The organism is Nocardia amikacinitolerans (genome assembly GCF_900215415.1).
Classification (GTDB): domain Bacteria; phylum Actinomycetota; class Actinomycetes; order Mycobacteriales; family Mycobacteriaceae; genus Nocardia; species Nocardia amikacinitolerans.
The window spans coordinates 288358-519043 of sequence record NZ_OBEG01000002.1 but is presented as its reverse complement, the minus strand read 5'-3'; the positions used below and the strand labels follow the sequence as shown (position 1 = coordinate 519043).

Annotated in this window: 216 protein-coding genes and 1 riboswitch (1 of these 217 cut by a window edge); of the genes, 113 read left to right on the top strand and 103 right to left on the bottom strand. The window is 69.3% G+C overall.

Annotated elements, in window-relative coordinates; translation table 11 throughout:
• Positions 1-379 precede the first annotated feature (379 nt).
• Positions 380-988: a hypothetical protein gene (locus CRP45_RS10695; protein WP_067788370.1), complete on the top strand. Its 609-nt coding sequence runs from the start codon at positions 380-382 to the stop codon at positions 986-988.
• A 55-nt stretch (positions 989-1043) separates the two neighbouring features.
• On the opposite strand, the gene CRP45_RS10690 is transcribed toward CRP45_RS10695, so the two are convergent.
• The 3 genes from CRP45_RS10690 to acpM form a co-directional block, all read right to left on the bottom strand.
• Positions 1044-1274, bottom strand: a complete 231-nt coding sequence (locus CRP45_RS10690; RefSeq protein ID WP_372507935.1) for a DUF6400 family protein — start codon at positions 1272-1274, stop codon at positions 1044-1046.
• Positions 1275-1450: 176 nt separating this feature from the next.
• The gene (locus CRP45_RS10685; RefSeq protein ID WP_245910059.1) at positions 1451-1867 is read right to left on the bottom strand and encodes an SRPBCC family protein; all 417 of its coding nucleotides are present in this window, start codon (positions 1865-1867) and stop codon (positions 1451-1453) included.
• A 65-nt stretch (positions 1868-1932) separates the two neighbouring features.
• A complete protein-coding gene (acpM, locus tag CRP45_RS10680; RefSeq protein ID WP_097244953.1) occupies positions 1933-2238 on the bottom strand; it encodes a meromycolate extension acyl carrier protein AcpM in 306 nt (101 codons plus the stop codon).
• Between the two features lie 135 nt (positions 2239-2373).
• Between acpM and CRP45_RS10675 the strand changes: the two genes are divergently transcribed.
• The 7 genes from CRP45_RS10675 to CRP45_RS10645 all read left to right on the top strand — a co-directional run bounded on the left by CRP45_RS10675 (position 2374) and on the right by CRP45_RS10645 (position 6454).
• On the top strand, positions 2374-3342 hold the full coding sequence (locus CRP45_RS10675) for a MerR family transcriptional regulator (RefSeq protein WP_218841129.1): 969 nt from the start codon (positions 2374-2376) through the stop codon (positions 3340-3342).
• 65 nt (positions 3343-3407) lie between these two features.
• Positions 3408-3623, top strand: a complete 216-nt coding sequence (locus CRP45_RS33285; RefSeq protein WP_143861402.1) for a hypothetical protein — start codon at positions 3408-3410, stop codon at positions 3621-3623.
• 646 nt (positions 3624-4269) lie between these two features.
• Entirely contained in the window at positions 4270-4527 is a 258-nt protein-coding gene (locus CRP45_RS10665; RefSeq protein WP_067788379.1) for a type II toxin-antitoxin system Phd/YefM family antitoxin, read from the top strand.
• A complete protein-coding gene (locus tag CRP45_RS10660) occupies positions 4520-4789 on the top strand; it encodes a Txe/YoeB family addiction module toxin (RefSeq protein ID WP_067788381.1) in 270 nt (89 codons plus the stop codon). The genes CRP45_RS10665 and CRP45_RS10660 overlap by 8 nt, the downstream gene beginning before the upstream one ends.
• Positions 4790-5022: 233 nt before the next feature.
• Entirely contained in the window at positions 5023-5427 is a 405-nt protein-coding gene (locus tag CRP45_RS10655) for a hypothetical protein (RefSeq protein ID WP_097244951.1), read from the top strand.
• Between the two features lie 108 nt (positions 5428-5535).
• On the top strand, positions 5536-5742 hold the full coding sequence (locus tag CRP45_RS10650; protein WP_097244950.1) for a hypothetical protein: 207 nt from the start codon (positions 5536-5538) through the stop codon (positions 5740-5742).
• A gap of 136 nt (positions 5743-5878) precedes the next feature.
• A complete protein-coding gene (locus CRP45_RS10645; RefSeq protein WP_097244949.1) occupies positions 5879-6454 on the top strand; it encodes a dihydrofolate reductase family protein in 576 nt (191 codons plus the stop codon).
• 114 nt (positions 6455-6568) lie between these two features.
• Here CRP45_RS10645 and CRP45_RS10640 read toward each other — a convergent pair whose 3' ends face one another.
• The 3 genes from CRP45_RS10640 to CRP45_RS10630 form a co-directional block, all read right to left on the bottom strand.
• Positions 6569-6751, bottom strand: a complete 183-nt coding sequence (locus CRP45_RS10640) for a DUF6011 domain-containing protein (protein ID WP_097244948.1) — start codon at positions 6749-6751, stop codon at positions 6569-6571.
• Positions 6752-7078: 327 nt separating this feature from the next.
• Entirely contained in the window at positions 7079-7393 is a 315-nt protein-coding gene (locus CRP45_RS10635; protein ID WP_067788388.1) for a hypothetical protein, read from the bottom strand.
• Positions 7394-7629: 236 nt separating this feature from the next.
• On the bottom strand, positions 7630-8604 hold the full coding sequence (locus tag CRP45_RS10630) for a helix-turn-helix transcriptional regulator (RefSeq protein ID WP_097244947.1): 975 nt from the start codon (positions 8602-8604) through the stop codon (positions 7630-7632).
• A 134-nt stretch (positions 8605-8738) separates the two neighbouring features.
• Here CRP45_RS10630 and CRP45_RS10625 point away from each other — a divergent pair, with 134 nt between their 5' ends.
• The 6 genes from CRP45_RS10625 to CRP45_RS10600 all read left to right on the top strand — a co-directional run bounded on the left by CRP45_RS10625 (position 8739) and on the right by CRP45_RS10600 (position 12629).
• The gene (locus CRP45_RS10625; RefSeq protein ID WP_097245441.1) at positions 8739-9134 is read left to right on the top strand and encodes a RidA family protein; all 396 of its coding nucleotides are present in this window, start codon (positions 8739-8741) and stop codon (positions 9132-9134) included.
• A gap of 78 nt (positions 9135-9212) precedes the next feature.
• Positions 9213-9689 carry a DUF488 domain-containing protein gene (locus CRP45_RS10620; protein ID WP_245910057.1) on the top strand — a complete coding sequence of 159 codons (477 nt, stop codon included), beginning with the start codon at positions 9213-9215 and terminating at the stop codon, positions 9687-9689.
• A gap of 713 nt (positions 9690-10402) precedes the next feature.
• Positions 10403-10795, top strand: a complete 393-nt coding sequence (locus CRP45_RS10615; RefSeq protein WP_097244945.1) for a hypothetical protein — start codon at positions 10403-10405, stop codon at positions 10793-10795.
• Positions 10785-11774, top strand: coding sequence for a hypothetical protein (locus CRP45_RS10610; RefSeq protein ID WP_097244944.1), 990 nt, complete (start codon positions 10785-10787; stop codon positions 11772-11774). The genes CRP45_RS10615 and CRP45_RS10610 overlap by 11 nt, the downstream gene beginning before the upstream one ends.
• Positions 11771-12256: a roadblock/LC7 domain-containing protein gene (locus CRP45_RS10605; protein ID WP_245910056.1), complete on the top strand. Its 486-nt coding sequence runs from the start codon at positions 11771-11773 to the stop codon at positions 12254-12256. Before CRP45_RS10610 ends, CRP45_RS10605 begins: the two co-directional genes overlap by 4 nt.
• A 1-nt stretch (position 12257) precedes the next feature.
• On the top strand, positions 12258-12629 hold the full coding sequence (locus CRP45_RS10600) for a hypothetical protein (RefSeq protein WP_097244943.1): 372 nt from the start codon (positions 12258-12260) through the stop codon (positions 12627-12629).
• A gap of 104 nt (positions 12630-12733) precedes the next feature.
• Here the strand turns inward: CRP45_RS10600 and CRP45_RS10595 are convergent, their stop codons facing one another.
• Both CRP45_RS10595 and CRP45_RS10590 read right to left on the bottom strand, forming a co-directional pair.
• Entirely contained in the window at positions 12734-13345 is a 612-nt protein-coding gene (locus tag CRP45_RS10595) for a class I SAM-dependent methyltransferase (RefSeq protein ID WP_097245440.1), read from the bottom strand.
• A 17-nt stretch (positions 13346-13362) separates the two neighbouring features.
• Positions 13363-14409 (bottom strand): NAD(P)/FAD-dependent oxidoreductase, encoded by a 1047-nt coding sequence (locus tag CRP45_RS10590; protein ID WP_097244942.1) that lies wholly within the window; start codon positions 14407-14409, stop codon positions 13363-13365.
• A gap of 79 nt (positions 14410-14488) precedes the next feature.
• On the opposite strand from CRP45_RS10590, the gene CRP45_RS10585 reads away from it, so the two are divergent.
• Together CRP45_RS10585 and CRP45_RS10580 are read left to right on the top strand one after the other, a co-directional pair.
• Positions 14489-15082: a helix-turn-helix domain-containing protein gene (locus CRP45_RS10585; protein WP_097244941.1), complete on the top strand. Its 594-nt coding sequence runs from the start codon at positions 14489-14491 to the stop codon at positions 15080-15082.
• A gap of 177 nt (positions 15083-15259) precedes the next feature.
• A complete protein-coding gene (locus CRP45_RS10580) occupies positions 15260-16348 on the top strand; it encodes a hypothetical protein (protein WP_097244940.1) in 1089 nt (362 codons plus the stop codon).
• A gap of 15 nt (positions 16349-16363) precedes the next feature.
• On the opposite strand, the gene CRP45_RS10575 is transcribed toward CRP45_RS10580, so the two are convergent.
• The 4 genes from CRP45_RS10575 to CRP45_RS10560 form a co-directional block, all read right to left on the bottom strand.
• Positions 16364-17191 (bottom strand): hypothetical protein, encoded by an 828-nt coding sequence (locus tag CRP45_RS10575; RefSeq protein WP_097244939.1) that lies wholly within the window; start codon positions 17189-17191, stop codon positions 16364-16366.
• On the bottom strand, positions 17188-17745 hold the full coding sequence (locus CRP45_RS10570) for a hypothetical protein (RefSeq protein ID WP_245910055.1): 558 nt from the start codon (positions 17743-17745) through the stop codon (positions 17188-17190). The genes CRP45_RS10575 and CRP45_RS10570 overlap by 4 nt, the downstream gene beginning before the upstream one ends.
• 124 nt (positions 17746-17869) lie before the next feature.
• A complete protein-coding gene (locus CRP45_RS10565; RefSeq protein ID WP_218841127.1) occupies positions 17870-18571 on the bottom strand; it encodes an alpha/beta fold hydrolase in 702 nt (233 codons plus the stop codon).
• Between the two features lie 45 nt (positions 18572-18616).
• Complete coding sequence (locus CRP45_RS10560; protein ID WP_097244936.1) at positions 18617-19597, bottom strand: DMT family transporter; 981 nt, start codon at positions 19595-19597, stop codon at positions 18617-18619.
• A 62-nt stretch (positions 19598-19659) separates the two neighbouring features.
• Between CRP45_RS10560 and CRP45_RS10555 the strand changes: the two genes are divergently transcribed.
• The gene (locus CRP45_RS10555; RefSeq protein ID WP_245910054.1) at positions 19660-20475 is read left to right on the top strand and encodes an AraC family transcriptional regulator; all 816 of its coding nucleotides are present in this window, start codon (positions 19660-19662) and stop codon (positions 20473-20475) included.
• A 43-nt stretch (positions 20476-20518) separates the two neighbouring features.
• Here CRP45_RS10555 and CRP45_RS10550 read toward each other — a convergent pair whose 3' ends face one another.
• A complete protein-coding gene (locus tag CRP45_RS10550; RefSeq protein WP_143861401.1) occupies positions 20519-20851 on the bottom strand; it encodes a hypothetical protein in 333 nt (110 codons plus the stop codon).
• Between the two features lie 55 nt (positions 20852-20906).
• Complete coding sequence (locus CRP45_RS10545) at positions 20907-21389, bottom strand: MarR family winged helix-turn-helix transcriptional regulator (RefSeq protein ID WP_097244935.1); 483 nt, start codon at positions 21387-21389, stop codon at positions 20907-20909.
• A gap of 75 nt (positions 21390-21464) precedes the next feature.
• On the opposite strand from CRP45_RS10545, the gene CRP45_RS10540 reads away from it, so the two are divergent.
• The 4 genes from CRP45_RS10540 to CRP45_RS10525 all read left to right on the top strand — a co-directional run bounded on the left by CRP45_RS10540 (position 21465) and on the right by CRP45_RS10525 (position 25809).
• Positions 21465-22889 (top strand): MFS transporter, encoded by a 1425-nt coding sequence (locus tag CRP45_RS10540; RefSeq protein WP_097244934.1) that lies wholly within the window; start codon positions 21465-21467, stop codon positions 22887-22889.
• A 78-nt stretch (positions 22890-22967) separates the two neighbouring features.
• A complete protein-coding gene (locus CRP45_RS10535; RefSeq protein ID WP_097244933.1) occupies positions 22968-23567 on the top strand; it encodes a CHAP domain-containing protein in 600 nt (199 codons plus the stop codon).
• Positions 23568-23794: 227 nt separating this feature from the next.
• On the top strand, positions 23795-24931 hold the full coding sequence (locus CRP45_RS10530) for a hypothetical protein (protein ID WP_097244932.1): 1137 nt from the start codon (positions 23795-23797) through the stop codon (positions 24929-24931).
• 164 nt (positions 24932-25095) lie between these two features.
• On the top strand, positions 25096-25809 hold the full coding sequence (locus CRP45_RS10525) for a DUF1906 domain-containing protein (RefSeq protein WP_097244931.1): 714 nt from the start codon (positions 25096-25098) through the stop codon (positions 25807-25809).
• A gap of 10 nt (positions 25810-25819) precedes the next feature.
• Here the strand turns inward: CRP45_RS10525 and CRP45_RS10520 are convergent, their stop codons facing one another.
• Both CRP45_RS10520 and CRP45_RS10515 read right to left on the bottom strand, forming a co-directional pair.
• A complete protein-coding gene (locus CRP45_RS10520) occupies positions 25820-26176 on the bottom strand; it encodes a hypothetical protein (RefSeq protein ID WP_067788423.1) in 357 nt (118 codons plus the stop codon).
• 117 nt (positions 26177-26293) lie between these two features.
• Positions 26294-27076, bottom strand: coding sequence for an Rv1157c family protein (locus CRP45_RS10515; protein ID WP_067788425.1), 783 nt, complete (start codon positions 27074-27076; stop codon positions 26294-26296).
• Between the two features lie 321 nt (positions 27077-27397).
• Between CRP45_RS10515 and CRP45_RS10510 the strand changes: the two genes are divergently transcribed.
• Positions 27398-28660 carry a mannosyltransferase gene (locus CRP45_RS10510; RefSeq protein WP_097244930.1) on the top strand — a complete coding sequence of 421 codons (1263 nt, stop codon included), beginning with the start codon at positions 27398-27400 and terminating at the stop codon, positions 28658-28660.
• A gap of 40 nt (positions 28661-28700) precedes the next feature.
• On the opposite strand, the gene CRP45_RS10505 is transcribed toward CRP45_RS10510, so the two are convergent.
• Both CRP45_RS10505 and CRP45_RS33770 read right to left on the bottom strand, forming a co-directional pair.
• Positions 28701-28997, bottom strand: a complete 297-nt coding sequence (locus CRP45_RS10505; RefSeq protein WP_067788429.1) for a 4a-hydroxytetrahydrobiopterin dehydratase — start codon at positions 28995-28997, stop codon at positions 28701-28703.
• 49 nt (positions 28998-29046) lie between these two features.
• A complete protein-coding gene (locus CRP45_RS33770; RefSeq protein WP_097244929.1) occupies positions 29047-29223 on the bottom strand; it encodes a hypothetical protein in 177 nt (58 codons plus the stop codon).
• Positions 29224-29376: 153 nt separating this feature from the next.
• Between CRP45_RS33770 and typA the strand changes: the two genes are divergently transcribed.
• From typA to CRP45_RS10475, 5 genes are read left to right on the top strand one after another with little or no spacing between them, the layout of a single operon-like run.
• Entirely contained in the window at positions 29377-31275 is a 1899-nt protein-coding gene (typA, locus tag CRP45_RS10495) for a translational GTPase TypA (RefSeq protein ID WP_067788431.1), read from the top strand.
• Between the two features lie 37 nt (positions 31276-31312).
• A complete protein-coding gene (locus CRP45_RS10490) occupies positions 31313-33058 on the top strand; it encodes an ABC transporter family substrate-binding protein (protein WP_097244928.1) in 1746 nt (581 codons plus the stop codon).
• Positions 33055-33945 (top strand): N-acetyl-1-D-myo-inositol-2-amino-2-deoxy-alpha-D-glucopyranoside deacetylase, encoded by an 891-nt coding sequence (gene mshB / locus CRP45_RS10485; RefSeq protein ID WP_097245438.1) that lies wholly within the window; start codon positions 33055-33057, stop codon positions 33943-33945. The genes CRP45_RS10490 and mshB overlap by 4 nt, the downstream gene beginning before the upstream one ends.
• 45 nt (positions 33946-33990) lie before the next feature.
• Positions 33991-34149 carry a hypothetical protein gene (locus tag CRP45_RS10480; protein ID WP_097245437.1) on the top strand — a complete coding sequence of 53 codons (159 nt, stop codon included), beginning with the start codon at positions 33991-33993 and terminating at the stop codon, positions 34147-34149.
• Positions 34146-34628, top strand: coding sequence for a hypothetical protein (locus CRP45_RS10475; protein WP_097244927.1), 483 nt, complete (start codon positions 34146-34148; stop codon positions 34626-34628). The genes CRP45_RS10480 and CRP45_RS10475 overlap by 4 nt, the downstream gene beginning before the upstream one ends.
• 334 nt (positions 34629-34962) lie before the next feature.
• On the opposite strand, the gene CRP45_RS10470 is transcribed toward CRP45_RS10475, so the two are convergent.
• Together CRP45_RS10470 and CRP45_RS10465 are read right to left on the bottom strand one after the other, a co-directional pair.
• Complete coding sequence (locus CRP45_RS10470) at positions 34963-36486, bottom strand: PH domain-containing protein (RefSeq protein ID WP_308209462.1); 1524 nt, start codon at positions 36484-36486, stop codon at positions 34963-34965.
• Positions 36483-36980: a PH domain-containing protein gene (locus CRP45_RS10465; RefSeq protein WP_097244926.1), complete on the bottom strand. Its 498-nt coding sequence runs from the start codon at positions 36978-36980 to the stop codon at positions 36483-36485. The genes CRP45_RS10470 and CRP45_RS10465 overlap by 4 nt, the downstream gene beginning before the upstream one ends.
• Before the next feature lie 172 nt (positions 36981-37152).
• Between CRP45_RS10465 and CRP45_RS10460 the strand changes: the two genes are divergently transcribed.
• From CRP45_RS10460 to CRP45_RS10435, 6 genes are all read left to right on the top strand, one after another.
• Complete coding sequence (locus CRP45_RS10460; RefSeq protein ID WP_097244925.1) at positions 37153-39747, top strand: bifunctional FO biosynthesis protein CofGH; 2595 nt, start codon at positions 37153-37155, stop codon at positions 39745-39747.
• A 213-nt stretch (positions 39748-39960) separates the two neighbouring features.
• Entirely contained in the window at positions 39961-40281 is a 321-nt protein-coding gene (gene fdxA, locus CRP45_RS10455) for a ferredoxin (protein WP_011211287.1), read from the top strand.
• A gap of 8 nt (positions 40282-40289) precedes the next feature.
• A complete protein-coding gene (dapC, locus tag CRP45_RS10450; protein ID WP_097244924.1) occupies positions 40290-41399 on the top strand; it encodes a succinyldiaminopimelate transaminase in 1110 nt (369 codons plus the stop codon).
• A 125-nt stretch (positions 41400-41524) separates the two neighbouring features.
• On the top strand, positions 41525-43042 hold the full coding sequence (locus CRP45_RS34930) for a serine/threonine-protein kinase (protein WP_097244923.1): 1518 nt from the start codon (positions 41525-41527) through the stop codon (positions 43040-43042).
• 68 nt (positions 43043-43110) lie between these two features.
• Positions 43111-44745, top strand: a complete 1635-nt coding sequence (gene pruA / locus CRP45_RS10440) for an L-glutamate gamma-semialdehyde dehydrogenase (RefSeq protein WP_097244922.1) — start codon at positions 43111-43113, stop codon at positions 44743-44745.
• A gap of 64 nt (positions 44746-44809) precedes the next feature.
• Complete coding sequence (locus CRP45_RS10435) at positions 44810-45778, top strand: proline dehydrogenase family protein (RefSeq protein WP_097244921.1); 969 nt, start codon at positions 44810-44812, stop codon at positions 45776-45778.
• Between the two features lie 79 nt (positions 45779-45857).
• On the opposite strand, the gene CRP45_RS10430 is transcribed toward CRP45_RS10435, so the two are convergent.
• Positions 45858-46727, bottom strand: coding sequence for an oxygenase MpaB family protein (locus tag CRP45_RS10430; protein WP_097244920.1), 870 nt, complete (start codon positions 46725-46727; stop codon positions 45858-45860).
• A gap of 220 nt (positions 46728-46947) precedes the next feature.
• Between CRP45_RS10430 and CRP45_RS10425 the strand changes: the two genes are divergently transcribed.
• Positions 46948-47580 (top strand): TetR/AcrR family transcriptional regulator, encoded by a 633-nt coding sequence (locus CRP45_RS10425; RefSeq protein ID WP_067788450.1) that lies wholly within the window; start codon positions 46948-46950, stop codon positions 47578-47580.
• Positions 47581-47599: 19 nt separating this feature from the next.
• Here CRP45_RS10425 and CRP45_RS10420 read toward each other — a convergent pair whose 3' ends face one another.
• Positions 47600-48343, bottom strand: coding sequence for a hypothetical protein (locus CRP45_RS10420; RefSeq protein WP_245910053.1), 744 nt, complete (start codon positions 48341-48343; stop codon positions 47600-47602).
• 122 nt (positions 48344-48465) lie between these two features.
• Complete coding sequence (locus CRP45_RS10415) at positions 48466-49317, bottom strand: oxygenase MpaB family protein (RefSeq protein WP_097244919.1); 852 nt, start codon at positions 49315-49317, stop codon at positions 48466-48468.
• Positions 49318-49457: 140 nt separating this feature from the next.
• Between CRP45_RS10415 and CRP45_RS10410 the strand changes: the two genes are divergently transcribed.
• The gene (locus CRP45_RS10410; RefSeq protein WP_097244918.1) at positions 49458-50885 is read left to right on the top strand and encodes an acyl-CoA synthetase; all 1428 of its coding nucleotides are present in this window, start codon (positions 49458-49460) and stop codon (positions 50883-50885) included.
• Between the two features lie 45 nt (positions 50886-50930).
• Entirely contained in the window at positions 50931-51323 is a 393-nt protein-coding gene (locus CRP45_RS10405; RefSeq protein WP_097244917.1) for a PPOX class F420-dependent oxidoreductase, read from the top strand.
• A gap of 185 nt (positions 51324-51508) precedes the next feature.
• Here CRP45_RS10405 and dapD read toward each other — a convergent pair whose 3' ends face one another.
• Complete coding sequence (gene dapD, locus CRP45_RS10400; protein ID WP_097244916.1) at positions 51509-52453, bottom strand: 2,3,4,5-tetrahydropyridine-2,6-dicarboxylate N-succinyltransferase; 945 nt, start codon at positions 52451-52453, stop codon at positions 51509-51511.
• A 322-nt stretch (positions 52454-52775) separates the two neighbouring features.
• Between dapD and dapE the strand changes: the two genes are divergently transcribed.
• The 5 genes from dapE to CRP45_RS10375 all read left to right on the top strand — a co-directional run bounded on the left by dapE (position 52776) and on the right by CRP45_RS10375 (position 57403).
• Positions 52776-53876: a succinyl-diaminopimelate desuccinylase gene (dapE, locus tag CRP45_RS10395; protein WP_097244915.1), complete on the top strand. Its 1101-nt coding sequence runs from the start codon at positions 52776-52778 to the stop codon at positions 53874-53876.
• A gap of 56 nt (positions 53877-53932) precedes the next feature.
• On the top strand, positions 53933-54742 hold the full coding sequence (locus tag CRP45_RS10390; RefSeq protein ID WP_067788465.1) for an LOG family protein: 810 nt from the start codon (positions 53933-53935) through the stop codon (positions 54740-54742).
• Positions 54739-55317, top strand: coding sequence for an LOG family protein (locus CRP45_RS10385; RefSeq protein ID WP_372507931.1), 579 nt, complete (start codon positions 54739-54741; stop codon positions 55315-55317). The genes CRP45_RS10390 and CRP45_RS10385 overlap by 4 nt, the downstream gene beginning before the upstream one ends.
• A 266-nt stretch (positions 55318-55583) precedes the next feature.
• Entirely contained in the window at positions 55584-56468 is an 885-nt protein-coding gene (gene folP, locus CRP45_RS10380; RefSeq protein WP_097244914.1) for a dihydropteroate synthase, read from the top strand.
• Positions 56465-57403 carry a glucosyl-3-phosphoglycerate synthase gene (locus CRP45_RS10375; protein ID WP_097244913.1) on the top strand — a complete coding sequence of 313 codons (939 nt, stop codon included), beginning with the start codon at positions 56465-56467 and terminating at the stop codon, positions 57401-57403. Before folP ends, CRP45_RS10375 begins: the two co-directional genes overlap by 4 nt.
• Positions 57404-57499: 96 nt before the next feature.
• Here CRP45_RS10375 and CRP45_RS10370 read toward each other — a convergent pair whose 3' ends face one another.
• From CRP45_RS10370 to sigE, 6 genes are all read right to left on the bottom strand, one after another.
• Entirely contained in the window at positions 57500-57739 is a 240-nt protein-coding gene (locus CRP45_RS10370; RefSeq protein ID WP_097244912.1) for a hypothetical protein, read from the bottom strand.
• A 255-nt stretch (positions 57740-57994) separates the two neighbouring features.
• The gene (locus CRP45_RS10365; RefSeq protein WP_097244911.1) at positions 57995-58852 is read right to left on the bottom strand and encodes a hypothetical protein; all 858 of its coding nucleotides are present in this window, start codon (positions 58850-58852) and stop codon (positions 57995-57997) included.
• A 125-nt stretch (positions 58853-58977) separates the two neighbouring features.
• A complete protein-coding gene (gene tatB, locus CRP45_RS10360; protein WP_067788474.1) occupies positions 58978-59394 on the bottom strand; it encodes a Sec-independent protein translocase protein TatB in 417 nt (138 codons plus the stop codon).
• Between the two features lie 33 nt (positions 59395-59427).
• Entirely contained in the window at positions 59428-60990 is a 1563-nt protein-coding gene (locus CRP45_RS10355; protein ID WP_097244910.1) for a trypsin-like peptidase domain-containing protein, read from the bottom strand.
• Positions 60991-61000: 10 nt separating this feature from the next.
• Positions 61001-61420: a hypothetical protein gene (locus CRP45_RS33765; RefSeq protein ID WP_067788478.1), complete on the bottom strand. Its 420-nt coding sequence runs from the start codon at positions 61418-61420 to the stop codon at positions 61001-61003.
• 58 nt (positions 61421-61478) lie between these two features.
• Positions 61479-62096 carry an RNA polymerase sigma factor SigE gene (gene sigE, locus CRP45_RS10345; RefSeq protein WP_067788615.1) on the bottom strand — a complete coding sequence of 206 codons (618 nt, stop codon included), beginning with the start codon at positions 62094-62096 and terminating at the stop codon, positions 61479-61481.
• A 326-nt stretch (positions 62097-62422) separates the two neighbouring features.
• On the opposite strand from sigE, the gene CRP45_RS10340 reads away from it, so the two are divergent.
• Positions 62423-63070 carry an O-methyltransferase gene (locus CRP45_RS10340; protein WP_372507957.1) on the top strand — a complete coding sequence of 216 codons (648 nt, stop codon included), beginning with the start codon at positions 62423-62425 and terminating at the stop codon, positions 63068-63070.
• Positions 63071-63389: 319 nt separating this feature from the next.
• Positions 63390-63635 (top strand): hypothetical protein, encoded by a 246-nt coding sequence (locus tag CRP45_RS10335; protein ID WP_143861400.1) that lies wholly within the window; start codon positions 63390-63392, stop codon positions 63633-63635.
• Between the two features lie 326 nt (positions 63636-63961).
• On the opposite strand, the gene glgC is transcribed toward CRP45_RS10335, so the two are convergent.
• Positions 63962-65176: a glucose-1-phosphate adenylyltransferase gene (gene glgC, locus CRP45_RS10325; RefSeq protein WP_067788483.1), complete on the bottom strand. Its 1215-nt coding sequence runs from the start codon at positions 65174-65176 to the stop codon at positions 63962-63964.
• Positions 65177-65313: 137 nt separating this feature from the next.
• On the opposite strand from glgC, the gene glgA reads away from it, so the two are divergent.
• Positions 65314-66483, top strand: a complete 1170-nt coding sequence (gene glgA / locus CRP45_RS10320) for a glycogen synthase (RefSeq protein WP_097245435.1) — start codon at positions 65314-65316, stop codon at positions 66481-66483.
• A gap of 86 nt (positions 66484-66569) precedes the next feature.
• On the opposite strand, the gene CRP45_RS10315 is transcribed toward glgA, so the two are convergent.
• The 9 genes from CRP45_RS10315 to CRP45_RS10275 all read right to left on the bottom strand — a co-directional run bounded on the left by CRP45_RS10315 (position 66570) and on the right by CRP45_RS10275 (position 74441).
• Entirely contained in the window at positions 66570-67427 is an 858-nt protein-coding gene (locus tag CRP45_RS10315) for a putative RNA methyltransferase (RefSeq protein ID WP_245910052.1), read from the bottom strand.
• On the bottom strand, positions 67414-67581 hold the full coding sequence (locus CRP45_RS10310; RefSeq protein ID WP_011211259.1) for a DUF3117 domain-containing protein: 168 nt from the start codon (positions 67579-67581) through the stop codon (positions 67414-67416). Before CRP45_RS10310 ends, CRP45_RS10315 begins: the two co-directional genes overlap by 14 nt.
• Positions 67582-67683: 102 nt before the next feature.
• Positions 67684-68349 (bottom strand): DNA-3-methyladenine glycosylase I, encoded by a 666-nt coding sequence (locus CRP45_RS10305; protein ID WP_281256182.1) that lies wholly within the window; start codon positions 68347-68349, stop codon positions 67684-67686.
• Positions 68316-68762 (bottom strand): DivIVA domain-containing protein, encoded by a 447-nt coding sequence (locus tag CRP45_RS10300; protein ID WP_097244905.1) that lies wholly within the window; start codon positions 68760-68762, stop codon positions 68316-68318. Before CRP45_RS10300 ends, CRP45_RS10305 begins: the two co-directional genes overlap by 34 nt.
• 75 nt (positions 68763-68837) lie before the next feature.
• Complete coding sequence (locus tag CRP45_RS10295) at positions 68838-69974, bottom strand: Mrp/NBP35 family ATP-binding protein (protein WP_097244904.1); 1137 nt, start codon at positions 69972-69974, stop codon at positions 68838-68840.
• 18 nt (positions 69975-69992) lie between these two features.
• The gene (locus CRP45_RS10290) at positions 69993-70832 is read right to left on the bottom strand and encodes a lytic transglycosylase domain-containing protein (protein ID WP_067788488.1); all 840 of its coding nucleotides are present in this window, start codon (positions 70830-70832) and stop codon (positions 69993-69995) included.
• 121 nt (positions 70833-70953) lie between these two features.
• Positions 70954-72180 (bottom strand): lytic transglycosylase domain-containing protein, encoded by a 1227-nt coding sequence (locus CRP45_RS10285; RefSeq protein ID WP_245910051.1) that lies wholly within the window; start codon positions 72178-72180, stop codon positions 70954-70956.
• 358 nt (positions 72181-72538) lie between these two features.
• On the bottom strand, positions 72539-73165 hold the full coding sequence (locus tag CRP45_RS10280; RefSeq protein ID WP_097244902.1) for a DUF1003 domain-containing protein: 627 nt from the start codon (positions 73163-73165) through the stop codon (positions 72539-72541).
• The gene (locus tag CRP45_RS10275) at positions 73158-74441 is read right to left on the bottom strand and encodes a magnesium transporter MgtE N-terminal domain-containing protein (RefSeq protein ID WP_097244901.1); all 1284 of its coding nucleotides are present in this window, start codon (positions 74439-74441) and stop codon (positions 73158-73160) included. The genes CRP45_RS10280 and CRP45_RS10275 overlap by 8 nt, the downstream gene beginning before the upstream one ends.
• Before the next feature lie 26 nt (positions 74442-74467).
• Here CRP45_RS10275 and CRP45_RS10270 point away from each other — a divergent pair, with 26 nt between their 5' ends.
• From CRP45_RS10270 to CRP45_RS10260, 3 genes are read left to right on the top strand one after another with little or no spacing between them, the layout of a single operon-like run.
• Entirely contained in the window at positions 74468-75424 is a 957-nt protein-coding gene (locus tag CRP45_RS10270) for an HpcH/HpaI aldolase/citrate lyase family protein (RefSeq protein ID WP_097244900.1), read from the top strand.
• A 12-nt stretch (positions 75425-75436) separates the two neighbouring features.
• The gene (locus CRP45_RS10265; RefSeq protein WP_097244899.1) at positions 75437-75928 is read left to right on the top strand and encodes a YflT domain-containing protein; all 492 of its coding nucleotides are present in this window, start codon (positions 75437-75439) and stop codon (positions 75926-75928) included.
• A 4-nt stretch (positions 75929-75932) separates the two neighbouring features.
• Positions 75933-76511 carry a suppressor of fused domain protein gene (locus CRP45_RS10260; protein ID WP_097244898.1) on the top strand — a complete coding sequence of 193 codons (579 nt, stop codon included), beginning with the start codon at positions 75933-75935 and terminating at the stop codon, positions 76509-76511.
• 1 nt (position 76512) lies between these two features.
• Here the strand turns inward: CRP45_RS10260 and CRP45_RS10255 are convergent, their stop codons facing one another.
• Positions 76513-77589, bottom strand: a complete 1077-nt coding sequence (locus CRP45_RS10255; RefSeq protein ID WP_372507930.1) for a magnesium and cobalt transport protein CorA — start codon at positions 77587-77589, stop codon at positions 76513-76515.
• Between the two features lie 83 nt (positions 77590-77672).
• Between CRP45_RS10255 and CRP45_RS10250 the strand changes: the two genes are divergently transcribed.
• The 4 genes from CRP45_RS10250 (at position 77673) to CRP45_RS10235 (ending at position 82114) form a co-directional block, all read left to right on the top strand.
• Complete coding sequence (locus tag CRP45_RS10250; protein ID WP_097244896.1) at positions 77673-78527, top strand: PHP domain-containing protein; 855 nt, start codon at positions 77673-77675, stop codon at positions 78525-78527.
• Entirely contained in the window at positions 78524-78790 is a 267-nt protein-coding gene (locus tag CRP45_RS10245; RefSeq protein ID WP_097244895.1) for a hypothetical protein, read from the top strand. The genes CRP45_RS10250 and CRP45_RS10245 overlap by 4 nt, the downstream gene beginning before the upstream one ends.
• A gap of 49 nt (positions 78791-78839) precedes the next feature.
• On the top strand, positions 78840-80480 hold the full coding sequence (locus CRP45_RS10240; RefSeq protein WP_097244894.1) for an FAD-dependent oxidoreductase: 1641 nt from the start codon (positions 78840-78842) through the stop codon (positions 80478-80480).
• Between the two features lie 437 nt (positions 80481-80917).
• Positions 80918-82114, top strand: a complete 1197-nt coding sequence (locus tag CRP45_RS10235; protein ID WP_097244893.1) for an NAD(P)-dependent malic enzyme — start codon at positions 80918-80920, stop codon at positions 82112-82114.
• Positions 82115-82242: 128 nt separating this feature from the next.
• Here CRP45_RS10235 and CRP45_RS10230 read toward each other — a convergent pair whose 3' ends face one another.
• From CRP45_RS10230 to CRP45_RS10210, 5 genes are all read right to left on the bottom strand, one after another.
• The gene (locus CRP45_RS10230) at positions 82243-82668 is read right to left on the bottom strand and encodes a CBS domain-containing protein (protein ID WP_174554848.1); all 426 of its coding nucleotides are present in this window, start codon (positions 82666-82668) and stop codon (positions 82243-82245) included.
• Between the two features lie 219 nt (positions 82669-82887).
• Positions 82888-83592 carry an ABC transporter permease gene (locus CRP45_RS10225; RefSeq protein ID WP_245910050.1) on the bottom strand — a complete coding sequence of 235 codons (705 nt, stop codon included), beginning with the start codon at positions 83590-83592 and terminating at the stop codon, positions 82888-82890.
• The gene (locus CRP45_RS10220; RefSeq protein WP_097244892.1) at positions 83589-84251 is read right to left on the bottom strand and encodes an ABC transporter permease; all 663 of its coding nucleotides are present in this window, start codon (positions 84249-84251) and stop codon (positions 83589-83591) included. The genes CRP45_RS10225 and CRP45_RS10220 overlap by 4 nt, the downstream gene beginning before the upstream one ends.
• 46 nt (positions 84252-84297) lie before the next feature.
• Complete coding sequence (locus CRP45_RS10215) at positions 84298-85467, bottom strand: ABC transporter ATP-binding protein (RefSeq protein WP_097244891.1); 1170 nt, start codon at positions 85465-85467, stop codon at positions 84298-84300.
• A 26-nt stretch (positions 85468-85493) separates the two neighbouring features.
• Positions 85494-86426: an ABC transporter substrate-binding protein gene (locus tag CRP45_RS10210; RefSeq protein ID WP_097245433.1), complete on the bottom strand. Its 933-nt coding sequence runs from the start codon at positions 86424-86426 to the stop codon at positions 85494-85496.
• Positions 86427-86603: 177 nt separating this feature from the next.
• Between CRP45_RS10210 and CRP45_RS10205 the strand changes: the two genes are divergently transcribed.
• The 3 genes from CRP45_RS10205 to CRP45_RS10195 all read left to right on the top strand — a co-directional run bounded on the left by CRP45_RS10205 (position 86604) and on the right by CRP45_RS10195 (position 89916).
• Positions 86604-87500, top strand: coding sequence for a glycine betaine ABC transporter substrate-binding protein (locus CRP45_RS10205; protein WP_245910049.1), 897 nt, complete (start codon positions 86604-86606; stop codon positions 87498-87500).
• A gap of 215 nt (positions 87501-87715) precedes the next feature.
• A complete protein-coding gene (locus tag CRP45_RS10200; RefSeq protein ID WP_097244890.1) occupies positions 87716-88393 on the top strand; it encodes a PadR family transcriptional regulator in 678 nt (225 codons plus the stop codon).
• A gap of 50 nt (positions 88394-88443) precedes the next feature.
• Positions 88444-89916, top strand: coding sequence for an MFS transporter (locus CRP45_RS10195; RefSeq protein WP_097244889.1), 1473 nt, complete (start codon positions 88444-88446; stop codon positions 89914-89916).
• Positions 89917-90281: 365 nt separating this feature from the next.
• On the opposite strand, the gene CRP45_RS10185 is transcribed toward CRP45_RS10195, so the two are convergent.
• Both CRP45_RS10185 and CRP45_RS10180 read right to left on the bottom strand, forming a co-directional pair.
• Positions 90282-92057 carry a molybdopterin-dependent oxidoreductase gene (locus CRP45_RS10185; RefSeq protein ID WP_097244887.1) on the bottom strand — a complete coding sequence of 592 codons (1776 nt, stop codon included), beginning with the start codon at positions 92055-92057 and terminating at the stop codon, positions 90282-90284.
• A 41-nt stretch (positions 92058-92098) separates the two neighbouring features.
• Positions 92099-92650 (bottom strand): CGNR zinc finger domain-containing protein, encoded by a 552-nt coding sequence (locus CRP45_RS10180; protein ID WP_218841126.1) that lies wholly within the window; start codon positions 92648-92650, stop codon positions 92099-92101.
• Positions 92651-92735: 85 nt separating this feature from the next.
• On the opposite strand from CRP45_RS10180, the gene CRP45_RS10175 reads away from it, so the two are divergent.
• The gene (locus CRP45_RS10175) at positions 92736-93599 is read left to right on the top strand and encodes an alpha/beta fold hydrolase (protein WP_097244886.1); all 864 of its coding nucleotides are present in this window, start codon (positions 92736-92738) and stop codon (positions 93597-93599) included.
• A gap of 61 nt (positions 93600-93660) precedes the next feature.
• Here the strand turns inward: CRP45_RS10175 and CRP45_RS10170 are convergent, their stop codons facing one another.
• The 4 genes from CRP45_RS10170 to CRP45_RS10155 form a co-directional block, all read right to left on the bottom strand.
• Complete coding sequence (locus tag CRP45_RS10170; RefSeq protein ID WP_097244885.1) at positions 93661-95454, bottom strand: AMP-dependent synthetase/ligase; 1794 nt, start codon at positions 95452-95454, stop codon at positions 93661-93663.
• Between the two features lie 126 nt (positions 95455-95580).
• Positions 95581-96498, bottom strand: a complete 918-nt coding sequence (locus tag CRP45_RS10165; RefSeq protein WP_097244884.1) for an alpha/beta hydrolase — start codon at positions 96496-96498, stop codon at positions 95581-95583.
• Positions 96499-96503: 5 nt separating this feature from the next.
• Positions 96504-97334, bottom strand: coding sequence for an SDR family NAD(P)-dependent oxidoreductase (locus CRP45_RS10160; protein WP_067788522.1), 831 nt, complete (start codon positions 97332-97334; stop codon positions 96504-96506).
• Positions 97335-97338: 4 nt separating this feature from the next.
• The gene (locus CRP45_RS10155; RefSeq protein ID WP_097244883.1) at positions 97339-98862 is read right to left on the bottom strand and encodes a flavin-containing monooxygenase; all 1524 of its coding nucleotides are present in this window, start codon (positions 98860-98862) and stop codon (positions 97339-97341) included.
• A 61-nt stretch (positions 98863-98923) separates the two neighbouring features.
• Here CRP45_RS10155 and CRP45_RS10150 point away from each other — a divergent pair, with 61 nt between their 5' ends.
• Positions 98924-99568 (top strand): TetR/AcrR family transcriptional regulator, encoded by a 645-nt coding sequence (locus CRP45_RS10150; RefSeq protein ID WP_067788526.1) that lies wholly within the window; start codon positions 98924-98926, stop codon positions 99566-99568.
• Here CRP45_RS10150 and CRP45_RS10145 read toward each other — a convergent pair.
• The 4 genes from CRP45_RS10145 to CRP45_RS10130 form a co-directional block, all read right to left on the bottom strand.
• A complete protein-coding gene (locus CRP45_RS10145) occupies positions 99557-100462 on the bottom strand; it encodes an NAD-dependent epimerase/dehydratase family protein (RefSeq protein WP_179830836.1) in 906 nt (301 codons plus the stop codon). The genes CRP45_RS10150 and CRP45_RS10145 overlap by 12 nt on opposite strands.
• A 5-nt stretch (positions 100463-100467) precedes the next feature.
• Complete coding sequence (locus tag CRP45_RS10140; protein WP_245910047.1) at positions 100468-101010, bottom strand: TerD family protein; 543 nt, start codon at positions 101008-101010, stop codon at positions 100468-100470.
• A 351-nt stretch (positions 101011-101361) separates the two neighbouring features.
• On the bottom strand, positions 101362-105183 hold the full coding sequence (locus CRP45_RS10135; protein WP_425436936.1) for a multifunctional oxoglutarate decarboxylase/oxoglutarate dehydrogenase thiamine pyrophosphate-binding subunit/dihydrolipoyllysine-residue succinyltransferase subunit: 3822 nt from the start codon (positions 105181-105183) through the stop codon (positions 101362-101364).
• Between the two features lie 175 nt (positions 105184-105358).
• Positions 105359-109114, bottom strand: coding sequence for an ABC transporter ATP-binding protein (locus tag CRP45_RS10130; protein ID WP_097244879.1), 3756 nt, complete (start codon positions 109112-109114; stop codon positions 105359-105361).
• 226 nt (positions 109115-109340) lie between these two features.
• On the opposite strand from CRP45_RS10130, the gene CRP45_RS33280 reads away from it, so the two are divergent.
• Entirely contained in the window at positions 109341-109802 is a 462-nt protein-coding gene (locus CRP45_RS33280; protein WP_143861399.1) for a hypothetical protein, read from the top strand.
• Here the strand turns inward: CRP45_RS33280 and CRP45_RS10120 are convergent.
• The 4 genes from CRP45_RS10120 to CRP45_RS10105 form a co-directional block, all read right to left on the bottom strand.
• Positions 109743-110522, bottom strand: coding sequence for an ABC transporter permease (locus CRP45_RS10120; protein WP_097244877.1), 780 nt, complete (start codon positions 110520-110522; stop codon positions 109743-109745). The genes CRP45_RS33280 and CRP45_RS10120 overlap by 60 nt on opposite strands.
• Positions 110519-111469, bottom strand: a complete 951-nt coding sequence (locus CRP45_RS10115; RefSeq protein WP_097244876.1) for an ABC transporter ATP-binding protein — start codon at positions 111467-111469, stop codon at positions 110519-110521. Before CRP45_RS10115 ends, CRP45_RS10120 begins: the two co-directional genes overlap by 4 nt.
• On the bottom strand, positions 111466-112197 hold the full coding sequence (locus CRP45_RS10110; protein WP_097245430.1) for a hypothetical protein: 732 nt from the start codon (positions 112195-112197) through the stop codon (positions 111466-111468). The genes CRP45_RS10115 and CRP45_RS10110 overlap by 4 nt, the downstream gene beginning before the upstream one ends.
• A gap of 179 nt (positions 112198-112376) precedes the next feature.
• On the bottom strand, positions 112377-113402 hold the full coding sequence (locus CRP45_RS10105; RefSeq protein WP_097244875.1) for a glutathione S-transferase family protein: 1026 nt from the start codon (positions 113400-113402) through the stop codon (positions 112377-112379).
• A gap of 115 nt (positions 113403-113517) precedes the next feature.
• Between CRP45_RS10105 and CRP45_RS10100 the strand changes: the two genes are divergently transcribed.
• A complete protein-coding gene (locus tag CRP45_RS10100) occupies positions 113518-114312 on the top strand; it encodes an enoyl-CoA hydratase/isomerase family protein (RefSeq protein ID WP_067788542.1) in 795 nt (264 codons plus the stop codon).
• Positions 114313-114409: 97 nt separating this feature from the next.
• Positions 114410-115633, top strand: coding sequence for a class I adenylate-forming enzyme family protein (locus CRP45_RS10095; protein ID WP_097244874.1), 1224 nt, complete (start codon positions 114410-114412; stop codon positions 115631-115633).
• Positions 115634-115662: 29 nt separating this feature from the next.
• Here the strand turns inward: CRP45_RS10095 and CRP45_RS10090 are convergent, their stop codons facing one another.
• Positions 115663-116409, bottom strand: coding sequence for a tyrosine-protein phosphatase (locus CRP45_RS10090; protein ID WP_097244873.1), 747 nt, complete (start codon positions 116407-116409; stop codon positions 115663-115665).
• Between the two features lie 410 nt (positions 116410-116819).
• On the opposite strand from CRP45_RS10090, the gene CRP45_RS10085 reads away from it, so the two are divergent.
• Both CRP45_RS10085 and CRP45_RS10080 read left to right on the top strand, forming a co-directional pair.
• The gene (locus CRP45_RS10085; protein ID WP_245910046.1) at positions 116820-117299 is read left to right on the top strand and encodes a TetR family transcriptional regulator; all 480 of its coding nucleotides are present in this window, start codon (positions 116820-116822) and stop codon (positions 117297-117299) included.
• Positions 117300-117347: 48 nt separating this feature from the next.
• Positions 117348-118526 carry an amino acid deaminase/aldolase gene (locus CRP45_RS10080; protein WP_097244872.1) on the top strand — a complete coding sequence of 393 codons (1179 nt, stop codon included), beginning with the start codon at positions 117348-117350 and terminating at the stop codon, positions 118524-118526.
• Positions 118527-118539: 13 nt separating this feature from the next.
• Here the strand turns inward: CRP45_RS10080 and CRP45_RS10075 are convergent, their stop codons facing one another.
• Positions 118540-121866, bottom strand: coding sequence for an AAA domain-containing protein (locus CRP45_RS10075; protein ID WP_245910045.1), 3327 nt, complete (start codon positions 121864-121866; stop codon positions 118540-118542).
• 116 nt (positions 121867-121982) lie between these two features.
• Positions 121983-123791 (bottom strand): DEAD/DEAH box helicase, encoded by a 1809-nt coding sequence (locus CRP45_RS10070; RefSeq protein WP_179830834.1) that lies wholly within the window; start codon positions 123789-123791, stop codon positions 121983-121985.
• 62 nt (positions 123792-123853) lie between these two features.
• On the opposite strand from CRP45_RS10070, the gene CRP45_RS10065 reads away from it, so the two are divergent.
• Positions 123854-124708, top strand: a complete 855-nt coding sequence (locus CRP45_RS10065) for a carbon-nitrogen hydrolase family protein (RefSeq protein ID WP_097244869.1) — start codon at positions 123854-123856, stop codon at positions 124706-124708.
• A gap of 11 nt (positions 124709-124719) precedes the next feature.
• Positions 124720-125346, top strand: a complete 627-nt coding sequence (locus CRP45_RS10060; protein WP_067788554.1) for a phosphoribosyltransferase — start codon at positions 124720-124722, stop codon at positions 125344-125346.
• 151 nt (positions 125347-125497) lie between these two features.
• Here CRP45_RS10060 and CRP45_RS10055 read toward each other — a convergent pair whose 3' ends face one another.
• From CRP45_RS10055 to CRP45_RS10030, 5 genes are read right to left on the bottom strand one after another with little or no spacing between them, the layout of a single operon-like run.
• Entirely contained in the window at positions 125498-126025 is a 528-nt protein-coding gene (locus tag CRP45_RS10055; RefSeq protein WP_097244868.1) for a gamma carbonic anhydrase family protein, read from the bottom strand.
• A 27-nt stretch (positions 126026-126052) separates the two neighbouring features.
• Positions 126053-127204: an ESX secretion-associated protein EspG gene (locus CRP45_RS34530; protein WP_245910044.1), complete on the bottom strand. Its 1152-nt coding sequence runs from the start codon at positions 127202-127204 to the stop codon at positions 126053-126055.
• Positions 127186-128475 carry a WXG100 family type VII secretion target gene (locus CRP45_RS10040; protein WP_097244867.1) on the bottom strand — a complete coding sequence of 430 codons (1290 nt, stop codon included), beginning with the start codon at positions 128473-128475 and terminating at the stop codon, positions 127186-127188. Before CRP45_RS10040 ends, CRP45_RS34530 begins: the two co-directional genes overlap by 19 nt.
• Positions 128468-128866, bottom strand: coding sequence for a hypothetical protein (locus CRP45_RS10035; RefSeq protein WP_067788559.1), 399 nt, complete (start codon positions 128864-128866; stop codon positions 128468-128470). The genes CRP45_RS10040 and CRP45_RS10035 overlap by 8 nt, the downstream gene beginning before the upstream one ends.
• 53 nt (positions 128867-128919) lie before the next feature.
• On the bottom strand, positions 128920-129642 hold the full coding sequence (locus tag CRP45_RS10030) for an alpha/beta hydrolase (RefSeq protein ID WP_097245426.1): 723 nt from the start codon (positions 129640-129642) through the stop codon (positions 128920-128922).
• A gap of 102 nt (positions 129643-129744) precedes the next feature.
• On the opposite strand from CRP45_RS10030, the gene CRP45_RS10025 reads away from it, so the two are divergent.
• The 4 genes from CRP45_RS10025 to CRP45_RS10010 all read left to right on the top strand — a co-directional run bounded on the left by CRP45_RS10025 (position 129745) and on the right by CRP45_RS10010 (position 136170).
• A complete protein-coding gene (locus CRP45_RS10025; RefSeq protein ID WP_097244866.1) occupies positions 129745-130659 on the top strand; it encodes an SMP-30/gluconolactonase/LRE family protein in 915 nt (304 codons plus the stop codon).
• Between the two features lie 169 nt (positions 130660-130828).
• A riboswitch (cobalamin riboswitch) is annotated at positions 130829-131003 on the top strand.
• Positions 131004-131021: 18 nt separating this feature from the next.
• Positions 131022-132614: an ABC transporter substrate-binding protein gene (locus tag CRP45_RS10020; RefSeq protein ID WP_097244865.1), complete on the top strand. Its 1593-nt coding sequence runs from the start codon at positions 131022-131024 to the stop codon at positions 132612-132614.
• 9 nt (positions 132615-132623) lie between these two features.
• Positions 132624-133598: an ABC transporter permease gene (locus CRP45_RS10015; RefSeq protein ID WP_245910043.1), complete on the top strand. Its 975-nt coding sequence runs from the start codon at positions 132624-132626 to the stop codon at positions 133596-133598.
• A 127-nt stretch (positions 133599-133725) separates the two neighbouring features.
• Positions 133726-136170, top strand: coding sequence for an ABC transporter ATP-binding protein/permease (locus CRP45_RS10010; RefSeq protein ID WP_143861398.1), 2445 nt, complete (start codon positions 133726-133728; stop codon positions 136168-136170).
• Between the two features lie 110 nt (positions 136171-136280).
• Here the strand turns inward: CRP45_RS10010 and CRP45_RS10005 are convergent, their stop codons facing one another.
• Positions 136281-137237, bottom strand: coding sequence for a helix-turn-helix transcriptional regulator (locus CRP45_RS10005; RefSeq protein WP_097244863.1), 957 nt, complete (start codon positions 137235-137237; stop codon positions 136281-136283).
• 63 nt (positions 137238-137300) lie between these two features.
• Here CRP45_RS10005 and CRP45_RS10000 point away from each other — a divergent pair, with 63 nt between their 5' ends.
• Complete coding sequence (locus tag CRP45_RS10000; RefSeq protein ID WP_097244862.1) at positions 137301-138431, top strand: epoxide hydrolase family protein; 1131 nt, start codon at positions 137301-137303, stop codon at positions 138429-138431.
• 405 nt (positions 138432-138836) lie between these two features.
• On the opposite strand, the gene CRP45_RS09995 is transcribed toward CRP45_RS10000, so the two are convergent.
• The gene (locus CRP45_RS09995) at positions 138837-139562 is read right to left on the bottom strand and encodes a hypothetical protein (RefSeq protein WP_097244861.1); all 726 of its coding nucleotides are present in this window, start codon (positions 139560-139562) and stop codon (positions 138837-138839) included.
• 232 nt (positions 139563-139794) lie between these two features.
• Between CRP45_RS09995 and CRP45_RS09990 the strand changes: the two genes are divergently transcribed.
• A complete protein-coding gene (locus CRP45_RS09990) occupies positions 139795-140967 on the top strand; it encodes an acyl-CoA dehydrogenase family protein (RefSeq protein WP_097244860.1) in 1173 nt (390 codons plus the stop codon).
• A 9-nt stretch (positions 140968-140976) separates the two neighbouring features.
• Positions 140977-142104: an acyl-CoA dehydrogenase family protein gene (locus CRP45_RS09985; RefSeq protein ID WP_097244859.1), complete on the top strand. Its 1128-nt coding sequence runs from the start codon at positions 140977-140979 to the stop codon at positions 142102-142104.
• Positions 142105-142155: 51 nt separating this feature from the next.
• On the opposite strand, the gene CRP45_RS09980 is transcribed toward CRP45_RS09985, so the two are convergent.
• Positions 142156-142647: a hypothetical protein gene (locus tag CRP45_RS09980; RefSeq protein WP_097244858.1), complete on the bottom strand. Its 492-nt coding sequence runs from the start codon at positions 142645-142647 to the stop codon at positions 142156-142158.
• A gap of 227 nt (positions 142648-142874) precedes the next feature.
• On the opposite strand from CRP45_RS09980, the gene CRP45_RS09975 reads away from it, so the two are divergent.
• Positions 142875-143225 carry a hypothetical protein gene (locus CRP45_RS09975; RefSeq protein ID WP_084483208.1) on the top strand — a complete coding sequence of 117 codons (351 nt, stop codon included), beginning with the start codon at positions 142875-142877 and terminating at the stop codon, positions 143223-143225.
• An 18-nt stretch (positions 143226-143243) separates the two neighbouring features.
• Positions 143244-144080 carry a GNAT family N-acetyltransferase gene (locus tag CRP45_RS09970; RefSeq protein WP_097244857.1) on the top strand — a complete coding sequence of 279 codons (837 nt, stop codon included), beginning with the start codon at positions 143244-143246 and terminating at the stop codon, positions 144078-144080.
• Here CRP45_RS09970 and CRP45_RS09965 read toward each other — a convergent pair.
• The 5 genes from CRP45_RS09965 to CRP45_RS09950 all read right to left on the bottom strand — a co-directional run bounded on the left by CRP45_RS09965 (position 144065) and on the right by CRP45_RS09950 (position 148224).
• Complete coding sequence (locus tag CRP45_RS09965; RefSeq protein ID WP_097244856.1) at positions 144065-144994, bottom strand: beta/alpha barrel domain-containing protein; 930 nt, start codon at positions 144992-144994, stop codon at positions 144065-144067. The genes CRP45_RS09970 and CRP45_RS09965 overlap by 16 nt on opposite strands.
• Positions 144991-145158 carry a hypothetical protein gene (locus tag CRP45_RS33760; protein WP_157107863.1) on the bottom strand — a complete coding sequence of 56 codons (168 nt, stop codon included), beginning with the start codon at positions 145156-145158 and terminating at the stop codon, positions 144991-144993. The genes CRP45_RS09965 and CRP45_RS33760 overlap by 4 nt, the downstream gene beginning before the upstream one ends.
• Entirely contained in the window at positions 145155-146384 is a 1230-nt protein-coding gene (locus CRP45_RS09960; protein WP_097244855.1) for a CaiB/BaiF CoA transferase family protein, read from the bottom strand. Before CRP45_RS09960 ends, CRP45_RS33760 begins: the two co-directional genes overlap by 4 nt.
• 105 nt (positions 146385-146489) lie before the next feature.
• Entirely contained in the window at positions 146490-147413 is a 924-nt protein-coding gene (locus tag CRP45_RS09955) for a TauD/TfdA dioxygenase family protein (protein WP_097244854.1), read from the bottom strand.
• A 178-nt stretch (positions 147414-147591) separates the two neighbouring features.
• Positions 147592-148224: a TetR/AcrR family transcriptional regulator gene (locus tag CRP45_RS09950; protein WP_097244853.1), complete on the bottom strand. Its 633-nt coding sequence runs from the start codon at positions 148222-148224 to the stop codon at positions 147592-147594.
• A gap of 94 nt (positions 148225-148318) precedes the next feature.
• Between CRP45_RS09950 and CRP45_RS09945 the strand changes: the two genes are divergently transcribed.
• Entirely contained in the window at positions 148319-149149 is an 831-nt protein-coding gene (locus tag CRP45_RS09945) for an alpha/beta fold hydrolase (protein ID WP_097244852.1), read from the top strand.
• A 935-nt stretch (positions 149150-150084) separates the two neighbouring features.
• Here CRP45_RS09945 and CRP45_RS09940 read toward each other — a convergent pair.
• Positions 150085-150855 carry a deoxyribonuclease IV gene (locus CRP45_RS09940; protein WP_097244851.1) on the bottom strand — a complete coding sequence of 257 codons (771 nt, stop codon included), beginning with the start codon at positions 150853-150855 and terminating at the stop codon, positions 150085-150087.
• A gap of 215 nt (positions 150856-151070) precedes the next feature.
• Between CRP45_RS09940 and CRP45_RS35090 the strand changes: the two genes are divergently transcribed.
• From CRP45_RS35090 to CRP45_RS09925, 3 genes are all read left to right on the top strand, one after another.
• Entirely contained in the window at positions 151071-154079 is a 3009-nt protein-coding gene (locus CRP45_RS35090) for a serine/threonine protein kinase (RefSeq protein ID WP_342747018.1), read from the top strand.
• 173 nt (positions 154080-154252) lie between these two features.
• Positions 154253-156025 carry a serine/threonine-protein kinase gene (locus tag CRP45_RS09930; RefSeq protein WP_097244849.1) on the top strand — a complete coding sequence of 591 codons (1773 nt, stop codon included), beginning with the start codon at positions 154253-154255 and terminating at the stop codon, positions 156023-156025.
• A gap of 3 nt (positions 156026-156028) precedes the next feature.
• Positions 156029-157981 carry a serine/threonine-protein kinase gene (locus CRP45_RS09925; RefSeq protein WP_097244848.1) on the top strand — a complete coding sequence of 651 codons (1953 nt, stop codon included), beginning with the start codon at positions 156029-156031 and terminating at the stop codon, positions 157979-157981.
• Positions 157982-158099: 118 nt separating this feature from the next.
• Here CRP45_RS09925 and CRP45_RS09920 read toward each other — a convergent pair whose 3' ends face one another.
• The 4 genes from CRP45_RS09920 to CRP45_RS09905 form a co-directional block, all read right to left on the bottom strand.
• Positions 158100-158603: a glutathione peroxidase gene (locus tag CRP45_RS09920; RefSeq protein ID WP_174554882.1), complete on the bottom strand. Its 504-nt coding sequence runs from the start codon at positions 158601-158603 to the stop codon at positions 158100-158102.
• A gap of 78 nt (positions 158604-158681) precedes the next feature.
• Positions 158682-160286 (bottom strand): succinic semialdehyde dehydrogenase, encoded by a 1605-nt coding sequence (locus CRP45_RS09915; RefSeq protein ID WP_097244847.1) that lies wholly within the window; start codon positions 160284-160286, stop codon positions 158682-158684.
• Positions 160287-160514: 228 nt separating this feature from the next.
• Complete coding sequence (locus CRP45_RS09910) at positions 160515-161288, bottom strand: SDR family oxidoreductase (protein WP_067791590.1); 774 nt, start codon at positions 161286-161288, stop codon at positions 160515-160517.
• Entirely contained in the window at positions 161289-162491 is a 1203-nt protein-coding gene (locus CRP45_RS09905; protein WP_097244846.1) for a cytochrome P450, read from the bottom strand. It lies immediately after the preceding gene.
• A 242-nt stretch (positions 162492-162733) separates the two neighbouring features.
• Here CRP45_RS09905 and CRP45_RS09900 point away from each other — a divergent pair, with 242 nt between their 5' ends.
• The 10 genes from CRP45_RS09900 to CRP45_RS09855 all read left to right on the top strand — a co-directional run bounded on the left by CRP45_RS09900 (position 162734) and on the right by CRP45_RS09855 (position 176880).
• A complete protein-coding gene (locus CRP45_RS09900) occupies positions 162734-164200 on the top strand; it encodes an aldehyde dehydrogenase (RefSeq protein ID WP_097244845.1) in 1467 nt (488 codons plus the stop codon).
• 48 nt (positions 164201-164248) lie between these two features.
• Positions 164249-165001 (top strand): SDR family oxidoreductase, encoded by a 753-nt coding sequence (locus CRP45_RS09895; protein WP_067791604.1) that lies wholly within the window; start codon positions 164249-164251, stop codon positions 164999-165001.
• Complete coding sequence (locus CRP45_RS09890; protein WP_097244844.1) at positions 164998-165861, top strand: NAD(P)-dependent oxidoreductase; 864 nt, start codon at positions 164998-165000, stop codon at positions 165859-165861. Before CRP45_RS09895 ends, CRP45_RS09890 begins: the two co-directional genes overlap by 4 nt.
• Positions 165858-166271 carry a carboxymuconolactone decarboxylase family protein gene (locus CRP45_RS09885; protein WP_067791582.1) on the top strand — a complete coding sequence of 138 codons (414 nt, stop codon included), beginning with the start codon at positions 165858-165860 and terminating at the stop codon, positions 166269-166271. The genes CRP45_RS09890 and CRP45_RS09885 overlap by 4 nt, the downstream gene beginning before the upstream one ends.
• Before the next feature lie 28 nt (positions 166272-166299).
• Entirely contained in the window at positions 166300-167769 is a 1470-nt protein-coding gene (locus CRP45_RS09880) for an FAD-dependent oxidoreductase (protein ID WP_097244843.1), read from the top strand.
• Between the two features lie 24 nt (positions 167770-167793).
• Positions 167794-168372 carry a TetR/AcrR family transcriptional regulator gene (locus tag CRP45_RS09875; protein ID WP_067791578.1) on the top strand — a complete coding sequence of 193 codons (579 nt, stop codon included), beginning with the start codon at positions 167794-167796 and terminating at the stop codon, positions 168370-168372.
• Positions 168373-168587: 215 nt separating this feature from the next.
• The gene (locus tag CRP45_RS09870) at positions 168588-168995 is read left to right on the top strand and encodes a MotA/TolQ/ExbB proton channel family protein (RefSeq protein WP_097244842.1); all 408 of its coding nucleotides are present in this window, start codon (positions 168588-168590) and stop codon (positions 168993-168995) included.
• A gap of 139 nt (positions 168996-169134) precedes the next feature.
• Positions 169135-169911: an ABC transporter ATP-binding protein gene (locus CRP45_RS09865; RefSeq protein ID WP_067791571.1), complete on the top strand. Its 777-nt coding sequence runs from the start codon at positions 169135-169137 to the stop codon at positions 169909-169911.
• A gap of 46 nt (positions 169912-169957) precedes the next feature.
• Positions 169958-172507, top strand: a complete 2550-nt coding sequence (locus tag CRP45_RS09860) for an ABC transporter permease (RefSeq protein ID WP_179830833.1) — start codon at positions 169958-169960, stop codon at positions 172505-172507.
• Positions 172508-172695: 188 nt separating this feature from the next.
• A complete protein-coding gene (locus CRP45_RS09855; RefSeq protein WP_097244841.1) occupies positions 172696-176880 on the top strand; it encodes an nSTAND1 domain-containing NTPase in 4185 nt (1394 codons plus the stop codon).
• Positions 176881-176891: 11 nt separating this feature from the next.
• Here the strand turns inward: CRP45_RS09855 and CRP45_RS09850 are convergent, their stop codons facing one another.
• The 4 genes from CRP45_RS09850 to CRP45_RS34520 all read right to left on the bottom strand — a co-directional run bounded on the left by CRP45_RS09850 (position 176892) and on the right by CRP45_RS34520 (position 185209).
• Positions 176892-178055: a VWA domain-containing protein gene (locus CRP45_RS09850; protein ID WP_097244840.1), complete on the bottom strand. Its 1164-nt coding sequence runs from the start codon at positions 178053-178055 to the stop codon at positions 176892-176894.
• A 358-nt stretch (positions 178056-178413) separates the two neighbouring features.
• The gene (locus CRP45_RS09845) at positions 178414-181044 is read right to left on the bottom strand and encodes a DUF5682 family protein (protein WP_245910042.1); all 2631 of its coding nucleotides are present in this window, start codon (positions 181042-181044) and stop codon (positions 178414-178416) included.
• Between the two features lie 8 nt (positions 181045-181052).
• On the bottom strand, positions 181053-182150 hold the full coding sequence (locus CRP45_RS09840) for an ATP-binding protein (RefSeq protein WP_067791567.1): 1098 nt from the start codon (positions 182148-182150) through the stop codon (positions 181053-181055).
• Positions 182147-185209: a DUF5691 domain-containing protein gene (locus CRP45_RS34520; protein ID WP_245910041.1), complete on the bottom strand. Its 3063-nt coding sequence runs from the start codon at positions 185207-185209 to the stop codon at positions 182147-182149. The genes CRP45_RS09840 and CRP45_RS34520 overlap by 4 nt, the downstream gene beginning before the upstream one ends.
• Positions 185210-185400: 191 nt before the next feature.
• Here CRP45_RS34520 and CRP45_RS09830 point away from each other — a divergent pair, with 191 nt between their 5' ends.
• Positions 185401-186594 (top strand): MFS transporter, encoded by a 1194-nt coding sequence (locus tag CRP45_RS09830; RefSeq protein WP_097244839.1) that lies wholly within the window; start codon positions 185401-185403, stop codon positions 186592-186594.
• A 5-nt stretch (positions 186595-186599) separates the two neighbouring features.
• Here CRP45_RS09830 and CRP45_RS09825 read toward each other — a convergent pair whose 3' ends face one another.
• Complete coding sequence (locus tag CRP45_RS09825; protein WP_097244838.1) at positions 186600-187445, bottom strand: helix-turn-helix domain-containing protein; 846 nt, start codon at positions 187443-187445, stop codon at positions 186600-186602.
• A gap of 416 nt (positions 187446-187861) precedes the next feature.
• Here CRP45_RS09825 and CRP45_RS09820 point away from each other — a divergent pair, with 416 nt between their 5' ends.
• A complete protein-coding gene (locus tag CRP45_RS09820) occupies positions 187862-190294 on the top strand; it encodes an AAA family ATPase (RefSeq protein WP_245910040.1) in 2433 nt (810 codons plus the stop codon).
• Between the two features lie 52 nt (positions 190295-190346).
• Positions 190347-190823 carry a hypothetical protein gene (locus CRP45_RS09815; protein WP_245910039.1) on the top strand — a complete coding sequence of 159 codons (477 nt, stop codon included), beginning with the start codon at positions 190347-190349 and terminating at the stop codon, positions 190821-190823.
• Positions 190824-190918: 95 nt separating this feature from the next.
• Here CRP45_RS09815 and CRP45_RS09810 read toward each other — a convergent pair whose 3' ends face one another.
• Both CRP45_RS09810 and CRP45_RS09805 read right to left on the bottom strand, forming a co-directional pair.
• Entirely contained in the window at positions 190919-191386 is a 468-nt protein-coding gene (locus tag CRP45_RS09810; RefSeq protein ID WP_097244836.1) for an NUDIX hydrolase, read from the bottom strand.
• A complete protein-coding gene (locus tag CRP45_RS09805; RefSeq protein WP_097244835.1) occupies positions 191373-192134 on the bottom strand; it encodes a DUF5919 domain-containing protein in 762 nt (253 codons plus the stop codon). The genes CRP45_RS09810 and CRP45_RS09805 overlap by 14 nt, the downstream gene beginning before the upstream one ends.
• A 303-nt stretch (positions 192135-192437) precedes the next feature.
• On the opposite strand from CRP45_RS09805, the gene CRP45_RS09800 reads away from it, so the two are divergent.
• The 4 genes from CRP45_RS09800 to CRP45_RS09785 all read left to right on the top strand — a co-directional run bounded on the left by CRP45_RS09800 (position 192438) and on the right by CRP45_RS09785 (position 194261).
• Positions 192438-192983, top strand: a complete 546-nt coding sequence (locus CRP45_RS09800; RefSeq protein ID WP_245910038.1) for a DNA-directed RNA polymerase subunit beta — start codon at positions 192438-192440, stop codon at positions 192981-192983.
• Between the two features lie 94 nt (positions 192984-193077).
• Entirely contained in the window at positions 193078-193254 is a 177-nt protein-coding gene (locus tag CRP45_RS33755; protein ID WP_179830832.1) for a hypothetical protein, read from the top strand.
• 186 nt (positions 193255-193440) lie between these two features.
• The gene (locus CRP45_RS09790; protein WP_097244833.1) at positions 193441-193830 is read left to right on the top strand and encodes a YchJ family protein; all 390 of its coding nucleotides are present in this window, start codon (positions 193441-193443) and stop codon (positions 193828-193830) included.
• A 140-nt stretch (positions 193831-193970) separates the two neighbouring features.
• Entirely contained in the window at positions 193971-194261 is a 291-nt protein-coding gene (locus CRP45_RS09785; RefSeq protein WP_097244832.1) for an Rdx family protein, read from the top strand.
• An 8-nt stretch (positions 194262-194269) separates the two neighbouring features.
• On the opposite strand, the gene CRP45_RS09780 is transcribed toward CRP45_RS09785, so the two are convergent.
• Positions 194270-194494 (bottom strand): FmdB family zinc ribbon protein, encoded by a 225-nt coding sequence (locus tag CRP45_RS09780; protein WP_084483419.1) that lies wholly within the window; start codon positions 194492-194494, stop codon positions 194270-194272.
• Positions 194495-194646: 152 nt separating this feature from the next.
• Between CRP45_RS09780 and CRP45_RS09775 the strand changes: the two genes are divergently transcribed.
• Positions 194647-196218, top strand: coding sequence for a carboxylesterase/lipase family protein (locus tag CRP45_RS09775; RefSeq protein ID WP_097244831.1), 1572 nt, complete (start codon positions 194647-194649; stop codon positions 196216-196218).
• Between the two features lie 3 nt (positions 196219-196221).
• Here CRP45_RS09775 and CRP45_RS09770 read toward each other — a convergent pair whose 3' ends face one another.
• From CRP45_RS09770 to CRP45_RS09760, 3 genes are all read right to left on the bottom strand, one after another.
• The gene (locus tag CRP45_RS09770; protein ID WP_097244830.1) at positions 196222-197535 is read right to left on the bottom strand and encodes a cytochrome P450; all 1314 of its coding nucleotides are present in this window, start codon (positions 197533-197535) and stop codon (positions 196222-196224) included.
• Positions 197536-197690: 155 nt separating this feature from the next.
• Positions 197691-198413: a TIGR03089 family protein gene (locus CRP45_RS09765; RefSeq protein WP_067791539.1), complete on the bottom strand. Its 723-nt coding sequence runs from the start codon at positions 198411-198413 to the stop codon at positions 197691-197693.
• 15 nt (positions 198414-198428) lie between these two features.
• Positions 198429-199901 carry an LCP family protein gene (locus CRP45_RS09760; protein WP_097244829.1) on the bottom strand — a complete coding sequence of 491 codons (1473 nt, stop codon included), beginning with the start codon at positions 199899-199901 and terminating at the stop codon, positions 198429-198431.
• Positions 199902-200086: 185 nt separating this feature from the next.
• On the opposite strand from CRP45_RS09760, the gene rfbD reads away from it, so the two are divergent.
• The 3 genes from rfbD (at position 200087) to manB (ending at position 203089) form a co-directional block, all read left to right on the top strand.
• Positions 200087-200947: a dTDP-4-dehydrorhamnose reductase gene (gene rfbD, locus CRP45_RS09755; protein ID WP_097244828.1), complete on the top strand. Its 861-nt coding sequence runs from the start codon at positions 200087-200089 to the stop codon at positions 200945-200947.
• A gap of 127 nt (positions 200948-201074) precedes the next feature.
• Positions 201075-201980, top strand: a complete 906-nt coding sequence (locus CRP45_RS09750) for a glycosyltransferase family 2 protein (protein ID WP_067791534.1) — start codon at positions 201075-201077, stop codon at positions 201978-201980.
• A gap of 29 nt (positions 201981-202009) precedes the next feature.
• On the top strand, positions 202010-203089 hold the full coding sequence (gene manB, locus CRP45_RS09745; RefSeq protein WP_097244827.1) for a mannose-1-phosphate guanylyltransferase: 1080 nt from the start codon (positions 202010-202012) through the stop codon (positions 203087-203089).
• 112 nt (positions 203090-203201) lie between these two features.
• Here the strand turns inward: manB and CRP45_RS09740 are convergent, their stop codons facing one another.
• Entirely contained in the window at positions 203202-203900 is a 699-nt protein-coding gene (locus tag CRP45_RS09740; protein ID WP_067791530.1) for a response regulator, read from the bottom strand.
• Positions 203897-205390, bottom strand: coding sequence for a sensor histidine kinase (locus CRP45_RS09735; protein ID WP_245910122.1), 1494 nt, complete (start codon positions 205388-205390; stop codon positions 203897-203899). Before CRP45_RS09735 ends, CRP45_RS09740 begins: the two co-directional genes overlap by 4 nt.
• 327 nt (positions 205391-205717) lie before the next feature.
• On the opposite strand from CRP45_RS09735, the gene CRP45_RS09730 reads away from it, so the two are divergent.
• A complete protein-coding gene (locus tag CRP45_RS09730; RefSeq protein WP_067791528.1) occupies positions 205718-207073 on the top strand; it encodes a cation:dicarboxylate symporter family transporter in 1356 nt (451 codons plus the stop codon).
• A 146-nt stretch (positions 207074-207219) separates the two neighbouring features.
• Here the strand turns inward: CRP45_RS09730 and CRP45_RS09725 are convergent, their stop codons facing one another.
• Both CRP45_RS09725 and CRP45_RS09720 read right to left on the bottom strand, forming a co-directional pair.
• Positions 207220-207438, bottom strand: coding sequence for a DUF4287 domain-containing protein (locus CRP45_RS09725; RefSeq protein ID WP_067791526.1), 219 nt, complete (start codon positions 207436-207438; stop codon positions 207220-207222).
• Between the two features lie 87 nt (positions 207439-207525).
• Positions 207526-207945, bottom strand: coding sequence for a DUF4267 domain-containing protein (locus tag CRP45_RS09720; RefSeq protein ID WP_097244826.1), 420 nt, complete (start codon positions 207943-207945; stop codon positions 207526-207528).
• 100 nt (positions 207946-208045) lie between these two features.
• Here CRP45_RS09720 and CRP45_RS09715 point away from each other — a divergent pair, with 100 nt between their 5' ends.
• Positions 208046-208633 (top strand): TetR/AcrR family transcriptional regulator, encoded by a 588-nt coding sequence (locus tag CRP45_RS09715; RefSeq protein WP_067791523.1) that lies wholly within the window; start codon positions 208046-208048, stop codon positions 208631-208633.
• Between the two features lie 28 nt (positions 208634-208661).
• Entirely contained in the window at positions 208662-210131 is a 1470-nt protein-coding gene (locus CRP45_RS09710; RefSeq protein ID WP_097244825.1) for a phytoene desaturase family protein, read from the top strand.
• Positions 210132-210531: 400 nt separating this feature from the next.
• Here CRP45_RS09710 and CRP45_RS09705 read toward each other — a convergent pair whose 3' ends face one another.
• From CRP45_RS09705 to CRP45_RS33750, 7 genes are all read right to left on the bottom strand, one after another.
• Complete coding sequence (locus CRP45_RS09705; protein ID WP_097244824.1) at positions 210532-211452, bottom strand: cation diffusion facilitator family transporter; 921 nt, start codon at positions 211450-211452, stop codon at positions 210532-210534.
• 84 nt (positions 211453-211536) lie between these two features.
• Positions 211537-212757 carry a mannose-6-phosphate isomerase, class I gene (gene manA, locus CRP45_RS09700; protein WP_067791517.1) on the bottom strand — a complete coding sequence of 407 codons (1221 nt, stop codon included), beginning with the start codon at positions 212755-212757 and terminating at the stop codon, positions 211537-211539.
• Entirely contained in the window at positions 212757-213980 is a 1224-nt protein-coding gene (locus tag CRP45_RS09695) for a tobH protein (RefSeq protein ID WP_067791515.1), read from the bottom strand. The genes manA and CRP45_RS09695 overlap by 1 nt, the downstream gene beginning before the upstream one ends.
• Before the next feature lie 199 nt (positions 213981-214179).
• Positions 214180-215556: a phosphomannomutase/phosphoglucomutase gene (locus tag CRP45_RS09690; RefSeq protein WP_097244823.1), complete on the bottom strand. Its 1377-nt coding sequence runs from the start codon at positions 215554-215556 to the stop codon at positions 214180-214182.
• A gap of 362 nt (positions 215557-215918) precedes the next feature.
• On the bottom strand, positions 215919-216308 hold the full coding sequence (locus CRP45_RS09685; protein WP_218018478.1) for a DUF3499 domain-containing protein: 390 nt from the start codon (positions 216306-216308) through the stop codon (positions 215919-215921).
• Between the two features lie 90 nt (positions 216309-216398).
• Entirely contained in the window at positions 216399-216881 is a 483-nt protein-coding gene (locus CRP45_RS09680) for a metallopeptidase family protein (protein WP_169810921.1), read from the bottom strand.
• Positions 216882-216943: 62 nt separating this feature from the next.
• Complete coding sequence (locus CRP45_RS33750) at positions 216944-217177, bottom strand: WhiB family transcriptional regulator (protein WP_029901515.1); 234 nt, start codon at positions 217175-217177, stop codon at positions 216944-216946.
• A gap of 348 nt (positions 217178-217525) precedes the next feature.
• On the opposite strand from CRP45_RS33750, the gene cofD reads away from it, so the two are divergent.
• From cofD to lpqB, 13 genes are all read left to right on the top strand, one after another.
• Complete coding sequence (gene cofD, locus CRP45_RS09670) at positions 217526-218665, top strand: 2-phospho-L-lactate transferase (protein ID WP_245910037.1); 1140 nt, start codon at positions 217526-217528, stop codon at positions 218663-218665.
• Entirely contained in the window at positions 218662-220005 is a 1344-nt protein-coding gene (locus CRP45_RS09665; RefSeq protein ID WP_097244822.1) for a coenzyme F420-0:L-glutamate ligase, read from the top strand. Before cofD ends, CRP45_RS09665 begins: the two co-directional genes overlap by 4 nt.
• Positions 220006-220042: 37 nt before the next feature.
• A complete protein-coding gene (locus CRP45_RS09660) occupies positions 220043-220561 on the top strand; it encodes an NUDIX hydrolase (RefSeq protein WP_097244821.1) in 519 nt (172 codons plus the stop codon).
• Positions 220562-220733: 172 nt separating this feature from the next.
• Positions 220734-221969: an alkane 1-monooxygenase gene (locus tag CRP45_RS09655; RefSeq protein WP_097244820.1), complete on the top strand. Its 1236-nt coding sequence runs from the start codon at positions 220734-220736 to the stop codon at positions 221967-221969.
• Positions 221970-222042: 73 nt separating this feature from the next.
• Complete coding sequence (locus CRP45_RS09650) at positions 222043-222216, top strand: rubredoxin (protein ID WP_097244819.1); 174 nt, start codon at positions 222043-222045, stop codon at positions 222214-222216.
• On the top strand, positions 222213-222395 hold the full coding sequence (locus CRP45_RS09645; protein WP_068061951.1) for a rubredoxin: 183 nt from the start codon (positions 222213-222215) through the stop codon (positions 222393-222395). Before CRP45_RS09650 ends, CRP45_RS09645 begins: the two co-directional genes overlap by 4 nt.
• Positions 222396-222435: 40 nt before the next feature.
• On the top strand, positions 222436-223083 hold the full coding sequence (locus CRP45_RS09640) for a TetR/AcrR family transcriptional regulator (RefSeq protein ID WP_067791498.1): 648 nt from the start codon (positions 222436-222438) through the stop codon (positions 223081-223083).
• Positions 223084-223423: 340 nt separating this feature from the next.
• A complete protein-coding gene (locus tag CRP45_RS09635; RefSeq protein WP_245910036.1) occupies positions 223424-224479 on the top strand; it encodes an alkane 1-monooxygenase in 1056 nt (351 codons plus the stop codon).
• 95 nt (positions 224480-224574) lie between these two features.
• The gene (gene ahcY / locus CRP45_RS09630) at positions 224575-226059 is read left to right on the top strand and encodes an adenosylhomocysteinase (protein ID WP_097245417.1); all 1485 of its coding nucleotides are present in this window, start codon (positions 224575-224577) and stop codon (positions 226057-226059) included.
• A gap of 230 nt (positions 226060-226289) precedes the next feature.
• On the top strand, positions 226290-226937 hold the full coding sequence (locus CRP45_RS09625; protein WP_067789288.1) for a dTMP kinase: 648 nt from the start codon (positions 226290-226292) through the stop codon (positions 226935-226937).
• Positions 226938-227015: 78 nt separating this feature from the next.
• The gene (gene mtrA, locus CRP45_RS09620; protein ID WP_040781845.1) at positions 227016-227693 is read left to right on the top strand and encodes an MtrAB system response regulator MtrA; all 678 of its coding nucleotides are present in this window, start codon (positions 227016-227018) and stop codon (positions 227691-227693) included.
• A 74-nt stretch (positions 227694-227767) separates the two neighbouring features.
• A complete protein-coding gene (gene mtrB, locus CRP45_RS09615) occupies positions 227768-229696 on the top strand; it encodes an MtrAB system histidine kinase MtrB (protein ID WP_425436935.1) in 1929 nt (642 codons plus the stop codon).
• A gap of 2 nt (positions 229697-229698) precedes the next feature.
• Positions 229699-230686 carry the 5' portion of an MtrAB system accessory lipoprotein LpqB gene (lpqB, locus tag CRP45_RS09610; protein WP_245910035.1) on the top strand. The gene runs 812 nt beyond the window's last position, so 988 of the gene's 1800 nt are visible here — the first part of the coding sequence; it begins with the start codon at positions 229699-229701; its stop codon lies beyond the right edge, outside the window.

Here is a 230686-nt window from a genome sequence, read left to right as displayed (position 1 = left end):
TCTCATCGACCAGACCCTCCTGGCGAACACCCAACGAACGCACTGAACTCGGCATGAGCGAGCGTTCGGAGGCCGTACCGTCGGAACTCGTGAGTGGCGGTCCGCTAGTTCCCGGGCTACCTGCCATCAGAATTGGTCAGCCGGTGCTATCGGGTTTCATGAGCGAAGCCAACCATCGGCTTCGGCCCGGACTTCGGTCGAGTTAGTCCGGAGAAGGTGGTTCGCCGTAGGGGATACTTGCGCCGGTTTGGTGGGCGGTGAACGATTGATCTGGCGACGGCGGCGTTCGCGGGCCGCGCGGTGTGCATGCGCTCGGTGGACCGCGACGCTCCGGCCTCGCGACATTCACGGAGCGATCGCTCCGCCACGAGGAGGACAGATGTTCATCCAAGTGATTCAAGGCAAGGTATCCGACGTCGACCGGTTGCGTCGGTGCATGGATCGGTGGACGACGGAACTGGAACCCGGGGCCGTCGGCTATCTCGGCACGACGTACGGACTTTCCGATGACGGTACGTTCATCGCGCTGGCCCGTTTCGAGTCCGAAGAGGCGGCGCGACGCAACAGTGCGCGCCCGGAGCAGGGCGCCTGGTGGGCCGAAACCGAACGGTGCTTCGAGGGGCCGGTCACCTTCATGGACTGCCCCGAGGTGACGCAGTGGATGGGCGGCGGCTCCGACGAAGCAGGCTTCGTGCAGATCATGGAGGGTCATACGTCCGATGCACGCCGGATGCGCGAGCTGCTGGCGCAGACCGGTGACCGTGTGCACGAACTGCGCCCGGAGATCCTCGGCGGCACCTTGTCGACCTATGGCGCCGACGGGTACGTCGAGGCGGTGTACTTCCGATCCGAAGCGGAGGCCCGCGAACACGAGAAGATCGAGATTCCCGATGATCTGCGCCCTCTGTTCGAGGAGGAGCGCAGGCTCATGGGTGATGTCACCTACTTCGACCTGCACGAGCCGATGCTGCTGTCGGCGCGGAAGTAGGGGCCGCGTTCGCCGCTTCGGTTCATGCCGTCAGGCGCAGTCCGTGGTGGTGAGATCAGTCGGCAACTCGGCGCGGCGCCCGATCCGGGAGAACCCCGGCCTGGACGAGTTCCTCGTAGATCCGCTGTTGCTCGTCGTCGAGATTGGAGTACAGCATGTCGTACGCCAGCTCTTCCTCGGCGAGCACCGCGATCGGATCCCAGTTGTCGCCGAGCGCCGCGACCACGGCGCTGCGCCGTCGGACCTCGTCCAGCGTGAGGTCGTAAGCAAAATGATGGTCGGCCATTCGGGGCATCTCCAACCAGGTTCTTTCCAAAACGAAGTGCCGACGATGCCCAACGCCGCCCTGTCGGGCAATGATCTGCATCACGTTCCCCGGCTGGAATTCATCACATTCGATTCCCGTATGCGGCCGGGCCGAGGAGTAAAACTGTCCACGTAATCGCCGACCACTCGACCGGGCTAGTGGTGGATCACCTCACCGAGCCGCGGCAAGACGCGACGTTTCCAGCTTCGCTCCGTGGCGTTGCGAATCATTTTCTGTCGACGGTCTTCGATATCGAAGCCCGTCTGCGTCAACAGCAGTCGTGTGCCACGACCCTGCGGACGCAAGGTCCAGTCGACAATCCACCGGTCGGCCTGCCGATACATCCAGCTGTAGGTCAACTGTTCACACGGCCGGGCCGCCAGCACCTCGCAGACGATCTCATCGATCGACGAATCCGGGATGGTGAACCGGAAGCGGGTCCCGACCGAGGCGGCGAACTCGCTCGGTCGGAGCAGCCACCGCTCCAGTAGATCCGGCTCCGTCAACGCGCGCCACACAGCCTCCGGCGGCTGCGGAAAGAAGCTGCCCAGCTCGACGGCAGCGGGATTCAATTGTGGGTCAGCAATCACCGAAGCACCAGCTCGACCGGGGCGAGGACTGCTCGCGGATCCTCGGGTCAATTCTCATGGCCTTCCTTGAATTTCGCTTCCAGCTCCGCAGCGAGTTGCGGCTTTTCGGCCTCCATCTTCTGGACGTAGGCGACCGCGTCGCCGACGGTTCTCAGGCTCGCCAGGTCCTCGTCCGGCACCTTCACGGAGTACTTGTCCTCCAGTTGCACGGCGATCTCCACCAGTGACAGCGAGTCGATGTCCAGATCGTCGACGAAGGACTTCTCGATCACCACCTCCGCGGCATCGATGCCGGTCACCTCCTCGACGATCTCCGCAATGCCTGCGACGATTTCTTCTCGTGTGGTAGCCACGAATCACCCTCCTCGGTGTAATCACTATCCGTAGAACGCCTTTCGCCTGCCAGCACGGCACCGGTTCCTGCGTGTGGGGTCGAACGGCGGTATCAGTACGCTAAAAGCTCCATTGGGGTGGAGGTTCAACAAGTTGTGACGGACAACACACAAAACGGCGTGCTGGTGAGCATTGGGGAGTTGGCGCGGAGCACCGGGCTCGCGGTGCGAACAATCCGTTTCTACTGCGACGAGGGCATTCTGGAAGCCCGCCGGAGCGCGGGCGGGCATCGGATGTTCGACGCCGAGAGCGCCACTGAACGACTGCTGTTGGTGCGGCGGTTGCGTGCGCTCGGTCTCGGGCTTGGCTCGATCACCGATGTACTGCACGGGAAGAGTTCGATTGGCGAGGTTATTTCCGCCGAAAGTGCGCGGCTCGATATCGAATTCAGGTCGCTGGCATGGCGGCGGGCGTCACTGCGGGCAGTCGAGGCGACCGCCCCGGCGCAGCGGGCTGGGCGGCTCGCGTTGCTGGCCGCCGTACAGGACGGTAGCGCGGCGCACGATTGCCTCGTGCGGTTCTGGCGGCGCATCCTCGCACCGATACCGTCGAGCGACGTCGACGGGTGGGTGTGCTGGAATGTCCCGGAGCCGCCTGCCGATCCGTCCGTCGACGAGGTTGTCGCGTATGCGGAGTTGGCCGCTCTCGTCGCCGATTCCGAAATGAACCGCATTGTGCGACAACAATACTGGCGGAATCGGCCGGAATTGATTCGCGACCCTCGGGGACTGTACGTCGATGTGGGGGCCGTAATGGCGGACGTGGTGCCACTGGTAGCGGAAGGCGTGCGGCCGCGCGCGGGTGGCGAACTCGATCGATTCGTCAATGCCCATGCCAGTGCGCGGGGCGAACGCGATTCCCCGCGTTATCGCGAACAATTACTGATCGGCGCAACCGATACCGACCAACGGATTCATCGTTACTGGGCTCTGACAGGGCGCTTTCTTGGAACTCGTATCACCGTGGGGCGCGCGCACAACTGGGTGTACGCCGCATTGGCCCACTCCACCGGGCTTTCCGATGCACCGGCAGCGCAGCGGCCGGGCAACGAGCCATCACGCTGAAGTCAGTGAGGTCGAGTAGGTCCGTCCGGCTCTGGAGGATTGCGGTCGTCGCTGCGGCCGCTGTCGTGAGCATCGTCGGCCTTGGTTTCGATTCTGCGCGGTCTGGCCACGCGCCGAATGCCGGCGGCGGGGGCGCCCTCACCGGCTCGTTTCCGCCGCATCGCGTCGAGATCGATGACACTCCCGTGCTGCTCGGCTCCGCCCGGATCGTTCTCCGGAGCGCGGTGCCGCCCGGCGCCGGGGTCGACGGGCAACCATCCTGTCTCGGCCTGAAGTTCTGAGCGCATCACGGGCCTGGTCGGTGCCGGGTCGTTGACGGAGCCGCCTTCCGAACGCCACGGTTGGCGGGAATCCTCGCCGGCTTCCGAGACTCGGCGCGGTCGGCGGGGCAGCCGGGTGACTTTCGACGTGCCGTCTCCCGACTCGTTGGAACCGGTCTCGGCAGACCTCAGACCTTCCAGCCTTCTGCGCAACCGTTCCACAGCATCGAACCTCGACCCGCCCGGCTCCGGCGCGGATCCCCGGCCCGGCACTTCCCGGTCCGACATGGAGCTAGCAGCCGACGAGTGCCGTCGCACCCGTCGTAGCCACGATCGCCGGCACCCCGGACCGATCTCTGAACTTCTTCCCGATTGCGTCGACCACGTCCGAATTCTCCCTCAACCGCGACACTCGTTTCCCGCTCGGTCACACTGAGCGCCGGAGCCAGGCCTGCGCGCCGTCGCCCACGTGATGAATCAACGATAACCGGCTCTATCGCTCCGGTTCATCAGCCACTTTGCTGCGCCGCGTCATCGAGACTCCGCTGAGCCCCTGAGTCTCACAGTTGGATCTTCGCAACGCCATGCGCTGGTTCGTCCCGGAGTAAGTAACACCGTCGATCCTTCCTGTACGATATGTTGTACGTATCGAGCGAGGGGCTTTCTGATGACCGCACTACCTATCTCTACGGCACGGCAGAACCTGTTCAAGCTGGTGCAGCAGGTCAATGACGACCATGACACCGTCACGGTCGTCACCAAGAGCGGGCAGAACGCGGTGCTGGTCGCCGAATCGGATTGGAACTCGATCCAGGAGACGCTGTACGTGCTGGCTACGCACGGTGGTGTCCGGCTGCTCGAATCGGCGCAGGCGGCGCGGCGCGGCGAGGCCGAGGCTCGCGAGCTGATCGACCCAGATGTCTGATCGCAAACTGGTCTTCACCGCTTATGGGTGGGAGACCTACACCTCATGGTTGGCCCGCGACCGCACGATCTTGAAGGCGGCGAACAAGCTCATCAACGCTGCGCTTGCGGATCCCTTCGTCGGCATCGGCAAGCCCGAACCGCTCAAGCATCAGTTGGCCGGGCACTGGTCACGGCGAATCACCCGCGAACATCGGCTGATCTACTACGTCACGGACAGTGAGCTGGTCGTGATCGGAGTCGGTGGGCACTACGACGACTGACCCTCGGCGGTGTGCGACGACGTCTGGCTGAGGATCGTCGCATTAGCGAAGCCGACGCGCTTCGAGGGCGAACCGTTTCGTGCTCGTCGATCGCTGATCGCGGTGTCAGCGGAGGCGTCAGTGCGGTGTCAGGTTGGTGTCAGTCGGGTTGGCGACAGTGTGTCCATCGAACAGAGCGGGCCGGTCGAGACGGCCGGGTCGCTTGTCCAACCGATGAGAAGGAGTACACGATCATGTCTGTCACCACCGCCAACACCCTGACCGACCAGGACAAGGCCACCGTGCGTATCGCCGCGTACGGTGCGGTGTCGTTGATGGCCGCGGCCGGCGCGCCGCACAAGGGCATCGCGCAGGGTTCCATCGCCCTGACTTCGGCGACCGGCGTGGTCGGGCACGTGCTCGCCGCGAAGTCCAGGGACATCCGCCTGACGGGCAAGTCTGTCGCCGAGCTCGCCGACCAGGTGTTCCCCGCGCTGACCGCGGCCATGAGTTTGCTCGCCGAGCAGCATCCGGGTGAGGCCGACAACTTCCGCAGCACCATCCTGGTCGCCGTCGAGGCTGCTGCCCAGTCCGGCAAGGGGGGGCCGGCGGTGGCCGTCATGGCACGCAAGATCACCGAGGCGCTCGACGCCGCCTGAAATCTTCGGGGCGAGCCGATGAGTTTCCCGTGTAGGCCTCGTCTCTATGGGCGTACCAGCGAGGAACAGCGGCCTCGCCTCCCCGTCGAGAACCGAGAAGAGACCGCCGTGAAGAAGACCGTCTTCACCCTCCTGAGTGCGCCGACCGCCGCTGCCCTTGTGGCCTGTGGCGACGACAGCACGACCGCAACCACCGAACCGGCGACGCCAGCCGGCAAGTATGCGGACGTGAACGGCGTGCGCCTGTCCTACGAGGTGCACGGCGAGGCCAACGGGCCGGTGTTGCCGCACGAGGCGCGGAAGCCGCAGGCGTAATGCCCTGCGCAAGAGCCGGATCGCGTGGTATCGAGGTGCCGCGACGGGTGTCGGTTCTGTCCAAGACGGCAGTCGTTGTCCGCCCTCAGGCCAGCGACCGACGACTGGCTCCACTTCGAATTTCAGGAGGAAAACTGTGACACGTGAATTGGTCTACACGGGCTTCATGTCGCTGGACGGCGTGGTGGACTCGCCGGGCGGCAAGGTGGAGGGCCACCGCAGCGGCGGCTGGGTGATGGAAACGGAGTTCGTCCCCGAGGCGTTCTCGCTCAAAGGCGAAGAACTCGCCGACACGACCGCCCTGATGTTCGGCCGACGCAGCTACGAGGCGTTCGCCCCGATCTGGCGCGATTCCGAGGATCACGCCGCGTACAAGGACTTTCCCAAGTACGTGGTCTCGACAAGTCTGAAAGACGACGACCTCATCGAGGGTTGGGGTCCGATCACGATCCTGCGGTCGATCGACGACATCGCCGAGCTGAAGCGGAGCGATGGTGGCGCCATCTTCATTCACGGCAGTGCCGAGCTGGCGCGGCGCCTGTCGGATGCCGATCTGATCGACCGGTACAACCTGCTGGTGTTCCCGGTGCTGCTCGGGGCAGGCAAGAGCCTGTTCAGCAGGGCGGATCGGGACAAGCAGCAACTGCGTCTGAAGGAGTCCGCGACCTACTCCAACGGAGTGACCAAGCTGATCTACGAAGTCGTACGCTGAGATCGGCCGACTCACCGAGTAGCCGAAACGCCGAACGGGCAAGCGGCGCAAGCCTTGTCCCGTCACCCGAGGCGGGCGCCATCCTGAACCCGATGCGCCTCCTCGGTGTGATCCTCAGGCCACGATGTCGAAGAGGGTCAGCTCGCGGGCCGCGGCGGCGCGCTGTTCCGCCCGCTCGCGGAGCGCGCACGTCGGCCCGATGCCCTGTGCGACCGATTCCGTCGACACCAGCCACCCGTGACAGCGGCGGCAATGCGCCACCAGTCTGATCTCGGGACGATCGTCGGTCTCGGCCATTTCGCTCTCCTTCGGCCGCTGCTGGTTCCCGCCTCGAGAGTGACATGGGGGACCGACACCTTTGGGCGATCGCGCCTACCGGATAGCGGGGAAGGGGACTCGGAAGGTTCTACGGAACCTGTTCTGCCACCGATGATTCGAGGGATTGGACTACTGTCTCCGCATAGTCGGCGACAGCGTCGGATCCGAACTCGGCCGTGGTTGCCGGGGAACTCCGGGAAGCGCGGGATCGCATCGCGCGAATTCGTGTCCGACGTCCGGATACACCCGGACGTCGGCCGTCGGAAGTGTGCGGCGTCGGTGCATGTTCGCCGCGGATCTCTGCGGTCAGAGACGGAAGATTCGAGAACCCAGGGCCCAACCGGCGCTGGACCAGTTCGGGCCGAAGCAGGCGACTGTGCCCGGCTGGCCGACGGGCAAGTCGGCGCGGGTGGTGTACTGGCCGAGGATCGGCGGGAAGGTGGTGAAGTTGTATCCGACGCAATCGATTTCGAGTCGGTAGGTGCCCTCGCCGCCTTGGCAGACGCCGTTGTATCCCCACGGGCCGTTCATCGATCCCTGGCAGCCGGACGAGTCGGCGGAGGCGGTTCCGGCGATCGCCGCTGTCGCGGTGAGGGCCAGAAGAGGGGCGGTCAGACACATCGCTACTGCTCGTGGCGAGATCCTCACAAGGTCTCCAATCGTGTAGGCGAAGCTTTCGTGGGATGTATCTGCCGTTGTGTCGCGGTACGTTACATGCGGTTTGCCGACCGCGATCCCGATGCTGATTGGCGGACAGGCGAATTCGGGCCGCGGCGGCGCGCTCCGGTTTCGGGATCGTTGGCTACCGTCTCGGCGCCGAAGAGGATCGGTAGCGGCGCGGTGATGGCGACCAGCTGTCAGGCCGAGCCTTCGTAGCGGGCGGCGACGGCGGCCGCGCGGTCGCGCAGGGAGGTGCGCAACCACTGCGGGGCAAGGGCTTCCGCGTCGGCGGCGAGCTGCCACAGCGCCCATTCGGCGTGCCTCGAATCTTGGAAGGTCACCTCCAGTCGCAGCCGACCGTCCGCGTCGGCTTCTTCGGCGAGCACGGCCAGCGCGGTGCCCACCAGGTCCGCCCGCCGTGCCGGGTCCAGCAGTACCAGCACGGTGACTTGGTCGCCGCCGGTCCGAAACCGCGTGCTGCGTTCCTGCCAGGCCAGGTCCAGGTCGACCCGGTCCGGTCGCTCCGCGGGTTCGGGGAGTTCCTCGGCGGCCAATATTCGGGACAGCCGGTAGGTGCGGTCCGCGCCGGATCTCGTGGCAAGCAAGTAGCCCAGGCCGTGTGCGGTGACCAGGCCGATCGGGTCCACGGTCCGCCACTTCGGCGGTTGATCCACGGCCGCGTAGTGGATGCGCAGCTTGTGCCCGGCGAACACCGCGCGCCGGACCTCGGTCACGACGGCGTGGGGCGCCTCCTCGGCGACCAGTCGGCGCGCGAGGAGGTCTGTCTCGGGGTCGATGAGCAATCGCTTGGCCGCACCCGCCGCGGTGGCCCGATAGCTTTCGGGTAGTGCGTCGACCACCTTGCGCATGCCCGAAGCGAGCGCCGAGCCGAGGCCGAATGCCTGTGCGCCGCGCCGTGATCCGGCGACCAGCAGGGCGAGCGCCTCGTCGTGGTTCAGTCCGGTGAGCTCGGTCTGGAAACCGGGCAACAACGCGAAACCGCCGTGCCGACCGCGTTCGGCGTAGACCGGAACGCCCGCCGCGGACAGCGCCTCGATGTCGCGCAGCACGGTGCGGGTGGACACCTCCAGCTCGTCGGCCAGCTCGTTCGCGGTCAGCCGACCGCGCTGGCGCAGCAACAGCACCAGCGAGACCAAGCGGTCGGCGCGCATACGAAAATTATGTCAGCAATACACGACACAAGATGTCGTGTATTGCTGAGAGGCTGACCGGCATGACAAAGAAGATGGCTACCGAGCCGATGGACGTACGGACTCTCGACGAGGCGACCGGAGCCGATGGGGCGATGCGGCGGACGGCGATCAACCCGTGGGCGTGGTCGGTGGAGATGGGGTACAACCAGGGTGAGATCGTCTCGGGGCACACCCGGACTCTGTACTGCGCCGGGCAGACCGCGATGAGCGGCGACGGCGAGCCCCAACATCCCGGTGACATGGCGGCGCAGTTGGCTTTGAGCCTCGACAACCTGGAGGCCGTTCTCGGTGCGGCAGGCATGTCCCTCGCGAACCTTGTCCGGCTCAATGTCTACACCACCGACGTCGATCTGCTCTTCCAGCACTACGGTGTGCTGGCGTCGCGGCTGGGCGCCGCCGAGGTGGCGCCGGCCACCACGATGCTCGGGGTGACCCGGCTGGCGATCCCCGTCCTGATGGTGGAGCTCGAGGGAACCGCCGTCGCCTGAGGCGACGCCGCCGCCTCGGCAGGGCATCCGGCGGAACCGCACGAATAGCAGGCAGGTGGGTGATCTCCGGTGCTCAGAATGGTGACGATAGGCGTCTACGGCTTTACCGCCGAAACCTTCGTCGCGAAACTCACCGGCGCGGGCGTGGGGTTGCTGCTCGACCTCCGCCAGCGTCGCGGTGTTCGGGGCCCGGAGTACTCCTGGGCGAACTCGGCGCGGCTGCAGAGCGCGCTCGCCGCGGCGAACATCCGCTACCGGCACGTGAAGGAGTTGGCGCCGACGACCGAGCTGCGGCAACTCCAATACCGCGAGGACGACCGCCAGGGTGTTGGCAAGCGCAACCGCCTCGCGCTCGCGCCTGAGTACACCGAGCGCTACACCCGTGAGATTCTCGACCCGTTCGACCTCGGCGCGCTCGTCGCGGAGCTCCCGAACGACTCGACGACCGCCCTGTTGTGCGTCGAGCGCGATCCGGAGGCGTGTCACCGCTCGCTCGTCGCCGAGCGCCTGCGCGCCGAGCACGGCCTGCCGGTTACGGATCTTCGCCCGGGCTGAAACCCCGCCTGCCATCGGCGTTCTCATCCCATTCGACGGCGTCGAAACGCGCAGCCGAGCATGCGATGCGCATTGCACTGCGAGGCAATGCGATTGGTCCCGCTCCACACCGTCGACGCCACTGGAGCGTCGGTTGCGGCCCTCGGATATGGATTCGAGTTGGTCCATATCCGAGGGCCGAGGGGAGCGGCGCACCTGCGTGCTTGGTGAGATTCCTATCGGTCGAGTGCGTTTCGCGGCACCCGCCGAATTCGACCGTGCGGAAACTCGACGGGCGTGGTCGTGAAGGGCGCATTCGCACTTCTGTTCGGCGGCGCGTCCCGCGCGGTCCGCACCACCTTCGTTCGTGCGGGCGCAATTGTGCCATCGTCACGGCGAGGCCGCGTCCTTCGCGCAATGTCGGCACCAAAGACACTGGGCCGCAACGAGGTTTGCGAGGGCGAGCGCGCGGGGATAGCTGTGTAGAGCCTACCGGTACGAAATGAATCTCGCAGCGCGAGCCTTCCGCATTGTGGGCAACCTAATTTCGCAAAGCGAGATGACCAAAGTCCCTTAACTACCGGTAGGTTTCAAATACCGGAGGGTATTCTTTTCTCGTTTCCGGGGGAAATGCGTTGTGTGCTGAGAAATTTCCCGGCGATAGCTGTACATCGGTCGCCGGGCGTGTGTAGCGTCGGGACTCGCTAAATCCCTCACAGACAAGCGGTGGCACGGTGATCGGTATCGAGGGCTGCCTGAAACGCATCATGGACATTCCGGGTGCGCGCAGCGTGACGATGGTGGACGGCGCGAGCGGCCTTGCGATCGCCGCGGCCGGGGAGCACGACCTGGTGGACGAGCACGAAGATGCCGCTGCCACAACGGATGTGGTGCGCGCCGTGCTCGGCTGTTCGGCGCTGGCCAGCGGACGCGAAGGCGACGATCTCACCGAGATCATCGTGTGCGGTACCCGCGGATTTCACCTGCTGAATCTGGTGGACGGCGATTTCGACGGGCGGCTTTTCGTGCACGTCCTGTGCGACGACGACACCGGGAATCTGGCCATGGCGCGATTTCAGCTGCGAGCGATTCTGGCGGAATTCGCCGAGGACGGTCATGGGCGTTGAACTCGCGGTCGAGCTGCGGCGGCTGGAAAAGGAAGGGAGTACAGGTGTGTTGCGCGCGGGCGATGGCGCGTTTCATCTCACCGGCGGCGTGATCGCCTCCGCCGATTGCCGCAGGACGACCGGGTTGGACCGGCTCGTGGTGGAGGCGGGCGTGGCGACCGCGGAGGATTGGCGGCGGGCGGGTTCCGGCGACCCGGGGCAGGTACTGAACCGGCCGCGCCTGGAAACCCTTGCGCTGCTTTCGGTTTTCGACGCGGCGTACTTTCTGCTCGCGTCGTCCGCCGTCCCCGAGTTCCGGCCCGCTCCGCCGCACTGGCTCGCCCCGGTCTGTCACATCACGCCGCGCGCACTGGTGCAGGAATGCGCGCGGCGCGGTGATCCGGAGTCCGGGCCGTGGCCCGCGGAGCTGGTCGACCGGGCGCCGGTCGTGCCGGTGCGGCGCGTCCGGCGACGGCACGTGGTGCTCACGGCGGGCCAGGCCGAGGTGCTCGCGGCGGCCGATACCCAGCGCAGCATCACCGGTATCGCCCGCGACCTCGGCCGCACCACGTACGGGTGTCTGGAGGCGGTGCGGGAATTGACCGCGGCAGGCTTGATCAAGCCGCCGAGCCCGGTCGCCGATCCTGGTAGGCACACGGCCCACTGGGGTGCGGGATTCGCGCCGTACAGCGGGCCACAGGGCGTCCGCATCGATACGCGAAATGGCAAGCACGCCAAGATGACCGGACCTGACGTCGCCGAATTGTCCACGCACACCGGGGTGTCGGGCGCAGGGCGCGTCATCGATATCGAGGCGCCGACCGGAGAGTCCGGCGGTGCGCGAGAAGACGAGCCGCCGACACCGCTGATCAGCGATCCCACCGCCCCACCCCTACGCCGCCGGGTGCGGTCGACCCCGCTGCCGACCGCGGAACAGTGGGAGCCCGTGGACCGCGATGTGCTGGTTCGCCTGCGGGCGGCGTTGGAGGAGCTTGCGTGACCGCGCGAAAGAAACTGTTCGGCGAATGGATGGGAAGGTTTACCAAGGTGGCGATGTCCGGACCGGAACCGAACGCGGCGGTGCTTGCGGAACTGAAGATGCTGCGGGATCGGGTGCCGCAGTCGACCGGCGCGCTCGTCGCGTCCGGCGACGGATTGCTGATCGCCCACGACCTGCCCGCGCACATCGAACCCGACGGAATGGCAGCGCTGTCGGCTTCGCATCTCGCGCTGTCCTACCGGCTGAGCGCCACCGCGAACGGCGGCGGCTTCCACGAGGTCGTGGTGCGCGGCACCGAGGGGCACGTGGTGATCTACGCGGCGGGCTGGGCCTCGCTGACCGTACTGGCCGGACCCGAAGTGAACGTCGGCCGGCTCCACCTGGAGTCGCGTCCGGTGGCCCGCGCGATCGTCGATCATCTGGCGGCGCTGGCGACCAAGCCCGGAAAGGACCGGGCAGTGCACACCCATCGAAAGGAATGAAATGACGAATCTCGATCTGGCGCTCAAAGACATGATGGTGATCGACGGTGCGGTCGGCGCCGCCGTCGTCGACTACAACAGCGGCATGGCGCTCGGAATGCTCGGCAGCTCGAAGAATTTGGACCTGCAGATCGCGGCCGCGGGCAACACCGAGGTGGTGCGCGCCAAGCTGCGGACCATGGAGCAGCTCGGCCTCAAAGAGGAGATCGAGGACATCCTCATCACCCTCTCCGGCCAGTACCACATCATCCGCCCGATGACCGGCCGCAAATCCAAAGGCCTCTTCCTCTACCTCGCACTGGACCGCGGCCGGGCCAACCTCGCGCTCGCCAGGCACCACCTGCGGGGCATCGAAGAAGACCTGGAGGTCTGACCCGTCCGCGGCGACCGTGAGGAAGTGGACGAAGCATGTCGTCCAGGTCGTTCCGCCATAGCCGGTCACGCGCAGGGCGCACCAGCTAGCCCGAAGCGACCGTGTCAGCGAATCTTCCGTGCCACAAGCACGGCATCGCGAAGCTCGACCTGGTGACTGCCGTGCGTCACCGTTCGAGAACTGTTCTCCGCCATCATTATTTCCCAGCGGACGGGATCCAGCTCCGCCGCCAGGTCTTCCGCCGTGACATGCACTCCGGAGGCGTGCGCCGCCGAATGCGCGTCCGACGGATGGTGTCCGACGATGAGCAGCGTGCCGCCGGGCGCGACCGCGGGAGCCAGTCGGTGCAGCAATGTCTCGGCTCCGATGACGGGGTGGGCGTAGTGGGAGCAGACCAAGTCGAAACCGTTCTCCGGCGGCACCCATTCGGTCAGATCCGCTGCGAGCCAATCGATTCGACCGGCCACCTCCGGTCCGCGGATGTCGGCGCGCTCGCGGGCGCGCTCGAGAGCCGCGGTGGCGAAATCGACGGCCGTCACCCGCCAGCCGTGCGCGGCGAGCCAAACCGCTTCCGCGCCTTCGCCGCAGCCCGCGTCCAGGGCACGACCCGGCGGTAGTTTCGCCGCCTCGACCGTCAGGTGTGGGTTCGGTTCCACGTGCGGAGTCGACGTGCGGTAGCGGTTCTCCCAAAAGGCGTGGTCGAGTTGTTCGGACACGGTGATCCTTTCGTCGGTCAGAGGCCGTGGCGGCTGTCGCCGGAGCTCGTCTCGCACAGGCGCGCTTCGGTGTCGGTCGAGAACGGATGCCTTCGCTCCGGCCGTGCGCGGTCTCCGTTCGCGCTCGGGTAGGCCGCGACCGCGTGTCGGGTGTCCTCGGCGACCAGGTCGGCGTTGATCTGTGCGCCCGCCGTGGCACCCGCGGCGGCCGCTGTTCCGACTTGGGCGGCCAGGTCGGTGACGTTGCCCGCCGCCCACACGCCGGGCACGTCGGTGCGTCCGGTCGGGTCGGCCGCGATGAACTCGCCCATCGGGTGCTCGCTGGTGCGCAGTCCGAGCGTGGCGAGGAACTCGGCCCGCGCCACCATGCGCGACCCGACCGCGACGACCTCGCGTTCGATCACCGTGCCGTCGGTGAGCCGCACGCCGGTGATGCGGTCGTCGGCGATCACCAGGTTCGCGACTTCGCCCTCGACCAACCGGACACCGCGGGCGGTCAGCTGCACCGTCTCGTCCTGTGTCGGTGCGGTGGTCCCGATGAAGAATGTCACGTCGGCGCTCAGCTGCCGGAACAGCAGCGCCTGGTGGACCGACATCGGACCCGTGGATAGCACGCCGATCGCCCGGTCGCGCACCTCCCAGCCGTGGCAGTACGGGCAGTGCACCACGTCGCGCCCCCAGCGTTCGCGCAGGCCGGGGATGTCGGGCAGCTCGTCGACCAAGCCGGTGGCGACCAGCAATCTGCGGGCGCGGACGGTTCGGTCGTCGGCCGTCGTCACCACGAATCCGTCGCCGTCGCGGCTCGCGTCGCGTACCTCGCCGGAGACGAGCTGAACGCCGAACTGGCGGACCTCCGCGCGGCCGCGTTCCAGCAGCTCCGCGGGCGGCATGCCCTCCCGCGCGAGCAGGCCGTGCACGCCGTCGGCCGGTGCGTTGCGCGGCGCGCCCGCGTCGATCACCAGCACCGAGCGGCGCGATCGGCCGAGCATGAGCGCACCGCTCAAGCCCGCGGCGCCGCCGCCGAGTACCACCACGTCATAGCTGTCCCTCAGTTGATCGGTCACGTGACCACCTCCTGCGACGACTATGCGAGCCGCACCGCCGTACCGGCAACATTGTTTGCCACTCTGGCAAACTGGTCTCATGGACGACGACCTCGACCGAGCACTCGACGCGGTCGGTCCCCGACTGCGTGCCCTGCGGCGAGAGCGTGAAACCACGCTGGCCGATCTTTCGGCGACCACCGGGATATCCGTGAGCACCCTCTCCCGGCTGGAGTCCGGCGCGCGGCGGCCCACCCTCGAACTGTTGCTGCCCCTCGCCAAGGCGCACGGCGTCACGCTGGACGAGCTCGTCGACGCGCCGGCCACCGGTGATCCGCGCATCCACCTGCGGCCGGTCACCCACCACGGCATGACCATGGTTCCGCTGACCCGTCGGGCGGGCGGCATCCAGGCGTACAAGATCGTCCTGCCGCCCGCCGACCCCCGCGTCGAACCTCGGCCCAAGACCCACGAAGGGTACGAATGGGTCTACGTCCTGAACGGACGCCTCCGCGTCATCCTCGGCGAGCACGATCTGGTGCTGGTCCCCGGCGAAGCGGCCGAATTCGACACCCACATACCCCACTGGTTCGGCGCCGCCGCCGCCGAACCAGTCGAATTCCTCAGCCTCTTCGGCAAACAGGGCGAACGCGCCCACCTCCGCGCCCGCCCGAAGTCGAAACGCGAAGAGTGAGACGCACGGCACCGCGTCGCGCGTGACGATGCATTGTCTTCAAGGAAGCGCCGTATGAAGTCCGCTGGGCGGCAAAGGCTCTCGGCCTCGAGTGGGTGAAAGAATTGAAGAGCCCCAGGCGCGTGAATTGCTTCAGAGGCGACACTGGGGCGTTCCGCTACAGGCTACCATGCTGCGGTGGTGACCGACTACAGCGCGACACCCGTCTGGGATCTGCTCTCCAAGCCACGGCTGCTTCCGTATCTGGACGCGGCCGATCAGGACAAAGAGGTCGCCCTACGCCTGTACGCGTGGACCAGCCGCACCGCCGCGGCTTCGTTCGAGATCGTCGGTCACCTCGAAGTGCTACTCCGCAACTCGTTGGACAGGCGGCTGCGCGAGCACTATCGGGAAGCCTCCGTCGGCATTCCGTGGTTTCTGATGCCGACGCCCGGCGGAGAAAGCCTGTCGGAGGCTGTCGAAACTGTGCGGGCTCGGCTCCGGCCGATGAACCAGGAGTCCAGGGATCAGATCGTCGCCGGGCTTAGTTTTGGCTTCTGGTCCGGTCTTGTCGGCAGGAAGTACGAGCAACTATGGCGCGATTGCCTGCACCGCGCGTTTCCGAACTCGTCTGGTCAACGAAAGCAGGTCTCGTCGGCTATCGAGGGTGTTCGAAAGTTCCGCAACCGATTGGCGCACCATGATTGTTTGCTGAATGTGGACGTCCCCTTCGAGATTCGGCGGGTTCTCGAGGTCGCCAGGTACATCGACGTGGATGCCGAAGGGTGGCTCGCGAAACTGAGTAGCGCGATGGACGTCTACGCTGAGCGGCCGGTTTCGACCGACGACACGGTGGTGGTGGCGGCTCGCAACGCTTGGTCACTCTACGAGCAAACCTTCGCGTACGTGTGCCAGCCGGGCCGGTTCTTTCGCCCGGTCGACCGCATGGCCTTCTATGTGCACTCGCAGATCCAAAAGGAAGTCCCGCGAATCCGCCATCGACGCGACAATGTCGAGTGGACTTCGAGTTCGGCCGACCGGCTGCGTGGTTCGGCGGATTCGAACGACCGGAAGATCGCGGCTGTCATCGACCACTCGCGAACTGTCGGCTGGGTCGAGGGGGCGTACCAGGTCTTCCTACTGACGCGTCCCGGAGATCCGACTCACAGATCGCTGGAGATGGCCCTTCCGCACAACGGTGCCGGGCGCGGAACGGCATTCACCCAAAAGCAACGCTATGTTTCGCTCCACGCCCTCGAGACCGCGAAGACGACGGCAGACCTCTGACGAAACCCCGTACGCCTACGTAATGAGTTGGTTGAAGAAGGTGCGGTAGGCGCGGAGGGTGTTGCGGAGGTCTTCGGTGTCGGGGTCCTCGGACCAGCGGGTGGTGAGGCCGCGGCGGTGTTCGGAGTAGGTCGCGGTGAGGTGGTCGATGGTGTTGGCGACGAGGTTGTCGGCGCGGGAGACCGCTTCGCGGGGGTTGTCGATGAAAGAGCCTTGGACGCTGCGCCATTCGGTGCGGAGGCGCTCGATTTCGGCTTCGGTGAAGAGTGCGATGGGTTCGTCGTGCGGTGCGGTTGGTTTCCCGTTCGGCGTCGCGGCGTCGGGGGAGGAGGTTTCCTCGGCGGGTGCTGTCGAGGGGCTCGTCTCGGTGAGCGAATTGGTGGCGGTATCGGGCGTTTCGTCCCGCGAGCTGGTCGGCGCGGCCACCTCGGCGCCGTGCGGAATCGCAGCTGTGGTGTTGTCGCGGGCTGCGCCGTCGCCGTGCACGGCCTGCGTGGTGCGAGCATCACGTGTGGCGGTCGGGTCTACCTGGACGCTGGTCGGACTGTCGCCCGACGTGTGCACGGGCCCGTCGGCGGGCGTCGAGTCGGTGGCGTCGCGCGCCCCACGGTCCGTGCTAGCGGTCGAGTCGGCGATGCCGGGCGCATCGATGTTGTTCGGCGCGGAGTTGGCGCTGCGTGCCTCGAGGTTGTCGTCCGGCGAAGAGTTGGCGCCGCGTGCTTCGAGGTTGGCGCTGTGCTCGGTTGTGGCGCTGCGTGCTTCGAGATCGGCGCCAGGTGTTCGGTCGCTCGGGACGGTGGGTTCGGTTGTGGCGCGGCGGGTTTCGGTGCGATCGGTGTTCATGAGAGGGCGTCCTTGGTCTGGCGGGTTCGGCCGTTGAGGAGGTCGTGGAAGAGTTCGCGGTAGTGCACGATTGCCGTGCGCATATCCTCGGTGGTGGTGTCGCCGTTGGTGCGGGTTGCGATGGCGTGGGCGCTGCGGTAGTGGCCGAGGGCGGGGGCGTGCTCGACGGAAAGGTCGGCCAGCTGCTGGTCGTAGCTCTCCGCGGGGTAACCGCGATCGGACATGACGCTGGTGACCAGGCGATCGGCCTCGGAGAGCGCGGCGGCGGGATCGTCTACGAAGCGTTCCTGCACGTCGGCCCACCGAGCCGTGTACTGCTTGCGCTGGTCCTCGGAGAGGTCGCGCAGCTCGAGCCCGGCGTGGCGGAGTTCGCGTTCGCGTAGTTCGCGTTCGGCGGCGCGGCGGCCGTCCCACTGCTCGACGGCCTGGTCGTATTCGGGCCCGAATCGTTTGCGCAAGCGACGAGTTCGCAGCGCGGGCCAGGACAAAAGCAGTACGGCCGTGAGCGCGACGAGCACCGCCACGATCGCCACGGCCACCATTGCGGATGACACGGGTTTCTCCTTCGACGAGTCTGTCGAAGCGGTAGTGCCTCGTTCCGCCGCATCCAAACCTCCGACCTTCGAACCGACCGGTCTCGAATGCTCTTCGAGTGTGGCGATTCTCAGGAATCTGCCGCTACGGCGCTTCGCTCGCGATCGCGTCCGCGGCCACGATCAGCTTGTCGGCAACGGTGTCCGGCGCGGTCAGTCCCGCCAGGTGATGACCGGAGCACTCGATGACGGGTTGGTCGGCGGCCCGGGCGGTTTCGGCATGGTCGCGATAGGTCTCGCTCATCAGGACGTAGGCGGCGGCCCCTGCCCAGACCACGTCCGGCGCGGCTTCGGTGAAGAACGCGTAGGGCAGCCGGGGGACCTCGGCGACGAACTCCGCACGCACCCGCGGATCGGGGAGGATCTCGAGCAGGGTTCCGGAAGGCAGCCATTCGTGCCATGGCGGCAGCAGGCCGTCGCGAACCATCGCGCGCAGCTGCTCATCGAATTCCCTTGGCAGAACGTTCAACTCGGGCGCTCCGGGATGAGGCAGCCCGGCGTCCGCGTAGACGAGTCCACGGACGCGGCCGGGCAGTCCGGCCGCGATCGCGGGTAGCAGCGGGCCGGCGCCGCTGTGCCCGACGAGGATCAGATCGCCTTGCTCGGGCACATCGCGGGCTACCGCATCGGCGATGTCGCGGTGGTACGGACCTGGTCCGGTCACGGCGGCGCGAAGGTCCGGTACGACCGCGGGCCTGCCCGTCCTCTCCAGTGCGGCGGCGACGAGACGCCAGGTGATCGGCCCGACGAGCGGGCTGTGCACGAGGACGAGCACACGATGATCCACGCGGTCACCACCTTGCACCCGGCCGGTTCGGTCCATGCGACGAATCTAGCTCGCCCGCAGGGAATCGGCCTCCGGCGAAACGGAGTCGGCCGTGGGCCTGGTCGAAGCCGTCTCGGAATCAACTGTCGCACCGCCTTCTTCGGCGTCGCGCGGTGTCGGCGAGATCGAATCACTCACCGCAGGACGGGTATTCAACCACGCTCCGACGAACATCAATCCCGCCCCGATTCCCTGCAACGGAGCGATGGATTCCCCGAGCAGCACCCACGCGCACGTCAAACCGAAAGCCGGGACGAGGAATATCGCGGAGGCCGCGGTGGTCGGCCCCACCTGACCGACCGCACGGTAGTACAGCACGTACGCGAGCGCCGTCGGCAGTGCGCCGAGATACGCCTGGTTGAGCCAGAATTCGGGGCCCAACTCCGACCAACGCACGTCACCGAAAGCGGGTACCGCGAGCAGTCCGAGGGCGACGGTGCCCGCGGCGGTCGCGTAGAGGGTGACCGTGGCCGCGGGCAACCGGCTCAACAGCGGCGCGCCGAGCAGCGTGTACGCCGACCAACAGGCTGCGGCGCCGAGAAACGCCAGGTCGCCGAGCAATCGGGTGTTTCCGGTATCCGGAATGCCGAGGAAGAACACGATCCCGCCGACCACCGCGAGAACCAATCCGAGCAACTGCACCACGGACAATCGCACGCGCCCGAGCACGATGCCCACCATGACGGTGCAGACCGGCGCGGCCATCGGCACGATCACACTCCCGTCGGCCGCGGGCGCCAAGGAGAGACCGAGGAAGAACAGCGCGTTGTAGCCGAACACGCCGACCATGCCGACGCCCGCGGCGCGCGGCACTTCGACCGCGGGCAGCCGAGGCGCGCGCAGGACCGCGAGCAACACGAGGGTGCCGCCGAGGAACCGCAGGAACCCCGCCACCTCGTGCGGGACTTCGGCGACGGCGGCCTTGGACGACGCGAAAGCGCTGCCCCACAGGGCCATGACCAGGATCAACAGCAGACGGATACGCACGCCTCGATACTCGGCGCCGACCGCCCCCGCGTATTGAACGCTGGTGCGGGGACAATGGGGCGGTGAGCGAATGGGTCGAATATCGGCGGATGCCGGACCGGCCGGTGGAGGTGATGCGCGCCCACTTCGAGCGACACGTCTACCACCCGCACGCGCACGAGACCTACTCGTTCGGTCTCACCGACTTCGGCGCGCAGAGTTTCGACTGCCGCGGCGCCGCCTGGGTCAGCGCGACGGGCATGGTGATGGCGTTCAACCCGGACGAAGCGCACAACGGGCACAGCGCCACCGAGGCGGGCTTCACCTATCGCATCGTGCACATCGGCACCGAGCTGATCACCGACTTGCTGTCCGACCGTGCCGGTCGCCCCACGGGCCTTCCGCTGTTCGCGGAACCGGTCCTGCACGATCCGCTGCTCGTGGGCGCGCTCGGCAGGCTGTACGCGAGCTTGACCTCGCCCGCCACCGAATTGGCAAGGGACGAGGCGCTTTCCGCTTCGGTGGCGGCGCTGGTGCAGCGCGGAGCACGGACTCCCCGCACCAGAACGGTGGTCGGCGGCGGCAACGGTGCGATCGCGCGCCGGGTGCGCCAGGTCCTGGACGAGCGCTATCTGGAGACGCTGTCGATGGACGATCTCGTCACCGCGACGGGCGCCAGCCGCTTCGCCCTCTACCGCGCCTTCCGCGCGAATTACGGTCTCGCGCCGAGCGATTACCAGCGCATCCTGCGGCTGCGAGCGGCGCGACGGTTGATCGCGACGGGCCACCCCGTCGCCGAGGCGGCCGTGGCCGCGGGCTTCGCCGATCAAGCGCACCTGACCCGCTGGTTCCGTCGCTGCTACGGCATCACGCCGGGAGTGTATTCGCGCGCGGGATAAACAGGCGGGCCGTGCTCGTGCCGGCGTTGTCCGCGCCGGCTGATCAGGCCGTAGCCCGCGCCCAGCGCCGTTTCGCCCAGCGGCGCACGGTCGGGCTGACCAGCAGCGCGGGTAGGAGCACGATCGAGCCGAGCAGCATGCCGACCAGCATCAGCCCCGCGAGTAGCTCCCCGATCGCCTGCACCGCGGCGGGCGCGGCGAACAGCGCGGCGAACGCGGCGACCGCGACGGCGGGCGGGTAGTGCCCCGCCTGGGCGAGGATCGCGGCGGCCGTGCCGAAAGCGACGGCGAAGGCGAGGCCGACGACGCCGATCAGGTAGTTGTCCCAGGCGAACCAGCTCGGGCCGTGCCGCCGGAAATGCCGAAGTTCTCCCATCGTCGGGAGCATAGTGCGCTGTTGCTGCGCCGTAACGGATTCGGCGAAGTCGGGCTCAGCGCGCCGCGGGCGGCCGCGGCCACGGGTTGTGCTCGAGGTTTTCGATGGACTCGTTGAAACGCGCGACCAGCGCGCTGAGCTGATGGATATCGGACTCCGACCACTCGGCGACCACGGCGCCGATGCCGTCGCGACTCTGGGCGCGGTCGGCGGCGAGCAGTTCCATGCCCTTGTCGCTGGCCCGGATCTTGCGCGCGATGCCACCTTCGGGATCCGGAACCCGTTCCACCAGACCGTGTTTGAGCATGGCGCCGACCTGCCGGTTGATGGTGGAGATGTCGAGGCGGAAGGCGTCGGCGAGTTCGCGAAGGGTGAGCGGGTTGTCGATCTCCAACCTGGTCAGGATGAGAAAGGCCGAGCGGTCCAGCTGAAAGCCAGGACGGCGCAGCACCGAGGCCGGGAAATGCCGGGAGAGCAGGGCGAGCTCGAAGGCGAGGCGCGTCAGCGCCGCGGGGTCGGTGGGTTCCCGGTCTGGCATGGCACTCACTATGTCGCCTGGATCACTTCGATGACAAATTGTGCAGCATACACACGATGTGTACCGTACACATTCATGTCCATTGCCGCGTCCTCGCCTGCCACGGAGGCCGATACCCGGCGCCGACCGGCCCCCGGCCTGCTCATCGCCACGCTCGGAGCGGTCGGCGTGGTCGTCTCGCTGATGCAGACGCTGGTCATCCCGATCATTCCCGCGCTGCCGACGCTGCTCGGCACCTCCGCCTCGAACGCGTCCTGGGTGATCACCTCGACGCTGCTGGCCGGCGCGGTGTTCACGCCGATCGCGGGCCGCCTCGGCGACATGTTCGGCAAGCGCCGCGTGCTGTTCGCGAATCTGCTCGCCATGATCGCCGGTTCGGTGGTCTGCGCGAGTTTCTCGTCGCTGCTGCCGGAGATCATCGGCCGCTCGCTGCAAGGCGCGGCCGTCGGCGCGATTCCGTTGGGCATCAGCATCATGCGCGACGAACTGCCGATCGAGCGGGTCGGTTCGGCGATGGCGATCATGAGCGCGACGCTCGGCGTCGGCGGTGCGGTCGGCCTGCCGGTGGCCGCGGCGATCGCGCAGAACGCGGACTGGCACATGCTGTTCTGGAGCTCCGCGGCGCTCGGCGTGCTGTGCCTGGTGCTGGTCTTCCTCTTCGTGCCGGAATCGCCGGTGCGTACCCCGGCTCGCTTCGATTTCGGTGGGGCCGTTGGACTTTCGGTGGCGCTGTTGGCGCTGCTCGTCGCGATCACCAAGGGCGCGGACTGGGGTTGGTCCAGCGCCTCGATCCTGACGCTGTTCGCGGTGTCGGTGGTGGTCTTCCTCGGCTGGGGCTTCTACGAACTCCGGCAGGCCGCGCCGCTGGTCGACCTGCGTGTCTCGGCGCGGCCCCGGGTGCTGTTCACCAACCTGGCCTCGATCGCGGTCGGCTTCTCGCTGTACGGCATGTCGCTGACCTTCCCGCAGCTGCTGATGGCGCCGGAGGAGACCGGCTACGGCTTCGGGCTTTCCATGGTGAGCGCCGGATTGGCCCTGGCCCCAACCGGTTTGGTGATGATGGCGCTCTCGCCGGTGTCGGCGCGATTGTCGGCGGCGCGCGGACCCAAGGTGACCCTGATCCTCGGTTCGGCCGTGATCGGTGTCGGCTACCTGTGCGCGGTGCTGTTGATGAACAACGTCTGGGAGATCATGCTCGCCGCCGTGATCGTCGCGGGCGGTGTGGGTCTGGCCTACGCTGCGATGCCCGCGTTGATCATGGGCGCGGTGCCGATCACCGAGACCGCCGCCGCCAACGGGCTCAACTCGCTGATGCGCTCGATCGGCACCTCCACCTCCTCCGCGGTGATGAGCGTGGTGCTCGCGCACATGACGATGTCGCTCGGCGCGCACTTGCTGCCCTCCCGCGAGGGTTTCCACACCACCTTCTTCATCGCCATGGCGGCCGCCGTGGTGGCCATCGCGCTGACGGCCTGCATCCCGATGGGCGAGAAGGACTGAGCGGCGCGATCCGGGGAACCGTACGCCGCGTCCGTTCGTCCTAAAGATGAATGGTCGTCGAGAGCGAGTGGGGGGCGAATGTCCGCACCGGAGAGAACCCGGGGCCGGTTGGGGCTGTTGCTGGCCCTTGGGTTGGCCGTCGTCGCGGCCGTCGCGGCGGGCACGGTCTGGTGGTGGACCAGCTCGGATCGCCCCGCCGTCGTCGGCGAGAGTCCAGCGGCCTTCCCGACCATCGATCGTTCGGCGCTCGATCCGGCGCAGATCCGGCTGGTCGAGGTGTTGGAGCGCGAGTACGCCGAGCCGGGCGGGGGCCCGAAGTATGCCGAGGGGGTCATCGAGCCCTGGTGCGCCGACTTCGTGAGCTGGGCGATGCGGGAGGCCGGGCGTCCGCTGTCGAATCCGAACTCCGGATCGTGGCGGATTCCCGGCGTCTACACCCTCCAGGAGTACTACGAGAGCACGGACCGGTTGGCGCCCATCGGCAGCGGCTACCGCCCGCGCACCGGCGACGTACTGCTCTACGGCCCGGCGAGCCAGTTCACCCAGCACACCAACATCGTGCTCACGGCGGCGAACGACGAGGTGACAACCATCGGCGGCAACGAGTTCGGCGAGGTGCGCATCCACCGATTCCGGGTGGCCGACGTGAACGACGTCGTCGGATATGGGCGATTCTGAAAATCACTGCCGCTCAGGGCGTCCCGTTCGGCGAGCGCGATGCTCGGCGCGTCCCTTCCCGAGCCTTAGTATGGAGTCGGCAGCGCCCGGCAGCGCTGCCGCCGCGGACCCTGTCCTGCTACCCCCTCATCAGCAGGACAGGGTTCCCCTAACGTTCTGATCTCCGGAAACTTTCGTCGCGTACCGTGTCGGTTGTCCGTTGAAAGGTGAGGGTTTCGGAATCTCTGATGCAGCCGACCGAAGAAACGACGAACGACCCGTCCTGGATCGACTACGCCGACTTCGGCGAACGCTTCGTCACCCACGCGGTGACCGAACAACGCATCGTGGCCGCGGTTTCCTCCATGGCGGGGCGCGGCATGGCCATCGGACCCTTCAACATCGGTCCTCCCGGACTCGCCGGATTCATCGCCGAGGGCAAGGTCGGCGACCCCAAGGTTCTCCGTCACGATCCGCACGTCGTCTTCCAGGTGACGGTGCCGCTCACCCTGGCGGTCAAGGTTCGCCTCGGCGGTAGGAAGCTGCGGCTGGAGGCGGTCGTCGAAATCGACCTCACCCTGCACGCCCGCACCGCCGACCCGCTGCTGATCGTCATCGACATTCCGCCCATCACCACCCGCGACGTGAGCTTCGTGCTGCGCGCCCAGACGGTCGATTCGGCCTGGGAGTGGCTGCTCGACCCGATCGCCGGTCTGGTGCAACGCGAGGTCGCCAACCGGGTCAACAGCATGCTGGCCGAACCGCAGGCCAGGAGCGGGCGGGTCTTCGATGTGGAGGCCATGGTCGCGGGCACGCCGTCGCGGCATCGCGCGCAGGAGGAGTTCGACTGGATCGATTACGGCGAGTTCGGCCACCGATTCTTCGCCCGCATCGTGACACGGGATCGGGTCTTCGAGGTGGTGGAGAAGATGGCGGGGCGGCCGATCGAGGTCGGGCCGCTGAAGACCGGGCCGAAGGACCGCGCGACCGTCACCGTGCGTGGCGCGATCCGGCAGCCGCGCCTTGTCGATCGGCCCGAGAGGCCGGACGATCTCGTCTCGTTCGACCTGACGCTGCCGGTCGGCCTCGACATCACCGTGCGGGTCTTCAAGGAGAACCAGTACCGCGCCGATGTCGAGATTCCACTGGTGCTGATCGCGAGAGCGGCCGATCCGTTGCTGATCGTCATCGACGTGCCGCCGCCCGCGACCGAGGACATCCGGATGGACTTCAAGGCGAAGGGCGTGCGCGCGGCGACTCTCGGGGCGGTGGCCGGAATCAAGAAGCAGGTCATCGCGCAGGTGGCCGGTGTGGTGCGCGAGCAACTCGGCGACAGTTCCGGCCGCACCATCGATGTCGCGGCTCGAATCGACGGTCTCACGTAACCCGTGTGACAAGTGGGAAAGCTGGGTCGAATGGGTCTAGCGGTTCGAATGTGAAATGTGGTGAAATGAGTTCACGTTCGAGGCTCCCGGCGCGCGTGTGAGCCTTGGGGAAGGTGCGCCGGGCACGCTGCCAGCCAATGGGGGTTGCGCGAAGGAGTCCTGCGATGCGTTCTCTCGATCTGTCCCGGCGCAAGCTTTTCGCCTACACCGCAGCGGCCGCCGCGCTGGGTGTCACCGGCACCGCGACGTCGGCCTCCGCGGCGGGATCTCTCGGGACCCTGATCGACTATTCCGGTGGCGTGCCCTCGGCCGACGCGATTCTGGAAGCCGGACATGTCGGCGTCATCCGATACGTCTCGGATCGGCGACCCGGCGCGGAATGGATGATGGGCAAGCCGCTGCTCGCGCGCGAGGCCGAGGCACTCACCGAGGCCGGACTGAAGATCGTGTCCTGCTACCAGTTCGGCAAGGGGCCGACCGCCGACTGGCGCGGCGGACTCGAGGCGGGCAAGAAGCACGCCGAGCGCGGGCTGGAGCTGCACCTGGCCGCCGGCGGTCCCGAGGGCAGACCCATCTACGCCTCGATCGACGACAACCCGACCCCGGTCGACTTCGCGACCATGATCGCGCCGTACCTGCTCGGCTGGGAAGCGGTGCTCGGCAAGCAGAACGTCGGCGTCTACGCCAACTCGCCGACCATCGATCTCGCGCGGGCGGCGGGCCTCGGTTCCTGGTACTGGCAGCACAATTGGGGCACCCCGAAGGGGTATGTGCACCCGGCCGCGCACCTGCACCAGTTCGAGATCGACAAGCGCGCCATCGACGGCGTCGGCATCGATCTCAACAACATCTTGAAGCCCGAATACGGGCAGTGGTGAGCGCGGCCCGTCAGGTCTGACAGTGGCAGACCGGGGCGACGCGCAGATCCGGTTCGTCGTCGGGCACCACGCGCAGATTCGGCCGCGTCTCCGGCGCCTCGTGATCACCCATCCAGGACAGCAGCGACCAGCGCGACAGTCCGGACAGCGCCGAGCCGAGGCTGGCGAAGGAGCCGGACGAGATCACCGACGCGAACGACCCGACCGATCCGATCGAGAGCACCGAACCGACGCTGCCGATGGAGAGGATCGAATAGGCCGACCCGATAGACAGGATCGAGCCTTCGGACCGGATGGACAGGATCGACCGGCGCGAGCGCCTGCTCCTGATCGAGCGGGGTCGTACCGTTCCTTCGACAGTCGACATGCCTTCGGTCTACCACAACGCGGACCGGGCCGGGGACGATCGCCGCGATTGCCGCGGTGTGTCGGCCGGACACGCCGAAGCCCGGCGGTCGCGAACGACCGGCCGGGCTTCGAAACATCAAGCGACGGTGAAGAAACCGAGCGTCGGCAGGAACGAGCAGGTGCGCGGCGCCGCGTCGGGCGCCTGGGTGGTGAGCGAGCCGCCGACGACCGCGACGATCCGGCCGCGGCCGGTGTTCACGATGGCGGACAGGGTCGCGGGACCTTCCGGGTTGATCTTCGCCTCGTCGGTCAGCGCCTGCACGCCGGACTGACGGGTGTCGAGGTTCAGCCACTGCACCGTCATCGGCGGGTTCTGCTGCGCGGTCGGCGCCTTGGTGCCGAGCGCGGTGAACACGAAGCCGGTCTGACCCGCCTCCGGTCCGGGCGGGGGCAGCGTGGCCGGGCCGGGCACCGCGAGGGCCGTACCGACCGAGTCGGCGGTCGGGCTGATGCAGCCCTTGCCGATGGTCGGGTAGAGGAACTGCGCGATGACGGGGCCGTCCTCCGGCAGCTCGGGACCGCCGCCGCCGCTGCCGTCGAGGAACGTGATGATCCGCTCCAGGGTCGACTTGATCTGCGGCGGCAGATTCAGGGTGTTGAGCAGGATGCGCGCCTGATCGAGGATCGCGGACTGCGGCCCGTTGGCGATATCGGCCGGGCCTGCGATGGCGCCGACGATGGCGGGGGTGAGCGCGGCGATCGCGTCCACCGGGACGCCCTCGGGCACCATCGGAACGCTGTTCGGAACCGCGGCGGGGGCGGGCGCCGGCGCCGCTACTGCGACCGGCGCGGCGAGCGAAGCGCTCGCCGCCAGGGCGAGTGCGGTCAATGCGATCCGCGATCCTCGGGTGCGAAGCACTGGTCTAGCCGTCCTTACCTCGGGTACATCTGGGCCAACGGGTGAAAACCCATTGTTTCGGGGGTCACTCTAAGGACACGACCACCGAGTTGTACAGCCGTGGTCGTTATCACGTTGTGCTCTGGACGATCAGTGTTATCAGAAGGTAACCCGGCGGGTTGTTACACATGTGAAAGGTGATGCAAATGTTATCCCTGTTGCATGCCCGCACGGGGAAGATCAGCGCTCCGGTTAATCTAGTCGCAGCCTTCGGCATTTGTCGCCGACACACCGGACATCGGTCGCGTTTCGCGCCCGCCCCCCGACCCGAAAGCCCGCGATTTGAACCGAGACAGCGCTCGGTCGGACCAGCGTCCGGCCGCTGCCCACCTGCGACTGGCGGTGTTGCTGCTCGGTCTTTCCGTTCTGGCCAGGCTGCTGTGGATGTTGGTGTCGCCCAACGGGATGAACCTGGTCGACCTGCACGTCTACGTGGACGGTTCGGCGGCGCTGCTCACCGACCGGCTCTACGACTTCACGTATGCGGAGAAGACGCCGGATTTCCCGCTGCCGTTCACCTATCCGCCGTTCGCCGCGCTGGTCTTCTTCCCGTTGCATTTCCTGCCGTTCAAGGTGATCGCGGTGGGCTGGCTGCTGGCAACGGTGGCGGCGCTGTACGGCGTCGTGTGGATCGCGCTGGAATTGATCGTCGGCGCGCGGCGGCTGCGCGAACCCGGTTGGCGCGCGGCGGCGATCGGCTGGACGACGGTCGGCGTGTGGCTCGAGCCCGTCCGTACCACGATCGACTACGGACAGGTCAACGTCTTCCTGGTGCTCGGCGCGATGCTCGCGGTGCGCAGTTCGCGCTGGTGGGTCTCTGGCGGGTTGGTCGGCATCATCGCGGGCATCAAGCTGACGCCGGCGATCACCGGCCTCTACTTCGTCGCGCGGCGGCGCTGGGGGACCGCGCTGTGGTCCGCGGTGGTGTTCGGCGCGACGGTCGGCATCAGCTATCTCATCAACAACCACGAGGCGACCCGCTACTTCGGCACGCTGCTCGGTGACGCGGACCGGATCGGCCCGGTCGGCTCGGTGTGGAATCAGTCGCTGCGCGGGACACTGAGCCGCATCCTCGGTCACGACGTGGAGTCCGGGCCGGTCTGGATCGCGGCGGTGTTGGCCGTCGCGGTGCTGGCCTTCTTCGCCTGGCGAGCGCTGGAACCGGACGATCGGATGGGCACGCTGCTGATGGTGCAGCTGTTCGGGTTGCTGATCTCGCCGATCTCGTGGTCGCACCACTGGGTCTGGCTGCTGCCGACCGTGCTGTGGTTGGTCTACGGTCCGCTGCGGCGCTCGCCGGGCGCGCGAATCCTGGCGGGTTATTGGCTGGTGACGATGCTGATCGGCGTGCCGTGGGTGCTGTCGTTCGCCCAGCCGACGATCTGGGAGATCTCCCGGCCGGGTGTGTTGTCCTGGTTGGGTGCGGTGGACGTGCTCGGCGTGCTCGTGCTGTTCGCGTGGATCATCTGGTCCGGCGCGCGGCGCCAGCGGTCGGGTGCGACCGCGGCGAACGAGATCGTGACGGAGGACTCCGCGCGGGCGTAGTCCGGCCGCCACCCCGCGCTCGGCGGTGATCCGGGCGCGGCTACTCGGACTGCGACGCGAGCAGATCGATCTCGCGGGCCAAGCCCAGATCCAGGGCGGTCAGTCCGCCCGCGGAATGGGTGGACAGCGTGAAGGTCACATTTCGCCACCGGATATCGATGTCGGGGTGATGGTTCGCGGCCTCGGCCGCGTCGGCGACCCGGCGCACCAGATCGATGCCAGCGGGAAACGAGGCGGCCTTGATGGTGCGGGTGATGCTCTTGTCGGACCGGCTCCAATTCGGCAGTCCGGCCAGCGCGTCGGCGATCTCGGCTTCGGATAGCAGTGGAGTGCTCATATGCCGGTTGTACCCCCGTTTGCCGGAGGTGCACCGGGATCGGTGAAACTCAGGCCGCGCGAGCCTGTTTCAGCGCCTTCTTCAGATCCTTGCCGGTCAGGCCCGCGGCCTCGGCCTTCTTCATCCGCATGATGACAACGGGGCATTTGAAGCAGCGCGTCTTCTTACGACAGCACTTCTTCTTCGGTTTCAGACTCGAAACCTTCTTAGCTTTTACCTTGCCCACGACGGTTAGCATACCCTTAGTCGAGCGCCTGAATCGGAGGGGTCGCCCGGTAGCCGGTACTGTGTAGCTGGCCGCGATGCCCGGTGAGTTTTCATTCTCCACCTGTTTGCAGGGGTCGGCCGGCACCAACACCAACAGCAGGAGGATTCAGGCGTGTCGTCTGCACGCGATTTTCGCAACGTCGCCATCGTGGCCCACGTCGACCACGGCAAGACGACGCTGGTCGACGCCATGCTGCGCCAGTCCGGCGCCTTCGCCGAGCGGGCCGAACCGGTCGACCGGGTGATGGACTCCGGCGACCTGGAACGCGAGAAGGGCATCACCATTCTCGCCAAGAACACCGCGGTGCACCGGCACCACCCGGACGGTTCGGTCACCGTCATCAACGTCATCGACACCCCCGGCCACGCCGACTTCGGCGGTGAGGTCGAGCGCGGTCTGTCCATGGTGGACGGCGTGGTGCTGCTGGTGGACGCCTCCGAGGGGCCGCTGCCGCAGACCCGGTTCGTGCTGCGCAAGGCGCTGGCCGCGTCGCTGCCGGTGATCCTGGTCGTGAACAAGACCGACCGCCCAGACGCCCGCATCGAAGAGGTCGTCGAGGAGAGCCACGACCTGCTGCTCGATCTGGCCTCCGACCTGGACGACGCCGCCGCCGAGGCCGCAGAGCTGGCACTCGACCTGCCGGTGCTCTACGCCTCCGGCCGCGAGGGCAAGGCCTCCAAGGAGCGCCCCGAGAACGGCAGCGCCCCCGACGCGGAGAACCTCGACGCGCTGTTCGACGTGCTGATGGAGTGCATCCCCGCCCCCAAGGGCGATGCCGCGGCTCCGCTGCAAGCGCACGTCACCAACCTCGACGCCTCGGCCTTCCTCGGCCGCCTCGCGCTGGTGCGCGTGCACAACGGTGAGCTGCGCAAGGGCCAGAACGTGGCCTGGATGCACGCCGACGGCGTCAAGCAGGTCAAGATCACCGAGCTGCTCCAGACCATCGGCGTCGAGCGTCAGCCCGGTGAGGTGGCCGTCGCGGGCGACATCGTCGCCATCGCGGGCATCCCGGAGATCATGATCGGCGACACACTCGCCGACATCGACAACCCGGTCGCGCTGCCCCGCATCACCGTCGACGAGCCCGCGATCTCGGTCACCATCGGCACCAACACCTCGCCGCTGGTCGGCCGGGTGCAGGGCCACAAGCTGACCGCCCGCATGGTGAAGTCGCGCCTGGACCAAGAGCTGGTCGGCAACGTCTCGCTGCGGGTGCTCGACATCGGCCGCCCGGACGCCTGGGAGGTGCAGGGCCGCGGTGAGCTGGCGCTTGCCATCCTGGTCGAGACCATGCGCCGCGAGGGCTTCGAGCTGACCGTCGGCAAGCCGCAGGTGGTCACCAAGCAGGTCGACGGCAAGGTGCACGAGCCCTACGAAGAGCTGACCATCGACTGCCCCGAGGAGTACCTCGGCGCGATCACCCAGCTGCTCGCCGCCCGCAAGGGCAAGATGGTCCAGATGAACAACCACGCCGCGGGTTGGGTGCGGATGGAGTTCATCGTCCCCTCGCGCGGCCTGATCGGCTTCCGCACCGACTTCCTCACCGAGACCCGCGGCACCGGCATCGCCAACGCCGTCTCGCACGGCTACGCGCCGTGGGCGGGCGAGATCCGGGCGCGCCACACCGGTTCGCTGGTCTCCGACCGCGCGGGCACGGTGACCCCGTTCGCGATGATCCAGCTCGCCGACCGCGGCCAGTTCTTCGTCGAGCCGGGTGCGGACACCTACGAGGGCCACGTCGTCGGCATCAACCCGCGCGCGGAGGATCTCGACATCAACGTCACCCGCGAGAAGAAGCTGACCAACATGCGCAGCTCCACCGCGGACGTGATCGAGACCCTGGCCAAGCCGTTGCAGCTGGACCTGGAAGGCGCGATGGAGTTCTGCGCCGCCGACGAGTGCGTCGAGGTCACCCCTGAGGTGGTCCGGGTGCGCAAGGTCATCCTGGGCCAGAACGAGCGGGCCCGCGAGCTGTCCAGGCGGAAGGCGCGGGACCGGGCCGCGCTGTAGAGTGCCGAACGTGAGCTCGGGGGCAAAACGACGCGCGATGCTGCGCGCACTGATGGTTCTGCTGGCGGCCTCCGCGACGGTGCTCGCCGGATGCACCGCGAACCCGCCCCCGCCCATCGAGAGCACGGACAGCCCGAAGACGACGCCCGCCAAGCCGGGCAAGAACACCGTCGTGGTGGCGATCGACGACATCGGTATCGGGTTCAACCCGCACCTGCGTTCCGACCAGTCGCCCGCCACCTCGGCGGTGAGCTCGATGGTGTTGCCGAGCCCGTTCCGTCCGGTGCCGAGTCCGTCGGTGCCCGGCGCGACGGACTGGGTGCCGGACACCGCGCTGGTGACCTCGGCCGAGGTCACCAGCCAGGAGCCGTTCACCATCACCTACACGCTGCGCAACCAGGCCAACTGGTCGGACGGAGCGCCCATCGCGGCCGAGGACTTCCGTTTCCTGTGGCAGCAGATGCTGACGCAGCCCGGCGTCGCGGATTCCGCCGCGTACCGGTTGATCTCGGATGTGAACTCCTCCGGCGGCGGCAAGACGGTCACCGTCGTGCTGACCCAGCCGTACCCCGCATGGCGCGAGCTGTTCGCGAATCTGCTTCCCTCGCATCTGATCAAGGATCAGCCGGGCGGTTTCGCCAACGGGCTCGCGGAGGGAATCCCGGTGTCCGGCGGCAACTTCGCGATCAAGTCGGTGGACCCCGGCCGCGACGAGATCCTGCTGGAACGCAACGACCGCTACTGGGGCACCCCGGCCGCGCCGGATCAAATTCTGTTGCGCCGCGGCGGAACTCCCGCGCAGCTGGCCGAGTCGCTGCGCACCGGTGACGCGCAGATGGCGCTCGTGCACGGCGGCGTCGCGACCCAGGCGCAGCTTGCCGCGATCCCCTCGGTGCGCACCGTGATCATGCCGCAGTCGCGCGAACTGCAATTCGTCTTGAACGGGCGCACAACCGAACTCGCCGATCCGCGGGTCCGGCGCGGGCTGCTCGCGCTGCTCGACCCCGCGCTGCTCGCCACCGTCGGCGCGCAGACCGGCGGATGGGTCGAACCGGTGCGCGCGCAGATACTGACGCCATCGGATCCCGGTTACGCGCCGACCGCACCGCCTCGGCCCACCGCGGACGAGGCGTTCGCGCTGCTCGCCGAGGCCGGTTTCGCGCGCGCGCCCGAGCCGCCGCCGGTGATCTCGCCCACCTCGCCCGCGCCGCAGCCGCGCCCGATAGCGAAGAACGGCAAGACCCTCGCGGTGCGGATCGGCGCGGTGACCGGTGACGCGACCGCGCTCGCGGTGGCCAACACCGCCGCCGACCAACTGCGCAGCGCCGGAATCGATGCCAGCGTCCGCAGCCTCGCGGCCGACGAGCTGTACGGCAAGGAACTCGTCGAGGGCGGCGTGGACGCGATCGTCGGCTGGGAGGTCGCCGGCGCCGATCCGGCCACCGTGCTGGCGTCCCGCTACAGCTGCCCGCCGCAGGCGCCCGGCCTCGACGACGGTGAGGCGCAGGCCGCGGTCGAGGCGGCGCGACGCGCACCGAGCAACCTGTCCGGGGTGTGCGATCCCGTGCTGCAACCCGCGATCGACGCCGCGCTGCGCGGTATCGACGTCCCCAAGGTGCTCGCCGACGCCGAGCCCGCGCTGTGGGGACTGGCCACCGTGCTGCCGATCGTGCAGGACAACGTGGTCGCCGCCGCTGGTCCCCGGGTGGACGGCGCGTCGCTGAGCGGCGCCATCCAGGTGGGCATCTTCGGTGACGCCTCGATGTGGCGCAGGATCCCGTGACCAAGCCGGACGGGCCTGGCGGCATCGTGCTGGTGCACGCGCACCCGGACGACGAGTCCATCACCACCGGCGGCACCATCGCGCACTACCGCCGCCGCGGGGTACCGGTCACCGTGGTGACCTGCACCCTCGGCGAGGAGGGCGAGGTGATCGGCGAACAGTGGGCGCAGCTGACCGCGGATCACGCCGATCAGCTCGGCGGCTACCGCGTCCTCGAATTGACAAGGGCGCTGGCCGCTTTGGACGCCGCGCCGCCGCGCTTCCTGGGCGGCGCCGGCCGCTGGCGGGATTCCGGCATGGCGGGCACGCCGTCGGCCGAGCACCCCAGGGCGTTCGTGCGTTCCGGTTCGGAGGCGGTGGACGCGCTCGTCGAGATCCTGCTCGAGCTACGGCCGCGGGTGGTGATCGGCTACGACCCGCGCGGCGGCTACGGCCACCCCGATCACATCAGGGCCCACGAAGTCGCGACCGACGCGGTGCGCGCGGCGGCGGAGCGCGGCTGGGACGTGCCCAAGTTCTATTGGACGGTGACCGACGCCGACATGCTGCGGCTGCACACCGAGGCGCTGGCCCGCCGCACCGTCGAGGGTCTGCCCGGCGCGCTGCCGCGCGGGTGGCGGCTGCCGGGGGCGGGGGAGTTGGCGAGCGTGCCGAGTCACACCGTCACCACCACCGTCGAGGTGTCGGACGTGCTGACCGCCAAGCGGGCGGCGTTGCGCGCGCACGCGACCCAGGTGACGGTCGCGCCCTCCGGGCGGGAGTTCGCGCTGTCCAACAACATCGCCCAGCCGGTGTTGCCCGAGGAGCACTACGTGCTGGTCCGTGGGACGCGGGGGCCGGTCGGGCCGGACGGGCGCGAGCACGACCTGTTCGCCGGGATCGTCTGAACGTGCGTGATCCGGGCCGAGTCGGTGGGGCATAGACTCCTGGACGTGTACAACTGGGACCTCCAGAACGCCATCTCGGCCTTCGTGGACAGCCTGCGCCCCGGCGCGGAGCATCAGCACGAGCTGTACATGTCGGTGCTGTACGCCTTCGTCGACATGCAGAGCCACCTGCTGACCCTCCTCGGCTACCCGCCGGTGCCGTGACGGCGCTCGACAAGCGCGCGGACGCGCCACGTACCGATGATCGAGGGTGGATCGCCGAACCCCTGCGGCTGGCGCTGATGGCCGTGCTCACCATGAGCGGGTTGTTCACCCTCGCCTTCGAGGTCCTCTATCTGCCGGTGTACCTGGGCACCTCGCACCTGCCGCCCGCCGAGGACACCACCCTGGTTGCCGCGCCGCTGGCCGCGGTCGCCGCGTCGGGCGCGTTCGCCCTACCGGTGACGGCTCTGCTCGCGGCCGGTCTGAACGTCTTGTTCATCGCGGCCATGCGCACCCTGACCGACAGCACCCGGGTGGCGTTGCTTCCGGTCATCGTCTGGACCTTCGGCTTCTTGGCGTGCACCTTCGCGGGCCCCGGCGGCGACCTCATGCTCCTCAGCGACTGGCCAACCCTGCTCCTGCTCCTCTGCGGGCTTATCCCACCGCTGGTCTACGTCTACCTCCGCCCGGCGCCGCACTGACTTCGCAGACCCGTCGTACGCCTCGCAGAGGCTGCATCCTTTGCGAGGCGTGCGGTGTCTCTATGAGGGCAAGGTGGTGTCCCGGTGGCGGCCACTGCGAAGTGGAGCGGTGGACCGGTCAGTCGACGCGGACCGGGAGGGTCGCGATGACGGCGTCAACGCGGCCGCGGCGAGCTGAGCGAGCACCGTCACTCCGCCGCGCGGCACCACGTGGTGCAGCACCCGCCCCCGAACGACACATCCCCGTGTGTCGGACGTGCTCCCACACACTTTTCGCACGGTTCACATAGGCGGTGGCTGTGTGAGGCGTATGCGGCTTGTGTGGCAGCCGAGGTCAGCGGGAGCCGAGGGCGCCGGGGGTGACGGATTCGATGAGGGGCCAAGCCTGGTCGAGGGGGACGTCGATGACGAGGTAGCGCTTCTTGCCCGCCGCGGTGGCCGCGATGACGGTGGCCAGACCGGCGCGGCGCTGCCAAAAGGATTGGCGGACGGTCCAGCCGATGACGCCGGGCGCTTCGAGGCAGTCGCGGTCGCGGTCGAGGCATCCGGAGCGGGTGATGAGCCAGGCGGGGGAGGTAGCGGTGCGGGGGAGGACGGTGTGGCCGAGGCCTCGGTAGCGATCCTCGGCCAAGGCGATGGCGACAATCGCGGTCACGCCCGGCAACAGCCACCACCATGGCGGGATCGGGCCCTCGAGGGCGAAGGCGAGCACTACGAAAGCTAGCAGGACGACGGGCGAGAGCGCCCGGAAGTAGCGGCGACGGCGGGCGGCGGGACCGTGGCGGGTCAGCCGCGCGGACAGCGGCGCCAGGGGTTCGCCCGCGGTCGCACCCGGAGCCAGCAGTTCCCCCAACGTCCGTTCGATCGCTGCCCGCGGGGCTTGGGGCAGGATCTTCTGGCGCGGATTCTCCCCGACCATGATTGCCTCGAGTTCGGCGGCGCCCGAAAGGCGAAGCAGCAGTGGCTCGTTCACCGTGGCCCCACGAAAACGTGCCAGGTCGAGGGTGATCTGTCTGGTGGTGAACAGGCCGTGGCGCAGGTGCAGGGTGCGGCCGTTGTGCAGGACGCGGAGGCCGAAATACGTTGTCAGGTACCGCGTGCAGGCCGCCAGGCTGACTACGAGCACGATCGCGGCGAACAGGCCGAGCACGACGAGCACGATGGCGGCGACGGTGCCTTCGCCGAGGTCCTGCGCGGCATCGGATTCGAACACCACCTCGCCCAAGCCGTACTGGAACGCCGCGCCAACGATCGGCGCGATGACGGCGAACCCGGTGAGCGAGAGCGGCGCGTACCGCACCCACTCCGGCCGCCAGTGTCCGATCTCCCGCGCGGCGGGAAGAGCTTGTGCCGCTTCGTCTTCCGATACACCTACGGCGGGAGTGGCCGGTGCGGGTCGCGCGGTGTGCGCGAGCAATTCCGTGCGCAAAGTGGGCACCGCCCGCGCGTCGAGCGAGTCCAGCTTGAACTTCTCACCGCTGTCGGCCTGCTGCCCGGTGCCGATGACCACCACGGAAAGTCCGAGCGCCCGGTGCAGCAGATCGGATTCGATGTCGACGGATCTGATCCGGCTTCGCGGCACCGAAAGCTCCCTGCGCTGCACCAATCCGGTGCGCAACTCGACGTGGGTCGGTCCGACCCGATAGGTCGTGGTGAACCAGCGGGTCAGCGCGAACCCGACGATCAGCACCAGCGGAACGATGCTCCACGCGGGGTTGCCACTGCTGGTGCCGAGGATGACCGAACCGATCAGCACCGGGATGAACTTGACCACCTCGGTGACCGGATGCACCAACAGCATTCGCTTGTCCAGGCGCGCCCACGGCGGTCCGGTGCCGACGGGCGGCTGCTCGGTCACGTCGCGTCCCCGCGATGACGCGCGGCGATCTCGGTCAGCCGCGTGACGGTCTGTTCGGCGACCGGCAGATCCAACGCCGAGATCTGCACCGCGCCCGCCGACGAGGCGGTGGTGACCGTCACCGTCGCCAGGCCGAGCAGCCGCTCCAGCGGACCGCGTTCGGTGTCTACCGTCTGCACCCGCGAGATCGGCGCGACCCGGCTCTCCTGGGTCAGCCAGCCGACCCTGGTGTACACGGCCTCGTCGGTGACCTCCCACCGGTGCACGGCGTAGCGCCACCACGGCACGACGGCGATGCTGAACACCGCGAAGACCAGGCCGATCACCAGGGCGGCCGACTGCCAGCCGCGGTGGGTCGAGTCCACTGCGGCCCACACGAGCAGCGCGAGGAACGGCAGCGCCCACGAAAGCCCCGCCTGCACCGTCCACAGCAGTTTCGCCTTGGGGCTTGGACGCCAGGCCGGGTCGGCCATGATCGTGCGCGGCTGCGACATGGTTGTCATGGTTGCACGAACATTCGCCGCCCCGCGCCACGCCGGTGGAATAACGGTGAGGCGTGCTGAGGTTGTGAACGCTCACGACGGGCCTCGCGGAACTCGCCGTCGCGGTGAGCTGGCTACGCTCACAGACAAGCACTGGAGGGAGACAGTCCAGGATGGGTAGCGCATGATCGAGGGCGTGACCGAGCTAGCGACACCGAGCGTCCCGCCAGCCCCGCCCAGCCCGTCGGCCATGCGCCGCGCGCTGCGCAGGGCCCGAGACGGCGTGACACTGAACGTGGACGAGGCCGCGGTGCTGCTGCACGCGCGCGGCGAGGATCTGGTCGAGTTGTGTCGCAGTGCGGCGCGGGTGCGCGACGCCGGTCTGGAATCGGCGGGCAGGTCGAAGACCATCACCTACTCGCGCAACGTGTTCATTCCGCTGACCCGCTTGTGTCGGGACAAGTGTCACTACTGCACGTTCGTCACCGTGCCCGGCAAGTTGCGGGCCGAGGGCAAGGGCATGTTCCTGGAACCCGACGAGGTGCTCGACATCGCCCGCCGCGGCGCCGCGCTCGGCTGCAAGGAGGCGCTGTTCACCCTCGGCGACCGGCCCGAGGCGCGCTGGCCGGAAGCGGCCAAGTGGCTGGACGAGCGCGGCTACGACTCCACGCTGGACTACCTGCGCGCCGTCTCGATCATGGTGCTGGAGGAGACCGGTCTGCTGCCGCACCTGAACCCCGGCGTCATGAGCTGGGAAGAGATCGCGCGGCTCAAGCCGGTGGCGCAGTCCATGGGCATGATGCTGGAGACCACCTCGACACGGCTGTTCACCGAAAAGGGCGAATGCCACTACGGCAGCCCCGACAAGGACCCCGCGGTGCGGCTGCGCGCCATCACCGACGCCGGTCGGCTCTCGGTGCCCTACACCACCGGCATCCTGGTCGGCATCGGCGAGACGCTGACCGAGCGCGCCGAGTCGATCATGGCGATTCGCAAGCAGCACAAGGCTTTCGGGCACATCCAGGAAGTGATCATCCAGAACTTCCGTGCCAAGGACGACACCGCCATGCGCGACGCGCCCGACGCCGGTCTCGAGGAGTTCCGCGCGACCATCGCGGTGACTCGCCTGCTGCTCGGCCCGGACGTGCCGGTGCAGGCCCCGCCGAATCTGGTGTCGCTGGAGGAATGCCTCGCGCTGATCGATGCGGGCATCGATGACTGGGGCGGCGTCTCGCCGGTGACCCCGGATCACGTGAATCCCGAACGGCCGTGGCCGAATCTGGACACGTTGCGCGAGATCACCGAGGCGGCGGGCTACCAGCTCGTCGAAAGGACTTCGGCGCACCCGAAATACGTGCGGGCGGGCAATCCGTGGGTGGATCCGCGGATCGGCGCGCACGTGGCCGCGCTGACCGATCCGGCGACCGGACTGGCGAATCCGGACGCGGTGCCGGTCGGTCTGCCGTGGCAGGAGCCGGACGAATCGTGGGACTCGGCGGGCCGGATCGACCTGAACACCGCGATCGACACCGAGGGCCGCAACACCGAGAGCCGCAGCGACTCCGCACTGGGTCAGGACGTGGTCGGCGCCTTCGGCGACTGGGACACCGTGCGCGAGCAGGCGCGCGACCTGGCCGCCCCCGAGCGGCTCGACGGTGACGTGCTCGCCGCGCTGCGCGCCGCCGAACGCGATCCCGCGGCGCTCTCCGACGCCGACTACCTGGCGCTGGCCACGGCCGAGGGCGTCGATCTGGAGGCCGTCACGAAGCTGGCCGACCAGCTGCGCCGCGACACCGTCGGCGACGACGTCACCTACGTGGTGAACCGGAACATCAACTTCACCAACATCTGCTACACCGGCTGCCGGTTCTGCGCGTTCGCGCAGCGCAAGGGCGACGCCGACGCGTTCACGCTGAGCACGGACGAGGTCGCCGACCGGGCGTGGGAGGCGCACGTCGACGGCGCCACCGAGGTCTGCATGCAGGGCGGCATCGATCCGGATCTGCCGGTCACCGGCTACGCCGACCTGGTGCGCGCGGTGAAGCGGCGGGTGCCGTCCATGCACGTGCACGCTTTCAGCCCGATGGAGATCGTCAACGGGGCTTCCCGCGGCGGGCAGAGCATCCGCGACTGGCTGGTCGCACTGAAGGAGGCCGGTCTCGACACCATTCCCGGCACCGCCGCCGAGATCCTGGACGACGAGGTGCGCTGGGTGCTCACCAAGGGCAAGCTGCCCACCTCCGCGTGGATCGAGGTGATCACCACGGCGCATCAGGTCGGGCTGCGCTCCAGCTCGACGATGATGTACGGGCACGTCGACAACCCGAAGCACTGGGTCGGCCACCTGCGGGTGATTCGCGGAATCCAGGACGAGACAGGCGGTTTCACCGAATTCGTGCTGCTGCCGTTCGTGCACCAGAGCGCGCCGCTCTACCTGGCGGGCGCGGCACGTCCGGGTCCGACGATCCGCGACAACCGCGCCGCACACGCGCTGGCCAGGATCATGCTGCACGGCCGGATCGACAACATCCAGACCAGCTGGGTCAAGCTCGGCACGGCGGGCACCAGGATGATGCTCAACGGCGGCGCCAACGACCTCGGCGGCACGCTGATGGAGGAAACCATCTCCCGGATGGCGGGCTCCCAGCACGGCTCCGCGAAGACGGTCGCCGAGCTCACCGAGATCGCCACCGGCATCGGCCGCCCGACCAGGGAACGCACGACCACCTACGGGCGGGTCGATCGCAAGCCGCACGCCCTTTCGTTGTCGCTCGGGTAGACGGAATCGGCGTGCGGCCCCAGAAGCCGTGCTCGAGGACTAAGCTCGTGCTGCTGTACGTCGGAGCGCACGAGGGCAACGGCATACCGGTCGCGAGCGGGGGCGGAGCCGGTGAAGTTAGGGCAGGCTGACCAGTAGTAACGTGGGGTGGTCGGGATAGGGTTTCGTGTGGCGGACCATCCCCGCAGGTGAGGACAGACTAGGAGAGCGGCAGTGCCGTACATCATCGCTGAACCGTGCGTTGACGTGAAGGACAAGGCATGCATCGAGGAATGCCCCGTGGACTGCATCTACGAGGGTGGTCGCATGCTGTACATCCATCCGGACGAGTGCGTGGACTGTGGTGCATGTGAGCCGGTGTGCCCGGTGGAGGCGATCTTCTACGAAGACGACACGCCGGACCAGTGGAGCGGGTACGTGAACGCCAACGTCGACTTCTTCGACGAGCTGGGTTCGCCGGGCGGCGCGACCAAGGTCGGCAAGGTGGACTACGACCCGCCGTTCATCAAAGAACTTCCCCCGATGGGCGAGTGAGAACGTAAGTGAGTTCGCGTGGCCGGGTCAGCGCTCTGCTGCCCGATTTTCCCTGGGACACCATCGCGTCGGTGAAGGCGAGAGCCGCGGCGCATCCCGACGGGATCGTCGATCTCTCGGTCGGCACCCCGGTGGACCCCGTCGCCCCGCTGATCAGGGCGGCGTTGAACTCGGTCGCGGAGGTGCCCGGCTACCCGACCACGCACGGCACGCCCGAACTGCGCGCCGCCGCGGTCGACGCGCTCAAGCGCCGGTACGGAATCACCGGTCTCGATCCGGCAGCGGTGCTGCCCGTGATCGGCACCAAGGAGCTGATCGCGGGTCTGCCGCGGCTGCTCGGCCTCGGCTCCGGCGATCTTGTGGTCATTCCCGAGATCGCCTACCCGACCTACGAGGTCGGCGCGCTGCTCGCGGGCGCCCAGGTGCTGCGGGCCGACGGGCTCACCCGGCTCGGTCCGCAGTCGCCCGCACTGATCTACCTCAATTCCCCGTCCAACCCGACCGGGCGGGTACTCGGGCTCGAACACCTCCGCAAGGTCGTGGCCTTCGCGCGGGAGCGCGGCGCGATCGTCGCTTCCGACGAGTGCTACCTGGGCCTGTCCTGGGACAGCCGCCCCTTCTCGATCCTCGATCCCGAGGTGTGCGACGGCGACCACACCGGTCTGCTCGCGGTGCACTCGCTCTCGAAGACCTCGAACCTGGCCAGCTACCGCGCCGGTTTCGTGGCGGGCGATCCCGAACTGGTCGCCGAACTGCTCGAGGTGCGCAAGCACTCGGGCATGATGGTGCCCTACCCGATCCAGGCCGCGATGACGGCCGCGCTCGGTGACGACGCGCACGAGGGCCAGCAGCGCGAACGCTACCGCGCCCGGCGCGAGCAGCTGCGAAACGCCTTGCAGAGCGCGGGTTTCCGCATCGATCACTCCGAGGCGGGGCTGTACCTGTGGTCGACGCGCGGCGAGAACTGCCGGACCACCCTGGACTGGCTGGCCGAGCGCGGCATCCTGGCCGCGCCCGGCGACTTCTACGGACCGACGGCCAGTGAGCACGTACGGATCGCACTGACCGCGTCCGACGAACGCGTCGCCGCCGCCGCGGAACGCTTGCGCGCGAACTGATTCCGCACGGTCGAACCGGATCCGATGCACTCGCCGCGGCGGTGCAGCGCACCCGGCGGTTCGCCTGCGCGGGCCGCGCTTCGTACACTCGAGGCGCTCGATCGGCTCGGCGAAAGGTTGCTGCGATGCAGGGGGTGGGGCTCGCCGTCGGCGAGGTGTTCGCTGGATACCGGATCGAGCGTGTGCTCGGTCGCGGCGGGATGGGCACCGTCTACCTGGCCGGTCATCCCCGGCTGCCGCGCCTGATCGCGCTGAAACTGCTCGACCGCGAGCTCTACGCCGACGAGGAGGCGCGGCGGCGGTTCGAACGCGAAGCGGATGTGGTTGCGCGGCTGGATCATCCGAACATCGTGTCGGTGCTGGATCGCGGCGCCGACGACGGTGTGCTGTGGATTTCCATGCAGTACGTCGACGGTGGCGACGCCTCGGCGTTTCGCGGCAGGCCGCTGGACCCGGCGCGGGCCGCGGGGATCGTCGCCCAGACCGCGGCCGCACTGGATTACGCGCACGACCGCGGCGTGCTGCACCGCGACGTCAAACCCGCCAACATCCTGTTGAGTGCCGCGCACGGCGGCGGTGACCGGGTACTGCTCAGCGATTTCGGCATCGCGCGGATGCGCGAGGACACCTACCAGCTGACCAAAACCGGCGAACTGCTCGCCACATTGGCTTACGCTGCGCCGGAACAGCTTTCGGACGAGACTGTCGACCAGCGCGCCGATCAGTACGCGCTCGGCTGCACCCTGTTCGCCTTGCTGACTGGGCGAGCGCCGTTCACCGCGACCAACCCGGGCGCGATCATCGCGGCGCACCTCACTCAGCCGGTGCCGAAAGCCAGTGCGCTCGTGCCGGGACTGCCGCCCGCGGTGGACGAGGTGATCGCCAGGGCGATGGACAAAGACCCGGCGCGCCGCTTCGACAGCTGTGGTGATTTCGCCGACGCGGCGGCGCGGGCGTTGGCCGCGCCTGTCGTCCAGCCGCCCCGGACTCCCCGTCCTGCCGAAGCGCTCGTCGCTCGCCGACCGGCAGCCGCGGACAACTGGGTGAGCAATCCGGCACTGCCCGCCCGTCGAACGGGGCGGCAGGTCTCCTCCGGCTGGCGGACATTCTCCGTGCTGCTGCTCGTGTCCGCGCTGGTGGTGGGGTTGGGCGGGGTCGCGGCCGTCGGCGTGTACTGGAAGTTCATCCGCCCGAACCGGCCGCAGCCGCTGCCGTGGGGCGCGCACCACTCCATCGCTGTCAAGTTTCCCGAGCTCATCCCGGCGAGCCCGGATGGGACGGGCTGGCGCGGCGCGCGCTGTCACGCGGCCGCGACGGTGGTGACTCAGCCCGGGGATCCGCTGCCGCTGCGCCAGATCGTCTGCACCGATCCGGACGGTGTCACGGCCTGGTACACCGAGTACGGGGGATTCCGCGATGTCCAGGCCTACCTGTCGGCGCACGCCACGCTGACGGGTGAACGCGAGTTCAGCAGGCCGGGCGGGCTCCAGGTGTTCCGGCCGACCGATCCCGCCGCGCCGTTCGCGCTGGCCACGCACGGCTGGGTAGCCCCGATGGTTTCGTCGATCCTCGTGGAGGCCGCCTGGCCCGGACACACCTACGAGGAGGTCCGCGACCTGTGGTGGGCACAGGCCCCGTTCTGATCGCGCTCCGACACGCTGGTGCGTGAAGAGGCTGGCGTTCGGACGTGGATTTGGGGCTAGCCTGAGATATGGACGCTGTCACGGTTGTCCCTACGCCAGGCAACGAGCCGGTGCACACGTACGCGCCGGGAAGCCGCGAGCGCGAGTCGCTGGTGGCCGAGCTGGCCGAGATCTCCGCCGAATCCGTCGACGTCCCGCTGGTCATCGGCGGCAAGCACCGGCCGGGCATCGGCGAGCGGCACGAGATCGTCGCACCGCATCGGCATCGACACGTACTGGGGACATACACCGATACCACTCATTCCGAAGCACACGGCGCCATCGAGGCCGCCATCGCCGCCGCCCCCGGGTGGCGCACCATGCCGTTCGACGATCGTGCCGCGATCTTCCTGCGCGCGGCCGATCTGCTGGCCGGGCCGTGGCGGGAGAAGCTGGCCGCCGCGACGATGCTCGGCCAGTCGAAGTCGATCGCGCAGGCCGAGATCGACGCGCCGTGCGAGCTCGTCGATTTCTGGCGGTTCAACGTGGCGTTCGCGCGCGACATCCTGGCCCAGCAGCCGCAGTCGAGTCCTGGCGTGTGGAACCGGATGGACTATCGGCCGCTGGAGGGGTTCGTCTACGCGATCACGCCGTTCAATTTCACCGCCATCGCGGGCAACCTGCCGACCGCGCCTGCGCTGATGGGCAACACGGTGGTGTGGAAGCCTTCGCCGACGCAGACGCTCGCGGCGTTCTACACCATGCGGCTGCTCGAGGCGGCGGGCCTGCCGCCCGGGGTGATCAACATGGTCACCGGCGACGGGATCCGGCTCTCGGAGGTGGCGCTGGCCGACCCGCGCCTGGCGGGCATCCACTTCACCGGTTCCACCCGCACCTTCCAGTCGCTGTGGCAGCAGGTCGGCGCGAATATCGGCCGCTACCACGGCTATCCGCGGTTGGTCGGGGAGACGGGCGGCAAGGACTTCATCGTCGCGCACCCGTCGGCCGATCCGGACGCCTTGCGCACCGCGCTGATTCGCGGCGCCTACGAGTATCAGGGCCAGAAGTGCTCGGCCGCCTCGCGCGCCTACATCGCGCGTTCGGTATGGCGGGCCATCGGTGACGACTTCCTCACCGCGACCGACGAGCTGAGCTACGGAGACGTGGCCGACCTGTCGAATTTCGGTGGGGCGCTGATCGATCGGCGCGCCTACGACAAGAACGTCGCGGCCATCGAACGGGCAAGGGACGCGGGCGTCACCATCCCGGTCGGCGCCACCTACGACGACAGCGAAGGCTGGTTCGTCCGCCCCACGGTGCTGCTCTCCGACGACCCGCGCGACGAGTCGTTCACCACCGAGTACTTCGGCCCGATCCTCTCGGTGCACGTCTACGACGACGCCGAACCGGGTTCGTACGCCGCGATTCTCGCCGAGGTGGAGTCGGCCGCGCCCTACGCGCTGACCGGCGCGATCTTCGCCGACGATCGCAAGGCCGCCGAACAAGCCAGTGCCGCATTACGTTTCGCGGCGGGCAATTTCTACATCAACGACAAGCCCACCGGCGCCGTCGTCGGTCAGCAGCCGTTCGGCGGCGCGCGCGCCTCCGGCACCGACGACAAGGCGGGGTCGCCGCTGAATCTGCTGCGCTGGACGGCGCCGCGCACCATCAAGGAGACATTCGTGCCGCCGGTGCAGCACCGGTATCCGCACATGGACTCGTGAGACCGGCGGCGCCGACACGTCGGCCGGAAGAGGGAGGCGTGATGCGTGACATTCTCGAGGACCGATGAACCCGCTGCGCCCGGCCATTCTCGCGGCGGCCGCCTCGCCGCGGATGAAGCGCGTGCTCACCGGGACCAAGGTCACCGCCGACATCGTGCGCCGGTTCGTGCCCGGTGAGTCACGGGCGGAGCTGGAGCCGGTGGTGCGTGCGCTGCTCGGCAGCGGCAGGCTGATCAGCGTCGACTATCTCGGCGAGAACACCACCGATCGGTCGCGCGCCGAAGCGACGGTCGCGGAATACCTTTCGCTGATCAACGAGCTCGCCGCCGCCGACCGGCCGGTCGGGTCCGACGGCGCTGCCGTGCCCGCGGAGGTGTCGGTCAAGCTGTCCGCGCTCGGGCAGGCATTGCCGGGTGACGGTCCCGCCATCGCCACCGACAACCTGCGCACCGTGTGCACCAAGGCCGCCGAGGCGGGCGTGTGGGTCACCGTCGACGCGGAAGACCACACGACCACCGATGCCACGCTGGCCACCGTGCGCGAGTTGCGGCCGGAATTCCCTTGGCTCGGTGCGGTTCTCCAGGCCTACCTGCACCGCACCCGGGACGACTGCGCCGAATTCGCGGGTCACGGTTCGCGAATTCGGCTGTGCAAGGGCGCGTACCGCGAGCCCGCGGAGGTTGCCTATCAGCGGAACGTCGAGGTGAGCGATTCGTACCTGCGCTGCCTGGAGATCCTCATGCGCGGTGCGGGTTACCCGATGGTGGCCACCCACGACCCGGAACTCGTGCTGGCCGCCGAGCGGATGGCCGCCGAAACGGGCCGGAGCGCAGGCACATTCGAGCACCAGATGCTGTACGGCGTGCGCGACGCCGAGCAGCTGCGGCTGGCGGCGGCCGGGCACACCGTGCGGGTGTACGTCCCGTACGGCGACGACTGGTACGGCTACCTGACTCGCAGGTTGGCCGAGCGGCCCGCCAACCTGCGGTTCTTCCTGCGTGCGTTGACGGCGGGTCGGGCGGACACGGCCTGAGGGCGTCGTCCTCAGACCCGCGCGCCGGCGGCGCTGCCAGACCGTCCTCGATTCGCCCACGGCCGAGCGAAGGTGCGCCTCAGACCAGCGGCTTGCCCAACCTGCGCCGTCTGCGCAGATCCCACAGGTAGTAGTTCATCGGAAAGAGCCTGAGCCGCTGGGGAAGTCGGCGGTGCACCGTGCCGATCGCGCGCAGCAGCAGAGTCAGCGCGCGATCCTGGCGCGGCGTCCACCGCATGCCCATCTCGGCGCGCAGGTGCGGCGGAAGCAGGCCCGCGACGACGAACCGCTGCACCGGTGCGAACACGCGCAGCGGCGGCGCGACCATCTTCAGGTCGACGAGACCGTTGAAGTAGTCGCGGGTGCGGGCGTCGATGGTCTTGGTGGCCAGGTTCGTCGTCCAGTACTCGTCGAACGCGGCGCGGTCGGCGGGCCACATCTCCCTGCGCATCTGCAGTGAGGTGCCGAGCCGGGCGGCGTACTGGTAGAACGCGTCCGCGCTCGCCGGGTCGAGCGGGCCGTGCAGCCGTTCCTCCAGGTCCACGATGCCCCAGTACAGGCAGGCGGCCACCCACAGCTGGAGCTTGGGATCGAAGGCGTTGTACTTCACCGGGCTGTTCGCCCCGGACCGGATGCTGCGGTGCGAAGTGTTGACCGCCTCGCGGTACGCGGCGCGCTCGTCCTCAGTGCCCATCAGGGCGACGGCGAGATAGGTGAGCGTGGTGCGCAGCCGCTTCAACGGGTGCAGGGTCACTTTGCCGGAGTCCACGTTGCTCTCCAGCACGCCGTAGGCGACCGGAGTCAGGCTCAGCTGCATGATCACGTTCGCGGTGCCGCCGAGGAAGGCGGCGACGCCGCTCCAGTACTTCTCGATGTCGAAGTCCTCGGCGGTGCCGTAGCGGCTGCCTGGCACCGGCTCGGGCGTCGTTGCACGAAGGGGCGCGGTCATCGTCGTCCTCGTCTTTCCGTTCACCGAAGGTGAAGCGATGAGAAGGTCAGGCGGTCACCTTCTCATCTGAGGGCGGGTGCTGTCAAAGGGTCCGCCGCCGCATCCGCTCCGGCCATGCGCGATCTGAGGGCGGACTGCCCGGCCAGGGCTCCAGGTGGAGTCGGTGAAGGTATGCGATGCTGACGTTGTCATCGTTTCGCCGGACGATAGGGTGGGAGACATGGCGAGCTTCACCAAACTGCTGCCGCTGGTGCGCAACTCCGGGCCGGAAGACCGCAACCAGGCGCGGGTGCTGGACGCCGCGCTGGTGGCCTTCCTGGATTTCGGCATCAAGCGCACGAGCATGGTGGAAGTGGCCCGGCGGTGCGGCCTCTCACTGGCCACGCTGTACCGGCGCTTCGCCAGCAAATCCGATCTGATCGAGGCCGTCGCGCTACGCCAGACCCGCGAGTTCATCGACGAGGTGGACGGCGTGCTCCAGCGGCAGGTTGACCGGGACGCCAGCGCCGAGGATCAGATCGTCGCGCTGTTCGTCGCGTTCGTGAACGGCCTGCGCGGCAACCAGCTGGTGCACCGGCTGCTCGCCACCGAACCCGAGCTGGTGCTGCCGTTCCTCACCGTGAAGGGCGCGCCGATCATCGAACTCGGGCGCGACTACGTCGCCGAGTTCGTCACGCGTCTCCAGCAGGAGGGCAAACTTCCCGCGTACGATCCGGCGCCGCTGGCCGAGATGATCGCGCGCACCGCGGTGTCGCTGGCGTTGACGCCGCAGACCGTCATCCCGTTCGGCGACGACGCCGCCCTGCGCGAGTTCGCCCGCGACCACGTGGTGGTCTCGTTCCGGGTGCGCTGAAGGGCAGGCGCACGCCGACTCAGCGCGGAACGAGCCAGACGGGCACGCCGAGCACATCGGCCACCACGCTCGGCAGCGCGCCGAGCACATCGGCGGTCTGATCGGCGGACGTGCCCCAGGTGAGCGCCGCCACGGTGAACCCGGTTCCGTAGGAGGCCGAAGCCACCTCGGGCGCACCGAGATCCGACCATCCCCACTTGGTGCCGAGCACGCCTGGGATCCGCGCGGTGCCCCAGTCCTGCACGGTGCCGTCGGCGGCCGTGTCGCCCGCCGTGGCCATCCATCCGAAGATCGGCGAGCCGGGGTCCTGGAGTTGCTTGGCGTGCAGGAAGTCCGCGACATCGGCGCTCGTCGTTGTCGCCGTGCTCCAGTCGCCTGCGCCGGACCGGGTGTTGGTGAGGCCGTACTCGGCGGCGATGGCATCGATGGCCTGCGGGTACTTGCCTTCCATGGCGCCTGCCGCTCCGTCGTCGGAGAAGCGGATCATGCGCTCGCCCCATTCGCGGTCGATGGCGGAGCCGTCGCCGTGGCGCAGGGCGTAGTCGACGAGGAAGAGCTTGGACAGGGAAAGGGCGCCGCGAATCTCGTGCTGGTTCGCGGTCCCCCACGACGCGCCGACGCTCGATCGCACGGCGATCGAGGTGCGCGACGGTGTTTCCTCTCCGTTTGGCTGAGCGTTTGCGGGCGGTGCGCCCAACGCTGTGGCGCCCAGGGCGTACACCACTCCTGCGGCGAGGAACGCGACGATCATCCGACGGATCACGATTGCCTCCCGGCGTTCGACCTCCGATGTCGTGCCTTCATTCAGGAGGCAAAGCGTACGCGGGCGCTCGGTTCCGGCGTGGCGTATTGGGGATGCTGTGTATTAACTGATATAAGCGCGCGTCAAACGAGCGGAAGCCCGAGGCGGCGGCGCAGCCGCATGTCCCAGAGGAAGGCGTTGACGGGGAAAGCCTTGACGGCTTTGGGCATCCGGCCCTCCACCGCGCCGATGGCGGTGAGCAGCATGGCGAGGAGTCGGTCGTCGCGCTCGGTCCAGGTCATGCCCATCTGGTGGCGCAGATGCTCCGGCAGCAGGCCCGCGGTGACCCAGCGGTGCAGGCCGCCGAAGGCGAGCTGAACCGGGCGCGGGAACATCCGCAGGTTCACCAGGTCCCAGAAGTACTCGCGGAGGGGCGGATCGATGACGGTCGCCGCCAGGTGCTCGTCCCAATACCGATCGAAGGCGGCGCGGTCGGCAGGCCATTGGCCGGGGCGCATCTGCAACGTGGTGCCGAGACGTGCGGCGTTGCGGTAGAACGCGTCCGCCGTGGCGTCGTCCATCGGTCCGTGCATGCGCTCGTGCAGATCGCGTGCGCCCCAGTACAGGCAGGCCGCCACCCAGAGCTGCAATCGGGAATCGAAGGCGTTGTACTTCACCGGACTGGTCGGGCCGGACCGGACGGTCTGGTGCGAGCGATCGACGGCCGCCCGGTAGGCCGCGCGTTCGTCGTCGGTGCCGAGCATCGCCACGGCGAGGTAGGTCAGCGTGGTGCGGGTGCGCTTCACCGGGTGCAGTGTGATCTTGCCGCTGTCGACCGTGCTCTCCAGCACGCCGTAGCCGACGGGCCGGGTGCTGAGCTGCATGATGACGTTCGCGGCGGCGCCGAAGAAGGCGGCGGAGCCGTCGAGGTGGCCGCGGATGTCGAAGTCGTCGTCGGACTTCGTGAGCGCGGGTGCGCGAAGCGGACTGGTCACGATCGACCCCCGTTCTCCTCGTTGAGAAGGATGTTCTATGACCTTCTCACCGCCTCTTCGGTGTGTCAACGGTCACGGCGCGTCGACGCCGAGCTGTGACGCGCTGACGGTCCGCGGCGCACACGCAGTAGGTTGGGCGAATGTCGTTCGGTCCCTCCCTGCTGCTTCGTTCCCTGAATCCGGCCGCGGTCGCTGCGGGCGCGGACATTCCGAACGCGGTCACCATCGACGGCGTGACGCTCTCGCGCAGCGATCTGCTCGGCGCGGCGACTTCGGTGGCCGAGCGCGTCGCGCGCGCCGATCGGGTCGCGGTGCTGGCTCGGCCGACCGCGCGCACTGTCCTCGCGGTGGTCGGCTGCCTCATCGCGGGCGTCACGGTGGTGCCGGTCCCGCCGGATTCCGGCGCCGCCGAACTCGCGCACATTCTGGCCGATTCCGGCGCGCAGGCATGGTTGGGTGACGCGCCCGAGGGCACCGATCTGCCGGTGGTCCCGGTCCGTATGCACGCCAGGTCATGGCACACCTATCCCGAACCCGACCCGGCGACAACGGCTTTCGTGCTCTACACGTCCGGGACGACCGGTGCGCCGAAGGGTGTCGCGCTGACTCGCGGCGCGATCGCCGCCGGACTGGACGCGCTCGCCGAAGCCTGGGACTGGACCGCGAAAGACGTTCTGGTGCACGGCCTTCCGCTGTTCCATGTGCACGGGCTCATCCTCGGCGTGCTCGGCGCGCTGCGCGTCGGCAGCCCGCTGATCCACACTGGCAAGCCGACGCCGCAGGCCTACGCCGAGGCGAACGGCACGCTGTACTTCGGGGTGCCGACAGTGTGGTCGCGCGTCGTCGAAAACCCCGATGCCGCACGCAAATTGGCCGGCGCTCGGCTGCTCGTCTCGGGAAGCGCGCCGCTGCCGGTGCCGGTGTTCGAGCGGCTGCGCGAGCTCACCGGTCACGCGCCGATCGAGCGCTACGGCATGAGCGAGACCATGATCACGCTGTCCACCCGCGCCGGCGGCGAACGTCGCCCTGGGTGGGTCGGCACGCCGGTGCGCGGGGTGGAGACGAGGCTGCGCGACGAGACCGGAGCGCCGGTGCCGCACGACGGCGAGAGCATCGGCGGGTTGCAGGTGCGCGGTCCGATGCTGTTCGCCGGCTACCTGAACCGGCCCGATGCCACGGCCGAGAGCTGGACCGAGGACGGGTGGTTCAAGACAGGAGATGTGGCCGCCATCGACGGCGACGGCTTCCACCGCATCGTCGGCCGGGAATCCGTCGACCTGATCAAGTCCGGCGGCTACCGGATCGGCGCGGGCGAGATCGAGACCGCGCTGCTCGGACATCCGGCGGTCGCCGAGGCGGCGGTGGTCGGCCTCCCCGACGACGATCTCGGGCAGCGGGTGGTCGCCTTCGTCGTGTTGCGGGGCGAGGCGGACGCGTCGATCGAGAAGGAACTGATCGATCACGTGGCCGAGCAGCTTTCGGTGCACAAGCGGCCGCGCGAGGTGCGCGTCGTCACGGCGCTGCCGCGCAACGCCATGGGGAAGGTGCAGAAGAAGCAGCTCGGCTGAGTGGGGCTTGACCTCGAGTTGGCTCGAGGTTCTACCGTCGCTGACATGACCGCAACGCTGACCTCGGACCAGATCGCCTACCTGCGCAGCCAGCGGCTCGGCCGTCTCGCCACCGTGCGGCCGGACGGGTCGCCGCAGAACAACCCGGTCGGCTTCCGCTACAACGCCGAACTCGGCACCATCGACATCGCCGGCTGGAACATGGGCTCCTCCCGAAAGTTCCGCAACCTGGCCACCAACGACCGCGTGGCTTTCGTCGTCGACGACATCGCCTCGGTGCAGCCGTGGCGCGTGCGCTGCCTGGAGATCCGGGGCACCGCCGAAGCGCTGACCGACGTCGACACCTACATGTCGGGCGCCTCCGGAGAGCTGATCCGCATCCACCCGGAGCGGATCATCGCCTTCGGCATCCTCCCCGAGGCCGCCCGCACGGCCTGAATCTCCGGAGACGGTGGGCCGCACGGTCTACCCCTGCGCGAATCGATCTGTACGGGACAACTGATTTCGCGCCGCCAGGGGTAACTCGCCGGGTACGCCCGAAGAGCGACCCGCGCGCACGACCGCCGGCCCGGCTCGAACAGCGCACCGCACCTGAGGACCGGCGAGAGGCGCGGAGAGGCGGGCTAGTTGGCGTGGAGGTCGGCGTTGAGTTCGATGCCGGTGCCCTTGCGGTGGACGACCTCGACGGCGCCGGTCTGGGAGTTGCGGCGGAACAGCAGGTTGTTCTGGCCGCTCAGCTGGGCGGCCTTCACGATGGTGCCGTCGGAGGTGGCGACCTTGGTGCCCGCGGTCAGGTAGAGACCGGCCTCGAGCACGCAGTCGTCGCCCAGCGGGATGCCGAGGCCCGAGTTGGCGCCGAGCAGGGAGCGCTGTCCGATGGAGATGACGGTGGTGCCGCCGCCCGAGAGGGTGCCCATGGTGGACGCGCCGCCGCCGATGTCGGAACCGTCGCCGACCACGACGCCCGCGGAGATCCGGCCCTCGACCATGGAGGCGCCAAGGGTGCCCGCGTTGAAGTTGACGAAGCCCTCGTGCATCACGGTGGTGCCGGAGGCCAGGTGCGCGCCGAGGCGGACCCGGTCGGCGTCGCCGATGCGGACGCCGGAGGGCACCACGTAGTCGACCATGCGCGGGAACTTGTCGATGCTGTAGACGGTCACCGGGCCGCGGGCGCGCAACTTGGCGCGGGTCGCCTCGAAGCCCTCGACGGCGGCCGGGCCGTGGTTGGTCCACACCACATTGCTGAGCAGGCCGAACTGACCGTCCAGGCTGACCTCGTGCGGCTTGACCAGCCGGTGCGAGAGCAGGTGCAGGCGCAGGTAGACGTCGTGCGCGTCGACCGGGGCGGCGGACAGGTCGGCGACGACGGTGCGCACCGCCACCACGTCGACACCGCGCGCCTCGTCGAAGCCGAGCAGCGCGGCGTATTCGGCGGGCGCCTCGTCCAGGCGCTTGGTCCCGGTGTCGCCGAACTCGCCGAGCTCCGGGTTCGGGTACCAGGTGTCCAGGACGGTTCCGTCCGCGGTCACGTTGGCGATACCGATTGCTGCTGCTCCCTGAATGCTCACGTCATGAGAGGTTACCGACCGATCGCTGCCAACGGTGCGCCACCTCCTGGCCGGGATGCCGCGACATCAAGAACCCGGACAGTCCGGTGGGCCGCCCGGCTCGACCGGTCGCCGGGACACAGTCGAGTCGCACGCCGTGGTGTGCCTGTCCGGCCTCGGTGACCGGGGACGATCGAACGCGTAGTGTGCCGCGGCTCGACCGGCTGCCGGACCTAGGCGAATCGCGGCGCGCCGCACCCAGACGGGTCGACCGTCGAGCCCGGGCGCCCGCGGACCGGAGCGGTGTCCCCGACGTCCCTACCCCGCTCGTAGGCTGAGGGGCGTGACCATCGACCTGTCTGCCGATCCCATCGCCCTCACCGCCGCGCTCGTCGACATCCCGAGCGTGTCCATGGACGAGAAGGCGATCACCGACGTCGTCGAGCGGGCGTTGCGCGAGCAGACGAAGGGCTTCGAGGTCGTGCGGCACGGGAACGTGGTGCTGGCAAGGACCCATCGGGGTCTGCCGACGCGGGTGATCCTGGCCGGGCACCTGGACACCGTGCCGATCGCGGACAACGTGCCGAGCCGGTTCGACAAGGACGAGAACGGCGAGGAGCTGCTCTACGGTTGCGGCACCGTCGACATGAAGTCCGGCGACGCGGTGTTCCTGCATCTGGCCGCGACGATCGCCGAGCCGGTGCACGACCTGACGCTGATCTTCTACGACGGCGAGGAGATCGCCGCCGAACACAACGGCCTCGGCCACATCGAGCGCGACCTGCCCGAATGGCTCGACGGCGACCTGGCGATCCTGGGCGAGCCGTCGGGCGGCTGGGTGGAGGCGGGTTGCCAGGGCACCTTGCGCGCCCGGCTGGCGACCACGGGCGTGCGCGCGCATTCGGCGCGTTCGTGGATGGGCGACAACGCGATTCACCGTTTGGCCCCCGTGCTGCAACGGCTGGCCGCCTACCAGCCGCGGCAGGTCGACATCGATGGCTGCCTCTACCGCGAGGGCCTTTCGGCGACCAGCATGTCCGCGGGCGTCGCGGGCAACGTCATCCCGGACGCCGCCGAGATGGAACTGAACTTCCGCTTCGCGCCCGACCGCGATATCGACCAGGCCATCGGCCACGTGCGCGAGGTATTCGACGGCATCGACGCCACGATCGATCTCGTCGACGCGGCGCCAGGCGCGCTCCCCGGTCTCACCGCGCCCGCGGCCGCCGACCTGATCGCCTCGGTGAACGGCCACGGCGGCGGCGGGGTTCGGGCGAAGTACGGGTGGACCGACGTGTCCCGCTTCGCCGCCCGCGGCATCCCCGCCGTCAACTTCGGCCCCGGCGATCCCAACCTCGCGCACAAGCGCGACGAGCATCTGCCGACCGCCCAGATCACCGCGGTCGCCACCATGCTGCGCAACTACCTCACGGGCAAAGCCTGAGTCGCGCCCCCGACTCGCACCGCCCGCGCCGCGAACGGCCCGGTAGCGTGGAGCGCATGTCCACCGACGCCGCCGATCACGAGGTCGCAAGTAAGCCGAAGTCGACAGCGAAATTCCGCGGACCGATAATGTTCCGCCGCGATCGCAAACCCGGCGCCGGTACCGCCGACCGCAACCTCCTCGATCAGCGCGGGGACAGCGACTGGGTGCACACCGACCCGTGGCGGGTGCTGCGCATCCAGGCCGAGTTCGTCGAGGGTTTCGGCGCGCTGGCCGAGGTGCCGCGCGCGGTCACGGTCTTCGGTTCCGCGCGTACGCCCGTCGACCACCCGGAGTACCAGGCGGGCATGGCCATCGGCGGCGCGCTCGCAAGGGCCGGTTTCGCGGTGATCACCGGCGGCGGCCCCGGCGCGATGGAGGCCGCCAACCGCGGCGCGTGCGAGGCGGGCGGCTACTCGATCGGCCTCGGCATCGAGCTGCCGTTCGAGCAGAGCCTCAACGAGTGGGTCGATCTCGGCATCAACTTCCGCTACTTCTTCGTCCGCAAGACGATGTTCGTGAAGTATTCCGAGGCGTTCATCTGCCTGCCGGGCGGTTTCGGCACCCTCGACGAGTTGTTCGAAGCGCTCACGCTGGTGCAGACCCGCAAGATCACCCGCTTCCCGATCATCCTGTTCGGCACCAAATACTGGGCGGGACTGGTGGATTGGCTGCGCGGCTCGCTCGAAGGCTCGGGCAAGATCTCGCCGAGCGATCTCGACCTGATCCACGTCACCGATCACGTGGACGAGGTCGTCGAGATCATCACGCGGGCGGCCGCCGAACGCGCCGACATCGACACCCTCGGCACGGAGGACAAGTGGTGACCGAGACTCCGCTCGAGGTCACCGTCCCCTACGCCGTCTGCGTCTACTGCTCGGCGAGCACCGCCGATTCCGGCGCGCTGGCGCTCGCCGCCCGGGTCGGCACCGAGATCGCCCGGCGGGGTTGGCAACTGGTGTCCGGCGGCGGCCACGTCTCGATGATGGGCGCGGTCGCCACCGCGGCGCGGGCGGGTGGCGCGAACACCATCGGCGTGATCCCGAAACACTTGGTGCACAAGGAAGTCGCGGACGTGGACGCCGACGAATTGGTGGTCACCGACACCATGCGCCAGCGCAAACAGGTCATGGAGGACCGCGCGGACGCCTTCCTCACGCTGCCCGGCGGAATCGGCACGCTCGAGGAATTCTTCGAGACCTGGACCGGCGGCTATCTCGGCCAGCACACCAAGCCGGTGGTCGTGCTCGATCCGAACGGCTTCTACGACGGCCTCTTCCGGTGGATCGACGAACTCTACGAGCGAAAGTTCGTCTCCCGCTTCGCCATGGAGCGGATCACCGTGGCCACCGATCTGACCGCCGCGTTCGCGGCGCTGAAACCGGAACCGGGTCCGAGCTAGGAGAACGCGTTCGGGGGTGGACGCACCGCCGAGTTCGGGCCGCTGCCGGCGAAGGTGAGCATCCGTCGGCCCTTCGAGCGGGCACATCGGCGAAGACGCCGCAGAACTCGAGCCGAGCCGCGTGATGTGCGGTTCGACACCGGCGACTCGGCGCGCGCCCGGGCTGGTGGCACATCGCGCTCGTGACTGGTTCGAACGCCGTCCGGGCGTACGACGACTGCGCCGCGGGCCGCGTGCCGAACAGCCGAGCCGCTACAGTCGAGGGCATGTTCAGCCCGACCGCCGTACCGCCTCCGACGCTGTGCGGCAAACCGGTGGCGACGGATCGGGCGCTGGTCATGGCGATCGTGAACCGCACCCCCGACTCGTTCTACGACCGGGGAGCGACCTTCACCGACGCGGCGGCGATGGACGCGGTCGCCCGCGCCGTCGACGAAGGCGCCGATCTCGTCGACATCGGGGGAGTGAAGGCGGGGCCGGGCACCGTGGTCGACGCCGCCGAGGAGACGCGCCGGGTGGTGCCGTTCGTCGCCGCGATCCGCGCCGCCTATCCCGAGCTGCTGATCAGCGTCGACACCTGGCGATCGGAGGTGGCGCGGGCCGCGGTGGCCGAAGGCGCCGACCTGATCAACGACACCTGGGCGGGCGCCGACCCGGATCTGGTCGCGGTGGCGGCCGACCTCGGCGTCGGCATCGTGTGCAGTCACACCGGCGGCTCGGTGCCGCGCACCCGCCCGCATCGGGTCCGCTACACCGATGTGGTGAGCGAAGTCACCGACACCGTGGTCCGAGCCGCCGAGGACGCGCTCGCCGCGGGGGTGCGCAAGGATTCGATCCTGATCGATCCGACCCATGATTTCGGCAAGAACACCTATCACGGGCTCGAACTGTTGCGAGGAGTAGACGTTCTCGTAAATACCGGATGGCCGGTCTTGATGGCGCTGAGCAACAAGGATTTCATCGGGGAGACTCTTGGTGTCGGTCTCTCCGAACGGCTGGAGGGCACCTTGGCGGCGACAGCGTGGTCCGCCGCCGTCGGCGCCCGAGTCTTCCGCGTCCACGAGGTCGCCGAAACCCGGCGCGTCGTGGACATGATCGCCGCGATCCAGGGCATCCGGCCCCCCGCACGAACCCTGCGAGGTCTGGTATGAAAATCCAACACCGCGAGTCCGCCTGGGCAAGCACGAATACCTGGGACACCCCCGAGTGGACGGTCGACGAGCTGGTCGACGCCAAGGACGGGCGCACCGTGTCGGTGGTGCTGCCCGCGTTGAACGAGGAGCGCACGGTCGCCGAGGTGGTGGCCAGCATCCGGCCGCTGCTCGGCACGCTGGTCGACGAGCTGGTCGTGCTCGACTCCGGCTCCACCGACGCCACCGCCGAACGAGCCCGCGCCGCGGGCGCCGAGGTCATCACCCGCGAGCAGGCGGTGCCCGAACTGGAGCCGCTGCCCGGCAAGGGCGAGGTGCTGTGGCGCTCGCTGGCGGTCACCGGCGGCGACCTGATCGCGTTCGTCGACTCCGATCTCATCGACCCCGACCCGGCCTTCGTGCCGAAGCTGCTCGGCCCGCTGCTGCTGAACGACGACATGCACCTGGTCAAGGCCTACTACCGCCGCCCGCTGCGGCAGGGCGGCGCGGTGGACGCGCACGGCGGCGGCCGCGTCACCGAACTTGTCGCGCGCCCGCTGCTCGCCGCACTGCGCCCGGAACTCTGCGCGGTGCTGCAACCGCTCAGCGGCGAATACGCGGGCACCCGCGAACTGCTCACCTCGGTGCCCTTCGCCCCCGGCTACGGCGTCGAGATCGGCCTGCTGCTCGACACCTACGATCGCGTCGGCATGTCGGCCATCGGCCAGGTCAACCTGGGCGTGCGCACCCACCGCAACCGCCCCCTCGGCGACCTCGGCGTGATGAGCCGCCAAATCCTCGGCACGGTTCTCGGCCGCAGCGGAGTCGCCGATTCGGGTGCCGCCCTCACCCAGTTCCCCCTCATCGGCGACGCGTTCACGGCCCACACCACCGAAGTCTCCCTGACCGACCGCCCCCCGATGAACACCCTGCGCCCCTCTCGAGTCGCGGCGTAGGTCTTCGCAGACCTTCCGCACGCTTCGCAGAAGCTGCAGCTCCTGTGAAGCGTGCGCCGCCTTCGCGAAGTCGGCTTGGGGCCGATGGTCGCTGTTCTAGGGCTGCGTGGGCTCGCTGCGGGGCTGCCCGCTGGTGGCCTCTGCTGCCGCCAGGTCCTCCTCGGTGCGCGAATCGGCTGTTTCCACGCAGTTCCCGCCCTTCTCGTCAGCCAGGCGGGCCTGGATCGCGGCGACGGTCAGTTGCCCCGAAGAATTCGGACGGCGCAGCACGGCGACGAGCACGCAGACGGTGACGGCGGCGAAGACGGCGAGACCGACGATCACGATGGTGTTCATCGCGTCCTCCCGGAACGAGCGCCCGTATTCGCCTCGCGCGCAATCGATCCCCGAGACGCGCGGCTTTCGACCTTGGAAGACATGGGGCACTCACCTACTCGAACAAATAGTTATCTACTAGCTATCTAAACATCGAGTGGGTATCTGTTACCCGCAGGGTCGCGTGACATGTGACACACTGCGGAAATAGCCGGGCATTCCGCGCAAACCCGGCACGTGACAAGGAAAGCGGCGGTCTTCAGCTATCGATCCGCATCACCGTCGCGGGCGGGCGCCGATGGGGCGGGGGTCGGCGTCGTGCCGGTAGACGGGCGTGAGCAGATCGACGTCGACGGGCTCGCCGGTGGTTCGGTCGTAGCGCACCGCGATGAGCACCGAGAACAGGTGGTTGGCCGCCCGCTCGTGCAGCGTGGCCAGCCGGGTGGCGAGCAGCCGTACCGCGCCGAGCGATCCGGGCGGATGCAGCCCGTCGATGATCAGACAGGTCCCACGCCCGTCGGGCCGGGGCAGGCGCGCCAGGTACGCGATGTCGTGCGGATCCGGGCCGCCGGGGCGGTACACGCGCCGGGCGGCCCTGTCCTCGATGCCGCGGCGCGCGTCGCCCGCCCTGGCCACCGCGCGGCGCAGCCGGGGATCGGCGGCGATGAGTTGTCGCACGCTGGGGGACAATTCGGGTCCGCCGACGACGATCAGCCCGTCCCGGTTCAGGTCCACCGGCCTGCCCGGCAGGAACCGTTCGATCGACGCGGCGAACCCCAGCTCGTGCAGCAGCTCGACAAGCCGCTGTGCCGCACCGGGATCCGGCGCGCCGAGTACCCGGCCCGCGCGCACCTCCGGGACGAGCACCGTGAGCGTCCCGTGTCCGAAGAACAGTCCTTCCGGTGCCGGGCCCTGGGTACTCACCTGATGGATGCGGGCGCGGGAAAGACCCGCCGCCGCACCGATTCTGGCGAAGGTCCACCCCTCGGCGTGAAGTTCCCGGATGACCGCCCTGCGGATCCTGGTGAGTTCGTTGATCGTCTGTTGCGCCGCCGCCACCCCGTCGGTGGCCGCCTTGAGTCTCTCGACCTTGTCCTCGATTGCGAAGACTCGCGCCACGTCATCGGCCGACATGTGCGAAGTCTAGACAGCTCGACAGCCTCGCGGGTCTAGTCTCGTTGACATCGAGTACTACCAGACAGCCCAGTCTGTTTCGGCGCCACGGCGTTTCGCGCGGACTCGCCGGGCGAAACGCCCGATCAGGTGGCGTCGGAGTCGATCGGCGGACGTTCGTTGCGCTCCAACGGTTTTTCCAGCTTGGGCATCGGATAGTCCGGCATGCCACTGCTCGTGCCGTACAGATCGTCCTTGGTCGGCACGGCCTTCTCCAGGTTGCGAAGCACCGAATCGTCGCCGTTCAGCAGGTGCTTGGTGACCATCGAGCGCGGCGTCATCCCGCGCAGCTCGTTCAGGTCGGCCAGCGGCTTGCGCAGATCCTCGAAATCGGGGCCGAGCTCGTCCTTGAGCTGCGCCGTCGCTCCGCTGGCGTAGTCGCGGACCTTGCGGAGGGAATCGATTGTCCAGCGCACGGCGCCGGGCAGACGCTCCGGGCCGAGGATGACGAGGGCGGCGACGAGCAGAATCATCATCTCGGGCCAGCCGATGTTGCTGAACACGAATCCAGGCTACCTGTGCATCGGACCAGCGGTTCAGTCGGATTCCAACGTCACAGGCACGTCCACCTGCCTGCCATCGCGGATCAACTGCACGTTCACCGTCTCACCGATCTCGCGGGACTGCACCGCGACGGTCAGCTCCTCCGGTCCGGTGACCTCCCGATCGCCGACCCGCACGATCACGTCGCCCTCGACGATCCCCGCCTTCGCCGCGGGACCGTTCGGCGCGACGTCGGCCACCGCGGCGCCGCTCATCACCTCGTTGGCGACGGTCTTGGTGCGCGCCGAGATGCCGATCACGGGGTGGTTCATCTTGCCGGTCTGGATCAGGCTCTGCGCGACCTCGGTCATGGTGTCGACCGGGATGGCGAAGCCGAGGCCGACCGAGCCGCCCGTCTCGCTGCGGATGGCGGTGTTGATGCCGACGACCTGGCCGCTCATGTCGACAAGCGCGCCGCCGGAGTTGCCGGGGTTGATCGAGGCGTCGGTCTGCACGGCGTCGATCACGGCGTTGGTGTCGCTGCCCTCGCCGGACAGCTTCACCGGCCGGTGCAGCGCGCTGACGATGCCGGAGGTGACGGTCTTGCTCAGACCGAGCGGTGAACCGACGGCCAGCACGTCGTCGCCGACCTGAACGTCTTCGGACTTGCCGAGCTTGGCGACCGTGAGGTTCTTGACGTCGACCTTGAGCACGGCGAGATCGGTCTTGGGATCGCGGCCGACGATGTTCGCGGGCACCCGGCTGCCGTCGGAAAAGGTCACCTGGATCGCGGCCCGGTCGCTCTTGTCCTGGGCGGCCATCGAGATGACGTGGTTGTTGGTCACCACATAGCCCGCGCCGTCGATGACGACGCCCGAGCCGGTGGCGCCGTTGTCGCCGACGGTGACCCGGATGGAGACCACCGAGGGCAGCACCGCGTTGGCGACCTGGGCGATCTGACCGTGCGGACGCTCGATGTCGTCGCTCTGCTCCAGGGTGACCTTGCGCGAGGTCAGATTGGTGGTCTGCTCGGCGGTGAGCCTGCCGACCAGACCGCCGAGCACGCCGATGCCGAGCGCGATCGCGGCGAGCAGGGCCAGCGCCTTCGGCGCGACCCGAGACCCGAACAGCACCTCGCGCGCGCTCAGCTTGCGGGACCGAGGCAGCGGCTCCGGCTCCGGCGTCGGCACGGCGGGCGCGCCGAGGCGGGCGCCCGCGGTCGGATCACGCCATGGGTCGGCGGGGCCTGCGGCCGCCGGAGTGTGCTCGACGGCGTCGGGATCGCGCTGGAGCAGCTCGTCGGAGCCCTCCGGCCTGCCGAACGCCTCGGCCAGCACCGCGTCGGGCGGGCGGTTCTGCAACTCGGGGCCGAGCGCGGGCGCGCCGGAATCCGCACGCGGCGGGGTGTACTCGGCGAAGGAACCGGACGTGCCCGCAGGGCGCCGGAAGGCCCGGGCGGTGTGCGTGTCGACATGGGGCCGGACGACCGGCCGCGGACCGAGCACGGGCGCGTCCGACGGCCTCAGGTTCCCCCTGTTGGCCGCCGAATCGGAGGTGTCACTGGCGGTGGGCCGCGAGTCCGACACAGATCCGGTGTTCGTCGATTCGGTGGTCACGCGCCAAACTCTACTTGCGCCACCACGTGGTCCACCGGGTCGCGGTGAACGAATCCGGCAGAAAACCGAAAACTGCCTCGTTGCGGGCGTTCCCGGACGGACGGCCAGGATTGTTCGACGCGCCGCCTGGCAACTCGGCGAGCGGAATACGGGTCAGGCTGTCGTGCAACCCGGTGGGGACCGAGATGGGTCCGGACTGGCGCAGCGCGATCCGCGCCTGCTGCTGTGCGTCCACCTCGGCGGCGCACTCCGGGCAGACCGAAAGATGCTGGGCGGCGCGCAGATAGGCGTTCATGCGCAGCTCGCCGTCGACGTAGGCGACGATCGCCTCGCTGGCCAGATGTTCGGTGGGCGCGAAGCGCGGTGACCTGCCTGGCGTTCGTCGGTCCCCCCGCGCGGGACGACCGGACGTGCTGGACTCGCCACTCATGCGGTGCTCACCCTTCCAACGACATCCTCTGGCCCGGGCATCGCCGGGGCCCGGCGAATCACCCGATGTTCGCGTCAGCGGCCAACCGCTGCTGAGATCCATTATGCGCAAGGTGCTCGCGCAGTGCCTGACGGCCGCGGTGGATCCGGCTGCGCACGGTGCCCAGCTTCACGCCGAGCGTAGCGCCGATCTCCTCGTACGACAGACCCTCGATGTCACACAGCACGACGGCGGCGCGGAACTCCGGCGCCAGCGCGTCCAGCGCGGATTGCAGGTCGGGATCCAGGCGCGCGTCGTGATAGGCCTGCTCGGGGCCGGGACCCTCGGCGGGCACCCGGTCGTAGTCCTCGGGCAGCGCCTCCATGCGGATGCGGTTACGACGGCGCACCATGTCAAGGAACAGGTTGGTAGTGATGCGGTGCAGCCAGCCCTCGAAGGTGCCGGGCTGATAGTTCGACAGCGAGCGGAACACGCGGATGAAGGTCTCCTGGGTGAGATCCTCGGCGTCCTGCGCGTCGCCGGAAAGACGGTAGGCCAGCCGGTAGACCCGGTCGGCGTGTTCGCGGACCAGTTCGTCCCAGGACGGCATCACCGAGCGATCGCCCGTCGCGTCGAACGCGGCGGTGCCGGTCAGTTCGACATCGAAGTCCTCGGCCTGGTCGGCCTCGAACGGCATGATGTGGTCGGGGAGGGTGGCGTACTCGGAGTGCCCATGCGGAGCCGCAAACGAACCTTTGACCATGTGGATGGGGCTACCTCCTGCTCGGGACCGTAAACTCGGGACTCCCGTTCGGTCCGGATCTCGGACCGTCGCGTACGGAATACAACCGACTACCCGTATGTCGTTGTTCCCGCGTCCCGCGTATCGCGGTCGGCTGGTCTTGCGTGCCCTTACTCTTTCCTGTCCCGATATGGCGGGGATATGGAGATCCTGAGGGACTCCTGAGAAAACCGATCCGCCGAGAAAGCGTGTTGTCGGAACGCCGAGACAACGCGCGCCGCATTAGCCTCTTAGGCGTGGCATCGAACCTGGAGCGAAATCTCTCCTACGTGGAAGAATCCGTCGTGGAGGACGAGATCCTCGTCAGCGCGCGCGAGCGGGCCACCGAGCTGGGCGCGGCACCGGTGCCGCCGTCCGTCGGTGCGCTGCTGAGCATGTACGCCCAGCTGCTCGGTGCGCGCGCGGTCGTCGAGGTCGGGACCGGCGCGGGCATCAGCGGGCTGTGGCTGCTCGACGGCATGCGCGAGGACGGCACGCTGACCACGATCGATTCCGAGCCGGAGCATCAGCGCGCGGCCAAGGAGGCGTTCCGCACCGCTGACATCCCGCCCGCCCGCACCAGGCTGATCAACGGGCGCGCGCTCGACGTGCTGCCCCGCCTCGCCGACGGCGCCTACGATCTGGTCTTCATCGATGCCGCTCCACTGGAGCACCCGCAGTACGTCGCCCAGGCGGTGCGGCTACTGCGCGACGGCGGCGCCATCATCCTGCACAACGCGCTGCTCGGCGGCCGCGTCCCCGACCCGAGTCAGCGCGATCCCGCCACCCAGGCGGTGCGCGCCGCGACCCGCGCGATCGCCGAGGACCCCGAACTCACCTGCGTGCTGATCCCCGTCGGCGACGGATTGCTCTGCGCCTCACGGGGTTAGGCGTACCTCCGCGTTCGCTCCGGCCGTGCGCGTCTTGCGTACCTCCGCGTTCGCTCCGGCCGTGCGCGTCTTGCGTACCTCCGCGTTCGCTCCGGCCGTGCGCGTCTTGCGTACCTCCGCATTCGGATTGTCGCCGTGTCCGATACGGCCGCTGACCGGATCGGAAAGCGCCTCGGCGGTAGGACGGTTGACATTCGCTGATTCGCCGCGCCGACTCCGGGTAACCGACGACCAGCCGGGGTGCGGGCGACCCCGTTCGACAGTCGTGCGAATCGTGCCGTAAAAACCCCGGCGCCGCAAGCGAATTCGGAGGTGTGCGGTGACTTGGGAACGGGCGGAGGATATCGTCCATTACGGCCATGTCGGACATGTGGTCAAGGAAAAGGGTTCACTGAATTGGGTGGTCGCCGGGTTGGGCTTTTTCGCCGCGGCGATTCTGCTCGTCGTGCTCGTGCTGCTCGTGGTGAGCAATGCCGATTTCGACACCGGGCCTGCGAAGGTGGTGCCGACCACCGGGCCGTGCGAACCGTTCTGCACCGGAACGCCGCCACCGCCCGTGCCCTGACGCCGGGCGCGCAATTCCGGTAGGGCAGCACACTATTGGCGGTTTCGGTAACCGTGGGATCCGTGGTGTGCTTGGGTGGGCCGGGGCCGTGCGGAGGACGAGCCGATGTTCTGGAACGACGATGACCGATCGAGGAACCGCGCACAAGACTGGGCGGGTGCGACGGTCGTGTTCGGAGTCCTGCTCGTGCTGGCGATAATGCTCGCGATTCTGGTCAGCACCGCCGATTTCGGCGAGGGCTCACGGTCGACGGTTCCGCGCACGCCGGGTTCCTGCCAGCCGTTCTGCACCGCCCCGCCGAGCGGGCGTTAGTCAGCGGACGCGCATCACACCCAAACGCCCTTGCCGACGGTCACCACGCCGCCGTTGCTCACCGCGAACCGGTCGCGGTCGCGTTCCAGGTCGACGCCGATGATCTCGCCCTCGCCGACCACCACGTTCTTGTCCAGAATGGCGTGGCGCACCACCGCGCCCCTGCCGATGCGCACGCCGGGCATCAGCACGCTGCCCTCGACGGTGGCGCCGTCGTCGACCATCACGTTCGAGCTCAGCACGGAATTGCGCACGGTCGCGGCGGACAGGATGCTGCCCGCGCCGACGATGCACTCCTGGGCAAGCCCGCCCTGGGCGAACTTGGCGGGCGGCAGGTTCTCGGCGGCGCCGCGGATCGGCCAGTGCTTGTTGTAGAGGTTGAACACCGGGTGCACCGAGACCAGATCCATGTGCGCGTCGTAGAAGGCGTCGATGGTCCCGACGTCGCGCCAGTAGCCGCGGTCGCGCTCGGTCGCGCCGGGCACCTCGTTGTCGGCGAAGTCGTATACCGCGGCCTGACCCGACGCGACCAGCGCGGGGATGATGTCGCCGCCCATGTCGTGGTCGGAATCGGAGTTGTCCGCGTCGGCTCGGATCGAGTCGACCAGCACCTTGGTGGTGAAGACGTAGTTGCCCATCGACGCGAAGGTCACGTTCGGGTCGTCCGGCGTGCCAGGCGGATGGGCGGGCTTCTCCAGGAACTGGGTGATGCGGCCCGACTCGTCGGAATCGATGCAGCCGAACGCGCTTGCCTCGCTGCGCGGCACCCGGATGCCCGCCACGGTGACGCCCGCGCCGGAATCGATGTGGTGGGAGACCATCTGCTCCGGGTCCATCCGGTACACGTGGTCGGCGCCGAACACCACGATGTAGTCGGGGTCCTCGTCGTAGATCAGGTTCAGCGACTGCATGATGGCGTCGGCGCTGCCGGTGTACCAGCGCGGGCCGAGACGCTGCTGGGCGGGCACCGGCGTGATGTACTCGCCCGCGAAACCCGACAGCCGCCAGGTCTGCGAGATGTGCCGGTCCAGCGAATGCGACTTGTACTGGGTGAGCACGCACAGGCGAAGGAAGCCCGCGTTCACCAGATTGCTGAGCACGAAGTCGATGAGGCGGTACGCGCCGCCGAAGGGAACCGCCGGCTTGGCGCGGTCGGCGGTGAGTGGAAACAGGCGCTTGCCCTCGCCACCGGCGAGCACGATCCCGAGTACGTGCGGCTGGCTCCTCACAGTGCCCAAACTACCGTGTCGGCAGGCCGCGGGTGGCCCCTGCCGAGCCGAGCGTCTAGTTTGGATCGGTGAGTTTCGGCACGGACGGCGGGCGCTCGGCGACGGGATCCGGCGAGCCGGGGGGCTTCCAGGACCGGTTGCGCGTCGCGATGTTGACCCGCGAATACCCACCCGAGGTGTACGGCGGTGCGGGCGTACACGTGACCCAACTGACCGCCGAATTGCGGCGGCTCTGCGAGGTGACCGTGCACTGCATGGGCGCCGAGCGCACCGATGCCGTGGTGCACCAATCGGATCCGTCGCTCTACGCCGCCAACGCCGCGCTGCAGATGATGTCGGCGCAGCTGCGGATGGCCGACGCGGCGGGCGAGGTGGACGTGGTGCACTCGCACACCTGGTACACCGGTCTGGCCGGGCACCTGGCCGCCACCCTCTACGGCATCCCGCACATCCTCACCGCGCACTCCCTCGAGCCGCGGCGGCCGTGGAAGGCCGAGCAGCTCGGCGGCGGCTACCGCATCTCCTCGTGGTCGGAGCGCAACGCCATGGAGCACGCCGACGCCGTCATCGCGGTGAGCGAGGGCATGCGCCACGACGTGCTCGACGCCTACCCGGCGATCGATCCGAGCCGGGTCCACGTGGTGCACAACGGCATCGACGCGACGCTGTGGCGGCCCGGCCCGCCGGTCGACGGCGAGCGGCAGATCCTGGACGAGCTCGGCGTGCGGACCGACCGCCCGATCGTCGCCTTCGTCGGCCGCATCACGCGGCAGAAGGGCGTCGGCCACCTGCTCGCCGCCGCGCGCGAGTTCGAGCCGGAGATCCAGCTTGTGCTGTGCGCGGGCGCGCCCGACACCAGGGAGCTGGAGGACGAGACGGCCGCGGCGGTCGCCGAGTTGCGGCGGCGGCGCGGGAACGTGCACTGGGTGCGGGAAATGCTGCCCACCGAGCAGATTCGGCAGATTCTGGCGGCGGCGACCGTGTTCGTCTGCCCGTCGGTGTACGAACCGCTCGGCATCGTGAATTTGGAGGCCATGGCCTGCGCGACCGCCGTGGTCGCCTCCGACGTCGGCGGCATCCCCGAGGTGGTCGCCGACGGCGGCAACGGCAGGCTCGTGCACTACGACGCGGGCGCGGCCGAGGAGTACGAGCGGGGCCTCGCGGCGGCGGTCAACGAGGTCGCGGGCGATCCGGTCCTCGCTGCCGAGTTCGGCGCGGCGGGACGCGCGCGGGCGATCGCGGAATTCGACTGGTCGCGAATCGCGGAGCGGACCGTCGAGGTGTACGAGCAAGTCCGCAAACCCTGAACGCCCGCGCGTTGTGAGCGAGGCGATCTGTGCGAGCGCGTGTGCAAACCATGAGCGCCCCGTGCGCCGGGAGCGACGCTTCGCGGTCAGCGTCGGGGACGATACGTCGCGACCGTGACCGACGCGGTGACATCCATCAGATCCGGCAGCGCCGAGAGGCGTGGATCGCGCGCGTGCTCGGCGTGGTGCGCGGACGGACCCATGCCGACCACCTGCGCCACCGCCGCGCGGTCGAGCTTCATCGAATACTCCACGGCGACCCGCTCGACCTGCTCGAACAGTCCGGACATCGCCTCGGTGATGCGGCGGTCCTTGTCGGGGTCGACGGTCACCATGCCGAGCGGATCGATCAGCTCGCCGAGATGACGCGCGGTCGGCGCGGCGACGACGAAGCGGCCGTCCGCGCCGAGCACCCTGGCCACCTCGGTGGGATTGCGGGGCGCGAACACCGAGAGCACTCCCGCGAGCACGCCGTCGCGGACCGGTAGACCGCGCCAGGCGTCGGCGAGTACCGCGGCGGCGCGAGGATGGGCGCGTGCGCAGCGGCGCGCGGCGGGTTTGGCCACGTCGATGGCGACGCCGCGGGCGTCCGGTGCGGCGTCGAGCGCCGCGGCCAGGTAGTAGCCGGTGCCCGCGCCGATTTCCAGCAGGCTCGCGGACCGGTCGTCGACCGGGCCGACGGCGGTAGCGACCGCGTCGGCGATGGGCGCGAAATGTCCTTCACCCTGGAAAGCGGCGCGGGCGTCCAGCATGGCCGCGGTGTCGCCGGTCATCTTGGTCGACGCACCGGTCAGCAAGCTGACGTAGCCCTGTTTGGCGATGTCGAAATTGTGGCCGCGGTCGCAACGCAGCGCCCGATCCACCGCCTCGAGCCCGAGGCGGCATTCCGGGCAGGCCAGCAGACCCGCCACATCAGCGAGTGCCGAAGGACTAGCTGGTGACACTCTTCAATTCGTCACCGAGCGCCGCTGCCTCATCCGGCGTGAGTTCGACGACCAGACGCCCGCCACCCTCGAGTGGAACCCGCATAACGATTCCACGCCCTTCCTTGGTTGCCTCGAGGGGACCGTCCCCGGTGCGGGGCTTCATGGCCGCCATCCTCTGCTCCCTCCAGATCTGCGCGGTTTTCTGCGCACTTTCTTGGAACTACAGTTGTCACCAACCAGGTAGCTCACCGGCATTTGGCGAGCTACACCGGTCCTATTCTTCCCTATCGCCGATGTGGACGGATACCTGAGTTCGAAATGTGATCGCTCGGGCGGTGTTGTGCGGGTCACTTCCGACCCAGCAATCGGCCAGGTGATCGTCCACCATTCCCGTTGCTTGCATCAGTGCGTAGGCGGTGGTGGGTCCGACGAAACGGAACCCGCGCCGCTTCAATTCTTTTGCCAGAGCGATGGATTCGGGACTCGTCGCGGGAACGTCGGCGATGGCCTTCGGGCGTGGCCGTGGCGGCGGCGCGAACGACCAGATCAACTCGTCGAGGCCGCGGTCGAGCGCGCCAGCGGCCCGCGCGTTGGCGATGGCGGCTTCGATCTTGGCGCGGTTGCGGACGATGCCGGGATCGGCGAGCAGGCGGGCCACATCGGCGTCGCCGAACGCGGCGACCTTCTCGATGGCGAAGTCGGCGAACGCGGCGCGGAAGGCCGGGCGCTTGCGCAGGATCGTGATCCAGGACAGACCCGACTGGAACGCCTCGAGGCAGACCCGCTCGAACATCGCGTCGGGGCCGCGCAGCGGCTCGCCCCATTCGAAGTCGTGGTAGTCCCGGTAGAGCTGAGAGGACTCCGCCCACGGGCAGCGGACCCTGCCGTCGGCGGCGAGCGGGGCGCTCACGGCTTTTCGGGGGTGCTCGGCGCGGGCCACGACGTCGCCTCGGCGTCGTCGGGGTGCGCTGCGGAACTGTCGTACCGCGATGGCGTGGTGTCGGTGTGCGGCGCGCTCTCGTACCGCGAGACCGCCGTATCCGCACCGGCTTTGCTCAGCTGCGGCGTCTCGCCGCGCGCGTGGGCCAGTTGTAGCTGGAGTTCATCGATGCGCGCGGCGAGCCTCGCCAACGCCCAGTCGACCTCGCCCGCCTTGTAGCCGCGCACCACTTGCTGGAACCGCAGCGCGCGCACGTCCGCACCGGTGATGCCCTCGGCGGGCAACACGGTGGCCGTCGTGCCCTCGGGCAGCGGGCCCAGTTCCTCCCCGCGTCCGAAGACCGCACTCGCGAGCAGGAACAGCACCGCGGCCACCAGGCCGACGATCAGCACGTACAACAGCAGCGTGAGCATGACACGAGCTTATTCCGCCGCTCCGACATGCTCGTTCACGACCGAGCAGTTGCCGAGGCGGCGCGGTTGGGGGGGTTACAGATGCCGCGTGGTGTCGATGCCGAGCGACATGCCGGCCAGTCCGCGACGGCGCACGGCGAGCTTGTCGGCGACCTCGATCAGCGCCTTGGCCGACGCGCTGTCCGGATCGCGCAGCACGATCGGCGTGCCCTCGTCGCCGGCCTCGCGCAGCTCCTGCTCGATCGGGATCTGACCGAGCAGCGGGACGCTCGCGCCGACCGCTCGGGTGAGGCTGTCGGCCACCCGCTGGCCGCCGCCGGAACCGTAGAGCTCCATCCTGCTGCCGTCGGGCAGGTCGAGCCAGGACATGTTCTCCACGACGCCCGCGATCCGCTGCCGGGTCTGCAACGCGATCGAGCCCGCCCGCTCGGCCACCTCGGCGGCCGCGAGCTGCGGGGTGGTGACGACCAGGATCTCCGCGTTCGGGATCAGCTGGGCGATGGAGATGGCCACGTCACCGGTGCCAGGCGGCAGGTCCAGCAGCAGGATGTCCAGATCGCCCCAGAACACGTCGGCGAGGAACTGCTGCAGCGCACGGTGCAGCATCGGGCCGCGCCACACCACGGGCGTGTTGCCCTGGGTGAACATGGCGATCGAGATGACCTTCACGTCGTGCGCGACCGGCGGCATGATCATCCGCTCGACCTGGGTCGGGCGGGCGTCGGTGCCGAGCATGCGTGGCACCGAGTGTCCGTAGATGTCGGCGTCGAGCACGCCGACGGACAGGCCGCGCGCGGCCATGGCGGCCGCGAGGTTGACCGTCACCGACGACTTTCCGACGCCGCCCTTGCCGGACGCGACCGCGTACACGCGAGTCAGCGAGCCCGGCTGGGCGAACGGGATCACCGGATCGGCGGAGTCGCCGCGCAGCTGCTTACGCAGGGCGGTGCGCTGCTCGTCGTTCATCACATCGAGGTCGACGGAGATGGCGCCGACGCCGGGGACGTCGGCCACCGCCTTGGTGACCCGCTGGGTGATCTCCGTGCGCAGCGGGCAGCCCGCCGTCGTGAGGTAGACCTCGACATGGACATTGCTTTCGGCGTCGATGACGACGCTTTTCACCATGCCCAGTTCGGTGATCGGTTTGCGGATCTCCGGGTCGTCGACCTTCGCGAGCGCGCCCCGCACATCCGTTTCCGTTACCACTGGCATACGGAAATTTTAGGCGTGTCAGATCCGCGGCAACTGCGCGGGCTTCGGTGCGACCCCCGTACCGTACGAATTCGCCCACGCCATGACGTTGGCGACATAGGCCATCGAGTTGTTGTAGCGCAGGATGGCGCGCGACTGCTGGGCCAGGTCGCTCATGTTCAAGCCGCCGTCGCAGAGGTACTTGCCCGCGGTCAGCGCGGCGTCGTACAGGTTCTGCGGGTCGGCGATGCCGTCGCCGTTGCCGTCGGCGGCGTAACGCTTCCAGGTCTCGGGCAGGAACTGCATCGGGCCGACCGCGCGGTCGTAGCCACCGAGTCCGTCGAGGGCGCCGTCGTCGCTGTCGTGGATGACGTTGTTGCCCGCGAGCGAGCCGTCGAGCACCGGGCCGTAGACCGGGCTGAGCGGATTGCCGTCGACGTCGGCCTTGCCGCCGAACGCGTGGGTGGACTCGACACGCCCGATCCCAGCGAGCAGGTTCCACGGCATGTTGCACGTCGGGTTCTCCGCGTCCAGCGTGCGCTCGGCGTTCTGGTAGGCGGCGATCGCGACGCCGGGCACGCCCAGCGCTCCGGCGGGCAGGTCGGCCTTTTCCCGATCGGCCGACAGCGCAACGGTTTTCACGATCGGCGGGGCGACTGAACGCTGCTCGGCCATGGCGTGCGCGACGAACTCGACCGAGTCGGCGGGTTTGGCGGCCAGCGCGTCCTGGTCGTCGGGGATCTGCTGAACGGCGGCCTGATCGGAGTCCAGATCGGATGCGGCGGCGCAGGCCACGAATCCGGCGGGAACCAATCCGGTCAGTGCGATTACGGAGCCGCGCCTGACGGTGGCAGGCGATTGCTTGCGGTGACGCCCCACGGTGTGGTGACCCTCCTCGGTTACACAAAGGCTCGCTGACGAGCCCTTCGTGGACGAAGGAGAGGCTACCGCATTCGAGATCTTTTTGTTACTGCTTCGTGATCTGAATCGAGGTTTGGTCTCAGCCCTGCGGCGGAGCGGGCGGCAACGGGATCACGATGCCGAACGGCAGTGTGATGCCGGGCTGTTCGGTAGGGGCGGGCGCGGCGGGCACCGGCTCGGGGGTCGTGGCGACCTCCGGCTCGGGATTCGGCTGTTCGGGGGCGTTCGGCTTGGCGGGTGGCGCCGGCTGCGCCGGGTTGGGCGCGGGAGCCGGAGCGCCCTGCTCGGGCGCGGCAGGCAGGCCCTGCAATTGCGGCACACACGCCGGATTCGGCTGCGGTTCCCGGGCATCGGTCAGAGCGGGATCCTCGGCGCGCGCTGGGTCGTTCGGATCGACCGGCTCGGCACCGAATTGCTGGCGCGGCCCGAACGGCCGTCCCGACTCGCCGGGGCGCGGCATCGGCGCGGGCACCGCGGCCTGCGCGCACGGGTTGGCGGGCGGCGGCGGTGGCGGGCAGAAGATTCCGCACGGGATCGGCGGCAGGCCGGGGATCGTGATCATCACCTGGGTCGGCGCGGGCGCCGCTGGCGCCGTCGACGGCGGCTGGTCCGCGGGCGAGGTGGTGGTCGGCAATGTCGACTGGGCCGCGCTCATATCCGGATTCGAGGCGATGATCGGCACCGAGCCGGGTGGGACCAGCTCCGGCGAGATGGTGACCTGACTCGGCTTGCCGCCCGTGCGGTAGGCCGTCGACCAACTCAAGACGTTGGCCGCGTAGGACATCGAGTTGTTGTAGCGCAGCACCGCACGTAGCTCTTGCGCGGGATCGCGTAGGTCCATCCCGCCCGAGCACAGGTATTTGCCCGCGGCGAGCGAGGCGTCGAAGACGTTGTGCGGGTCGGCGACTCCGTCACCGTTGCCGTCGGCGGCGTACAGGCTCCACGTGCCAGGCAGGAACTGCATGGGGCCGATCGCACGCACGTATCCGCCGTCCGCGGCCCTGATCACCTCGTTGCCCGGCAGGGTGCCGTCGAGCGCTGGTCCGAAGATCGGGGTCACCGTCGTGCCCGCCGCGTCCGTGCGACCGCTTCCCGCGTGGCCGGACTCGATCCGCCCGATCCCGGCGAGCAGATTCCACGACAACCCGCATCCGGGCATCGAGGACTGCATCGCCAGCTCCGCGTTCCGGTACGCGGCGAGCACGATCTCCGGAATGCCCAGTGCCCCACCGTGCGCGGGCAGCGTGACCTCGTGCAGCGGGACGGTGCCACCGAAAAACGGCAGTCCGTCCTTGGACGGAGTCATAGCTCGAAGTTTGCGGGGACTCTCCGGCTGGACCGGCAATAGACCTACTGTCCGAGACAGGGTGCCTTCCTGGTCGGTGTCCGTGCCGTTGCCTGCGCCGTCACGATCGCTGGACGCGGCGAGCAGCGCCTCGGGGGCCTGCGGCGGTGTGCTCGCGGTCGTGTTGTGTGCCGCCGAACCGGAAGCGACCAGACCAGCGACAACCAGGGCCGACATTGTTATCGGAGCGGAAACTCGCATTCGGCCACACCAATCCTCTACGTCATGGGGGCGGTGTCCGGGACATCCCACACCCGGCCCGCTCAGGACAACGTTGTCCAGGTTACCCAGGGGTCAGGATGTTGTTGAGCATTTCCGGTCAATCATCAGCAACAGGCGGCGAAACCTGAACGTGGGACTGCTTTCCACCGGAGGTTTTCTTGCGATTCGCCTTGCCGGACTTGACCTCACGCGGCGTGTTGCCTTCCGCGACCGCCGCGGCCTCGATGCGGTCGAGAACCTCACGCATCTCCTCCAATTCGCGGCGCAGATAGTCACGAGTCGCCACATCGCCCACCGCGATACGGAGCGCTGCGAGTTCGCGGGCGAGGAATTCGGTGTCCGCCTTGGTCTGTGCGGCGCGCATCCGGTCCTCTTCCAGCGCCACCCGGTCGCGGTTGTCCTGACGGTTCTGCGCCAACAGGATCAGCGGCGCCGCGTAGGCGGCCTGCGTGGAGAACGCGAGATTCAACAGGATGAACGGGTACGGATCCCAGCGCAGCGTGACGAAGAAGATGTTGAGAATGATCCAGATGATCACCACGATCGTCTGCAGCGCGAGATAGCGTCCGGTACCGAGGAATCGGGCGACCCGCTCGGAGCTGCGCGCCAATGCCTCGGCGTCCCAATCGAATCGGAAGCGCGACTCGACCGGCGTCTCCAGGCGCTGGCGCGCCGAGCTCGGGCCGACCCTGCCGACGCCCGTCCCCGGATTCTTCTCACTCATGTGCCGTGACTCCCTCGTGCTCCTCTTCCTCGCGCCAGTCCTCCGGCAGCAGATGATCGAGCACGTCGTCGACGCTGACGGCGCCGAGCAGATGGTTCTCGTCGTCCACCACCGGACCGCAGACCAGGTTGTAGGTGGCGAAGTAGCGGGTCACCGCCGACAGCGGCACCTCGGCGCGCAGCGGCGCCAGATCGGAATCGATGATGCCGCCGACCAGGTGCGCCGGCGGTTCGCGCAACAGTTGCTGGATGTGCACGCAGCCGAGGTAGGGCCCGGTGGGGGTGGCGGTCGGCGGGCGAACCACGAACACCATCGAGGCGAGCGCGGGCGTCAGGTCCGGATTGCGCACCCTGGCCAGCGCCTCCGCGACCGTGGTCGAGGGCGTCAGCACCACGGGCTTGGTCGTCATCAGACCGCCCGCGGTGTCGGGGGAGTGCGCGAGCAGCCTGCGCACCGGTTCGGATTCCTCGGGATCCATCATCGCGAGCAGCGATTCGCGTTCCCCCGTCGGCAGTTCGCCGAGCAGGTCGGCCGCGTCGTCCGGGTCCATCGCCTCGAGTACGTCGGCGGCGCGGCGCACCTCGAGGTGGCCGAGCAGGTCGACCTGATCGTCGTCGGGCAGCTCCTGCACCACGTCGGCCAGTCGCTCGTCGTCCAGCGCCTCGGCCACCTCGATGCGGCGCTTCTCCGGCAGCTCGCGCAGCATGTGCGCGACGTCGGCGGGCCGTAAGCCCTCGAACTGTTCGAGCAACTGGGTGACGTCCTGGCCTGGCCTGCCGATCTCGTACGGGGTCAGGCCGGTCACCAACGTCCAGTCCACGACGTGCACCGTGCGCCGCCGCCCGATTCGCCGGTGCCCGCGCACCGCGACGCGGGAGACCCGCCAATCCCTCGTCCTGGTCAGTTCGATGCCGAGATCGACAACGAAGACGTCGACGCCGGCGAGGTCGGGCAGGGCCGGATCGTCCACCCGCACCTTGGAATCCACGATCTGCGCCAGCGCCAGCATCTCACCGGGTCGTTGCTGGAAACGGCGCAGGCTGACGGTGCCGGTGTTGAGCGTGACATTGCCGGGTTCGATCGAGGTCACCCGCAACATCGGCACGAAAATCCGGCGCCTGCTCGGCAATTCGACGACCAGCCCGTGCACGCGCGGTACCTGACGGTCGTACCGGATCGCCACGACCGCGTCGCGGACCCGGCCGATAGACTCCCCGTCCGGTCCCAGCACCGCCAGGCCGGCGAGCCTGGCGACGTACACCCTGGTAGCTGCCATGCTTGCCAGACTAGACAGGAGGCTCCATGAAGCCGCGCCGATCGGTGCTCGCCGTGCCGGGCAGCAACCCCAAGATGATCGAGAAGGCCAAGGGCTTGCCGGTCGACGAAGTCTTCCTCGATCTGGAGGACGCGGTGGCGCCGGTCGCCAAGGCCGCCGCGCGCGCCAATATCGTGGCCGCGCTGAATCAGCCGGGCTGGGGCGCGCAGCTGCGCGTGGTGCGGGTCAACGACTGGACGACCGAATGGACCTACGCCGACGTGATCACCGTGGTCGAGGGCGCGGGCCGGGTGATCGACGCGATCCTGCTGCCGAAGGTCACCGACGCGGGCCAGGTGCGGGCGCTCGATCTGCTGCTCACCCAGCTGGAGAAGGCCAACGGGTTGGAGGTCGGGCGGATCGGCATCGAGCCGCAGCTGGAAAACGCGATGGGCCTGCGCAATATCGATGAGATCGCGACCGCGAGCCCGCGCGTGCAGGCGTTGGTCTTCGGCCCGGCCGACTTCATGGCGAGCATCAACATGCGCACGCTGGTGGTCGGCGAACAGCCGGAGGGATACGACACCGGCGACGCCTACCACCACATCCTGATGACCATCCTGCTCGCCGCGCGCGCCCACGGCCTCCAGGCGATCGACGGTCCCTACTTGCAGATTCGCGACGTCGACGGTTTCCGCAGGGCCGCCGCGCGCACCGCCGCGCTCGGCTTCGACGGCAAATGGGTGCTGCACCCAGGCCAGGTCGACGCGGCCAACGAGATCTTCAGTCCGCGCCAGGCCGACTACGACCGGGCCGAGGAAATCCTGGACGCCTACGCCTTCCACACCTCCGCCGAGGGTGGCGCGCGCGGCGCCGTCATGCTCGGCGACGAGATGATCGACGAGGCGAGCGCCAAGATGGCGCAGGTGATCGCCGAGAAGGGACGCGCCGCCGGGATGACGCGCACCACGCGTTTCACACCACCGAACGGCCGCTCGGAATAGCAGAATGGTGTCATGACGAATCCCTTGGGGAACACGAACCGCGCCCGCCAGGGGTTGCCGACCCCGCCGTCGGGCTGGCCGGTGGGCTCCTATCCGACCTACGCCGAGGCGCAGCGCGCGGTCGACTATCTGGCCGACAACCAGTTCCCGGTGCAGGACGTGACGATCGTCGGCGTCGACCTGATGCAGGTCGAACGGGTGCTCTACCGCCTGAACTGGGGCAAGGTGATCGGCGGCGGTGTGGTCTCCGGCGCGTGGCTCGGCCTCTTCCTCGGCCTGCTGCTGAGTCTGTTCACCACCAGCGGCGCGTTCGGTCCGCTGGTGGTCGGCCTGGTCGGCGGCATCATCTTCGGCGTCATCTCGACCTCGATTCCGTATGCCGCCACCAAGGGGCAGCGCGACTTCGCCTCGACCATGCAGCTGGTGGCGGGCCGTTACGACGTGCTGTGCGACCCGAAGTCGGCCGAGCAGGCGCGGGACATGCTCGCGCGGTTGGCGATCTGAACGCATGGATGTGATGGACAAGGTCCGCACCGGGGTGCTCGACCACTACGGGGTGCCCGCGAGCGGCGTGGATTCGGCCTCGGTGACGTTCCTGGGACTGGAGCCGATCGAGATCCTGCGGATCGTCGACGGCGATGTCGTGCACTACGCGACGCTGGGCGGCTCGCGCCACCCGATGGGCGATCCCGGTGACCTGCACGCCGATCCGGTGCGCGGCCCGCGCGCGGAGCTGGTGCTGACCCTGCGCTCCGGCACCGCGATGCCGGGGCTGCCCAAGGCGCTCGGCATCCTGGTCGCCACGCCCTCCGTGGAAGGCGTTGTGCTGCAAGCCGATGCGCTGCTGGATCTGGGCGAGCCGTTGTGGCAGGGCGCGGCGTTCACCGCGGCGCTGCTCGGCGACAGCGAGATTCCGCAGATTCCGCTGCCCGAACCCGCCGAGCCGGTCAGGTACCTGACGGTGACGCCGGTGACCGCCACCGAGGCGGCCTGGGTGCGGGTGCGCGGCGCGCAGGCGCTGCGCGACGCGTGGGCCGAGGCGGGCATCGACGTGCGCGACCCGGGTCGCGGCGCGGCGACGCTGTAGGTCAGAGCCAGTTGTTGCGGCGGAACGTGACGAACAGTCCGGTGCACACCGTCGCGATCAGCAGCAGCACCATGCCGTAGCCGTAGGTCCACTTCAGTTCCGGCATGTGATCGAAGTTCATGCCGTAGATGCCCGCGATCATGGTCGGTACCGCCGCGATGGCCACCCACGCCGAGATCTTCCGCATGTCGGAGTTCTGCTGCAGGCTGATCTTGGCGAGGGCCGCGCTGACCAGTTCGCTGAGCGACTCGTCGAAATCGGATATCCGCTCGGCGACGGTGACGTGGTGGTCGGCGACATCGCGCATATAGCGCCGAATCTCCTTGGGCACCGGCAGATCCGGCTTGTGGGCCAGCAGTTGCAGCGGCGCGGCGAGCGGGTTGACCGCGCGGCGCAGCTCGACCACCTCGCGCTTGAGCTGGTAGATCGACTCGATGGTGACGTGGTTGCGCGGGGTGAAAACCGCCTCTTCCATCTCGTCGATGTCGTTCTCCACCAGCGTCGCCACCTGGAGGTAGGAGTCGACGACGTGGTCGGCCACCGCGTGCAGCACCGCGCACGGGCCGTGGCTCAACTGGTCGGAGCGCTCCTCGAGGTCGCGCCGCACCCCCGCCAAGCCGGTGTGCTCGCCGTGCCGGACGGTCACCGCGAAATCGGGTCCGGTGAACACCATGATGTCGCCGGTCTCGACGATCTCGCTGACGCTGTCCATTTCGTGCGGCACATAGGACACCGTGCGCAGCACCAGGAACAGGGTGTCGTCGTAGCGTTCCAGCTTGGGCCGCTGGTGGGCCTTGACCGCGTCCTCGACGGCGAGCGGATGCAGGTCGAAGGTCGAGGCGATGTCGGCCATCTGCGTCTCGTCCGGGTCGTGCAGCCCGATCCACACGAAGCCCGTCCCGCGTGAGCGCACCTCGGCAAGCGCCTCGGTGTGGGTGAATCGGCCGGGCAGCCGGTTCCCGTCGACGTAGACGGCGCAGTCGACGACGGCGCGGGCGGTGGGAACCGGAATGCGTGGGCGCGGCATCGCCGCGCGGCCCTGCCCGCGGAAAGACGGCATGGGCGGTATGGACGGCACGACGACGATGGTAGAGGCCGCGGCCGGTCGAAGCCGTCGGCTGCCGTGCCGGTCGGCGGCCGCGCACTGTAAGACTGGAGGACGTGCGCATCGACCTGCATACCCATTCGACCGCGTCCGACGGCACGGACACCCCCGCCGAACTGGTGCGGAACGCGGCAGCCTCCGGTTTGGACGTGGTCGCGATCACCGATCACGACACCACGGCGGGATGGGCGGAGGCGGTCGACGCGCTACCGAAGGGACTGACTCTGGTGCGCGGGATGGAGATGTCGTGCGTCGGGCTCGGCGAGGACGGCTGGCCGGTGCCGGTGCATCTGCTCGCCTACCTCTTCGACCCGACCGACCGCGGTTTCGCCGAGGAGCGCGAGCGGCTGCGCGCCGAGCGGGTGGACCGGCTGCGCGCGATGGCCGAGCGGATGGCCGCCGACGGATTGCCCATCGATCCAGACGCGGTGCTCGCCTCCGCGGGCCCCTCGGCCGGGCGGCCGCACCTGGCGCGCGCCTTGGTCGAGGCGGGCGTGGTGCCGAGCGTGGACGCCGCCTTCACCGAACTGCTCGCGCCGCGCGGTCCGTACTACGCGGAGAAGGCCGACACACCGCTGCACCGCGCCGTCGAGATGATCGCGGGCGCGGGCGGGGTCAGCGTGCTCGCCCACACCAGGGCACGCAAGCGCGGGCGGCTGCTCGCCATCGACGACATCCGCGAACTCGCCAACCTCGGGCTTGGCGGGCTGGAGGTCGACCACCCCGACCATTCCGCGTCCGATCGCGCGGTGCTCACCGGCCTGGCCGACGAACTCGGCCTGCTCACCACTGGCTCGTCGGACTACCACGGCGCGAACAAGACCATCCGGCTCGGCGAATTCACCACCGACCCTGCGCAATTCGAGGAGCTCGCGGGCAAGGCGACGGGCGTGCCCGTGATCACGTCGTGAGATATCTGCGTGCGATCAGCGGTGTGGTCGCCGCGGGCACGGTGTTGCTGACGCTGGTCGTGGTCGGCGCCGCGTTCATCGGTGGGCGGCGCGGTTTCCCCGGCCCGGGCACGGAGTCGGTAGTCTGGCACCTGATCGCGTCGGCGACGGTGCTTGCCGCCCAGACATTTTCGGATAGGTATCGGGGTTTTCTCGCCTTTTCCGGATCCGCGGTCGTTTTCTTGGTCACCGGTGTATTGCTTTGGACACAGTGGTGGGGCTGATAGTCCGGTACTGGTTGCGGCAGGGTGAATTGTGGCCGAACATTTTGTTGTGAGCGAGATCGAGACGGATGTGCTGGTTCTCGGCGGCGGCCCCGCCGGAACCTGGGCGGCCGTCTCGGCTGCCGCCGGAGGGGCGAGGGTGGTGCTCGTCGACAAGGCCCGTTGCGGAAGCAGCGGGCCTTCTGCGTTCGGGAGCACCACGGTGTGGAACATCCCGCCCGGCGCCGCCAGGGACGAGGCGGTGCGCCGATCGCACGCGGACGGCGGCCATCTCGGCGATCCGGAGTTGATCCACCGCGTCTTCGACGAGACGCACCGGCGGATCGAACAGCTGGTGGGCTGGGGCTACCGGTTTCCCGACGACCCGCGCGGCGGCTCGCCGCGAGTCCGCATGGACGGCGCGGGATACCTGCGCCGGATGCGCCGCACCGTGATCGAGGCGGGAGTGCGCGTCCTCGATCACCATCCCGCCTTGCAACTGCTGCGTGACGGCGACGGCGTGATCGCGGGTGCGGCGGGCGTGCGGCAGAACGACGGCTTCCGTTCCTGGACGGTCCGCGCGGGCGCGGTGGTGGTGGCCACCGGCGGATGCGCGTTTCTCTCCGGTGGCGCGGGGACCGACGTGGCCACCGGCGACGGACTGCTGCTCGCCGCCGAGGCGGGCGCGCGACTGTCTGGCATGGAGTTCTCCAGCGCCTATTCCCTTGGCCCAGCGCTGAATTCGCCGACTCCGGCCATGCATCCGAGTTTCGCGTCGGGACTCGCGCTGCGTTTCGCGACGCTCTACGACGAGAACGGCGATGTCGTCGCGGGCGGTCGGCACGCGGCGTTCGCGGCGATCGCCGACGGAAGGCGGGTGTTCGCCGCGCTCGACGAGGTGCCGGAGACGGTGCGCCACTGGCTCACCAGGCAGGGCGCGGTCGACCGATTCCAGCGGGTGCCGCTGCGCGCGGTGCTCGAGGGCACGGTGGGCGGAACGGGCGGCCTCGCGCTCACCGGCCCCGACTGCGCGACCACGGTGGCCGGGCTGTACGGCGCGGGTGACGCGGTGAGTCGCGAGGTGATCACCGGCGCGGTGAGCGGAACCGGCGGTCACAGCGGGGCGTGGGCCATCGCGTCCGGCGTGTGGGCGGGATCGGGCGCCGCCCGCTTCGCTCGGAAACGGGGCCCGATCGGCTCGGTGCGTCCGGTGTCCGGCGCGGGCCTCGCCGCCCGGTCGCGCATCGATCCGCGCGCGATCGTCGGACTGGTCCAGGAGCACACCCTGCCGCTGCGCCGCAGCTATTGGCGCAGCGCGGGCAGCCTGCGCGACAGCATCGCCGAACTCGACGGCATCTGGCCGGGCGCTGCGTTCGCCCTCGGCGGCGTCGGCGCGGATCGGGTGCGCGCCAGGCAGGCCGCGGCCCTGCTCGCGGTGGCCAGATGGACCGAGCACAGCGCGCTGGCGCGCACCGAGACCCGCGGCATGCACCGGCGCACCGACCATCCCGACGGGGGAGCCGAGTGGCGGGTCCGCCTGATGTCGGGCGGGCTGGACAGCGTCTGGGTGAGCGCCGAGCGATTGCGGCGGGTACCGTCGGAGCCCGCGTCCCTCGTGGGCGGGCCGTCCGTCGTGCGCGGTCGGGTGCCGGTCGGGCTGGAGCCCGCGCCGGGTCCGGACCTCACACCTCCCGACCGCTTGGCGATGTGACAACTCACCGCCGCCCGGTGCGCGGGTGCGAGTTTCCCCTAACTTCGGGGTAATTCCAGCCGCCTACCCTCGGAATATGACGCGCAACCGGGATCCGACACACCGGTTTGGCAAGTCATCGGACCGGCTGGCAGAATGTTGCGGATTCCCCTCCTACGCCACCGCCGGGTTCGGGAATCACGGTGTTCCGAGCCGCGCAACGTACCGTCGCGCCCCGAGGATCGCCCCGCATGTTCCGTCCGGACCCACCCGTCCGGCCCCCGCTCTGCGGATCAGTGCAGCGCCACGTCTCGAGCTGATCATCGGTTCTTCGCCACACGAATTCCGACTCGAAACGTCCCGGTCAGCGCACTCGATGAGCGGTACGAATCACCTATTACGAAATACCCGGCGGTAACCGTCCCCCGGTTCAGCCCGACCCGAGCAGGAGTGAAATCGTGTCACCTGTGACTGACGCACCGAATGCGACCGCGAGTTTGTCCGAAATCACCAACGACGAAATCTTCGCTGGACACCTCGGCGGCAAGCTCTCGGTCGAGCTCTCTGCTCCGCTGGAGACGCAGCGCGACCTCTCCATCGCGTACACCCCCGGCGTCGCTCAGGTCAGCCGCGCGATCGCTCAGGACGAGACGCTCGCCAAGCGATACACCTGGACCGACCGACTGGTGGTCGTGGTCAGCGACGGCACCGCCGTCCTCGGCCTCGGCGACATCGGCCCGCGCGCGTCGCTGCCGGTGATGGAGGGCAAGGCCGCACTGTTCAAGAAGTTCGCCGGACTCGACTCCATCCCGATCGTGCTGGACACCAAGGACGTCGACGAGATCGTCGAGACCCTGATCCGGCTGCGCCCCAGCTTCGGCGCGGTCAACCTGGAGGACATCTCCGCGCCGCGCTGCTTCGAGATCGAGAAGCGCGTCATCGAGGCGCTCGACTGCCCCGTCATGCACGACGACCAGCACGGCACCGCGATCGTGGTGCTCGCGGCCCTGAACGGTGCGGCGCGCGTGCAGGGACGTGACATCAGCGGTCTGAAGGTCGTGGTGTCGGGCGCGGGCGCGGCGGGTGTCGCGTGCACCAACATCCTGCTCGCCGCCGGCGTGCGCGACGTCACCGTGCTCGACTCGAAGGGCATCGTCAGCCGCGATCGCGCCGACCTGAACGACGTGAAGTCCGACCTGGCCCAGCGCACCAACCCGCGCGGACTCAACGGCGGCGCCGCCGAGGCGCTCGCGGGCGCGGACGTGTTCCTCGGTCTCTCGGCGGGCCTGATCGCCGAGGAGCTCATCGCCTCGATGGCGCCGGAGGCGATCGTGTTCGCCATGTCCAACCCGGACCCGGAGATCCAGCCCGACGTGGCGCGCAAGTACGCCGCCATCGTCGCGACCGGTCGTAGCGACTTCCCGAACCAGATCAACAACGTGCTCGCCTTCCCCGGCGTGTTCAAGGGCGCGCTGGACGCGGGCGCCCGTCGCATCACCGAGGGCATGAAGATCGCCGCCGCCGACGCCATCCTGAGCGTGGTCGCCGACGAGCTCGGCCCCGACAAGATCGTCCCCAGCCCGCTCGACCCGCGGGTCGCCCCGGCCGTCGCCGAGGCCGTCGCCGCCGCCGCGCGTGCGGAGGGCGTTGCGTAACAACTGATTACGCAAGCACAGGGCGCCCCGTTCAACGGCGAACGAGGCGCCCTGCGTCGTTTGTGCGGAGCGGGGTCGTTGTGCGCACGCGGCGTCGTCTTCCCGCGCGCGTGCGCGGCGGGAGGCGGTCAGTGCGGCACATAGACGGCCGAGATGAATTCGGCCAGCTTGCTGTCGGAGATGTTCTTCGCCAGATCGGCCTCGGAGATCATGCCGATCAGGCGCTTGTTCTCCATCACCGGCAGCCGCTTGATCTGGTTCTGCTCCATGATGTCCAGCACCTGCTGCAGCTCGGCATCGGCGTCGACCCAGCGTGGGGTGCCCTTGGCGAGATCGCCCGCGCGGACGCGGCTGGGATCGTGGCCCTCGGCGATGCACCGCACGACGATGTCACGATCGGTCACCATGCCGACCAGACGGTCGTTCTCGCAGATCGGCAGGGCGCCCACGTCCATGTTGCGCATCATCTGGGCGGCGCGGTCGAGCGTCTCGTCCGCGGGGATGCACTCCGCCTCGGCGTGCATGATGTCCCGTGCCTTCATCGGTGCGTTCATGCTCACGGCAATCCTCCTGTCTCGGGTTGGGTTCCCGTAGGACTCGAGGTTGCGCAGGTCTCGACACGGTTTGCCACAGTTGCGTCGAGCGCGTGCACGGCTGACGACTCCTACGGCCACTGTCATGGTGACCTAGATCACACTTCGGGTCAATAGCCGCGGACTGCGCGGACCGTCGACGACTCGCGCCAGGTCGCGTGGAACACGGCGGGTCGGTGGTCACCGCGCGACTTGCCGCACCTCGACCGGAGTCGGCGTCATGCGCAGGCGCCCGGTTCCCGGGGTCGTCGCCCAGACGACGAGTGCCAGCAGTCCGTCCAGCAGCATCGCCAGCGCGGCCACCAGCAGCGCGCCAACCAGCACCCGGTCGTAGCGGTGCAGGCCGAGCCCGTCGAAGATGTAGCGGCCGAGCCCGCCGAGGTTCACGTACGCCGCGATCGTCGCGGTGGCCACCACCTGCAAGGTGGCGCCGCGCAGGCCGTTCACCAGGATCGGCATGGCGTTGGGAACTTCCACCCGGAACAGGATCTGCCGCTCGGTCATACCCATCGCCCTTGACGCGTCGACCACGTCGGCGGGCACATTGGCCACGCCCGCGTACGCACCGGCGAGCAGTGGCGGGATGCCGACGGTGAGCAGCGCGAGCAGCGGCGGAATCAGGCCGAGGCCGAGCAGCAGCACCAAGAAGGTGAGCAGACCGAGGGTGGGCAGCGCGCGCATCGCGTTCGCGAAGCCGACGAGCACCGCGGCGCCGCGCCGTCGATGGCCGATGACGAGTCCGAGCGGCACCGCGATCAGCGCGGATCCGGCGACCGCCAGCAGCGTGTACCAAAGATGTTGCGCCAGGCGGAATTCGATGCCGGTGGGTCCGCCCCAGTTGGCGCCGTCGGTGAAGTAGTGCCAGGCGTCGACGAACAGGTTCACGTGCTCGCCCCTCGCCTCGTTCGCCCGTCGGCCCTGGTCCATGGCGTCGCCCAGCGCCCGAGCAGGTACACCAGCCGGTCGAAGACGAGCGCGAGCGCCAGCGTCACGATGATGCCCGCCACGATCTCGTCCGGGTAGTCGCGTTGATAGCCCTGGGTGAACAGTTTGCCGAGGCCGCCGACGCCGATCAGCGCGCCGACCGAGACCATCGCGATATTGGTGACAACCACCACGCGCAGGTTCGACACGAAAACCGGGATGGCCAAGGGCATGTCGACGGTGAGTGTGCGACGAAGCGGACCGAATCCGACGGCGTCGGCGGCGTCGACAACGGCGGCGGGCACCGAGTCCAGCGCCACCGGCACCGCGATGATCAGGAGCGCGGTCGAGTAGATGGTCAGGGCGATGACGACGTTCCACGGGTCGATCGCCGAAAGGCCCACCAGCGGAGGGATTATCACGAACAGCGCGAGCGAGGGCACGGTGTAGGCCAGGCTCGCCACCGTCACGGTGATCCGCCGCAGCCACGGGATCCGCCGGATCATCGCGCCCGCGGGGATGGCGATCACCAGGCCGAACAGCAAGGGCAGCAAGGCGAGATACAGGTGCGTCTTGGTGATCTCGAGAATCTCGGAGAAGTTGTCGATCAGATATCGCACGCGGTCTCCCGCCTGTCGACCGGACCGGTGACGCAGTGTGCGCGGTTCACGAATCGGTCCCGTGGTTGCTGGAGAGCCCCTGTTCGCGGGCCAGCCGATCGCGTTCGAGATCCTCTGCTTCGCGCTGGACGGCGAGCTGGGCGATCACCTCGGTGGCCAGCACGCCGCCGCGGACGAGACCCGATTCGTCCACGGCCACACCGATTCCGGACGGCGAGGAGATCGCGGCGTCCAGCGCCTGTCGCAGGTCGCCGGTGGGGGTGAACAGCGAACCGCCCGCCGACATGCATTCCGCGAGCGGCGTGCCCGCGCGCCGTGCTTCGACGGCGGTCGCGTCGACCCAGCCGAGCGGCTTGACCGCCTCGTCCACCACGAGCACCCAGTCGCCACGCTCCAGACGCAGCGCGCCGACCGCGCCCGCTGTCGCGGTCGGAATATCGTGCAGCGGAACGTCATCGGCCGAGCGGAAGGAGAGGCCGCGATAGCCGCGATCGCGACCGACGAACTCGGCGACGAAATCCGTTGCGGGCGCGGCGAGTACGCGCTGCGGCGGATCGTACTGCTGGAGCACGCCGGAGCGGCCGAAGACCGCGAGCCGATCGCCGAGGGTGATGGCCTCGTCGATGTCGTGGGTGACGAACACGATGGTCTTGTGCAATTCCGCTTGCAGCCGCCGCATTTCGCTTTGCAACTCGGCGCGCACCACCGGGTCGACGGCGCTGAACGGCTCGTCCATCAGCAGGATCGGCGGGTCGGCGGCCAGCGCCCGTGCCACCCCGACCCGCTGCTGCTGACCGCCGGAGAGCTGCGCGGGGTAGCGCTGGGCGAGCCCGCGGTCCAAGCCCACCCGGTCCAGGACCTCGAGCGCGGCCCTGCGCGCCGCCCGTCGCGAATCGCCGCGCAGCACCGGCACTGTCGCGACATTGTCGAGCACCGTGCGGTGCGGCAGCAGGCCGCCGCTCTGGATCACGTAGCCGATGCCGAGGCGGAGCCGAACCGGGTCCAATGCCGAGATATCTTGTCCGCCAACGGTGATGGTGCCCGTGGTGGGCTGGACCATCCGGTTGATCATCCGCATCGAGGTGGTCTTCCCGCAGCCGGACGGTCCGACGAACACGGTGAACGAGCCCGATTCGATGTGCAGATCGAGGTCGGTGACGGCGTGCGTGCCGTCCGGATAGGTCTTGCCGACGCCGCGGAATACGATGTCCGACACTGCTGTCTTCCCTTCCCCCGCGGTACTCACCCGACCGGTGTGTTCAACCCCTGCGCCGCTACCCACGCCTTGGCGGCCACCGCCGGTTCGGTCTTGCTGCTGCCCGACACGGCCTCGTTCAGTTCGATCAGCTCCTCGGTGGTGAGCTTGGCCGAGACCGCGTTGAGCGCGGCGACCGCCTTGTCGGACTTCTTGGCGGAGTTGAACAGCGGAATCACGTTCTGCGCCGGGAAGTTGTGCTTCGGGTCCTCGAGCACCACGAGGTCGTTCTCGGCGATCGCGGGCGAGGTGGTGAAGATATTGGCCGCGGTCACCTGGCCCTCGAGCAGCGCGCGCACGGTGGCCGGACCGCCGCCGTCGGCGATCGGGACGAAATTGTTCGCGGCGATGTCGAGTCCGTAGTTTTCCTTCAAGCCGGGCAGACCGCCCTTCCGTTCCTGGAATTCCGCGGGCGCGCCGAACTTCACCTCGGCCGAATGCGCCGCGAGATCGGCGATGGTGCGCAGGTTCCAGCGTTCGGCGGTGGCCTTGGTGACGACCACCGCGTCGGAGTCCTCGCCGGGCGCCGGTGCGGCGGTGGCCAGCTGGTCGCCGAGCGCGCCCGCTAGCGCGGCCTCGACGTCGGCGGCGCTGGTCGCGGTGGCGTCCTTGTCCAAGTACTGCAACAGGTTGCCGGTGTACTCGGGGATCACCGAGATCGCGCACTGGCGCAGCGCCGGGATATAGGCCTCGCGGCTGCCGATATTGAGCCGGGTCTCCACCTGGAAGCCGTTGACCCGCAGCACCTCCGCGTACACGTGGGCGACGGTCTCGGACTCCGGGAAGTTCGCCGAGCCGACGATCAGGCCCTCGCCCGCACAGTCGCCGTCGGCGGCGAGCGGATCGGACTCGCCGCATGCCGAGAGGATCATGCCGACGGCGAGGAGCGTGGCGGCGGCGAAAATCTGGGAGGCGCGCAGCGCGAGCCGCAGCGCCGATCGCCCGGCAAGGGGGGTGATCGTGGTCTTCACGGGAGTCCTTCCGGCAGATGCGGACGGTGCGTGCGGCCGAGGCCGGACGGGCACCGGTACATTCTGGTTGTCCATACTGCCCGCAACTGGGTGTTTCTGTCGGCTGTAGTCGTCTTCGGAGAGTTGGTGTCGCCGGTGGTTCTGGCCGCGTCGAGGCGGATGCTTGCCCGGGTGCTGGTCGCCGCGGCCGCGGCGGCGGTCGTATCCTGCGGAAACGACGAAGCCGGGCCGCCCTTCATCGTGGGTGCGGGGGACGCGGTGGAATCGCGGGTGCTCGCGGAGATCTACGCGGGCGCGCTGGCCAGGACCGGGTTGCCGGTCGCCGTGCTGCCGGAGCTCGGTGAGCGGGCCGACTATCTGGCCGCCTTGGACGCTGGCCGGGTCGCGTTGGTCGGCGAACACACCGGCGAACTGCTGGCCCACTACGACAGCGGGTCCGCGGCGCGCACACCGTCCGATGTGGTCGAGGATCTGAATCGTTCGCTGCCGGAGGGATTGGTCGTCTCGGATCCGGCCGACGGGACCGATCTGCGACCGCGCGTCCTCGTCACGGCGGAGGCCGCGCGTCGCGACGACGTGGATTCGGTCGCCGAGCTCGCGCCGCGGTGCGCGGAGCTGCGGGCCGGGCTGGCTCCCGCGCCGGATGTGTTGCGCGTTCCCGCTGTGCCGCAGGTCGCGGGGTGCGACTTCGCGGGCGAGACGCCGTTCGCCGATGCGATGGCTCTGCGAAACGCGTTGTTGGACAGTTCTGTTCAAGCCGGTGTGGTCGGCGGACCGTCCGCGCTGACGGCGGCGGTCACCGAGGGGCTGACGGTGTTGACCGATGCCGACTACGCGCTGCGCGCCGAGAACGTGGTGCCGGTGTTCCGCAAAGGTCTGCTCGATGATCAGCGCGTTCGGAAGTTGAACTATGTGGCGGGGGAGCTCACGACCGACGAGTTGGTCGAGATGATTCGACGAGTTCGGGACGGGGCCGCTGCCGCGGAAGTCGCGCGGGCCTGGTTGGACGCGCACGGGTTGTAAATCCAGTCGTGCTGTCGAGCCGCTGGCCGCGGCGGTGTCGCTGATCACAGGTTCACCGGTGTTTCACACCCTTGTCGAGTCAATGCTCCGGGCCGTATATTCCATGTGGAGTATTTGGTGTGGAGTATGTCGGAGCCCGCGACTACCGTTCGCGTTCAGCTCGGCGGCTCGTCTCCCGCGGCGCGGCGGGATGGATTCCAGCGGAAGGTGATCACATGGGCCAGGTGCGTCCGGCACTGACCGCGTTGGCGGTCGCCGTGCTCGCGCTGCTCGAGGAGCGGCCCATGCATCCGTACGAGATGTATCAGCTGCTGCTCCGGCGGGGCGAGGACCTGCTGGTCAAGCTGCGGCCCGGCTCGCTCTATCACATCGTCGCCCGGCTGGCCGATCAGGAACTGGTGCGCGCCGAGTGCGTCGACCGCGCGGGCAACCGGCCCGAGCGCACCACCTATCGGATCACCGCGTCGGGCCGGGAAGCGTTGCGCGCCAGGCTCACCGAGATCCTGCGGTATCCCGCGCCGGAGTATCCGCTGTTCCCGGTGGCGCTGGCCGAAGCGCACAACCTCCCCAAGGACGACGTGCTCACGCTGGTCCGGGAACGGGTCGCGCACCTGCGGAACGATCTCGCCGATCTGGACACCATGGCCGACTGGGCCCGCACCCACGAGGTGGAGCGGCGCTACTGGATCGTGCTGCCCTACCTGCGCGCCACGCTCTCCGCGGAGCTCACGTGGCTGACCGGTTTCCTCGACGAATTGGCTTGCGGCGCACTGGAGTGGGAGAAGTTCGACGCGCGCACCGGTGCGCGGCTGGCCGGACCCGAACACCCCTGGGCCGACGATCCCCCGGAGCGACCGCCCGTGCCGCGGCGCTCGGCGGGGGCCACGCCGTGACGGCGCCGAACGATCAGACTCATCGACCCTCCCGGAGAGGAACGAAATCCGTGTCCACAGAACGCAACCCGTGGCCCGCTCTGTTGGCGCTCGTCGTCGGCTTCTTCATGATCCTGCTGGACATGACCATCGTCGCGGTCGCCAATCCGGCGATCATGCAGGATCTGCAAGCCGACATCTCCCAGGTCATCTGGGTGACCAGCGCCTACCTGCTGACCTACGCGGTGCCGCTGCTGGTGACCGGCAGGCTCGGTGATCGCTACGGCCCCAAGAACATCTACCTGATCGGGCTCGCGGTGTTCACCGCCGCGTCGCTGTGGTGCGGGCTGTCGCAGACGGTCGGCATGCTGATCGCCGCGCGCGCCGCGCAGGGTCTCGGCGCCGCGCTCATGACGCCGCAGACCATGGCGGTGATCACCCGCACCTTCGCGCCGGACAAGCGCGGCGCGGCCATGGGTCTGTGGGGCGGCGTGGCCGGCCTGGCCACCCTGGTCGGCCCGATTCTGGGCGGGGTGCTGGTCGACGGGTTGAGCTGGGAGTGGATCTTCATCGTCAACGTGCCGGTGGGCATCGTGGCCTTCGTGCTGGCGGTGTGGCTGGTGCCCGCGCTGCCGACGAGCCAGCACAAGTTCGATATTCCCGGCGTGTTGCTCAGCGGCGTCGGCATGTTCCTGCTGGTGTTCGGCATCCAGGAGGGCAACAGTTACGACTGGTCGCCGCGCATCTGGCTGACGATCGGCGCGGGGCTGGTGGTGCTCGGGATCTTCGTGGTGAACCAGGCGCGCAACACCGGCGAGCCGCTGGTGCCGCTCGCGCTGTTCCGTGACCGCAACTTCGCGCTGTCGAACGTGGCCATCGCCGCGATGGGCGCGACGGTGGTCTCGGTGATGGTGCCCGCGTACTTCTATCTGCAAGCGGTGCGGGAATTGTCGCCGACCAGGTCGGCGCTGGTCTTCGCGCCCATGGCCATCGTGACCGGCGTCTTCGCGCCGTTCGTCGGCAAGTTCGCCGACCGGCTGCACCCGCGGATCGTGCCAACCCTCGGCTTCGCGCTGTTCGCGGTGTCGATCTTCTGGTGGTCGGCGATCATGACGCCGGACTCGAACCTCGCGTGGTTCCTGGTGGCGTCGGCGCTGGCCGGCTTCGCCAACGCCTGCATCTGGGCGCCGCTGGCCGCCACCGCCACCCACAACCTGCCCGTTCAGCAGGCCGGCGCGGGTGCGGGCATCTACAACACCACCCGCCAGGTCGGTTCGGTCCTCGGCAGCGCCGCCATCGGCGCCCTGATCGCGGCCCGCATGTCCGCCAACGGACTCTCCGGCGGCGCGCCGACCGCGGAAGGCGTCGGCCACGGCGCCATCCCCCCGCAGATCCTTGGCGAATTCAGCTCCGCCCTCAGCGAATCCATCCTTCTCCCCGCCGCCATCCTGCTGATCGGCGTCCTGACCTCGGCCCTCTTCATCCGCCACGGCGCCGCAACCCCCACCGACGAACCCGCCAAGGTCGACACCGTCAAGGCCTGACCCTGTGCCCGGCCGTCGCATCCCCCGCGCCGCGTGGGGATGCGACGGTCAGCGGACGAGCCCGGAAAGACGTTCCCAGTCCACCTTCAAACGCACCGGCATATCGATGACCTCGGCCCCGCCCGGCTCCAGCACGAGGTGCGGCCGGTGCTGCGTCAGCGCATGGTCCAGTACGAAGACCTCGATCGAGTCGACCCGGTTGTCCGCGATCCAGACGTCGCGGACCTGTGCGCTCCTTGGGATAGGCCTACTACCTGGACAGACCCTATCCGCAGGTCTCCTGCGAACTCTATTGCTTTCAGTGAACACAATTGATTTCAGTGAAGAATATTGCGTCCGATGCGGGATGGGGGCGCCGGTTCGGGTCAGCCGATGGTGAGGGTGAGGGTGGGGTGGCCGGTGGCGCCGTCGGGGATGACGTCGCGGCGGTCGGCGGTTTGGGTTTCGCCGGTGCCGTCGGTGGCGCGGGCGCGGAGGGTGTGGGTGCCGGGGGTGGCGTCCCAGTCGTAGACCCATTGGCGCCAGGTGTCGATGGACTGTTCGGTGGACAGGCGGGCGGGGCGCCAGTCGCCGTCGTCGATCTGCACCTCGACGGCGGTGATGCCGCGGTGCTGGGCCCAGGCCACGCCGGCGACGGGGATGCGGCCTGGTGGTCTGCGGACGCGCCCGCGCGGCGTGTCGATGCGGGTGCCGGTCTTGATCGGGCCGTGGGCCGACCAGCCGCGGCGGGTCCAGTAGGCGGTGGCGCGGTCGAATCGGGTGACCTCGAGTTCGGTCACCCATTTGGTGGCCGAGACGTAGCCGTAGAGGCCGGGCACCACCAGCCGGGCCGGGTAGCCGTGCGAGACCGGCAGCGGTTCGCCGTTCATGCCGACCGCGAGCAGGGCGTCACGGCCGTCGGTGAGCACGGCCAACGGGCTGCCCGCCGTCCAGCCGTCCTTGCTGCGGGAGAGCACCATGTCGGCGTCGGGATGCGGACCGGCCTCGGCGAGCAACTCGTCGACGCGGTAGCCGCGCCACAGCGCGTTGCCGATCAGGTCGCCGTTCACCGGATTCGACACACAGGCCAGCGTGATCAGCCGCTCCACGACCGGCCGCTCTGCGAGATCCGCCCAGCCGATGCGGATTTCGCGGTCCACCATGCCGTGGATGCGCAGCGACCAGTCCTCGATCGACACCTGCGGCAGGAACAGCGCGGTGTCGATCCGATAGAAGTCGTCGTTGGCGGTGATGTAGGGCGTCAGCCCCGGCACCCGCAGATCGGCGTCGGGCAGCAACGAGATCCCCGGCTCGGTCGGTCGCGGCAGGACAACCGCCGCCCGCTCCCCGGAAACGTCTCCGCGCCGCACCCCGAACAACCGGCCACCCACCCCGGCCGCCACCGCCAGACCCCCGGTAATCGCCAGGCCCCGCAACAGATCCCGCCGCTGCGGTTCCGCCGCGGTCCGCGCGGCCGCAGCAGGACCGGTTCCAGCATCCGCGTCGGCCTGCGAATCCGCCGAACGGGATATGGCCTCGGCGTGGGCGGTGGGCGCAGCAGGTCCTGCGGTCCCACCGATGGCAGCACCGTCCGAGTGCGGCTGCGCGCCAGTGGTTTCCGGCGGAGCGGCGAGGGACTCGGCGGGGCCTTGGTGAACCTGCGGGGACGGCGGTGGCGCGGGGGTGCGGCCGGATTGTGCCGTGTCCGGCGCAGATGGTTCGGTCGTCGCGCCCTGGAACGCATCCGCGATCTGCTCGGTCAGCACGCGGAGCGCGTAAATGCCTGCGGCAACGCCGATTACGGTCGGTAGCGCGGCGAGGAAGCCGTACCGCTCGGCGGCGAGGAAGGCGGCGATCAAGCCGAAGAAGACCAGCAGCGTGGAGCCGGTCGCCCGGTCGACGCGTTCGAGTGCGCCGGCGAGCCCCGCGACGAGAATCGCGACAATCCCCATGCAAACGAACAGCACCGTCTTGTCCGCGGTGCCGAACGTGCTGATCGCCCATTCGCGCAGGCCATCGGGGGTCCGGTCGACAACGGTCGAGCCGAGCACATACATCGGCGCGCTCTCGGACCGAATGAACGCCGCGACCAGCTCCGCCACACCCAGAGCCAGCCCGGCGGACAGTATCCCGGCAGCCACCCGCCACCGCAGTACGGCCATGCCGCGAGCCTACTGCGCCCACCCCGCCCGCGCTCGGCCGTCTATTCCTTGTGCTTGCGGTAGTAGCGCGCCACGCGGACGCGGTTTCCGCAGCGGTCGGGGGAGCACCAGCGGCGTTTGGGGTGGGCGGGGAGGAAGAGGAGAACGCAGTCGTCCGCTTCGCAGCGCTTGAGTTTGGTGAGGGCGGGGTCGGTGAGCAGGTCGGCCGCGGCTTCGGCGAGAACCGCCGACAGGCGGGCGGCGGAGGGGGCTTCCCGGTGCGGGGCAGCGACGATCGCGGCGCCGTCCCAGTCAAGGCGGCGGACGGCGGGCGCGGCGGACTGGGCTGCGGTGAGGGCGCGCAGTGCGTCCGCGGGCGGGCGGACGCCGTGCAGGAGCGCGTCGAGAGCGGCCGAAATGTGGTCGCGCACCTCGTGCACCGCCGCCAAGTCGGCGGCGGTGGGACGGTCGAGCGCCAGTTCGGGGTGGCGCTCGGACTGCCGGGCGAGCCAGTCGGCCAGCTGTTCCGTGGTGGCGAGGAGGTCGGCGCCGTGCGGCCGGGTGTTGACCAGGTCCAGCGCCAAGGGTTCGCCGATCAACGGGGTCGTATCCACACGGCTAATGGTACATCGACGTATTGACACATTAGAACGAGGTCGGCTAGAACTAATGCATCATCACCGAGATAAGGCATGTGAAATGTTCGAGCTGCCCCGCATCCAGCACCGCACCGTTCAGATCGGCGACGTCGAGGTCTTCTACCGCGAATCGATTCCGGAGCGAGCCGACGCCCCGATCCTCTTGCTGCTACACGGTTTTCCCTCGGGATCGCACCAATTCCGCGCGCTGCTCCAAGCTCTCGGCGCGAACTACCGCCTGATCGCCCCGGACTACCCCGGCTTCGGGCACACCAGCGCCCCAATGGATTTCGAGTACACCTTCGACAACCTCGCCGACGTGGTCGAGCGCTTCGTCCAAGCCCTCGACCTGCGCCGGTTCGCGATGTACGTCTTCGATTTCGGCGCGCCGGTCGGCTTCCGGCTGGCGCAGCGCCACCCCGAGTGGATCGCCGGTCTGGTGGTCCAGAACGGCAACGCCTACGAGGCCGGACTATCCGACGGGGCAAGGGAATTCGTCGCACTGCGCCCGGACCAGGAGGGTGCGGAGGACACTATCCGCGGGCTGCTCACTCTCGAAGGCACGCGCGGCCAGTACGAACACGGCGTGCCTGACACCTCCTTGCTCGCGCCCGAGAGCTGGTTGCTCGACCAGCACTTCCTCGACCTGCCCGGCCGCAAGGAGGCGCAGGTCGCGCTGGCCTTCGACTACCGGTCGAACGTCGATGCCTACCCGAGCTGGCAGCAGTGGCTGCGCGAGCACACCCCACCCACCCTCATCGTGTGGGGCGCCGCTGACCCGTTCTTCCCCGCCCCGGGCGCGCACGCCTATCTGGCCGACCTTCCCGACGCCGAGCTGCACCTCTTCGACACCGGCCACTTCGCCATGGAAACCCACCTGCCCGAGATCGCGCCGCTCATCGCGAAGTTCCTCGACCGTCTGTGAAACGCGAAAGGCGCTGTTCGCGAGACGAACTCGCGAACAGCGCCCTTCGGCGATCAGCCGATCAGCTGTAGATCTTCTCCACCTCGGTGGCGTACTGCTTCATCACGACGGCGCGCTTGAGCGACATCTTCGGGGTGAGCTCGCCGCCCTCCTGAGTCCAGTCGACCGCGAGGATGCGGGTCTTCTTGATCTGCTCGGCGTGCGAGACCTTCTTGTTGGTCTCGGCGATCGCGGCGTCGATCTCGGCGACCAGCTCGGCGTTCTCGATCAGCTTCTCGATCGGGGTGTCGGCGGGCAGGCCGTGCCGTTCCTTCCAGCCGGGCAGCGCCTCCGGGTCGAGGGTGATCAGCGCGCCGATGAACGGCTGGCCGTCGCCGACCACCATCACCTGGCTGATCAGCGGGTGCGCCCGCAGCGAGTCCTCGAGCAGCGCGGGGGAGACGTTCTTGCCGCCCGCGGTGACGATGATTTCCTTCTTGCGGCCGGTGATGGTGACGAAGCCGTCGGCGTCGATGGCGCCGAGGTCGCCGGTCTTGAACCAGCCGTCCTCGAAGGCGTCCTCGGTGGCCTCGGCGTTGCCCCAGTAGCCGCCGAACACCACGGAGCCGCGCAGCAGCAGCTCGCCGTCCTCGGCGATCTTGGCGGCGTGGCCCTCGATCGGACGGCCGACGGAGCCGACCCGGATCTGCTCGGGGGTGTTCACGGTGATGGCGGCCGTGGTCTCGGTGAGGCCGTAGCCCTCGTAGATGGTCACGCCGACGCCGCGGAAGAAGTGGCCGAGGCGCGCGCCGAGCGGGCCGCCGCCGGAGACGGCCGCCTCGCACCGACCGCCGAGCGCCGCCCGCAGCTTGCTGTAGACCAGCTTGTCGAAGACGGTGTGCTTAAGCTTGAGCACCAGGCCGGGCCCGCCGTTGTCCAGCGCCTCGCTGTAGGCGATGGCGGTGTCGGCGGCGGCGTCGAAGATCTTGCCCTTGCCGCCGTCGTGCGCCTTCTGCTTGGAGGCGTTGAACTCTTTCTCGAACACGCGCGGCACCGAGAGGATGAAGTGCGGCCGGTAGCTGCCGAACTGGTCGACAAGGGTGGACCAGTCGGAGGTGTGCGCGACGATCACCTTGGCGTCGAAGGCCGTCAGCGCCACCGCGCGCGCGAACACGTGCGCGAGCGGCAGGAACATCAGGGTCTTCTTGCCCTCGGTGATGTACTTCTTCAGCGCGATCCGGTCGGACTTGGACTCCGCGTAGAGGTTCGCGTGGGTGAGCATGACGCCCTTGGGGCGGCCCGTGGTGCCCGAGGTGTAGATCAGGGTGGCGGGCGAGGCGGCGCCGACCTGCGCGCGGCGGTCGTGCACGGCCTGGTCGTCCAGCTCGGCGCCGCGGGCGATCAGCTCGTCGACGGCGCCCTTGTCGATCTGCAGGGTTTCCCGCAGCTCGGGCAGCGAGCCGGCCTCGATCTCGTCGATGGTGGCGCGGTGCTTGTCGTTGTCGACGACGAGCAGCTTGGTCGCCGAGTCCTGCAGGATCCACTTGGCCTGCTCGGCGGCGGAGCTGTCGTAGATGGCGACGGTGCAGCCACCCGCCGCCCAGATGGCGAAGTCGAGCACGGCCCACTCGTACCGCGTGGGGGCCATGATGGCGACCCGGTCGCCGAGTTCGATGCCGGAGGCGATGATGCCCTTGGCCACGCCGGTGACGGTTGTGGCGAACTCCGCCGCCGTGACGTCGCGCCACCCGCCGCTGCCGTTCGGCACATTGAACAGCACCGCGTTCGGCGTCTGCTCGGCGTGGCGGAAGACGTTGTCGGAATTGTTCGCGTCATCCGGAATGGTGTAGGAAGCCGGGACTTCGAACTCTCGCATCAGTGCCCTTCCACGTGGGTTTACTCGCCAGTAATCTACGACACCTTGTGCCGGGCTGTGTCATCGACCACCGAAAATCTCGCTGCTCGGTAATCGGTCGACACTTCCAGGACTCCTTTTGTCGTCTTATCCTAGGTCGCTCGCCGACACCGGCTGGACGGCAGCGCGCAGGAAATCGGATAGTTCGCGCAGGGCGACGGCGGCGGGACGGAACAGTCCGGCCTGCAGTTGCGCGACGTGCCATAGCCCGCGGCTCTCGGTGAACCGCACGTGCACGCCCGCGCCGCGCAGCGCCGCGACCAGCGCGACGCACTGCGCGTGCAGCAGCTCGCTGACGTCGACCTGGACGTAGGTCGGCGGCAGCCCGTGCAGCACCCCGCGTAGCGGCGCGTAGCGGGGATCGTTCCCGTCGCCGTCGCCGAGGTAGGCGGCGGCGCAGGCGCGCGACCACGCCTTGTTGATCACCGTGTCGCCGTCGCGATCGGGGATCTCGTTGGGATCGGTCCACGGCGCGATCAGCCCGAGCGCGGCCGGTGTCATCCCGTGCTCGGCGATCAGCCGCTGCGCGGTGGCCATGCTCAGGCCGCCGCCCGCCGAATCGCCCGCGACGGCGATCTGGTCGGGGCGAAAACCCTTCTCCGACACCAGTTCCAGGAACGCGGCGACCGCGTCCTCCAGTCCCGTCGGGAACGGGTGTTCCGGCGCCATCCGGTAGTCGATGACGTACACCGCGCTGCCGGTGTCGCGGGCCAGCCGCGCCGCCAGCGACCGATGGGTGGCCATCGAGCCGACCGCGTAACCACCGCCGTGCAGGTAGAGCACGGCGGTGGTCGGGTCGGTCGAGTCCGCGATGTGCAGTTCGGCAGGACGAGCGCCGAGCCGCGTCTTGCGCACCGTGACGCCGGAGGGCATCAATTGCAGCGGCGCACCGAGATCCATCAGCTTGCGCTGCACCGTGAACGGCAGTCGAGCGTTCAGCATCAACCGGAAAACCGGCTTCAGCAGCACGCGGCCGACGGGCAGCGGAATGTCGAACTCGCGCATGGTCGTCAGGGCAGGAAGGGCCGGTTCACCGCGGCGGCGATGCGCTGGTAGCCCGAGGCCGTGACGCGCACGAACATGTCGAGCAGCTTGGCCTCCCAGCCGATCAGCACCCGGCCGTGGCCCTTGCGGACGCCCTCGGTGATGGTCTGCGCGGCCATCTCGGGGGTGTGGATGGCCAGCTTCTTGTCGAACATGGACGCGGCGGACTTGCCGTCGATGCCTTCGGCGTAGGTGGCGTTGCGGGCCACCGCGGTCTTGATGCCGCCCGGGTGCACGCAGGTGACCTTGACCGGGTGCTTGCCGACCAGCATCTCCTGGCGCAGCGACTCGGTGAAGCCCCGCACCGCGAATTTGGCCGAGTTGTAAGCGCTTTGGCCAGGCACGGCGATCAGGCCGAACAGGCTGGACACGTTGACCACGTGCCCGTCCCCGGACTCGATGAGCATCGGCAGGAACGCCTTGGTGCCGTTGACGACACCCCAGAAGTCGACGTCCATGATCCGCTCGATGTCCTTGAACTCCGAGCGGAGGACCTCGCCGTGGAAGGCGATGCCCGCGTTGTTGTAGACCTGGTGCACCACGCCGAAGTGCGCCTTCACGGCGTCGGCGTAGAGCAGCACCGCCTCGCGCTCTGCCACGTTCAGCCGATCGGACTTGACCTTCGCGCCCAGCTGTTCGCAGCGGCGCACCGTCTCGGCGAGGCCCTCGGTGTCGATGTCGGAGAGCGCGAGCTTGGCGCCGCGCTTGGCCAGGTTCTCGGCCAGCGCGCGGCCGATGCCGGAGCCTGCTCCGGTGATGACACAGACCTTGTTCTGGAAGTAAGCGTCGTTGCTCACTGGTTCACACTGCTTTCGGTTCGGCGGGCGCGGTTGTCGTCGCGTAGGCGGAGACATCGAATTTCTTTGTCAGCCTACGGAATTGGAAGGTGAAGTCGGGCCACAGCGTCGTATTGTTGCCGTGCTTGTCCAGGTACCAGCTCGCGCAGCCGCCGGTGTTCCACACCGTCTTGCTCAGCTTCGCCTGCAGGTCCCTGTTGTAACTGTCCTGCACCTCGCGGCGCACCTCGACGGTGCGCAGACCAAGGCGGTCGACGGTGGCGAGCGCGTCGGCGATGTAGTTGATCTGGGATTCGATCATGTACACCATCGACGTGTGGCCGAGGCCGACGTTCGGGCCGAGCAGGAAGAACATGTTGGGGAAGTTGGCGATCGCCGAACCCTTGTAGCCCTGCTGGCCGATCTCGTCGAAGACCTCGCTCAGCGTGCGGCCGTCCTTGCCGGTGATGGTCTCGTAGGTCGGCGAGTCGGTGACGTGGAAACCGGTCGCCACGATCAGCGCGTCGATCTCGCGCTCGGTGCCGTCCTTGGTGACGATCGAGCCCGCGCGGATCTCGCGGATGCCGTCGGTGACCACGTCCACGTTGTCGCGGCTCAGCGCCGGGTAGTACTCGTTCGAGATGAGCATGCGCTTGCAGCCGATGCGGAAGTCCGGCGTGACCTTCTTGCGCAGCTCGGGGTCGCGCACCTCGTACTGCAGCTTCGCCTTGGCGAGCAGCTGGAAGCCCTGCATCAGCGCGGGGAACTTGGCGAGACCGACGACCTGGGTCTCGCGGGCGGCGTAGATGGCCGCGCGGGAGAGTCGCTGCACGCCGGGCACGTACTTGAACGCCAGTCGCTCGGCCTTCAGGTACGGCCGGTCCATGCGGGGCAGCAGCCACGGCGCGGTCCGCTGGTAGACGTCCAGCGAGGCGACCTGCGGTGCGATCGAGGGGACGATCTGGATCGCCGAGGCGCCGGTGCCGATGATCGCGACCCGCTTGCCGGTCAGGTCGGCGTCGTGGTTCCAGCGGGCCGAGTGGAAGATCTCGCCCTCGAAGGTGTTGATGCCCTTGATGTCGGGCAGGTTCGGCTCGCAGAGCGCACCGACCGCGGAGACGACGGTGTCGGCGGTGAAATCGCCCTTGCTCGAGGTGATTTCCCACCGCGCGGTGTCGTTGTTCCAGCGCGCACCCGTCACGTCGCAGTCGAAGATGTGCTTGTCGAGCACGTTGTACCTCTTCGCGACGCCCTGGATGTAGGACTGGATCTCGCCCTGCCGGGAGAACGAGCGCGACCAATTCGGGTTGAGCGCAAAGGAATACGAGTACAGGTGCGAGGGGACGTCGCACGCGGCGCCGGGGTAGGTGTTGTCGCGCCAGGTACCGCCCACATCGCTGCCGCGCTCTAGGACCAGGTAATCGTTGCGGCCCTGCTGGCTCAGCCGGATGGCGAGACCCAGACCGGCGAAACCGCTGCCGATGACGATCGTCTTGACGTGGCGAACGGGCCGGTCGCCGACAGCTTTGTCTGTAACCTTGCGACTCATGTAAGCGAGACTACGAGCTTATTGAGCGCGAGTCAACAGCTATTGAGTTTCGTTCAGTAACATGAGTCCCGTGAACAGCAAAAGCACCGGTGAGAACGGCAAGCGGACCCGGCTCAGCCCGGACGAACGCCGTCAGCAGCTGCTCGCGCTGGGCGCCAAGATGCTCGGGGAGCGCACCATCGAGGAACTCTCGGTCAGCGAGATCGCGGCCCAGGCGGGGATCTCGCGGGGTCTGCTGTTCCACTACTTCCCGACCAAGCAGGACTTCCAGCGCGAGGTGGTCCGGCACGCCAACGCCGAGCTGCTCGAGCGGGTGGCGCCGGACCGGTCGCTGAGCATCTTCGACATGCTGCGCGATTCGATCGAGCGCTACGTCGACTACGTCAGCGAGAACCGCACGTCCTACCTCGCGCTGCTGCGCGGCCCGACCAGCGTCAGCCCCGACCTGGTTCCGCTGGTCGACCAGACCCGCGACGCCATCATCGGCATCATCCTCGCCGAGGCCCCGACCCCCATCGACCCCGCCGACCACCCCCGGCTGATGCTCGGCATGCGCGGCTGGATCGCGTTCGTCGAGGAAACCACCCTCACCTGGCTGCGCACCGAACCCATCAGCCGCGAGGAACTCGTCGAACTCCTGGTGGAATCCCTGCTCACCCTGGCGCTGGCGTTGAGCCCCGAGCTGGCCGCCGCACTACAGGGGTGATCCGGAGGTCCACATCTCGCGCAGGATCGATTCGATGTCCCAGGTCGGGTGCCAGTCGAGTTCCCTTGCGGCGCGGGAGTTGTCGCAGATGAGGGTTGGGGGTTCCTGGGCGGCGGGGTGGTGGTCGACCGGGATGGGATGGCCGGTGAGGTGGGCGGTGCGGTCGATCAGGTCGTTGATGCTGGTGCCGGTTCCGCTGCCGATGTTGTAGCGGCGGCAGGCGCCAGGGGCGGGGAGATGGGTGAGGGCGGCGGTGAACGCGCGGGCGGCGTCCTCGATGTGGAGGTAGTCGCGGGTCGCGGTGCCATCGCCGTTGATCGGGAGGCGGGGGCTGGTCCCGGCCGCGACGGCTCGTAGGCGGGGGAGGAGGCGGGTCGGGTCGGTGTCGGCGCCGCCGACGATGTTGGACATGCGCAGGACGATCGCCGCGAGGCGGCCGGTCGCGACCTGGGCGGCGATGGCGGATTCGGCCGCTTGCTTGCTCGCGGCGTACGGGTGGGGCGGTGCGTCGGGGAGGTCCTCGGTCATCGGCTGGACGTCGGTGGCGTAGATCGCGACGGTCGACGCGAAGACCATGTTCTCGACCCCCGCACGTGCCATCGCCTCGAGCAGCGCCACGGTGCCGCCGACGTTGACGTGGAAGTACGGCAGCGGGTCGGCGACCGATTCCCTGGCGCGGGTGAGTCCGGCAAGGTGGCAGACGGCGTCGACATCGCGGACGGCCGCGGTAAGCGATTCCGGCGCACGAAGATCGGCGAACCGGAGCGGCAGTTCGGCTGGGAGACAGGCGCTTTCGCGACGCACCAGCCCGACGACCTCGTGCCCGTCGCGCTGGAGGCGCTCGGCGACCGCGCTGCCGAGATAGCCGCCGGCGCCCGTGACCAGGACTCGCAACGACTTCAGACCAGGAACGGCGCCAGTTGCGGCACCGCCTCGACCGGATGCTCGGCCTGGATCTCCTCGTCGATCGAGCGGTACTCCCAACCCTCTTGGGTGCGAACGAGTTTGCCCGCGAGGAAGCCGGTGTGCGCGTGGATCTTGCTCAGGTTGTAGCGGGCGATCTCGGTCTCGGTCATGCCGTCGATCACCCGGCAGAAGGCGTTGTCGATCTGCTCGAAGGTTTGTCCGGTGTAGCAGGTCACCAGGAGGATCACGGTGGTGACCTGCGGGGCGATCCTGGTCAGGTCCATGGTGATCAGCTCGTCGTCGCCGTCGTCCTCGCCGGTCGTGCTGTCGCCGAGGTGGCGGACCGCCCCGTCCTGCGACATCAGCTGCTCGTGGTACACCACGTCGAGGATCGCGTCGTTCGCGAACAGCAGCGCCGCCGCGTTCAGATCGATGTCCGCCGCCTTCCCAGGCAACCACCGCCGCTTGGCCGCCGGATCCCATCCGACGCCCATCGTCACGAGGGCCAGCGAACCCCCACCCGCATTGGGAACCACGCTCCACCAATCCCTTCCGTCGCGCGACGCGCCCATCACGCCACGTCCCCACCCTATGAGCCGCCGCGCCATCCCGCCGGTAGATCCACCCGCGCCACGCCCGTTCTGCTCGCGGACGGTGCACACCACCGCAAACCGGACATCACCGCAACCATCACCTACGCATCGACCACCATTCGACTACCGAACTCTGCCCGGCCGCCGCGCGTCGGCCGGGAGCGCACGTGTCAGCTCGGGACACAGCAGCGCAGGCCAACGCGCACCAGCTACGGACCGGGAAACGGCGAACGCCGGGGCGAAACCGACTGATGGGCCAGTGGTTTCGCGCCCGGCGCTCGGGACAGCTAGAAATTAGCTGGTGGGGGCGAACGCCTCCGCGACGATCTCCGCCTGCTCGACGGCGTGCACCTTCGACGAACCCGAGGACGGGGCCGACATGGCGCGGCGGGAGATGCGGCGGAGTTTGCCGAGGCGCTCGGGGAGCAGCTCGGGGAGGTTGAGGCCGAAGAAGGGCCAGGCGCCCTGGTTGGCCGGTTCCTCCTGCACCCACGCGATGTCGGTCGCGTTCGGGTACCCCTCGAGGGCTTCGTTCAGGCGGAACTTGGGCAGCGGGTAGAGCTGCTCGATCCGCACGATGGCGATGTCCTCGCGCTTCTGCTTGGTCTTCTCGGCGACCAGCTCGTAGTAGAGCTTGCCGCTGGTCATCAGCACGCGCTTCACCTTGCCGCGGTCGCCGATGCCCTGCTCGTAGGTGGGCTCGTCGAACACGGAGTGGAACTTGGACTCGGTGAAGTCCTTGAGGTCCGACACCACGGCCTTGTTGCGCAGCATCGACTTCGGGGTGAAGACGATCAGCGGACGACGGATGCCGTCGTGCGCGTGGCGGCGCAGCAGGTGGAAGTAGTTCGCCGGGGTGGACGGCACCGCGACGGTCATCGAGCCCTCGGCGCACAGCTGCAGGAAGCGCTCGATGCGGCCGGAGGTGTGGTCCGGACCCTGACCCTCGTGGCCGTGCGGCAGCAGCAGCACGACGTCGGAGAGCTGGCCCCACTTGGCCTCACCGGAGGAGATGAACTCGTCGATGATGGACTGCGCGCCGTTGACGAAGTCGCCGAACTGCGCCTCCCACAGCACCAGCGCGTTCGGGTTGCCCAGCGAGTAGCCGTATTCGAAGCCGACGGCGGCGAATTCGCTCAGCGCCGAGTCGTGCACCGCGAACCAACCAGGGTTCTCGCTGCCGATGTTGTGCAGCGGGGTGTACTCGTCGGCGGTCTTGCGGTCGATGATCACCGCGTGCCGCTGGGTGAAGGTGCCGCGGCGGGAGTCCTGACCGGTCAGGCGCACCGCGCGGCCCTCGTCGATCAGCGTGCCGAAGGCCATCAGCTCGGCGAAGGCCCAGTCGACCTTGCCCTCGTAGGCCATCTCGCGGCGCTTCTCCAGCACCGGCTTGACGCGCGGGTGCACGTTGAAGCCGTCGGGAACGTTGAGGAAGGCGTCGCCGATGCGCTGCAGCACGGCCTTGTCGACCGCGGTCTGCACGGTCGCGGGCACCTTCTGGTCGTCCTCGACCGACTCGCTCGGACCCGGCGGGAACTTCTCCAGTTCGCGGACCTCGTTGAACACGCGCTCCAGCTGGCCTTGGTAGTCGCGCAGCGCGTCCTCGGCCTCTTTCATGGAGATGTCGCCACGGCCGATCAGGCTCTCGGTGTAGCTCTTGCGGACCGAGCGCTTGGTGTCGATGACGTCGTACATGTACGGCTGGGTCATCGACGGGTCGTCGCCCTCGTTGTGGCCGCGACGGCGGTAGCAGATCAGGTCGATGACCACGTCCTTGCGGAACTTCTGGCGGAAGTCGACAGCCAGACGCGCCACCCAGTCGCACGCCTCCGGGTCGTCGCCGTTCACGTGGAAGATCGGCGCGCCGATGAACTTGGCGATGTCGGTGGAGTACTCGGTGGAGCGGCTGTTCTCCGGCGCGGTGGTGAAGCCGATCTGGTTGTTCACCACGATGTGGATGGTGCCGCCGACCCGGTAGCCGCGCAGACCCGAGAGGTTCAGCGTCTCGGCGACAACGCCCTGGCCCGCGAACGCGGCGTCACCGTGCAGCATCAGCGGCATGACGGAGAAGCCCTCGGGGCCGTCGCCCTTGTCGAGCAGGTCCTGCTTGGCGCGGACCAGACCCTCGAGCACGGGGTCGACCGCCTCCAGGTGCGAGGGGTTGGCGGTCAGCGAGACCTCGATCTCGTTGTCGCCGAACATCTGCAGGTAGGTGCCGCGCGCGCCGAGGTGGTACTTCACGTCGCCGGAGCCGTGCGTGGCCGCCGGGTTCATGTTGCCCTCGAACTCGGTGAAGATCTTCGAGTACGGTTTTCCGACGATGTTGGCCAGCACGTTGAGGCGGCCGCGGTGCGGCATGCCGATGACGACCTCGTCGAGCGAGTGCTCGGCGCACTGGTCGATGACCGCGTCCATCATCGGGATGACCGCTTCGGCGCCCTCCAGCGAGAAGCGCTTCTGACCGACGTACTTGGTCTGCAGGAAGGTCTCGAAGGCCTCGGCCGCGTTCAGCCGGTTCAGGATGTACTTCTGCTGCGCGACGGTCGGCTTGACGTGCTTCTGCTCGACGCGCTCCTGGATCCACTGCAACTGGTCGGTTTCCAGGATGTGCATGTACTCGACGCCGATGTGGCGGCAGTACGCGTCGCGCAGCACCGAGAGCACGTCGCGCAGCTTCATCCGCTCCTGGCCGTGGAAGCCCGCGACGTTGAACTCGCGGTCCAGGTCCCACAGGGTGAGGCCGTGCTGGGTGACGTCCAGGTCCGGGTGGCTGCGGAACTTGTCCTTGATCAGGCGCAACGGGTCGGTGTCGGCCATCAGGTGGCCGCGGTTGCGGTAGGCGGCGATCAGCTCGAGCACGCGCGAGCTCTTGTCGACGCCGCGCTCCTTGACGTCCTTGCGCCAGCGCACCGGCTCGTACGGCACGCCGAGGCCGTGGAAGATCTCGTCGTAGAACTCGTCGGAGATCAGCAGCTGGTGGATGGTGCGCAGGAAGTCACCGGACTCCGCGCCCTGGATGATGCGGTGGTCGTAGGTGGAGGTCAGCGTCATCAGCTTGCCGACGCCCAGGTCGGCGACGCGCTCGTCGCTCATGCCCTGGAACTCGGCCGGGTACTCCATGGCGCCTGCGCCGATGATCGCGCCCTGACCGTTCATCAGGCGGGGCACCGAGTGCACGGTGCCGATGGTGCCCGGGTTGGTCAGCGAGATGGTGACGCCGGAGAAGTCCTCGGCGGTCAGCTTGCCGTCGCGGGCGCGCCGGACGATGTCCTCGTAGGCGGTGTGGAACTGCCCGAAGGTCATCTCCTCGGTGCCCTTGATGGCCGCGACGACCAGCGAGCGGTTGCCGTCCTTGCCGGGAAGGTCGATGGCGAGGCCGAGGTTGGTGTGCGCGGGGGTGACCGCGTTCGGCTTGCCGTCGATCTCGGCGTAGTGCCGGTTCATGTTCGGGAACGCCTTCACCGCCTGCACGATGGCGTAGCCGAGCAGGTGGGTGAAGGAGATCTTGCCGCCGCGCGTGCGGGCGAGGTGGTTGTTGATGACCAGACGGTTGTCGATCATCAGCTTGGCCGGAATGGCGCGGACCGAGGTCGCGGTCGGGATGGCCAGCGACGCCGACATGTTCTTCGCGACGGCCGCCGCGGCGCCGCGTAGCACCCTCGCCTCGTCCGCGGCCTCGGTCGGCTTGGGGCCGCCGGAGGTCGGCGCGGCGTTTGAGGTCGGCGCCGGGGTGGTCTGGGGTGCGCGCGCGGCGGTGGCCTTCGCCGCGGTCGCGGGCTTGGCGGCGGGCGCGGGAGCCGGAGCGGGCTTGGCGGCGGCCGGGGCGGGCTTGGCGGCGGGCGCGGGAGCCGGAGCGGGCTTGGCGGCGGCCGGGGCGGGCTTCGCGGCTGGGGCGGGCGCGGAGTTCTTGGTCGGCGCGGCGGTCCGAGTCGGCGCAGTCTGGGTCGGCGCGGCGTTCTGGGTCGGCGCAGTGGTCTGAGTCGGCGCAGTGGTCTGAGTCGGCGCAGTGGGCTGCGAGTTGGTGGCGTCGCCGCTCGCTTCGGGGGTGTAGTCGGCGAGGAACTCGTGCCAACTCTCATCGACGGATGATGGATCCTGTTTGTACTTCTGATACATCTCGTCGACTAGCCACTGGTTCTGTCCGAACTGGGAAGTTGAGCTGCTCACAGCAGGTGTTCGCCTCATTTCGTTCTTCGCGCTGCGACGTTTGTGACGTGCCCGGCATGGGGATCAGCGGATGCGCGCCGATGGACCCTCTGTCGAGGATATGCCCAGCGGCAAATCGACGAAGCTACCCACCACCGGACAGACCCAAACTCTTCTGTGCAGACTCGTCCGGGTCCGAGAATATTCCTCCCGTTTCGCGGGCCGCCGCCCAGAGGCGGGTATAGGTTCCGCCCGCCGCGACCAGGTCGGCGTGCGTCCCGAATTCCGTGATCCGTCCCCGCTCGACGACCGCGATCCGATCGGCGCGCGCGGCCGTGCCGAGCCGGTGCGCGACGACGACCGTGGTGCGGCCACGGGCCAGCGATCTGCTCGCTACCAGCACCGACGACTCGGTTTCCGGGTCGAGCGTCGCGGTGGCCTCGTCAAGCAGCAACAGGTCTGGACGGACCAGTTCGGCACGGGCGAGGGCGATCAACTGACGTTGGCCTGCCGACAGTCCGCGGCCGCGTTCGCCGACCGGTTGCCGCAGTCCGAGGGGTAGCGCGGCGATCATGTCGGCCGCACCGACCGCCGCCGCCGCGTCGCGGATCTGTTCCGGTGTTGCGGATGGTTGTCCGAATGCAATGTTGCTGGCGACGTCGCCGGTGAAGAGGTGAGCTTCTTGGGGGACGATGCCGAGCCGGGAACGGTAGTCGGCGAGGCGGTAATCGCGGAGGTCTACACCGTCGACGACGATCGCTCCGGTGTAGACCTCGCCCGCGCCGGACTTCGCGCGGACCGGCTCGGCGTCGCTCGGCTCGGCGTCCGCGCCGTCGGCGGGCGAGTCGGCGTCGAGTGGTGCGCGCGGTAGGTCGTAGAGGCGGGCGAGCAGCTTGACGATCGTCGACTTGCCCGCGCCCGTCGGCCCGACCAGCGCCAGCGTCGACCCGGCCGGAATGCGCAGCTCGACGTCGTCCAGTGCCGGAGTCTCGGTTCCCGGATAGCGGAAGCGCACATGATCGAGCACGACCTCGCCGCGCAGGCCGTCGGGGATCGCCACCGCGTCCGGCGGATCAGCGGCGATCGAGGACGGCGTGCGCAGCAGCTCGCCGATGCGGCGCAGCCCTACCCTTGCCTGCTGGTAGCCGTCGAAGACCTGCGACAACTGCATGATCGGACCGAACAGCAGCTCGAGATACAGCACGAAGGCGACAAGCGTGCCCGCGCTGGTCGCGCCGACGGCGACCTCCCGCGCGCCGACGAACACCACCGCGGCCAGCGCAAGGTCGGCCCAGGCGATGACGAAGGCGAAGTACAGCGCGATCGCCCGCTGCGCCCGCATCCTGGAGTTGCGGTAGCGCTCGGAGTATTCGGCGAACCGCCGCGCCGCGCGGGGTTCGTGGCGGTTGGCCTGCACCGCGCGCAGGCCCGTGACGTTCTCCTGGAAGTCGGCGTTCACCGTGGACACGCGTTCCCGCGAGACCGTGTAGGCCGTCGAGGAGAAGCGCCGGAAGATCACCGTCGCCACGACCAGCGGCGGCAGGGCGAGCAGCGCGACCACCGCGAGGGAGAGGTCGATGACCAGCAGCGCCACCGCGATGCCGAGCAAGGTGAGCGCGCCGATGAGGGTGGTCGCCACGCCGGTCTGCAGGAAGCTGGACAGCGCGTCCACGTCGGTGGTCATCCTGGTCATGATCCGGCCGGACAGTTCCCGCTCGTAGTAGTCGAGGCCGAGCCGTTGCAGATGCGCGTAACTGCGCACGCGAAGGCCGTAGAGGACGCGTTCGCCGGTGCGCGCGGTGAGCACGATGGTCGCCGCGCCGACCGCGAAGCCCGCCACGAGCAGCGCGACGCCGAGCGCAGCGGCCCGCAGGAGCGCGTCGGACTGTCCGGCGGTGACGCCCGAATCGATGGCGTAGCGCACCAGCGCGGGGAAGGCCACGCCGACGAGCGCGTCCAGCGCGAGCAGGCTCACCACCGTCAGCACCAGCCACCGCACCGGGCGCATCAGTCGCGTCAGCCGGAAGCCGGGGTCGGGTTCGCGCAGCGCACGGTCGTCGAGGCCCGGTTCCTCGGTGGCGGGCGGGAGTTCCTCGATGGTCCGGCGCAGCTCGGGTGTTTCGGCCAGGTCCGCGGCCGCCGCACCGAAGCCGCCTGCCCGACCGGTGGCGCGCGGCGCTCTGGTCGGCTCCTCGGGTTCGATCGTCGCGGACACCGGCCGGTGGGCGGGCGCGGGCAGTCGGACGACCCGGTCGGCGTGGGCCAGCGTCGACTCGCGGTGCGCCAGGATGATCGTCGTCCGGCCGCCGCGGTCGGGCAAGGTGTCGAAGATGGCGGCCTCGGTGACCGCGTCCACCGCGGAGGTGGCATCGTCCAGCACCAGGATGCGCGGACGGGCCAGCAGCACCCTGGCCAGCGCGATGCGCTGCCGCTGACCACCGGAGAGGGTGAGCCCGCGCTCGCCGACGACGGTGTCGTATCCATCGGGCAGTTCGCCGATGAAGTCGTCGGCGGCGGCCAGCTTGGCGGCCTGCCTGATCTCCGCGTCGGTGGCGTCCGGGCTGCCGAGGGCGATGTTGGCGGCGATGGTGTCGGAGAACAGGAACGGATCGTCGAACACCACGCCGACGGCGGCGCGCAGGTCGGCGGCGGCCACGTCGGCGATGTCGACCGGTTTCCCGGCGTCGGGTCCGTCGCCGAAGAGCCGGATGCGCCCGGAGTCGGGCGCGTAGAAGCGCGGCAGCAGCAGCGAGAGCGTCGTCTTGCCCGACCCTGCGGGTCCGATGATCGCGACCGTCTCGCCGGGGCGCACAGTGAGGTCGAGATCGCGCAGGATCGGCAGGTCCGGATCGAAACCGAAAGTGAGCGAATCGATCTCGACACCGAGCGGGCCGTCCGGCAGCGCGGCGGGCACCGGCGGATCGGCGATCACCGGCGCGGCGTCGATGACCTGGAAGACGCGCTCGGCGGCGGCGCGGGTCAGCTGCGCGAGGATGACCACCGACGACATGGCGCGGGTCGCCGATGTCATGGTCGCGACGTAGGCGGCGAAGGCGAGGAAGGTGCCGAGCCCGATGGAGCCACGCAGCGCCAGCCAGCCGCCGAACGCGATCACGCCGACCAGCCCGGCCTGCGGTATCGCCGCGACCACCGGCGCGAAGCGGGAGTCCACCCTGGCCGCGCGCATGCGTTCGGCGAAGAGCCTGCGGGCGTGCCCTTCCAGCACGTCGACCATCCGGGCCTCCTGCCCGAAGCCCTTGACCACCCGCACCCCGGTGACCGTCTCCTCGACGTGCTGGGCCAGGTCGGCGGCCCGCTGCTGCGCCGACCAGGTCGCCGCGAACAGTCGCGGCCGCATTCGATAGACCACGGCGGCGATGCCGGGCACCACGAGCAGCGCGACCACCGCCAGCGGCGGCGAGAGCCACAGCATCACCCCGGCCGCGAGCAGGAACTGCAACAGCGCCATACCGGAGAGCGGCACCATCGCCAGCAGACCCTGCACCAGCTGCAGGTCCGTGATCGAGCGGGAGACCACCTGACCGGTGCGCAGCGCGTCCTGACCAGCGCCGTCCAGTCGCTGCAGCGAACCGAGCAACCGCACCCGCAGGCCGTGCTGGACATCGAGCGAGAGACGGCCCGCGAGCAGCCGCCTGCCGAACGCGGCGGCGAACCGCCCGGCGGCGAGCAAGGCGAGCAGCGCGGCGATCACGCCGATCACCTCGGTGTCGCCGACACCGGCCGCGTCGACGGCGCGCTTGGTCAGCAGCGGCGCTGCCACCTCCACCAGCGCACCCGCCAGCACCGCCGCCGCGACGCCCGCGATGGTGCCGGGATGCGACCGGCTCTCGGCCCACAGCCGCCGTATCCAGCCCCGCCCCGTCGTGCTCTGCTCAGTCAATTGCGCTGTTCACCGTCCGTTCCTCATCTCCCCGAAAATCTGCGCGTGGCCCGGAGGCACGTGTGGTGGGCGCTCCCGGGCGAACTCCGTCCTCTGCCCGCGCATGGCCGGAGCGAAGGCGGAGGTACGCCTTCGAAGGTAACGACGCGCGGCGACACACCGCTTGTTCCCGGAGTCTGCCCACCGGCCTTGGCGTGTCCTCGAGCGCGGATCTAATCTCGCCGCCATGACAACGCAGGGGGATTTCTCACGACGCTTTCACCAACTCCGGCACGACGTCGACGATGTCTACGAACAGGTCGGCGAACTGCAACGCCAGGTGCACCACGGATTCCGCAAGGTCGACAAGCGATTCGGCAAGATCGAGACCCGGCTCGACGGGATCGATACGCGGCTGGACGGAATGGATTCGCGGTTCGACGGAATGGATTCGCGGTTCGACGGGATCGATGCGCGGCTGGACGGAATGGATTCGCGGTTCGACGGGATCGATGCGCGGCTGGACGGGATGGATTCGCGGTTCGACGGGATGGATTCGCGACTGCACCAGATCGAGCACGGCGTCGGGGAGATTCTCCGGATGCTGCGCGGCGGGCGCGGGGTCGCGCCCTCGGGTGACGGCCGGGTCTCACATATCCCGGCTGCGCAGCTGCCACCAGCCCGCGCCGGCGATTCCGATCGTCCATAGCAGTAGGACGACGAAGGCGGCCGGGGTCGGGGCCAGGATGTCGCTGTCGGGGAAGGAGCCGACGGCCACGGTGGCGATGGTCGCCGACCCCGGCAGCAGGGTGACCACGCCACCGAGCCCGATCCCGTTGGCCACCAACCAGATCAGCGGTTCGACGACGAGCAGCCAGCCGAGGATCAGCGCGACCGCGCCGGTGGATTGGCGCAGCAGCAGCCCGAGTCCGGCGCCGAGCAGCGACCAGCAGACCGCGGCGAGCAGACCGGTGCCCAAGACCGCGAGCAATCGGGTGCCGAATTCGAACTTGCCCCGGCCGAACGCCACCAGGCAGGCGAACGCGCAGACCTCGACCAGCACCGCGACCGCCAGCGTGGACGCGCCGGTGACCAGCAGCTTGGCCGCCGCGAGCCGATCGCGGTCCGCGGTGAACAGCGAGGTCACCGGCATGCTCCGATAGCGGAACTCGCCGCCCGCCCCCGCGGCGCCGAACACGGCGGCGGCCAGGATCGTCGCGGCCAACGCGAGATACAGCCCGATGGTCGCGGCCCCGGTGGCCAGCGCGGATTTCGGGTCCGCGGGCCCGGCCATCAGCGCGGTCACCGTCGCGGCGACCAGCGCGACGGCGGGCAGCGTCACCCCGAGCGCCAGGCACCAGCGCAGCGTGTAGACCTTGCGGACCTCGGAGTTGACCGGCGGCACCAGGTCCGGTGGCAGAGTGATCATCGCGGAATCCCGTAGGGCGTCGGCTGCGGATGGGGTGCGTGCGCCGCGGGCGGCGGGAACATCGGCGCCGCGGTCTTGCTCGGTTTCGTCAGAGAGGCGAGGACCCGGTCGGGGTGGATCGGATCGGGTGTGACGTTGTCCAGCCGCACACCGGCGGCCTTGGCCGCGTCGGCGATCTCGGCCTCGCTCGCCTCGGCCACCGCGAGCCGCCCGTCCGGGCGGATGACCGCGTCGGTGTAGCCGCGCGCGGCGAGCATCGTGGCCAGCGCCACCGGGGTGGACGCGGCGACCACCAGCCGGTCGGGGTGATTGCGGCGCAGTTTCGCGGGCGTGCCCTGGTAGACCACCGAACCCTCGCTCACCACGATCAGCTGATCGGCCATCGCCACCACGGAGGCGAGGCTCGCGCTGGACAGCAGCACCGTGCCGCCGCGGCGGGTGTGCCTGCGCAGGAAGTCGTGCAGCCAGCCGCGTTCGGCGGGATCGAGTCCCTCGGTCGGCTCGTCCAGGATCAGCACCGCCGGATCGGTGAGCAACGCGGTCGCCAGCGCCAGCCTGGTCTGCTGACCGATCGAGAGCGCGCCCGCCTTGACGCGCGCCGCCTCCTTCATGCCGACCGCCTCGAGCACCGCGTCGACCCGCGCGTCCGGAACTCCGGCCGCGGCCGCGTACACCAGCAGGTGGTCGCGGGCGGCGCGCCCCGGATGCAGTCCGCGCGGCGCGAGCATCCCGCCCACCGGCGACGCGGTGATCTCCGCGCTACCCGAGGACGGTTCGAGCAGACCGAGCAGGATCCGCAGAATGGTGGTCTTGCCCGAGCCCGCCGGACCGACCAGTGCCGCGGTGCTCCCTGCGAAAACGCTGAAGCCGACGTTCTCGACGGCCGAACCGAGCTCGTACCGCTTGCTCAGGCCGCGAACGACCAAAGACGTTGTGGCTTGGGTCATTTCGGGTCGGCGGGGAAGCGTGGCGGGGTGGCGTCGAGCGCGGGCAGCGGATCGGCCTCGACGACGAGCTGCCGGTTGATCGGCCAGAAGGCCGGCGCGGGCCCGAAGGCCTTCTGCGCGTTGTGCACCGTGGTCTTGCCGAGGGCCCTGTTGCCGACGCCGCCGATCACCGCGCCGATGCCCATCGGGATCACCTTGCCCGCCATCAGCGCCATCCGCTTGGTGAGGAACCGCACGATGAACCGCTTCATCAGCGTGTCGTTCATGCCGGACAGGCCGGGCACGCGGTTGGCGAGCAGGGTGCCCCAGTTCTTGGCCGACCGCCCGACCGAGCGCTCCACGATCTCCATGCCGGAATCGCCGAGTACCACGGCCAGCACCAGTGCCCTGCGCTGCTCTTTGGCCTCCGGCGCGACGCCGTGCACCGCGGCGATCGCCAGCGTGTACAGCGCCGAGGCTTCCAGGAAGAACGCCGTCTCCGCGGTGATGGTGGCCAGCGAGGCGACCGTGCCGACGCCGGGCATGGCCGCGGTCGCGCCCGCCGCGGTGCCGCTGCCGGTCACCGCGAGCAGGTACTGGCGCTCGATCCTGGCGAGGATCTGCGCCGGGGTCTCGTCGGGGTGCGCGCGCCTGATCCGATCGATGTACTTCTCGACCGCGGGCGCCTGCAGCTTCGACCCGTTCTCGAGCAAGGCGACCACGGTCTTCTCGAACCCGCTGTGCCGCATCGGCAACACCCCTTAAGTCTCAGCCTTCGCTGCCAGAACTCTATGGCACCGAACCATCGTCGGCCCAACACGACAACGAACCGGCTCGTGTTCCGGGTTCCCGTGGCGCGCCACCCGAAACGACGGCCTCGGCGTCCGCCCTCGCTCCGGCCACGTGCGGGTTCCGGGACAGGCTCGGCCTAGGCCGGGCCGCGCAGGGCGGGCACCCGCTCCGACAGCGGCGGCGGTGGCGGCGGGGTGCCCTCGCCGAACGGCCTCCCTCCCAGCTCGTCGCGGCCGTGCGGGGTCAGCCAATTGATCGGGTCGGGCCCCTTCGGGACCACCTTCGTCGGGTTGATGTCGGTGTGCACCACGTAGTAGTGCGTCTTGATCTGGGCGAAGTCGATGGTGTCGCCGAAACCGGGGGTTTGGTACAGGTCGCGGGCGTAGGCCCACAGCACCGGCATCTCGCTCAGCTTCTGCCTGTTGCACTTGAAGTGTCCGTGGTAGACGGCGTCGAAGCGGACCAGCGTGGTGAACAGCCGCACGTCCGCCTCGGTGATGGTGTCGCCGACCAGGAAGCGTTGTCCGGCAAGGCGATCCGAGAGCCAGTCCAGCCGCGCGAAGAGCCGGTCGTAGGCCGCCTCGTAGGCGTCCTGGGCGCCTGCGAAGCCGCAGCGGTAGACGCCGTTGTTCACGTCGCGGAAGACGACGTCGTTGACCTCGTCGATCTCGGCCCGCAGCGACTCGGGGTACAGCTGGGGCGCGCCTTCCCGGTGGAACTTGGTCCATTCGGTGGAGAAGTCCAGCGTGATCCTGGCGTAGTCGTTGGTGACCACCTGACCGGTCGGAATGTCGACCAGCGCCGGGACGGTGATGCCGCGCGGGTAGTCGGGGAACCGGGCCAGGTACGCGTCGCGCAGTCGCGGGATGCCGAGCACCGGGTCCACGCCGCCGGGATCGAGATCGAAGGTCCAGCTCAGCTTGTCGTGGGTGGGACCGCACAGGCCGAGCGAAAGCACGTCCTCCAGGCCGAGCAGCCTGCGCACGATGAGCGTGCGATTGGCCCACGGGCACGCGCGCGCCGCGACCAGCCGATACCGGCCCGGCTCCACCGGATAACCGTCGCGTCCGTCGGCCGTGACGCGGGTCGTGATGTAGTTGGTGTCCCGCTTGAACTCACCCGGTTCGACGTACGAACCGCTTTCCGATGCCGCCTTGGTCACCTGCTCAGTCTGGCAGATTCAGGACTTAGGCTGACCCAATGAGCGAACGAAGTGAGCGAATCATGTTTCAGCGTGCATCGCGCATGCCGGAGCCGAGCGCTAGCGAGGCGCAGGCATGAGCGATACGAAGCCCACTCGGCTGGAACGGGAAAGCACCGACGGCGGCGCGGAGGTCGCCGTCCTGACGCTGGCCCATCCGCCGCTGAACCTCTTCGACCAGGCGATGTTCGACGCGCTGGTGCAGGACATCGCCGACCTGAGCGCGAATCCGCCGCGCGCGCTGTTGCTGCGCGCGGAGGGCAAGGTGGTCTCCGGCGGCGTCGACGTGCACGTCTTCGAGGGTCTGACCACCGAGCAGGGCGCCGAGCTGTGGCGTTCGCTGTTCGCGCGGATCATCCATCCGCTGGAAGCGTTGCCCTGCCCTGTGCTGTTCGCCGCGCACGGCCTCACCCTGACCGCCGCTTTCGAGATCGCGCTGGCCTGCGACATCATCCTTGCCGCGCCGAAGGCGAAGTTCGGCCTGGTGGAGACGGTGGTCGGGCTGACACCGTCGATGGGCGGCCCGCAGCGGCTCGCCGAGCGCGCCGGGTCGGGTCGGGCGCGGGAATTCGTGATGACCGGCGATCTCTACGACGCGGCGACCATGGCCGAGTGGGGTGTGGTCAACGGCGTGCACGAGGACGTGGACGGTGCGGCGCGGGAGCTCGCGCACCGGCTGGCGCAGGGCCCGACCAAGGCGCACGCGGCGACCAAGCGGATCGTCGAGGCCTGGCGCTCCGGCGGTGTGGCGCACGCCGATTCGGTGACCCCCGAGGTGTCCGGCGAACTCTTCGCCACCGACGATCTGCGTGGCGCGGTGCGCAGCTTCCTCGAGGTCGGACCGGGCAAGGCGACGTACACCGGCCGGTGACGGCGGGGACACGGTAATTCGACTATTCCCGCGAAATTGTGATCCGCGTCATATAGTCGCAGGTGCCTGGCAGCTAAAGGCATCGCGCGGAGGACAAATGTCGCAGCTCTTGGTCGAATACCCCTTGACGAACTCGCCCGCGTGTGGAAACCCGCTGGCTCGCGGCGCGGACGGCGTGCTGCGCTACGGCAACCTCACCCCGGCGCTCACCGAGCTGCTCGATCTACAGGTGCACGCCTTCGCGGCGCGCGAGGCGGTCGTCGAGCTCGGTGGGCCCCGGCTCACCTACCGGGAGCTGTGGCACTCGGCCTCGCGCATCGCAGGTGGCCTGCAGGAACACGGCGTCGGCTACGGCGACCGGGTTGCCATCCACATGCCAGCGGGCGCGCGCTGGGTGCAGGCGTTCCTCGGGGCGCTGCTCAGCGGCGCGGTGCCGGTGCTGGTGCACGACGGGCTTCCCGCGAAGGTGGCCGAGCAGGTGATCGCCGACAGCAAGGCGGATTTCGTATTCGGTCGCGGCGCCCGCGGCGGTGAGGTGGAGCTGCCCGACGGCGCCGCGTTCATCGACGACGGCGCGGCGCTCAACGATCTCGCCCTGCTCTGCTACACCAGCGGCACCCGCAAGGGCGTCGAACTGACCAACGAGAACCTGCTCTCGGCGGTCCGCTCGGTGGTCGCCGCGCTGGACCTGCCCACCGACGGTGTGCGCAATCTGGTGCTTCCGCCGCTGGCGCACGCCAGCGGATGCGTCGACCAGCTGCTGCCCACCTTCGCCGTCGGCGGCACCGTGGTGCTCGCCCCGGACGGCCGCGACCTCGCCGAAGCCATTGTGGCCGAACGGATCGACATGGTCTCGGGCACGCCGCGCATCTTCGCGGGCCTGCTTCCCGAGCTTGCCGCGCTGCGCGCCGACGGCGTGCCCACCGAGGGCATCAGCCGGGTCAGCAGCGCGGGGCATCGCGCCGAACGGACCGCGAGCGGTCTGGCCGCCGCGCTGCGCGACGCGTTCCCCTCGGCCAGGCACTGGTCGGTGTGGGGCGCCACCGAGACGAGCGGCATCGGCCTCGCCGTGGACGACACCGAGACCCCCGCCGACGCGGGCCGGATCCTCGGATTCCCGTTCGGCGGTACCGAATTGGCGCTCTGGGGTCCGCAGGCCGGAGCCGGACATGGCGAATTGCTCTGTCGCGGACCGAATGTCACCCGGCGGTACTGGAACGACCCGGAGACCACCGCGCACCGGTTCACGGGCAGCTGGTTCCACACCGGCGACCAGGTGTCGATCGACGCGCACGGCCTCGTCCGGCGCGAAATCGCCTGAGCCGTCGGCTGGTCCGACCGAGCAGGGGACTATTCCAGCATCCGGTCGCGCAACCGCGCGCGCAGCTCGGGCGTCAGCCCGACGACATCGAGGTAGCGGTCGAAGTCACCGTGCAGTTGCCGTACCGATTCCAGCGACTCGCCCAGGTATTCCTCGCGCACGCCGAGCAGGTCTTCGGAGAAGCTCGCGCCAGGCGGCAGGGTGGGCTCGATCAACGCGCGCAGCGGCTCGACGGCCTCGTTGCTGAGCAGGTAGTCGGCGAGCACGTCCTCCTCGACGACGCCCACCGCGCGGAGCAGCGTCGCCACCGCCCAGCCGGTGCGATCCTTGCCCGCGGCGCAGTGCACCAGCACCGCGCCGTCCCCGCGCACGATGGACTCCGCGATCGAGACGATCGCCGAGTTCGCCTCCGGCAGCGCGGGGAACTCGCGGTAGACCTCGAGCATGTGGTCGAACGCGGAGCCGGTGCGCGACTCGTGCGGCGGAGCCTCGCCCATCCGCGAGTCGAAGGGCGTCACGCTGCGCCGCACGCCGTCGGGCAGGTTGTCGTGGCCCATGTGGTCGATCTCCCGCACGCCGCGCAGGTCGAAGACCTCGCTGACGCCGAGTTCGCGCAGCGTGCGGTGGCCGTCCGCGTCGAGGCCGCTGAGCTGCGCCGAACGAAGCAGCACACCGGGGCGCACCTTGGCGCCGTCGGCCGTGCGCAGGCCGCCGGTGTCGCGGAAGTTGAACGTGCCGGAGAGGAAGAACTGATCGGCGGGAGGCGGGAGAGTCACCGATCCAGGCTATCGGCCGCCTGTAGAGGGGCGGTGTCGTTCCCGGATCGAAAGCCGAACACCCGGATGAACCGGTTCTACGGCGCTATTGTGCGCTTTGCCACAGTGGCGGCAGGTGCGGCGTCGCGGACCGTAAGGTGAAACATTGTGTGTCTTCCGGCCGCGAGGGTCCGGGAGTCGCCCAGGAACGCCGATTGGTGGGGACACTGCAGCGTTGCAGAGTCATTCCGTTTGGGTAACAAAACATTCTTTCAGTCTGGAATACCCGCTGAACCCGTTCTCAAACCCCGAAAACCCTCTACCATTGATGAACGTTGGACCGGGCAGCCTGGGGATTTCTGGCAGCTCGCCAAAGTTCAGCGAGTCGCGCCATCGGAGGTGCGCGAGTTCTTTCGCCGAGGGAGTCGTCGTTGAGCGCACGTGGAGAAACAGTGGAGAGTCGGTTGCGGCCGACGATCTGCGAGGCCGTGGAGAAAGCGGCCGCCTCGCTCGATATCACCGGAGTGCGGGCACTGCGGGTGCTGTTGCACGCCGGTGTCACCGCGTACTGGCCGCTGGTCAAGGCGGCGCCGACCAAACAGATCCGTGCCTACGAGGCGACCGTGCAGACGCTGCGCGAGCACTGGGAGGTCCGGCCCGAACCCGAACCCGATCCGGTCGCCGCGGCCATGTTCCGCGAGATGGACGCCGAGGTCGGCAACTTCCTGCGGCTCTGCGCCGATCGCTCGGGGACCCAGTGGCTGGAACCGGTGGACGACATCGCCACCTACGTGGTGTCGGTCCTGCAGGGCGCCGTGCTGCGCTGGCTGGCCGACTGCAACGACGAGACGACCCTGGTGGTATCGGACGACCTGGTGAGCGGGTTGGCCACCCGGGCCGCCGAAGTCTGACTCGACCAATACTGGACGTGTGACCAGTTTGGTGGTTGAGTTGTCCGGGTGAGCGAGACATCGCCGATCGCCGGACTGCACGCCGCCACCGCCGACCTCGACCCGCCGCTGGCCGCGCTCGATCTGACCGCGCTGCGCGCCAATGCCGCCGATCTGGTCCGCCGCGCGAACGGCGTCCCGATCCGGGTCGCCAGCAAATCCGTGCGCTGCCGCGCCGTCCTGGAAGCCGTACTCGGCGGTGATCTGACCGCCGCCGACGGCTTCGCGGGCATCATGTCCTACTCCCTGCGCGAGGCGCTCTGGCTGGCCGGTCTCGGCGCCCGCGACATCCTGCTCGGCTACCCGACCGTCGACCGCGCTGCTCTCGCCGACCTGGCCGCCGACGACACCTTGCTCGGCGCGATCACCCTCATGATCGACGACGTCGACCAGCTCGACCTGATCCGCGCTGCCGTCGGCACCGACCGGGTGCGGCCACGCGTCTGCCTGGACGTGGACGCGTCGCTGCGGATCGGACCGCTGCACTTAGGCGTGCGCCGCTCACCGATCCGCACCCCCGAACAAGCCGCCGCGCTGGGCCGTGCCGCGCTCGACCGCGGCTTCGAGGTGGTCGGCGTGATGACCTACGAGGCGCAGATCGCCGGCTTGCCCGACAGCAATGTCGCGGTGCGGCTGGTCAAGCGGGCCTCGGCCGCCGAGATCGCCAAGCGCAGGGCGCGGGTGCTCGAGGCGGTGCGCTCGGTGGTCGGCAAGTTGGAGATCGTCAACAGCGGCGGCACCGGTTCCATCGAGGTCAGCATCGCCGATCCGGATGTCACCGAGGCGACCGCGGGTTCGGGGCTCTACGTGCCGACGCTGTTCGATCACTACCGCGCCTTCACCCCGCGGCCCGCCCTGTTCTTCGCGACCCCGGTGCTGCGCAAGCCGACGCCGTCCATCGCGACGGTGTTCGCGGGCGGCTACATCGCCTCCGGTCCGACCGGCGCGTCCCGGGTGCCGAAACCGGTGTGGCCCAGCGGGTTACGTCTGATCGGCACCGAGGGTGCCGGCGAGGTGCAGACGCCGCTGTCCGCCGCGTCCGAACTGCGCATCGGCGACCGGGTGTGGTTCCGGCACGCCAAGGCCGGTGAACTGTGCGAGCGGTTCGATCGGGTACACCTCGTCGAGGCGGACGGCAGTCGCCGTAGCGTGCCCACCTACCGCGGCGAAGGCAAGAACTTCGGCTGAGCCCGGGCGCGTTTCAGCTCAATTGCAGGAACCGCGCCAGGTCGGGTAGGTCGTCCGGCGCGGCGGGCAGGTACTCGGTGAGCAGCGGCGAGCGGATGATCACCGCGCGCCACATGGCCCGCGACACGGCCGCGCGAACCAGGTTGGGCGACAACAGGAACGACATGCCGTGCGGGGCGTCGGCCGGGCTCGACGTGGTCATCGACAGCAGCACCACCGCGGCCTCCCTGCCGCGGAAACGGTCGACGGTGCCGACGAGCACGTCCTCGATCTTGGCGCGCGCCAGCATGGTTCGGATCCGGCCGACCTGCGCGCCGTACGGCGCGACGACGAAGATGTCGTGCGGGTGCAGCCGCCGGGTGGTCGCGCCCATCGTCCACGGCAGGCCGAGCAGGGCGCGCACCTGGCGCACCACCTCGCGTGCCTCGGCCGCCGATTCGGTGGCATCGCCGTAGTGATCGACGAGGACGGTGCCGATCCCCGGCTCGACGCCGTCGAGTTGCCTTGCCAGCGTAACGGTTTCGTTGGAGCGCAACCTGCCGTCGTAGAACAGCCGGGAGATCGGCTCGCACACCCGGGGATGCATCCGCCAGGTGCGGTCCAGCAGGTACCCGCGCTCAGGCGGGACGGTGTGGCGGCCGGCGAGCAACCAGCCGAGGACCGATTCGCCCACCGGCCCGGGATGCGCGCTGCGCGCGCCGGTGGGCTGCGGATCGCCGAGCAGCAGCAGATTGCGCGCACTGCCCGCCACCGTCGCGGTCTCCGCCAACGGGAACCGGCCCGCGTCCGCGATCACCAGCAGGTCCAGGCTGTCCGCGGGAACCACGGCATCGTCGGCGAAATCGGCGGCGAGCCCGCCGATGACGCACCCGTTCACGGCGTTGTCCAGGAACCGCGGATAGCGGGCGCCGTCGATCACCGCCCACTCCGGCGCCACCGCCTCGGCGTCCTTCTTCGCCACCAACTCCGGAAGCACGCCGACAGCGACGATCGCGTCCAGCAGGCTCTCCACCGTCGAATGCGCTTGCGCCACAACACCGATACGCCACTTGTTCCGCACGACGAGCCGTTCCAGCACCCGTGCGACGGTGGAGTTCTTCCCGGTCCCCGACGGGCTCTGCACCACCAAATAGGACTCGTCCAATTCGCGGGTGGCCGCGGTGATGGCGGCGGCGTGGTCGCCGTGCACCTCGGGCAGCGACGCGTCCCCGCGCAGGCGCGGCGCGCGCCGGGCCAGGATGTCGAACAGCGCGCAGTCGGGGATCTCCGGCAGCGTCACCAGCAGCCGCTGCGCGGCCGATTCCATGGCGGCCTCGGCGTTCTCGTCCCAGGCGGGAAGTCCCGGCGCGATGGCGATGGGTAGGTCGTCGTAGGGTTCGCAGCCGTCCGGTAGGAGTTCCTCCAGCCGGACCGTGTCGTCGAAGTCGGCGTCCACCGCGCAGCCGAGCACCGTCGCCGTCGCGGTGCCGCGCTTGCCGACCGCGGTGCGCATGCCCGCGGCTACCGGGTGGTCGTAGTAGGTGTACACGGTCGCGCCCGGCGCGAGGGCGGCCGCGCCGCCGCCGTCGCGGCCGGTGCCGATCCGGCCGGTCAGCGTCAGATACCTGCGCATGGACGGGCGGTTGGGGCTGTGGTGCCACTTGGTGTCCACGGTGCCCCAGTCGGCGATCAGCACGCCGGACGCGTCCGGCCATTCGTGCACGGGGTGGCTGAGGCGGTCGGCGTGCGAGTACCACAGCGGCTGACGTTCGCGCCGGTGGTAGCCGAGCGCCGCCGCCATCAGCGCCGCGGGATGGCCCGGATTCCCCTGGGCCGCGGCGTATTCCGCGAGCGCGGCCTCCACCGAGGACGGGCCGGACATGGGCGCCAGCTGTGTCGGTTCCGGCGTCGGATACCGGTCGGCGCGCGCCATGGGATCGGTGTGCTCGTCGGCCAGTTCCAGCAGCCAGTCGCGTAGCCGAAGCACCGTGACGCAGGCGGGTTCCGGCGCGCCCGCATCGGGCAGCAGGCGCCGCAGCCGATCCAGCCCGTACGAGTCCTCGCCGACCAGCAGCGCGTTGCGCACGATCGGATACAGGTCGACCAGCACACCGTCGCGCAGCAAATCGTCGGCGATCTCCTCGCCGACGCCCGACTCCCCGGTCCAGCGCAGCAGCGCCGAACGCACCTCCGAGGTGTAGTGGTAGACGCGCATGTCCGGGAACGTCCGTCGCCGGCGAGCGAGCAGATCGAGCACCCGGCTCAGCGCGTCCCGCCACGCCGCGTCCTCGTCGGTGTCCTCGTCGGAGAACGGCGCGCGCAAGGACAGGTGCACGGTGCCAGGCTCGCCGATCTCGATCGCCGCGAGGCGTCCCCGCTCGTCGGCGTCGACGGTCAGCGAGAGATCGCCCGGTGTGGCGGGCGGCAGCCCGGCGAGCGCGAGCGCGTCGACGAGCGTGTGCGCGGGACGGCCCGAATCCTCGCTGCGCCGTTGGATTTCCGCCTGCCTGCGCAGCGTGGTCACGGTGCGCGGCGGCAGTCCCTGCACCGCGCCGTCCAGCCCGCCGAGCCGGTCGATGGTGCTCACCCCGGCCTCGCGCAGCCTGGCGCGCGCGGCGGGGGACATCCCCGCGACGAGGAGCAGATCGCGCGCCGCGGTCAGCTCGGCCGTGCAGGTGGGGCAGCGGCCGCAGGCCAGATACCGCGGATCGCCCCACTGGACGGGCAGCAGCTCGCCGAGCTTGTCCTCCACGATCCGTTCGACGCGCCGCCGCCGCGCCAGATAGACCGGAACCAGATCGGTGAGCGGATGGTCGGCACTGTCCGCGCCGAGATGCAGCCGGGCCGTGGGTGCGGCGAGGCCACCGCTCGCGTCCAAAGCCACGGCGCAGGCGGCCGATTCGAGCGCCGTGCCCACCAGGGCCCACGGTGTCGCGGCGGCGCCGTGCACGGTGTAGCGCACCCGATGACTCGCGCGGACGAGGTACTCGCACGAGCACGCGAACCCGCCGTCGAAGAAGGTGGCGTTGTGCACCACCGCCACGCCTTCGCGCAGCGCGGCAAGGGTCTGCTCGTGCGCGTCCCGCAGCGCCGCGACCCGCCCCGCTGGATCGTCCGGATTCTGTGGCGGCTGGCGGATCTCGACCATGCCGCTGCCGTAGCGGTCGCGGAAGTCGGCGAGCCTGCGCTCGCGGGAATCGTCGACGCGGTGCGGCTCGGCCGCGAAAGTTCGCGCGGCAGCGGCCTCGATGTCGTCCGGAAGCGCGCCCAGTTCGGTGTCGAGGGCACGCAGCAACGCGAATTCACAGCGCGCCGCGCGCACGAGATCAGCGGCGGCGCATACGACACGATCACCGAACACGAACAAACGCGCCCCTCCTGTGTCTTCGCCGGGACACCCGCACCGGGCGCGCTGGCGTGCGCGCCGGTCGGCAACACCTTAGCTAGCCCCGCGTGACCTCGGCGTACCCGCCCGGCTCAGGAGCGTGGCTTACGGCGCTCCGGGCGCTTGCCCGCGTCGCGGTCGCGGCGCGGACCCCGGGTGAACGAGCGGTGCGATGGCGGGCCCTGGTCCAGCTGCAACTGGATGAGCACGCCGCTGATCCTGGTGCGCCGCAAGGCTTCCAGTGTCTCGGCGGGCAGCTGCGCGGGCAGCTCGACCAGACTGTGGTCCGGCCGAATGCTGATATGCCCGAAGTCGCTGCGTCGCAAACCACCCTCGTTGGCGATGGCGCCGACGATCGCGCCGGGCACCACGCGGTGCCGCTTGCCGACGCTGATCCGGTAGGTGGCCAGCTCCGCGCCGGTGCCGCGGTGGTGCGACGCCGCGGGGCGCTCCTCGTCGAACCGGCGGGCGGGCCGTTCCCTCGGCACGCGCTCGCGCCGCTCGGGCTCGGGTTCCGGCTCCATGAAGAAGTTGTCGCCGTCGTAGGAGCCGACCGCCAAAGCCGCGGCGATGTCGACGAGCGGGATGTTGTGCTCGCGCTCGTAGTCCTCGATCAGCTTGCGGAACAGCGGCAGATTCGCCGAGGACAGGTTCTCGGTGATCGCGTCGCCGAACTTCGCCACGCGCTGCGCGTTCACGTCCTCGACGCTTGGCAGCTGCATCTCCTCGAGCGGGTGGCGCGTGGCGCGCTCGATCGCCTTGAGCAGATGACGTTCCCGCGGCGCGACGAACAGCAGCGCCTGTCCGCTGCGGCCCGCGCGGCCGGTGCGGCCGATGCGGTGCACGTAGGACTCGGTGTCGTGCGGGATGTCGTAGTTGACCACGTGCGAGATGCGGTCCACGTCCAGGCCGCGCGCGGCGACGTCGGTGGCCACCAGGATGTCCAGCGCGCCGGACTTGAGCTGGCCGATGGTGCGCTCGCGCTGGTTCTGCGCGATGTCGCCGTTGATCGCCGCGGCGGAGAAACCGCGGGCGCGCAGCTTCTCGGCGAGCTCCTCGGTGCCCTGCTTGGTGCGCACGAAGATGATCATCGCCTCGAAGGACTCGACCTCGAGGACCCTGGTCAGCGCGTCCAGCTTGCGCTGGTGCGAGACCTGCACCCAGCGCTGGGTGATGTTGGTGTTGGTCTGGGTCTTGGCCTTGACCGTGATCTCGACCGGGTCGTGCAGGTACTGCTTGGAGATCTTGCGGATCGCCGAGGGCATGGTGGCCGAGAACAGCGCGACCTGCTTGTCGGTTGGCGTCTCGGCGAGAATCCGCTCGACGTCCTCCTGGAAGCCCATCTTGAGCATCTCGTCGGCCTCGTCCAGCACCAGGTACTGGAGCTGGGAGAGGTCGAGCGTGCCCTTCTCCAGGTGATCGATGACACGGCCCGGCGTGCCGACGACGACGTGCGCGCCCCGGCGCAGACCGGACAGCTGCACGCCGTAGCTCTGACCGCCGTAGATCGGCAGCACGTGCAGGCCCGGCATATGCGCGGCGTAGCGGCCGAACGCCTCGGCGACCTGGATGGCCAGCTCGCGGGTCGGCGCGAGGACGAGCGCGCGCGGCTGCCTGCCCTCGACCTTCAAGCCCATCAGGATCGGGATCGCGAATGCGGCGGTTTTGCCGGTGCCGGTCTGGGCGAGGCCGACCACGTCGGCGCCCTCCAGCAGCGGCGGAATGGTCGCCGACTGGATCGGCGATGGCGATTCGTAGCCCACGTCGGCGATGGCCCGCAGAATGCGGTCATCGATACCCAAGTCGGCGAAGGAGGGGCCGGCAGCCGGGGAAGACGCTTCGCTCCCAGCCGGGTCCCTGTCGTTGTCGCCAGGAACGCTGTCGACCTCATTGGTGTTCATTGACCAGCAGTTTACCGCCTGGCGGTGGCCGTCCCTGCCACCGGGCCAATACGGTGAGACCTATGCAACTGAACGACGCGCCCGAACATCAGGATCAGCCCGCTGCTTCCGTGGAGGTCGCGGTCGTCCAGTTCGCCCCGGGAAAGGACCCCGCGGCCAACCTCGCCGCGCTGCGCGAGCACGTCGGGACCGCCGCGAGCAGGGGCGCCCGGTTGGTGGTCGCGCCCGAATACTCGATGTTTGCCGTGACCCGGCTCGACGAACGGGTCGTGGCCGTGGCCGAGCCGCTGACCGGCCCGTTCGCCACCGCGCTCGGCGCGATCGCCAGGGAATTCGCGGTGTATCTGGTGGCGGGCATGGTCGAGCAGGTGGCTCCCGGCGCGGACCGCATCCGTAACACCCTGCTGGTGTTCGGGCCCGACGGCGAACTCGTCACGCGTTATCGGAAGGTGCACCTCTACGACGCCTTCGGCTATCTGGAATCGAACGTGGTCGAGCCAGGCGCGATCGAGGAGCCGCCGATCTTCGCGGTCGACGGCGTGCGCTTCGGCGTGCAGACCTGCTTCGATCTGCGCTTCCCCGAGGGCTTCCGGCGCATCGCCGCCGCGGGCGCACAGGCGCTGGTATTGCCCGCGCAGTGGATCCCCGGCCCCGCCAAGGTGGACCAGTGGACGACGCTGCTGCGGGCAAGAGCCATCGAGAACACGGTGTACGTGCTTGCCGCCGACCAGTGCGCGCCGCGCGGCGCGGGCGCGTCGATGATCGTCGATCCGACCGGCAGCGTGCTCGCCGAACTCGGCGACGAACCCGGCGTGCTCACCGCGGACATAGACCTCGCGCACCTGGCGACGGTGCGGACCGCCAACCCGAGCCTGGCGTTGCGCCGATTCGCGATCACCGAGCGCGCACCGGAGTAGCGTTCGAATCGATGATCTACGCCGATCGGACCGCCGCCGGTCGCGCGCTGGGTGCCCAGCTCGAACACCTGCGCGCGTCGAAGCCGCTGGTGCTCGGTCTGCCCCGCGGCGGTGTCCCGGTCGCCGCGGCGGTGCGCGAGATCATCGGGGGCGATCTGGACATCCTGCTGGTGCGCAAGCTCGGTGTGCCGTGGCAGCCGGAGCTGGCCATGGGCGCCATCGGCGAGGACGGGGTCCGGGTGCTCAACTCGGACGTGCTCGCGCACACCGGCGTCACCCAGCGCAGGCTCGCGGCCATCGAGGAGGCCGAGCGCGAGGAACTGGAGCGGCGCAGGGAGGTGCTGCGCGGCGACGCGAAACCGGTGCCGATCGCCGGGCGGACCGTGGTGATCGTCGACGACGGGATGGCGACCGGCGCGACCGTGGTGGTCGCCTGCCGGGTCGCGCGCCTGCACCAGCCGACGCGCGTCGTCGTCGGCGTGCCGGTGTCGTCCATCGAGGCGATCCGCCGGGTGGAGGCCGAGGCCGACGAGGTGGTGTGTCCGCTGGTGCCGCGCAGCCTCGGCGGCGTCGGGGTCGCCTATCGGGACTTCCACCAGCTCGCCGACCACGAGGTCACCGATCTGCTGAACAACTGAGCCTGGTCGGACCGAGCGGAGTCCTCGCGCTGGTCCGAGTCGTCGAACCGAGCCTGGTTGTTCGGACTGGGCCGGGTCGTCGGACCGAGCGGAGGCCTTGCGCTGGGCTGGGTCGTCCTGTTGTTCGAACTGAGTCGAGTCGCGGAACCGATCAGCCGACTTCGCTGATGCCCTTGCGGTGCCGCTGCGCGAGTTCGGCGTAGAACCCCGGGTTCAGCTGCACCCACATCTGCGCCTGGGTGCCCTCGATCGGGCGCTTCACCTCCGCGGGGGAACCGGCCGCGAGCACGCCGTCGGGAATCTCGGTGCCCGGCGCCACCAGCGAATGCGCGGCGATCATGCTGCCCGCGCCGATCTTGGCGAGGTCGAGCACCGTGGTGCCGTTGCCGACGATCGCCTCCGCGCCGACGGACGCGCCGTGGAAGACCACGCTGTGCGCGATGGTCGCGCCGGGACCGATCTCCATCGGCACGTCCGGCGGAACGTGCAGCACGGCGTTGTCCTGGATGTTGGCGCGTTCCCGGATGGTGATCGGGGCGAGGTCGGCGCGCAGCACCGCGCCGTACCAGATCGAGGCGCCCGCCTCGACCCGCACGTCACCGATCAGCGTCGCGGTCGGCGCGACGAACGCGGTCGGATCGACCTGCGGCCGCTTGCCTTCGAATTCGTAGAGTGGCACGGCTACAGGTCTACCAGCGCCGTGCCGCTACCACCGCTCGGATCGCGCGGTGGTCTTCTCGGCGGCGGCCAGCATCGGGCGCAGGTGGGCGGCGAAGGTCTCCGCGTTCACCGGCGCAATGTGCACGTCGGCGCCGGTGCGGACCGCGTAACGACCGTCCTCGGCGACGTCGATCCAGCACAGCACCCCGAACGGCTTCAGCTCTTCGTCGCGGCGCACCGACACCACGATCTGGCCGATGCCGTCCCGCGGGCTGGCGAGCAGGCGGCGAATCCGCGCGGGCGCGGACGGACCCGAGACCGGAACGGTCACCAGATCGCGGCTGTCCTCCTTGACCCGCGACAGTGGTGAACTGAGCCGGGCGGCGGTGCCGGGCGGATTCTCCGGGAGCATCGAGATCACCCGGGCGGGAAGGCTTTTCGGGCTGCCGACGAACAGCCGGATGTCACCGCCGCGGTCGGGCGTCGGCCCCGGGCGTTGCGCGGCGACGACGGCGACGTTGCCCGAGGCGACGCCGAGGACGCGCACGGGTCGCACGGCGCCGATGGCCGGTGCGCCGGAGGTGTGGTCGAACCCAGCGCCGGAGGTGCGGTCGGAACCGGTGTGGGAGGGGCCATTCGACCCGATGCCGAAAGGGCCACCGAACTCTGCGTCGGAGGGGCGGTAGGACCCGGTGCCGGAACGGCCATCGAACCCCGCGCCCATGGAGCCGCCGAACCTGGCGTCGGTGGTACTGCCGAACTCGGCGCCGGAGGTACCGGCGAACTCCGCCGAGGAGCCACCGGACCCGGCACCGCCATGGCGCCCCGAGGCGGAGTCACTCGCGAAATCGGAGTAGGCATCCGTCGACGGTCCCGCTGACATACCGATGGCGAATTCGGCGGTGTCCGTGAGTTGTTCGCCGTCCGGGGCGGCGGCGCGGTTGGTCGGTCGGTGCTCGCCGAATACCTCGATGCGCACCGTCGGCCGGGTCAGCAACCGCAGCGCGGCTTCCAGATCGGCGTCCAGCGTCCGCTCGCACCACGCGTGCAGGGCGGGCAGTTGGGCCGCCCGCTCCACCGAATCGCGCGCCGAGAGCCGGACGGCCAGCGGGTACGGGATACGGTCACCGTCGGTGCGTTCCCAGGCCATGGCGAACTGGTCCGGTGTCAGCGTCCAGTTCACTCCAGCTCGGTCCATTCGCCGACGACCGGTGGTGTGGTCGGATCGAGTTCGCCGATCAGCTCGCCCGTTTCGTCCGCGGGTTCGAGGAAGGTCAGCTCGTCGTCGATCCAGTGCAGCTCGTCGTCCTCCTCCTCGGCGCGGGCGGCCGCGGCCTTGGACGCGACGCTGGAACCGTGCCGGGTGGTGTCGGCCGCGGCGAGCGCGCCGCCCATGAGCCCGCCGACGGCGCCGGCGCCCATACCGGTGACGGCCTCGCTGTTGGCGTCCCTGCGCCGTTCCTCGCGCTTGCGCTCGTCCTCGGCGGCCGTCGTGCCGCCGCCTGGCATGGTCGCGCCGGGCAGCGCGGCGGAGGCCGCGACCACCGGCGCCGAAAGACCTTGGCGCGGTGCGCGATCCGGCGTCGCTGCCGCGGCGGCGACGGTGGGCGCGTCGGTCGCGACGGTGACGGGCTTGGCCGCGGCGGGCGTCGTGTCGGTGGCGGGCGGGGCGGTGAGCGGTCCGGCGGACGCGGGGGTCACCGTCGCGGGTGTCGTGTCGGTGGCCGGGGCCTGCTCCGGTTCGGGTTCGGGTTCGGTCTCCCGCGCCGGTTCCGCGACCGGCACCGACGTGAGCGTCGAAACAGATTGGGCTCCAGGGACATCCACCGTACTCACCGGAGCGCCCAGCGCGGCGCCCGGCGCGCTGCCGCCCGGGGTACTGCCCGTCGGGACGATCGGCGCGTCGTCCGGGAATGCCGGAACCCCCGAACCGCTTTGCAGAAACGCGTTGGCGTAGATGGTGTCCATGGCCTGCACGACGTCTTGGCGGTCGTGCTCGGTGGTCTTCTGGGTGGCGATGTTGCCGGTCGCCTGATTCGGATCGAGCAGTGCCGCAGCGAGATCCGGCTCGGCGCCGGACGGCGAACCGACCGCGGACCGCAGCGTCTCGGCGGCATCGCCCGCCTGGCCGAGCCGCTGCGCCACCGCCGCCATCACATCGGCGAGCTGCTGGCCGCGCTGTTCGAAATCACGCACCGCGTCGGCGGCGGTCTGCGCCGCGCCGCCGCGCCAGCCGTCGGCGATGGTGGAGCGAATCTCGTTGTGCGCCTGCGCGACCGACTCGGTCAGGCCGGTCGCCGAGGTCTGCCAAGCCTGCTGACCGGCGTTGAGCACCGCCGGGTCGAGCAGCTGCACCTTGCCGTGGATCTCCTGGTGGGTCAGGTTGTCGAAGACCTCAACGCTCGGCGCGTAGGCCGGATCGACGCGGGTGTGCGGCGCGCGTTCGGTCTGGTACGGAATCTCACGCATGCGCGGCTCCCGTCGCGTCCACCCTGGCCACCGCGGCCGCGAGTTCGGTGTCGGCCTCGGTGTAGGCCGTCGCCGCGGCGCGGAAGGTCTGGGCGAGCGCCCGCGCCGAGTCGGCGTAGTCGCGCAGCCGCGCGATCGCGCCCTCGGCCTTGTCCTCGAAACCGCGCCGGAGTGCGTCACCGGAAGCGAAACCGCCGAAGCCGGGCAGCGATACGGCCGCGCTCAGCACTCCGATCTGCGCTTCGACCTCGTCGGCGAGCTGCTCGTAGCGTCGTGCGCACCGCTCGTGCGCGCCGTCGGCGACCAGCACGCCGTCGATCCAGAGCCTGCCCTCGTCGACCGCTTGATTCAGTGCCGTGACCTGCGGCACCGCGCTGTCCTGTGGTTGCACCGCCCCGTCCCCCTTGTCTCCTCATCGTGCCGCGTCGTGCGGCCGTACTCGGTTCACGCGTGCCGTGCCAACCCCACGACGACGCCCTGCATCCAGTCCGCGATGTCGACGCCGACCCGCGCGCGCACCGGCTCGTGCAGCAGATCGTGCCCGGCGTCGGCGTACTCGCGTAAATCTACCCATTCGTGGCGTGCAGTCCAGACCCGCATCGCATCGATCGGCGCGCGACGGTCCTCCGTCCCGTGCACCGCCAGGATCGGAAGATCGGACGGAAGCGGGGTGCCGGGAGCGCCGGGCAGGCCGCTGCCGAGTGCGCGGCGCGGAACAGCCGAGAGCACCAGACCGGACAGCGTGCCAGGGTCGATGCTCGGGACGGTCGGGAAGTTCGCCTCGACGGCATTGAGGTCGGTGGCCGTGCTCGCGTCCGGTACCGCGGCGCCGAGCATGCCGAGCACGGTGACCGCACCGAGCGAATGCCCCATCAACACCAACGGCGTGTCCGGCAGTTCGACACGCGCCAGATCCACCAGTCGGGTCGCGTCCGCGACCAGCTCGGCGAGGGTGCCGGGATGCGCGGGATCGCCTTCGCTGAGGCCGTGGCCCGCGGTGTCCAGTCCCCACACCTCGACGTCGATCGACCGTAGGTACCGGGCGAACCGGTGGTAGTGGCCGCTGTGCTGGCCGATACCGGGCAGTAGTATCGCCACCGCCGCGGGGTGGTCGACCGTCCAGCGCCGATAGTGCAGCCTGCCGCGCGTGCCGTCGAAGTAGAGCATGCACTGATAGTGCCAAACCTTCTGCATTTCAGGGGACTTCACCATCCCGGTGAGCAGGCGGTTACACTGCGCGCGTTCGCGGTGCCGATCAGGAGGTCCCAGGTGTCCGTCGTCGAGTTGCCCGCGCTCCTGCGCCGCGCCGTTCCCGCGCTCGCCGTCGCCCTGGCCTGCGCCGGAGCCGCCGCGCCGCACGCGACCGCGGAACCAGCCCCCGCTTGCGCGCCCGCGACGTCGGCGACCGCACTGCCCGCCGCCGTCCCGGTGCTGGACTGGTCGGAGAACCTGGCCTACGACGGGCAGGGCAACCTGTGGGTTTCCCGGCTGTACCGCAACGAGGTGCAGCGCTACGACGACGCGGGACGGCTGACGGCCACGGTCCCGGTGGAGTTTCCCGGCGCGGTCCGGCTCGGACCGGACGGGCTGATGTACGCCGTCTACGGCGACGCGCCGACCAGCGTCGTTCGCCCCGGTGGCGTCGTCCGTTTCGACCCGGCCGCCGACGCACCGCGCCCGGAGATCTTCGCGTCCGGATTCACCATGCCCAACGGCGCGGCCTTCGACGCCGACGGCACGCTCTACGTCGCCTCCGCGACCGGCGTGATCCGCATCGGCCGCGACGGCGTCGTCGACACGGGCTGGACCGAGCGGGCAAGGCTGAACGCCAACGGCATCGCCGTGCACGACGGCACGGTGTACCTGACCTCCAACGGCGGTCCGCTCGGACGGGTCCTGCGCTTCCCGGTCACCGAACCGGACCGTCGCACCGTTCTCACCGATCTCACGTCCGCGCTTCCCGGCGTCCCCGACTTCGCCGACGACTTGCTGGTGGACGATGCGGGCGCGGTCTACGTGACCGCGCTGTCCGGCCAGCTCGTCCGGATCGATCCGAACGGCCAGCCCTGCCGCATCCTCTCGGCCGAACCGATGACGTCGCTCGTCGCCGTACCGGGCCGCCCCGGCGAACTCCTCGCGGGCACCGAACGCGGCGCGGTCCTACGCATCCAGCTCGCCCCCTAACACACCCCCGCCTCGGCTCGCAGTGATCCCGCTCGACCACCATTTCTCGGCCCTCGATAGAGAAATGGATTCGACGGGAGTCGAATGGCTGTGCGACACGCCCAGATAGCCGCCATTTCTCTCCCGTCATACGGTCAGCCGCGGTGGTTGGGGAACCCGCACGTCTGCGCCTGCCGGTATCGTCCAACGTCGACGCGGGGAACACCGGTGCGAATCCGGGGCTGTCCCGCAACTGTCACCGAGGAGCAATCCGCCGATTCATGGCCACGACCTGCCCGGGTTGGAAGGCCGGTGGTGCGCGTCGATCCGGGAGCCAGGACACCCGCGTCGGATGCATCGGGACGACTCTCCACGAGGATGGCATGGACAACTCCACAGGATCTCGACGGCCGCTGGGCCGCCGGGAGTTATTGCTGCGCGGGGCCGGGGCTGCCGGCCTCGTCGCGCTCGGCGGCATCGGTGTGCTCACCGGTTGCGGGACCGACGGATCGACCGGAGCGCCGGAGGGTCCGCCGCGCGCGGGTGGCCGGTTGCGCTCCGCGATCGCCGGGCGTGCCGCGAGCGTCGACGTGCTCGACCCGCACCGGGCGGGCAGTTCCGCGGGCGGCGCGGTCTCCAAGAACGTGTGGGACAAGCTGGTCGCCTACAACAACGACCTGACCCTGCGGTACCGGCTCGCGCAGTCGCTGGAACCCAACGCGGACGGCAGCGAATGGCGGATCACCCTGCGCCCCGGCGTGGTCTTCAGCGACGGCACGCCGCTGACCGCCCGGGATGTGCTGTGGAGCTTCGAGCGCATGCTCGACCCGGCAAAGCCGTCCTCGGGCGACCTCGCGGTGGTCGACATGGCCCGCACCAGGGCCGACGGTGAGCTCGGCGTCGTCGTCGCGATGAAGACGCCGATCGCGGACTTCGGCTCGGTGCTCGCGGGGTGGTACTGCTACGTCGTCAAGGACGGCAGCACGGTGTTCGACGAGCGGACTCTCCCGGTCGGCACCGGCCCGTTCGCGCTGCACTCGTGGTCGCCGGGCGACCGAACGGTGTTGCGGCGCAACGAGAAATATTGGGACGGTCCGGTACACCTGGACGAGGTCGAGATCATCCAGATCGCCGAGACCGAGGCGCGGATGAACGCCTTCCTCTCCGGCGAAGTGGATCTGGTGCAGGAGATGTCGTACCTACAGGCGCGTTCGCTGGACAGCGATCCGGACGCCTACGTCGTCACCCCACCGGCCGGACTGATGGGCGCCTTCCAAATGCGCGTCGACGAACCGCCTTTCGATGACGTGCGGGTCCGCCAGGCGATGCGGTTGGCTGTCGATCGACAGGCCATGGTCGACTCGGTGTACTACGGCTACGGCGAGGTCGGCAACGACATCTACGGCAAGGGCGCGCCTTTCTACAACGACAGCCTGCCGCAGCGGACCTACGACCCCGAGCGGGCCAGGCAGCTGCTGAAGGAGGCGGGCAAGCACAACCTGACCGTCACCTTGCAGACCGCCGACGCCATTCCCGGGATGGTCGAATCCGCAACGCTTTTCGCCGAGCACGCCAAGGCCGCCGGTATCACGATCCGGCTGGAGACGGTCCCCGCCGACACCTACTTCTCCCGGGTGTCGGGCAAGCAGCCGCTGACCCATATCGGTTGGTGGAACTACAGTTTGGACTACTTCTACGGCCAGACCATGACCAGTGCTTCGCCGAGCAACGGCACCGGTTGGCGTCGCCCGGCGTGGGACGCCAAGTTCGCCGCGGCCCGTGCGGAGATGAACGAGCAGCGGCGTCGCCAGCTGTACTTCGAACTCCAGGAAGAACTCTGGAACGAAGGCGGCTACATCCTGCACAGCTTCGCGAAGCGGCCGGACGCCGCCCGTAAACGGGTGCGGGGCGTCCGCGACGGCGTGCCTGGCACGGACGATTGGGCGAACTTCGCCACGACCTGGCTGGCGTCCTAGGCGGCGGTCGTGACCCGTTATCTGCTGCGCCGGATCGGCGGCGGCATCGGGGTGCTGTTCGTCGTCGCGCTGGTGGTGTTCGGACTGTTCGAGGCGCTCGACTCGGACGCGGCCGCCGTCGCGCTGAGCCGTGACGGCGGCCGCGATCCCTCGCCGGAACAGCTCGCCGCCGTCCGCGCCGAACTCGGCCTCGATCGTCCGGCTCCGGTTCGATTCCTGGACTGGGCGGGCGATTTCCTGCGCGGCGACCTCGGAACCTCGCTGGTTTCGGGACGTCCGGTCGGCGAGGTCCTGCTTGATCGGCTCGGCAACAGCGCGGTCTTGGCCGTGGTGACGACGGCGCTGCTGGTGCCGATCGTGCTGTGTCTCGGTCTCGCGGCGGGTGCGCGGGCGGGGTCGCGGCTGGACCGAGCCGTCAGTGCCGTGACCCTGGTCGCCGAGTCGCTGCCGTCGTTCGTGTCCGGCGTGATCCTCGTCGCCACCGTCGCTTTGACGTTTCGGCTGCTGCCCGCGGTCTCGCTGCTGCCGACCGGCGTGAGCGCGTGGCAGCGGCCGGAAGTGCTCGTCCTGCCGGTGCTGTGCTTGCTGCTCGGCGCGAGTCCACATCCGGTGCGGGTGATCCGGGCACAGACCGCCGACGTGATGACCAGTCCGTACATCGAGACGGCGCGGCTCAACGGCGTCGGCCCGTCGCGGCTGCTGGCCAGGCACGTAGCCCCGAACGCGGTGTCCGCGTCGATCCATCCGCTCGCCGGATCGATCGTCGGACTGATCGGCGGAATCGCGGTTGTCGAAACACTTTTCGCCTATCCCGGATTGTCCCAGGAATTGCTGCGCGCCATCTCGGCGCGCGATTTTCCGTTCGTCCAGTCGGCCGCGATGCTGATGGCGGGCGTCGGGTTGGTGGTGTATCTGATCGCCGATCTGCTCACCCTCGCCGTCAGCCCGCGGGCGCGGCACGTGGTGTTGGGCGGGCAGTCGTGACCGGTCCAGCGGGTGCGGTCGTGATATTGGGGGCGCGGTCGTGATCGGCCGCGACGGAGGTGATAACCGGCGGGCGTTCGTGATTCGCCTGCCGCGTCGTGCGATTCCGCCCGCCGTTGGTTTGGCGGTGGTCGTCGCGACTGTGGCGCTCGGGCCGCTGATCGCCCCGCATTCGCCGACCGCGCCGGTGGGCCGTCCGTTCCAAGGCCCGTCCGCGCGGTACCCGTTCGGCACCGATGTGGTTGGGCGCGACGTGCTCTCGCGGCTGCTGCACGGCGGGGTTCCGCTGGTGTCGATCGCGGCGGTCGCCCTGGTGACCGCGTACGTCATCGGGCTGGCGCTCGGTCTGCTCGCCGGGTTGCGGCGGGGCGCCGATCCCTGGGTGATGCGCCCGGTCGACGCCGTGGTTGTCGTGCCGTGGTTCCTGTTGCTCGCGGTCATCGCGACCGCGATGGGGCCGGGTCCCGCGGCGATCGTGGCGACCACCGCGGCGGCCTCGGCCCCGTGGATCGCGCGGATCGTGCGCACCGCCGTGCTCGACCTCGCCGCACAGGGATACGTGGAGGCCGCGCGCGCCAGGGGCGAGCCGTGGTGGCGACTCGCGGTGGTGGAGGTGCTGCCGAATCTGCGCTCGGTCATATTGGCGGACGCGGGAATTCGCGTCTCGGGCGCCATCGCCATGGTGGCGGTGAGCGGGTTCCTCGGCTTGGGTCTGCGCCCGCCCTCCGCGGATTGGGCGTTGATGATCACGGAGAACCGACCGGGTTTCGCGGTCGCGCCGTGGTCGGTGCTCGCGCCCGCCGGATTGGTGATGGCATTGGTCGTCTCGGTGAACCTGCTGGTGGATCGACTGCTCGGCGGGGACGAGCGGCGGGTCGAAGCGGCCATCCGGGCGCCCGGAGACGGCCTCGCGGTGCGGGGGCTCAGCGTCCGCGACGCGCACGGCCGTGCCGTGCTCGACGATGTGACGCTCGCGGTCGAGCAAGGCCGCGGACTCGCGGTCGTCGGCCCATCCGGTGCGGGCAAGACGACCTTCGCGCTGGCCGTGCTCGGCGCGCTGCCGAAGGGAATGTCCGCGACGGGCGTCATCGCGACACCCGCGGCGACCGGCCGCCGCACCGTCGGCTACGTGCCGCAAGACCCGTCCTCGGGTCTGAACCCGGCCCTGCGCATCGGCACCGCTATCCGCGAAATCGCCCGCGCCCGAGCTGGTTCCAACCAACCAGACATCGCCGCTGCCCTGCGCCGAGTGGGCCTCCCCACCGACCGCCCCTTCCAACGCCGCTACCCGCACCAACTCTCCGGCGGCCAGCAACAACGGGTGCTCCTCGCCATGGCGCTGCTCGGCGACCCGGCCCTGATCGTCCTCGACGAACCCACGACCGGGCTCGACCACCGAACCCGCACCGAACTTCTCGACACCTTGCATGCGATCCGCCACGAGACCGCGACGACCTTCGTCGTCATCACCCACGACCTCCCCGCTCTGGCGTCGATCGTCGACGACGTCGCCGAGTTCGACGGCGGCCGCCTCACCCGCTTCGAGCCCCTGCGCTCGGCCCCGTCGGCAACCCCAGATCTCGCCCGCCCCGACCGCGGTGCCAGTCCGGTGCTGCCTGCTCTCGGATCGAACCTCGGGACAGACCGCGACGCGATCCCGGCGCTGCTGCCGGACAAGCAGATCATCGATGTCGACGCGAACCCGCTGCGGGGCAAGGGGCTGCCGGTGCAGCGCCGAAGCAGACTTCCGGTGCTCGACGGACACCGCGGTCCACGTGACGAACGGCGGGCGGCAGCGGCCGTCGAAGAACCCGGGGCCGAGCGGAGCACCCCGCCGGGCGGGGCAGGGGCGCTCAGGCGCGGGCGTCCAGTACTCGAAGGGGGCGGTCGGGTCCCGGCATTGCTGGTCGACGGCCTGACGGTCCGGCACCGACGCGGCCGTCCCGTCCTCGACGGAGTCGGCTTCGAGTTGGGCGCGGGGGAGTGCCTCGCGCTCACCGGCCGTTCCGGAGCGGGCAAGACCACGGTGGCGCGGGTACTTGCGGGGTTGTGCGAACCCGAGTCGGGCGCAATCGAACTGGCGGGCCGACGCCTGCCCGCGGGCGTTGATCGGCGCTCGACCGACGAGCGGCGAGCCGTCCAGCTGGTCTTCCAGAACCCGGCGACATCGTTGAATCCCGCGTATTCCGTCGGCAGACAGGTCCGCCGCACACTCCGCCTGCTGCGCGGTATCGATGAAGCGGCCGCCGCCAACGAGGCACTGCGCCTCTTCGAATCGCTGCGCCTCGACCCGAGCCTGCTGTCCCGGCGACCGTCCCAACTCTCCGGCGGTCAACAACAGCGCGTCGCCATCGCCCGCGCCCTCGCCGCCGACCCCACGATCCTCGTCTGCGACGAGATCACCGCCTCGCTGGACAGCAGCGCCCAAACGGCCGTCCTGGATCTCCTGGATTCCCTGCGCGCCACCGGCCTTTCCATGCTTCTCATCAGCCACCAACCCGAGGTGATCGAGCGCCTGGCCGACCGGGTCCTGACCATCGCCGACAGCCACCTGACCTCCGCGCCCGCCTAACCCCTGGCTCATCCTCGAGATGATGTGTTGGCACACACCGTTCGTACGCCTCACATAGCCACTGGCTGTGTGAGGCGTGTGAACGGTCTGTGGGAGTCGGTTTTCAGGGGTTAGGGGGATGGGGTTGTGGCGGAGGTGATTCGGGACGCGATGTGGCGGAGTTGTTCGGTGAGTTCGGGGGATTCGTGGATGCGGAATGGAACACCGAGGGCGAGGAGCCGGTGGGCCAGCCATTCCGGGGAGTCGTCGCGGGTGGCGGCCAGCGAGCAGGTGTTCTCGTCGACGGGCATGAGGTCGCCCGGGTCGTCACCGATGCGGCCGGCGACGCGCTCGATTGGTGCCGAGATGGTGACGTGCACGCGGTAAGACGGTGTCCCCCAATCGGTTCGGCGGCCCGCGACATAGTCGGCGGGGGAGGCCGCGGGTAGGGGACGCGGGGTGAAGCGAGCGCCGGTGGGTTGCGGACGTTCGATCCGATCGACGCGGAAGACCCGCCAGTCCGCGCGATCGAGGTCGTGGCCGAGGAGGTACCAGCGGCGGCGGATCGGAATGAGACCCACCGGCTCCACGTGACGACGTGAACTGCCTGAGTACCCGAAACGGGCCCGCTCCCTGTTGGTTACGGCTGCGGCCAGGATGCTCAATACCTCCGGATCGACGGTCGGCCCGTCGTGCGCCGGGGTCGTGGTGGCCGCACCGAGGACGCGCACGCGGCGGCGCAGCTTGGCGGGCAGGACCTGCTCCAGTTTCGCGAGCGCACGCACCGACGCCTCCTCGATACCGGCGACCGCGGACCCGGCCGCCGCCCGCAACCCGACCGCGATGGCGACCGCTTCGTCCTCGTCGACGAGCAGCGGCGGCATGGCCGCGCCCGCCACCAATCGGTAGCCGCCCGTCGCGCCCATGGTGGCCTGCACGGGATAGCCGAGTTCACGCAGCCGGTCGATGTCGCGGCGCACGGTGCGGTCGGTGACGCCGAGGCGTTCGGCCAGTTCGCTGCCGGAGAATTCGCGCGGGGTCTGCAACAGCGAGAGGAGCCGGAGCAGGCGAGCCGGGGTGTCGTTCACGATTTCCAGAATCCCAGAAAACTAGGACATAAATGGTCCTATATGCCTTCTAGCGTAGTTCTCATGACCAACCCCATCCGCCCCTTCCGCATCGACATCCCGCAGGCCGAGATCGACGACCTGAACGACCGGCTCGCCCGCACCCGCTGGTCGGCCCAGTTGCCCGGCTCGGATCGCGGCGTCCAGGTCGACTACCTGCGCGAGCTCGCCGAGCACTGGCGCACCCGCTTCGACTGGCGCGCGCAGGAGGAGGCGCTCAACGAGTTCCCGCAGTTCATCACCGAAATCGAGGGTCTCGACGTGCATTTCGTGCACGTCGAATCGCCGGAGCCGGACGCGCTTCCGCTGCTGCTGACACACGGCTGGCCGAATTCGTTCGTCGAGTTCACCAAGACCATCGGTCCGCTGGCCGACCCGAGGGCGCACGGCCTCGACCCCGCGCAGGCGTTCCACGTCGTGGTGCCCTCGGTGCCGGGCTTCGCGTTCTCCGCGGCGCCGACGGACGAGATGACCACCGGCCGGGTGGCGCGGATGTGGGTGGAGCTGATGGACCGCCTCGGCTACCGGCGCTACGGCGTCCAAGGCGGCGACCTCGGCGCGTATGTCGCACCGGAAATGGCGCTGGCCGCGCCGGATCGGGTGGTCGGCGTGCACCTCGACGGCGGCATCGGTATGCCGACCGCGGCGGACGTGCCGACCATGACCGCCGAGGAACGCGCGGAATGGGATCTGATGCAGCAGTGGATGACCGGCGGCGTCGACCATCACACGCTGTTGCGCGCCGCGCCGCAGACTTTCGCGCACGCGTGGAACGATTCGCCGGTCGGGCTACTTGCCTGGCAGACGCAGAAGTTCAAGGAGTTCACGCCGCTGGTCGACCACCTCGAGGAAGCGATCGACCGCGACCACCTGCTCACCAACGTCAGCCTGTACTGGTTCACCGCCACCGCGGGCACCTCGTCCTGGCCGATGTACGACGGACTCGGCAAAGACGGCTTCGTCTGGCCCACCGGGCAGAAGCTGGTCCCGACCGGCGTCTACGGCGGCGGCTCCGCGCTCATGCGGCGACTCGCCGAACAGGACAACGACATCGCGCACTGGCCAGAGGGCAACACCGGCAACCACTTCGTGGCCATGGAGGTGCCGGACATGCACGTCGCCGACATCCGCGCGTTCTTCGCGAAGCTCTCGTGACCGCTGGACCCTCGCCTCGCGGGCCGTTCATCGACGCGCGCTCGGGGCGGCCGCGCTAGCCGGACCTTGTTCCGCCACAGGGTCTTTCAGCACTGACCGAGCCGCAGGGGGTCCGCCCCTCGGCACCTCCCGGAGGACGGATCTCGCCGAAGCCGAGCTGGGGGCAGCTGAGGCCAACCGTGGCCGTGTCCGAGCCACAGAGGTTGGACAAGCAACACCGACCGAAGGTCACCATCCATCGGCCCACCCACCGAAGGCCACCCCCGGTCGGTTCACCGGTGCGCGCAGGTCGGGTGAATGAAGGTGACGTTTAGTCGGTCTGGCGGGATGAAGGGGGCCTTCGGTCGGGTACCGCGCCGACCATTCTGGACGCGGTACCAGACGCGGCGGAACAGCGTTCTAGGGCTACGGATTCGGCGCGACGGGCGCGGGAACCGCCGGAGCAGGCGCGGCGGGCGCGGGCGCGGCGGGCGCAGGCGCAGCGGGCGCAGGTGCGGGTGCGGCGGGTGGTGCGTCGGGCACCACGAAAGTCCCCACGGTCGGCGTCATCACGCAGTGCGCGCCGGGATATCCGATGATGCCCCACATCGACGCGATGACAGTGCCGGGTCCGCTGTGCACGGTCTTGGACAGCGTCGGCAGGTTGAACTCGGTGACGTCGTCGAGCGGGTCGAGGCCGCTGCGTCCGTTGTTGACGTTGACCCATGCCACGACGAGTCCGGAGGTGAGCGGGGCGCCCGAGTGCGACGGGGTGGCGCTGAAGCGCAGGGTGCCCGGCTCCGGGGTCGCGCCCTGGTGCGGGTTGACGCCCTCGGTGGTGCCCGCCGCGATGATCGTGGTGATCGGGCCGTGCGTGCCGCAGCCGAAGGTGGGCGCGGCGTAGGCGAACGGCGCCCAGTTGCCCGCGATGTCGCGCAGCTGGGCCACGTCGACGAGCTTGGTGTAATTGCCGAGCGCCTCGACGCCCGCGCGTGCGGCCTGGTCGGTTCCGGCTCGCTCGGTGAGGTGGGCGACGGCCTGGTCGACCGACGCGTCCGGCGCCGCGGCGGCGGGCCCGGCGAAGGTCAGAACCGCGCCGATGCCGAGGGAGGTCACAGTTGCGGCCGCGCGTGCGAAGGTTCTGCCGTTCACCTTGTTCTCCTCGAATACGAACCGACCTTGGGCAGCAACGTACCAGCCGACCCTGACCGCCGCCGAGTGGGCCGAGCGAGATCTGCCCGGTCGCCGACGGGTTGCGCGGCCCCGTGGGCCGATGTCGGCGACGTCTCCTGCGTACCGGACGGCGAATGTGATCCACTCGACAGTGGCGGATTACCGAGGGGTAGGTTTGACTCGGAAGTACGAGACACAACGGGAGTTGCGTATGAAAATATCCCTGTCCCCCGACGAGGTGGCCTTCCGCGACGAGCTGCGGCAGTTCTACCGCACCCAGATCCCCGCGGAGATCCGTGAGCGCGTCAAGTACGGCCATGAGCTCTCCCGCGAAGACATCGTCACGGCCCACAAGATCCTCAACGACAACGGTCTCGCCGTGCCGAACTGGCCGGTGGAGTGGGGCGGCAAAGACTGGACGCCGATGCAGCGCCACATCTGGCAGGACGAGATGCAGCTGGCCTCGGTGCCCGAGCCGCTGACGTTCAACGCCCAGATGGTCGGCCCGGTCATCGCGCACTTCGGCTCGCAGGAGATCAAGGAGCGCTTCCTCCCCGCGACCGCGGCCCTCGACATCTGGTGGTGCCAGGGCTTCTCGGAGCCGGACGCCGGTTCGGATCTGGCCTCGCTGCGCACCACCGCGGTGCGTGACGGCGATTCCTACATCGTCAACGGCCAGAAGATCTGGACCACGCTGGCCCAGTACGCCGACTGGATCTTCTGCCTGGTCCGCACCGACCCGAACGCGCCGAAGAAGCAGGCGGGCATCTCCTTCCTGCTGTTCGACGTGAAGAGCCCCGGCGTCACCATCCGCCCGATCAAGCTGATCGACGGCGGCTACGAGGTGAACGAGGTCTTCTTCGAGAACGTGCGGGTGCCCGCCGATCAGCTGGTCGGCGAGGAGAACATGGGCTGGACCTACGCCAAGTTCCTGCTCGGCAACGAGCGCACCGGCATCACCGGCGTCGGCCGCACCAAGGTCAAGCTCGGCGTCGCCAAGGACTACGCGCGCCAGATCAAGTCCGGCTCCGGCTCGCTGCTGGAGGACCCGGTGTTCGCGGCGCGGGTCGCCGAGCTGGAGAACGAACTGCTCGCGCTCGAGCTCACCCAGCTGCGGGTGGTCTCGAATTCCACGGAGGGCAAGCCGAACCCGGCCTCCTCGGTGCTCAAGATGCGCGGCTCCGAGCTACAGCAGGCCGCCACTGAGTTGCTGCTCGACATCGCGGGACCGGACGCGCTTCCGGTCGACGCGGAGGAGATCGCCTCCCCCGGCTGGGCGCAGCGCAGCGGCCCCAGCTACCTCAACTACCGCAAGACAACCATCTACGGAGGTTCGAGCGAGGTGCAGCGCACCATCATCGCCTCCACGATCCTCGGATTGTGAGGCTTGGCCATGGAATTCGAACTCACCGATGAACAGGTCATGCTGCGCGACACCGTGCGCGACGTGCTGGCCCGCAACTACGACCCGGAGTCCCGGCTGAAGGTGACCGACACCGAGCTGGGCTGGAGCCGCGACGTGTGGCGCCAGCTCGCCGAACTCGGCGTGCTCGGCCTCGGTTTCGCCGAGGAGGACGGCGGCGTCGGCGCTGGTCCGGTGGAGACCATGGTCGTGCTGGAGGAGATCGGTCGTCGCCTCGCGCCGGAGCCGCTGCTCGACGCGGTCCTGCTGCCGGGTGCGTTGATCGGTCTGGTCGGCAGCGCCGAACAGCGGCAGCGGGTCCTGCCCGACGTCGCTTCCGGCGAGAAGCTGCTCGCCTTCGCGCACGCGGAGCCCGGTGTGCGCTGGCCGTCCACCGATCTCGCGACCAGCGCAGCCGCCGAGGGCGACGGCTACCTGCTGACCGGCGTGAAGAACCCGGTGGCGCACGGCGATTGCGCCGACGAGCTGGTGGTCAGCGCGGTGCTGCCGGGCGGCGGCGTCGGGCTGTTCCTGGTCGCCGCCGACGGCGAAGGAGTGTCCCGCAAGACCTTCCGCACCGTCGACGGCCAGCGCGGCGCGCAGATCACCTTCGACAAGGCACGCGCCGAACTGCTCGGCGACACGGCCGATGCGTCCGAGGCGGTGCGGATCGCGCTCGGTCACGCGCACGCCGGTCTGTGCGCCGAATCCATCGGCGCGATGGAGGAGTCGCTGCGGCTCACCACCGAATACCTGAAGACGCGCAAGCAGTTCGGCGTCACGCTGTCGAAGTTCCAGACGCTGACCCAGCGGGCGGCGAACATGTACGTCTCGCTGGAACTGGCGCGCAGCATGAGCCTGTACGTCACCGCGTCGCTGGCCGACGGCACCAACGATCCGGTGGTCGCCTCGCGCGCCCGCCTTCAGGTCGGACGCGCGGCACGGCACGTCGGGCAGGAGGCCATCCAGATGCACGGCGGCATCGGCGTCACCGCGGAGTACCCGGTCGGCCACTACGTCGCACGGCTCACCGCGATCGGCCGGACGCTCGGCGGCGATCTCGACCACCTGAAGGTGCTCAGCGCCCGGGTCGGCGACTACGACCTGCCGGAGCTGTAAGACCGCTGGGATCGGGGCGGCGGTGCGGGCGAAGGCGCCCGTGCCGCCGCCTTATTCGTCTTCTTCCCCGGTGGAGTTCGACCGCGGTGTGGCGGTCGGGCGGCGGGTCGTCGGTTCCTCGTCCTCGGTCGGCGGCGGTGTCGTGGCCGACAGTGTTCGCCGCGTGGTCGTCGGTTCCTCGGTCTCCCTTGGCGTTTCGGGTGCGCCGGTGCGCGGCGTCGTGGCGCGCTCGGACGAGGTGCCGTCGATCTGCGATTGTTCTTCCGGCGGAACGGTCATCGTGCTGTATCCGGCGGGCCTGCGCGGCGGCCCGGCGGGCGCCATCTGCCAGGTCGGCGAGGGCGGAATGACGATGCGCGGCACCGTGGCGCTGGAACCGTCGTCGTGGACCACGGCCGCGGCGGCCGGGCCGTCCTTGAGCGGCGGTGGCGGGACGTAGGTGTCCTCGCCGCCGAGCCCGCAGGAGCCGATGAGGACCAGACCGACCGAGACCGCCCCCGCTGCGATCGCCGGACCCGCGATCTTGGCCCTGCTGCTCTCCATCCGGGACACTCCTCGTCAGTTTCGAGTGGCCTCACCATAATCCAGGTGTGCCGGCCGGGCCAGACGGGCGGGTCGGTGTCGGCGCGCCTCGGCGACACTTTTAAACATTGATAATTCAGATATCGAATTGATCTCGTCGGCGTGTCGCGGGCACGTGTCGCGGCACAACGACGTCTACGGGCCGTAGCGTATGTGATCGAAGTTACGCGTGAGACGCCTATACCAGGATGAGAGACGCGCTGGTCGAGCTGCGCGAGGGCAACACTCTGATCGGCGTCACCGAGGAGAAGATGATGGGAGCATACTCGACCTCTCCGCTACCGGCGGCCGACGCGACCGCCGAAACGGCAGAACCTGCGAAGCAGGAAGTGTCGAAATCGCCCGCAGGCGCCGTGTCCACGATCGTGGCGCGGGCATTGGGCTGGCTGTTCTTCCTCGGCGGTGTCGTCGGGGCAGTACTCGGCATTGCGGGGTTACACGTCGAGATCACCGTCGCCGGACTGATTCTGGCGTGCACCGCGGGGCTCGTGCTGCTGAAGATCCGCGCCGACAGCGGGAGCCGAAGCGGGGCGGACTGATTCGGACCCGTACGCCGAATGCGGATCGAGATCACCGAAGACGCGGTCGCCTACCGTGCCGCGACCGAGTCCTTCCTGAGCCGTGATCTGCTGCGGCACACCGTGATCGCCACGGGGATCGCCAACCACGTCGAACGTCGGCAGGCGGCCGGCGTGCGGTCGCGCTTCCTCTCCGTGCGCGCCGCGGACGGTGCGGTCGTCGGCGTCGCCATGCGGGCCGGCGGCCGCGAGGTCTACCTCGGCGAGCTACCCACCCCGAGCCTGCGTCCGGTCGCCGAGGCGTTCGCCGCCGCGGCTCCGGACAACAGCGGCGTCGAAGGGATCGTCGCCGACGCGGAGGCCTTCGCCGAGCATTGGTGCGCGCTGCGCGGGACCGAGCGCCGTGAGCTGTTCCGCACCAGGCTTTTCCGACTCGGCGAGCTGCGTTTCCCCGCGGCCGTCGAGGGCGGGCCGCGCCGGGCGATGGGCCGCGATGTCGCGCTGTGCGTCGAATGGTCCGAGGCCATGCACATCGAAAGTGCTCTGCCGCCGCCGTTTCCGAGCCCGAGCGTCGTTCGAGGACGCGTCGCGGCGGGACGCTGGTGGTTGTGGGAGGTCGGCGGGCGTCCGGTGAGCCTTGTCGCGCACCAGGTTCCGGTGGGCGGCTTGGCCCGTATCGGTCCGGTCTACACACCGCCCGCCGAGCGCGGCCACGGTTACGCGTCCGCGCTCACCGCGCATGTCTCACACACCCTGCGTCGCAACGGCCTCGACGTCTGCCTGTTCGCCGACCTGGCGAATCCCACCTCGAACAAGATCTACCGCGCGATCGGCTACGAGGCCGTCCACGAATTCGCGAACTACGTGTTCGAGTAGCCGACGACCCATTCGAAGGCCGCCGCTTTGGAACGCGCCCCCTCGGCGGTGCGCGAGCGGTTCGGTTCGCCGAGCTCGGTGAGCAGGCTCCCGGTCAGCTCGACGAGCGCGGCCAAGGTGGCGGGGGCGAACCAGTCCGGGCGGGTGGCGAACAGGATGTCCTCGCTGGAGGTGTTGCCGCTCGCGCCTGGCGCGAACGGGCAGCCGCCGAGTCCGCCGAGCGAACCGTCGACCATGCCCGCACCCGCGCCGATCGCGGCCAGCGTGTTGGCAACGCCCATACCCCAGGTGTCGTGGCCGTGGAACACGATGCGGCGCTGCGGAGTCCGCTCGCGAACCGCCGAGATCAGCGCGGCCACCTGGGCCGGATGGGCTTGGCCGAGGGTGTCGGCGAGGACGATGTCGCCCGTGCCCTCGGTGCGCGGGTCGTTCGCGATCGCGAGCACCCGCTCCGGATCCACCGGGCCGTCGAACGGGCAGGTGAAGCTGGTCGCCAAGCACAGCTGAATGGCGCCGCCCACCTCGTGCGCCAAGCGCACCGCCTCCGGCAGCACGGCCATGCTGTCCTCGGTGGCGCGGCCGATGTTGGCCTGGTTGTGCGCGTCGGAGACCGAGAAGCAGTACTGGAAGTTGCGCACGCCCGCCGACGCGGCCTTGGCGACGTGGCGCGGCGTGGCCACCCAGACCCAGCAGCGCTCCAGCTCTTCCGGGCTCAGTGCCGCGACGAGGTCCATGGTGTTGGCCATGGGCGGCACCAGATCGGGCCGCGCCATGGAACCGATCTCCAGCGCGGGCACGCCGAGCGCGAGCAGGCGGCGCACGATCTCGACCTTCCGCTCCACCGGAAGCGTCTTGCCGGTCAGCTGGAGGCCGTCGCGCAGGGTCACATCGCGCAACACCACGTTGTCGGTCATCGCCGGTCCTCCCGCGCCTGCGGCGGCACGCACATCACGCCCGCCCACGGCTTCTGGTTCGCGCCCGCCGGATTCGGGTGCACCGTCGGCCGCACGTGTCCCGGCGCCCGCAGCTCCCACGACTTGCGGCCCGTCGGCCTGCGCCGACCCCGCCTGCGGCTCATGCCAGCACCTCGCCCTCGCCATACCCCGCCGCGGCCGCGATCTCGGCTTCGCTCATGCCGAGTAGGCCCGAGAGCACCTCGCGGGTGTGTTCGCCCAGGTCGGGGCCGACGTTGCGGATGGGAAGCGACTCGCCGCCGATGACCGGCACGATGCCGGGGAAACCGACCGTCTTCGGCTCCGGTTCGCCGACGTCCACCGGGAAGGGCTGAATCATGTTGCGGGCCTTGTACTGTTCGTCGGCGACAATGTCGGCGGCGGTGTAGATCGGGCCGCACGGAATGCCCGCGTCATCCAGGATCTTCAGCGCCTCGTCCCTGGTGTACTTGATCGTCCATTCGCCGATCGAGGCGTCCAGCCGCTCGCGGTGGCGCCAGCGGCCCGCGTTGTCCTGGAGCTCCGGATCGGCCGCCAGGTCGGGCCTGCCGATCACCCGCATGTAGCGCTGGAAGATGGCGTCGCCGTTGCCGCCGATGATGATGCTGAAACCGTCCCGGCAGGGGTAGGCGTTGCTCGGCGCGATGCCTTCCATCCGCCCGCCGACGCGTTCCCGGTTGATGCCGTAGGCCAGGTAGTCGGGGACCAGCGATTCCATCACCGAGAGGATCGCCTCGTTCAGCGCGACGTCGATCACCCTTTCGGTCAGCGGCACGCCGTTGGTGCGCTCGCGCTGGAACAGCGCCATCACGGTGCCGAAGGCGGCGTAGATGCCCGCGATGGAATCACCGATGGAGACGCCCACCCGGACCGGGGGACGGTCCGGGTCGCCGACCAGTTCGCGCAGGCCGCCGACGGCCTCGGCGACCGCGGCGAAACCGGGCCGCGACGACATCGGCCCAGTCTGCCCGTAGGCGGAGATCCTGGTGATCACCAGGTCGGGGTTGGCCTCGTTCAGCGCCTCGGGCCCGAGGCCCCATTTCTCCAGCATGCCCGGCCGGAAGTTCTCCAGCAGCACGTCGCAGCGCTTCACCAGGTCGAGCACCACCGCGCGGCCCTCGTCGGTGCGCAGATCCAGGGTGATCGACTTCTTGTTCCGGTTGACGGTGCGGTACAGCATCGAGGTGTCGCCGCCGTAGAGCCGCCAGTTGCGCAACTCGTCGCCGGCCTTCGGCCGTTCCACCTTGATGACCTCGGCGCCGAAGTCGCCGAGTATGCGCCCGGCGGTCGGCGCCGCGATGTAATTGCCGAGCTCGAGGACGCGAACTCCGTCCAACGGCCGAATACTCATGGCCAATAGTGTGGACTAATCGGGCTCCCGACCTCGGCCCGCCCTCGGTCTCGCGCCGTGCGCGCGTATCGGGGACCGGGGGCGGGCTTCGGCGCATTTCGCCAATCAGGCGGCGCGGGAGACCTCTTCGACGATCGAGTAGTGCTCGGCGTTGCCCGCGACGACGGTGCTCGGTGCGCCGTCCACGCCGACCGGGACGTCACCGGCCAGCGTGATGCGGGTCAGCTTGCGGGGCTGGTCGTCGTAGTCGTCGACGGCGTAGTGCTGGGTGGCACGGTTGTCCCAGATCGCCACGTCACCGAGCTGCCAGTTCCAGCGGACGGTGTTCTCCAGGCGGGTCACCCGATCTTGGAACAGCCGGAACAGCGCCTGGGACTCGGCACCGGACAGGCCGACGAAGTTCTTCACGAAGTGCCCGGCCAGCAGCGCCCGCTCGCCGGTCTCGGGGTGCACCCGCACCACCGGGTGCTCGGTCTCGAAGTAGGTCGACTCGAACTCGGCGCGGTACTCGGCGGTGTTCGGCCGGGCCTTGCTCCCGTGCGCGGCGGCGTAGTCGTACACGTTGGTGTGCACCGCGCGCAGGTTCTCGGCGAGCAGCTTCAGCGGCTCGGGCAGCGACTCGTAAGCGGCAACGGTGGAAGCCCAGGTGGTGGACCCGCCGTAGGTCGGCAGCGTCACCGCGCGCAGGATCGAGGCCTTCGGAATGCGATCGACGAACGTGACGTCGGTGTGCCAGCTGTTGGCTCTGCCGTACTCGGAGTCGATGGCCAGGCTCTTCACACCGTGCGAGGTGACGGTCGGGTGCGGTGTCGTCGGCGTGCCGAGCAGGCTCGCGAACTCGTACTGCGCGTCCTCGGTGAGGTGCTCCTGGCCGCGGAAGAAGACGACCTTGTGCTCGAGCAGGGCGCGACGGATCACCTCGATCGACGCCGCGTCCAAGTCGCCGCCGAGCCGGACGTTGTCGACCTGCGCGCCGATGCGGGCGCCGAGCTTGGTCACCGAGATTGTGGGGGCGGGTGCGATCGTCATGTGTGGTCACCTTCGCTGATCCGAACGGGTTGTGCGTGGTAGAGCACATCACTCGGAAAAGGGAGGTGACCAGGGTTTTCGTCGGGGTGATCGCAAGGGGTGGGTCCCGCGCACCGGCCTGGCCGATGCGCTGATCTCGAGTTGCCTACCGGTCGTGGCAGCGGCTGTCGGCCGACGCTCAGCCGAGGAAGCGGCTGAGGAAGGTTTCCACGCCCTCGGTCAGCAGGCGGTCCGCCGAATCGGGCGGAAGGTGGGAGCCGAGGGAGCCGACGATCAGGTGCGGGTAGATGGTCAGCGCGAAGAACTGGGTGACCGCGACGTCCATGTCGGGGATGTTCAGTTGCCCTCGGTCGTGCAGATCGCCGAGCAGTTCGGCGGTCGCGGCGGCCGACAGCGCGGGGCCGCGCTGCTGGTAAGCCAGGCCGAGGTCCGGGAAGCGGCGGAGTTCGCCGGTGACCAGATTCCGCAGCGCCAATCGGGAGGGATCGGTGGCGGAGTCGATCAGGCTGCGGGCGGCGCGCAGGAGCGCCTCGCGCGGATCCACGGTGTCGGTGAGTTCGGCGCGCACCTCCGCCAGACTCGCCCGCGCCTCGTCCATGGCCTCGCCGACGACCTCGGTGAACAGCTCTTCCTTGCTCGGGAAGTGGTTGTACACGGTCACTTTCGACACGCCCGCCGCGGTGGCGATGGCGTCCATGCCGGTATCGAACCCGGAGCGAATGAACAGCTCCCTGGCTGCGGTCAGGATCGCTTGCCGACTGCGCTCGGCGCGTTTGCCGGTTGGTGCCGGGGTGCTGCTGTGTCGGGCCACCAGGCCATTCTAGTCACAACTTAACACTTGAGTACAGTTTTTCTTTACTGTACAGTTCAGTTAACTTATCTCTCGAAGGTGTAGGAGTACCGCGATGACCCGGAATTCGACAGCCCCCTCCGCTCGCACCCTCCGGGTCGCCGACGCGACCCTGCATTACGAGGTGCGCGGGCATGGCCCGCTGGTAGCGCTCATCGGCGCGCCCATGGATGCCGACGCTTTCGCGCCCCTGGCCGACCTGCTCGCCGCGGACTACACGGTGCTCACCACCGATCCGCGCGGCAGCAATCGCAGCGTGCTGGACGATCGGGAACAGGACACCACCCCGGAACTGCGCGCCGCCGATCTGTCCGGACTGCTGACCCACCTCGATGCCGGGCCCGCGGCGGTGTTCGGGTCCAGCGGCGGTGCGGTCACCGCGCTCGCGCTCGCTGAGTCGCGGCCCGATCAGGTGCGCACGGTGATCGCGCACGAGCCGCCATTGGTGGAACTTCTCGACGATGCCGAGAGCCTGCACGCGGGCACCGAGGACATGATCGCCACCTACCTGCGCGGCGATGTGCTCGGCGCCTGGGGAAAGTTCATGGCGCAAGCCAACATTCACCTGCCCGACGGTGTACTGGAGATGATGTTCGGCGGTGAGCGCGATCCGCGCGCTCTCGGCGACGAACGCCGGTGGTTCGCCCACGAACTGCGGGCGACCACCCACTACCGGCCCGATACCGACGCCCTTCGCCGGTCGGGCATCCCGATCGTGGCCGCCATCGGCGAGGACTCCACCGGCCAGCTCTGCGATCGCACCACACGCGCCCTGGCCGCGGCCCTCGGTGTGGAGCCGACGCTGTTCCCGGGCGATCACACCGGGTTCGCCCAGCAGCCGGACCGGTTCGTCGAACCGCTGCGCGCTGTGCTGCCCCCGGCTTGATCAGCCGCGGCCCTCCAAAGAGGCTCTACCAGGGTTTCCGTTGGCGTGATCGCAACGGCGGGGTGCTTCGGCGGGCACTCCGCCCGGTACATGGCCCGGACGCGCCCGCGCCACGTCCGCTCGCCTGCCACACATCCTGTGTACGCCTCACATAGCCAGTGCCTGTGTGAGGCGTGCGAAACCTGTGTGCCATCACCCCGCGCGACGGTACGGCAGCTGGTGTGCTCAGCATGGCGAGCCAGCCGCCCCCGCTGGATCAGCCGACGTGCTCGCAACGTACGGAGCGCTTCGGCGCACCACCGCCGCGGCACGTGGGGGGCCCGGGCGTGCCCGCGCCGCGGCGTGAGTTCGGTGCCGCGTCCGCTCGCCTGCCACACATCCTCTGTACGCCTCACATAGCCAGCGCCTATGTGAGGCGTGCGAAACCTGTGTGCGACCACCCCGCGCAGACCCGCTGGATCAGCCGACGTGCTCGCAACGTGTGGGGTGCTTTGGCGCGCACCACCGCCGGGGCCCGGGCGCGCCCGCGCCGCGGCATTGAGTTCGGTGTCACGTCCGCTCGTCTGCCACACATCCTGTGTACGCCTCACATAGCCAGTGCCTGTGTGAGGCGTGCAAAATCTATGTGCGACCACCCCGCGCGACGGTACGGCAGCCGGTGCGCTCAGCATGGCGAGCCAGCCGCCCCCGCTGGATCAGCCGACGTGCTCGCAACGTGCGGGGTGCTTCGGCGGGCACCCCCGCCCGGTACGTGGCCGGCCGCGCCCGCGCCGCGGCGTGAGTTCGGTGCCACGTCCGCTCGGCTGCCACACATCCTGTGTACGCCTCACATAACCAGCGCCCTGTGTGAGGCGTGTGAAACCTGTGTGCCACCACCCGCGCGACGGTATGGCAGCCGACGTGCCCAGCATGGCGGGCTAGCCGCCCCGGCTAAATCAGCCGACGTGCTCGCGGAGGTAGGCGAGATCGTCGGCGACGCCCTCGGCGGGAGTCTCCAGCACGACCGGCGCGTCCGCGCTGCGACAGACCTCGGCGAGCAGTTGTGGGTCGATGGTGCCGTCGGCGAAGTTGGCGTGGCGGTCGGCGCCGGAGTTGAACTCGTCGCGCGAGGAGTTCAGGTGCACCAGGTCGATGCGGCCGGTGATGGCCTTGATCCGGTCGACGACGCCGAGCAGTTCCTCGCCGCCCGCCCAGGCGTGGCAGGTGTCAAGGCAGAAGCCCGCGCCGAAGTCGCCGACGGCGTCCCACAGCCGGGCGATGGTGTCGAAATGCCTGGCCATGGCGTGGTTGCCGCCCGCGGTGTTCTCGATGAGGATCGGCACCGCGAAGCCGCCCTTGTCCTGCTGGCGTTCGAACAGCTTGCGCCAGTTGTCGATTCCGGTCTCCACCTCGGCGTCGGAGCGGACGTGGCCGCCGTGCACGACCAGGCCGAACGCGCCGAGTTCCGCGGCGGCCTTGGCCTGCTGGGCGACCGCGTTGCGTGAGGGCATCCGCAGCCGATTGTTCAGGCTCGCCACGTTGATCTGATAGGAGGAGTGCACCACCACATCGATCGGGCTGGCGAGGATTTCCTCGGTCCTCGGGTGTGGGACGGGTTTGTCCCAGCTCTGCGGGTCGACGACGAACATCTGGATGACATCGGCGCCGAGTTTCTCACCGAAGCCGATCGGATCGCTGTCGAGCCGGACGTGTGCTCCAATGCGCATGGGGCTCAGCGTAGTGGGCGGCACCGACATCGCGGGAAACCGGCGATACGGCGGCGAATAGCCGAGAATCGAAGGACTGTTGCGCCCACGTGGTTCCGCGAGATACATCGGTAGGATCCACGTGCTCGACCCGATGAGGGGGGTGAATCACCTTGCTGCGTACTGGCGAGATCTTTGCCGGTTACGTCATCAAGCGCGTGCTCGGACAGGGCGGCATGGGCACGGTGTATCTGGCCCAGCATCCGCGGTTGCCGCGGATGACCGCGCTGAAGCTGCTCGATCGCGAACTCTACGGTGATCTCGAGATCAGGGGACGCTTCGAGCGGGAGGCCGATCTGGTCGCCCAGCTCGACCATCCCAATATCGTCACCGTCTACGACCGCGGCGCCGAGGACGAGCAGCTGTGGATCTCCATGCAGTTCGTGGCAGGTTCCGACGCCGCGAGCGCCGACGTCGACGTGCTCGCCGCCGGACGGGCGGTGCAGATCATCGCCGAGACCGCCGCCGCGCTGGACTTCGCGCACGCCAACGGTGTGCTGCACCGCGACGTGAAACCGGCCAACATCCTGCTGGCCAAGGCGCCCATCGGGCAGCCGGAGCGGGTGCTGCTCACCGACTTCGGCATCGCGGGCATGCGCAACGCGGACACCACGCTGAGCTCGGCGGGCACCATCACCGCCACGCTCGCCTACGCCGCGCCCGAGCAGCTCAGCGGGCAGCCGCTCGACCACCGCGCCGACCAGTACTCGCTGGCCTGCACGCTGTTCTGGATGCTCACCGGCAACGTGCCCTTCCCCGGCAGCACCCCCGCCGCGGTGATGAACGGGCACATGTACACGCCGGTGCCGCCGCTGTCCCGCACCCGTCGGGGTCTGCCGCCCGCCCTCGACGCGGTCATGGCCCGCGCCCTCGCCAAACGCCCCGCCGACCGATTCCCCAGCTGCACCGATTTCGCCACCGCCGCCCGCCGAGCCCTGGCCTCCGGTTCGCCGGGGCCGCACCCGATGACCGGGCCCATCCCACCCCACACCGGCTTCGCCACCCACCCGGGCGTGCCGCCTCGCACCGGCTACGTCCCCGACGGACGTCCGCCGCACGCGGGCGTGCCGCACCCGGGCGGCCCGACGCACTCCGGCGCACCGGTGGGTACGCAGCCGTATACCGGCGGCCCGACGCACACGGGCGCACCGGCGCACGAGGGAGTTCCCGCGCAGTCCCGCGGACCAGCGCAAACCGGGGTTCCGCCGCGCCCCACACCCGGGCGATCGGGCGACCAGCCGCGCCCGGGTGTTCCGCCGCGCAGTGGCAGCCCAGCGCACGCGTCTCACCCGATGCACACAGGCGCTTCGCCTGTGCCCCCGCAGACCGGTGGTTCAGCGCACTCCGAAGCCTCCACCCCTGTTGGGACTTCCGCGCAGTCCTGCGGCCCAGCGCAATCCGGGAGTCCGCCGCCCTCCGGCACCTCGGCGCATCCGGGAGGCCACGCGCGCACGGGTGCTCCGCCGCACAGTGGCAGCCCAGCGCACGTCGGTGAACCAATGCATACCGGCTCGGCGCATGCCGGTGGGCACCCGCATCCCGGTGTGCCGCATACCGGATTCGTGCCGCCCGTGAATGGTTCGCAATCCCATTCGCCGCACGCGAGCAATCCCTCGCACCCGGGAGACAGCGCGCGCACGGGTGTTCCGCCGCGCAGTGGCAGCCCAGCGCACGTCGGTGAACCAATGCATACCGGCACCGCGGCGCACGCCGGTGCGCATCCGCATCCCGGTGTGCCGCATACCGGATTCGTGCCGCCCGTGAATGGTTCGCAATCCCATTCGCCGCACGCCAGCGATCCCTCGCACCCGGGTGCGCCTGCGCAGTCGGGTGGGGTGTTGCCGCCCACGGGTTTTGGTCCACCTTCGAACGGTGCGCCGCGTGTCGGCCGTCCTCCGCGCGGGGCTGATCCGTCGCATCCGGGTGTGGCTGCGCAGTCGGGTGGGGTGTTGCCGCCCACGGGATTCGGGCCGCCCGCGCACGGGGCAGGCGAGGCTCATCCGTCGTACGCGAGCGATCCGTCGCACTCCGGCGGGCCGCCGCAAGCGGGTGGGTTCGCGCCGCGCGCTGACGGGGCACCGTCGAGGAGTGTTCCGCCGCAGGCGAATTCGCTTCCGCATGCCGGTTCGCCGCCCCATGCCGGTGTCCCGGGGCATCGGGGTCCCGCGAATCTGCCGTGGCCGGGCGGTTTCCCGCCGCACACCGGAGGGCCCATGGGTCCGCAGCGCGCGGTGGATCTGACCCGTGGCGCCGGTCCGCACGGGACCGCCGCGTATCCGCATCCCGCGGCCCCGCGCCCGCGGACCAACCCCCCGCAACCGGTGGGCGACCGGTCCCCGGGTGGTTCGCCGGACGCCGGACGCCCGACGGGTCTACCGAGGACACTTCCGCTGCCACCGGACGCGGTCATGCCGGACGGTGGGGCCGAGCAAGCCATCGCGCCCGGCACGGGGACCGAGCAGGCGGCTGCGCCGGGTACCGGGGCCGGGCAGCCGCAGGCGTCGTCGTTCTCCGCTGGCAGCGTGCGGTCGAACCATGGTCGCCCTTCGGCTGGGGTTGGGCAGCCGCACGGGTCGTCGCCCTCGGCTGGCGGCGAGCGGTCGAACCATGGTCGCCCGCCTTCGACTGGGGCCGGGCAGCCGCACGCGTCGTCGCCCTCGGCTGGCGGTGCGCACGCGAACCATGGTCGGCCTGCGGCCAGCGCCGGGCGGGCGGATACGTCGTCGTCCTCGACTGGCGCCGGGCGGGCGGATACGTCGTCGTCCTCGACTGGGGCTGGGCGGGCGGATACGTCGTCGCCCTCGACTGATGCGGGACGGTCGAACGCGTCGCCGCCGTCGGTCGGCACCGCACGGCCGGACGCCTCGGTATCGAGTGCCGCTGGTGAGCAGGGCACAGGATCTGATGGACGAAATGCCTTGCCGAACAGTGAGTCCGGGGCCTCCAATGGAGGACGGGGAAGTGCCGGGCCTGGCGCGCGGCACACGTTCGCGGCGGACGGAAACGCGGGAGGCTTGGCGACCCCTGAGGGCGCACGTCCCACCCCGCCGCGACCGCAGACCCGCCGTACCGCCCGACCGATCACCATCGCCCTGCCGGACAGGGTGCGGCGGGGGCGGAGCGCACCCGCTGGTCCGGGGGTGGGAAACGGCCCGCAACCACCCGAACCACGCCCTCCGCCATAGCTTTTCGCTATTGATGTCGCCTGGCATACCCCCGTCTCCTCGGGCATCCGGAGGCCGCGCGACTGCTGCTAAGGTTTCGATGTTTTCCGTGGTCGGGTAAGCGCTGACCGCGCATTCTTATGCTGTACGCCTGTTCCCGGCGGGTCCCGGTGCAGGCGGGAATTGGAGCAGACATGCTGGCCAGCGGTGAGGTCTTCGCCGGCTATGTCATCGAACGGCAATTGGGTCGCGGTGGCATGGGTTCGGTGTACCTGGCGAAACACCCGCGGCTGCCGCGGATGACGGCGCTGAAGCTGTTGAACCGAGAATTGTTCTTCGACAAGGAGGTGCGGGCGCGGTTCGAAAGGGAGGCGGATCTGGTCGCCCGGCTCGACCACCCCGGCATCGTCACGGTCTACGACCGCGGTCTGGAAGACGATCAGCTGTGGATCTCGATGCAGTACATCGACGGCATCGACGCCGCGTCGGTGGATCCGAAGACGCTGCCGCCCGAGCGCGCCGTGCAGATCATCAAGGAGACCGCCGACGCGCTGGACTACGCGCACGGCATGGGCGTGCTGCACCGCGACGTGAAGCCGGCCAACATCCTGCTCGCCCGCTCCACCGGCGGCCGCGGCGAGCGGGTCTACCTGACCGACTTCGGCATCGCCCGGCTGCGTGACGACACCGGCCATCTCACCCAGACCGGCACCTTCACCGCCACGCTGGCCTACGCCTCGCCCGAGCAGCTGACCGGCGCTTCTCTCGACCACCGTTCCGATCAATACTCGTTGGCCTGCGCGCTGTTCTGGTTGTTCACCGGCAGCGGTCCGTTCGCGGCGACCAACCCGGCCCAGGTCATTCAGGGGCACCTCCAGTCGGCGCCGCCCGCGCTGAGCAGCGTCCGCCCCGGGCTGCCGTTCGCGCTGGACGGTGTGCTCGCCAAGGCGATGGCCAAGCGGCCGGACGATCGCTTCGCCAGGTGCTCGGAGTTCGCCGCGGCCGCGCAGGCCGCGCTGTCGGGTCAGAGCGTGCCGTCCATGCCGCTGGTCGGCGGCCCGCGTCCGGTCACCGCTCCGCCGCAGCCGATCTCGGGTCCGCACCCGATCACCGGCGGTCCGATCCCGGTCACGGGCGGCCAGTATCCGGTCGGCCCGACGACCAGCGGTTCGCAGCCGCTCACCGGCCAGCCCATGACTACGCCGCAGGGCGCCATGCCGACCGCGACCGGTCCGCACCAGCAGACCGGTCCAAGCGGGCAGTACCCGCAGCAGCCCGGATTCGGGTTCGCGCCGCCGCCCGGTCCGCCGATGGGCGGCGGTCATCCGATGGGCGGTGGCCATCAGCCGCCGCGTAAGTCGAACACCGGACTGATCGCCGCGTTGGCCGTCGGTGTAGTGGTGCTGATCGCCGTCGTCGTCGGCATCGTCGTCGCGGTGAGCGGCGGTTCGTCCTCCGGTAGCGGCGGGACGACCACCACCGCGCCGGTCACGACGACAAAGCGTCCGGTGACCGCAGACGCCGCCGCCATCAGCAACGAGTTCCCCGGTATGGTTCCGGCCGACAAGGATGGCGACACCGGCTACAACGGCGCCACCTGCGGCTCGTACTCGCCGGACCGTCCCTCGGTACCCACCGACGGCACACCGGATTTCGGTAACTGGGCCTACCAGTGGGACTGCTTCGGCGGCGGCAACAACGACGACCCGTTCTTCACCATCTACGTCTACAAGACGGCCGCGGACGCGCAGGCCGCGCTGAACAACCTGCCGTCGGACGCCACCAAGTCGACCGACAGCAACGGCGGAAAGTCCTACACCAACTACAAATTCGAGAACAGCGGCCCGAAGATGGTCACCGTCTTCACCGGCGACCCGGATCGCGGGCAGTTCCTGATGTACACCGACGGCATCGTCGGCACCATCGACGAGGTGCTGCGCTGGTGGCGGTCGGCGCCGCTGAACTGACGGATGCTGGACAACGGCGCGGTTTTCGCCGGGTACACCGTCGAACGCCTCCTCGGGCGCGGGGGCATGGGTTCGGTGTACCTGGCGCGGCATCCGCGATTGCCGCGGTGGACGGCGTTGAAGCTGCTCAATCGAGAGTTGTTCTTCGACACCGAGATTCGGGCCAGGTTCGAGCGGGAGGCCGATCTGGTCGCCCAGCTCGACCACCCGAACATCGTCACCGTGTTCGACCGCGGGGTGGAGGGCGAGCAGCTCTGGATCTCGATGCAGTACGTCGACGGTGTCGACGCGGCGTCGCTGGACGCCAGCGCGCTGCCGCCGCGACGCGCGGTGCAGATCGTCGCCGAGACCGCCAAGGCGCTCGACTTCGCGCACGGCAAGGGCGTACTGCACCGAGATGTGAAGCCCGCCAACATCTTGCTGGAGCGGGCCGAGGGCGGTCTGGAACGGGTGTTCCTCACCGATTTCGGCATCGCCCGCTTCCGCGACGACACCGGCAAGCTGACCCAGACCGGAACCTTCACCGCCACCCTCGCTTTCGCCTCGCCCGAGCAGCTGTCCGGCGCGGTGCTCGATCACCGCTCGGACCAGTATTCGTTGGCGTGCAGCCTGTTTCGCATGCTGACCGGCACCGTGCCGTTCGAGGCGAGCAACCCGGTCGCGGTGATCCAGGGCCACATGCAACAGCCGCCGCCGCGACTCGGCGCCGTCCGCCCCGGTCTGCCGCCCGCGCTGGACGCGGTGCTGGCTCGTGCGCTCGCCAAGCGCCCGGACGACCGGTTCGACTCTTGCGCGGAGTTCGCCGAGGCGGCGCGGCGGGCGCTCGCCGATCCCGGCTCCGGTCCGTTCCCGTTGGTGGACAACGATTTCGACCACCGTGCATCGGTTGGCTCGGCGCAGCGCCCGGCCCCGCCGACGACGCCCGGGTACTCGGTAGCCGCTGAGGGCTACTCCGCGACGCCTACCGCCTATTCGACCCCGCCGACACCCGGTCGTCCGCACCCGCCCGCGGCTCCGCGCGAAGAGTGGAACGGATACGCGTCCTCGCCCGCCGCCACTTCGACTACCGCGCCCGGGCCGGGAGCAAACCATTGGGCGCACAGTTCCGGCGCCGGTTCTTCGTGGGAAGCCAGGCCGAACGACCAGGCTGCCTGGCGGGAGTACCCGGACCGGTCGGGCTCACGGCAGGATTCCGCATTCGGCAGTGCGGCGCAGGCGCATTCGTCGCATCACCAGCTACACGCCCCGGGCGTCCACGGACGTGCACCCTCCCGGTCCCGCCGCACCGCGGTGATCGGCACCGCCGTCGGCGCGACGCTCGCCCTCCTCGCCGTCACCGCGCTCGTCCTCGATCGCGGTTCAGCGGAACTGGGCGCCTCGGCTCCGTCGACCAGCGCCGCCGAAGCGGCACCGTCGACCCAACGCCCCGCCAAGACCAGCGCGGCGCCGACGACCTCGAAGAACTACGACGACGACGCTCTCGTCGACAACATCGCGCTGATCAGCAAAGCGTTCCCCGGCATGACCCCCGAGGTGGACGAGGACAACGTCGTGCACACCGGCCCCGGTCACAACGGCTCGACCTGCTTCGCCCACGACGAGGGCTCCGCGAACGCGATGGACGCGGGCGCACCGGATTTCGGCGGCTGGACCGCGTACTGGTACTGCTTCGGCGGGCCGAACAAAGCCAGCTACCAGCTGTTCGTCTACCGCTCGCCCGAGGACGTGCAGGCCGCCGTCGACGCGCTGCCCGCGCACACCAGATCCACCGCGGAGCACGGCCGCGAGAGCTACACCAACTACCTGCTCGACGGTCACCCCGCCGCCAAGCGCCCCCGCATGATCACCGTGTTCACCGGCGCGAAGAAGCGGGAGAACTTCCTGATGTACAGCGTCGGCTTCATCGCCACGATGGACGAATTCATGAACTGGTGGCGCACCGCCCCGCTGAGCTGACCGCGCCCTGGCCCGCACGCAGGAGTCTCGGAGATCTTCGACTGGTTCGCGGCGGTGTCGCGAGCGCGCGGCCCGGTAAAACGGGCCGCGCGCAACGAGTCTCGGAGAACTACCGCTTCTAGAGCGCCGACTCGATCGCCGAAACCACGGTCGGGTCTTCGGGTTTCACGGTCGGACGGAAGCGCGCCGCCACCTTGCCGTCGCGGTCGATGAGGAACTTCTCGAAGTTCCACTGGATGTCGCCCGCGGCGCCCTCGGCGTCGGCGGTCTCGACCAGCTCGCGGTAGAGCGGGTGCCGGTTCTCGCCGTTCACGTCGGTCTTCTCCAGCAGCGGGAAGTCGACGCCGTAGGTGGTGGAGCAGAACTCCTGGATCTCCTCGGCCGAGCCGGGTTCCTGGCCCATGAACTGGTTGCACGGCACCCCGATCACGGTGAACCCGCGCGGCCCGTAGGTCTGCTGCAACTCGACCAGCGCCGAATACTGCGGCGTCAGACCGCATTTGGACGCCACGTTGACCAGCAGCACTGCCTTGTCACCGGCCAGCTCGCCCAGCGTCGTCGACGCACCGGTCAGGGTCCGCAGCGGAATTTCCCGAATGCTCACTTGTCTCGCACCTGCCATTCTGTGATTTCGTGGGCCGCCCTGCGCGTCACGCTACCGGATCGGCGGATGGGCGAGCTCCGGCGAAACCGTCGCGATTCAGCGGAGCCGGGTGCGTCGCATCAGCCGCAGCGTGGTCAGGGTGGTCTGTAGCTGCTTCTCGTAGGGCAGTCCGGAGCGCGCGGCGAGGACTTGGCGCTTCACCACACCGATGTTCACCGTGTCGGTGTACTTCAGCAGACCCTGGTCGCCGTGCCTGGTGCCGACGCCGGATTGTTTCACCCCGCCCGACGGCGTGGCCTTGGCGGCGTATGTAGTGACGAAACCGTCGTTGACATTGATATTTCCCGATTCCAGCAGCCCCGCGATCCGCCTGCCGCGCGCCAGATCGGACGTCCACACGCTGGCGTTGAGCCCGTAGTCCGTGTCGTTGGCGAGCCGCACGGCCTCCGCTTCGTCGCGGAACCGGTAGACGCTGACCACCGGCCCGAAGGTCTCCGCCGTCGCGTGCGTCATCTCGGGGGTGACCCCGGTCAGCACGGTCGGCTCGTAGAAGGCGGGCCCGATGTCCGGTCGCGCCCGGCCACCGGTGTGCACGGTGGCGCCCTTCGCACGCGCGTCCGCAACGTGCTCGGCCACCCTGGCGAGCTGATCGGCGGAGACGAGGGAGCCGAACTCCGGCGCGTAGTCGTACGCGGCGCCGATCTTGCTTCCGAGTTCCTCGGCCGCCGCGACCAGGCGGCGCAGGAATTCGTCGTGGATCCGCTCGTGCACGTAGATCCGCTCGATGTGCATGCAGGCCTGGCCGGAATTGGCGAACACCGCGAACGTCGCGCCCGCGATCGCCTCGTCGAGGTTCGCGTCCTCCAGCACGATCATCGGGTTCTTGCCGCCGAGTTCGAGGCTGCATCCGATGAGGTGGCGGCCCGCTTGCTCGCCGACCACCCGCCCGGTGGCGGTGGAGCCGGTGAACATGACGAAATCGGATCCGCCGATCAGCGTCGGGCCGACGTCCGGACCGGTACCGCACACGACCTGGAACAGCCCGCGCGGCAACCCCGCTCGATACAGCAGCTCGACACCGAACAGCGCGCACAGCGCGGTCTTGTTGTCCGGTTTGAGCACGACGGCGTTGCCCGCGATGAGGGCGGGCACCGAATCGGAGAGCGCGATCGCGAACGGGAAGTTCCACGGCGCGATCACCGCCACCGCACCCTTGGGCCGGTGTTCCTCGTACGAGGTGGTCACCAGCGGGATCGGTCCGCCGCGCCGCCGGGGACGCAGCACCCGGCGCGCGGTCTTCAAGTAGTGGCTGATGACCATCGGCACGTCGCACGATTCCTCGAGCGCCATACGCCTGGTCTTGCCGCAGCCGATCTGGATGAGGTCGGCGATCGTCTCGCCCTCGCGCAGGATCAGCTCGTGCGCGCGCTCGAAGACCGCGAGTCTGCGGCGCAGCGGCCAGCTCGCCCACTCCCGCTGCGCGACCCGCGCGGTGGCGTAAGCAGCTTCGATGTCTTCGGGACGTGACTGCGGCAGATCACCGACATGCGCGCCGGTGTAGACCTCGGTCATCGCGAACGGCGGTCTCGCGTCCGCGCCGGTTCCCGCGGCGACCATGCCGGTCAGTCGCGCGATCAACTCCGCGGTGATGCGCGGCGGCAGGTTCGCCGTCTTCCGGTCCGTGGCGTGCGTTGTGCTCATCGGGCTCTCCAAGGCGTGCGATCGCGACGCGCCCGCCGTGCGCGTCCCTCGGTATGAATTAGAACACGTTCTCATTGTCTCATGCCGGGTTCCTCGCGCACCCGATACAACCGTCCACGCATCCGCCCGCCATCGGCGAGCTGCCGCCGCGGCGCTCGGTGGGAATGCTGCGCCATCCACCGTGGCAGTGCTGCACCCTGCACGCGGTGTCGCGGCGGCGGTCGCGCTTCACCGCAACGGCGCCTCGGGCTGCACCTCCACCAGCACCAAATGCGCCCCGCGCGGCGCCGACACCACGGCCACCACCGCAGCGGCGAGGTCGCTGGCCCGCAGCATGTGTGGGTGGCGGGCGAAACCCCACACCTTCCAGTCCTCGAGCAGCGGTCCGACGACTTCCGGGGTGGAGTCCATGCCCATATTGGTCAGCGTCGGGCCGGGCCGCACCGTGGAGGCGCGAATTCCGGTGCCCTCCAACTCCATTCGCAACTGCACCGCCATCGCCTCCAGTCCGGCCTTGGCCGCGCTGTACGCGCCGGTGCGCGGCCGCGGCTCGGGCGCGCAGTCGGAGCCGATGAGCACGACGTCGCCGCGTCGCCGCTCGAGCATGCCGGGTAGCACGCGGTGCACCAATCGCTGCGCGCCGACCAGGTGCACGTGGACCTGGCGCAGGAAGCGTTCCGGGTCCATCTCCCGCACCAGCGAGAATTCGATGTCGCCCGCGCCGGACACCAGGATCTCGGTGGGTCCGAGTTCGCGCTCCGCGGCGGTGACGAACTCGTCTACGGAGTCGGCGTCGGTGACGTCGAGCCGGTGTGCGTAGGCCGTGCCGCCGTCGGCGCGGATCTTGGCCGCGAGCTCCTCGCAGAGCTCGACGCGCCGCGCGCCGAGCGCGACCGGGTGGCCGAGTTCGGCGAGCGCGAGCGCGGTCGCGGCGCCGATTCCGGAGGAGGCGCCCGCGATCAGCGAGGGCCTGCGGTCGGGGTGGGGTTCGTAGCGGGGCATCTACCTCTCCACGGTCAGGGGAAGGGCGGCGAAGCCGCGGACATTGGTCGAGTGCACGCGCACGATGCCGCTGTCGACAACGCGGTAGGCGGGCACCCGAGCGACGAATTCACGAAGGGCGACACCGGCTTCCAGGCGAGCCAGGTGGGCGCCGAGGCAGAAGTGCACGCCCGCGCCGAAACTGGCGAGCTTGCCCTTGTCGGGCCGGTCGATGCGGTAGGTGTCGGCGTCGTCGAAAGCGGCGGAATCGCGGTTGGCCGAACCGATCAGCAGCAGCACCTTCGCGCCCGCGGGAATCGTCGCGCCGTGATAGTCGAGATCGGCGGTGGCGGTGCGCGCCACGATCTGGCTGGACGTGTCGAAGCGCAACGTCTCCTCGACCCAGTCCGGCACCAGGCTTGGTTCGGCCACCACCTTCGCGTATTCGGCGGGGTGCCGCGCGGCCCAATACAGCGCGTTGCCGAGCAGTTTCGTGGTGGTCTCGTTGCCCGCGACCACCATCAGGAACATGAAGCCGATGATCTCCTGGTCGCTGAGCTGGTCGCCGTCGATATCGGCGTCCAGCAGCGCGGAGACCAGATCGTCGCCGGGGCTGCGGCGGCGCTCGGCGACCATGTCGGTGTAGTACCCGTACAACTTGATGGAGGCGTCTACGGCGGACATCGGCACGTCGAGCACGCCGTCCTCGCGGTGCACCACCAGATCGGCGAGGCGGCGGATCTCCGCGCGATCCGGTTCCGGAACGCCCATCAGCTCGGAGATCACGTCCATCGGCAGCTTGCCCGCGAAATCCTCGATCCAGTCGAATGTTTCGCGCGCCAGCGCGGGCTCCAGATAGGCGAGGGTGATCTCGCGGATGCGCTCCTCCATCTCCGCGACCCGGCGCGGCGTGAAGCCCTTGTAGACCAGCTTGCGCATCCGCATGTGCCGCGGATCGTCCATGGCGAGGAAGGACATCACCCGGTGCGCGTGCGGTCCCCACGCGGCCGGGTCGAGCGAGACGCCGTTGGCGCTGGAGAGCCGGGTGGCGTCGCGGAATCCGGCTGTCACGTCGGCGTGCCTGGAGAGCGCCCAGAAGTCCAGATCGGGGTTGTGGAAGAGCGGCGCCTCGGTCCGCAGCCGACGGTAGGTGGGGTACGGATCGTCGTGGAAGCGGTAGTCGTACGGATCGAAGGTCAGCGGTTCCAGCGAGGCTGCCGTCATGGTGCTCTCCGATGATTCCGTAACGAGTTCTCGCGCTGAACAGGCGAAGGCGCTGTCCGCGAAGACACATAGCTGGACATGTGTCTGGACAGTACCAGCGCGCGAATTTCGAGACAATGGATGCGAAGCATTCGGTCCCGTGCGAAGCCTGCGGAGATCGTCGATAGTGAAACATGTTCTTGCATCGCCGAGCGTGCCCGGACTATATTCCGTACACCTGTCCAGACAGTATCGGAGCAACCATGAACAGTCTCCTGCCCGCCGACGGGGCGCGTCTGTTGATCGACGGCAAACTCCGCCCGGGCGGCGACGGCGTGTTCGAGACGGTGAACCCCGCGACCGAGGAGACGCTCGGTGTCGCGGCGAACGCGAACGCCGCCGACATGGACGACGCGATCGCCTCCGCGCGCACCGCCTTCGACGACACCGACTGGTCCCGCGACCACGCCTTCCGCGCCCGGTGCTTGGAACAGCTGCGGACCGCTTTGCAGGACCAGGTCGAAGCGCTGCGCGAGATCACGATCGCGGAGGCGGGCGCGCCCGTCATGCTCACCAAGGGGCCGCAGCTCGAGGGGCCGATCGCGGACCTGGCCTTTCCGGCGAATCTCGCCGAAAACTACGCGTGGGAAACCGATCTCGGCGTCGCCGAACCGATGGGTATCAAGACCCGCCGGACGCTGCGCCGCGAACCGATCGGCGTGGTCGGTGCCATCACCCCGTGGAACTTCCCGCACCAGATCGGTTTCGCCAAACTGGGTCCCGCGCTCGCGGCCGGAAACACGGTGGTGCTCAAGCCCGCTCCCGACACGCCGTGGTGCGCGGCGGCGGTGGGCGCGATCATCGCCGAACAGACCGATATCCCGCCGGGCGTGGTGAACATCGTGACCTCGTCGGATCACGCTCTAGGCGCACGGCTTTCGGTCGACCCACGCGTGGATTTGGTCAGCTTCACCGGCTCGACACAGACCGGCAGGCTGGTGATGGCCGCCGCCGCGCCGACACTGAAGAAAACCTTCCTCGAGCTGGGCGGCAAATCCGCGTTCATCGTGCTCGACGACGCGAACATCGCGGGAGCCGTTGGCGTCGCGGCCTTTTCGGTGTGCGTGCACGCCGGGCAGGGCTGTGCGCTGACCACCCGCCTGCTGGTCCCGCGCGCGTCCTACGACGAGGCGGTGCAGGTGGCCGCGGCCACCATGGGCCGGATCACGCCGGGCGACCCCACCGATCCCGGCACCGTCTGCGGGCCGCTGATCTCGCGTCGTCAACGCGATCGGGTCCTCGGCTACCTGGACATGGCGCGGGCCGAGGGCGGGCGGATCGTGGTCGGCGGCCGCCGGGCCGATCGGGAGCGCGGCTGGTTCGTCGAGCCGACGCTGATCGCAGGCCTGCCCAACAGCGCGACGGTCGCGCGCGAGGAGATCTTCGGCCCGGTGCTGGTGATCATCCCGCACGACGGCGACGAGGACGCCATCCGCATCGCCAACGATTCCCCCTACGGGCTGTCCGGCTCGGTGTGGGGCGCCGATCCCGAGCGGATCCGGCGCGTCACCGAGGGCGTGCGCACCGGAACGCTCAGCGTCAACGGCGGCGTCTGGTACTCCGCCGACGCACCGTTCGGCGGCTACAAGCAGTCCGGCATCGGCCGCGAGATGGGCGTGGCCGGCTTCGAGGAATACCTGGAAACCAAGCTGATCGCCACTGCGGGCTGAAACCCGCTGGGCGGCAGAACGATCGGCAGAGTAGTTGTGGAGGACACCATGGGGCGTTTCGCCGGAAGGTCGGTCATCGTGACCGGTGCCGCACAAGGCATCGGCGCGGTCTACGCCAAGGCTCTCGCCGAAGAGGGCGCGAAAGTCGTTGTCGCCGATCGCAATGTCGAGCGCGGCAAGTCAGTCGCCGCGGAGATCGCGGCGGCGGGCGGTACCGCGGTGTTCGGTGAGGTGGATGTCGCCGACCCCGAATCCGCAACGGCACTCGCGGAATTCACCGTCGGCGAGTTCGGCGCGATCGACCACCTGGTGAACAACGCCGCCATCTACGGCGAGATGAAACTCGACCTGCTGCTGACCGTGCCGTGGGACTACTACAAGAAGTTCATGTCGGTGAACATGGACGGCGCGCTCAATATGACCAGGGCGGTGTACCAGCACATGGTGCGCGCTGGCGGCGGCTCGATCGTCAACCAGTCGTCCACCGCGGCCTGGGTGTACTCCGGCTTCTACGGCCTGGCCAAGGTGGGCGTCAACGGACTGACCCAGCAACTGGCCTTCGAACTCGGCGGTTCCAAGATCCGGATCAACGCCATCGCGCCAGGGCCCATCGACACCGAGGCCACCAAGACCGTGACGCCGGGCGTCATCGTGGACGACATGATCAAGCGGCTGCCGCTCAAACGGATGGGCACGCCGGAGGATCTGGTCGGCGCCTGCCTGTATCTGCTCTCGGACGACGCCGCGTGGGTCACCGGGCAGATCTTCAATGTCGACGGCGGACAGATCTTCCGCTCATGAACGCACCGCTGCGCGTCGGATTCGTCGGCCTCGGCAATATGGGCGCGCCGATGGCCCAGCGGCTGCTGGCCTGGCCTGGCGGCCTCACGGTGTGCGACACGAGGCCAGAGGCAGTACGGCCGTTCGCCGAAGCCGGTGCGGCGGTGGTGGATTCGGCCGCCGAGATCGCCGCCGACATCGTCTGCGTCGCGGTGCTCGACGACGCGCAGGTGCGCGCCGTGGTCACCGAACTGTCGGGCGTCGCGGCGCCGGGGACCGTGATCGCGGTGCATTCCACGATCGCCGACCGGACCGCCGAGGAACTGGCGATCACCTGCGCCGAACGCGGTATCGACCTCGTCGACGCCCCCGTCAGCGGCGGTGGGCCCGGCGCCAAACTGGGTCGGCTCGCGGTCATGGTCGGCGGTAGCGCGACGGCGTTCGAGCGGGTGCTCGAGCCCTTCGGTTGCTTCGCCGATCTCGTCGTGCACGCGGGGGAAGTCGGTGCGGGGACGCGAATGAAGTTGGCGCGCAACCTCTTGCACTTCGTCGCCTTCACCGCGGCGACCGAGGCGCAGCGGCTCGCCGAGGCCGCGGGACTGGACATCGCCACCCTGGGCAAGATCGTCCGGCACTCCGACGCGGTCACCGGCGGACCCGGCGCGATCATGCTGCGCGACCGCACCGCGCCGATCGAGCCGGACGATTTCTGGCTGCCCATCCTGCGCCACGTGCGCGACCTCGGCGAGAAGGACCTCGGTCTGGCGCTGGAACTCGGCGACCGGCTCGCGCTCGACCTGCCGCTGGCCCGCCTCGCGCTCGAGCGCCTCGGTCCCGGTCTCGGCGTCGGCGACAACACCTTCGAAAGGCAAAACTCATGACCGACAACGCCAACGGCGCAGGGGACACCGTCCGGCAGCGCGGCCTCGCCAAGATGGCCGAGGTCTACGGCACCGAATTCCAGGAGTACCCCGGCGACCACTTCGCCATGACCGCCGATCACCTCTTCGCGAACGTGTGGTCCCGACCGGGACTCAGCGTGCGCGACCGCCGCCTGCTGCTGCTCGGGGCGCTGACCGCGCAGGGCCTGATGGACACCGCGGGCATCCAGATCGGCGCGGCGCTGCGCAACGGCGAACTCACCGAGGAGCAGCTGCACGAGATCGCGCTGTTCCTGTGTCACTACGTGGGTTGGCCGAACGGCACCAAACTCGACCTGTTGGTGGGAACAATCGTGGCGCAGCAGAAGAAAGCCGCGCGGGCCGCCGCCGACAAGCCCGAGACCGCGTGACAGCGCACCGAACCACGAGGAAGCGAACATGACCGACGCCAAGTCCATCCGTCCACTGCGCGCCAGCGCGGTCTCCGAATGGGGACACTCCGCCGATGTCGTCGTCGCGGGGTACGGCATCGCCGGGGTGTGCGCCGCCATCGAGTCCGCGCGGGCGGGCGCCGACGTGCTCATCCTGGAACGCTCCGGCGGATGGGGCGGCGCGGCGGCGATGGCGGGCGGCTTCATCTACCTCGGTGGCGGCACGCCGTTGCAGCGGGCGCTCGGGTTCGAGGACAGCCCGGAGAACATGGAGAAGTTCCTGCTCGCCGCGCTCGGGCCGGGCGTGGACGCGGCCAAGATCGCGGACTACTGCCGCAACAGCGTCGAGCACTACAACTGGCTCGTCTCCTGCGGTGTGCCGTTCCGCGAGGCGTTCTGGGGCGAGCCCGGCTGGGAGCCGCCGCACGACGAGGGCCTGATGTACTCCGGCGGCGAGAACGCCGCGCCGTTCAACACCCTTGCCACGCCCGCGCCGCGCGGACACGTCCCGCAGTACGCCGACAAGCGGATCGGGCAGCGCAGCGGCGGCTACATGCTCATGAAGCCGCTCGCCGAGACGGCCGAAAAGCTCGGCGTGCGAGTCGAATACGACACACGCATTCGCAGGCTGATCGTGGACGACGACGATCGGGTGGTCGGCGTGGTCGCCGCGCACTTCGGCAAGGAGGTCGCGATCCGGGCCGAACGCGGCGTCGTCCTGGCCACCGGCAGCTTCGCCTACGCCGCGCAGATGATCGAGGGCTACGCGCCGCGCCTGATCGGCAGGCCCGCCGCCGCCATCGAGGAGCACGACGGCATCGGCATCCGGGTGGCGCAGGCGCTCGGCGCGGACCTGGCGCACATGGACGCCACCGAGGTCGCCTTCTTCGGTGACCCGCAGTTGCTGGTGCGCGGCATCCTGGTGAACGGGCGCGGCCAGCGCTACATCCCGGAGGACACCTATCCCGGCCGGATCGGGCAGGCCACGCTGATCCAGCAGGAGAACCAGGCGTACCTCGTTATCGACGAGGCGTCCTACGAGGCGGCGCTGAAGACCGTGACCGCGACGCCGTTCTTCCGGCAGCAGCCGACCTGGGTGGCGGAATCGGTCGCCGAGCTCGAGGCCGACATGGGCTTGCCGGAAGGGGCGCTGCAATCGACCGTCGAGACGTACAGCCGGCACGCGGCCGAGGGCAAGGACCCGCTGCTCGGCAAGAAGCCGGAATGGGTGCGCCCGATCGGTACGCCGTTGGCGGCCTTCGACATGCGCAACTTCACCGCGGGATTCACCCTCGGCGGACTGCGCACGGATCTGGACTCGCGGGTGCTGCACGTCTCTGGTGAACCGATCGCCGGGCTGTACGCGGCGGGACGCTGTACCTCGGGGCTGTGCGCGGGCGGCTACGTCAGCGGGGCCTCGCTCGGCGACGGCAGCTTCTACGGCCGCAGGGCCGGGGTGGCGGCCGCCAAGAACTGATGGGGACTGATAGTGTCTGGACACATGTCCGAAGGTGATTCCATCATGCTGGAGGCGACCCGGCGTCGCCTCAGTGGGAAACAGGCCGACACTGTCGACAAACTGACCAAGTCGGCCGTGGAGGTGCTGGCCCGCGAGGGCTTCGCGGGCATGACCATCCGGTTGGTCGCCGCGGCCGCCGGAGTCGGCACCGCCACGGCCTACACCTATTTCTCCTCCAAGGAACACCTGGTCGCGGAGATCTTCTGGCGTCGCCTCGTCGCCTCGCCGTCACCGGCGAGCGAATCCGACGACCCGCACGACCGCGTCGTCGCCGAGTTGCGCAACATCGCCATGCTCGTCGCCGACGAGCAGGAACTCTCCGGCGCGGTCACCAGCGCACTGCTCGGCCGCGACCCCGACGTCGCGCACCTGCGCGATCGCATCGGCGCCGAGATCCGTAAACGCATCCTGCGCGCCCTCGGCCCCGACGCCGACCCCGACATCGTCGAATCCCTCGAACTGCTCTACGCAGGCGCCCTCGTCCGCGCGGGCATGGGGTACGCCTCCTACTCCGAAATCGCCGACCGCATAGAGAAATCCGCGCTGTTGATCCTGAAGTAGGCGTACCTCCGCATTCGCTCCGGCCATGCGCGGATTGAGGACGGACTTCGTCCGGCAGCGCTGGTTGTGCGTACCTCCGCATTCGCCCCGGCCATGCGCGGACTCCGTGCGGCAGCCCTCGGGAGGCATGAGGCAGGGAGGGCGGCGTGGCGAAGTCGGCGTTTCGCGAGGACACTGGGGCCGTAGCGGCCAACTCGTCCTCAGGAGCACATGCGATGTCAACCAACGGGCCTTTCGGCATCGATCCGGAAGATATCGAACGCGCGCTGCGTGAGGCGGGGACCGAGCTGCGCGACCTGCTCGGGAAAGCGGGCGTGTATCTGGATCGCGTAGATCACGCGAGCGTCGGTTCACTGGCGTCGTTTCTCGGTCAGTTCGTCCAAACGGAACGGCCACGTCCACCGCAACCCGAGACCACCGGCGAGACCGGCAGCGGAGTGTGGGCGATCTACAGCATCGACGACACCGGCGAGGCCAGCGTCGACCAGGTCTTCCCGAGCGAACTCGAGGCCCTCCGCGCCCACCGCGACAACACCGATCCACGCCGCCGCGTGCGCTTCCTCCCCTACGGGGTCCCGGTAAGCGTGCTGGATGCGCCAAGCGCCGACACACCCCACGAGTAGGCGGAAATCGTCCTGCCTCCGCTACAGCGCGGGCACGCACGCTGAGAACCGGCGGCGGTCGGCTGAGCTGTCATACGCCCCGGGTATTCGGGGGAATCCCTGATGGCGCGGGGCGGGGTTCGCAGACAGACTGGAGGGCATGACTTCGCAAGCTGTGGGGGCCGATACCGCCGAGACGGTGGCTCCGACCGAAATCGCGGCGCGGGCCGACGACCTGTCCAAGGTGTACGGGTCGGGTGATACCCAGGTCAGGGCGCTGGACGGGGTGTCGGTCGAGTTCGCGAAGCGGGAGTTCACCGCGATCATGGGGCCCTCCGGCTCCGGCAAATCGACCCTCATGCACTGCTTGGCGGGGTTGGACAGTGCCAGCTCCGGCACGGTGCGCATCGGCGAGACCGATCTGACCGACCTCACCGACAAGCAGATGACCCGCCTGCGCCGCGATCGCATCGGCTTCGTCTTCCAGGCGTTCAACCTGGTGCCAACGCTCACCGCGCTGGAGAACATCACGCTGCCGCTCGACATCGCGGGCCGCAAGCCCGACGAGGACTGGCTGAACACGGTGATCAAGCGGCTCGGGATCGGCGACCGGCTCGACCACCGGCCGAGCGAGCTGTCCGGCGGCCAGCAGCAGCGGGTGGCGTGCGCGCGGGCGCTCGCGGGCAAGCCCGAGATCATCTTCGGCGACGAGCCGACCGGCAACCTCGACTCGCGCGCCTCGGAGGAGGTGCTGTCCATCCTGCGCGCCGCAGTGGACGAGTTCGGCCAGACGGTCGTGATCGTCACCCACGAACCGCACGCGGCGTCGTTCGCCGACCGGGTGATCTTCCTCGCCGACGGCCGGATCGTCTCCGAATTGCGCGATCCCACCGCGGAATCGGTGCTGGACCGGATGAAGTCGCTGGAGCAGGCGTGAGGGGCGCGGTCGTGACGCGCGACGTCGTCGTGCGGGGGGAAGCGTGATGAACGGCAGTCCGATGCGCAAGGTCGCGCTGCGCAACCTCGCCGCGCACAAAGTCCGGTTGGCGCTGACCGTGCTCTCGGTGGTGCTCGGCACCGCGTTCATCGCGGGTTCGTTCGTCTTCACCGACACCTTGCAGCGCACGTTCGACGGCCTGTTCGCCAGCCAGGCCAAGGGCGTCGACGTGCGGGTCAGCCCGAAGGAACAGCAGTCCTTCGGCGTCCCGCTCGGCGTGGTCGACATGGTCTCGGGGATGGAAGGCGTGCGCGCGGTCGCGCCGAGTGTGAACGGCCCACTGGTGCTGCTCGACCCCGAGGGCAAGAAGCCGGTGCAGACCGGCGGCGCGCCGAGCTGGGGCGAGTCCTACGTCCCGCCCGAGCACGCGGTCGCGGAACCGCCGACGTTCGTCGCGGGCACGCCGCCCACCAAGGCGGGCGAGGTCGCCATCAACAGCGGCGGCGCGGAGGTCGCCGGGCTGAAGGTGGGGGACCGGACGAAGATCATGATCCCGTCGCAGAGCACCCAGCAGCGGCCGGTCCTCGACGTCACCATCAGCGGCATCTACGAATTGCCTTCGGACACCGGTGGATTCATCGGCCTCTATTTCGACGACGCGCAGGCCAGGCAGCTGTTCACCGACGGAACGCACGTCGCCTGGATCGACATCGCCGCCACCGGCTCCGGCGACGAATTGCGCGACCGCATCGCCGCGGCGCTGCCCGACTTCAAGGTGCAGAACGGCGAGCAGGTGCGCGCCGATATGAAAGCCCAGGTCTCCCAGGCGCTGAACTTCATCAACTACTTCCTGCTCGCGTTCGGCGCGATCGCGTTGATCGTCGGCACGTTCATCATCTACAACACCTTCGCGATGATCGTCGCGCAACGGCTGCGCGAGCTGGCCCTGCTGCGCGCGGTCGGCGCGAGCAGCAGACAGGTCGGCGGCTCGGTGGTGGCCGAGGCGCTGGTCATCGGCGCGATCGGCAGCGTGATCGGTCTCGCGGCGGGCATCGGCCTTGCGTTCGGGCTCTCGGCGGTGCTCAACGCCTTCGATCTCGGTCTGCCCACCGGTTCCATGGCGGTGCTGCCGCGCACGGTGATCGTCGCACTGGTCGTCGGTCTCGTGGTCACCGTGATCAGCGCCTACGCGCCCGCGCGCCGGGCGGCGAAGATCCCGCCCGTGGAGGCGATGCGGGAGGAATTCGCTTCCGCCGGTGAGTCGTTGCGTATCCGCACCGCGGTCGGTGCGGTGCTCGCCGTCCTCGGCGTCGTGCTCGTGCTGCTCGGCTCTCGCTCGACCGGCGGCAGCGCGGCGGCGACGGTCGGTGTCGGCGCGTTCGCGCTGATCCTCGCCGTGCTGCTGGCCTCGCCCGCGCTGTCGCGTCCGGCGGTCGGCGGCCTCGGGGTGCTGATCCGCCCGTTCGGGCCGATCGGCCGGATGGCGCGCAACAACGCCGCGCGCAATCCACGCCGCACGGCCGCGACCGCTTTCGCGCTCACCCTCGGCCTGATGCTGGTGTCGTTGATCAGCATGCTCGGCGCGTCGGCCAAGGCCAGCGTCGCGGTGCTGGTCGACAAGGGCGTCGAGTCCGAATACGTGCTCGCGGGTCCGCAGCAGTCGGCGCTGATCGGGCTGCCGCTCGGCGTGCCGGACGCGGTGCGCGCCGGTGTGCCGGAAGCCGCCGAGGTGATCGGTTTCCGCGGCGTCGCGGTGAAGGTCGGAGACGATCGGCTGGCGGGCGTCGCGCCCGACGGTCCGATCGACAGCGCGCTGAACTACGAGATCCTGCAAGGCACGGACACGCTCGGCGAGCGCGGCATCATGGTCTCCGACGACGAAGCGGCCCAGCACAATTGGCGGGCCGGTCAGCAGATCGAGCTCACCACGCTCGACCGCAACCAAAAGGTGCCGGTCACCATCGCGGGCGTCTACAAGAAGACGCCGCTGCTCGGCGACCTTGTGGTGCCGCCGCCGATCTTCGAAGCGGTGACGCCGACCGCGTTCCGCAACAACTTCTACGTGCTCGTCAACGCGAAGCCGGGCGCGGACGTGGCCGCGATGCGCGCCGACCTGGAGAAGGCGACCGATCAATTCGCGGTCGTTCAGGTGCAGGATCGCGAGCAGTTCAAGGGCGCCCAGGGCCGCCAGATCAACACCCTGCTCGCCATCCTGTACGGCCTGCTCGCGCTGGCCGTGGTGATCGCCATCCTCGGCATCATCAACACGCTCGCGCTCTCGGTGGTGGAGCGGCGCAGGGAGATCGGCATGCTGCGCGCGGTGGGCACGATGCGCTCGCAGATACGACGCACGATCTACCTGGAGTCCATGCTGATCGCGGTGTTCGGCGCCATCGTCGGGGTGGTCCTCGGCATCGGCTTGGGTGTCGGATTCCTGCGCACGCTGAGGGATTTCGGCATCGACCAGATCGACATCCCGGTGACCCAGCTCGTCCTGGTGCTGATCTCCTCGGCCGTCGTCGGCGTGCTCGCCGCGCTGTGGCCGGGCATCCGGGCCGCACGCACCCCACCGCTGGCCGCCATCGCGGACATCTAGGCCCCTGTCTCGGAGTCCCATCCGGCGCTTCCTCGGCCGAGGCCGCGGGAGCGTCCGGCCGGACTTCGAGGCAAGGCTCTGCCCCAACTTCGAGCCGGGTCCGTCCGCAGTTGCGACACGATTGCTATCACAAAACCGAGTAGTCGGTTACTCGCGCGGCGCGGCTCGCGGCGCCGCATGCTTTCCGTATGTCCAGGGTCTTCCTGAGTCATTCGAGCCGGGACACGCGTCAAGCGGTCGCGCTGAAGGCATGGCTTATCCAGGCGGACCCGGGTCTCGCCGACGAGATCTTCCTCGATCTGGACAGGCAGACCGGGATTCCCGCCGGTGTCCGCTGGAAGGACGCCCTGCGCCGAGCGAGCGAGCGCTGTGAGGCCGTCATCTGCTTGCTGTCCGACCACTGGGACGCCTCGCACGAGTGCAAGACCGAGTATCGGTCCGCCGAAACCCTGGGCAAGCCGATCTTCGCGGTGCGATTGCAGCCGGCGAAGGGCCGGGACATCACCAGCGAGTGGCAGCGGTGCGACCTGTTCGGTGCGGGGCCGCACACATCGATCTCCGTCGACGACGGTCCACCGGTCGAATTCCGCACCGAAGGCCTGCTGCGGCTGCGCGACGGTCTGCGGGCAGCGGGCATCGGCGCGGACACCTTCGCCTGGCCACCGCCCGACGACCCGGACCGGGCGCCCTATCGCGGCTGGCAGCCGTTGGAAGCGGTGGACGCCGCCGTGTACTTCGGCCGGGACGCGCAGATCGGCCGGGCGCTGACCGCCATCCGAGCCCTACGGAATACGGGCGTCGGTCAGCTGTTCGTCGTGCTCGGGCCGTCCGGGGTGGGGAAGTCGTCGTTCCTGCGTGCGGGCTTGTTGCCGCGCTTGCGACGCGACGACCGCCACTACCTGCCCGCCGGAATCGTGCGGCCGCAGCGCTTTGCCCTGACCGGCGACGGTGGTCTCGCCCAGACGATCCACCGGCTTCGCGCCGATCTGGGACTGCGCCAACCGAGTCTCGGTGTCATCAAGGCGGGCATCCGCGACGTGGCACGGGTGCGGGACTGGCTGGCCGAGGCGCAGGCGGCAGCGCAAGAGCGAATCGTCGATCCCACCGACGACGAACCGCCGACGCTCGTGCTTCCCCTCGACCAGGGCGAGGAGTTCTTCGGTGTCGACGCCGACGAGGAAGCTCGAGCGTTGCTCGCCCTCGTCGGCGAGTTGCTCGACCCGCGCATCGCGATGTCGATGGTCGTCATCGCGACCATTCGGGCTGACCGGTACGAGCCGCTGCAAACCGCGCCGGAACTGGCCGACGTCGCGCTCCGCTCGTTCGACGATCTGAAGCCGATGCCGCAGGCGCAGTTCAAAGAGGTCATCTGCGGGCCCGCACGGCGGGCGCGACAAGCGGGCAGCAAGCTCGCCTTCGCCCCGGAACTGGTGGACCGACTGCTCGACGACTGGTCGCACGGTGCGGACACCCTGCCGCTGCTCTCGCTGACCCTGGCCCGGCTGTACCAGGACTACGGCGATGGCGAGATCACTCTCGCCGAATACGAGGCGATGGGCGGCTTGCGCCGCGTCGTGCAGAGCGAGGTCGACGAGTTGCTCGCGGTCGATCCCGCGGTGCGACAGGAGCAACTCGCGGTGCTGCGGACAGCGTTCGTGCCGTGGCTGGCGACCGTCAACCCGGATAACGACCAGCCGATGCGCCGGGTCGCGCGCTGGCTGGATCTGCCCGCGCCCAGTCGTCCGTTGCTGGAGAGTTTCATCGCCCGGCGGCTGCTCGTCCGGGACGAGCGCGACGGTGAGATCGTGGTCGAGGTCGCCCTGGAAAGCCTGCTGCGGCAATGGGACGCGCTGGCCGAATGGTTGCGGATCGAGGGCGCCGATCTGAAGGATGCCGACAATCTGGAGCGCGCCGCGCTCGCCTGGGAACGCAACGGCCGCATCGTGGAGTGGCTGCTGACAGGCAGCAGGCTCGCGGACGCCGAAACACTCGCCGCGAAACCGGGATTCCGGGACCGGCTCGACCACGTGCGGGAGTTCCTGTCGGCCTCGCGTCAGCGCGAAGACCGGCTACTCGCCGAGGAACAGGAGCACCGGGAGGCCGAGTTGCGGGCTGCCAGGGATCGGCAGGAAGCTGCGGAAGCGCTGGCGGCGGCGGAAACTCGCGCGAAGGAGGATGCGGAGCGGCACGCTCACATGTTGCGCAAACGATCGCGGATTCTGCGGGCGGCATTGATCCTCGTGGTTGTCGTGGCGGTGGTGGCGGCGGTCGGATTCGTGCGGGCGCTGCGCGCGGAGGATCGGGCACGCGCCAATGCTCGAGATGCGTCCGCAGCGGCGTTGGGCGCTCGATCTCAGCTCATGCTGAGCGAATCGTGGCAGGGGGGCGCGAGCGACGACGTGTTCGGAATGCAGATGGCCCTGGCGGCCAGCAGTTTTCCGTCGAAGACCGATGCCGGCTTCGCCGTGCTCAACGCGATCCATCAGACGCGCAACGTCACCAAGATCTACGGCTTGAACGGCGCCAGTACATACAGCGTGCAGATCAGTCCGGATGGGAGGCGGATCACCACCACCCGCGGCAGCGCGATCGAGTTGGTGGACGCGGGAAGCTGGCGGCGAATCGGCGAACTCATGACCGGCCACAAGGGCGAAGTGAACAAGATCGCCTTCAGCCCGGACGGCAAGCGCATCGTGTCCGCAGGCCGCGATGCGACGGTGCGACTCTGGGATGCGGAAACGCAGCAACCGATCGGCGAGCCCATGCGTGGGCATATCGGGCCGGTGATGACAGTTGCGTTCAGTCCTGATGGGAGCGAGCTCGTCTCGGGAGGCGTGGACAGAACTGTCCGTTTGTGGGATGCGGAGACGCGGCGACCGATCGGCGAGCCGATGACCGGATCCGAGAAAGAGGTGATGTCGGTGGCGTCCGGCGCCGACGGTCTGATCGCCTCGAGTGGCCTCGACGGCGCGATCCGGCTGTGGGACCGCGTATCGCGGCAGCCGTCCGGTGCGATCCCGACCGGCCAGTACAGCGTGAACAGTGTCGCGTTCAGCCCGGACGGCGCCCGGCTCGCCGCGGCGGGCACGGACACGACGATCCAGCTCTGGGATCCGCGCACCCGCCTGCCGATCGGCGAACCGATGCGCGGACACACCGCGGTGATCGCGCATGTGACGTTCAGTCCCGACGGTGCTCGACTCGCCTCCGCGAGCGACGACAAGACGATCCGGACATGGGACACGGCGTCCGGGCGGCCGGTGGGTGAAACACTGCGCGGACACGAATCCGGGGTCACCGGTGTCGCTTTCCACCCCGACGGGCGACGGATCGTTTCCGGCGGTCTCGATGCCACGGTGCGGGAATGGATCGGCAAAACGGGCACCGTGTATCGCGAAGGCCCGGTGATCAGCGTCGCGATCAGCCCTGATGGCAGGCGCATAGTGTCGAGCACGGGGGACGGGACGATCAGCCAATCGGAGATCGACACCGGCAAACAGGTGGGTCCCGTTGTCCGCGGCGATGCTCTCGAAGGCGCGTCGTACAGCGCCGACGGCAGGCAGCTCGAGTCGATCAACACGAGCCATCGACGAATATGGGATGCGAACACCGGCGAGCAGGTCGGTGCGCCGATCGCCTTCCCGCCCGAGACGAAGGCGGCTCTCACCGATGGTCGCGGCACGGCGGCGTCGTTCACGGAATCGTCCGGTCAGCTGTGGAACCTGCCGTCGATGCGACCGATCGGCCCGTCACTGGACGAAGCCAAAGGAGTCCTGACGGCTGAGTTCAGTCGTGATGGAAAGGTACTCGCGGCCGGGGGTCGGGACTGGGTGGTGCGATTGTGGGACGCGACGACTGGCCTGCGGGTCGGGAAGCCCATGGAGGGCGGGGGATGGGTGTCCGCCATCGCCTTCAGCTCGGATGGTCGCAGGCTCGCGGTCGGGTACTTCGACAGCTCGGTGCGGCTGTGGAACGTGGACACCGGGGAACAGATCGGTGATCCGATGTGGCACGACGGCTGGGTGACGGACGTCGAGTTCGGTCCGGACGAAAAGATGCTGGCGAGTGGCAGCGTGGACGGAAATGTCCGGCTGTGGGATGTGGAATCGCAGCGGCAGATCGGCCCCGCGATGATCGGGCACGCGGGCATGATCGGAGACATCGACTTCACGCCGGACGGCACACAGATCTTGTCCGCGAGTGCCGACAGGACGATCAGATTCTGGCCGGTATCGACGTTCGATACCGACAAGCTCTGCGCCAAGATGACTTACAACATGAGTCGGGAGATGTGGAACAAATGGGTCTCGCCCGACATCGACTATGAAAAGGTTTGCCCGGATCTCCCCATCGCGGGCGAAGAAGGTGGGTAGCCACGACCCCCTCACGGTTTTCCGGCGTTCGCATCGGCCCAGGATCGGACGTCGCCGCGATCCAGCGCCACCGCGAGCAGGTCCGGGAAGCGGTCGGGTGTGCAGGCGAAGGCTGGAATACCGAGTGCGGCAAGGGCGGCGGCGTTGTCGTGGTCGAAAGCCGGTGCGCCGTCGTCGGAGAGCGCGAGCAGCACCACCACCTGCACATCCGATTCCCGCATGGCGTGCACCCGGCGCAGCATCTCCGCGCGGATGCCGCCCTCGTAGAGGTCGGAGATCAGCACGAAGAGCGTGTCGGCCGGGCGGGCGATCAGCGTCTGGCAGTAGGCGAGCGCCCGGTTGATGTCGGTGCCGCCGCCGAGTTGGGTGCCGAACAGCACGTCGACCGGGTCGGTGAGCAGATCGGTGAGGTCGACGACCTCGGTGTCGAAGACCACCAGCGACGTGCGCAGCGACCGCATCGACGCCAGCACCGCGCCGAACACCGAGGCGTACACCACGCTCGCGGCCATCGACCCCGACTGATCGATGGCCAGCACGACGTCACGCCGCACGGTCTGGGTGTTGCGTCCGTAGCCGACCAGACGCTCCGGGACGACCGTGCGGTGCTCGGGCAGATAGTTCGCCAGGTTCTTGCGAATGGTGCGGTCCCAGTCGATGTCTCGGGCCCTCGGCCTGCTGATTCGCGCCGCCCGGTTGAGCGCGCCGGAGACGGCGGTGCGGGTGTGCGTGGCGATGCGCTGCTCGATCTCGCGCACCACCCGCTCGACCACGGTGCGCGCGGTCGCCTTGGTCGTCTCCGGCATCACCCGGTTCAGGCTGAGCAGTGTGCCGACCAGGTGCACGTCGGGCTCGACGGCGGCGAGCAGCTCCGGCTCCAGCAGCAGTTCGGTGAGTTGCAGGCGGTCGATGGCGTCGCGCTGCATCACCTCGACCACGCTGGACGGAAAGTAGGTGCGGATGTCGCCGAGCCAGCGCGCCACCCGCGGCGCCGAATCACCGAGGCTGCCGGAACGTTTCCCGGAGGTGGGCTCGTCGCCGGTGTTGTAGAGGGCGCCGAGGGCACGATCGACCGCCACGTCATCGGACCCGCCGAGGCCGCCGAGCTCGGGTGCGGCCGCCGCACCGAGCACCAGACGCCAACGGCGGGAGGGGTTTTCGTCGGGCTGGCTCATTGCGCGACTCCTCGCGGACGTGGGGCGGGTTTCGCGCACGGCGCGGTTGCCAACCAAAGGTGACCACCACGCGCCCAGACCGACCGAATGTCACCATCGGTCGGGATTCGCCGGCGGGCGCCAATCGAGCGAAGGTGACGTTCGGTCCGTCCGACAGGGTGGGGGTCACCTTCGGTCGGGATTGTCCCGCGGGCGCCAATCGAGCGAAGGTGACATTCGGTCCGTCCGACAGGGTGGGGGTCACCTTCGGGCGGGATTCGCCGGCGGGCGGCATTCGAGCGAAGGTGACGTTCGGTCTGTCCGACGGGGTGGGGGTCACCTTCGGTTGGGAGGTGGCGGGTGGGGGCGGGGTGCGGAATCATCGGGCGACTCCGAGAATGTCCGCGGCGGTTCGCATGGCTTGGCGGCCGCGTTCGACGTCGACGCCCGCCTGTTCCGGTGTCACGAGGCCCGCGGTGTCGTGGATGGCGCGGCCGATGGCGCGGCGTTCGCCGGATTCGAAGGCGCCGAAGGTGCGGCGCAGCACCGGAAGCGTCTCCAGGAATTGCTCGTCGTCGAGGCCGCGTAGCCATTCATCGATGCGGCGCAACAACTCTCGGTCGTGGACGAGCAGCAGACCGCGGCCGCCGAGGAAGCCGTCGATCCAGGCCGCTTTGGAGGCCGGGGTCGCGCCGACCGACAGTGCGGCGGACAGGCGGCGTCCGGAATCGGCGTCGTCGATGATGCCCGCGTCGCTGAGCAGCCGCACCGCGCGGCCGACGAGCGCACCGTGCACGTCCTCGCGGTCGGCCAGTTTGCGCAGCGCCGCCAGCCAGGTCTCGGTCGCCCACGCGTCGTCGCGGGTGTGGATCGCCAGGTGCGCGGCGTCCAGCTGGGTGCGCAGCTCGGCGGCGGCGTCGGCGTCGAGGCCGGTGACCGCGCCGGGCAGACCCGCCGCGATACGGACGAGCAACCCGTCGGCCACGTGTGCGAGCGCCTTGGTGTCGGTGCCGCGCACGTCGCCGTAGCGCAGCGTTCTGATCAGACCGGGCAGCGCCGCGAGCAGGTGGGTGACGTCGTGATCCAGCGCCGCGACGGTCTCCAGGCGCTGGATGAGGCCGGAGGTCGCGCCGCCCAGATCGGCCAGCAAGGCCAGTTCCAGCGCGCCTGCGAGATCGGCGAGCGTGCGGTCTTGCCGCTGTGCGGTGTCGAGGATCTTGGTTTCGGCGGCCGTGCGCAGCGTGGTGCCCCAGCGCGAGGCCTCGATGACGGAGACCGCGAACTCCGGGCGCCACTTCAGCGTCCACGTCTCGCGGAAGGTGCCGGTGCTGCGCACCTCCCCGGTGGTCGGCGTGCCCCATTCGACGCCGAGCAGCCGCAGCCGGTGCAGCAGCCGCGAGCGTTCCAGCTCGCGCTCCTTGCGCAGGTCGAGATCGACGGTGCGCGCGGTGGGTTCCAGCTTCATCCGCAGCCTGCGCACCTTGGCGCGCAGGTCGGCGTCGAGCGGCACCGTCGGCGCGTTCTCCGGCACCGCGCCGAGCGCCTCGCCGACGACCAGCTCGGTGGTCACCACGTGCACCATGGTCTCGTCGCCGCCGCACATCACCGCGCGCACCGCCTCGGTGACCTCGGAGAGACCGGCCAACGGTCGTTGCCGCAGTGTCGCAAGGGTTTCCGCGAGCCGGACCGCCTCGATGACGTGCGCGCTGGACACCGGAAGATCGTGCGCGCGCAGCACGCCCGCGACCTTGGTGAGCCAGCGCGCGATCGGCCGATCGGGCGCGGTGAACAGGTGGTGGTACCAGCCGGGCGAGTCGACGCCCGCGCCGTAGCCGGAGGACGCGGCGAGCCGGGAATGGGTGTAAGGCACCCAGGTGACGGTTGCCTTCACCTTCGGCATGCCCTTGAGCAGCCGGGCATCCGGCGCGGCCGGGCCGAGCTTGCCCGCCAGCGCGGGCGCGTGCCAGGCGCCGCAGACCACGGCGAGGCGACGCGAGCCGCCCTTGAGCGCCTTGCGCATGGTTTGGCGCATGTAGGCCTCGCGGCGCAGGGTGTGTGAGTCGACCACAGCGGAGGTCGGTCGTCGGCGGCGCGCGATCGGTGGCGCGGTGCTGTCGAATTCGTCGTCAGGGCCGAAGGTTTCGAGAGCGGGCAGTTCGGCAGACGACCCCGGGTGCGGTTGTTCGCTCTCGTGCGGGTCCCTGTCGGGCGCCTCTCGCAGCACACCCATCGCCTCGGTGAGTGCGTCGAAAACATCTATGTCGGTAGTTGATTCAACGACCGCGTCCCACCAGCGTTCGGCGTCGTCGTAACCGGCGGCGGCCGCGAGGTGGGCAAGCGGGTCGACGCTGTCGCCGGGCTCCACCTCGGCAGCGAGCACGACGCTGCCTGGCAGGTCGCAGAAGCGAACGGGGACTTCGTGTTCGGCCGCATAGCGTAGTGCCTGCCATTCCGGCGAGAACACCGCGTAGGGCCAGAATGCCGCGCGGGCGGGTTGATCGGGCACATAGGCGAGCAACGCGACGGGCGGAGCCATGCCCTCGGCCGTGACGAACCCGACCAAGTGATCGGCGTCGGCGGGGCCCTCGACGAGTATGGTGTCGGGCTGAAAGTGCTCCAGCGCCATGCGAAGTGAGCGCGCTGAGCCGGGGCCGTGGTGCCGGATGCCGAACACGCGCGCCACGGCTTCGTCCGCGCTCCCACTTGTGCGCGCTCGCGTCCGGCGCACCGTCACCTCGGCTGCCCCTGTGGTGCCGTCGACCGCGTCCATCGGCGCGGCGGTGCGTGTCGGTGCCGTGTCGGCATCGGATTGTGCCGCCGCGATGTCCCGGTCTCGGCCGGTGTGCCGCTGTTGCGCTGTCCCTTCCGAGGCGGCGCTGCCGATCGTGGCCGCGTCGGGCGTGCTGTCATCGGCAGTGGATGCGACGACTCCGGTGTGGGCCATGCCGTTTCCGGCAACGGGTGCGTCGCCCTCGTCGTCGGGTGCTCGGTCGTTCGGTTGCTCGTGCATGGCGGTCCTCAGCCGGTGACCTCGCGGCAGGCGCGGTAGAAGTCGGCCCAGTCCGGGCGTTCGCGCACAACGGCTTCCAGATACTCGGTCCACACGGCGGCGTCGGCCACCGGGTCCTTGACCACCGCGCCGAGCAGCGCGCCCGCGATGTCGGTGGCTCGCAGCACCCCGTCGCCGAAGTGGGCGGACAGGGCGATGCCGTTGGTCAGCACCGAGATCGCCTCGGCGGTGGACAGTGTCCCGGAGGGCGACTTGAGCTTGGTGCGGTTGTCGGCCGTCATGCCGGAACGCAATTCGCGGAAGACCCGCACCACGCGGCGCACCTCCTCGGCCGCCGCGGGCACCTCGGGCAGCTCCAGCGCCGCGCCGAGCTGGGCCACCCGGCGCGTCACGATGGCGACCTCGTCCTCCTCGTCGGCGGGCAGCGGCAGCACCACCGTGTTGAAGCGGCGGCGCAGCGCGGAGGACAGCTCGTGCACGCCGCGGTCGCGGTCGTTGGCGGTGGCGATCACGTTGAAGCCCTTGGCCGCCTGCACCTCGCGGCCGAGTTCCGGTATGGGCAGTGTCTTTTCGGAGAGGACGGTGATCAGCGCGTCCTGCACGTCGGACGGGATGCGGGTCAGTTCCTCGATCCTGGCCAGCGCGCCGGTGCGCATCGCGGTCAGCACCGGAGACGGGACGAGCGCGGCGTCGCTCGGGCCCTCGGCGAGCAGCCGCGCGTAGTTCCAGCCGTAGCGGATGGCCTCCTCCGCCGTGCCCGAGGTGCCCTGCACCAAAAGCGTCGAAGAGCCGGAGATCGCGGCCGAGAGATGTTCGGACACCCAGGTTTTGGCCGTGCCCGGCACGCCGAGCAGCAAGAGCGCCCGGTCGGTGGCCAGGGTGGCGACCGCGACCTCCATGAGCCGGCGCGGGCCGACGTACTTCGGGGTGATCACGGTGCCGTCGTCGAGCGTGCCGCCGAGCAGGTAGGTGACCACCGCCCACGGCGAGAGTCGCCAGGAGGGCGGGCGCGGGCGGTCGTCGGCGGCGGCCAGCGCGCGCAGTTCCTCGGCGTAGGCCTGTTCGGCGTGCGGGCGCAGCAGGGCGCTGGCTTCGGTGCTGGTCACGGCAACTCCTCGAGCATGTCCGAGCGGTGGGTGAGGTCGGTGGCGAGCTGGTCGAAGGCGCGGGCCCACGCCACATCGTCGCAGCGCTGGGCGATCGAGGCGACGGTGGCCGCCGCGTCGACCGGCAGGTGCACCGACGCCGCGGCGAGCAGCGATCGGTGCGCGGCGGGGCCCGTGCCGTGATTGCCCGTGCGCTGGGCGGCGAGGCGGGCGCGCTCGAACAGCAGCAGGATCACGTGTTGCGCCAGCGGCTGCGGCCACGGGTGCGGCACGGCGGGCAGCAGCGCCTCCAGCTCGGAGAGCCAGGCGCCGTCCAAGCGGAGCAGGTGCCGGACGCGCTCGTCGACCGGAAGCAGGGCGAACAGCTCACGGCGGCGCAGCAGCGCGGTGTCAGAAGGCACGCCGTTGGCGAACAGAGCCGCAGCCCAGGACGAATCCTGTTGTGCCAGCGCGGCATCCACCCAGCCGTCGAACAGCGGCTGCCGGAACCGGTCGTCCACCGCGACCCGAACGGCGTGCTCCGGCGCACCGAGCGCGGCCGCCCAGTGCCGCAGCGGCGTCGCGGCGACCAGCTGGCGAAGGCGGCCCGCGGTGACGTCCGGGACGCCGTTCCAGCGGTAGCTGAATTCGACTGCGCGGTCGGTGATTCCGTCGCGTCGGACGTCGGCGTCGAGCGGGTCCGGCAATTCGATCGACAGCCGCGTGCGGTCGGCGTCCGCGACGATCCAGTCGGCGGCGCGGCGCAGCATGCGTTCCGCGAAGGCCGAATCGGGAAGCAGGGCGAGCAGTCCGGCGGCGGTGCGGCGGACTTCGGCGCGGCGGTCGTCCAACGCGGTTTCCAGCAGTGGCTCGTCGGCCGCGCCGATGCCGTCGGCGAACACCGCGAGCAGTTCGGCCTTCACCTGGCCGGTTTCCGTGGCCCAGGTGTCGGTGAGGGCCGCGCGGGCGGCGTCGGCGTCGCGGGCGCGCAGGCGGGCGAGCCAGTCGCGCCGCTGGGTGGCCGAGCCGTAGCGCCAGATCTCCTCGGAGTCGGTGTCGATGACGAACTCCGACAGCAGGTTTCGCCACTCCGGGTGCCATTGCGCGAGCCAGCGCCCGCGTTCGCCCGCCAGCCGAAGCAGCGGTTCGCGCAAGCCGGACTGCGCGTCGGCGGATTCCAGCAGCTGGGCGGCCAGCGCGTCGGGCGCGCGGAAATCGTGCGGCGCGACGGCCGCGAACCATTCGGGCAGGAAGCGGGACCGGTCACGCAGCATGTCGGCGAGGCGAACGGCGGCGGCGCGGGGGAGTTGCGCGCGATCGTCGTCGGGGGCGGGCGGCGGTACGGTGGCGGCCTTCGGGACGATTCCGCCGCGCGCGAAAGTGTCACGCAGCGTGGCGGATTCGAGCAGTAGGAAGGCCGGATCGGCGCGCAAGCTCTCGGCGGCGGCCGCGACCGGAGCGGGCAGCCGCGCGGGATCGAACGTCCGGCGCGCAGTGCCGAGCAGTGCCGCCGAGATCAGATCGTCGGTCGTGCCGCTCGGCGCGGGGGAGTCCCGGTACAGCGCGGGCTCGCTCGCCAGATCGATGATCTCGCCCACCGCGAACACCGAGATCGGGACGAGTCCGTCCACCGTCCACTCGCCGAACACGCTCACCGGATACCCACCGGACACCGCGAGCAGTGACCACGGTTGTTCACCCGGCGCGAGGGGCAACGCCGCGCCCTGCCCGTCGACCACCTGCCAACCCGCGTCGCCGACCACCGGAACCACCTCGCGCAGCAGCACCGGCCACGTCCGCAGCCACGGGTCCGCGCCGAGCGCCGCGGCGTGGGCATCCAGCGCCTGGTGCACGGTGCTGGTCTTCGCGCCCGGTGCAGTCGATGCCTCGCCGCTTTCGCTACCGATCCGCGAGCCCGATGCCTGTGTCTGCGCCTCGACGGTGGGCGCAGTGTCCGCCGAGCTCCCTTGCGGTGCCACGGTTGCGGCGTTGTTCGATTCCCGCGACTGATCAGCCCGGACACCGTTGCCAGGCGGAGAGTCCACCTCGGGTGGCGTCTGACACGCGACGCTGGTCGACGGGGGCGGGGCGGGCAGGGTGGTGAACGGTTCGTCGGTGCCGAGGCGTTCGCCCCACAGGGCGCGCAAGGGCGCGGCGCCGGGGTAGTAGTGCAGGTCCGCCTCGGCCATGTGCCCGAGGACAGGTGCGGTCGCGGGGAACGCGGGTGTGCCGAAGGCGTGGTCGACGAGCAGCGCCCAGCGGTGCGTGCGGCGGCCGTAGAGCCAGGTGCGGCGGGTGTACAGACGGTCGTCCTCGGTGCTGCGCACGCCGAGGGTCATCCACTGGTCGCGGACCAGCGGCTCGCCCCGTACTGCCTCGGCCGGATTGGGATAGCCGATGTGGGTGCGAACGCTGGCGCGCAGAGCCGGCGCCAAGCCGTCGAGGCGACGGTGTGCGGCGACGAGCAGGTGCAGTCTGGCGTATTCGCGCAACACCGGCTCGGGCCAGTCGGCGCGGGTCGCCATGATCAGCGGCAGCCTGCGCAGCGCTCTCGCCACGCCGGGCGCCTGCGCGTCGACCATGCGCGCCGCGATCGTCTCGAACGCCTGGTAGGACCGGTCGGCCTGGGCGAGACCGGTGCGCACCTGGTCGCCGAGCCAGATGTCGAGTTCCTCCAAGCCCGCCGTCACGCGCACCCGCCGCTGCTCCGCGGTGGCCGGATTGGCCGTGCGTTGCGCGGCGGGCTTCGGGGTGCGGGAGGCACGCCAGGCCAGCCATTCCGCCGCGAAGTCCGCGACCTCGGCGGCGGGCGCGACCGCGCCGTGCGACCAGAGCAACAGCAGCGAGAGCGCGTGCTTGCACGGCGTCTTGCGGCTCGGACAGTCGCACGAATACGCGGGGCCGGACAGGTCGACGATCGTCGCGTACGGCTCGGGTCCGCTGCCTCGGCACCGGCCCCACACGGCGTCCTCGCGATATCCGGTGTCGCGCCAGCGGTCCGCGAGGGCGCGCGCCGCCCCGAGCGAGCTCGCATCCGGCGCGAGCGCGCCGACCCGCTCCTCGGGCCACGGTGCGTTCATCGGGCGGCGCCCGAACGTCCGTGCGTCATCCTCGTCTCCCGTTTTCTTCGTTGTTCGATTTCTACCCGAGGCCGCCGACAAGGGGCGCGGGTACCTGTGCGCCCAGCCCGGCGAACTCCGCCTTGGCGTTTGAGCCGACTGCTGTGGCGTTTCGGTCGCGTGCACGCCGCGGCGCGGCTGTTGCAACTGGCATGACAACGACACTCACCGCCGCAACCTCGGCACCGAAGTCCCTTCGCCGGGTGTGGCCTGCCTTGTTCACCATGTTCCTCGGCAGTTTCACCCTCGTGACGGCCGAATTCCTACCCCCGGGGGTGCTGACCGCGCTCGCGAACGACCTGCGTGTCGAGGAGGGCGTGGTCGGTCTTTCGGTCAGCGCGACGGCGTTGACCGCGCTGCTCGCCGCACTCGGACTGAGTTCGCTGTTCCCGCGGCTCGATCGCCGCACGCTGCTGGCGGCGCTCACCATCGCTGCCGCCGTATCGAACATCGTGGTAGCCCTCGCCCCGAACATCGTCCTGCTGCTGATCGCGCGGCTGCTGCTCGGTGTGGCGGTCGGCGGCTACTGGTCGATGGCTCTGGTGATCGCGGCGCAGCTGGTGCCCGCCGCCAGGCTCGGCAAGGCGATGATGATCGTGAACGCGGGGACGACGGTCGCGACGGTGGCGGGCGTGCCGCTCGGCGTGCTGTTGGGCAACTACGCCGGTTGGCGCGTGGTGTTCGTGGTCGTGGCGGGGCTGTCGGTGCTGGCGGCGGTCGCGGTGAAGGTGGCGTTGCCGCCGATCACGCCGACGCAGGGAGTCGGGTGGTCGGCGATGGCCGGTGCGTTGCGGGCGGCGGGCGTGACGCTGGGTCTGGTCGGCTTGGTCGCGGTCATCGGCGGGCACTTCGCCGGCTACACCTACATCCGTCCGGCTCTCGACGAGCTGCTCGGCGCGGGCCCCACCGCGATCGCCGTGCTGCTCGCCCTGTTCGGAATCGGCGGCCTGATCGGCAATTTCGTGCTCGGGTCGCTCGCCGATCGACGCCTGAGCATTCTCCTGGTTGCCGTTCCGGCGGCCATCGGACTGTCGCTGCTCGCGATCATCGCCTCGGCTGCTGTCGCGCCGCTCGCCTATGTCGCGGTGATCATCTGGGGTGGCGCCTTCGGCGGCATCCTCAACCTGGTGCAGGTGTGGGTGTCGCGGGTGCTGCCCGATCGGATAGAGGCAGGCAGCGGCCTGGTGGTCGGTGGTTTCCAGCTCGCGATCATCCTCGGCTCGGCGATCGGTGGGCGCGGTGTGGACGGTCTCGGCCCGACGGCGACCTTCGGTCTCGCCGCAGCGGCGGCGGTGATCGGTGGGGTCGCGCTCCGGCTCTCGCTGAGCCGCGGCACCGCAGCCTGAACAACTCACGCCGTGGGCACGCGGGCCCGCCGCCGCCATTCGGAAGGGGTGAGGCCCGTATGCCTGCGAAACGCTCGCCCGAACGCGGTCTCCGACGAGTAGCCGAGGCGTCGGGCGACGGCGCCGATCGCGGCGTCCCGCTCGATCAAGAAGCGCTGCGCCTTTTCGACCCGCAGTCGCGTCAGGTAGCGCCCCGGCGTGAGCCCGGTCGCGGCCTGAAACCGTGCGGCGAATCCCGACCGCGAGGCCAGCGCGACCCGGGCCAACGCCTCGACGGTCCACTCCCGCCCCGGATCGGCATGCATGGCGGCCACCGCACGCGCCACCCCGGGTTCGTTCACCCGCAACAGCCACCGCTTCGGTGCGCATCCCCGCGCATGCCAGGACTCGATCGCCATCGAGGCGACCAGCGTGGCGACCCGATCGCCCTGCACCCCTTCCGGGTCCGGACATGCCACTACCAGGTGCTGCATCATGGTCGCGGCCAGGGGTGCGTGCTGCACGAAATCGGTCAGCAGCACCCGCGACGGCAGCGCCTCCATGGCGCTACTGGACCCGATCGGCGCGAGTCGCACACACAGCACCGTGGCCTCCGACAGCGCAGTGATCGCATACCGCTGGCGATGCGGCACGAACAGGAAATCCCCCTGCGTCAGATCGTCGGCGTCACCGAGACCTTCGACGCGGACAAGCCCTTCGGTCACTACAAGCGCATTCGACTCGCCGTCCGGGTACACCCATTGCCCGGCCGGCAGTGCGAACACGTCCCGTCCGGCGAACCGCCACTGGAGCCCGGCCAGCACTTCCTCTAGCCCGCCGCGACCCACATCGACCAGCGTCAATGTGCACATCCCTCATGCTGAAACTCTTGCCGGAACAACGGTACCAAGGGGGACCGGCGATAGCCGGAGCGCGGATGCTCGGAAGTCGCTGCGCCGGTGCCGGATTCGTGGGCATACAAGTATTGCGCCGAATTGCGTTTTCTGGCATTCTGTTCTGTTCGGCTCCGTCCGAGCCACCCAGATCGGGTGACACACCATCGAGCTGCCCGCCGGGGTTGGCCGAGGGGTGGACATCGAGGCGTGGCCGAGCCTGTTTCGATGGCCATATCCATCCCCGCGGGCAGGTTCGCATCCCCCTTCGTTCGTCCACCGCCCGGTGGGCGAATCCGGTGTGATCGGGTAGCGTTTCGCTCAGCTTTCGACGGTTACACCGCGCGCGAATGCGGGAGGGGCGCGTCGCGGTGCGGTGTGTAGGGGGTTTTCACGTGTGCCCGAAGCCCGCGGTCGACACGACGGCGGAGGCCGTACCGCGCCTGACCGAGGTGGTGGCGCGCCGGCTGAACGAGGACCCGTCGGTCACTCCGGACGTGGCGCACGCCGTACTGCGCGCACTCGGCGCCATCGATTCCCGCGACCGGGCAAGCGAATTCGACGACTCCGGCATCTTCCTGCGCGCGATCCGGGTGCGCGGCTTCCGCGGCATCGGACCCGAGGTGACGCTGAACGTGCCGCCCGGTCCCGGTCTCACCCTGGTGGTCGGGCGCAACGGCAGCGGCAAGTCCAGTTTCGCCGAGGCCGCAGAACTGGCGCTGACCGGAGGCAATCGCCGCTGGGAGGGTCGCTCCGCCGCGTGGCGCGAGGGTTGGCGCAACCTGCACGACGGCGACACCGCGCGCATCGAACTGGAATTGCTCACCGGCGGCGAAGATCCGGAACTGATCATCACCAAGGAGTGGTCGCCGACGGCCGAGTTGACCGACGCGCGCTGGAGCGAACGGCGCAAGGGCGGCGCACCAGCGGAATTCGACGCCGGGCGGTGGGCGTCGGTGCTCGAGCTGTACCGCCCGTTCCTGTCCTACAGCGAACTCGGCACCCTCGTGGACGGCAAGCCGAGCGACCTGTTCGACGCGCTGCACCAGCTGCTCGGCCTCGACGAATTGACCTTGGCGCAGGAGCGGATTCGCGCGCGCCGACTCGAATTGGAGCGCGCCGCACGGGATTCCCGTCAGGAACGGATCGACCTGCTCGAGACCATGGAGACGCTGGCCGACGACCGTGCGGTTCGGATGGCGACCCTGCTGCGGCCCGCGCAACCCGACCTCACCGCCGTCGGCCGCGACATGCTCGGCACCACCGACGGCGCCGACGGTCCGGAAGGGCTGCGCGCCATCGTCCGACTCGCGCTGCCCACCGAGGCCGAGGTGGACGCGGTCGCCAGCCGTCTGGAAGCCTGCGCGGCCACGCTGGCGCGCGATTCCACCGCCGACGCCGAGGCCGACTGGCGGGTGTTGCAGCTGCTGCGCCGCGCCCGCGCGCACGTGGCGGCGAGCGGGGACTGCGCCTGCCCGGTGTGCGGGCGCGGCAGGCTGGACGAGGAGTGGTCGCGGCACGCGGACATCTCGATCACGCGGCTCGCCGCCCGGGTCGACGCGCTCACCACCGCACGCGACGAGCTGCGCAACGCCGTGCGCGCGGCGCGGGCGCTGCCCGAGCACGTGCCGCCCGAACTCGATTTCGATCCGCGCAATCCGCCGACCGTCGACACCACCGCGGTGCGCAGGGCATGGACGGAATGGGCCGCGCTGAGCAGCGCGGAGTACACGCCGGAACTACCGGATCGTCTGCGCTGGGCGCACACTCGCCTCGTCGACGAGCTCGAGCTGGTCCAGCAGGGCACCCGCAAGGAGCTGGACCGGCTGGACGAGGTGTGGGCGCCGCTGGTGCCGAGGATCGCCGCGTGGCTGGACGGCGCGCGCGAGGTGGCGATGCGGGCCGGCGAACTGCGCACCCTCAAGCGCGCCGAGGACTGGCTCAAGTCGGCCACGGCGGGTCTGCGCGACGAGCGCATGGCTCCGCTGGAGACGACGGCGCGCTGGGTCTGGCGCACACTGCGCCAGCAGAGCAACGTGGAACTCGGCGCGATTCGGTTGCAGGGCAACGCCGGTACCGCGCGCCGGGTGCTGCTCGACGTCACCGTCGACGAGGTGGACGGCGCGGCGCTCGGCGTGATGAGTCAGGGCGAGCTGCACGCGCTCGGACTCTCGCTGTTCCTGCCGCGGGCGACGGTGGAGGAGAGCCCTTTTCGCTTCGTCATGATCGACGACCCGGTGCAGGCCATGGATCCGGCGAAGGTCGACGGTCTGGCCAGGGTGCTGGCATTCGTCGCGTGGACGCGACAGGTGGTGGTGTTCACCCACGACGAGCGATTGGCCGAGGCGGTGCGCCGCATGCAGCTGGACGCCTGCGTGCTGGAGGTGCAGCGGCGCGAACGATCCGTTATCGAGGTGCGCACGTCCAGCGATCCGGTGCGCCGCTACCTGGACGACGCCCGGTCGCTGGTGCGCACCCCCCAGCTGCCGCCCGCCATCGCGGACGAACTCGTCGCTACCTGCTGCCGGTCCGCGCTGGAGGCGGCCAGCTTGGCCAGGGCCCGGCGCGAACTCCTGGCGCGCGGCATGAACCATCGCGAGGTGGAGCGGCACATCGAGGGCGCGCAGACCACCCGCGCCATGGTCGCGCTCGCGGTGATGGGCGTCGGCTACAACGTCGACAACCTCAACAAACACCTTGCGCGAGAAGGAAAATGGTTGGTCGGTGCGCTGCGCGACGTGACGGCGGGCGCGCACGTGCCGATCGATCGCGGTATGCGCGAACTGATCTCGAACACCGAACGATTCATCGCCTGGATGAGTCGGTGAGCGAGCGGGTTCGGTCGCTTGCGATGCGGCGGGGCGATTGCGAGGCCTCGTTGTGAACAGCGAGCGTCAGCGCCCGCGCGGACCGCGTCGGCGTCCACCGGGTCGGTCGAAGCCGCGAGCACCACGACCGACCGTCGCCGAGCGACTCGACGCGGTCGACCGCCTGCTGGACGGCGAAGTGACCGCCGCGGGCGGCGTGTGGTCGCGAGCGACCGCCTGGATCCTGCGGCTCGCCCTCGAGCAGGCGGTCGACGAACTGTGGGCACGCCGCGCCCCGGAACTGGCACGCTGCCCGATGCGCGCCCAACTCCTCGCGCTACGCGTCTACGCCGGACCGGAAACCGGCGCCCAGGTGGCCGCGGTGTGGGCAGCACTCTCCCGCGCCGCCCACCACCACGACTACGAACTCGCCCCGAGCGTCACCGAACTCCGCCGCTGGCGCGAACAGACCGCCGCCATCGCGAACGTCCTGTCCAGAGTCGGCGGCGGTGGATCGGCCTGGGTGCGCACCGAGCTCGCCTCGGATTGACGACCGGTCGAGCCACGCAGGTGCGGGGCGTTGTACGAGGCGGACGGACGTCCACACACCAGCCTCGGCGCCGGAGCGCAGCCACGGATGTTCGATCAGCGAACGACGGGAATCCGCCCGGAGCGCCAGTCATCGACGCGGCGCCGGATACTCGCGACCATCGGTAAGTCGTCGATCTCCTCCGGCGAGAACCACGCGACCTCGTGCGACTCGTCGGAGACTGCCAGCTCGCCGCCGACGGGCCGACCGAGCAGGCAGATCGAAAATTCTTGGCGCACTTCGCCGTCGTCATAGGCGAAGACATGGCCTGGGTTCGTGTAGGTGCCCACGATGCCGGTGATCTCGATGTCGATTCCGGTTTCTTCGCGGGTCTCTCGAATGCCGCAGTCTGCCAGGGATTCGCCGAGTTCCATCTTGCCGCCGGGCAACGCCCACATGTCGTTGTCGGCCCGGCGCTGCAACAGCACCTTGCCCTCGTCGTCGACCACGACCACCGATGCGGCGGGAACCAGACTGTTCGGCGCAGGCGCATCTGGATCGTCTTCGTAGTCACGCCGTCCCATGGTGCGCCTCCTCCCAGATGTTTCGCCCGCGGCTCCACAGCTCCTCCACGTGATCGTGGAAGCGGTCGAACATGCCTTCCTCTTGCTCGCGCCGGATGTGCAGCATCGGCGAGTCGTGGCCGACGCGGCGAGCCAGAATCGGGGTCACGATCATGTCGTTGTCGAATCGGAAGACCGACAGGTTGACGTGCCCGACTTCGTACCGGGCCTCGATACCCTCGATCCCGCGGAGCTTCTGCAACTCCCCGACTGTCACGGCTATCCGTGTAGCGAGGGTGAGCGGGACGCTCTCCTCGCGCTCTCGTTCGCGGGTCACATCGCTGTTCGGGTCGCCGATCAGAAACCGGACGCGGCAACCCTGGGTCGCTTTGCGGCGCAGCAGGTTACCGAGGTTGGCGTGCTCCAGCCACAGGAAATAGTTGGTGTAGCCGGCGAAGGTCAGCTCATATTTCGACTTGGTGATGAGGTTCCGCCATAGCGAAGCAGGCGCGGCCGATCGGTACGGGAACACCGAAACGATCTCGCGATCCGCGCCGGTCTTGATGGTCATTCGCACGGCTGAAGGCCACAAATCTGCCTCCTCGGCTCCGAGGACTTCGCAGACCGTCCATCGGTGCCGAGCGTGTGGCAGACGCGCCGGATTGGCGATCCATCGGTGAACGGTCTTGATATCGACGTGACATTTTTCTGCAAGCTGTTGGTCTGTGACCTTGGCCGAGGCCATCGCTTGCCGTAGGGACTCGTTCACCGTACTCCCTCCTGCACGTGCGGGACAGTACGGACTTTAGTCGCGAAACGTCCGAAACGTCCCGCAAACACAGTAGGAACGACCGCAGCCGCGATGAACCCTTGACTTGTGCCATCAAGTCACATCAGCAGTGCTTCCCCGACGCAGCAGGAGTATGCAGCTCTGCCGCAGCGGATTCCGGGTACTGCCGCCGAGCGGATTGGTGGCTCCCGTCCGCTTTCCGCCGAGTTGGTGAAGCGTTTCGCGCTCGCCGTCTGGTGCTGGGCAGCGTCACCAGGGGACAGGACGCAGGGAGGAAGCTCGATGATTGGTTCCGATTGGGATTCGGTTGTTCCGCATCAGGATTCAGACGCCGTGACGACGGCGGACGCGCTGAGGCGGCCGCCCGGCACCGCTGACGATACGCTCGCGACGCGTTGCCAGTTCTACCGCCGAGTCTGCGGATTGCCCGCATTCGTGCAGCCAAACTACGGACGTATCGTTTTCTCGGTGGGCACGGTCGGCGCGATCTCCATGCCTGCGCAGCTCGGAGCGCAGGTCCGAATCGCACTGCGGAGCAAAGGGCTTCACGGTGCGCCGATCGTGTCGCATCCGCGGTCGAAGCGGTGGACGTTTCTCTGCGAGCCGAATCTTGCGGACACGTCGCCGTACTTCACCGAGATGTTCCGCCTGAACGCAACGATCGCGAGCCTCGGCGCGCACGTTGCCCTCCCGGCACCCTCGGTGGTCAGCGACGCGTTCCGTACGTGGGTCGTGCAGCCGACGAACGCGCTTCGGCCTTCCGGGGAGGAAGTGGTGGAGTCGATCAGGCGGCGCGCTGAATGGTTGGCGGTGGTTCACCGTGACTGACCGGACATTCACCACGCGGGAGGGTATAGCCACTGCGGATCGTCGGCGACGGTCGGTGACCTCCGCCGCCTCGCCGTTGCCAGGTGAACCGGATGTGCACCTGAGTGTGTTCCTGCACGGCGTGCGCATGGACTTCGCCGCTTGCCTGACCGCGGCGCTCGTGTTCGTCAGCGAGCACCGCGCTCGCTACTACTTCGACGCCGTTACCGTCGATCCCCGCGCGGAGGGCTATCCACGTCTGCCGAACGAGAGGTTGTACCTCCAACCGTGATCGCCATTCGAGAGTCACGGCCTATCCGCGGTGAGCGGACAGTGACAACCCAAGGACTGAACAGCGAGCTATCCAGTACGCCATCATTCCGTGGGTCTGATTCCTCGTCTGCTCGGTCATTGTCTGGATGCGGCCCTGAGCATGGGCAGTGCGGGCCGCGCGGCGCCGGTAGCGGAGAATTCGAGCATGGCTGAGTCGCAACAGTGTCCGTGCCGTCGCGGGGAACCGTTCGAGGAGTGCTGCGGTCCGGCGCTTTCGGGTGTGCGGCCCGCCGCGACGGCCGAGGCGCTGATGCGTTCGCGGTACACCGCGTTCGCCGTGGGTGATGTCGATTACCTGCGGCGGTCCTGGCATTCGCGGACCAGGCCGAAGCGGCTCGAGCTCGATCCCGGGCAGCGGTGGCTGTTTCTGGAGATCGTGCGCACCGAGCGCGGCGGGCCGTTCGACGACACGGGGACCGTCGAGTTCGTCGCGCACTACCGCGCCGAGGGCGGGCGTGGCTCGCTGCACGAGGTCAGCCGGTTCGTGCGGGAGGACGGGGTGTGGGTCTACCTCGACGGTGTCATCGAGCCGTGAGTCCCCGAGCCGTGTAAACCGAGGCATGAGCGGAGAGCCTGAGCCGCGAGCAGTGAGCCGGGTGCCGCAGGCGGTGCGGCGTGAGCTCTGATGGCCGCCGAAAGCGCGAGTACGGCTTCGCTTCGGTAGCGTCCACTCCCATGCCACGTGTTGCGATCGAGTACTGCACCCAGTGCCGCTGGCTGCTGCGGGCGAGCTGGATGGCGCAGGAGCTGCTGAGCACCTTCGCCACCGACCTGGGCGAGGTGGCGCTGATTCCCGGCACGGGCGGGGTGTTCCGGATCACCGTCGACGGCGAACAGGTGTGGGAACGCAAGGCCGATGGCGGCTTCCCCGACATCGCCGTGCTCAAGCAAAGGGTGCGCGATCGCGTCGCGCCGGACCGTGATCTCGGCCACGTCGACCGGCGCGAGTCCGAGAACTCCGACTGAGCCGGGCCTCAGCCGCAGCAACCTCCACCACAGCAGCCGCCACCGCTCGGCGGCGGCGCCGAGACCTGCGGCGCATTGCCGCCACCACGGCCGACGGTGGCGAACGTGGTCAGCAATTTCACCGTGTCGTCGTGACCGTTCGGGCAGGACGCCGGGTCCGACGACTCGGCCATGGGGCGATTCACCTCGAAGGTGTCACCGCAGCTGCGGCACCGGAAGCTGTAATTCGGCACCGGCCAAGGGTAGCGCGGATCACGGATGATGCGTCCGCCCCGTGGCACTCCGTAACCGCACGTACCCTCGAATTAGAGATCACGACGTGCGGACCCGGGGTGTAAGCAAACCCGCAGCGCACCGACGGGTCATGGGCAGGAGGTGCGCAACGATGAGCACTCAGTTCGAGACCGAACCGTGCTGGGATGTGGACGGCGCCGAGCCCATAGTCGAAACGACCTACGGCCGGGTGCGCGGTTTCCTCGACGGACCGATCGCCGCCTGGCGCAGCATTCCCTACGCGGCGCCGGTCACCGGCACGCGGCGGTTCCGCCCGCCGACACCGCCGGAGCCGTGGGACGGCGTCCGGGACTGCCTGACATTCGGCGCCATCGCCCCACAGACCATGGGCACCATGGTCCCGGTCGACTCGGAACTGCGGATGGGCGAGGACTGTTTGTGGCTCAACGTGTGGGCGCCACGTGCCCGCTCGGAGGAGCCGCGCCCGGTCATGGTCTGGCTGCACGGCGGCGCCTACTGCCTCGGCACCGCGGCACAGGCCATCTACGACGGCCGACGGCTCGCCGAGACGGGCGACGTGATCGTGGTCGGCGTCAACTACCGGCTCGGCGCGCTGGGCTTCCTCGATCTGTCCTCGCTGTTCCACGGCTTCACACCGAACCTCGGCCTGCACGATCAACTCGCCGCGCTCGAATGGGTGCACGAGAACATCGCGGGGTTCGGCGGCGACCCGGACAATGTGACGCTGTTCGGCGAGTCCTCCGGCGCGGGCTGCGTGACGGCGCTGCTCACCGCGCCGCGGGCGGCGGGGCTGTTCCATCGCGCCATCGCGCAGAGCCCGCCCGCCACCACCGTCTTCGGTCGGGAGCGGGCGGCGATCGTGGCGCGGCGCTACTTGGAACTGCTGGAGATGTCCCCGACGCAGGCCCTCGACCTGATCGACCTGCCGATCGAGCGGGTGGTGCGGGCGGCAGGCGTGCTGCTCGACGAGATCCCGCTCAAGGAACCCGGCCGCCTCGCCGCGGCCCCGGTGGTGGACGGCGATCTGCTCCCCGGCTATCCGATCGACCGATTCCAGCAGGGCCGCTCGCACCAGGTGCCGCTCATCATCGGCACCAACAAGGACGAGGCCTCGCTGTTCCGGCTGTTCCGTTCGCCGATCATGCCGGTGACGCCGGACGCGGTGAACGTGATGCTGCGCGACGTGGCGGCGGGTCACCCGGAACTGTCGGCCGACCGGATCGCCGAGATCACCTCGGCCTACCCGGATCTGGCCAAGACCCGCGGCGCGCTGGCCATGTCCACCGACGCGGCGTTCCGCATGCCGGCGCACTGGGTGGCCGACGCGCACGCGACCCACTCGATGACCTGGGCCTATCGCTTCGACCACGCGACGCCGATGCTGCGCGCGGCCCGCGTCGGCGCCGGACACGCCACCGAATTGCCCTATGTCTTCGGCAATTTCGGCACGCTGAACCACGACCCGACGTTCTGGCTCGGCGGTCGCAAACAGGCGACGGAGGTGTCGGGCCGGATGATGCGCCGCTGGCTGGCCTTCGCGCGGCACGGTGTGCCCGCCGCGCTGGACGGTTCCAAGCACTGGCCGCCGTACCGGCCGTCGACGCGCACCACGCTGGTCATCGACGCCGTCGACCGCGTCGTCGATGATCCCGACCGCGACCTGCACACCGCGTGGGGCGATCAGGCCGTCGGCTTCAGCTGAACCTCAGACGGATGTCGGCTCCGGCGCCTTGGCCACCGCGCGGCGGCCGAGGCGCACTGGCATCCGCTCGTAACCGTGCAGCGTGAACAGGCTCCTGCGCCGCGGCTCGCCGTCCAAGCGCAGGTCGGGGAACCGCTCGAACAGCGCGCGCAGCGCGTACACGCCCTCCATGCGGGCAAGGCTGGCGCCGAGGCAGACGTGGATGCCGTTGCTGAACGAGAGGTGATCCTTGGCGTTCGGGCGGGCCACGTCGAAGCGGGTCGGATCCGGGAAGACGTTCGGATCGCGGTTCGCGCCCGCCAGCGAGAGCACGAGGGTGTGGCCCTTACGCAGCTGCTTGCCGTCGAGTTCCAGGTCGGCCAGCGCGGTGCGCGCGGTGGTCTGCACGGGCGAGTCGATGCGCAGCACTTCCTCGATCGCGTTCGGCCACAGCTCCGGTTCGTCGCGCAGCCTTGCGAGCTGGTCGGGATGGCTGAGCAGCTGAACGACGCCGTTGCCGATGAGGTTGACCGTGGTCTCGAAACCCGCGCCCATCAGCAGGCTCGCGGTGGCCTTGAGCGCGTAGTCGTCCAGTTCGCCCGCGGTGACGAGGGTGCTGAGAATATCGTCGCCCGGCTCGCGGCGCAGGCGGGCGATGTGACCGTCGAAGTACCGGTTCATCACCTCCATCGCCCGCATTGCCCGATGGTGCGCGCGCCACGAGATGCCGACGTCCAGCAGCGGAGTCAGCTGGTCACCCCAGTTCAGGAAGCGGTCGCGGTCGGCGTAGGGGAAGCCGAGCATCTCGGAGATGATCGCGATCGGCACCTGCGCGGCGAACGAGGCGATCAGATCGGCCGAGCCGCCGGAGGGTAGCGCGTCGAGCAGCTCTTCGGTGACCGTCTCGACGCGGTCGCGCAGCCTGGCGATGGCGCGCGGGGTGAACGCCGAGGCGACCGGCTTGCGCATCGCCGTGTGTTCGGGCGGATCGATCACCAGCATCGAGGGCGGGTCGACCGGGTTGGGCGGCATCGGCGTACGGCCCGTGAGCAGCCGCAACGGCTTGGGGATGTCGAAGCTCTCGGGGGTGCGCACACCGAAGCGGGGGTCGCGCAGCACGGCTCGGCACAGTTCGTGGTCGAAGGTGGCCCAGGACAGCGACGTGCGCACGATCCGGCCGCGGCCGCGAAGTTCCTCGATGAGCGGATAGGGATCGGCGATGCCGTCCGGCGCGCCCATCAGCCGCGCGAACGGATCACCGCGACGCGCCTGAGTGCGCAGGACAAGCCTGGGCGTGCCCTGCTGCGACAGCCAACGGAACCAATACTGCGGCTTCATATCCCACCAACTCCATCGTTGTGCGATATGTCCACCGTACGGACTCCGGGCCGATTCTGGAACGTGCTCCGGTCGGATGCGTGCTCCTACTCGGGTAGGAGAACGTCTTGCCCGCCTCGGGCGGTCGTGCGGTGCGCTGCGCCCCCGGCGGGCCGTCAGCCGACCTGGACGGTGACGCGCTCGCTCTCGATGCGGCGCTCCCGCTGGCCGGGGTCCGGATTGACGACCTGCACCAGGGACGCGCCCGCGGCGAGCACGGCGACGAAGCCGTTGATCAGTTCGTCCGCGGTGTCCCACGGCGCGCTCGACAGCACCCGGTCGCCCTCCGAGAAACCCTGCCGCATGGCCGATTTCCGTGCGGCGGCGAGCACCTCGGCGACCTGCATGCCGTCCAGCGCGACGCCGGTGCCGCGCGGGAAGAACTGATCGCCGTGCACGCGCACCGCGGTGGCGAAATCGGTGATGCCGACCGGCAGGTCACGGACGGGCGCGCCGAGCGGGTCCAGCGAGAGCGCGGCGACCTCGGCGACGCCGTCGGCGTCATCGATGCGGTCGGCCGTCACCAATGCCAGGTCGGCGTCCGGATCGGGGCTCAGCACCACCTCGGTGCCCGCCCACCAGCAGCCGAGCAGCACGGCGGCGGTCTGCCAGTGCGCGGGCAGCAGCACCGCGACCCGCGCGCCGGGACTCAGGCCGAACTCGTCGCGGATCAGGTTGGCCGTCTTGGCCGCCCAGTTCGCCAGCGTCAGGCCGGACAGTTCGATCCGGGCGCCGGTGGCGTCGTCGTAGTAGGTGACGCGCGGTCCCGCGGGCTCGCGGGCGAGGATCGGGTCGAGCACGGCCTCGGTGAGGGTCAGTGCATGGGTCTTGTCACGCATCAGTGGCTTCACGCTTCAGTTCACGCATTTCGGTCCATTCTGGCCTGCGTCGATCGGTGGGGCGGGCGGAACCGGCGTCGCGGTCGTCGACGTTCCGGAGAAGTCGAACGTGGAGCTCGCGGCCGAGCCCGGCCCAGAATAGTCGCTTGCCAGCACGACGCTCACCGAGTCCGGTGACATCGTCGGATCCGCGACCACCGTGAGCTTGCCGAGGGCCTCGGCGACCGCCTTGGCCTTCGGATCCGCGCTGTCCGCCGCGAGCACCCGGCTGCCGGTGACACTTCCACCGGAATAGTTGCCCACCCGGCCCGCCTGGAAACCCTTCGCCGTCAAGGCCTGCGACACCTGACCTGCCAGACCGCCGATGCCGCTGGCGTTGAGGACGTTCACCGTGACCGTCCCGGGATCCACCGCGGGCGGGTCGGATTCCTCGGCCTTCTCCCCGACGAGCGAGGCCACGTACGACTTGACCGCCTTCGGCTCCACCCGGACCACGGACTCGCCGTCGCTGGTCATGCCGTTGAGATCGGCCACCGGAATGGTCTCGAACTGGACCTGACCGCCGGAGAGGTCCTGGAGTTGCTGGAGGAACGCCACCACGTCCCAGTCCTCGTCGAGCACCACCGTGCGCCCGACCGCCTCGCTCAGCTGACCGAGCCGCGCCGGGCTGCTGAGCGTCTTCGCGCTGAGCACCTGACCGACAAGCTGGGCCATGAACACCTGCTGCCGCACGATCCGGTCCAGGTCGCCGCGCTGCAGGTCGTGGCGCTGGCGCACGAAACTCAGCGCCTGCCTGCCGTCCAGCCGCTGACGGCCCGCGGGGAAGTCCGCGCCCGACATCCACTCGTCCACCGCGTTGTTCAGACACACCTCGACGCCGCCGACCGCGTCGGTGAGCAGCACGAAGCCGAGCAGGCTGACCTCGGCGTAGTGGTCGACGGTGATCCCGGTCAGGTTGGCGACGGTCTTGATCAGCGCCTGCCGCCCCGCCTTGGTCGACTTCTGCTCGGCCTCGGCCTCGGCGACGCCCTGTTCGATGAGCTTCTGCCGCTCGGTCTCCTTGGTCGCGCCGTACGCGGAATTGATCTTGCCGGTGCCGATGCCGGGGATGTCGACGTAGGAGTCGCGCGGTACCGAGATGGCGGTCGCGGAGCTGCCGTCGTTGGGCACCCGGACCAGCACGATGGTGTCGGTGTTGGTGCCAACCTCGTCGCCCGCGTGCAGCATCGCGCGCTCGGCGTCGGTGAGCGGGTTGCCGTGCGCGTCGGTGCGGCTGTCCACGCCGACCAGGAGGATGTCGACCGCGCCGTCGCGGCCGCCGCCGAGGCCCAGGTCACCGATGCGCTGGATGTTGGAGATCAGCGAGTCGACGCTGTGCCAGGCGAATCCGGTGATGACCAGCACCACGGCGGCCAGTGCCGCGACGAAGGCGTGCACCGGGCCCCACGAACCGTCGCCGCCGCGCGCGCCGGCTGGTCTCGACGGCATCGATGTGCTCCTCCGCTGCAACTGAGCATCCTCTCGACAAGCCCCTGTTCACCCCGACCGCCCCCGATCCGGCCCCCGCGGCCGATCCGTAGATCCCGCGGCCCCGGAGCCGTGGCACAAGGCTAACCAACGGTTACCCCTCGGGACGGCACCCGCGAGTGTCACGGCGTGCCAGACTTGCGCACGTGACCGCCGCCGTACCGCCCGCCGCCGCCGCCCGTCTCGTCGTCACCGGGGCCGGTGGACAAGTCGGCGGAGAGCTGTTGCGCCTCGCGCCGCACGCCCGCGGTTACGGCCGCGCCGACCTCGACGTCACCGACGCCGACGCGGTGCGCGCCGCGATCAACCCTGGTGACGTGGTGCTCAACTGCGCCGCGTACACCGCGGTGGACAAGGCCGAGTCCGAGCCCGAAGCCGCCTTCGCGGGCAACGAGACCGGCCCGGCCGTGCTCGCCGCGGTCTGCGCGACCGTTGGCGCCCGGCTCATCCATCTCTCCACCGACTATGTCTTCCCGGGTACCCAGCGCGCGCCGTACGACACGGACGACCCGACCGGACCCGCCACGGTGTACGGGCGATCCAAACTGGCGGGGGAGCGGGCGGTCCTGGACACGGCGCCGAATTCGCATGTGGTGCGGACGGCCTGGGTGTACAGCGGGCGCGGCGGTGATTTCGTCGCGACCATGCTGCGGCTGGAACGCGAGCGCGAGACCGTCGACGTGGTGAACGACCAGATCGGCTCGCCGACCTACGCGGCGGATCTGGCCGCGGGCCTGCTCGAGCTCGTCGCGCGGCCGGACGCGCCGCGGCTGCTGCACGCGACCAACGCGGGCGTCGCGAGCTGGTTCGACCTGGCGAGGGCGGTGTTCGCCGAGGTCGGCGCCGATCCGGAGCGGGTGCGGCCGTGCGATTCCACGGCCTACCCCAGACCCGCACGGCGCCCGGCCTATTCGGTGCTGTCGGACCGGGCCTGGCGATCGGCCGGGTTGACGCCGCTGCGGGACTGGCGCGCCGCGCTGCACGACGCGCTGCGCGACCGCGAATGACGGCGAGAACCTGTCGGGCCGTGGTCTTTTCGATGCGCTCGGCGGACCGTTGGAAGACCGATCGGTCTGGCATCGGTCCTGCACCGGGGCACGCGTGGTCGCGTTGTTCCGACTAGGCTCGCCAAATGTGAGCGCTTCCGATTCCGCGGCCCCCGGTGGCCTTGCCGTCGTCACGGTGACTTATTCGCCCGGCGAGCACCTCGAGCACTTCATCACCACCCTCGCCCACGCCACCAGCGAGAAACCGCAGGTGATCCTGGCCGACAACGGTTCGGTCGACGGCGTGCCCGAGCTGGTGGCCGAGGCCAACTCGCACGTGCGGCTATTGCGCACCGGCGGCAACATCGGATACGGCGGCGCGATCAACCGCGCCGTGGCCGAGATCGACCCGAGCATCGAATTCGTCGTCATCGCCAACCCCGACATCCGCTGGGGCACCGATTCCATCGACAAGCTGCTCGAGGCCGCCAAGCGCTGGCCGAGGGCGGGCGCGCTCGGCCCGATGGTGCTGGAGCCGGACGGCAGCGTGTACCCGTCGGCGCGCTCGGTGCCCGGTCTGCTGGACGGCGCGGGCCACGCCATCCTCGGCACGGTATGGCCGGGCAACCCGTGGACCCGCCGCTACCGGCAGGAGAACGAGCAGATCTCCGAGCGCACCGTCGGCTGGCTGTCCGGCTCCTGCCTGCTGGTGCGCCGCGCCGCCTTCGACTCGATCGAGGGCTTCGACTCGCGCTACTTCATGTACATGGAGGACGTCGACTTCGGCGACCGCATGGGCAAGGCGGGCTGGCACAACGTCTTCGTGCCGTCGGCCGAGGTCACCCATGCCAAGGGCCACGCGGCAGGACGCCACCCCGAGGTGATGCTGCCCGCCCACCACGCGAGCGCGTACCGGTTCCAGGCCGACCGGCATCCGCACTGGTGGCAGGCGCCGCTGCGGCTCGCGTTGCGCGCCGGACTTGCGATTCGCTCCCGGATTGCGGTTCGATCTGCGCTGCGTGAGTTGGCCAGGGAACAGGGTCGACAGGCGTAGCAGCGCGGCAGACGAACAGGGGAACATTGATGGCAGGACATCCAGGCACCGACGCCGTGATTCTGGTCGGCGGCCAGGGCACGAGGTTGCGCCCGCTGACCCTCTCGGCACCCAAGCCGATGCTGCCGACGGCGGGCCTGCCGTTCCTCACCCACTTGCTCGCCCGCATCGCCGAGGCCGGGATCACCCACGTCGTGCTGGGCACCTCCTTCAAGGCGGAGGTGTTCGAGGAGCACTTCGGCGACGGCGCCGAGCTCGGTCTCGACCTGGAGTACGTCACCGAGACCGAACCGCTCGGCACCGGTGGCGGCATCCGCAACGTGCTGCCCAAGCTGCGCGCCGACAACGTGATGGTCTTCAACGGCGACGTGCTCGGCGGCACCGACCTCGGCGCGATCCTGGACACCCACGAGTCGACCAACGCCGACGTGACGCTGCACCTGGTGCGTGTGTCCGATCCGCGCGCGTTCGGCTGCGTGCCCACCGACGAGACCGGCCGGGTCACCGCGTTCCTGGAGAAGACCCAGGACCCGCCGACCGACCAGATCAACGCCGGTTGCTACGTCTTCCGCCGCGAGTACATCGAGAAGATCCCGTCCGGTCGCCCGGTGTCGGTGGAGCGCGAGGTCTTCCCCGCGCTGCTCGCCGAGGGCGCGCGGGTGCAGGGCCACGTCGACTCGTCGTACTGGCGCGACATGGGCACCCCCGAGGACTTCGTGCGCGGCTCGGCCGACCTGGTCCGCGGCATCGCCCCCTCGCCCGCGTTGCCGGGCCAGCGCGGCGAATCCCTGGTCCACCCGGGCGCGGGCGTCGCTCCCGGCGCGCTGCTCATCGGCGGCACCGTGGTCGGCCGCGGCGCGGAGATCGGCGCGGGCGCGCGTCTCGACGGCGCGGTGATCTTCGACGGCGCCGTCGTCGAGGCGGGCGCGACCGTGGAACGGTCCATCATCGGCTTCGGCGCCCGCATCGGTCCGCGCGCGCTGGTCCGCGACGGCGTCATCGGCGACGGCGCGAACGTCGGCGCCCGCTGCGAACTGCTGCGCGGCGCGCGCGTCTGGCCCGGCGTCGAGATCCCGGACGGCGGCATCCGCTTCTCCACCGACGTCTGACATTCCACACAGAGCCGCAGCGTGGCGTGTGAACATCTCTTCGCAGAGCGCTCACACGCTTCGCAGCGGCCCGCAACCGCTGTGAGGCGTGTGCACTGTCTGTGAAGTCGCGTCAGTCGGTGCGTTTCCAGACGTAGCGGGTTTTGGGGCGGCCCGCGCGGCCGTAGTCGGAGCGGCGGATGGCGAGGCCGTCGTCCGCCAGCTTCTCGAGGTAGCGCCACGCGGTGATCCTGGAGACGCCGATGCTGGTCGCGGTGTCGGCGGCGGTGATGCCGTCCTCGGCGGTGCGCACGATTCGCGAGATCTCCTCGAGTGTCTGCGGTGCGACGCCTTTCGGGGTGTTGGCGCGCTGGTCCGGCGTGCGCAGCGCGCTGAGCGCGCGGTCGATGTCGAGCTGGGTCAGCGCGGACTCGCCCGCGGGCAGCGCGGTGCGGAACTCCCGGTAGCGCTCCAGCTTGTCGTGGAATGCGGCGAAGGTGAACGGCTTCAACAGGTAGAGCACCACGCCGTTGGCGACGGCGGTGCGCACCATCGCCAGGTCGCGCGCGGAAGTGATGGCGATGACGTCCGGACTGGGCGCCAAACCGCTCAGCGCGGCAGCGACGTCCAAACCACTGGTGTCGGGCAGGCCGATGTCCATCAGCACCAGGTCGATCGGCGTGCCCTCGGCTGCGGCCGCGGCGGTCGCCCGCATCGCCTCGCGTCCGGAATGCGCGATGCCGACCGGTGTGAAGCCGGGGATGCGTTCGACGTAGGCGCGGTGCGCCTCGGCGATCAGCGGCTCGTCCTCGACGATCAACACTCGGATCACGATGCGTCCTTTCCCGAGCCGCGCGGAATCGTCACGGTCACCGCGCTTTCCGGCTCGCGGCGGGCGTCGATCGCCCCTCCGTGCCTGGTGATCACGCGGTGTACCAGCGCGAGGCCGAGCCCGTAATGATCGTCCTTGGTGGTGTAGCCGCGCTCGGCCGCGCGCGCGAAGGTCTGCGCCGACATGCCGGGCCCGCTGTCGGCGACGCGCAGGAACACGTCCGAATCCGCTTGGCGCAGTGTGACTTCCACCCACGCGCCCGCGCTGCCCGCTGCGGCGTCGATGGCGTTGTCGATCAGGTTGCCGACCAGCGTGACGGCCTCGCGCGCCGAGAGCGGCGCGATGGCGTCGAGGGCGGTGTCCTCCGAGATCGTCAGCTCCACACCGCGTTCGGCGGCCTGGTTCACCTTGCCGAGCAGCAGCGCGGCCAGCGCCGGATCGCCGACCGCGCCCATCATCCGGTCGATGAGCGACTGGGAGAGCTGGAGTTCGGCGGTCGCGAATTCGACCGCCTCGCGGTGCTTACCGAGCTCCACCATGGTGACCACCGTATGCAACCGGTTGGCCGACTCGTGCGCCTGGGCGCGCAGTGACTCGGCGAAACCGCGCACCGAGTCGAGTTCGCCAAGGACGCCGCGTAATTCGGTGTGGTCGCGGATGGTCATCACGGTCCCGAGGGTTCGGCCCTGCGAGGCGACCACGTCCTGGTTGACCAGCAGGATCCGATCGTTGGTCACGTGCATCTCGTCGCGGACCACGCCCCAGCTCATGCGCCGCAACGAGATCGGCAGATCCGCGCGGTGCACGTCGCCCTCCGGCAGATCGAGCAGCCGCCGCGCCTCGTCGTTGACGACCTCGGCCCGCTCGCCCGCGCCGAAGACAACCAGGCCCTCGTGGATCGAGTGCAGCACCGCGTCGTGGTGTTCGTACATGACGCGCAACTCGTCGGGCGCGAGACCGTGCGTCTGGCGGCGCAACCGGCGGCTCAGCAGGAAAGAGCCGAGCGCGGCCACCGCCAGACCCGCGCCCGCCACGCCGAGGATCTTCGGCAGCTGCGCGGCGACCTGATCGCCGATGCGCGCCCTGGTGACTCCCGCCGACACCAGCGCCACGACGCGATCGCCGTCGTACACCGGAGTCACCGCGCGGATGGACGGCCCGAGCGTTCCGGTGAACGTCTCGGTGAAAGTCTCCCCGGCCAGCGCCCTGTCGATGTTGCCGCTGAACGGATGGCCGATGCGTTCGGGATTGGTGTGGGTGAACCGCGTCCGGTCCGGCGCCATCACCACGATGAAGTCCATCCTGGTCTGCAACCGGATCCGCTCGGTCACCGGTTGCAGCTGCGCGCTGGGATCGGGGGAGAGCACCGCCGCGCGGGTGGACGGCGCCTGCGCCACACTCACGGCCACGTCGGTGACTTCGTGCTCGGTGGTCACGTCGCTGGTGTGCCTGGCGTCGAGCACCGCGAGCACCGCGGCGCCGGCGATCATCAGCGCGAGCACCACGAGCTGCAGGACGAAGACCTGACCCGCCAGGGAGAGCCGGAGGCCACGCGGTCGTTCGCCACGGCGAGGGCGCGACTCGGACCCGGCGGCGTCTGTGTAGCGACGACGTCGCACGAGCTGACCTCCACTGAACTCTATGCACCAAACAGTGACCCGCGTCACGCGAGTCGTCATCATTTTGCACACGCGGCCAGAAGGCTCGCATTCCGGTACCACTCGGAGGATGTGATTCGCAATGAGCGAACGAAGTGAGCGAATCGTGTGCCAGCGCGCATCGCGCATGCCGGAGCCGAGCGTCAGCGAGGCGCAGGCATGAGCGATACATCTCGCGCGGCTCGGCGCGACCGCACCCACTGGCTGTATCTGGCGGTCATCGCCGCGGTCGGCGCGGGGATCGTCGTCGGCTGGCTCGCGCCCGACGTCGGCGTCTCGCTCGCACCGCTCGGCACCATGTTCGTCGACCTGATCAAGATGATGATCGCCCCGGTGATCTTCTGCACCATCGTGCTCGGCATCGGCTCGGTGCGCACCGCGGCCACCGTCGGCAAGGTCGGCGGGCTCGCGCTCGGCTACTTCCTCGTCATGTCGACGATCGCGCTCGGTATCGGTCTGGTGGTCGGCAACCTGCTGGAGCCGGGCAACGGGATGAACATCGCCGAGACCGCAGGCGCGGGCGCCAAGTACGCCGATCAGGCGCACAGCGCGGGCGGCACCTGGGACTTCATCAACGGCATCATCCCGACCACGCTTGTCTCCTCGCTGACCGCGGGCAGTGTGCTGCAGGCGCTGTTCGTCGCCCTGCTCGTCGGTTTCGCGGTGCAGGCCATGGGCAGCGCGGGCGACCCGATCCTGCGCGCGGTGACGCTGGCGCAGAAGCTGGTGTTCCGCATCCTGTCGATGATCCTGTGGCTGGCCCCGATCGGCGCGTTCGGCGCGATCGCGAACGTGGTCGGCAAGACCGGTCTGGACGCGGTGGTGCAGCTGGCCACCCTGATGATCGCGTTCTACCTGACCTGCCTGGTGTTCGTGTTCGGTGTGCTCGGCGTGCTGGTTCGGGTGGTATCGGGCGTGTCGATCCTGAAGCTGGTTCGGTACCTGGCCCGCGAGTACCTGCTCATCGTCGGCACCTCGTCCTCGGAGTCGGCGCTGCCTCGGCTGATCGCGAAGATGGAGCACCTCGGCGTCGAGCGGACCACCGTCGGCGTCGTGGTGCCCACCGGCTACTCGTTCAACCTGGACGGCACCGCAATCTACTTGACCATGGCCTCGATCTTCATCGCCGACGCGATGGGCAAGCCGCTCAGCCTGCCCGAACAGCTGGGTCTGCTGCTGTTCATGATCGTCGCGTCGAAGGGCGCAGCGGGCGTCACCGGTGCGGGCCTGGCCACCCTCGCGGGCGGGCTGCAGAGCCACCGGCCCGAGCTGCTCGACGGCGTCGGCCTGATCGTCGGCATCGACCGCTTCATGTCGGAGGCCCGCGCGCTGACGAACTTCTCCGGCAACGCGGTCGCGACCGTGCTGATCGGCACCTGGACCAAGACCATCGACGTGGACCAGGTCCGGCTGGTGCTCGACCGCAAGCTGCCGTTCGACGAACGCACCATGGTCGACGAGCACGGCGCACCGGAGCCCGTCGAACCCGCCGAGAAGAGCCTGGTCACGGCCTGACCCCGAGTCGTCCCCGGCCAACGCCGGGGCCGCGGGCGGCACCGCTCCATCCACCCCCCTCCGCACGGTGCCGCCCTGGCGATCGACGAAGGGCCCGCTTACCCCGCGGGCCCTTCGTTCGTTCTGTGCTCAGCCGTTCCAGGTGCTCAGGCGACCGCCCACTTCTCCGGATTCAGGTGGTACTGAACGAGCGCGTTGGCGTGGCCGTGGCCCATGCCGTGCTCGGTCTTCAACAGCTCGACCAGCGGCTTGTGCCCGGCCAGACCCGAATCGCGGAGAACGGCGAACCACTCGTCGATGCCGCGGCCGTACTTGGCCTCGATGTTGGGGAAGTAGGACGCGGGGCCGTGCGGCTTGGTCGCCATGGTCGTCTCCTTGCTCGAATTGCGTTCAGCCGTAAGGACGGAAGCGCGTCGCCGAATTCATCGGCAGGCAGCGGCTTGTGCCGTGGATCACACCGCGGGGACGGCCGCATTCGAGCCCTTGGCGACCGACCGCTCTCGGATCAGCAGCACGCCGGTGACCGCGACGAACAGCGCGGTGAGTCCGTGGATGCCGAACGCGGCAGCCGTCGAACCGTCCCAGCGCAGCACGGTGAGCATGTCCCCGAACGGCGCGAGCGCGATCACCAGGGTCGCGACGCCGAGCGCATATCGCTGCTTCGCGGCAAGCAGGGCTAGAACGACCAGACTGAACACCGTGTCGCGCACACCCTTCAGGTGCATGAAGGCGGTGGCCTCGCCGTCCGGCCAAGCGGGCAGGCCGAATCCGGGCGCGACGGTCTCGGGCGCGATGAGGTAGCTGAGGCCGATGTACAGGATGAAGGCCGCGCCGATCACGGACAGGACGGTGGCGATGCGGGAGATGGTCACGGTGTGCTCCTTGGTGTTGCTACGAATCCTAGCGACGCTAGGTCTGCGAGCAACGATAGGCGAGCTTCGATAGATTGTCTAGCGATGCTAGAATTTGCGCATGGGCACCCAGACTCGCAAGGAACGCGAACGGGCCGAACGCCATTCGCGCATCATCGAGACCGCACGCGAACTCGCCGAGTCCCAGGGCTGGGAATCGGTGACGGTGCGCAGGCTCGCCGAGCGCATCGAGTACAGCCAGCCCGTGCTCTACAGCCACTTCGCCGGGAAGTCCGCGATCGTCACGGCTGTTGCCGAGCAGGGTTTCGCCGAACTCGCCGAGGCGCTGCGCGCTGCGCACGCCGCTGCCGAGACCCCGGCCGCGGCGCTGGAGTCGGTGGCACGGGCCTACCTCGACTTCGCCGACGCCAACCCGGCGCTCTATGACGCGATGTTCCTCATGAAGACCGACCTGACCTTCGGACCGAACGCCCCGCAGGCGCTGCGTGACGGCTGGGTCGAGTTGGAGCGGATGTTCCGCCCGTTCGTCGAGGAACCCGATCTGGGTGCGCGTACCGAGGTGGCATGGAGCTCGATCCACGGCTTGGCCACGCTCGCGCGCAGCGGCAGGCTGATGCCGGAGCTGTGGGAGGCGCGGCTGCGGATTCTGGTCGACCAGTGGTTGGCCGGGGTCGAGGCGCGCCGCTGACGCGTCGGGCGCAGGTAGCGTTGGTTTCATGGCTGATGTTGTGGTGGTCGGCTCCGGACCCAACGGCCTCGCCGCGGCGGTGGTCCTCGCTTCGGCGGGACTGTCGGTCGAGGTGTTCGAGGCCGAGACCGAGCCGGGTGGCGGTTCGCGCACCGCGGAGCTGACGCTGCCGGGCTTCCACCACGACGTGTGCGCCGGCGCGCACCCGATGGCCTTGGCGTCACCCTTCTTTCGCGCGTTCGATCTGAGCGCGCGGGGCGTCGAGTTGCTCGTCCCCGAGGTGTCCTACGCGCACCCGATGGACGGCGGCCGGGCGGGGCTCGCCTGGCTGGATCTGGAGCGGACCGTCGCCGATCTCGGCCGCGACGGTGACGCGTGGCGGCGGCTTTTCGCGCCGCTCGTTCGCAAGTGGCAGGGCGTGGTCGACGTGGCCATGTCCGATATGCGCGCGCTTCCGGACGACCTGCCGACCGCGGTGCGTTTCGGTCTGCGGCTGGTCGAACAGGGCTCGCCGCTGTGGAACGCGCGCTTTCACGAGGACATCGCGCCCGCGCTGCTGACCGGTGTGGCGACGCACGCGATCACCTCGCCGCGCGCCTTCCCCGCGGTCGGCGCGGGTCTGTTGCTCGCCACGCTGGGTCACGCGGGCGGCTGGGTCATCCCGCGCGGCGGCAGCCAGACCATCCCCGACGCGCTCATCGCCGAATTGGAAGACCTCGGCGGCCGGGTGCACACCGGCCACCGGGTGGACTCGCTCGACGAGTTCGCCGGTGCGCGCGCCGTGCTGCTCGATCTAGCGCCCGCCGGCCTGCTCCGCCTGGCCGCCGAACGGCTACCCACCCGATATGCCAAGCGGCTGAGCCGTTTCCGCTACGGCGGCGCGGCGTGCAAGGTCGACTTCGCGCTCTCCGGGCCGGTGCCGTGGCAGGCCGATGGCTGCGCGCGGGCGGGCACCCTGCACCTGATCGGCAGCCGCGCCGAGGCGATGGCCGCCGAGGGCGCGGTCGCCGCGGGCCGCCACGCCGAGCGCCCGTACGTGCTCGCCATCCAACCGGGTGTCGTGGATCCCAGCCGCGCCCCCGGCGACGCGCACACCTTCTACACCTACGCCCACGTGCCGAACGGTTCCGATCGCGACATCAGCGACGCGGTCATCGCGCAGGTGGAGCGGTTCGCCCCCGGCTTCCGCGACCTCGTCCTCGCCAAGAACGTCATCACCGCCGCCGAACAACCCGCACACAACGCCAACTACGTCGGCGGCGACATCTCCGCGGGCGCGATGACGCTGCGCCAGACCGCCTTCCGCCCCGCCCCACGGTGGAACCCCTACGCCACCCCGCTCCCCGGCGTCTACCTGTGCTCCGCGGCGACCCCGCCCGGCCCCGGCGTCCACGGCATGAACGGCATGCACGCCGCCCGCCACGTCCTCCGCCACGAATTCGACATCCACACCGACCCGCTCGAACTACTGCGCGCCCGCCAACCCCAGCACCGCTGACCACCACCCCCGCTGTGGTACCGGCTGTTGCGCCGCTGTCCCGACGCCCCGCGTCCATGCGGTGGCGCTGTACCGCTGACTCACCCCACCCCGTGCCAGGTCTCGGTCAGACGGATTCCCCTTCGGCGGGGCGGACTTTCATCGCCGCTTCACCGACCGCCGGTCGATACAGGTCCGGTTCCAGGTAGACGCGATTCACCGTCGGCACGGCCGCGCGCACCCGCGCCTCGGCGGCGATGGCGAGGCCGGGGACGATGGCGAGTAGATGGCTGCCCTGCTGCCACTGGCCGACATGCGCTCGACGCTACCCGGACCCGGCGGGGCGAACGCCCGCCGACACACGCGCCGAAAACGCGTGCGCACCGCTGTCCGTGGACAACGGTGCGCGCGAAGGTGATCGCTAGACGGGTGCCGTGCGGTAGAGGTCGGGCTCGACGTAGATGATCCGCGCGGCGGGCACGGCCCGACGCACCCGCGCCTCGGCGGCGTCGATGGCCGCGGCGATGGTCGCGATGTCCAGACCCGGCGCGATCGACACCTTGGCCGCCACCAGGATCTCCTCCGGACCCAGGTACTGGGTCTTGAGGTGGATGACGCGGTCGATGCGCTCGCCGTCGGTCAGGCTCTCCCGGATCGCCCTGTCCTCCTCGGGGGTCGCGCCTTCGCCGATCAGCAGGCTCTGCATCTCGATGATCAGAATGATCGCGATGACACCGAGCAGCGCGCCGATGCACAGGGTGCCGATGCCGTCCCAGATCGCGTTGTCGGTGACCATGGTCAGGCCGACGCCGAGGAAGGCGAGGATCAGACCGACCAGCGCGCCCATGTCTTCCAGCAGCACGACGGGCAGCTCCGGGCTGCGCGAGTTGCGGATGAACCGCCACCAGGTGGCGCCGCCCTTGAGCGGACGGGATTCGCGGATGGCCGTGATGAAGCTGAACGTCTCCAACCCGATGGCGATCAACAGGATGACGATCGCGACGATCGGCGAGCTGAGTTCCTCGGGATGCTGGATCTTGTGGATGCCCTCGTAGATGGCGTAGATCGAGCCGAGCGTGAACAGCACAAGCGCCACGATGAACGAGTAGAAGTAGCGGTTGCGCCCGTACCCGAACGGGTGCAGCTCGTCGGCCTCCTGTTCGGCGCGACGCTGGCCGAACAGCAGCAAGCCCTGATTGGAAGTGTCGGCCACCGAGTGCACCGCCTCGGCCAGCATCGAAGCCGAACCGGTGATCGCCGCGCCGACGAACTTCGCCACCGCGATCCCCGCGTTCGCCGTCAACGCGGCCAGAATCGCCTTCTTGCCACCGCCAGCAGACATGTCCTGAAGGTCCTCTCTCGTTTCGCCGATCACGGCTAACTTAGCGTGTTCGCCGTTCCTCGGCCGAGTGCGTCGGCCCCTCGCTCAGCCGCCCGTGCCGAGGCAGGCGCAGAACACCTGGGCAGGTCCGTCCACCGCTTGGGCGCGAATATCGCTGTCGGCGGCCGAGATCCAGGCCGCGCCGCCGCGCCCGACGAGCAGCTCCGTGCCGTCCTGGAGCAGCCGCACGGTGCCCGCCGTGCACAGCACGATGCCCGGCCCCGCCGAGGTGAGCGGCACCTGTCCGGAACCGGCGGTGAGATCGAAGCGGCGCAGCGCGAATTCGGGCGCGGGCGTGCGATACCGCACCGAGCCGTCGCCCGCCGGTTCCGGCAGCACGACCGGCAGATCGATCGGCTCGAAATCCAGCACCCGCAACAGTTCCGGCACGTCGACATGCTTGGGCGTCAACCCGCCGCGCAGCACGTTGTCGGAGTTGGCCATGATCTCCACGCCAAGCCCGCGCAGGTAGGCGTGCAGGTTTCCGGCGTCGAGGAACAGTCCCTGGCCCGGCTCCAGCGTGACCCGGTTCAGCAGCAGCGCCGCGAGCACGCCCGCGTCGCCGGGGTAGGCCTCGGCGAGTTCCAGCGCCGTGCGTGCTTCGAGGGTGAAGGCGCGCTTGCCCTTCGCGGACAGATACCGCACGCAGCCGTCGAGCACCGCGGGCAGCAGCGTGGCGAGCACCGGCTGCGGCAGCGTGATCCAGGTGGTGAACAGCGTCCGCAAGCCCGCCGAATCGGGCTGGGAGGCAAGCATTTCCGTGTACGAGACGAGCTCGGGCACGTCCAGCGCGCGGAACAGCTCGACGGTGCGGTGCGGCTCGCGGAACCCGGCAAGCGCCTCGAAGCGGTCCAGCGCCACCACCAGTTCCGGCTTGTGGTTCTCGTCGCGATAGTTGCGCATGGGCGAGTCGAGCGGCACCCGCGCGCGGTTCTCTCGCTCGAAACCGGCGCGCGCCTGCGACGCCGACGGATGCGCCTGCAGCGACAGGGGCTCCTCGGCCGCGAGGATCTTCAGCAGGAACGGCAGCTTGTCGCCGAATTCCGGTGCGGCCGCGCCGAGTTCGCGATGCGGGTTCGCGGCGACGAGCTCGAGCAGCGATGTGGTGCCGACCGGCGTCTTGACGTGCGCGGGATCGGCGGGATGGGCGCCGAACCAGAGTTCGGCCTCGGGGTGTGCGGAGGGGACGGGACGGCCGCAGAGCTGAGCGAGCGCGGTGCGCGAACCCCATGCGTAGGAACGCAGTGCACCAACGAGTTCGTGCACTAGTAGCGTCCCCCGTCGTAAGCTTCGCCGCCGAAGCCGCGGGACGTCTCCGCGGCCGTGCCGCGCGAGCCGATCAGCCGCAGGTAGGCCGCGGCCATCTCCAAGCGCAGCGCCAGCACCGCGAGTTGCTCCAGTTCCGTGCCTCGTCCGGACCCGCCGGACTCCTCGCCGCGCGCGGGCGTCGGCGCGGCAGGATCGGTCAGGCTGTTCTGCAACAGGTCGACGTCGGCACTCACCAGATCGGCGTCGACCAGCCCGGATCCGGCGCCGCCGAACACCGCGACCCGGCGCCGCGCCGCGGCCTGATCTGGATCTGCGCTGAGCACGAACACCCGGATCCGCTCCACCGGCGCGGGGCCGTCGAGTTCCTCGTCGTGGAACAGCGGATCGAAATTGGGCGCCGCCTCGCCCGCGGCCTCGACCATGCGCGGATTCGCGGCGACCGCCTCGGCGAGGTCGGCCGCCGTCGCCACCTTGCCCGCGGCCTGCAGCAGTACCTCGGCGCCGTGCTCGGCGAGTTCCGCGGCGGCGGGGGAGTCGCCCGCCAGCACGATGCCGCGCTGCTGCATGCGCGCGGCCAGCGTCTTGGCGGGATTGTGGAAGACCTCGTTGTGCGGTCCGTCGCGCAGCGCCTCGGCGTCGAGCACGTCGGCCAGCGCGGTCAGGTCCGGCACGGCCGCGCCGGTGCGCGTCGGATCGACGACACGCAGCACCGCGATCCCGGCCGCGAGGAAGCGCAGCAACCGGTTGTGGTCGAGAACGGGGACCCGCGGCTCCAGCAGCGCGGCCCGGCCCGCGGCGGCGGCGCGCAGCGGACCCTCGTGCGGCGCTGCGACGACGACCTCGGCGCCGCGGCGCAGCGCGCGGTCCACCGCATCGATCAGGCGCGGATCGCCCGCGTCGTCCCCCGCGACGAGAACAACGTCCAGCGGACCCACCCACGGCGGCAGCGCGGCGACCGAGACCACCGGCAGACCCGCGCGGTCGCCGAGCGCGGCGACGAGCAGACCGGCGGCACGTGCGGCGCGGCCGGAGCCGGAGACCAGGACCACGCTGCGCGGGCGAAGGTCGGCGAGGCGGGCGAGCGCCTGCTCGCCGATGGCCGCCGCCGTGGCGCGCACCTGGGCGCCACCCGAAGCGGCCGAGCGCAGGGCGCCGCCGCTGTCTGCCGCCTCGAGCGAAGCGGCATCGTCGAGGTCGAGCACCGGTGTTCCAGCGATCATCGGGCGTCCCACCTCCCCTCATCGCGCTGCGTCCGGATCGTCCACACCGAGCCCGGGTCGGGCGAATCCACTGTCAGTGATTCCACTATTCCAGTCGGGAGCGAACGATGCTCAGGATCTCGCGTCGAGCAGCGCCGTACGCTTCCACGGTCGAATCCTGAGCTTGTGATTCCACTCCGTCGTAACTCCACTATCCCAGTCAGGACCGGACGATGCTCAGAATCTCGGTTACGAGTGCGTCTACTTCCTCCGGCGATCTGGCCTCGACGTTCAGCCGCAGCAACGGCTCGGTATTCGAGGCGCGGAGGTTGAACCAGGCGTCGTCGGCCAGCTGGACCGTCACCCCGTCGAGCCGGTCCACCGACTTGGCGCGATCCTCGAACGCCTCGACCACGGCAAGCGTCCGCTCCTTGGCGTCGGCCACCGTCGAATTGATCTCGCCGGAGGCGGCGTACGTCTCGTAGGACGACATCAGCTCCGAGATCGGCCGGTCCTTCTCGCCGAGCGCGGCGAGCACGTGCAGCGCCGCAAGCATGCCGGAATCGGCGCCCCAGAAATCGCGGAAGTAGTAGTGCGCGGAGTGCTCGCCGCCGAACACCGCGCCGGTGGCGGCCATCTGCTGCTTGATGAACGAGTGGCCGACCCTGGTGCGCACCGGGGTGCCGCCCAGCTCGTGCACCAGCTCCGGCACCGCGCGCGAGGTGATCAGGTTGTGGATGATGGTCGCGCCCGGCTCCTTGGCCAGTTCCCGTTCGGCGACCAGCGCGGTGATGGCCGAGGGGGAGACCGGCTCGCCGTTCTCGTCCACCACGAAGCAGCGGTCGGCGTCGCCGTCGAAGGCCAGACCGATGTCGGCGCCGGAGTCGCGCACCAGCCGCTGCAGATCGACCAGGTTCTTCGGGTCGAGCGGGTTGGCCTCGTGGTTCGGGAACGAACCGTCCAGCTCGAAGTAGAGCGGCACGATGGTCACCTGCGGCAGCGTGCCGAGCACCTCGGGCACCGTGTGCCCGCCCATGCCGTTGCCCGCGTCCACCGCGATGGTGAGCGGACGGATGTTCTCCAGATCGACCAGCCCGCGCAGGAATTGCGCGTAGTCGGCGAGCAGGTCCGCCTCGGTGGCGCTGCCCTGCGGCCCGTCGAATTCCGGCACGCCCGCGACGAGCTCGTCCTTGATCGCGGCAAGCCCGGTGTCCTGGCCGACCGGCAGCGCGTTCGCGCGGCACAGCTTGATGCCGTTGTACTGGGCGGGGTTGTGGCTCGCGGTGAACATGGCGCCGGGGCAGCCGAGGCGGCCGGAGGCGAAGTACAGCTGGTCGGTCGAGGCCAGGCCGATGTGCACCACGTCGAGACCCTGCGCGCGCACGCCGTCGGCGAAGGCCGCGGCCAGCTCGGGGGAGGACTCGCGCATGTCGTGGCCGATCACCACGCGGCTCGCGCCCTCGCCGCGCATCAGCCGCGCGAAGGAAGCGCCCACGTCCCTGACGAATTGCGCGTCGATCTGTTCACCGACAACACCGCGAACGTCGTAGGCCTTGATCACCGCGTTCACGAATTCGGCAGAGCGGGCGACTGTCATGGGCACTACCCTAGTGTGCCCCGCCGACACCGTGGGACCGCTCCCTACCCTCCGCCCCGATTTCACCCCGCGGGGCACCGCGGCCACGGAACTCGCCGCAGCGCCACACGGCTGGAACCTCGTCGCGGCCAACCGGTTTCGAGGCGACCGCCGCCCGTTCGCGCGGAGTCCTGCCACGACCGAAGGTGACATCCAGCCGCCCGGACACACCAAATGTCACCTTCAGTCGTCCCGACCCGCGATGGGATGTTCGGACCGAAGGTGACATTCGGTCTGTCCGATGGGGTGGGGGACACCTTCAGGCGGTTGCCCCGTGCCGACGGTTCGGACTCGAGCACCGGGAGCGTTCCGCGACGCGAGGTTCAGTTCGGTGGGTCGGGCAGCACGCGCAGATGCCCGCGCCTGCCGGTGCGGGTGGTGGTGCGCTGCGGCGCGGGAGAGTAGTCGCGGTAGCCGCGCTGATCGGGCTCCGGAGGACGCCGCCGCAGTCCGGCCTCGCGAACGGCTTCGGCCAGTGCGGTGAGATCGTCGTCGTCCGGGGTGGTGGAGAAGCCGCCCTCGTGGCGGACCAGCTCCCAGCCCTTCGGCGCGGTGATCCGGGAAGCGTGCGTTTCGCACAGGTCCCACGAGTGAGGTTCGGCGACCGTCGCGAGCGGACCGACCACAGCGGTCGAGTCCGAGTAGACATACGTGAGCGTCGCGACGGCCGGATTCTTGCAGCCGGGTCGGCAGCAACGACGCATGGGGATCACGCCGATGAGAGTAACCCCCCTGGCCTCCGGATGTGGACAGACACGCGCTAAGAGTGGCGGCTCACACGCGCAATTCGCCCGATTCGGGACCTACTCCTCCGCCTCCGGATCGATGACGTCCGGATCGACGCCGAGATAGGTGGCGATCTGCTGCACGAGCACCTCGCGCAGCAGATCGACCAGATCGTCCGGATCGCTCGCGCGCAGCTCGAGCGGTTTGCGGAACAGCACGACCCGCGCGCGGGTCGCCTGTCCGTGCCGGTCGACGCCCGCGGGGATCAGCCGGGAAAGCGGGACCGGTCCGTCGGCCACCACCTCGTCCGGCCAGGTGACCGAATCAGGGTGCAGCGGACGGATTTTCGGTACATCGTCGACGGCGATGTCGAGTTTGGTGAGCCGATCGTGCCAGCGGCTGTCGAGCGGGGCGAACGCCTCAAGCACGAGCCGGTCGAACTGCTGGCCTCGGGTGCGCCAGGCGGGCACCGTCGGCGGCAGCATCGGCCCGCGCACCCCGCGGCCGCGTCGGATGACCGACCGGGCGGTGGGCGGGCGTCGATGGCGGGAACGGGACATACCCAAAATCTAGGTGAACTCGCACCGACCCCGCGCATCGAGGTCGGTGCGACACCTATGTGTCAGCCGATACCGCGCTTGAGGCGCCGGCGCTCCCGCTCGGAGAGGCCGCCCCAGATGCCGAAGCGCTCATCGTGTGCGAGTGCGTACTCCAGGCACTCGTCGCGTACCTCGCAGCCCATGCAGATCCGTTTCGCCTCGCGGGTCGAGCCGCCCTTCTCGGGGAAGAACGCCTCCGGATCGGTCTGCGCGCACAGGGCACGCTCCTGCCACTGCTCTTCGATGCTTTCGAACATCTCGTCGAAGCCCGTCACGACCAGGCTGAGCCGGGGTGTCGACACCGCGTCACCGCCGTCTTGCTCGCTCCGGCCGATGTCTGCGCAGACGCCACGTGCTGCGCCTGCTGTGGAATCGGGTTGCGAGACCATATCGTTGGCCATCGCTCCGCCTCCTCACTGTGTGTTAGCGCAGAATGATTCTTTCCGTCGGACCAACACGCACACCGACGGCCCTACCCCGCGACGTAGTCCCGCGGACATCCCCGAGCGCGTCATCCCGGCTCGAACATCTGTTCGAAAAGTCGTCCGCGCCTTGCACTCTCGCGCGAACCCGGAATGACATGACTGTGATTAGACACGCCGGACGTGTCGATGGTCAAGCCGCCGTCGCTATTCCGTTACTATCCGCGACCGATTTCCGTGCTGATCTTGGTGTATGGCATAGCAAATGACCAGCAAATATGGCCCGAACACCGCTCGGTTCGACACCGCATAGGCTGTGCGGATGTGACTGGACAACAAGCGGACATCGCGCCCGCCAAGGGGCCCAAGATCGCCGTCCTCGTCGGCGGAGTCGGCGGCGCGCGCTTCCTGCAGGGCGTGCGGGAACTGCTGCCGGAAGCCGACGTTTCCGCGATCGTGAACGTCGGCGACGACGTCTGGATGCACGGCCTCCGCATCTGCCCCGACCTCGATACCTGCATGTACACCCTCGGCGGAGGGATCGATACCGAACGGGGGTGGGGCCGGGTCGGCGAGACCTGGCACGCCAAGGAGGAGCTGGCGAAATATCACGCGCAGCCGGACTGGTTCGGCTTGGGCGATCGCGATATCGCGACGCACTTGATTCGCACCGAAATGTTGCGCGCCGGGTATCCACTCTCGGCGGTCACCGAAGCGCTCTGCAACCGGTGGCAACCCGGCGTGAAACTGATCCCGGCAACCGACGATCGCTGTGAAACGCATGTGGTTGTCAGTGACCCCGAGAACCCTGGCGAACGCCGCGCGATCCATTTCCAAGAGTGGTGGGTTCGATACCGCGCGAACATCGACACCCATGGATTCGCCACAATCGGGGCGGATGAAGCAAAACCGGCCCCAAATGTGACGGATATCATATCGTCCGCCGACGCGGTGCTGCTCGCGCCGTCCAACCCGGTGGTGAGCATCGGCGCCATCCTCGCGGTGCCCGGCATCCGCGGCGCGCTGCGCACCACCGAGGCGAAGGTGATCGGCGTCTCCGGCGTGATCGACGGAAAGCCGTTGCGCGGCATGGCCGACGAGTGCCTGTCGGTGATCGGCGTCGAGACGACGGCCGAGGCGATCGGCCGCTACTACGGCGCCCGCTCGGCCACCGGCATCCTCGACGGCTGGCTCATCCACAGCACCGACACCGCCGACGTGCCAGGCGTCGAGGTGCGCAGCGTGCCGCTGCTCATGACCGACCCGCCGACGACCGCCGAAATCGTGCGTGAGGCACTGGATCTCGCGGGGGTGAAGCCGTGACCTCGATCGACCACGCCGCGGGCGAGCTGAGCATCCTGCCCGTCACCGGCCTGCCGGAGTTCCGTCCCGGCGACGACGTCGCCGAGCACATCGCCGCTCGCGCGCCCTGGCTGGCCGATGGCGACATCCTCGTGGTCACCAGCAAGATCGTCGCCAAGGCCGAGGGCCGAATCGTCGCCGCGCCACTGGATCCCGAGGAGCGCGACGCCGCGCGCCGGGCGCTGGTGGACCAGGAGGCCGTGCGGGTGCTCGCGCGCAAGGGCCGCACCCTGATCACCGAGAACAAGCTCGGCATCGTCCAAGCGGCCTCCGGCGTGGACGGTTCCAATGTCGAGCAGGGCGAATTGGTGCTGCTGCCAAGCGATCCGGACGGCAGTGCCAAGGCGCTGCGTGCCGCGCTTGCCGAACGGCTCGGCGTGACCGTCGCCGTCGTCATCACCGACACCATGGGACGGGCCTGGCGCAACGGGCAGATCGACGCCGCCATCGGCGCGGCCGGGTTGCGGGTGCTGCACGACTACGCGGGCTCGGTGGACGGACAGGGCAACGAACTGCACGTCACCCAGGTGGCCGTCGCCGACGAGCTGGCCGCCGCCGCGGATCTGGTGAAGGGCAAGCTGGGCGGCGTCCCGGTCGCGGTGGTGCGCGGGCTGCCGTTCGTCGACGACGGTTCGGGCGCGACGGATCTGCTGCGCCGCGGCACCGACGACCTGTTCTGGCTCGGCACCGCCGAGGCCATCGAGCGTGGACGCGGCGAGGCCGTGTTGCTGCGGCGTTCGGTGCGCCAGTTCGCCGACACCCCGGTCGATCCCGAGCGCATTCGCGCGGCGGTCTCGGTCGCGCTGACCGCGCCCGCGCCGCATCACACCCGGCCGGTACGTTTCGTCTGGCTGCGCGACCGCGATCTGCGAAACCGGTTGCTGGAGGCGATGGCCGACAAGTGGCGCGCCGACCTCACGGCCGACGGACGCGACCCGGAGCGGGTGGAGCGGCGCGTGGCGCGCGGCCGGATCCTGTTCGACGCCCCCGAGGTGATCATCCCGTTCTGCGTGCCGGACGGTGCGCACGACTATCCCGACGAACGCCGTCGCGCGGCCGAGCGGACCATGTTCACCGTGGCGGTGGGCGCGGCCGTGCAGGGTCTGCTCGTCGCGCTCGCCACCGAGGGGATCGGCAGCTGCTGGATCGGCTCGACCATCTTCGCCCCCGAGATCACCAGGGACGTGCTCGGTCTCGCCGCGGACTGGAACCCGTTGGGCGCCATCGCCATCGGTCATCCGCTGGAGGAGCTGACGCCGCGCAGGGTGGCGGGGCCGGGGGATGGGTTGGTCGAGCTGTGAGCGAGCGGTCGACCCGAGTTCTCGGCGGGGCGGCACTGTGAGCGCCGAGTCGTTGCACGCGTCCGCGACCTCGCTGCTGGAGACCTGGCGTCCCGTGGTGGACCAGGACCGGTCGCTGCGGGAGGCCATGCTGGCCTTCCTCGGTTCCGCGCCGCGCGGCTGTCTGCGCGAGCACGCGCCCGGTCACATCACGGCCTCCGCCGTGGTGTTCTCGCACGACGCCAGCGAGGTGCTGCTGACCCTGCATCCGAAGGTGGGGCGCTGGATTCAGCTCGGCGGGCACTGCGAGGAGGGCGACGAGACCGTCGCCGACGCCGCGCTGCGGGAGGCGACGGAGGAGTCGGGCATCCCCGGGCTGCGGATCGAGCCCGGCCTCTACGGTGCGCAGGCGCATCCGATCACCTGTTCGCTCGGTGTGCCGACCCGCCACCTCGATCTGCTGTTCCGTATCACCGCGCCCGCCGGCGCGGTGCCGGTGCGCAGCGCGGAATCGACTGATCTGCGGTGGTGGCCGGTGGATGCGCTGCCGGAGGATGCCGAAGTCTTGTTGTACTGACGAGCGCGCATAGGGAAAGGCGTCCGGTTCCGGCCGGACGCCTTTTGTTATGTCATAACATCTTTACAAATCAATTCTTTTGTATAGACATGAGACAGTTGTCGTTCTAATGTCCACCTCAGAAGTATTGTGCGTCACACCCCGGTGTGCGCCGCACTGATGGGAGACATCGATGTCGACGGATGCCGACGCGCCGCAGCGCCCGGTCGAAGCACCGGCCTGGCGTGATCGCAAGCGCTATCTCTGGCTCTGGGGGCTGTTCGCGCCGACCGGCTTGTTCACGATCGGCCTTCCGCTCATCTGGGCGCTCAACGAACTCGGCTGGCATCGCCTCGCGCAGGTGCCGTTCTGGCTCGGCCCGATCCTGGTCTACCTGGTGATCCCGCTGGCCGACATCTTCTTCGGCCCGGACGGCGAGAACCCGCCCGACGACGTGATGGAGTACCTGGAGAACGACAAGTACTACCGCTACCTCACCTACCTCTACCTGCCGTTCCAATACGCTTCGCTGATCATGGCCTGCTACCTGATCAGCGCCGACGACCTCGGCTGGCTCGGCATCGACGGCGGCCTGCACGTCGTGGACAAGATCGGCCTCGCCATCACGGTCGGCACGATCGGCGGCATCGGGATCAACACCGCGCACGAACTCGGGCACAAGAAGGTCGATCTGGAGCGGTGGCTGTCGCGCATCGCGCTGGCGCAATCGTTCTACGGCCACTTCTACATCGAGCACAATCGCGGCCACCACGTCCGCGTCGCCACCCCGGAGGATCCGGCGAGTTCCCGTGTGGGCGAGACCTTCTGGGCGTTCTGGCCGCGAACCGTGTGGGGCGGACTCAGGTCCTCGTGGCGGTTGGAGAAGGTGCGGCTCGAGCGGTTGGGCAAGAAGCCATGGTCCCTGCGGAACGAGGTGCTCTCGGCCTGGCTGATGTCGGTCGTGCTGTACGCGGCGCTGGTCGCGGTGTTCGGTCTCGGCGTGCTGCCCTACCTGGTGTTGCAGGCCGTGATCGGTTTCAGCCTGCTGGAGGCGGTCAACTATCTCGAGCATTACGGGCTGGTCCGCCAGCGCACCGACACCGGTCGCTACGAGCGGCCCGCTCCGGTGCACAGCTGGAACAGCGACCACATCGTCACCAACATCTTCCTGTACCACCTGCAGCGGCACAGCGACCACCATGCCTATCCCACCCGTCGCTACCAGACCTTGCGCAGCTGGGACGGCGCGCCCAACCTGCCGAGCGGCTACGCCAGCATGATCCTGCTCGCCTACTTTCCGCCGTTGTGGCGCAAGGTGATGGACAAGCGGGTGCTCGCGCACTACGGCGGCGACATCACCCTGGCCAACATCGACCCTGGCAAGCGGGATCGGATCCTCGCGCGCTATGGGGCGGGGGTGGAATCATGAGCGAACGAAGTGAGCGAATCATGTGCCAGCGCGCCCCGCGCATGCCGGAGCCGAGCGCTAGCGAGGCGCAGGCATGAGCGCATACCGTTGTCCTGTCTGTGATTACATCTTCGACGAGACCAAAGGTGCTCCGCACGAAGGGTTTCCGGCAGGCACCCCGTGGGCGGAGGTGCCCGACGACTGGTGCTGCCCCGACTGCGGCGTGCGGGAGAAGATCGATTTCGAACCGGTAGGAGTGACCTCGTGACCGAATACAAGCTGTACCAGTGCATCCAGTGCGGCTTCGAATACGACGAGGCCAAGGGCTGGCCCGAGGACGGCATCGCGCCCGGCACCAGGTGGGACGACATCCCGGACAATTGGACCTGCCCGGACTGCGGCGCGGCCAAGGCCGACTTCTTCATGGTCGAGATCGAGCGGTCGTGAGATTTTGACTGGGGCGGATGCCCGTGACAACCTCGCGGGTATGCCGCGCAATGGACCGAGGGTTCCGTATCAGGAGGCGGCGCGGGAACTCCTGCGCACCTCCGTCCTCGACGCCATGCGCGAACTGCTCACCGAGCGTGACTGGTCGAAGATCACGCTCGGTGACGTCGCGGCGCGGGCCGGGGTCAGCAGGCAGACGCTGTACAACGAGTTCGGTTCGCGCGCGGGCCTCGCACAGGGGTACGCCCTTCGCCTGGCCGACGACCTGGTCGACCACGTCCGCAGCGCCATCGCGGGCAACGAAGGCGACGTCCGCGCAGCCTTCCGCGAAGCGCTGTCCGGGTTCTTCCTCGACGCCGCCGCCGATCCGCTGATCCAGTCGCTGATCGCGGGCGAGGTGAAGCTGGACCTGCTGCGCCTGATCACCCTGGACGCCGCGCCGCTGGTCGAACACGCCACCGAGCGGCTGTCCTCGGTCTTCCAGCACAGCTGGGTGGACGCGACCGAGGAGCAGTCGGTCGTGCTGGCGGGCGCGCTGGTCCGCATCGCGCTCAGCTACATTCCGACGCCGCCCGCACCGGGCCGCAACGCGCCCGCCGATCTCGCCGAACTCCTCGGGCCCTACGCGGAGGCGATTCTCGCCGCCCGCGAAGTGGGTCGATCGACTGCCCCGGATTCGCTCGATTAGGGGAACGCCCCCCGGGAAATAGGGGCGTCCGGGCACTCTGGTTAGGGGAACCTTAGGGGCAAAGCCCCGATTTGCGGGAGGTATGCGGTGACTGCTGTCACATGTGAACTCCCTGAAAAACCGACCGCCACGCTTGTAACGGTCGACACGTTTGGTCCGCGAACTCCGGTGTAACGGACCGCAAGGCTGTAAGTATTCTCATACATCGGAGTTAGGATTCTTAATTAGCGGGGCAAACGTGCAAACGGTTGGCAAACCGGCGGGATCGGCTGATCCCAAACGCCATCTGTGGGTTCTCGGCCTGATCGCACCGGCTTCCGCGTTGCTGCCCTCACAGCTCGTGCTGCACACTGGCGCCGCGGTGTTCTGGTGGATCGGACCGATCATCGTGCTGATGGTCATTCCGTTGCTGGACTGGCTGGTCGGCGAGGACGGCAGCAATCCGCGCGACGAGGACTACGAGCTGCTGTCCAACGATCGCTACTACCGGTGGTGCACCTACCTGTTCCTGCCGATCCAGCTGATCGGCCTGATCATCGCCGCCTACATGTGGTCGGGCGACGAGCTGAGCGTGCTCGACAAGCTCGGGCTGGCGGCCACGCTGGGCTTCGTCAGCGGCATCGGCATCAACGCCGCGCACGAACTCGGCCACCGAGTCGAGCACATGGAGCGCTGGCTGGCGAAGATCGCGCTCGCGCAGTCCGGGTACGGACACTTCTACGTCGAACACAACCGCGGCCACCACGTCCGTGTGGCGACGCCGGACGACCCGGCGAGCGCGCGACTCGGTGAGTCGCTGTGGGAGTTCCTGCCGCGCAGCGTCGCGGGCGGTTTCCGGTCCGCGCTCGCGCTGGAGAAGGAGCGCCTCGCGCGCAAGGGCCTGCCCTGGTGGACCGTACACAACAACGTCCTTCAGGCATGGGCGATGACGTTGGTGCTGTTCGGCGCGCTGCTCGCCGCCTTCGGCCTCGCGGTGCTGCCCTGGCTGCTATTGCAGGCCGTGATCGGCGCTGCCCTGCTGGAGACGGTCAACTACGTCGAGCACTACGGCCTGCTGCGCGAACGCAGGCCCAACGGCAGCTGGGCCCGCTGCTCCCCGCGCGACAGCTGGAACAGCGACCGGCTGGTCACCAACATCTTCCTGTTCCACCTGCAGCGGCACAGCGACCACCACGCCAATCCTGGACGTCGGTACCAAACCCTGCGCAGTTCGGAGGAGGCCCCGCAGCTGCCCGCCGGCTACGCGAGCATGATCGTGTTCGCGGCCATCCCGCCGCTGTGGCGCTCGATCATGGACCACCGGGTTCTCGCCCACTACGACGGCGACATCACCCGCGCGAACATCCAGCCGCGCAAGCGCACCCGGATCCTCGCGAGCTACCGCGCGACCGCCTGAGCGCCGCGCTCGCCCTCGGTGGGGCGGGCGCGCGGTACGTCGCGAGGCGGTCAGCGACTAGCCTTGCATCGGTACAGCCGACCATGGAGAGGCAGATGACGACCTCAGAACTTCCCGCACGCACGTCCATGACCCCCGATGTCCGCAATGGCATCGACTACAAGGTGGCGGACCTGTCGCTGGCCGAGTTCGGCCGCAAGGAGATCCGTCTGGCCGAGCACGAGATGCCCGGTCTGATGGCTTTGCGCCGCGAGTACGCCGACGTGCTGCCGCTGAAGGGCGCGCGCATCTCCGGCTCGCTGCACATGACGGTGCAGACCGCGGTGCTGATCGAGACCCTGACCGCGCTGGGCGCGCAGGTGCGTTGGGCCTCGTGCAACATCTTCTCCACCCAGGACCACGCCGCCGCCGCGGTGGTCGTCGGTCCGCACGGCACGATCGAGGAGCCCAAGGGCACCCCGGTCTTCGCCTGGAAGGGCGAGACCCTGGAGGAGTACTGGTGGGCGGCCGAGCAGATGCTGACCTGGCCGGGCGAGCCGGCCAACATGATCCTCGACGACGGCGGTGACGCCACCATGCTCGTGCTGCGCGGCGCGCAGTTCGAGAAGGCCGGTGTCGTGCCGCCCGCCGACGAGGACCACTCCGCGGAGTACACGGTCTTCTTGAACCTGCTGCGCGAGCGGTTCGAGACCGACAAGGGCAAGTGGAGCGCGATCGCGGAGAGCGTCAAGGGCGTCACCGAGGAGACCACCACCGGCGTGCTTCGCCTGTACCAATTCGCCGCCGCTGGCGAGCTGGTGTTCCCGGCGATCAACGTCAACGACTCGGTGACCAAGTCGAAGTTCGACAACAAGTACGGCACCCGCCACTCGCTCATCGACGGCATCAACCGCGGCACCGATGTGCTCATCGGCGGCAAGAAGGTGTTGATCTGCGGCTACGGCGATGTCGGCAAGGGTTGCGCGGAATCGCTTGCGGGACAGGGTGCTCGGGTGCAGGTCACCGAGATCGATCCGATCAACGCGCTGCAGGCGCTGATGGACGGCTACGACGTGGTGACCGTCGAGCAGGCGATCGCCAACGCCGACATCGTGATCACCTCGACCGGCAACAAGGACATCATCACCCTCGAGCACATGAAGGCGATGAAGGACCAAGCCATCCTCGGCAACATCGGTCACTTCGACAACGAGATCGACATGGCGGCGCTGGAACGTTCCGGCGCAACGCGATTGAACATCAAGCCGCAGGTCGATCAGTGGACCTTCGGTGATTCGGGCAAGTCGATCATCGTGCTGTCGGAAGGTCGGCTGCTGAATCTGGGCAATGCGACCGGACATCCGTCATTCGTGATGTCGAACAGCTTCTCCAACCAGGTGATCGCCCAGATCGAGCTGTGGACCAAGCCGGACGAGTACGACAACGAGGTCTACCGCCTGCCCAAGCACTTGGACGAGAAGGTCGCCCGCATCCACGTCGAGGCGCTCGGCGGCACGCTGACCAAGCTCACCAAGGACCAGGCCGAATACATCGGCGTCGACGTCGAGGGCCCCTACAAGCCGGACCACTACCGGTACTGAGCCCCCGCTTCGTACGAGCGGCCCGGCAACCCGCGCGGTTGCCGGGCCGCTCGGCGTGTAAGCCCTTGTAGCGCAAGCGCACCGAGACGCGCGACCAGATCCCCGGATCGGTGCCGGGAACGGCGATCGAGGTTCGCCGAACCCGTCGGTCTCGAAGCGCGCGGACCTGTCGCCGGCGCCGCCGGTGTCGGTGGACGGCGCGGCACCGGCGATCGGTACTGTGACCTGCCATGGGTGCCCTCATCGCGGTGGAAGGTCTGGACGGCGCAGGGAAGCGCACGCTGACCGACGCCGTGATCGCCGCGCTCGCCGAGCGCGGGTTGCACGCGGCCACGTTGGCCTTCCCGCGCTACGGCCGGTCGGTGCACGCCGATCTCGCCGCCGAGGCACTGCGCGGCGCGCACGGCGACCTTGCCGACTCGGTGTACGCGATGGCGTTGCTGTTCGCACTGGACCGCGCCGAAGCGCGCGCGGAGCTGGCGAAACTCTTGGCGGACAACGACATCCTGATCCTGGACCGCTACGTGGCCTCCAACGCCGCCTACAACGCCGCTCGGCTGCACCAGTCTGCCGACGGCGAGATGGCGCGCTGGACAGCCGATTTGGAGTTCGGCCGGTTCGGCATGCCGAAGCCAGACGTGCAAGTGTTGCTGGACGTCTCGACCGAGGTGGCCGCCGAACGTGCGCGCCTGCGCGGCGAACTCGACGAGTCACGTGCGCTCGACGCGTACGAACGCGACGGCGGGCTCCAGCGGCGCACTCTGGAGGTGTACCGTGAGCTGGCCGAACGGAACTGGCACGGCCGGTGGTGGACGTACCGAATCGGTGACGATCCGGCATCGCTGGCCACGCGTATCGCCGAAATTGTTGCCCGATAGGGTTGGATGTGCGGCGGGTTCGCACCAGTGTTGGCGTGGCGGCCCGATCCTGGCCTGGGAGATGACAACATAGTAATTATGAAGCCGAAGATTCTGGTCGTCGACGACGATATGGCACTCGCTGAGATGCTCACGATCGTCCTGCGCGGGGAAGGGTTCGACCCGCACGTGGTCGGCGACGGTACGCAGGCACTGGCGGCGGTTCGCGAGATCCGCCCCGATCTGGTGTTGCTGGACCTGATGCTGCCCGGCATGAACGGCATCGATGTGTGCCGCGTGCTGCGGGCCGATTCCGGAGTCCCGATCGTCATGCTCACGGCGAAGACCGACACGGTCGACGTCGTGCTCGGTCTGGAGTCCGGTGCCGACGATTACATCGTCAAGCCGTTCAAACCGAAGGAGCTCGTCGCCAGGGTGCGCGCCCGCCTGCGCCGTACCGAAGAAGAGCCCGCGGAGCTGCTGTCGATCGCCGACATCGTCATCGACGTGCCCGCGCACAAGGTGAGCAGGGGCGGTCAGCAGATCTCGCTGACCCCGCTCGAGTTCGACCTGCTCGTCGCCCTCGCCCGCAAGCCGCGCCAGGTGTTCACCCGCGAGGTGCTGCTCGAGCAGGTCTGGGGCTACCGGCACGCGGCCGACACCCGGCTGGTCAACGTGCACGTGCAGCGGCTGCGCGCCAAGGTCGAGAAGGATCCGGAGAATCCCGAGATCGTGCTCACCGTCCGAGGCGTCGGCTACAAGGCCGGACCGCCGTGACCGATGGCGATGCCCAGCAGGCGGACGCCAAGGGCTCGAAAGAGCCCGCGTCCGCCGCGGGTGATCGGGTGGGCGTGCCGCGCGGGACGCTGGCACGTCTCGAGCGTTCGCTCGCCCCCGTGGCCGCCTGGTTCAAGGAGGCGGGCACCGCGCTCGGTCATGTCTGGCGCCGGTCGCTGCAGCTGCGCGTCATCGTCTCCACGCTGACGCTCTCGCTCATCGTGATCACCATCCTCGGCGTCGTGCTGACCAGTCAGATCACCGACCGGCTGTTGGACGCGAAGATCAACGCCGCCGTCGAGGAGATGGACCGCGCCCGCAACTCGGTGGAGAGCCAGTTGGTCGGCGTGCAGGACGCGGGCACCCAGCAGCAGCGTCTCACCGACGCGCGCAACTCGCTGTCCAATCGCGGCGGGACCGGTCAATCCACCGGCGCCGCAGGCAGTTTCGACTCCGCGCTGAGCATGGTCGGCGGCACACCGCAGCAGCCGATCTCGTCCGGCCCGATCACCGAGATACCGGAGGAACTGCGCCGGTTCGTCCAGCGCAATCAGGTCAGCTATCAGTTCGCCACGGTCGAGGATCCGGACGGCTACCAGGGGCGGGCGCTGATCATCGGCAGCCCGAGCGCCGAGGTGCCGACGCTGGAGATCTACCTGATCTTCCCGCTGGCCAACGAGGAGCGCAGCCTCGCGCTGATGCGCGGCACCATGATGATCGGCGGCTTGGTGCTGCTCGTCCTGCTCGCCGCGATCACCGCGCTGGTCACCAGGCAGGTCGTGCTGCCGATCCGGTCCGCGGCGCGGATCGCGAGCCGCTTCGCCGACGGTCGCCTCAAGGAGCGCATGCTGGTGCGCGGCGAGGACGACATGGCGCGGCTGGCTCAGGCGTTCAACGAGATGGCCGAGAGCCTGTCCAACCAGATCACCCAGCTCGAGGAGTTCGGCAATCTGCAGCGACGGTTCACCTCGGACGTCAGCCACGAGCTGCGCACGCCGCTCACCACGGTGCGCATGGCCGCCGACCTGATCCACGGCAGCAGCGAGGATCTCGATCCCGCGCTGGCGCGCAGCGCCGAGCTGCTGGTCACCGAGCTGGACCGGTTCGAGGGTCTGCTCAACGACCTGTTGGAGATCAGCCGCCACGACGCGGGCGTCGCCGAACTTCAGGTGGAGTCGCTCGACGTGCGGATGTGCGCGCGGGCCGCGATCTCGACCGTGCGGCACCTGGCCAAGGAGTCCGGCGTCGAGGTCGTCATCGACCTGCCGGAGGATCCGCTGGTCGCCGAGGTCGACCCGCGCCGCGTGGAACGGGTGCTGCGCAACCTGCTCGCCAACGCCATCGACCACAGCGAGGGCAAGCCGGTGCTGATCCGGATGCGCGGCGACACCGAGGCCAACGCCGTCGCCGTCGTGGTGCGCGATCAGGGCGTCGGCCTGCGGCCCGGCGAGGAGAAGCTGGTCTTCAACCGGTTCTGGCGCTCCGATCCGTCGCGCATGCGCCGTTCCGGCGGCACCGGCCTCGGACTGTCGATCAGCGTCGAGGACGCCAACCTGCACGAGGGCAGGCTGGACGCCTGGGGCGAGGTCGGCGTCGGCGCCAGCTTCCGCCTGACCCTGCCGCTGGTGCGCGGCCGCAAGATGGGCGCGAGTCCGCTGCCGCTGGAGCCGGGGCGCCGGACGGCGCCGCGTCCGTCCGATACCGACAGCGATACGCCGACGGTGCCGTTCCCACCGTCGGCCGGCGCGGGGGATCCGGTCGGTGCGAACGGGACCCCGTCGACCGGTCCGGCGAACGGCGTGCGGGCGCGCGAAGCGGCGGAGAACCACGCTGCGGACGCGGCGGCGGCGAACGGTATCGAACAGCCGACCCACGCGCGCAATGGCGTCAGCGAGGCAGCGGAGGGGTCGCACGCGGCCGATACGGACAGCTCCGGCGCGCAACGACCGGACGGGTCCGGCTCCGGCCGGGTGCTCACCGAACCCGGAGACGTACAGTCATGAGAATGCTCGGTGCCGGATCGTCCCGACTGGCCGTGGTCGCGGTGCTCGTCACAGCGCTGCTGGCGATCAGCGGCTGCGCGAGCCTGCCGGAATCCTCGGCCCCGCAAGCGCTTGGCACGCTCAATCGGGAACCGACCTCCGACGGGCCGCCGCCGCCCATCCAGGGCCGCGATCCCGATCTGCTGCTGCGGGATTTCCTGCAGGCGACCGCAGACCCGGCGAACCGGCATCTTGCCGCCCGCCAGTACATGACGCCGTCGGCCTCGGCGCAGTGGGAGGACAGCGCGAGCACGACGATCGTCGACAAGCCGGATACGTTGCGCGAATCGCGCTCCGGCGACAAGGCCACCTACGTCATCCGCGCGCAGAAGGTCGGGGAACTGGCTCCGGACGGCGCCTATCGTGCGGCCGAGGGCACGGTCGAGAACAAGATCGAAATGAGCAGGGTCGACGGCGAGTGGCGCATCGACGAGCTGCCCGACGGTGTCGTGATGGACCGGACGGCGTTCAACAAGTCCTACCGCCGCTACGTGCTGTACTTCGCGGAACCGGGCGGCGCCTCGGTCGTGCCCGATCTGCGCTGGATCTCGGTGTCCAAGAATCAGCTCACCCAGCGGCTGCTGACCCTGCTCACCGAGGGGCCGCAGCCGGAGCTCGGCCCGGTCGTGCGCAACCAGCTCGCCCAGCCGGTCGCGCTGCGGGGTCCGATCACCAAGGCCAACGGCGATCCGGACGAGGTCGGCATCGGGCTCGGCGGCGTGCGCGTCGACTTCGCGGGCGCGGGCGGGCTGAGTCCGCGCGACCGCGAACTGCTTGCCGCACAGGTGGTGCTGACTCTGGCTGGCGCCGACGTCCTCGGCCCCTACATGCTGCTCGCCGACGGCAAACCGCTGGACGATCGGTTCGCCGCCAACGGCTGGTCGGTCGCCGACGTGGAACAGTTCAGCCCCGAGATGTACGCCCAGAACCGGATCGGACTGCACGCCCTGC

Excerpts from the sequence above, each read along its gene's own strand:
- CRP45_RS10695 (WP_067788370.1), top strand. The coding sequence starts at position 380 with ATGTTCATCCAAGTGATTCAAGGCAAGGTATCCGACGTCGACCGGTTG.
- CRP45_RS10690 (WP_372507935.1), bottom strand. The coding sequence starts at position 1,274 with ATGGCCGACCATCATTTTGCTTACGACCTCACGCTGGACGAGGTCCGA.
- CRP45_RS10665 (WP_067788379.1), top strand. The coding sequence starts at position 4,270 with ATGACCGCACTACCTATCTCTACGGCACGGCAGAACCTGTTCAAGCTG.
- CRP45_RS10660 (WP_067788381.1), top strand. The coding sequence starts at position 4,520 with ATGTCTGATCGCAAACTGGTCTTCACCGCTTATGGGTGGGAGACCTAC.
- CRP45_RS10655 (WP_097244951.1), top strand. The coding sequence starts at position 5,023 with ATGTCTGTCACCACCGCCAACACCCTGACCGACCAGGACAAGGCCACC.
- CRP45_RS10640 (WP_097244948.1), bottom strand. The coding sequence starts at position 6,751 with ATGGCCGAGACCGACGATCGTCCCGAGATCAGACTGGTGGCGCATTGC.
- CRP45_RS10635 (WP_067788388.1), bottom strand. The coding sequence starts at position 7,393 with ATGTGTCTGACCGCCCCTCTTCTGGCCCTCACCGCGACAGCGGCGATC.
- CRP45_RS10630 (WP_097244947.1), bottom strand. The coding sequence starts at position 8,604 with ATGCGCGCCGACCGCTTGGTCTCGCTGGTGCTGTTGCTGCGCCAGCGC.
- CRP45_RS10625 (WP_097245441.1), top strand. The coding sequence starts at position 8,739 with ATGCGGCGGACGGCGATCAACCCGTGGGCGTGGTCGGTGGAGATGGGG.
- CRP45_RS10620 (WP_245910057.1), top strand. The coding sequence starts at position 9,213 with ATGGTGACGATAGGCGTCTACGGCTTTACCGCCGAAACCTTCGTCGCG.
- CRP45_RS10610 (WP_097244944.1), top strand. The coding sequence starts at position 10,785 with ATGGGCGTTGAACTCGCGGTCGAGCTGCGGCGGCTGGAAAAGGAAGGG.
- CRP45_RS10600 (WP_097244943.1), top strand. The coding sequence starts at position 12,258 with ATGACGAATCTCGATCTGGCGCTCAAAGACATGATGGTGATCGACGGT.
- CRP45_RS10585 (WP_097244941.1), top strand. The coding sequence starts at position 14,489 with ATGGACGACGACCTCGACCGAGCACTCGACGCGGTCGGTCCCCGACTG.
- CRP45_RS10575 (WP_097244939.1), bottom strand. The coding sequence starts at position 17,191 with ATGAACACCGATCGCACCGAAACCCGCCGCGCCACAACCGAACCCACC.
- CRP45_RS10550 (WP_143861401.1), bottom strand. The coding sequence starts at position 20,851 with ATGGGAGAACTTCGGCATTTCCGGCGGCACGGCCCGAGCTGGTTCGCC.
- CRP45_RS10545 (WP_097244935.1), bottom strand. The coding sequence starts at position 21,389 with ATGCCAGACCGGGAACCCACCGACCCCGCGGCGCTGACGCGCCTCGCC.
- CRP45_RS10540 (WP_097244934.1), top strand. The coding sequence starts at position 21,465 with ATGTCCATTGCCGCGTCCTCGCCTGCCACGGAGGCCGATACCCGGCGC.
- CRP45_RS10535 (WP_097244933.1), top strand. The coding sequence starts at position 22,968 with ATGTCCGCACCGGAGAGAACCCGGGGCCGGTTGGGGCTGTTGCTGGCC.
- CRP45_RS10530 (WP_097244932.1), top strand. The coding sequence starts at position 23,795 with ATGCAGCCGACCGAAGAAACGACGAACGACCCGTCCTGGATCGACTAC.
- CRP45_RS10525 (WP_097244931.1), top strand. The coding sequence starts at position 25,096 with ATGCGTTCTCTCGATCTGTCCCGGCGCAAGCTTTTCGCCTACACCGCA.
- CRP45_RS10520 (WP_067788423.1), bottom strand. The coding sequence starts at position 26,176 with ATGTCGACTGTCGAAGGAACGGTACGACCCCGCTCGATCAGGAGCAGG.
- CRP45_RS10505 (WP_067788429.1), bottom strand. The coding sequence starts at position 28,997 with ATGAGCACTCCACTGCTATCCGAAGCCGAGATCGCCGACGCGCTGGCC.
- CRP45_RS10490 (WP_097244928.1), top strand. The coding sequence starts at position 31,313 with ATGCTGCGCGCACTGATGGTTCTGCTGGCGGCCTCCGCGACGGTGCTC.
- CRP45_RS10465 (WP_097244926.1), bottom strand. The coding sequence starts at position 36,980 with ATGTCGCAGCCGCGCACGATCATGGCCGACCCGGCCTGGCGTCCAAGC.
- CRP45_RS10460 (WP_097244925.1), top strand. The coding sequence starts at position 37,153 with ATGATCGAGGGCGTGACCGAGCTAGCGACACCGAGCGTCCCGCCAGCC.
- CRP45_RS34930 (WP_097244923.1), top strand. The coding sequence starts at position 41,525 with ATGCAGGGGGTGGGGCTCGCCGTCGGCGAGGTGTTCGCTGGATACCGG.
- pruA (WP_097244922.1), top strand. The coding sequence starts at position 43,111 with ATGGACGCTGTCACGGTTGTCCCTACGCCAGGCAACGAGCCGGTGCAC.
- CRP45_RS10435 (WP_097244921.1), top strand. The coding sequence starts at position 44,810 with ATGAACCCGCTGCGCCCGGCCATTCTCGCGGCGGCCGCCTCGCCGCGG.
- CRP45_RS10430 (WP_097244920.1), bottom strand. The coding sequence starts at position 46,727 with ATGACCGCGCCCCTTCGTGCAACGACGCCCGAGCCGGTGCCAGGCAGC.
- CRP45_RS10425 (WP_067788450.1), top strand. The coding sequence starts at position 46,948 with ATGGCGAGCTTCACCAAACTGCTGCCGCTGGTGCGCAACTCCGGGCCG.
- CRP45_RS10410 (WP_097244918.1), top strand. The coding sequence starts at position 49,458 with ATGTCGTTCGGTCCCTCCCTGCTGCTTCGTTCCCTGAATCCGGCCGCG.
- CRP45_RS10405 (WP_097244917.1), top strand. The coding sequence starts at position 50,931 with ATGACCGCAACGCTGACCTCGGACCAGATCGCCTACCTGCGCAGCCAG.
- CRP45_RS10390 (WP_067788465.1), top strand. The coding sequence starts at position 53,933 with ATGTCCACCGACGCCGCCGATCACGAGGTCGCAAGTAAGCCGAAGTCG.
- folP (WP_097244914.1), top strand. The coding sequence starts at position 55,584 with ATGTTCAGCCCGACCGCCGTACCGCCTCCGACGCTGTGCGGCAAACCG.
- CRP45_RS10375 (WP_097244913.1), top strand. The coding sequence starts at position 56,465 with ATGAAAATCCAACACCGCGAGTCCGCCTGGGCAAGCACGAATACCTGG.
- CRP45_RS10370 (WP_097244912.1), bottom strand. The coding sequence starts at position 57,739 with ATGAACACCATCGTGATCGTCGGTCTCGCCGTCTTCGCCGCCGTCACC.
- CRP45_RS10365 (WP_097244911.1), bottom strand. The coding sequence starts at position 58,852 with ATGTCGGCCGATGACGTGGCGCGAGTCTTCGCAATCGAGGACAAGGTC.
- CRP45_RS33765 (WP_067788478.1), bottom strand. The coding sequence starts at position 61,420 with ATGAGTGGCGAGTCCAGCACGTCCGGTCGTCCCGCGCGGGGGGACCGA.
- sigE (WP_067788615.1), bottom strand. The coding sequence starts at position 62,096 with ATGCCGTTCGAGGCCGACCAGGCCGAGGACTTCGATGTCGAACTGACC.
- CRP45_RS10310 (WP_011211259.1), bottom strand. The coding sequence starts at position 67,581 with ATGGCGGCCATGAAGCCCCGCACCGGGGACGGTCCCCTCGAGGCAACC.
- CRP45_RS10300 (WP_097244905.1), bottom strand. The coding sequence starts at position 68,762 with ATGCTCACGCTGCTGTTGTACGTGCTGATCGTCGGCCTGGTGGCCGCG.
- CRP45_RS10295 (WP_097244904.1), bottom strand. The coding sequence starts at position 69,974 with ATGCCAGTGGTAACGGAAACGGATGTGCGGGGCGCGCTCGCGAAGGTC.
- CRP45_RS10285 (WP_245910051.1), bottom strand. The coding sequence starts at position 72,180 with ATGACTCCGTCCAAGGACGGACTGCCGTTTTTCGGTGGCACCGTCCCG.
- CRP45_RS10280 (WP_097244902.1), bottom strand. The coding sequence starts at position 73,165 with ATGAGTGAGAAGAATCCGGGGACGGGCGTCGGCAGGGTCGGCCCGAGC.
- CRP45_RS10275 (WP_097244901.1), bottom strand. The coding sequence starts at position 74,441 with ATGGCAGCTACCAGGGTGTACGTCGCCAGGCTCGCCGGCCTGGCGGTG.
- CRP45_RS10270 (WP_097244900.1), top strand. The coding sequence starts at position 74,468 with ATGAAGCCGCGCCGATCGGTGCTCGCCGTGCCGGGCAGCAACCCCAAG.
- CRP45_RS10265 (WP_097244899.1), top strand. The coding sequence starts at position 75,437 with ATGACGAATCCCTTGGGGAACACGAACCGCGCCCGCCAGGGGTTGCCG.
- CRP45_RS10260 (WP_097244898.1), top strand. The coding sequence starts at position 75,933 with ATGGATGTGATGGACAAGGTCCGCACCGGGGTGCTCGACCACTACGGG.
- CRP45_RS10230 (WP_174554848.1), bottom strand. The coding sequence starts at position 82,668 with ATGAACGCACCGATGAAGGCACGGGACATCATGCACGCCGAGGCGGAG.
- CRP45_RS10200 (WP_097244890.1), top strand. The coding sequence starts at position 87,716 with ATGGGCCAGGTGCGTCCGGCACTGACCGCGTTGGCGGTCGCCGTGCTC.
- CRP45_RS10185 (WP_097244887.1), bottom strand. The coding sequence starts at position 92,057 with ATGGCCGTACTGCGGTGGCGGGTGGCTGCCGGGATACTGTCCGCCGGG.
- CRP45_RS10175 (WP_097244886.1), top strand. The coding sequence starts at position 92,736 with ATGTTCGAGCTGCCCCGCATCCAGCACCGCACCGTTCAGATCGGCGAC.
- CRP45_RS10170 (WP_097244885.1), bottom strand. The coding sequence starts at position 95,454 with ATGCGAGAGTTCGAAGTCCCGGCTTCCTACACCATTCCGGATGACGCG.
- CRP45_RS10165 (WP_097244884.1), bottom strand. The coding sequence starts at position 96,498 with ATGCGCGAGTTCGACATTCCGCTGCCCGTCGGCCGCGTGCTGCTGAAG.
- CRP45_RS10155 (WP_097244883.1), bottom strand. The coding sequence starts at position 98,862 with ATGAGTCGCAAGGTTACAGACAAAGCTGTCGGCGACCGGCCCGTTCGC.
- CRP45_RS10150 (WP_067788526.1), top strand. The coding sequence starts at position 98,924 with ATGAGTCCCGTGAACAGCAAAAGCACCGGTGAGAACGGCAAGCGGACC.
- CRP45_RS10135 (WP_425436936.1), bottom strand. The coding sequence starts at position 105,183 with ATGTATCAGAAGTACAAACAGGATCCATCATCCGTCGATGAGAGTTGG.
- CRP45_RS33280 (WP_143861399.1), top strand. The coding sequence starts at position 109,341 with ATGACAACGCAGGGGGATTTCTCACGACGCTTTCACCAACTCCGGCAC.
- CRP45_RS10120 (WP_097244877.1), bottom strand. The coding sequence starts at position 110,522 with ATGATCACTCTGCCACCGGACCTGGTGCCGCCGGTCAACTCCGAGGTC.
- CRP45_RS10115 (WP_097244876.1), bottom strand. The coding sequence starts at position 111,469 with ATGACCCAAGCCACAACGTCTTTGGTCGTTCGCGGCCTGAGCAAGCGG.
- CRP45_RS10110 (WP_097245430.1), bottom strand. The coding sequence starts at position 112,197 with ATGCGGCACAGCGGGTTCGAGAAGACCGTGGTCGCCTTGCTCGAGAAC.
- CRP45_RS10100 (WP_067788542.1), top strand. The coding sequence starts at position 113,518 with ATGAGCGATACGAAGCCCACTCGGCTGGAACGGGAAAGCACCGACGGC.
- CRP45_RS10095 (WP_097244874.1), top strand. The coding sequence starts at position 114,410 with ATGTCGCAGCTCTTGGTCGAATACCCCTTGACGAACTCGCCCGCGTGT.
- CRP45_RS10070 (WP_179830834.1), bottom strand. The coding sequence starts at position 123,791 with ATGAACACCAATGAGGTCGACAGCGTTCCTGGCGACAACGACAGGGAC.
- CRP45_RS10065 (WP_097244869.1), top strand. The coding sequence starts at position 123,854 with ATGCAACTGAACGACGCGCCCGAACATCAGGATCAGCCCGCTGCTTCC.
- CRP45_RS10060 (WP_067788554.1), top strand. The coding sequence starts at position 124,720 with ATGATCTACGCCGATCGGACCGCCGCCGGTCGCGCGCTGGGTGCCCAG.
- CRP45_RS34530 (WP_245910044.1), bottom strand. The coding sequence starts at position 127,204 with ATGGACCGAGCTGGAGTGAACTGGACGCTGACACCGGACCAGTTCGCC.
- CRP45_RS10040 (WP_097244867.1), bottom strand. The coding sequence starts at position 128,475 with ATGCGTGAGATTCCGTACCAGACCGAACGCGCGCCGCACACCCGCGTC.
- CRP45_RS10030 (WP_097245426.1), bottom strand. The coding sequence starts at position 129,642 with ATGCTCTACTTCGACGGCACGCGCGGCAGGCTGCACTATCGGCGCTGG.
- CRP45_RS10020 (WP_097244865.1), top strand. The coding sequence starts at position 131,022 with ATGGACAACTCCACAGGATCTCGACGGCCGCTGGGCCGCCGGGAGTTA.
- CRP45_RS10000 (WP_097244862.1), top strand. The coding sequence starts at position 137,301 with ATGACCAACCCCATCCGCCCCTTCCGCATCGACATCCCGCAGGCCGAG.
- CRP45_RS09990 (WP_097244860.1), top strand. The coding sequence starts at position 139,795 with ATGAAAATATCCCTGTCCCCCGACGAGGTGGCCTTCCGCGACGAGCTG.
- CRP45_RS09985 (WP_097244859.1), top strand. The coding sequence starts at position 140,977 with ATGGAATTCGAACTCACCGATGAACAGGTCATGCTGCGCGACACCGTG.
- CRP45_RS09980 (WP_097244858.1), bottom strand. The coding sequence starts at position 142,647 with ATGGAGAGCAGCAGGGCCAAGATCGCGGGTCCGGCGATCGCAGCGGGG.
- CRP45_RS09975 (WP_084483208.1), top strand. The coding sequence starts at position 142,875 with ATGAGAGACGCGCTGGTCGAGCTGCGCGAGGGCAACACTCTGATCGGC.
- CRP45_RS09970 (WP_097244857.1), top strand. The coding sequence starts at position 143,244 with ATGCGGATCGAGATCACCGAAGACGCGGTCGCCTACCGTGCCGCGACC.
- CRP45_RS09965 (WP_097244856.1), bottom strand. The coding sequence starts at position 144,994 with ATGACCGACAACGTGGTGTTGCGCGATGTGACCCTGCGCGACGGCCTC.
- CRP45_RS33760 (WP_157107863.1), bottom strand. The coding sequence starts at position 145,158 with ATGAGCCGCAGGCGGGGTCGGCGCAGGCCGACGGGCCGCAAGTCGTGG.
- CRP45_RS09960 (WP_097244855.1), bottom strand. The coding sequence starts at position 146,384 with ATGAGTATTCGGCCGTTGGACGGAGTTCGCGTCCTCGAGCTCGGCAAT.
- CRP45_RS09955 (WP_097244854.1), bottom strand. The coding sequence starts at position 147,413 with ATGACGATCGCACCCGCCCCCACAATCTCGGTGACCAAGCTCGGCGCC.
- CRP45_RS09945 (WP_097244852.1), top strand. The coding sequence starts at position 148,319 with ATGACCCGGAATTCGACAGCCCCCTCCGCTCGCACCCTCCGGGTCGCC.
- CRP45_RS09940 (WP_097244851.1), bottom strand. The coding sequence starts at position 150,855 with ATGCGCATTGGAGCACACGTCCGGCTCGACAGCGATCCGATCGGCTTC.
- CRP45_RS35090 (WP_342747018.1), top strand. The coding sequence starts at position 151,071 with ATGGGCACGGTGTATCTGGCCCAGCATCCGCGGTTGCCGCGGATGACC.
- CRP45_RS09930 (WP_097244849.1), top strand. The coding sequence starts at position 154,253 with ATGCTGGCCAGCGGTGAGGTCTTCGCCGGCTATGTCATCGAACGGCAA.
- CRP45_RS09925 (WP_097244848.1), top strand. The coding sequence starts at position 156,029 with ATGCTGGACAACGGCGCGGTTTTCGCCGGGTACACCGTCGAACGCCTC.
- CRP45_RS09920 (WP_174554882.1), bottom strand. The coding sequence starts at position 158,603 with ATGGCAGGTGCGAGACAAGTGAGCATTCGGGAAATTCCGCTGCGGACC.
- CRP45_RS09915 (WP_097244847.1), bottom strand. The coding sequence starts at position 160,286 with ATGAGCACAACGCACGCCACGGACCGGAAGACGGCGAACCTGCCGCCG.
- CRP45_RS09910 (WP_067791590.1), bottom strand. The coding sequence starts at position 161,288 with ATGCCCCGCTACGAACCCCACCCCGACCGCAGGCCCTCGCTGATCGCG.
- CRP45_RS09905 (WP_097244846.1), bottom strand. The coding sequence starts at position 162,491 with ATGACGGCAGCCTCGCTGGAACCGCTGACCTTCGATCCGTACGACTAC.
- CRP45_RS09900 (WP_097244845.1), top strand. The coding sequence starts at position 162,734 with ATGAACAGTCTCCTGCCCGCCGACGGGGCGCGTCTGTTGATCGACGGC.
- CRP45_RS09895 (WP_067791604.1), top strand. The coding sequence starts at position 164,249 with ATGGGGCGTTTCGCCGGAAGGTCGGTCATCGTGACCGGTGCCGCACAA.
- CRP45_RS09890 (WP_097244844.1), top strand. The coding sequence starts at position 164,998 with ATGAACGCACCGCTGCGCGTCGGATTCGTCGGCCTCGGCAATATGGGC.
- CRP45_RS09885 (WP_067791582.1), top strand. The coding sequence starts at position 165,858 with ATGACCGACAACGCCAACGGCGCAGGGGACACCGTCCGGCAGCGCGGC.
- CRP45_RS09880 (WP_097244843.1), top strand. The coding sequence starts at position 166,300 with ATGACCGACGCCAAGTCCATCCGTCCACTGCGCGCCAGCGCGGTCTCC.
- CRP45_RS09875 (WP_067791578.1), top strand. The coding sequence starts at position 167,794 with ATGTCCGAAGGTGATTCCATCATGCTGGAGGCGACCCGGCGTCGCCTC.
- CRP45_RS09870 (WP_097244842.1), top strand. The coding sequence starts at position 168,588 with ATGTCAACCAACGGGCCTTTCGGCATCGATCCGGAAGATATCGAACGC.
- CRP45_RS09865 (WP_067791571.1), top strand. The coding sequence starts at position 169,135 with ATGACTTCGCAAGCTGTGGGGGCCGATACCGCCGAGACGGTGGCTCCG.
- CRP45_RS09860 (WP_179830833.1), top strand. The coding sequence starts at position 169,958 with ATGAACGGCAGTCCGATGCGCAAGGTCGCGCTGCGCAACCTCGCCGCG.
- CRP45_RS09855 (WP_097244841.1), top strand. The coding sequence starts at position 172,696 with ATGTCCAGGGTCTTCCTGAGTCATTCGAGCCGGGACACGCGTCAAGCG.
- CRP45_RS09850 (WP_097244840.1), bottom strand. The coding sequence starts at position 178,055 with ATGAGCCAGCCCGACGAAAACCCCTCCCGCCGTTGGCGTCTGGTGCTC.
- CRP45_RS09845 (WP_245910042.1), bottom strand. The coding sequence starts at position 181,044 with ATGCACGAGCAACCGAACGACCGAGCACCCGACGACGAGGGCGACGCA.
- CRP45_RS34520 (WP_245910041.1), bottom strand. The coding sequence starts at position 185,209 with ATGAACGCACCGTGGCCCGAGGAGCGGGTCGGCGCGCTCGCGCCGGAT.
- CRP45_RS09830 (WP_097244839.1), top strand. The coding sequence starts at position 185,401 with ATGACAACGACACTCACCGCCGCAACCTCGGCACCGAAGTCCCTTCGC.
- CRP45_RS09825 (WP_097244838.1), bottom strand. The coding sequence starts at position 187,445 with ATGTGCACATTGACGCTGGTCGATGTGGGTCGCGGCGGGCTAGAGGAA.
- CRP45_RS09810 (WP_097244836.1), bottom strand. The coding sequence starts at position 191,386 with ATGGGACGGCGTGACTACGAAGACGATCCAGATGCGCCTGCGCCGAAC.
- CRP45_RS09800 (WP_245910038.1), top strand. The coding sequence starts at position 192,438 with ATGATTGGTTCCGATTGGGATTCGGTTGTTCCGCATCAGGATTCAGAC.
- CRP45_RS09790 (WP_097244833.1), top strand. The coding sequence starts at position 193,441 with ATGGCTGAGTCGCAACAGTGTCCGTGCCGTCGCGGGGAACCGTTCGAG.
- CRP45_RS09785 (WP_097244832.1), top strand. The coding sequence starts at position 193,971 with ATGCCACGTGTTGCGATCGAGTACTGCACCCAGTGCCGCTGGCTGCTG.
- CRP45_RS09775 (WP_097244831.1), top strand. The coding sequence starts at position 194,647 with ATGAGCACTCAGTTCGAGACCGAACCGTGCTGGGATGTGGACGGCGCC.
- CRP45_RS09770 (WP_097244830.1), bottom strand. The coding sequence starts at position 197,535 with ATGAAGCCGCAGTATTGGTTCCGTTGGCTGTCGCAGCAGGGCACGCCC.
- CRP45_RS09765 (WP_067791539.1), bottom strand. The coding sequence starts at position 198,413 with ATGCGTGACAAGACCCATGCACTGACCCTCACCGAGGCCGTGCTCGAC.
- CRP45_RS09760 (WP_097244829.1), bottom strand. The coding sequence starts at position 199,901 with ATGCCGTCGAGACCAGCCGGCGCGCGCGGCGGCGACGGTTCGTGGGGC.
- manB (WP_097244827.1), top strand. The coding sequence starts at position 202,010 with ATGGCAGGACATCCAGGCACCGACGCCGTGATTCTGGTCGGCGGCCAG.
- CRP45_RS09735 (WP_245910122.1), bottom strand. The coding sequence starts at position 205,390 with ATGATCGCCGGCGCCGCGGTGCTCGCGGTGCTCGACGCCAGGCACACC.
- CRP45_RS09730 (WP_067791528.1), top strand. The coding sequence starts at position 205,718 with ATGAGCGATACATCTCGCGCGGCTCGGCGCGACCGCACCCACTGGCTG.
- CRP45_RS09725 (WP_067791526.1), bottom strand. The coding sequence starts at position 207,438 with ATGGCGACCAAGCCGCACGGCCCCGCGTCCTACTTCCCCAACATCGAG.
- CRP45_RS09715 (WP_067791523.1), top strand. The coding sequence starts at position 208,046 with ATGGGCACCCAGACTCGCAAGGAACGCGAACGGGCCGAACGCCATTCG.
- CRP45_RS09710 (WP_097244825.1), top strand. The coding sequence starts at position 208,662 with ATGGCTGATGTTGTGGTGGTCGGCTCCGGACCCAACGGCCTCGCCGCG.
- CRP45_RS09705 (WP_097244824.1), bottom strand. The coding sequence starts at position 211,452 with ATGTCTGCTGGCGGTGGCAAGAAGGCGATTCTGGCCGCGTTGACGGCG.
- CRP45_RS09695 (WP_067791515.1), bottom strand. The coding sequence starts at position 213,980 with ATGATCGCTGGAACACCGGTGCTCGACCTCGACGATGCCGCTTCGCTC.
- CRP45_RS09690 (WP_097244823.1), bottom strand. The coding sequence starts at position 215,556 with ATGACAGTCGCCCGCTCTGCCGAATTCGTGAACGCGGTGATCAAGGCC.
- CRP45_RS09680 (WP_169810921.1), bottom strand. The coding sequence starts at position 216,881 with ATGTCCCGTTCCCGCCATCGACGCCCGCCCACCGCCCGGTCGGTCATC.
- CRP45_RS33750 (WP_029901515.1), bottom strand. The coding sequence starts at position 217,177 with ATGTTCGAAAGCATCGAAGAGCAGTGGCAGGAGCGTGCCCTGTGCGCG.
- CRP45_RS09655 (WP_097244820.1), top strand. The coding sequence starts at position 220,734 with ATGTCGACGGATGCCGACGCGCCGCAGCGCCCGGTCGAAGCACCGGCC.
- CRP45_RS09650 (WP_097244819.1), top strand. The coding sequence starts at position 222,043 with ATGAGCGCATACCGTTGTCCTGTCTGTGATTACATCTTCGACGAGACC.
- CRP45_RS09640 (WP_067791498.1), top strand. The coding sequence starts at position 222,436 with ATGCCGCGCAATGGACCGAGGGTTCCGTATCAGGAGGCGGCGCGGGAA.
- ahcY (WP_097245417.1), top strand. The coding sequence starts at position 224,575 with ATGACGACCTCAGAACTTCCCGCACGCACGTCCATGACCCCCGATGTC.
- CRP45_RS09625 (WP_067789288.1), top strand. The coding sequence starts at position 226,290 with ATGGGTGCCCTCATCGCGGTGGAAGGTCTGGACGGCGCAGGGAAGCGC.
- mtrA (WP_040781845.1), top strand. The coding sequence starts at position 227,016 with ATGAAGCCGAAGATTCTGGTCGTCGACGACGATATGGCACTCGCTGAG.